The 230,686-nt window shown below is 63.8% G+C and carries 194 protein-coding genes, 3 tRNA genes, 3 rRNA genes and 2 pseudogenes (1 of these 202 cut by a window edge); 80 read left to right on the top strand and 122 right to left on the bottom strand.

The window, feature by feature from the left end; all coding sequences use genetic code 11:
* The 5 genes from ACS13N_RS01010 to ACS13N_RS00990 form a co-directional block, all read right to left on the bottom strand.
* A protein-coding gene (locus tag ACS13N_RS01010) for an Hsp20/alpha crystallin family protein (RefSeq protein WP_438929947.1) crosses the window boundary here: on the bottom strand, positions 1 to 147 show its beginning. Its footprint begins 261 nt before the window's first position; 147 of the gene's 408 nt are visible here — the first part of the coding sequence; the start codon lies at positions 145 to 147; its stop codon lies off the left edge, out of view.
* Between the two features lie 15 nt (positions 148 to 162).
* Positions 163 to 603, bottom strand: coding sequence for an Hsp20/alpha crystallin family protein (locus tag ACS13N_RS01005; protein ID WP_438929946.1), 441 nt, complete (start codon positions 601 to 603; stop codon positions 163 to 165).
* Between the two features lie 474 nt (positions 604 to 1,077).
* Positions 1,078 to 1,410, bottom strand: a complete 333-nt coding sequence (locus tag ACS13N_RS01000; RefSeq protein ID WP_438929945.1) for a hypothetical protein — start codon at positions 1,408 to 1,410, stop codon at positions 1,078 to 1,080.
* A 1-nt stretch (position 1,411) separates the two neighbouring features.
* Positions 1,412 to 3,802 (bottom strand): dockerin, encoded by a 2,391-nt coding sequence (locus ACS13N_RS00995; RefSeq protein ID WP_438929944.1) that lies wholly within the window; start codon positions 3,800 to 3,802, stop codon positions 1,412 to 1,414.
* Between the two features lie 63 nt (positions 3,803 to 3,865).
* Entirely contained in the window at positions 3,866 to 6,160 is a 2,295-nt protein-coding gene (locus ACS13N_RS00990) for a LamG-like jellyroll fold domain-containing protein (RefSeq protein ID WP_438929943.1), read from the bottom strand.
* A 384-nt stretch (positions 6,161 to 6,544) separates the two neighbouring features.
* Here ACS13N_RS00990 and ACS13N_RS00985 point away from each other — a divergent pair, with 384 nt between their 5' ends.
* Positions 6,545 to 7,462: a LysR family transcriptional regulator gene (locus tag ACS13N_RS00985; protein WP_438929942.1), complete on the top strand. Its 918-nt coding sequence runs from the start codon at positions 6,545 to 6,547 to the stop codon at positions 7,460 to 7,462.
* A gap of 30 nt (positions 7,463 to 7,492) precedes the next feature.
* Here ACS13N_RS00985 and ACS13N_RS00980 read toward each other — a convergent pair whose 3' ends face one another.
* Complete coding sequence (locus ACS13N_RS00980) at positions 7,493 to 8,275, bottom strand: substrate-binding domain-containing protein (protein WP_438929941.1); 783 nt, start codon at positions 8,273 to 8,275, stop codon at positions 7,493 to 7,495.
* A gap of 55 nt (positions 8,276 to 8,330) precedes the next feature.
* Positions 8,331 to 9,626, bottom strand: coding sequence for an MFS transporter (locus ACS13N_RS00975; protein ID WP_438929940.1), 1,296 nt, complete (start codon positions 9,624 to 9,626; stop codon positions 8,331 to 8,333).
* A 341-nt stretch (positions 9,627 to 9,967) separates the two neighbouring features.
* On the opposite strand from ACS13N_RS00975, the gene ACS13N_RS00970 reads away from it, so the two are divergent.
* From ACS13N_RS00970 to ACS13N_RS00960, 3 genes and pseudogenes are all read left to right on the top strand, one after another.
* Entirely contained in the window at positions 9,968 to 10,246 is a 279-nt protein-coding gene (locus ACS13N_RS00970; protein ID WP_438929939.1) for a metal/formaldehyde-sensitive transcriptional repressor, read from the top strand.
* A gap of 7 nt (positions 10,247 to 10,253) precedes the next feature.
* On the top strand, positions 10,254 to 11,558 hold the full coding sequence (gene dmeF / locus ACS13N_RS00965; RefSeq protein WP_438929938.1) for a CDF family Co(II)/Ni(II) efflux transporter DmeF: 1,305 nt from the start codon (positions 10,254 to 10,256) through the stop codon (positions 11,556 to 11,558).
* A 96-nt stretch (positions 11,559 to 11,654) separates the two neighbouring features.
* A pseudogene (locus tag ACS13N_RS00960) lies at positions 11,655 to 12,607 on the top strand (hypothetical protein).
* 84 nt (positions 12,608 to 12,691) lie between these two features.
* Here ACS13N_RS00960 and ACS13N_RS00955 read toward each other — a convergent pair.
* The 5 genes from ACS13N_RS00955 to ACS13N_RS00935 all read right to left on the bottom strand — a co-directional run bounded on the left by ACS13N_RS00955 (position 12,692) and on the right by ACS13N_RS00935 (position 21,761).
* On the bottom strand, positions 12,692 to 13,639 hold the full coding sequence (locus ACS13N_RS00955; RefSeq protein WP_438929937.1) for a LysR substrate-binding domain-containing protein: 948 nt from the start codon (positions 13,637 to 13,639) through the stop codon (positions 12,692 to 12,694).
* A gap of 307 nt (positions 13,640 to 13,946) precedes the next feature.
* Positions 13,947 to 17,453 (bottom strand): hypothetical protein, encoded by a 3,507-nt coding sequence (locus ACS13N_RS00950; RefSeq protein ID WP_438929936.1) that lies wholly within the window; start codon positions 17,451 to 17,453, stop codon positions 13,947 to 13,949.
* 95 nt (positions 17,454 to 17,548) lie between these two features.
* Positions 17,549 to 19,324 carry a hypothetical protein gene (locus ACS13N_RS00945; protein ID WP_438929935.1) on the bottom strand — a complete coding sequence of 592 codons (1,776 nt, stop codon included), beginning with the start codon at positions 19,322 to 19,324 and terminating at the stop codon, positions 17,549 to 17,551.
* 340 nt (positions 19,325 to 19,664) lie between these two features.
* Positions 19,665 to 19,907: a hypothetical protein gene (locus ACS13N_RS00940; RefSeq protein WP_438929934.1), complete on the bottom strand. Its 243-nt coding sequence runs from the start codon at positions 19,905 to 19,907 to the stop codon at positions 19,665 to 19,667.
* Between the two features lie 108 nt (positions 19,908 to 20,015).
* The gene (locus tag ACS13N_RS00935; protein WP_438929933.1) at positions 20,016 to 21,761 is read right to left on the bottom strand and encodes a hypothetical protein; all 1,746 of its coding nucleotides are present in this window, start codon (positions 21,759 to 21,761) and stop codon (positions 20,016 to 20,018) included.
* 672 nt (positions 21,762 to 22,433) lie between these two features.
* Between ACS13N_RS00935 and ACS13N_RS00930 the strand changes: the two genes are divergently transcribed.
* Entirely contained in the window at positions 22,434 to 23,465 is a 1,032-nt protein-coding gene (locus ACS13N_RS00930; protein WP_438929932.1) for a diguanylate cyclase domain-containing protein, read from the top strand.
* Positions 23,466 to 23,490: 25 nt separating this feature from the next.
* Here ACS13N_RS00930 and ACS13N_RS00925 read toward each other — a convergent pair whose 3' ends face one another.
* A complete protein-coding gene (locus ACS13N_RS00925; protein ID WP_438929931.1) occupies positions 23,491 to 24,888 on the bottom strand; it encodes a DUF1254 domain-containing protein in 1,398 nt (465 codons plus the stop codon).
* Between the two features lie 171 nt (positions 24,889 to 25,059).
* Between ACS13N_RS00925 and ACS13N_RS00920 the strand changes: the two genes are divergently transcribed.
* Together ACS13N_RS00920 and ACS13N_RS00915 are read left to right on the top strand one after the other, a co-directional pair.
* The gene (locus tag ACS13N_RS00920; protein WP_438929930.1) at positions 25,060 to 25,626 is read left to right on the top strand and encodes a TetR/AcrR family transcriptional regulator; all 567 of its coding nucleotides are present in this window, start codon (positions 25,060 to 25,062) and stop codon (positions 25,624 to 25,626) included.
* Positions 25,627 to 25,845: 219 nt separating this feature from the next.
* On the top strand, positions 25,846 to 26,283 hold the full coding sequence (locus ACS13N_RS00915; protein ID WP_438929929.1) for a hypothetical protein: 438 nt from the start codon (positions 25,846 to 25,848) through the stop codon (positions 26,281 to 26,283).
* Between the two features lie 12 nt (positions 26,284 to 26,295).
* Here the strand turns inward: ACS13N_RS00915 and recG are convergent, their stop codons facing one another.
* Positions 26,296 to 28,473, bottom strand: coding sequence for an ATP-dependent DNA helicase RecG (recG, locus tag ACS13N_RS00910; RefSeq protein ID WP_438929928.1), 2,178 nt, complete (start codon positions 28,471 to 28,473; stop codon positions 26,296 to 26,298).
* A gap of 93 nt (positions 28,474 to 28,566) precedes the next feature.
* On the opposite strand from recG, the gene queA reads away from it, so the two are divergent.
* The 8 genes from queA (at position 28,567) to ACS13N_RS00870 (ending at position 38,637) form a co-directional block, all read left to right on the top strand.
* On the top strand, positions 28,567 to 29,628 hold the full coding sequence (queA, locus tag ACS13N_RS00905) for a tRNA preQ1(34) S-adenosylmethionine ribosyltransferase-isomerase QueA (protein ID WP_438929927.1): 1,062 nt from the start codon (positions 28,567 to 28,569) through the stop codon (positions 29,626 to 29,628).
* Between the two features lie 2 nt (positions 29,629 to 29,630).
* A complete protein-coding gene (gene tgt, locus ACS13N_RS00900) occupies positions 29,631 to 30,782 on the top strand; it encodes a tRNA guanosine(34) transglycosylase Tgt (protein ID WP_438929926.1) in 1,152 nt (383 codons plus the stop codon).
* 118 nt (positions 30,783 to 30,900) lie between these two features.
* Entirely contained in the window at positions 30,901 to 31,230 is a 330-nt protein-coding gene (gene yajC, locus ACS13N_RS00895) for a preprotein translocase subunit YajC (RefSeq protein ID WP_438929925.1), read from the top strand.
* 110 nt (positions 31,231 to 31,340) lie between these two features.
* Positions 31,341 to 33,221 carry a protein translocase subunit SecD gene (secD, locus tag ACS13N_RS00890; protein WP_438929924.1) on the top strand — a complete coding sequence of 627 codons (1,881 nt, stop codon included), beginning with the start codon at positions 31,341 to 31,343 and terminating at the stop codon, positions 33,219 to 33,221.
* A gap of 77 nt (positions 33,222 to 33,298) precedes the next feature.
* Complete coding sequence (gene secF / locus ACS13N_RS00885) at positions 33,299 to 34,267, top strand: protein translocase subunit SecF (RefSeq protein WP_438929923.1); 969 nt, start codon at positions 33,299 to 33,301, stop codon at positions 34,265 to 34,267.
* Between the two features lie 387 nt (positions 34,268 to 34,654).
* Positions 34,655 to 35,911, top strand: coding sequence for a cytochrome c (locus ACS13N_RS00880; RefSeq protein ID WP_438929922.1), 1,257 nt, complete (start codon positions 34,655 to 34,657; stop codon positions 35,909 to 35,911).
* Complete coding sequence (locus tag ACS13N_RS00875; protein ID WP_438929921.1) at positions 35,908 to 36,381, top strand: (2Fe-2S)-binding protein; 474 nt, start codon at positions 35,908 to 35,910, stop codon at positions 36,379 to 36,381. The genes ACS13N_RS00880 and ACS13N_RS00875 overlap by 4 nt, the downstream gene beginning before the upstream one ends.
* Positions 36,382 to 38,637 carry a molybdopterin cofactor-binding domain-containing protein gene (locus ACS13N_RS00870; RefSeq protein ID WP_438929920.1) on the top strand — a complete coding sequence of 752 codons (2,256 nt, stop codon included), beginning with the start codon at positions 36,382 to 36,384 and terminating at the stop codon, positions 38,635 to 38,637.
* A 73-nt stretch (positions 38,638 to 38,710) separates the two neighbouring features.
* Here the strand turns inward: ACS13N_RS00870 and ACS13N_RS00865 are convergent, their stop codons facing one another.
* The 4 genes from ACS13N_RS00865 to purB form a co-directional block, all read right to left on the bottom strand.
* Positions 38,711 to 39,307 (bottom strand): YceI family protein, encoded by a 597-nt coding sequence (locus tag ACS13N_RS00865; protein ID WP_438929919.1) that lies wholly within the window; start codon positions 39,305 to 39,307, stop codon positions 38,711 to 38,713.
* A gap of 56 nt (positions 39,308 to 39,363) precedes the next feature.
* Entirely contained in the window at positions 39,364 to 39,936 is a 573-nt protein-coding gene (locus ACS13N_RS00860; RefSeq protein WP_438930583.1) for a YceI family protein, read from the bottom strand.
* Between the two features lie 104 nt (positions 39,937 to 40,040).
* On the bottom strand, positions 40,041 to 40,622 hold the full coding sequence (locus ACS13N_RS00855; protein WP_438929918.1) for a cytochrome b: 582 nt from the start codon (positions 40,620 to 40,622) through the stop codon (positions 40,041 to 40,043).
* Between the two features lie 264 nt (positions 40,623 to 40,886).
* On the bottom strand, positions 40,887 to 42,266 hold the full coding sequence (gene purB, locus ACS13N_RS00850; protein ID WP_438929917.1) for an adenylosuccinate lyase: 1,380 nt from the start codon (positions 42,264 to 42,266) through the stop codon (positions 40,887 to 40,889).
* Between the two features lie 230 nt (positions 42,267 to 42,496).
* On the opposite strand from purB, the gene ACS13N_RS00845 reads away from it, so the two are divergent.
* Positions 42,497 to 43,105 (top strand): glutathione S-transferase N-terminal domain-containing protein, encoded by a 609-nt coding sequence (locus tag ACS13N_RS00845; RefSeq protein WP_438929916.1) that lies wholly within the window; start codon positions 42,497 to 42,499, stop codon positions 43,103 to 43,105.
* A 29-nt stretch (positions 43,106 to 43,134) separates the two neighbouring features.
* Here the strand turns inward: ACS13N_RS00845 and ACS13N_RS00840 are convergent, their stop codons facing one another.
* The 3 genes from ACS13N_RS00840 to ACS13N_RS00830 are packed head-to-tail and all read right to left on the bottom strand — an operon-like array spanning position 43,135 to position 46,219.
* Complete coding sequence (locus ACS13N_RS00840) at positions 43,135 to 44,553, bottom strand: YfcC family protein (RefSeq protein WP_438929915.1); 1,419 nt, start codon at positions 44,551 to 44,553, stop codon at positions 43,135 to 43,137.
* A 35-nt stretch (positions 44,554 to 44,588) separates the two neighbouring features.
* Positions 44,589 to 45,353, bottom strand: a complete 765-nt coding sequence (locus ACS13N_RS00835) for an IclR family transcriptional regulator (RefSeq protein ID WP_438929914.1) — start codon at positions 45,351 to 45,353, stop codon at positions 44,589 to 44,591.
* Positions 45,350 to 46,219: an N-formylglutamate amidohydrolase gene (locus ACS13N_RS00830; protein WP_438929913.1), complete on the bottom strand. Its 870-nt coding sequence runs from the start codon at positions 46,217 to 46,219 to the stop codon at positions 45,350 to 45,352. Before ACS13N_RS00830 ends, ACS13N_RS00835 begins: the two co-directional genes overlap by 4 nt.
* Before the next feature lie 237 nt (positions 46,220 to 46,456).
* Here ACS13N_RS00830 and ACS13N_RS00825 point away from each other — a divergent pair, with 237 nt between their 5' ends.
* Positions 46,457 to 47,488 carry a porin gene (locus ACS13N_RS00825; RefSeq protein ID WP_438929912.1) on the top strand — a complete coding sequence of 344 codons (1,032 nt, stop codon included), beginning with the start codon at positions 46,457 to 46,459 and terminating at the stop codon, positions 47,486 to 47,488.
* Positions 47,489 to 47,512: 24 nt separating this feature from the next.
* Here the strand turns inward: ACS13N_RS00825 and ACS13N_RS00820 are convergent, their stop codons facing one another.
* The 5 genes from ACS13N_RS00820 to ACS13N_RS00800 all read right to left on the bottom strand — a co-directional run bounded on the left by ACS13N_RS00820 (position 47,513) and on the right by ACS13N_RS00800 (position 54,105).
* Positions 47,513 to 49,111 (bottom strand): FMN-binding glutamate synthase family protein, encoded by a 1,599-nt coding sequence (locus tag ACS13N_RS00820; protein WP_438929911.1) that lies wholly within the window; start codon positions 49,109 to 49,111, stop codon positions 47,513 to 47,515.
* A gap of 91 nt (positions 49,112 to 49,202) precedes the next feature.
* A complete protein-coding gene (gene mnmA / locus ACS13N_RS00815) occupies positions 49,203 to 50,315 on the bottom strand; it encodes a tRNA 2-thiouridine(34) synthase MnmA (RefSeq protein WP_438929910.1) in 1,113 nt (370 codons plus the stop codon).
* On the bottom strand, positions 50,312 to 50,806 hold the full coding sequence (locus ACS13N_RS00810; protein WP_438929909.1) for an NUDIX hydrolase: 495 nt from the start codon (positions 50,804 to 50,806) through the stop codon (positions 50,312 to 50,314). The genes mnmA and ACS13N_RS00810 overlap by 4 nt, the downstream gene beginning before the upstream one ends.
* A 72-nt stretch (positions 50,807 to 50,878) precedes the next feature.
* A complete protein-coding gene (locus ACS13N_RS00805; protein WP_438929908.1) occupies positions 50,879 to 52,033 on the bottom strand; it encodes a DUF1624 domain-containing protein in 1,155 nt (384 codons plus the stop codon).
* Between the two features lie 2 nt (positions 52,034 to 52,035).
* Positions 52,036 to 54,105, bottom strand: coding sequence for a TonB-dependent siderophore receptor (locus ACS13N_RS00800; protein WP_438929907.1), 2,070 nt, complete (start codon positions 54,103 to 54,105; stop codon positions 52,036 to 52,038).
* Between the two features lie 281 nt (positions 54,106 to 54,386).
* On the opposite strand from ACS13N_RS00800, the gene ACS13N_RS00795 reads away from it, so the two are divergent.
* From ACS13N_RS00795 to ACS13N_RS00755, 9 genes are all read left to right on the top strand, one after another.
* Positions 54,387 to 55,526: a Re/Si-specific NAD(P)(+) transhydrogenase subunit alpha gene (locus tag ACS13N_RS00795; RefSeq protein ID WP_048933041.1), complete on the top strand. Its 1,140-nt coding sequence runs from the start codon at positions 54,387 to 54,389 to the stop codon at positions 55,524 to 55,526.
* Between the two features lie 82 nt (positions 55,527 to 55,608).
* Positions 55,609 to 55,971 (top strand): aspartate 1-decarboxylase, encoded by a 363-nt coding sequence (panD, locus tag ACS13N_RS00790; RefSeq protein ID WP_009241493.1) that lies wholly within the window; start codon positions 55,609 to 55,611, stop codon positions 55,969 to 55,971.
* A gap of 78 nt (positions 55,972 to 56,049) precedes the next feature.
* Positions 56,050 to 56,385 carry an NAD(P) transhydrogenase subunit alpha gene (locus tag ACS13N_RS00785; protein WP_048933042.1) on the top strand — a complete coding sequence of 112 codons (336 nt, stop codon included), beginning with the start codon at positions 56,050 to 56,052 and terminating at the stop codon, positions 56,383 to 56,385.
* Positions 56,385 to 57,845 (top strand): NAD(P)(+) transhydrogenase (Re/Si-specific) subunit beta, encoded by a 1,461-nt coding sequence (locus ACS13N_RS00780; protein WP_438929906.1) that lies wholly within the window; start codon positions 56,385 to 56,387, stop codon positions 57,843 to 57,845. Before ACS13N_RS00785 ends, ACS13N_RS00780 begins: the two co-directional genes overlap by 1 nt.
* Before the next feature lie 187 nt (positions 57,846 to 58,032).
* Positions 58,033 to 59,070 carry a response regulator gene (locus ACS13N_RS00775; protein ID WP_438929905.1) on the top strand — a complete coding sequence of 346 codons (1,038 nt, stop codon included), beginning with the start codon at positions 58,033 to 58,035 and terminating at the stop codon, positions 59,068 to 59,070.
* Between the two features lie 641 nt (positions 59,071 to 59,711).
* Positions 59,712 to 61,106 carry a class I SAM-dependent methyltransferase gene (locus ACS13N_RS00770; RefSeq protein WP_438929904.1) on the top strand — a complete coding sequence of 465 codons (1,395 nt, stop codon included), beginning with the start codon at positions 59,712 to 59,714 and terminating at the stop codon, positions 61,104 to 61,106.
* The gene (locus ACS13N_RS00765; RefSeq protein WP_438929903.1) at positions 61,107 to 62,450 is read left to right on the top strand and encodes a sensor histidine kinase; all 1,344 of its coding nucleotides are present in this window, start codon (positions 61,107 to 61,109) and stop codon (positions 62,448 to 62,450) included. It abuts the gene before it with no gap.
* 8 nt (positions 62,451 to 62,458) lie between these two features.
* The gene (gene phcR / locus ACS13N_RS00760) at positions 62,459 to 63,565 is read left to right on the top strand and encodes a two-component system hybrid sensor histidine kinase/response regulator PhcR (protein ID WP_438929902.1); all 1,107 of its coding nucleotides are present in this window, start codon (positions 62,459 to 62,461) and stop codon (positions 63,563 to 63,565) included.
* A gap of 76 nt (positions 63,566 to 63,641) precedes the next feature.
* Positions 63,642 to 64,652 carry a response regulator gene (locus ACS13N_RS00755; protein ID WP_438929901.1) on the top strand — a complete coding sequence of 337 codons (1,011 nt, stop codon included), beginning with the start codon at positions 63,642 to 63,644 and terminating at the stop codon, positions 64,650 to 64,652.
* Positions 64,653 to 64,685: 33 nt separating this feature from the next.
* Here the strand turns inward: ACS13N_RS00755 and ACS13N_RS00750 are convergent, their stop codons facing one another.
* The 8 genes from ACS13N_RS00750 to ACS13N_RS00715 all read right to left on the bottom strand — a co-directional run bounded on the left by ACS13N_RS00750 (position 64,686) and on the right by ACS13N_RS00715 (position 73,993).
* The gene (locus ACS13N_RS00750; protein ID WP_438929900.1) at positions 64,686 to 66,095 is read right to left on the bottom strand and encodes a THUMP domain-containing class I SAM-dependent RNA methyltransferase; all 1,410 of its coding nucleotides are present in this window, start codon (positions 66,093 to 66,095) and stop codon (positions 64,686 to 64,688) included.
* A gap of 15 nt (positions 66,096 to 66,110) precedes the next feature.
* Positions 66,111 to 66,533 (bottom strand): CopD family protein, encoded by a 423-nt coding sequence (locus ACS13N_RS00745; RefSeq protein ID WP_438929899.1) that lies wholly within the window; start codon positions 66,531 to 66,533, stop codon positions 66,111 to 66,113.
* An 88-nt stretch (positions 66,534 to 66,621) separates the two neighbouring features.
* Positions 66,622 to 67,902, bottom strand: a complete 1,281-nt coding sequence (locus ACS13N_RS00740; RefSeq protein ID WP_438929898.1) for a glutamate-5-semialdehyde dehydrogenase — start codon at positions 67,900 to 67,902, stop codon at positions 66,622 to 66,624.
* Positions 67,903 to 67,965: 63 nt separating this feature from the next.
* On the bottom strand, positions 67,966 to 69,042 hold the full coding sequence (gene holA / locus ACS13N_RS00735; RefSeq protein ID WP_438929897.1) for a DNA polymerase III subunit delta: 1,077 nt from the start codon (positions 69,040 to 69,042) through the stop codon (positions 67,966 to 67,968).
* Positions 69,043 to 69,060: 18 nt separating this feature from the next.
* Positions 69,061 to 69,585: an LPS-assembly lipoprotein LptE gene (locus ACS13N_RS00730; RefSeq protein WP_438929896.1), complete on the bottom strand. Its 525-nt coding sequence runs from the start codon at positions 69,583 to 69,585 to the stop codon at positions 69,061 to 69,063.
* Positions 69,586 to 69,615: 30 nt separating this feature from the next.
* Positions 69,616 to 72,249 (bottom strand): leucine--tRNA ligase, encoded by a 2,634-nt coding sequence (leuS, locus tag ACS13N_RS00725; RefSeq protein WP_438929895.1) that lies wholly within the window; start codon positions 72,247 to 72,249, stop codon positions 69,616 to 69,618.
* 175 nt (positions 72,250 to 72,424) lie between these two features.
* A complete protein-coding gene (dapB, locus tag ACS13N_RS00720) occupies positions 72,425 to 73,216 on the bottom strand; it encodes a 4-hydroxy-tetrahydrodipicolinate reductase (protein WP_438929894.1) in 792 nt (263 codons plus the stop codon).
* A gap of 117 nt (positions 73,217 to 73,333) precedes the next feature.
* Positions 73,334 to 73,993, bottom strand: coding sequence for an outer membrane protein assembly factor BamE (locus ACS13N_RS00715; protein WP_438929893.1), 660 nt, complete (start codon positions 73,991 to 73,993; stop codon positions 73,334 to 73,336).
* A gap of 163 nt (positions 73,994 to 74,156) precedes the next feature.
* Here ACS13N_RS00715 and fur point away from each other — a divergent pair, with 163 nt between their 5' ends.
* On the top strand, positions 74,157 to 74,588 hold the full coding sequence (gene fur / locus ACS13N_RS00710; RefSeq protein ID WP_021196003.1) for a ferric iron uptake transcriptional regulator: 432 nt from the start codon (positions 74,157 to 74,159) through the stop codon (positions 74,586 to 74,588).
* A 72-nt stretch (positions 74,589 to 74,660) separates the two neighbouring features.
* On the opposite strand, the gene ACS13N_RS00705 is transcribed toward fur, so the two are convergent.
* From ACS13N_RS00705 to ACS13N_RS00645, 13 genes are all read right to left on the bottom strand, one after another.
* Positions 74,661 to 75,713 carry a LysR family transcriptional regulator gene (locus tag ACS13N_RS00705; RefSeq protein ID WP_438929892.1) on the bottom strand — a complete coding sequence of 351 codons (1,053 nt, stop codon included), beginning with the start codon at positions 75,711 to 75,713 and terminating at the stop codon, positions 74,661 to 74,663.
* A 319-nt stretch (positions 75,714 to 76,032) separates the two neighbouring features.
* Entirely contained in the window at positions 76,033 to 77,031 is a 999-nt protein-coding gene (gene gap / locus ACS13N_RS00700) for a type I glyceraldehyde-3-phosphate dehydrogenase (protein WP_438929891.1), read from the bottom strand.
* A 78-nt stretch (positions 77,032 to 77,109) separates the two neighbouring features.
* On the bottom strand, positions 77,110 to 79,125 hold the full coding sequence (tkt, locus tag ACS13N_RS00695) for a transketolase (RefSeq protein WP_438929890.1): 2,016 nt from the start codon (positions 79,123 to 79,125) through the stop codon (positions 77,110 to 77,112).
* 122 nt (positions 79,126 to 79,247) lie between these two features.
* On the bottom strand, positions 79,248 to 80,396 hold the full coding sequence (gene dgoD, locus ACS13N_RS00690; protein WP_438929889.1) for a galactonate dehydratase: 1,149 nt from the start codon (positions 80,394 to 80,396) through the stop codon (positions 79,248 to 79,250).
* Positions 80,393 to 81,028: a 2-dehydro-3-deoxy-6-phosphogalactonate aldolase gene (locus ACS13N_RS00685; protein ID WP_438929888.1), complete on the bottom strand. Its 636-nt coding sequence runs from the start codon at positions 81,026 to 81,028 to the stop codon at positions 80,393 to 80,395. Before ACS13N_RS00685 ends, dgoD begins: the two co-directional genes overlap by 4 nt.
* Positions 81,029 to 81,031: 3 nt before the next feature.
* A complete protein-coding gene (locus ACS13N_RS00680) occupies positions 81,032 to 81,841 on the bottom strand; it encodes an SDR family oxidoreductase (RefSeq protein ID WP_438929887.1) in 810 nt (269 codons plus the stop codon).
* Between the two features lie 3 nt (positions 81,842 to 81,844).
* Entirely contained in the window at positions 81,845 to 82,723 is an 879-nt protein-coding gene (locus ACS13N_RS00675) for an aldose 1-epimerase (RefSeq protein ID WP_438929886.1), read from the bottom strand.
* Positions 82,704 to 83,615 carry an SMP-30/gluconolactonase/LRE family protein gene (locus ACS13N_RS00670; protein WP_438929885.1) on the bottom strand — a complete coding sequence of 304 codons (912 nt, stop codon included), beginning with the start codon at positions 83,613 to 83,615 and terminating at the stop codon, positions 82,704 to 82,706. The genes ACS13N_RS00675 and ACS13N_RS00670 overlap by 20 nt, the downstream gene beginning before the upstream one ends.
* Positions 83,612 to 84,622, bottom strand: coding sequence for an L-arabinose ABC transporter permease AraH (gene araH, locus ACS13N_RS00665; protein WP_438929884.1), 1,011 nt, complete (start codon positions 84,620 to 84,622; stop codon positions 83,612 to 83,614). Before araH ends, ACS13N_RS00670 begins: the two co-directional genes overlap by 4 nt.
* Before the next feature lie 17 nt (positions 84,623 to 84,639).
* Positions 84,640 to 86,166, bottom strand: a complete 1,527-nt coding sequence (araG, locus tag ACS13N_RS00660; RefSeq protein ID WP_438929883.1) for an L-arabinose ABC transporter ATP-binding protein AraG — start codon at positions 86,164 to 86,166, stop codon at positions 84,640 to 84,642.
* Between the two features lie 33 nt (positions 86,167 to 86,199).
* Complete coding sequence (locus ACS13N_RS00655; RefSeq protein WP_438929882.1) at positions 86,200 to 87,195, bottom strand: arabinose ABC transporter substrate-binding protein; 996 nt, start codon at positions 87,193 to 87,195, stop codon at positions 86,200 to 86,202.
* Between the two features lie 123 nt (positions 87,196 to 87,318).
* Complete coding sequence (locus tag ACS13N_RS00650) at positions 87,319 to 88,338, bottom strand: 2-dehydro-3-deoxygalactonokinase (protein ID WP_438929881.1); 1,020 nt, start codon at positions 88,336 to 88,338, stop codon at positions 87,319 to 87,321.
* 41 nt (positions 88,339 to 88,379) lie between these two features.
* Positions 88,380 to 89,444, bottom strand: a complete 1,065-nt coding sequence (locus ACS13N_RS00645; protein ID WP_438929880.1) for a porin — start codon at positions 89,442 to 89,444, stop codon at positions 88,380 to 88,382.
* 175 nt (positions 89,445 to 89,619) lie between these two features.
* Here ACS13N_RS00645 and gcvA point away from each other — a divergent pair, with 175 nt between their 5' ends.
* The 4 genes from gcvA to ACS13N_RS00625 all read left to right on the top strand — a co-directional run bounded on the left by gcvA (position 89,620) and on the right by ACS13N_RS00625 (position 92,538).
* Positions 89,620 to 90,546 (top strand): transcriptional regulator GcvA, encoded by a 927-nt coding sequence (gene gcvA, locus ACS13N_RS00640; protein WP_438929879.1) that lies wholly within the window; start codon positions 89,620 to 89,622, stop codon positions 90,544 to 90,546.
* Positions 90,547 to 90,625: 79 nt separating this feature from the next.
* Positions 90,626 to 91,048 carry a VOC family protein gene (locus tag ACS13N_RS00635; protein ID WP_438929878.1) on the top strand — a complete coding sequence of 141 codons (423 nt, stop codon included), beginning with the start codon at positions 90,626 to 90,628 and terminating at the stop codon, positions 91,046 to 91,048.
* A gap of 39 nt (positions 91,049 to 91,087) precedes the next feature.
* Positions 91,088 to 91,837, top strand: a complete 750-nt coding sequence (locus ACS13N_RS00630; protein ID WP_438929877.1) for a 16S rRNA (uracil(1498)-N(3))-methyltransferase — start codon at positions 91,088 to 91,090, stop codon at positions 91,835 to 91,837.
* A gap of 83 nt (positions 91,838 to 91,920) precedes the next feature.
* Positions 91,921 to 92,538: a YidB family protein gene (locus tag ACS13N_RS00625; RefSeq protein ID WP_438929876.1), complete on the top strand. Its 618-nt coding sequence runs from the start codon at positions 91,921 to 91,923 to the stop codon at positions 92,536 to 92,538.
* Positions 92,539 to 92,623: 85 nt separating this feature from the next.
* Here the strand turns inward: ACS13N_RS00625 and ACS13N_RS00620 are convergent, their stop codons facing one another.
* The 3 genes from ACS13N_RS00620 to ACS13N_RS00610 form a co-directional block, all read right to left on the bottom strand.
* Positions 92,624 to 93,238, bottom strand: coding sequence for a barstar family protein (locus ACS13N_RS00620; protein ID WP_438929875.1), 615 nt, complete (start codon positions 93,236 to 93,238; stop codon positions 92,624 to 92,626).
* Positions 93,235 to 93,666, bottom strand: coding sequence for a ribonuclease (locus ACS13N_RS00615; RefSeq protein WP_438930582.1), 432 nt, complete (start codon positions 93,664 to 93,666; stop codon positions 93,235 to 93,237). The genes ACS13N_RS00620 and ACS13N_RS00615 overlap by 4 nt, the downstream gene beginning before the upstream one ends.
* A 477-nt stretch (positions 93,667 to 94,143) precedes the next feature.
* Positions 94,144 to 96,489, bottom strand: a complete 2,346-nt coding sequence (locus ACS13N_RS00610) for an NADP-dependent malic enzyme (RefSeq protein WP_438929874.1) — start codon at positions 96,487 to 96,489, stop codon at positions 94,144 to 94,146.
* A 240-nt stretch (positions 96,490 to 96,729) separates the two neighbouring features.
* Here ACS13N_RS00610 and thiL point away from each other — a divergent pair, with 240 nt between their 5' ends.
* The 3 genes from thiL to ACS13N_RS00595 are packed head-to-tail and all read left to right on the top strand — an operon-like array spanning position 96,730 to position 98,846.
* Positions 96,730 to 97,737 carry a thiamine-phosphate kinase gene (gene thiL, locus ACS13N_RS00605; RefSeq protein WP_438929873.1) on the top strand — a complete coding sequence of 336 codons (1,008 nt, stop codon included), beginning with the start codon at positions 96,730 to 96,732 and terminating at the stop codon, positions 97,735 to 97,737.
* Positions 97,734 to 98,312 carry a phosphatidylglycerophosphatase A family protein gene (locus ACS13N_RS00600; RefSeq protein ID WP_438929872.1) on the top strand — a complete coding sequence of 193 codons (579 nt, stop codon included), beginning with the start codon at positions 97,734 to 97,736 and terminating at the stop codon, positions 98,310 to 98,312. The genes thiL and ACS13N_RS00600 overlap by 4 nt, the downstream gene beginning before the upstream one ends.
* A gap of 33 nt (positions 98,313 to 98,345) precedes the next feature.
* Positions 98,346 to 98,846, top strand: coding sequence for a CinA family protein (locus tag ACS13N_RS00595; RefSeq protein ID WP_438929871.1), 501 nt, complete (start codon positions 98,346 to 98,348; stop codon positions 98,844 to 98,846).
* Positions 98,847 to 98,855: 9 nt separating this feature from the next.
* On the opposite strand, the gene ACS13N_RS00590 is transcribed toward ACS13N_RS00595, so the two are convergent.
* Together ACS13N_RS00590 and pyrF are read right to left on the bottom strand one after the other, a co-directional pair.
* Positions 98,856 to 99,059: a metal transporter gene (locus ACS13N_RS00590; RefSeq protein ID WP_082170145.1), complete on the bottom strand. Its 204-nt coding sequence runs from the start codon at positions 99,057 to 99,059 to the stop codon at positions 98,856 to 98,858.
* Positions 99,060 to 99,111: 52 nt separating this feature from the next.
* Positions 99,112 to 99,927, bottom strand: coding sequence for an orotidine-5'-phosphate decarboxylase (gene pyrF, locus ACS13N_RS00585; RefSeq protein WP_021196030.1), 816 nt, complete (start codon positions 99,925 to 99,927; stop codon positions 99,112 to 99,114).
* Positions 99,928 to 100,139: 212 nt separating this feature from the next.
* Between pyrF and corA the strand changes: the two genes are divergently transcribed.
* Positions 100,140 to 101,102 (top strand): magnesium/cobalt transporter CorA, encoded by a 963-nt coding sequence (gene corA, locus ACS13N_RS00580; RefSeq protein ID WP_048933081.1) that lies wholly within the window; start codon positions 100,140 to 100,142, stop codon positions 101,100 to 101,102.
* A 13-nt stretch (positions 101,103 to 101,115) separates the two neighbouring features.
* Here the strand turns inward: corA and mtgA are convergent, their stop codons facing one another.
* From mtgA to mpl, 7 genes are all read right to left on the bottom strand, one after another.
* Entirely contained in the window at positions 101,116 to 101,820 is a 705-nt protein-coding gene (gene mtgA, locus ACS13N_RS00575; RefSeq protein ID WP_104657250.1) for a monofunctional biosynthetic peptidoglycan transglycosylase, read from the bottom strand.
* 23 nt (positions 101,821 to 101,843) lie between these two features.
* Positions 101,844 to 102,761, bottom strand: coding sequence for a shikimate dehydrogenase (gene aroE, locus ACS13N_RS00570; protein ID WP_438929870.1), 918 nt, complete (start codon positions 102,759 to 102,761; stop codon positions 101,844 to 101,846).
* 11 nt (positions 102,762 to 102,772) lie between these two features.
* Positions 102,773 to 103,687 carry an energy transducer TonB family protein gene (locus ACS13N_RS00565; protein WP_021196034.1) on the bottom strand — a complete coding sequence of 305 codons (915 nt, stop codon included), beginning with the start codon at positions 103,685 to 103,687 and terminating at the stop codon, positions 102,773 to 102,775.
* 54 nt (positions 103,688 to 103,741) lie between these two features.
* Positions 103,742 to 105,847 carry a ribonuclease catalytic domain-containing protein gene (locus ACS13N_RS00560; RefSeq protein ID WP_438929869.1) on the bottom strand — a complete coding sequence of 702 codons (2,106 nt, stop codon included), beginning with the start codon at positions 105,845 to 105,847 and terminating at the stop codon, positions 103,742 to 103,744.
* A gap of 157 nt (positions 105,848 to 106,004) precedes the next feature.
* Complete coding sequence (locus tag ACS13N_RS00555) at positions 106,005 to 106,583, bottom strand: chorismate--pyruvate lyase family protein (RefSeq protein WP_438929868.1); 579 nt, start codon at positions 106,581 to 106,583, stop codon at positions 106,005 to 106,007.
* Positions 106,580 to 107,212, bottom strand: a complete 633-nt coding sequence (locus ACS13N_RS00550; protein WP_438929867.1) for a YqiA/YcfP family alpha/beta fold hydrolase — start codon at positions 107,210 to 107,212, stop codon at positions 106,580 to 106,582. The genes ACS13N_RS00555 and ACS13N_RS00550 overlap by 4 nt, the downstream gene beginning before the upstream one ends.
* A gap of 7 nt (positions 107,213 to 107,219) precedes the next feature.
* A complete protein-coding gene (gene mpl, locus ACS13N_RS00545) occupies positions 107,220 to 108,605 on the bottom strand; it encodes a UDP-N-acetylmuramate:L-alanyl-gamma-D-glutamyl-meso-diaminopimelate ligase (protein ID WP_438929866.1) in 1,386 nt (461 codons plus the stop codon).
* Between the two features lie 82 nt (positions 108,606 to 108,687).
* Between mpl and ACS13N_RS00540 the strand changes: the two genes are divergently transcribed.
* The 10 genes from ACS13N_RS00540 (at position 108,688) to ACS13N_RS00495 (ending at position 117,389) form a co-directional block, all read left to right on the top strand.
* The gene (locus ACS13N_RS00540) at positions 108,688 to 109,365 is read left to right on the top strand and encodes a UDP-N-acetylmuramate--alanine ligase (protein WP_438929865.1); all 678 of its coding nucleotides are present in this window, start codon (positions 108,688 to 108,690) and stop codon (positions 109,363 to 109,365) included.
* 64 nt (positions 109,366 to 109,429) lie between these two features.
* Positions 109,430 to 109,954 (top strand): TlpA family protein disulfide reductase, encoded by a 525-nt coding sequence (locus ACS13N_RS00535; RefSeq protein ID WP_438929864.1) that lies wholly within the window; start codon positions 109,430 to 109,432, stop codon positions 109,952 to 109,954.
* A gap of 182 nt (positions 109,955 to 110,136) precedes the next feature.
* Entirely contained in the window at positions 110,137 to 110,616 is a 480-nt protein-coding gene (aroQ, locus tag ACS13N_RS00530) for a type II 3-dehydroquinate dehydratase (protein ID WP_438929863.1), read from the top strand.
* A 137-nt stretch (positions 110,617 to 110,753) separates the two neighbouring features.
* Positions 110,754 to 111,221: an acetyl-CoA carboxylase biotin carboxyl carrier protein gene (accB, locus tag ACS13N_RS00525; protein ID WP_426395030.1), complete on the top strand. Its 468-nt coding sequence runs from the start codon at positions 110,754 to 110,756 to the stop codon at positions 111,219 to 111,221.
* Between the two features lie 138 nt (positions 111,222 to 111,359).
* Positions 111,360 to 112,727, top strand: coding sequence for an acetyl-CoA carboxylase biotin carboxylase subunit (gene accC / locus ACS13N_RS00520; protein WP_048933091.1), 1,368 nt, complete (start codon positions 111,360 to 111,362; stop codon positions 112,725 to 112,727).
* A 1-nt stretch (position 112,728) separates the two neighbouring features.
* The gene (gene prmA, locus ACS13N_RS00515; RefSeq protein ID WP_438929862.1) at positions 112,729 to 113,625 is read left to right on the top strand and encodes a 50S ribosomal protein L11 methyltransferase; all 897 of its coding nucleotides are present in this window, start codon (positions 112,729 to 112,731) and stop codon (positions 113,623 to 113,625) included.
* A 96-nt stretch (positions 113,626 to 113,721) separates the two neighbouring features.
* A complete protein-coding gene (locus ACS13N_RS00510) occupies positions 113,722 to 115,212 on the top strand; it encodes a DUF3426 domain-containing protein (protein ID WP_438929861.1) in 1,491 nt (496 codons plus the stop codon).
* Between the two features lie 167 nt (positions 115,213 to 115,379).
* Positions 115,380 to 115,880, top strand: coding sequence for a thiol peroxidase (gene tpx / locus ACS13N_RS00505; RefSeq protein WP_438929860.1), 501 nt, complete (start codon positions 115,380 to 115,382; stop codon positions 115,878 to 115,880).
* Positions 115,881 to 115,976: 96 nt separating this feature from the next.
* On the top strand, positions 115,977 to 116,912 hold the full coding sequence (locus ACS13N_RS00500) for a carbohydrate kinase family protein (RefSeq protein WP_438929859.1): 936 nt from the start codon (positions 115,977 to 115,979) through the stop codon (positions 116,910 to 116,912).
* Positions 116,913 to 116,921: 9 nt separating this feature from the next.
* A complete protein-coding gene (locus ACS13N_RS00495; RefSeq protein ID WP_438929858.1) occupies positions 116,922 to 117,389 on the top strand; it encodes a hypothetical protein in 468 nt (155 codons plus the stop codon).
* Between the two features lie 260 nt (positions 117,390 to 117,649).
* Here the strand turns inward: ACS13N_RS00495 and ACS13N_RS00490 are convergent, their stop codons facing one another.
* Entirely contained in the window at positions 117,650 to 118,255 is a 606-nt protein-coding gene (locus ACS13N_RS00490) for a histone H1-like DNA-binding protein (RefSeq protein WP_438929857.1), read from the bottom strand.
* Positions 118,256 to 119,306: 1,051 nt separating this feature from the next.
* Between ACS13N_RS00490 and ACS13N_RS00485 the strand changes: the two genes are divergently transcribed.
* The 7 genes from ACS13N_RS00485 (at position 119,307) to ACS13N_RS00455 (ending at position 126,880) form a co-directional block, all read left to right on the top strand.
* Positions 119,307 to 119,645, top strand: coding sequence for a hypothetical protein (locus ACS13N_RS00485; protein ID WP_438929856.1), 339 nt, complete (start codon positions 119,307 to 119,309; stop codon positions 119,643 to 119,645).
* 378 nt (positions 119,646 to 120,023) lie between these two features.
* A complete protein-coding gene (locus ACS13N_RS00480; RefSeq protein WP_438929855.1) occupies positions 120,024 to 120,848 on the top strand; it encodes a collagen-like triple helix repeat-containing protein in 825 nt (274 codons plus the stop codon).
* A gap of 141 nt (positions 120,849 to 120,989) precedes the next feature.
* Positions 120,990 to 122,096 carry a collagen-like triple helix repeat-containing protein gene (locus tag ACS13N_RS00475; RefSeq protein WP_438929854.1) on the top strand — a complete coding sequence of 369 codons (1,107 nt, stop codon included), beginning with the start codon at positions 120,990 to 120,992 and terminating at the stop codon, positions 122,094 to 122,096.
* 64 nt (positions 122,097 to 122,160) lie between these two features.
* Complete coding sequence (locus tag ACS13N_RS00470) at positions 122,161 to 122,616, top strand: DUF2147 domain-containing protein (protein WP_438929853.1); 456 nt, start codon at positions 122,161 to 122,163, stop codon at positions 122,614 to 122,616.
* A gap of 221 nt (positions 122,617 to 122,837) precedes the next feature.
* Positions 122,838 to 124,385, top strand: coding sequence for a methyl-accepting chemotaxis protein (locus tag ACS13N_RS00465; protein WP_438929852.1), 1,548 nt, complete (start codon positions 122,838 to 122,840; stop codon positions 124,383 to 124,385).
* 135 nt (positions 124,386 to 124,520) lie between these two features.
* Entirely contained in the window at positions 124,521 to 125,876 is a 1,356-nt protein-coding gene (locus ACS13N_RS00460) for a peroxidase (protein ID WP_438929851.1), read from the top strand.
* Positions 125,877 to 125,983: 107 nt separating this feature from the next.
* Positions 125,984 to 126,880, top strand: a complete 897-nt coding sequence (locus ACS13N_RS00455) for an EamA family transporter (protein ID WP_438929850.1) — start codon at positions 125,984 to 125,986, stop codon at positions 126,878 to 126,880.
* Position 126,881: 1 nt separating this feature from the next.
* Here ACS13N_RS00455 and ACS13N_RS00450 read toward each other — a convergent pair whose 3' ends face one another.
* The 5 genes from ACS13N_RS00450 to ACS13N_RS00430 all read right to left on the bottom strand — a co-directional run bounded on the left by ACS13N_RS00450 (position 126,882) and on the right by ACS13N_RS00430 (position 134,434).
* A complete protein-coding gene (locus ACS13N_RS00450; RefSeq protein WP_438929849.1) occupies positions 126,882 to 127,964 on the bottom strand; it encodes a M14 family metallopeptidase in 1,083 nt (360 codons plus the stop codon).
* A gap of 140 nt (positions 127,965 to 128,104) precedes the next feature.
* A complete protein-coding gene (locus ACS13N_RS00445; protein WP_438929848.1) occupies positions 128,105 to 129,481 on the bottom strand; it encodes a GntT/GntP/DsdX family permease in 1,377 nt (458 codons plus the stop codon).
* 57 nt (positions 129,482 to 129,538) lie between these two features.
* Positions 129,539 to 129,964, bottom strand: a complete 426-nt coding sequence (locus tag ACS13N_RS00440; RefSeq protein WP_438929847.1) for a DUF1090 domain-containing protein — start codon at positions 129,962 to 129,964, stop codon at positions 129,539 to 129,541.
* A gap of 154 nt (positions 129,965 to 130,118) precedes the next feature.
* A complete protein-coding gene (locus ACS13N_RS00435) occupies positions 130,119 to 131,324 on the bottom strand; it encodes a ribonucleotide-diphosphate reductase subunit beta (RefSeq protein ID WP_438929846.1) in 1,206 nt (401 codons plus the stop codon).
* A 134-nt stretch (positions 131,325 to 131,458) separates the two neighbouring features.
* The gene (locus ACS13N_RS00430) at positions 131,459 to 134,434 is read right to left on the bottom strand and encodes a ribonucleoside-diphosphate reductase subunit alpha (protein ID WP_438929845.1); all 2,976 of its coding nucleotides are present in this window, start codon (positions 134,432 to 134,434) and stop codon (positions 131,459 to 131,461) included.
* A gap of 648 nt (positions 134,435 to 135,082) precedes the next feature.
* Here ACS13N_RS00430 and ACS13N_RS00425 point away from each other — a divergent pair.
* From ACS13N_RS00425 to ACS13N_RS00415, 3 genes are read left to right on the top strand one after another with little or no spacing between them, the layout of a single operon-like run.
* A complete protein-coding gene (locus tag ACS13N_RS00425; RefSeq protein ID WP_438929844.1) occupies positions 135,083 to 137,104 on the top strand; it encodes an alkaline phosphatase family protein in 2,022 nt (673 codons plus the stop codon).
* Between the two features lie 28 nt (positions 137,105 to 137,132).
* Positions 137,133 to 137,330 (top strand): hypothetical protein, encoded by a 198-nt coding sequence (locus tag ACS13N_RS00420; RefSeq protein WP_438929843.1) that lies wholly within the window; start codon positions 137,133 to 137,135, stop codon positions 137,328 to 137,330.
* Between the two features lie 39 nt (positions 137,331 to 137,369).
* On the top strand, positions 137,370 to 139,517 hold the full coding sequence (locus ACS13N_RS00415) for a phosphocholine-specific phospholipase C (RefSeq protein WP_438929842.1): 2,148 nt from the start codon (positions 137,370 to 137,372) through the stop codon (positions 139,515 to 139,517).
* 65 nt (positions 139,518 to 139,582) lie between these two features.
* On the opposite strand, the gene ampD is transcribed toward ACS13N_RS00415, so the two are convergent.
* Genes ampD through ACS13N_RS00390 form a run of 5 tightly spaced genes read right to left on the bottom strand, consistent with a single transcriptional unit; the run spans position 139,583 to position 145,179 of the window.
* Positions 139,583 to 140,185 carry a 1,6-anhydro-N-acetylmuramyl-L-alanine amidase AmpD gene (ampD, locus tag ACS13N_RS00410; RefSeq protein WP_438929841.1) on the bottom strand — a complete coding sequence of 201 codons (603 nt, stop codon included), beginning with the start codon at positions 140,183 to 140,185 and terminating at the stop codon, positions 139,583 to 139,585.
* Positions 140,178 to 141,827, bottom strand: coding sequence for a sigma-54-dependent transcriptional regulator (locus tag ACS13N_RS00405; protein ID WP_438929840.1), 1,650 nt, complete (start codon positions 141,825 to 141,827; stop codon positions 140,178 to 140,180). Before ACS13N_RS00405 ends, ampD begins: the two co-directional genes overlap by 8 nt.
* Before the next feature lie 14 nt (positions 141,828 to 141,841).
* The gene (locus ACS13N_RS00400) at positions 141,842 to 143,944 is read right to left on the bottom strand and encodes an ATP-binding protein (protein ID WP_438929839.1); all 2,103 of its coding nucleotides are present in this window, start codon (positions 143,942 to 143,944) and stop codon (positions 141,842 to 141,844) included.
* A complete protein-coding gene (locus tag ACS13N_RS00395; protein WP_438929838.1) occupies positions 143,944 to 144,207 on the bottom strand; it encodes a hypothetical protein in 264 nt (87 codons plus the stop codon). Before ACS13N_RS00395 ends, ACS13N_RS00400 begins: the two co-directional genes overlap by 1 nt.
* A 48-nt stretch (positions 144,208 to 144,255) precedes the next feature.
* Entirely contained in the window at positions 144,256 to 145,179 is a 924-nt protein-coding gene (locus tag ACS13N_RS00390) for a cytochrome C assembly family protein (RefSeq protein WP_438929837.1), read from the bottom strand.
* 173 nt (positions 145,180 to 145,352) lie between these two features.
* Here ACS13N_RS00390 and ffh point away from each other — a divergent pair, with 173 nt between their 5' ends.
* Entirely contained in the window at positions 145,353 to 146,765 is a 1,413-nt protein-coding gene (ffh, locus tag ACS13N_RS00385) for a signal recognition particle protein (protein ID WP_438929836.1), read from the top strand.
* A gap of 55 nt (positions 146,766 to 146,820) precedes the next feature.
* The gene (locus tag ACS13N_RS00380; RefSeq protein ID WP_438929835.1) at positions 146,821 to 147,372 is read left to right on the top strand and encodes a hypoxanthine-guanine phosphoribosyltransferase; all 552 of its coding nucleotides are present in this window, start codon (positions 146,821 to 146,823) and stop codon (positions 147,370 to 147,372) included.
* Between the two features lie 108 nt (positions 147,373 to 147,480).
* On the opposite strand, the gene ACS13N_RS00375 is transcribed toward ACS13N_RS00380, so the two are convergent.
* The 3 genes from ACS13N_RS00375 to ACS13N_RS00365 all read right to left on the bottom strand — a co-directional run bounded on the left by ACS13N_RS00375 (position 147,481) and on the right by ACS13N_RS00365 (position 150,921).
* Positions 147,481 to 148,356 (bottom strand): 2OG-Fe(II) oxygenase, encoded by an 876-nt coding sequence (locus ACS13N_RS00375; RefSeq protein ID WP_438929834.1) that lies wholly within the window; start codon positions 148,354 to 148,356, stop codon positions 147,481 to 147,483.
* 70 nt (positions 148,357 to 148,426) lie between these two features.
* A complete protein-coding gene (locus tag ACS13N_RS00370; protein ID WP_438930581.1) occupies positions 148,427 to 149,182 on the bottom strand; it encodes a lytic transglycosylase domain-containing protein in 756 nt (251 codons plus the stop codon).
* Positions 149,183 to 149,196: 14 nt separating this feature from the next.
* Entirely contained in the window at positions 149,197 to 150,921 is a 1,725-nt protein-coding gene (locus ACS13N_RS00365; protein ID WP_438929833.1) for a proline--tRNA ligase, read from the bottom strand.
* A 219-nt stretch (positions 150,922 to 151,140) separates the two neighbouring features.
* Between ACS13N_RS00365 and ACS13N_RS00360 the strand changes: the two genes are divergently transcribed.
* Complete coding sequence (locus ACS13N_RS00360) at positions 151,141 to 151,851, top strand: RNA pyrophosphohydrolase (RefSeq protein WP_438929832.1); 711 nt, start codon at positions 151,141 to 151,143, stop codon at positions 151,849 to 151,851.
* Positions 151,848 to 152,489 carry a CNP1-like family protein gene (locus ACS13N_RS00355; RefSeq protein ID WP_438929831.1) on the top strand — a complete coding sequence of 214 codons (642 nt, stop codon included), beginning with the start codon at positions 151,848 to 151,850 and terminating at the stop codon, positions 152,487 to 152,489. Before ACS13N_RS00360 ends, ACS13N_RS00355 begins: the two co-directional genes overlap by 4 nt.
* A 92-nt stretch (positions 152,490 to 152,581) precedes the next feature.
* Here the strand turns inward: ACS13N_RS00355 and proB are convergent, their stop codons facing one another.
* The 4 genes from proB to rplU form a co-directional block, all read right to left on the bottom strand.
* Complete coding sequence (gene proB, locus ACS13N_RS00350) at positions 152,582 to 153,706, bottom strand: glutamate 5-kinase (protein WP_438929830.1); 1,125 nt, start codon at positions 153,704 to 153,706, stop codon at positions 152,582 to 152,584.
* A 38-nt stretch (positions 153,707 to 153,744) separates the two neighbouring features.
* Positions 153,745 to 154,854: a GTPase ObgE gene (obgE, locus tag ACS13N_RS00345; protein WP_438929829.1), complete on the bottom strand. Its 1,110-nt coding sequence runs from the start codon at positions 154,852 to 154,854 to the stop codon at positions 153,745 to 153,747.
* A 197-nt stretch (positions 154,855 to 155,051) separates the two neighbouring features.
* Entirely contained in the window at positions 155,052 to 155,312 is a 261-nt protein-coding gene (gene rpmA / locus ACS13N_RS00340; RefSeq protein WP_004633021.1) for a 50S ribosomal protein L27, read from the bottom strand.
* A 37-nt stretch (positions 155,313 to 155,349) separates the two neighbouring features.
* Positions 155,350 to 155,661 (bottom strand): 50S ribosomal protein L21, encoded by a 312-nt coding sequence (rplU, locus tag ACS13N_RS00335; RefSeq protein WP_004633023.1) that lies wholly within the window; start codon positions 155,659 to 155,661, stop codon positions 155,350 to 155,352.
* Positions 155,662 to 156,010: 349 nt separating this feature from the next.
* Here rplU and ispB point away from each other — a divergent pair, with 349 nt between their 5' ends.
* The 9 genes from ispB to yacG all read left to right on the top strand — a co-directional run bounded on the left by ispB (position 156,011) and on the right by yacG (position 164,396).
* Positions 156,011 to 156,940, top strand: a complete 930-nt coding sequence (ispB, locus tag ACS13N_RS00330) for an octaprenyl diphosphate synthase (protein ID WP_438930580.1) — start codon at positions 156,011 to 156,013, stop codon at positions 156,938 to 156,940.
* 16 nt (positions 156,941 to 156,956) lie between these two features.
* Positions 156,957 to 157,033, top strand: a tRNA-Pro gene (locus ACS13N_RS00325).
* 159 nt (positions 157,034 to 157,192) lie between these two features.
* On the top strand, positions 157,193 to 158,467 hold the full coding sequence (locus ACS13N_RS00320; RefSeq protein ID WP_438929828.1) for an HlyC/CorC family transporter: 1,275 nt from the start codon (positions 157,193 to 157,195) through the stop codon (positions 158,465 to 158,467).
* Positions 158,468 to 158,737: 270 nt separating this feature from the next.
* Entirely contained in the window at positions 158,738 to 160,465 is a 1,728-nt protein-coding gene (gene pilB / locus ACS13N_RS00315) for a type IV-A pilus assembly ATPase PilB (RefSeq protein ID WP_438929827.1), read from the top strand.
* 44 nt (positions 160,466 to 160,509) lie between these two features.
* Positions 160,510 to 161,787 carry a type II secretion system F family protein gene (locus tag ACS13N_RS00310; RefSeq protein ID WP_438929826.1) on the top strand — a complete coding sequence of 426 codons (1,278 nt, stop codon included), beginning with the start codon at positions 160,510 to 160,512 and terminating at the stop codon, positions 161,785 to 161,787.
* Complete coding sequence (locus ACS13N_RS00305) at positions 161,787 to 162,668, top strand: prepilin peptidase (RefSeq protein WP_438929825.1); 882 nt, start codon at positions 161,787 to 161,789, stop codon at positions 162,666 to 162,668. The genes ACS13N_RS00310 and ACS13N_RS00305 overlap by 1 nt, the downstream gene beginning before the upstream one ends.
* Positions 162,669 to 162,681: 13 nt before the next feature.
* Complete coding sequence (gene coaE / locus ACS13N_RS00300; protein WP_438929824.1) at positions 162,682 to 163,296, top strand: dephospho-CoA kinase; 615 nt, start codon at positions 162,682 to 162,684, stop codon at positions 163,294 to 163,296.
* 129 nt (positions 163,297 to 163,425) lie between these two features.
* On the top strand, positions 163,426 to 164,184 hold the full coding sequence (gene zapD, locus ACS13N_RS00295; RefSeq protein ID WP_438930579.1) for a cell division protein ZapD: 759 nt from the start codon (positions 163,426 to 163,428) through the stop codon (positions 164,182 to 164,184).
* Between the two features lie 8 nt (positions 164,185 to 164,192).
* Complete coding sequence (yacG, locus tag ACS13N_RS00290; RefSeq protein ID WP_438929823.1) at positions 164,193 to 164,396, top strand: DNA gyrase inhibitor YacG; 204 nt, start codon at positions 164,193 to 164,195, stop codon at positions 164,394 to 164,396.
* Here the strand turns inward: yacG and ACS13N_RS00285 are convergent.
* The 5 genes from ACS13N_RS00285 to ACS13N_RS00265 all read right to left on the bottom strand — a co-directional run bounded on the left by ACS13N_RS00285 (position 164,389) and on the right by ACS13N_RS00265 (position 171,091).
* Complete coding sequence (locus ACS13N_RS00285; protein WP_316881901.1) at positions 164,389 to 164,838, bottom strand: NUDIX domain-containing protein; 450 nt, start codon at positions 164,836 to 164,838, stop codon at positions 164,389 to 164,391. The two genes, yacG and ACS13N_RS00285, sit on opposite strands and share 8 nt — an antisense overlap.
* Positions 164,828 to 165,712 carry an ATP-binding protein gene (locus ACS13N_RS00280; protein ID WP_438929822.1) on the bottom strand — a complete coding sequence of 295 codons (885 nt, stop codon included), beginning with the start codon at positions 165,710 to 165,712 and terminating at the stop codon, positions 164,828 to 164,830. The genes ACS13N_RS00285 and ACS13N_RS00280 overlap by 11 nt, the downstream gene beginning before the upstream one ends.
* A 16-nt stretch (positions 165,713 to 165,728) precedes the next feature.
* A complete protein-coding gene (gene argJ / locus ACS13N_RS00275; protein ID WP_438929821.1) occupies positions 165,729 to 166,958 on the bottom strand; it encodes a bifunctional glutamate N-acetyltransferase/amino-acid acetyltransferase ArgJ in 1,230 nt (409 codons plus the stop codon).
* Between the two features lie 103 nt (positions 166,959 to 167,061).
* Positions 167,062 to 169,866 (bottom strand): preprotein translocase subunit SecA, encoded by a 2,805-nt coding sequence (secA, locus tag ACS13N_RS00270; RefSeq protein WP_438929820.1) that lies wholly within the window; start codon positions 169,864 to 169,866, stop codon positions 167,062 to 167,064.
* A 259-nt stretch (positions 169,867 to 170,125) separates the two neighbouring features.
* Positions 170,126 to 171,091: a M23 family metallopeptidase gene (locus ACS13N_RS00265; RefSeq protein WP_438929819.1), complete on the bottom strand. Its 966-nt coding sequence runs from the start codon at positions 171,089 to 171,091 to the stop codon at positions 170,126 to 170,128.
* 68 nt (positions 171,092 to 171,159) lie between these two features.
* On the opposite strand from ACS13N_RS00265, the gene ACS13N_RS00260 reads away from it, so the two are divergent.
* The gene (locus ACS13N_RS00260) at positions 171,160 to 171,669 is read left to right on the top strand and encodes a DciA family protein (protein ID WP_438929818.1); all 510 of its coding nucleotides are present in this window, start codon (positions 171,160 to 171,162) and stop codon (positions 171,667 to 171,669) included.
* Between the two features lie 49 nt (positions 171,670 to 171,718).
* On the opposite strand, the gene lpxC is transcribed toward ACS13N_RS00260, so the two are convergent.
* The 18 genes from lpxC to coq7 all read right to left on the bottom strand — a co-directional run bounded on the left by lpxC (position 171,719) and on the right by coq7 (position 192,378).
* Positions 171,719 to 172,636: a UDP-3-O-acyl-N-acetylglucosamine deacetylase gene (gene lpxC, locus ACS13N_RS00255; RefSeq protein WP_438929817.1), complete on the bottom strand. Its 918-nt coding sequence runs from the start codon at positions 172,634 to 172,636 to the stop codon at positions 171,719 to 171,721.
* Positions 172,637 to 172,878: 242 nt separating this feature from the next.
* A complete protein-coding gene (locus ACS13N_RS00250) occupies positions 172,879 to 173,379 on the bottom strand; it encodes a peroxiredoxin (protein WP_438930578.1) in 501 nt (166 codons plus the stop codon).
* A gap of 347 nt (positions 173,380 to 173,726) precedes the next feature.
* On the bottom strand, positions 173,727 to 174,929 hold the full coding sequence (ftsZ, locus tag ACS13N_RS00245) for a cell division protein FtsZ (RefSeq protein WP_064805254.1): 1,203 nt from the start codon (positions 174,927 to 174,929) through the stop codon (positions 173,727 to 173,729).
* Between the two features lie 152 nt (positions 174,930 to 175,081).
* Positions 175,082 to 176,314 (bottom strand): cell division protein FtsA, encoded by a 1,233-nt coding sequence (ftsA, locus tag ACS13N_RS00240; protein ID WP_021196099.1) that lies wholly within the window; start codon positions 176,312 to 176,314, stop codon positions 175,082 to 175,084.
* The gene (locus ACS13N_RS00235) at positions 176,311 to 177,222 is read right to left on the bottom strand and encodes a cell division protein FtsQ/DivIB (RefSeq protein WP_438929816.1); all 912 of its coding nucleotides are present in this window, start codon (positions 177,220 to 177,222) and stop codon (positions 176,311 to 176,313) included. The genes ftsA and ACS13N_RS00235 overlap by 4 nt, the downstream gene beginning before the upstream one ends.
* Positions 177,223 to 177,245: 23 nt before the next feature.
* Positions 177,246 to 178,241: a D-alanine--D-alanine ligase gene (locus tag ACS13N_RS00230; RefSeq protein ID WP_438929815.1), complete on the bottom strand. Its 996-nt coding sequence runs from the start codon at positions 178,239 to 178,241 to the stop codon at positions 177,246 to 177,248.
* Positions 178,238 to 179,689, bottom strand: a complete 1,452-nt coding sequence (gene murC / locus ACS13N_RS00225) for a UDP-N-acetylmuramate--L-alanine ligase (RefSeq protein ID WP_438929814.1) — start codon at positions 179,687 to 179,689, stop codon at positions 178,238 to 178,240. The genes ACS13N_RS00230 and murC overlap by 4 nt, the downstream gene beginning before the upstream one ends.
* Positions 179,690 to 179,704: 15 nt before the next feature.
* The gene (gene murG, locus ACS13N_RS00220) at positions 179,705 to 180,805 is read right to left on the bottom strand and encodes an undecaprenyldiphospho-muramoylpentapeptide beta-N-acetylglucosaminyltransferase (protein ID WP_438929813.1); all 1,101 of its coding nucleotides are present in this window, start codon (positions 180,803 to 180,805) and stop codon (positions 179,705 to 179,707) included.
* On the bottom strand, positions 180,802 to 182,043 hold the full coding sequence (gene ftsW, locus ACS13N_RS00215) for a putative lipid II flippase FtsW (RefSeq protein ID WP_438929812.1): 1,242 nt from the start codon (positions 182,041 to 182,043) through the stop codon (positions 180,802 to 180,804). The genes murG and ftsW overlap by 4 nt, the downstream gene beginning before the upstream one ends.
* Positions 182,040 to 183,536, bottom strand: coding sequence for a UDP-N-acetylmuramoyl-L-alanine--D-glutamate ligase (gene murD / locus ACS13N_RS00210; protein ID WP_438930577.1), 1,497 nt, complete (start codon positions 183,534 to 183,536; stop codon positions 182,040 to 182,042). The genes ftsW and murD overlap by 4 nt, the downstream gene beginning before the upstream one ends.
* 146 nt (positions 183,537 to 183,682) lie before the next feature.
* Positions 183,683 to 184,852, bottom strand: coding sequence for a phospho-N-acetylmuramoyl-pentapeptide-transferase (gene mraY, locus ACS13N_RS00205; protein WP_048933141.1), 1,170 nt, complete (start codon positions 184,850 to 184,852; stop codon positions 183,683 to 183,685).
* Positions 184,853 to 184,867: 15 nt separating this feature from the next.
* Positions 184,868 to 186,307 (bottom strand): UDP-N-acetylmuramoyl-tripeptide--D-alanyl-D-alanine ligase, encoded by a 1,440-nt coding sequence (locus tag ACS13N_RS00200; RefSeq protein ID WP_438929811.1) that lies wholly within the window; start codon positions 186,305 to 186,307, stop codon positions 184,868 to 184,870.
* The gene (locus ACS13N_RS00195) at positions 186,304 to 187,848 is read right to left on the bottom strand and encodes a UDP-N-acetylmuramoyl-L-alanyl-D-glutamate--2,6-diaminopimelate ligase (protein ID WP_438929810.1); all 1,545 of its coding nucleotides are present in this window, start codon (positions 187,846 to 187,848) and stop codon (positions 186,304 to 186,306) included. The genes ACS13N_RS00200 and ACS13N_RS00195 overlap by 4 nt, the downstream gene beginning before the upstream one ends.
* Positions 187,845 to 189,632, bottom strand: coding sequence for a peptidoglycan D,D-transpeptidase FtsI family protein (locus ACS13N_RS00190; protein WP_438929809.1), 1,788 nt, complete (start codon positions 189,630 to 189,632; stop codon positions 187,845 to 187,847). The genes ACS13N_RS00195 and ACS13N_RS00190 overlap by 4 nt, the downstream gene beginning before the upstream one ends.
* Complete coding sequence (gene ftsL / locus ACS13N_RS00185) at positions 189,629 to 189,955, bottom strand: cell division protein FtsL (RefSeq protein WP_438929808.1); 327 nt, start codon at positions 189,953 to 189,955, stop codon at positions 189,629 to 189,631. Before ftsL ends, ACS13N_RS00190 begins: the two co-directional genes overlap by 4 nt.
* Positions 189,956 to 189,974: 19 nt before the next feature.
* Positions 189,975 to 190,934: a 16S rRNA (cytosine(1402)-N(4))-methyltransferase RsmH gene (gene rsmH, locus ACS13N_RS00180; RefSeq protein WP_438929807.1), complete on the bottom strand. Its 960-nt coding sequence runs from the start codon at positions 190,932 to 190,934 to the stop codon at positions 189,975 to 189,977.
* Between the two features lie 9 nt (positions 190,935 to 190,943).
* Entirely contained in the window at positions 190,944 to 191,372 is a 429-nt protein-coding gene (gene mraZ / locus ACS13N_RS00175; RefSeq protein ID WP_039599880.1) for a division/cell wall cluster transcriptional repressor MraZ, read from the bottom strand.
* A gap of 361 nt (positions 191,373 to 191,733) precedes the next feature.
* A complete protein-coding gene (gene coq7, locus ACS13N_RS00170; RefSeq protein WP_438929806.1) occupies positions 191,734 to 192,378 on the bottom strand; it encodes a 2-polyprenyl-3-methyl-6-methoxy-1,4-benzoquinone monooxygenase in 645 nt (214 codons plus the stop codon).
* A 391-nt stretch (positions 192,379 to 192,769) separates the two neighbouring features.
* Here coq7 and ACS13N_RS00165 point away from each other — a divergent pair, with 391 nt between their 5' ends.
* Together ACS13N_RS00165 and ACS13N_RS00160 are read left to right on the top strand one after the other, a co-directional pair.
* Entirely contained in the window at positions 192,770 to 193,942 is a 1,173-nt protein-coding gene (locus tag ACS13N_RS00165; protein WP_438929805.1) for a porin, read from the top strand.
* A 161-nt stretch (positions 193,943 to 194,103) separates the two neighbouring features.
* A complete protein-coding gene (locus tag ACS13N_RS00160; RefSeq protein ID WP_438929804.1) occupies positions 194,104 to 195,420 on the top strand; it encodes an MFS transporter in 1,317 nt (438 codons plus the stop codon).
* Between the two features lie 24 nt (positions 195,421 to 195,444).
* On the opposite strand, the gene arfB is transcribed toward ACS13N_RS00160, so the two are convergent.
* A complete protein-coding gene (gene arfB, locus ACS13N_RS00155) occupies positions 195,445 to 195,879 on the bottom strand; it encodes an alternative ribosome rescue aminoacyl-tRNA hydrolase ArfB (protein ID WP_438929803.1) in 435 nt (144 codons plus the stop codon).
* Between the two features lie 147 nt (positions 195,880 to 196,026).
* On the opposite strand from arfB, the gene trhA reads away from it, so the two are divergent.
* Positions 196,027 to 196,644, top strand: coding sequence for a PAQR family membrane homeostasis protein TrhA (trhA, locus tag ACS13N_RS00150; protein ID WP_438929802.1), 618 nt, complete (start codon positions 196,027 to 196,029; stop codon positions 196,642 to 196,644).
* A gap of 75 nt (positions 196,645 to 196,719) precedes the next feature.
* Positions 196,720 to 196,941, top strand: a complete 222-nt coding sequence (locus tag ACS13N_RS00145; RefSeq protein WP_438929801.1) for a hypothetical protein — start codon at positions 196,720 to 196,722, stop codon at positions 196,939 to 196,941.
* A 98-nt stretch (positions 196,942 to 197,039) separates the two neighbouring features.
* On the opposite strand, the gene ACS13N_RS00140 is transcribed toward ACS13N_RS00145, so the two are convergent.
* On the bottom strand, positions 197,040 to 198,119 hold the full coding sequence (locus ACS13N_RS00140; RefSeq protein ID WP_438929800.1) for a LysR family transcriptional regulator: 1,080 nt from the start codon (positions 198,117 to 198,119) through the stop codon (positions 197,040 to 197,042).
* A 96-nt stretch (positions 198,120 to 198,215) separates the two neighbouring features.
* Between ACS13N_RS00140 and ACS13N_RS00135 the strand changes: the two genes are divergently transcribed.
* A complete protein-coding gene (locus ACS13N_RS00135; protein WP_438929799.1) occupies positions 198,216 to 198,662 on the top strand; it encodes a cupin domain-containing protein in 447 nt (148 codons plus the stop codon).
* A 155-nt stretch (positions 198,663 to 198,817) separates the two neighbouring features.
* Here ACS13N_RS00135 and ACS13N_RS00130 read toward each other — a convergent pair whose 3' ends face one another.
* The 5 genes from ACS13N_RS00130 to ACS13N_RS00110 all read right to left on the bottom strand — a co-directional run bounded on the left by ACS13N_RS00130 (position 198,818) and on the right by ACS13N_RS00110 (position 202,964).
* Positions 198,818 to 199,240 (bottom strand): LIC_13387 family protein, encoded by a 423-nt coding sequence (locus ACS13N_RS00130; protein WP_438929798.1) that lies wholly within the window; start codon positions 199,238 to 199,240, stop codon positions 198,818 to 198,820.
* Positions 199,241 to 199,339: 99 nt separating this feature from the next.
* Positions 199,340 to 199,960: a TetR/AcrR family transcriptional regulator gene (locus ACS13N_RS00125; RefSeq protein ID WP_438929797.1), complete on the bottom strand. Its 621-nt coding sequence runs from the start codon at positions 199,958 to 199,960 to the stop codon at positions 199,340 to 199,342.
* 90 nt (positions 199,961 to 200,050) lie between these two features.
* On the bottom strand, positions 200,051 to 201,064 hold the full coding sequence (locus ACS13N_RS00120; RefSeq protein WP_438929796.1) for an SAM-dependent methyltransferase: 1,014 nt from the start codon (positions 201,062 to 201,064) through the stop codon (positions 200,051 to 200,053).
* 83 nt (positions 201,065 to 201,147) lie between these two features.
* Positions 201,148 to 201,747, bottom strand: a complete 600-nt coding sequence (locus ACS13N_RS00115; protein WP_438929795.1) for a pyridoxamine 5'-phosphate oxidase family protein — start codon at positions 201,745 to 201,747, stop codon at positions 201,148 to 201,150.
* A gap of 740 nt (positions 201,748 to 202,487) precedes the next feature.
* Positions 202,488 to 202,964: an aminotransferase class I/II-fold pyridoxal phosphate-dependent enzyme gene (locus ACS13N_RS00110; RefSeq protein ID WP_438929794.1), complete on the bottom strand. Its 477-nt coding sequence runs from the start codon at positions 202,962 to 202,964 to the stop codon at positions 202,488 to 202,490.
* Between the two features lie 40 nt (positions 202,965 to 203,004).
* Between ACS13N_RS00110 and ACS13N_RS00105 the strand changes: the two genes are divergently transcribed.
* Positions 203,005 to 203,382: a hypothetical protein gene (locus tag ACS13N_RS00105; RefSeq protein ID WP_438929793.1), complete on the top strand. Its 378-nt coding sequence runs from the start codon at positions 203,005 to 203,007 to the stop codon at positions 203,380 to 203,382.
* 109 nt (positions 203,383 to 203,491) lie between these two features.
* On the opposite strand, the gene ACS13N_RS00100 is transcribed toward ACS13N_RS00105, so the two are convergent.
* The 4 genes and pseudogenes from ACS13N_RS00100 to ACS13N_RS00085 all read right to left on the bottom strand — a co-directional run bounded on the left by ACS13N_RS00100 (position 203,492) and on the right by ACS13N_RS00085 (position 209,620).
* Positions 203,492 to 205,201 carry a long-chain fatty acid--CoA ligase gene (locus tag ACS13N_RS00100; protein WP_438929792.1) on the bottom strand — a complete coding sequence of 570 codons (1,710 nt, stop codon included), beginning with the start codon at positions 205,199 to 205,201 and terminating at the stop codon, positions 203,492 to 203,494.
* A 76-nt stretch (positions 205,202 to 205,277) separates the two neighbouring features.
* A pseudogene (locus tag ACS13N_RS00095) lies at positions 205,278 to 206,452 on the bottom strand (aminopeptidase).
* A gap of 10 nt (positions 206,453 to 206,462) precedes the next feature.
* Complete coding sequence (locus ACS13N_RS00090; protein WP_438929791.1) at positions 206,463 to 208,559, bottom strand: molybdopterin-containing oxidoreductase family protein; 2,097 nt, start codon at positions 208,557 to 208,559, stop codon at positions 206,463 to 206,465.
* A gap of 71 nt (positions 208,560 to 208,630) precedes the next feature.
* Positions 208,631 to 209,620, bottom strand: a complete 990-nt coding sequence (locus ACS13N_RS00085) for a LacI family DNA-binding transcriptional regulator (protein WP_438929790.1) — start codon at positions 209,618 to 209,620, stop codon at positions 208,631 to 208,633.
* 216 nt (positions 209,621 to 209,836) lie between these two features.
* On the opposite strand from ACS13N_RS00085, the gene ptsP reads away from it, so the two are divergent.
* The 4 genes from ptsP to ACS13N_RS00065 all read left to right on the top strand — a co-directional run bounded on the left by ptsP (position 209,837) and on the right by ACS13N_RS00065 (position 216,443).
* Entirely contained in the window at positions 209,837 to 212,392 is a 2,556-nt protein-coding gene (gene ptsP, locus ACS13N_RS00080; RefSeq protein ID WP_438929789.1) for a phosphoenolpyruvate--protein phosphotransferase, read from the top strand.
* A gap of 2 nt (positions 212,393 to 212,394) precedes the next feature.
* Positions 212,395 to 213,360 carry a 1-phosphofructokinase gene (gene pfkB / locus ACS13N_RS00075; protein ID WP_438930576.1) on the top strand — a complete coding sequence of 322 codons (966 nt, stop codon included), beginning with the start codon at positions 212,395 to 212,397 and terminating at the stop codon, positions 213,358 to 213,360.
* Positions 213,361 to 213,406: 46 nt separating this feature from the next.
* Positions 213,407 to 215,122, top strand: coding sequence for a PTS fructose transporter subunit IIC (locus ACS13N_RS00070; RefSeq protein ID WP_438929788.1), 1,716 nt, complete (start codon positions 213,407 to 213,409; stop codon positions 215,120 to 215,122).
* A gap of 163 nt (positions 215,123 to 215,285) precedes the next feature.
* The gene (locus ACS13N_RS00065) at positions 215,286 to 216,443 is read left to right on the top strand and encodes an ABC transporter substrate-binding protein (RefSeq protein ID WP_438929787.1); all 1,158 of its coding nucleotides are present in this window, start codon (positions 215,286 to 215,288) and stop codon (positions 216,441 to 216,443) included.
* A 69-nt stretch (positions 216,444 to 216,512) separates the two neighbouring features.
* Here ACS13N_RS00065 and argE read toward each other — a convergent pair whose 3' ends face one another.
* Genes argE through ACS13N_RS00035 form a run of 6 tightly spaced genes read right to left on the bottom strand, consistent with a single transcriptional unit; the run spans position 216,513 to position 223,277 of the window.
* Positions 216,513 to 217,712: an acetylornithine deacetylase gene (gene argE / locus ACS13N_RS00060; RefSeq protein WP_438929786.1), complete on the bottom strand. Its 1,200-nt coding sequence runs from the start codon at positions 217,710 to 217,712 to the stop codon at positions 216,513 to 216,515.
* A 4-nt stretch (positions 217,713 to 217,716) separates the two neighbouring features.
* Positions 217,717 to 218,784, bottom strand: a complete 1,068-nt coding sequence (locus ACS13N_RS00055; RefSeq protein ID WP_438929785.1) for an ABC transporter ATP-binding protein — start codon at positions 218,782 to 218,784, stop codon at positions 217,717 to 217,719.
* A complete protein-coding gene (locus ACS13N_RS00050; RefSeq protein WP_438929784.1) occupies positions 218,781 to 219,809 on the bottom strand; it encodes an ABC transporter ATP-binding protein in 1,029 nt (342 codons plus the stop codon). The genes ACS13N_RS00055 and ACS13N_RS00050 overlap by 4 nt, the downstream gene beginning before the upstream one ends.
* Entirely contained in the window at positions 219,806 to 220,720 is a 915-nt protein-coding gene (locus ACS13N_RS00045) for an ABC transporter permease (protein WP_438929783.1), read from the bottom strand. The genes ACS13N_RS00050 and ACS13N_RS00045 overlap by 4 nt, the downstream gene beginning before the upstream one ends.
* Before the next feature lies 1 nt (position 220,721).
* Positions 220,722 to 221,699 (bottom strand): ABC transporter permease, encoded by a 978-nt coding sequence (locus ACS13N_RS00040; protein WP_438929782.1) that lies wholly within the window; start codon positions 221,697 to 221,699, stop codon positions 220,722 to 220,724.
* Between the two features lie 27 nt (positions 221,700 to 221,726).
* Complete coding sequence (locus ACS13N_RS00035) at positions 221,727 to 223,277, bottom strand: ABC transporter substrate-binding protein (protein ID WP_438930575.1); 1,551 nt, start codon at positions 223,275 to 223,277, stop codon at positions 221,727 to 221,729.
* A 377-nt stretch (positions 223,278 to 223,654) separates the two neighbouring features.
* Here ACS13N_RS00035 and ACS13N_RS00030 point away from each other — a divergent pair, with 377 nt between their 5' ends.
* Entirely contained in the window at positions 223,655 to 224,842 is a 1,188-nt protein-coding gene (locus ACS13N_RS00030; protein ID WP_438929781.1) for a M20 aminoacylase family protein, read from the top strand.
* Between the two features lie 152 nt (positions 224,843 to 224,994).
* On the opposite strand, the gene rrf is transcribed toward ACS13N_RS00030, so the two are convergent.
* The 5 genes from rrf to ACS13N_RS00005 form a co-directional block, all read right to left on the bottom strand.
* Positions 224,995 to 225,107: ribosomal RNA gene (gene rrf, locus ACS13N_RS00025) — 5S ribosomal RNA — on the bottom strand.
* Between the two features lie 115 nt (positions 225,108 to 225,222).
* Positions 225,223 to 228,101: ribosomal RNA gene (locus tag ACS13N_RS00020) — 23S ribosomal RNA — on the bottom strand.
* Positions 228,102 to 228,369: 268 nt separating this feature from the next.
* A tRNA-Ala gene (locus tag ACS13N_RS00015) sits at positions 228,370 to 228,445 on the bottom strand.
* A gap of 36 nt (positions 228,446 to 228,481) precedes the next feature.
* Positions 228,482 to 228,558 (bottom strand) — tRNA-Ile (locus tag ACS13N_RS00010).
* Positions 228,559 to 228,618: 60 nt separating this feature from the next.
* Positions 228,619 to 230,156, bottom strand: a 16S ribosomal RNA gene (locus tag ACS13N_RS00005).
* Together the 16S, 23S and 5S rRNA genes with 2 tRNA genes alongside form the textbook arrangement of a ribosomal RNA operon.
* Positions 230,157 to 230,686: the final 530 nt, after the last annotated feature.

Here is a 230,686-nt window from a genome sequence, read left to right as displayed (position 1 = left end):
GGGCAGGTCGGCCCAAAGGGTGACGCCACTGCTGTTCTCGATGATGTCGACGGCAGGGAGCAGCGTCATCGCTGCCATCGGCCTATCTTCCTCGCGTTGTGCCACGGCATTCTGGTCACGCTTAGCGACTTGGGTTGTATCGTTCATGGCATCCTCCTGGCATTACTGGACAGCGATCGCCCGCGGCTTTGAGGACTCCCGCTTGCCGACACTGATCGACAAGCAGCCGTTGGCGTAACGCGCCTGCACCTTGTCGGGGTCGGCGCTCTGCGGCAGTTCGACCACGCGCCGGAATGTGCCGGCAAATCGCTCTTGCGCATACAGCCGTGCCTCTGGATCGTCCTCCGAATACGTCGCTTCGCGCTCGCCGCTGATGGTCAGCAAGCCCTTGTCAATTGACAGGTCAAGTTTGTCCTGCTTGACGCCCGGAGCGAACGCGACGATTTCGATGGAATCGTCCGTGGATCCGATATTGACGGGTGGAAATGCCCCAAAACGCCCGGAGCGAATGCTGGACGGGAAACCGCCGAACAAACTCGCCATCTGCCTTTGCATGCGATCGAGTTCGCTGAAGAGGTCGGTCCCAAAGAGAAGATCACTCATGGTCGTATCCTCCTGTGACGCAGCAAGGAGGCGAAGGGCCAGACGCGCTCCCATCCACCTGCCAAGCTGCTGGCAAACAAACAGAAACACGCAGTGCGCAACGTAGCGACTGCCTGAGCGAAATAAAAAATACTACCCGGCTGGGCAGATTTCAAGTGGGGGAGAAGTCGGGCGAATCCCTTGAAGAATCAGTCGCCACAGAGGGGCCTGTTGCGATAAGCGGCCTTAGCGATATAGCCACGTTTGCATCCGAAACTGCATCCTTGCAGGGTCCGTCTAAGCCAAACTGAGGGCACGCGAGTATGGGTCCACGCGCCCCGGGTTCAATGCAAGCCACAATCGATGCGCGATGCCCTAGTCACACTAACCATGCCGGACGCCGCGTCCTTGGCCGCCGTGCGCGCCTGGTACGCGGGCGCCTCCTCGCGCGCAGCGGTCGCGCGCTATTGTCCCGACATGCTGGGAGCAAGCAGGTCAGCGCGCGGTGTGCTCGGGCACATCCGCCGAAGCCTGGCCGAGCTTGCCCACCAACGCCATCGAGAGGATTTGGAGGCGCTTTTGCTCTGGGATGCGGCGTAGCGTACGCGCCATGCGAAATCGGTTGCCCATGCGCTGGAAACGCTTCGTTCGCCGCCCATCCCCGAGCCCCAAGGGAGCGACGCCATCGACTTGCGGCTGCCGACCCGCGCGGTTACCGCGCTGCGCGCCCATGGCATCGCAACGCTGACCGACCTGACGGTTCGTATATTTGCCTACGCTCTCCGCCTGATTTCGAGTGGTAACCGAGTGGTCGATAGGTCGATCCATTTCAGTTGCTATAGATCAGACCGCGAGCCGCACCATTGACGTAAATGCGGCCGTACGTGTTCCAGTCGCCCGCCATCACGCCGGAGTCGCCGAACTGGTGCGCGTCGTCGTTGAAGCGTGCCCACGTTGCTCCGCCGTCGTCGGAGCGGTAAATGCCCCAGACGCCGTTCAACGTGCCTTCCACGTAGACCGCAGCGGAGTACGGCGAACCGGTCTGTGCCTTGCCCAACGCCAGGACGGTGGCGCCCATCGCGCCGTTGGCGGGCGCAAAGGCGCTGAGCTTGGTCCACGTCGCGCCCGAGTCCAACGAGTGGTACACGGCCGTGCCGTCGGCCAACCAGAGGTCACCCTCAGCGTTGGGGTTCACCACCATCGACGTATCCCGCCAGGAATTCCAGGCGAAGTTCGCATTGACGGAGCCCGGGCTCAGCGTGAACGTGTGGCCACCGTCGACCGAGACGTAGACCTTGCCGCGCTGCCAGCTCCACGACGCGCCGCCGGAATCGTACGCATAGACCTTGTTCGGATTCTTGCGGTCTGCGGCCAGCCGATAGGCGCGAGGGAAGCCGCCCCAGGTGGCGGTGAACGCCGGAAGGTTGGTCGAGGTCCAGCTCGCGCCATTGTCTGTGGTGTACGACGGCACCGAGTCGGGCGGGGCCCAGGTCACGTTATTGCGCGACGGGACCACCAGGTTGCCCACGTTGCTCTGGCTTGCAGCGGCGCCGGCAGGCAGGGACGCGAATGTCGACCATGTATTGCCACTGTCGCCCGACCAAAAGCCCTTGGTGGCATGGCCGTTGGGGTTGTCTACGCCAGCGGCAGCGATGTACGTCGGATCAGACCACGCCATATCGGCCGAATTGCCGCTGCTCCATGTGCTCAGGGGGCCTTTCGTCGGCCGCGTCGTGAGGTCGGCATTGACCCACGTGCCGATGTCGCCGGCGCTGTTGATGAAGTTGTACGACGCGCCCGGTGGTGCCGTGACGAGGGCCAGGGTGACGGTCTCTTCCAGGTTGTCGACCTTCGGGCTCCAGGTTGGCATGGCCGACGAGGCGTTCATGGTTTCACAGATGCCGCCACCGTGGACATGCATGACGTGGTCGCGATTGGCGGGGTCGATCGTGACGCCCTCGACCCAGCCGGCGCAGCCACCCGTGGCGAGGCCCGTATGCGGCATGCCGGCCTCGATTTCGCGCCACGTACTGCCGCCGTCGTCCGATAGCTGGATGATCTTGCTGGTGTCGCTCCAACCGGTCATGCCCAGGGCGATGCGGGCGCTTGCGCCAAGACCCGAGACGGACAGGCCGCCAAAGCCGTTGCTGGTGGAGCTCTTGAGTTGCGTCCAGGTGCTGTTGTTGCTCCCCCCGAACTTGTAGAGGTAGCTGGGGCCGCCAATGCCCTGACCGACACTCGCGTTGAACACCACGTAGAAATTGCCGTCGGACGTGCGCACGACGTGCGGGATGTAGTAACCGGACACCGTGGACGGCACCGCCACCGGCGCCCACGAGGCCCCGCCGTTTGTGGACTTGTATAGGGTCGAGGTCAGGCCCGCCGCGTTGGCGTAGTCCGGAGCGACAGTGGCCCACAGGATCCAGGTCGGCTGGCCGCTCCCCTTGCTCGACGTATCGAAGATGACCTGCTCAACGCCGATCGGGGAGTTGCCGCCGCTGATCGTGGTGGAGGACAGTCCCGTGACCTGGGCCCAGGTGCGGCCCGAATCGGAACTCTTCCACAGGCCCGCCGTGCGCGAGCCGAAGAACAGCGTCGAGGGATTGTTGGGGTCGACTTGCAGGCGCTCACCCGTGCCCCGGCCGTTGTCGTTACCGCCCACCGGGAATGGCACGTCATAGTGTGTCCAGGTGTTGCCCTGGTCGCCGGAGATGTAGATGCGGCCATTGTGACCCTGCGTCACGGTAATGCCGGCCATCATGTAGACGAGTTGATCGTTGTTCGGGTCGAGCGCGAGGCTTTCGATGCCGTGGAAATCGCCCTCGCCTGCGCCGAAACCGATGCCGTCGGTGATGGGCGTCCACGTCGCGTTGTCCGCATTCCAGCGGTAGGCGCCGCCGACGTCGGTGCGCGCGTACAGCAGGCTCTCGTTGGTCGGGTGGTAGATCAGGCCGGTGACATAACCACCACCGCCCCATTTGACGCTGGTCCAGCTGGTCCCCTGCGGGTTGATGCTGGGCATGCTGCCGCTGGCGTTGCCACCGCTGGTTCCGCCGGTCTGGCTGCCATTGGTCGTGCCTGTGGCACCGCCAACAGCGCCGCCTTGCGTCCCTGTGCCTGCCGTGCTGCTGCCCTGACCGCTATCCGATCCGCCTCCGCAGCCGAAGAGCACACAAGCCGTCGCCGCGACGGCAATCCATCGTTGGGAAAACATGGTCATCAGAGAAATCCTTAGAGGAAAAGGTGCATCGGATTGCCAGACCCGCCATCGGGCCTGCGGCCATCAATTCGTCATGAGCGACGCAATCTGCGCAGCGCTGAGCGCGCCGCGGTAGATGCGGAAGTCGTCGATGAGACCGTTGAAGGTTGCGTCTGCGCTGTATTGCGATTTGCCCAGCCAGTTCTGCGTGGTACTGCCAAGGCGGAACGGCGCCTGGAACATGGCCGTGTTGGTGCTAACGGACGTGCCGTCCACATAGATCGTGCCGGTCGAGCCGGACAGCGTGACGGCCACGTGCACCCATCGCTTGCTGGGCAGCTCGGTAGGGGCATCGATGATCTGTTCCGGGGGGCCATCGCCCGGGCCGTTGGCCGTCATGGCGAAGCGCATGCCGGCCCAACCGCTGCGCAACTGCGCGCGCGGCGTGAACATCATGTAGCGGTGAAAGCCCGTTCCGAAGTCAAACAGGCGTGCCCACGTTTGCGATCCGTTCCAAAACACCCAGGTGGCGATGGTGAAGTCGGACACATCGACCAGCAGATCGTTGGGCAAGGCCACGTAGGCGCCCGAGCCGTTGAGCGAGACCGCATTGCTGCTACGCCCGGCGCCCCATGCCGCACCATTGAGCGTGCCGTTGCGCCCGTTGCCGGAGCTGTCGGCCGCAGTGGTGCCGGTGCCCTCATCGAAGGTGAGATGCGCGAGCAACTGCACCGCGGTGATCACCTTCACTTCGTTGGAGACCACGGATTCGCCAGCAATCGTTTGCGCTGTCACGACATAAAAATACGTGCCGGCAGCCGGTGGCGTATCGGTATGGGTCAGCAGATCGGTGATACCGCTGTGGATGGGGGTATACGGGCCGCCGGCAATCGTGGCGCGCTTGATGTTGTAGCTGGCGGCGTTGCTGGTGCCCCACCACGACAACACGACCTTGCCGGCGCTGGCATAGCCTGTGAGACCACTCGGGGTCGGAGCGGGTGTTCCTGGATCCAGCGTGCAGGTGAGTGTGCCGTAGCCAAGCTGATCGAAGCCGCCGCTGTTGGGGCCGTAGTTGCCGCCACCGCCCTCCGGCGCCACCAGGTCGGCTGCGCGCTTCGTGTGAGGCGCCGCCAGGCCTTTCCGGTTGATGTAATGGTTGGCCACCAGCGCCCAGCACGGGCGGCCCAGGGCGCCGCCCTGCCCACCGGTCGAGAGCTGCGTCTGGATGACGCCGGCGCTGTTCTGGTACGTGACAAAGGGCACTGCGTAGAACGTACCGTCCGCCTGCGTCAGGTTGGCCTTGGCCACGTATTCCGCGCCGGCAAGGAAGCGGTTGTTGTCATAGCCGTACAAGTCGATGCCCTGGTTCCAGGCCATCTCGCAAATGGCGCCCATCAATGCAATGCCGAGCACGCTATGGCCCTGATCGCGACCGGCTTCCTGCCATTGCCCGAGATTGCCGGGGTGCATGTAGTACACGGCTTGCCGGATACAGCCGTTGCTGCCACCCGTCTTGAAATGCGTGATGGCCTCGTTGACGAGTTCGGCATCGTCACACAGCACGCCAATGGCCAGGACGCACGCGATGTTGGCCAGGCCCCAGTTGGCCCAGTAGTGCGTGTCCAAGGCGGTGTCGATACGCGTCAGAAAAGCGTGGCTGACAGGGTAGAAGACCTTGCGCATCATCGACTGGAATGCCGTCAGGCCACTGGCACTCCAACCGCTGTAGCTGCGCATGATCTCGGCCGCGTTGGCGAACTCGTAGCCGTAGATGCCGGCGGCCAGCGCTACGTCACTACCGCCAAGGGTGGTCAGCGTAGACGCCCACTGATCCAGATACTCGACCGTCTTATCGGCGTATTGCCTGTCGCCCGACACCTTCCAGCGCAACGCATCGCCATAGGCGGCCGCAATGTCGTGGTAGAGGGCACCGTAGTTCTGAGCATGCGTAGGGTCGTTGCCACGATAGATGCCGGCCTGCGGATTCGGCTTGTTGGTCAGGCGAGTGTGGCCGTTTGCGACAAGCACATTCCAGCTATCGATCCAGGGCGAGGCATGTGCCCCCACCTTGGTGCGCATGCGTGCGAAATCCTCTTCGGTATGCAGCAGGCCCGGATGCGTGAAACGCTCGATCTGCACTGTGCCGCCAGGCGGCGCGACTGGCGCTTTGCTGATCGGGGCGCCGGGCACTTGACTGCCCCCTCCCGACGTTGCCGGCGTAACACCCGCAGCGGCAGCATCATCGCCCTCGCCCCCACATCCGCCCAGCAGCAAGGCCCCCAGTCCCGTAACGAAGTGGCGGCGTGAGGCATTTTCAACGCCATCTGTTTGACACACGCTTTCCGATAGCGCGGCCTCTGACACCTGCTTGTTGCTCATACACCCTCCCGTTTTTTGTTGTCGTCAAACCGTCGGCGAAGCTGCACGAACCGTGCCACGCACCCTACCAACGGGGGGGTGACTAATCTTGTTGAGATAAGTGACATCGCGTGTCAACGGTCATCACCGTATTGGCAGCTTTGATGCGCTTCCTTAACAAAGCGCGGCGCTTCTCCGTGTTGATTCTCCGAACACCGGCCCCCTAGAAAATGCAGCATTGGGATAGCAACGGAATCGCCTCGCACCAATCCCGGTCGGCTTCAACAGTGAGCACCAAACTGGGGCGAAGCATGTCTTCGCGCCTCTCGAGGTGTGTCACTGACATGTGTCATCGATGTGATAAATCACGCAGAATGTTCAGCATCCAAGAAGAGGAGCTGGCAGGTGGGCATCAACTTTGATTTGACGGACTTGCAGGCGTTTCGCGCGGTAGTGGAGTTGGGAAACTTCCGAAAGGCCGCCGAGGCGATCAGCATTTCCCAACCTGCGTTGAGTCGCCGCATCGACAAACTCGAAGGCGCACTAGGCGTGCCTCTGTTCGAGCGCACCACGCGCAGCGTCACGCTTACCACCGTCGGCCGCGTGTTTGCCCGCAGTGCTGAACAACTGCTCGACGATCTCGACGTCGCGCTGCTCGGCATCCGCGATATTTCATCAAGCCGGCTGGGTCACGTGACCATCGCGTGCGTGCCGTCGGTGGCTTACTACTTTCTGCCGAACCTCATTGCGAACTATCACCGCCGCTTTCCGCGCATCCGGGTCAAGCTGCTGGATGCAAGCGCGAACGAAGTGCTTGGTGCCGTCATCAGCGGCGAGGCTGACTTTGGGGTGAGCTTCATGGGAAGCCAGGAGCCCGAGATCGAGTTCAAGCTGCTGCTGCAGGAGCGGTTTGTCGCTGCCTGTCGGCGCGACCATCCGCTCGCCGGGAAAAAGCGCGTGACTTGGAACGAGCTTTACGAGCACGACTACGTGTCGGTGGACAAGACGTCAGGCAACCGCCTGTTGCTCGACCAGGCGTTGTCGGCCGTGGCGCCGCGTGCGCCGAGCGTCTGCGAAACGCGGCACGTCACGACCATGCTGGGGCTGGTTGAAGCGGGGCTGGGTGTTGCTGCGGTGCCATCAATGGCTATGCCCGGGCATGACCACCCGATCCTCACAAGCGTGCCGCTGGTGGAGCCTGTGGTGAAGCGGCGCGTGGGAATCGTGAAACGACGAGGGCGTGCCCTGACGCCCGCCGCAGAGGAGTTTCACCGGATGATCATTGAAGCGAAGCGGACCAGCGCCTCAAGAAGCGATGCATGACGTGAGCCTGCCGGTCGCGCAGATGCCACCTCAATGTGCCGGCACAGAATCGAGCCCGGTCGATTTCACGCCGGCCTGTACCTCGGGCGATGCAAGGTAATCCAGTAGCGCCTTGGCTTCCTTCGGGTGCTGCGCGCCGACGGGAATACCCGCTGCGAAACGGGTCACAGACTGCAGCGACTCAGGAATCTTGCCGACAAAGGTGGCTCCCGGTACCGGCAGCAGCTCGCTCACCTGCTGGAAGCCGATTTCGTACTCGCCGTTGGCCACCACCGACGCCACCGGAATGCGCGGAACCATCTTCGCCTTCGATTTGACCTGCTCTTCGATGCCGAGCTTCTTGAACAGCTCGCGCTCGATATAGACGCCGCTTGCGCTGTCTGAGTAGGCGATCGACTTCGCGTGCAGTAGCACTTGCTTGAGGCCCTCTACCGAGCTGATGTCAGGTTTCGCTGCGCCTTCACGCACGACCATGCCGATGCGCGAGTCGGCCAGTTCAACGCGCGACGCGGGGATGACCTTGCCTTGCTTGATCAGATCGTCGAGTGCGTAGCCGACCATGATGACGGCGTCGGCCGGCTCGCCGCGCGCAAGCCGGTTCGGAATGGCTTCGGGCGACTTGCCCATTGAGGGCCCAAGCGCTGTGTCGAGCGTGTTGCCTGTCTGCGAGGCGAACTTCGGCCCGAGCAGCTTGTAGGCGGCGGTAAAGCCACCGGAGCTCATGACGTGCAGTTCGGCCGCCTGGACGTTGGCTGCCACTGCCGAGGTGACGACAAGCGCGGCTGCGCAGAGTTTGAGAAACAGAGTCTTCATGGTGAGGGTCGTGCGGGTTCGTACGTGGTTATGAACATGCGGCACGCGCTGTGCTTCAGTGCGCCGTGGCCAGCGCCACTGTTCGGCGGCGATAGAGTGCAAACGTCGCCAAGAGCGCGCACACGGCGGCAAAGCTCATCCAATAGCCTGGCGCTGCCTTGTCGCCGGTCATATGGATGGCCGCCGTGGAGATGGCTGGCGTAAAGCCGCCAAACACCGCCGTCGCGAGGCTATAGGCCAGCGAGAAGCCGGCAACACGTACCTCCACTGGCATCACCTCCGTGAGTGCGGCGATCATCGCGCCGTTGTAGATGCCGTACATGAACGACAGCCACAGCAGCACGAGCAGCATGTTCTGGAAGCTCGGCGCGTGAGCGAGCAGCGAAAGCGCCGGATAGGCCGTCGCAATGGTGAGCACCGTCATGCTGACCAGCAGCGGCCGGCGGCCAATCTTGTCAGAGAGCGCACCGCCGATGGGTAGCCACACGAAGTTCGATACCCCTACACACAGCGTGACGAGCAGGCTATCGGCCGTGCTCAGGTGCAGGACCGTCTTGCCGAAGGTGGGCGCATACACCGTGATGAGGTAGAAGCTCGTGGTCGTCATCGCCACCAGCATCATGCCGGCAATGACAACGCCCCAGTTTTGCACCAGCGTGCTGAACACGTCCCTCATGCTCGGGCGATGCTTGCGTGCCTTGAACTCCTGCGTTTCCTCAAGATTGCGGCGCAACAAGAAGATGAACGGCACGATCATGCAACCAACGAAGAATGGTACGCGCCATCCCCATGCGGCAATGGCCGGTGCGCTCAGCCATTGGTTGAGCGCAAAGCCCAAGCCCGCTGCAACGACAATCGCCACTTGCTGGCTGGCGGACTGCCAGCTCGTGAAAAAGCCCTTGCGGCCCGGCGTGGCCATCTCGGCCAGATAGACCGATACGCCGCCCAACTCGGCGCCTGCCGAGAAGCCCTGCAGGAGCCGTCCGAGAAGCACGAGCGCCGGCGCCAGAAGACCGATCGTGGCGTAGCCGGGAACGAACGCGATCAGCACGGTCCCGCTTGCCATGATGGACAGCGTGACGATGAGGCCTTTGCGACGGCCGACGTCGTCAATGTACGCACCCAGCACGACCGCGCCCAGCGGCCGCATGAGGAACCCGGCGCCAAAAACGGCGAACGTCATCATCAGCGAGGCGAACTCGCTCTCGGTGGGAAAAAAGACGTTGGCGATCTGCGTGGCGTAGAAACCGAACAGGAAGAAGTCGAACTGCTCCAGGAAATTCCCGGCGGTGACGCGGAAGACCGCAGCGGCCTTTGATTGTCCGGTCGAAAGGCTGGACGGGGGGTGCATCGAGGTGTCTCCTGGAAGCCAAAAAAAGAATACGCCGTGGAGCGGCGTTTATGTTTTGGCAATGTTCACCGGGAGACAGGCAAACGAGAAGTGCAATTTTCGGAACGATTGATGTGCTTTTGTTATCAATCTTTCTGCCACCCCTCACGGAGGTTTGCCTCGCAACGAGGCGAATCATGGAACCCGCCTCCACATGGCAAGCAATCTCGGTTATTGCTTGATTGGTTCTGCGTACAGGCGCTTGGCGAACGTTGCGATCGCAGGCGAGAAGGCTGCTCTTACCACGCGCACTCGAATTTTATGTACTATACCCCCCTATAGTATATTTCTAGGGGTGCTGGATGAGCCACACCATCCGCGAGAAGCAGAAGCTGCTCAACCGTGTACGCCGCATCCGCGGCCAGCTCGATGCGATTGAGCGCGCGCTAGAGGACGAGCAAGGCTGCGTCTCCGTCCTGCAGCAGATCACGAGTTGCCGTGGCGCCATGAATGGCCTGCTGGCAGTCGTGCTGGAAGACCACATCCGCACCCACCTGACCGAGGTGGATGACGCCCATGAACACGCCGAAAGCAGCGCCAAGGAGCAGCTGATCGAGGTCGTGCACAGCTACTTCAAATGAGTCCGCCATGAGCAATTTCTACGACACGCCGTTCGGTATCGGCCATGACCACGTGTTCCTGGGCGCGGGGCACGAGAAAAACGAGCGCAAGACATGGGCCGTGATCGTGCTGTGCACGCTCATGATGGCCGCCGAGATCATCGGCGGCAGCGTGTTCGGCTCGCTGGCCCTGGTGGCCGATGGGCTGCATATGTCGACGCACGCAGGCGCCATGCTGATTGCGGCGCTGGCCTATACGTATGCGCGGCGTCACACGAACGACCCGCGCTTCGTGTTCGGTACGGGCAAGCTCGGCGACCTGGCCGGTTTCACCAGCGCCATCATCCTGGCGATGATCGCGCTGTTGATCGGCTACGAGGCGGTTGCGCGGTTCCTCTCGCCGGTGCCGATCCACTTCAGTGAGGCGATCCCGATTGCAGTGGTCGGCCTGCTGGTGAATATCGTCAGCGCCTGGCTGCTGAGCGGCGGCCACCACGATGGTCACAGCCATGGCCACCATCATCACCATGGCCACGCCCACGGACATGATCACGGTGCAGCTGGACTTGGCGACACCCATCCGCACGGCAAGGAAGTGCAGCACATTGACGCGCCGGTGGGTGTGTTCGCGCTGTCGATCTTTGAAGAAGGCGTGCCGCCAGTTTTCCGCCTGGCGGGAGAAACCGCCCCACTGCCCAGCGACGTGGCGACGGTGACCACCATCCGGCCGGACGGCAGCCGCCAGGAATTCCTGATGGTCCGCAAAGCGAACTACCTGGAGTCCACCACAGAGATTCCAGAGCCGCATGCCTTCACTGCGGTACTCGGCATCGGCGGCCAGGAATACAGCGTGGTCTTCGAAGAGCATGACCACGATCACGCCGACGGACACGGGGCGCACCATCGCGACCACAATATGCGTGCGGCCTATGTGCACGTCTTGGCCGACGCCGCCGTCTCTGTCCTGGCCATCATCGGGCTGTTACTGGCCAAAACCTTTAGCTGGCTCTGGATGGACCCGCTTGCAGGGGTCGTGGGCGCGCTGGTCATCGCCAACTGGGCGTATGGATTGATGCGCGACACGGGCGGCATCCTGGTCGACATGACACCGGACAAGCACATCGGTGGCCGCATCAAGATTGCCCTGGAAACCGATGGCGACACGCTGCTCGACCTGCACGTCTGGCGCATTGGACCCGGGCACCTGGGTGCGGTGGTCTCGGTGGGCACACACCAGGCGCATCGCGGGCCGCAGTTTTATCACCAACGGCTGCGGCAATTCCAGGCGCTGTCGCACGTGACGGTGGAGGTTCATTCGTTGCCGGCCAAATAGCCTGACGGCCGCCCCGGAGATTGCCTCCGAGCGATCCGCCCCACCACAACAAGAAAATACCTTCGCGGTCTGACGACCGCGGGCTCGCTCTCGATCATGTACCGCCTTTTCGCATCTGTCCGCATTTGCGCGGCAGCGTTCGTGCTTGCTGCGTTTGCTTCCAGCCCACCGCACGCGCACGGCATTGCCGGCAACCGCTTCTTTCCGGGGACGCTGAATTTCGATGACCCTGCCGTTGCTGACGAATTCTCGATCACCGCCGGCGCCGTGCAGCACCCCGACGACGGCGGCAACGTCACCGATCGCGGCGCCACCCTCTCGTTCGCGCGACTGCTCACGCCTGAGGTCTCGATCGGCTTTGACACCGGCTTCATCCGGCGCGATTGGGACAACACACGCCAGCCCGGCGCCACGGGTTCCGACCTGACACTCAAGACATGGCTCTATGAGAACGATTTGAGCGAAACGCTGGTTGCCGCCTCGCTGATCTATGGACTGCCCCAGACTGGGGCCAAACGGCTCGGTGCCAGCACCTCGGCAACCATCGCCCCCAGCCTCTACGTTGGCCAGGGGTTCGGCGCCTTGCCTGACGCTTGGTCTTGGTTGCGGCCGTTCGGCATCACAGCGGGTGCGAGCGTGGCCGTGCCAACCCGCAAAACGTCGGACAACTTGAGCTATGACCCGGCAACGCGGCAGTTCAACACCGTGAAGACCGCCAACGTCACGACGGTGCACTGGGGTTCGCCTTGGAGTACAGCACGCTCTATCTGACGGATCGGTTTGTGCCAGGCGTGCTCCCCAAAGAGGAACCGCTCCACCAATGGATTCCCTTGGTTGAATTCGCGTTCGACTCGCCACGGGGCCAGCGTACCCGCGGCACCGTCAACCCGGGCTTCGCTTATGTCAAAGACACTTGGCAGGTGGCAGCAGAACTGGTGCTCCCTTTCACCCACGGATCAACGCGAGGTGTTGGGGCAAATATTCAGGTGTTGTTTTTCCTGGATGACTTCCTGCCGTCGCTGTTTGGCAAGCCGGCCATGGCTCGCTAGCTGCAAGTTCCTGGAGACCGGCCCCCTTCAAGGGGGTGGTTCTTCCGATTGCGGTCCCTTGCCGAGAAATCACCCGCGCAGAGGTCAGTGAATGAGCGGCGTGAAGGGGAGCGGTTTGATGCCCGGCAGATCGCATTGCGCGACGGCCTTGGCCACCGCCTCGATGGCAGCGATGCGGGTAAAGCTCTTGCGCCAGGCCAGCACAACGCGGCGGTCCGGCACCGGCTCCTGGAACGGCACGTAGGCCAGCAGATCGGTGGCAGCCGGCTGCATGTTCGGCACCGAGGTGCGCGGCAGCACCGTGATGCCCACGCCGCTGGCCACCATATGCCGAATCGTCTCCAGCGACGACCCCTCGAACGTCTTCTGGATGCCGTCGGCGTTCTGCGAGAAGCGTGACAGCTCCGGGCACACGCCCAGCACGTGGTCACGGAAGCAATGGCCGTTACCCAGCAACAGCATGGTCTGCTGCTTGAGCGCCTCCGGGTCCACCGCCGGCACCTTGGCCAGGTCATGGCCTCGCGGCACGGCCACCACGAAGGGCTCGTCGTACAGCGGCACCGTCATCAGCCCGGCTTCCGGAAACGGCTCGGCCATGATGGCGCAGTCGATCTCGCCCTGCTTGAGCAACTCCACCAACCGCACGGTGAAGTTCTCCTGCAGCATCAGCGGCATCTGCGGAACGGTGTCGATCATCTGCTTGACCAGCGCCGGCAGCAGGTACGGCCCAATGGTGTAGATCACCCCCAGGCGCAACGGTCCGGCGAGCGGGTCCATGCCCTGCTTGGCAATCTCGCGGATCGCCATGGTCTGCTCCAGCACGCGCTGGGCCTGCGTGACGATCTGCTCACCCACCGGCGTGACGCTCACCTCTGACGCGCCGCGCTCGAAGATCTGCACGGCCAGCTCGTCCTCCAGCTTCTTGATGGCGACCGACAGCGTCGGCTGCGAAACGAAGCAGGCCTCGGCGGCACGGCCAAAGTGGCGTTCCCGCGCAACGGCGACGATATATTTGAGTTCGGTTAGCGTCATGGCAATCAATCGGCTTTTGGGGTCCGATAGATTTTAACTTGTGACGCGGGAGATTGCTTGGACTTCGCGAGGCCTAGCTTCGGCGCAGCAAAAGAGACTGAAAGTAACCAAGCTGGAGATTGCGCCCTCTCCCCTGCAAGCCCTTTGACTCGGGCATTCCTCGCCATACTTTCAGCCGGGGAAATATTGCACCGCACAATTTCTTGTGCGGTTCATGTGCGCACCATGCAGCAGATGCCCCTAGGACACCGTCACAGGCCCCCCCCGCCTTCGCGGGGGCGACACACCAAACACGGTGCTCGATTTGTCATGCAATCGCGAGGCTTTCACGCTCCGCGGTGGCCGTGGTGATCTGCGCAAGAATGTAGTTCAAGAAGCCGTAGATCACGTCGCCCGCAATGAACCCAACAAACCCCGCACCGAAGATCTTGGGGTCTTTCGCGCTCATTGGCAGCGCCATCATCCCGCCGATATTGAAGGCGCTGTCGGCGATGCAGAGAACAACGTCCGCTTCCGCCTTCTGACTGTCGATGATCGCGCCAATCACCGGGGCAAACCACAAGGCGTTGATGAGGCACTCGACAAACGGCGATCCCTTGTTCCAGAGCGTCAGGCAGCGCGGATTGCTCGGTGCGCTCTCGTCGTACTTGCAAAGACCGATATCCCCCAGCGTCTTGATGACGCTGATGCCGGTGATCGCAAAGTTGACGTCGTTGTACCACTTCTTGTTGTTGTCGCCGATGATGCCAGGCAGGTTGGGCGCGACGTAGAAGAGATACGCCACGCTTCCGATGATGGCGATCGGCCAGTTGTTGGGGAATTGCGTCCTGAATGGCGTGGTGAACAGCAGCACGACAGCCCCGGGAATGGCCAGGTAGTAGCAAACCTTGGTCAGCGTGGTGAGCGCGCTGCTCGACTGCAGAAGATCGGCTTGCGCATGCGACGCAAACAGCGACTGGATAGCGGTGAAATCCTTGGCGGCGATCAACTTGCGCGTGAATTCATCGTCCGGATAAGGCGTCTTTCCTTCCGCGATCTTGTACAGCAACGTGACAGGAATGGCGGCAACCAGGCACATCGCATCCAACGCCGTCAATTGATCTCCGGTCGCAGCCTTGTAGGCCTGCGAGATGATCGGCACGTCGATCGGCGAATCCAGCACTTCCAGCACACCTTCGACCAGGATCTCGAAGATGTCGATGGTGGTAATCATCACGTTCTCGATGGTCTCCAGCAACGCATCGAGAACGATGGCAACCACCTTGGTCAGGACCTGGCTGATCGGCAGGGTCCGGATCTTGTCGATGACCTCGGTTTGCAGCAGGAAAATCGCGCGCGCGAAGACGTCCTTTTCTCGCTCCAGCACCGCCAGCACCTCATTGAGCAACCGCTCCAGCGTGCCTTGCTCCGGAACGGACTTGTCCCAAGCGGTGACTGCGCTTGCTGCATTGGCATTGAGGTGATACGTACCCCAGTTGGACTGCGGGTCGTTCTGCCCAAGCGTCACATTGGCGTGGCTTGCCGCCGAACTCGCCGTCGTAGGAATCGGCGGAAGGTGCGCCCACGCGTTGATCTCGTTCTCGATCGTGGTGAAAGCGTTTCGAATGACCTCCTTGGTATCGGCAAGACCATGGATCGCATGCCTGACGTAGCACTTCATCAGCGTCTTCAGCACACGGTGTGTCCGCACAATGTCGGGCCACTCGAACAGGAAGCCCAGCCAGGCGATCAAGTCGTCCAGCGCGACCTTGATCTTGGCCAGCACAAAGTTGATGCCGTTTGCCACGTCGCGAACGGTGTCGATGATGAACTTGTAGAGGGCGTTGCCGATCTCGATGAAAAACGTTGCCACGCCGTCGATGACGGTCACGAAAAACTGGGTGACCTTGTCGAGGGCATGACGTATCCAGCTGAAGATGTCGCCGGCCGCAGCCGTGATGGCGTTCTCCACGTCACGAATGTCCAGCGTGGGACTGAAGACGGACAGGACCCCGTCGTTCCATACAATGCCGGCCTTTGCCGCGTCGGCCACGCTGTCGAAATACGTGCTGGTTTCCTTGTTGAAGGACATGCCGAAGATGCGATCCCGGCTGGCGTCGAACGCTCGGGGGCGCGAGGCCAGCTTGGTGACTTTGCTGCGCGACGAGCCATCGGGCGGCAAGGTTGGCGTCAAGTGAACGAATTGCGCGATGCTCCTGGCCGTGTTGTCCTTCTGCTCCCTGGAGATGTCCGGCCCCACCAGCGGGCGCTTCTGGCCTTTGTCGTTGGGGATCGACACGTCGAGGTCCTGGCCGGACTGGACCTTCTTGAGCTTATCCATGGCTCGCGACATGGGATCGATGGTGACGGCCAGGTTGCCGGCCTCCAGGTGATAACCGACCACGCCGAGCGTGTCCACTTGCTGGACGATTGTCAGCGTCCCGCCTGCATCGGTCTTGATCTCGATTGGGACCGTATCGGACAACACCCGGTATTCATTGTTGATATAGACATTGCACGGGGCACCGGCCTTGAATGCCACGGTCTGGTTGGGCAGTGACAAGTTGCTGTCATCGGTGATCTGCACGTGCGTCGTGTAGGTCTTGACGGTCAGCATGTCCTTCGGGTCTGTCGGCGGCAACACGATCTCACGCTGCGACCACAGCGTGGTGGTGGGGTCTTCGATCAGCTCGAAGAGCCGATTGTCGTTCGTATGCGCAAACACCACGCTGCCACCCACCGACCGGTTGAGCAGCGTCGACACACGCAGTACGTTGGCAAGAATCGGTATCGGAGTGGACCACGTGCCGGGGGACTTCTGATTGCCCACCGTGTTGCGCAGGCAGAAGACGTTGCCCGCCCGGTTCAACCCCCAGACGACGATCTCCTGATTGTTCGTATCCACGTGCAGTTCCGTCACGCCGTTAAGCAACGCATCCCGCGCAATCAACGACGGCGTGGCGAGGTCGTGCTGGGCGTCGGCCGCGAGATAGTACAAACCGCCCGTTGCCGCTACGTAGAGGTCGGTTGTTCCGCTGGTGTTGGCGCCGAGCGCGAAGGCGCACTCCGTACCGTTGGTGCCTGCCGGAAGTGGAAAGCGCGATACGAGCGGGTTGCCACCGAATGGATTGTAGATCTGGCTGTAGATCAATTCGGTCGTATCGACCAGCGTGCCCAGCGTGTAGATGCCGTCCACCAACTGCGCCGCCTTGCGCCCCAGGGCGCTGTTCAGGTGCCCAGCCTCGAGCGATACCGCCAGGTCGTGCTTGTTCCAGTGATGACCCGAAGGCGGCGGCGCCGGATCAATGAAGTAGCGCTCGATGGTCTTCACCGGACTGGACGGATCTTTCAGGATGTCGACCACGATGTAGTTGTCCGTCTTGTCCTGCGCCAAGTAGATGCCGGTGATGACCAGATTCGACCGACTACCGGACGGCGCATCAAACGGGACTGACACCCAGGCGAGTGGCGTCTCCCAGGAGCTGTCTTGATTCGGGTTGCCGAGAGAGAGCACGAGATGATCGGCATCGTCAATCGTGACCGCCATCGCAATGTCCACGGTTCCGATCGACAGGCTCTGGGAAACATCGAACAGCTTCGCCTTGCATGTGCGGCCGCCGAACAGCGGCGCAATGGAAGCCGACTCGTCCACCTTACGCCACCCGGCACGCGAGCCGGGTATTTCCCGAGTCAGATACAGCGTGCGATCGGTCCCGATCGAAAAGATCAGGCCGTGGGCTTGCTGGGTCTGCAACACCTCAAAGCGCTCTTGAGGCGCCATGACCACAGCGTGATGCTGATTGGTCATCAGTTCAGTAGAGAAATCGATCTTCATGGCGGAATCCTTGATTGCGCGTTTCCACGTTGGAACGTGGCGAGCTCCGCGCAGAGACAGCGCGCACGGGCTCGCCGCAAGGGCATGTCACATCGCTACAGCAGTGCGGCCTCGGCTTCCTCTGTGCCTTCGACGAGGCGCGCGCGTGCCAACGGCGCCTCCATGCGGGCCAGCGTGCTCAGGTGCAGCCTGGTCGGATCGGCATAGGTGACACGCGACACGAGGTCCTGATGCTCAGAGAACACCACGTCCTTGTAGGCGAAGGTATTGCCGCCCGGGAAGACGAAGGCGTGTGCAGTCATCAGCGGAAGATCGCTGAAGGTGACACCGGCCAAGGATTGCGCCCATTGCTTGACGTTCTCGATCAGCTTGTTCAGATCGGTAAAGAAATCGAGGAAACCATTCACTCCCGGGCTCTCGGAGTGGTCCTCGCGCGTGGACGCCATCTTTGCCTTCAGATTGCCTGTGGCATCAACGTACAGCGTGTAGGTATTGGTAATCTTGATGTTGACTACGTTGCCGCCGTCACCGGTCGCCAGCACCCTGGCGTACAAGTAGATCTTCAGGTTCTGCGTGACGACGATCGTGTTGCCGACAAACTTGGCCTCAAGCGTGTACATCGGATTGAGCTTCATCTCGCCCAGGGCGCCATTGAGCCCGGCCTCGTCCTGCGCAGACGCGGTGTAACTCATCTTCAGCACCGTCTCGCCATCGGCCGGAAACTCCACAGTTGGCGACTGATAACCCGTCAAACCCCATTGGTACCAGACGTACAGGCCATCCACCCAGACGCGCACACGCGGCTGGAAACAGCATCTGCTGGCGTTCATATAGACCTGATCCCGAACGTAGCGGGCGAACTTGTTGCGGTTCAGGGCCACCACGCCGTCCACGCCTTCGCCGGCGCCAAGCCAGTTCCATGAGAACGGCACTGGCGGCGGCGGGGTTTCGTCCTCAATCGTGCAGAGGTAGTTCAGCGTGGCAAGGTTCTGCTGTTCGCGCGTCGGGTTCTGAATGATCTGGCCGTTGCCATCGACATAGGGGCCGACCTGCATCTGGACGTTCGTGACCTTGAACGTGGACCGGTCGGGGCCGATGCGGGTGACCGTGCACCCGAGCACGGGCTGCCCGTCTTTCTGACACTGGTCGAAGTACACCCCGATGAAGTCCCGCAGCAACACCGTGTACAGGGTCGAGCCAGGGTTGACACCCACGATTTTCGGAACGGTTTGCAGCGCCGCGTTATCCAGGTCGAACAGCAGTTGCTGCACCCCAAACGTACCGGCGTGATAACCGCTGATGGCCTCGCGAACAGCCGGCGGCAAGGTGTTGTACTTGTCGCTGCCGACCGTCAATTGCTGGAGATTGACTTGCGACTGAAAGATCCACGGCTTGCCGCTTGGCTGCGATTCGCTCAGCCAGCTTGCGGGGTCGTATCCACCACCCGGGTTCAGACTCACCACCAGAAACTCGGAGCACATCAGGCTGAACGTCACGTTGGTCGTGCTCAGCCCGAACGTGACAACGTCCGGAACCTCAAGTGGTTTCAACCCGGGGGGCAGCCCGATCCGCGCCTTGAATCCGACCATGAAGCGCGCGTTCTTCAGGTTGATGAGATCAGGGTTGGTGTTCGGGTCTGCGCCCGCTGGCACCTTGAACGGATCGGAGCCGTGCGCCCTCTGCAGCAGTTCCTGATAAGGAATCGGCGTCGGGTTACCGGCCCCATCGGCCACATAGCAAATTTCCACGAGCGGCTGCGACAGCGTACTGAGGTACGCCTTCATCGTGGCATTGATGCTTTGCTGCGTCGTCGCAACTGCGATCGCGTAGCCGTACCTGGGGGAAGACAAAAATGACTGACTGATGGACATGACGATCGACCTCTACTTGGATGTAAGTCATCACAAATCGTCTACCTGTCTGATATGCGGAATCGGTGCACACCAGAGCGAGAGAGTGTTGCGGCCGCATTGCACGCACCGCAGGACGAGTTAATTTTGTTTGTGGACCGATGTCAAAAAGCCGTCCTGCACATAGGACAAAACCGGCCCGTGCGTTATCCGGAACGAGAGGGGTATCCGAAAGGCAACGTACATCCTGTTTCATCGGGCGGGGGTGCGGTCATCAGGTGCTCCCAACATTTGCGGCTTCATCAACCCTGATACGGGTCTCGGAAAACCTCGGCGCCGCTGCCTTGCTGCGGCTCGACACCTACTTGTGCTCCGGCAGCGGCTCCACGCACAGCGGCAACAGCGCCGCATCGTGGCTCACGAATGCGCGCGTGGTGGTGCACACCAGGTTGGAGCGCACCAGCACATACGGCGCGATGCCGAAAGACGGAATCTGCGTGGTCATCTGGCGACACCCCGCCGCGGCCAGTTCGACATCGACGCCGCCCCGGCCCGCCAGGTAGCAGGTGGCAACGGTCAGGTGATTCGCACTGGTATAGGCCACCTGGCCGTTGCCATGGAAGCACTGGCGCGGCCTTGATCAACCAGCGGCCTGACGGGACATCAACGGCGTCACCCGTCGATGCCCCGCGTCTCGCTGCGGCATTGCCAACTACGGCAGCGGGGTCAGCCTCGGGTAGACATGGCTCACCGGCACCTTGTTGGTCGTATGGCACGAGAAGCAGTTGGCGCTCGGGGCGGATGGCGTCGCGCCCTGTGCGAAGGTTTCCATCGTTGCGTTGGCAAGATGGTTCGTACCGACCTCGTTACCCCCGTTGGGCGGTGCGCCGCCAATCGTCCACGTCGTCCCCAACTGGAAGTACTGCCGGCGCACGTCTGCCGCGTTCAACTGCGAGATCACGCTGGCGTTGGCCGAAATCACCTGCGTGTTCAAGCCGGCCGCATTGGCAGGGCTGCCGCCATCGTTCGAGCCCCACGGCTTGGCGCGCAGCACTGGCGACGGGCCAACTGGCGTGCCGGTAATGGCAGTGCCCGTCCAACTGTTGTTGGTGGCGTTGAACGGACCGCTCGACCCGCTGGGCGTGAACAGCCAGTTGCCAGAGGTGTCCTGCGTGACCGTCTTCATGCCGCTGGTCGAGTTGTAGGCGTACGTTGCGTTCGGTGCATTGCCTTCGTGCTCAAACGTGCCCCACACCATCTCGCCGTGCCCGCTGGTCGAGCCCACCACGTGCAGGCCCAGCATGACCAGCTTCAGGGTCGTCTGCCCATTGGGCACCCAGCTGTTCGGGTTGCTCTTGTCGAACGTCGGGACCACGGCTTCGACCTGGACGTAGTCGTTCGGGTTGGGCACCTTGCTTGCATCCATCCAGCTCGACTTGGTCTCGATGGCCAGGGCCTTCGGGTCCTGGATCGTGTGGCCCTTGCTGGCCGCAAAGCTGATCACGGCATTCACATCGGCCATCGAGGTTGGGAACGCGATGTTGGTATTGGGCGGGATCACCGCTGCGCCCTGCATCGTGCGGTGGAAGGCAAAGACATCATTCACGGCGATGATGTAGTAGATCAGCGACCCGTTCTGCGAGATCAGCACGCCGCTGTCTGCCTGACCAGGCTCAACGTCGATCACGTTGCCCGCCGGGTCGATAAAGATCGGGAAGCCCTTGATGATCAGCTTGCGTGCCTGGATGGCAGAAGTGAACGCCTTCATCGGCACCACCGGCACCGGCCGGTCCGCTGAGAGCAACGCGCGCTGGCGCACGATCGGCGCCAGCTTGAGCACCTTCGGCGCCAGCAGCTTGCCGCGCGCATCGAGCAGCTCCAGCGTGCCCTGTTCCGTCTTGCGCGCGTTCTGGATTTGCGTGCCCGGAATCAGCCTGCCGTTGGCCAGGCGGATCGACGGCGGCTTCTGCCCTGGTTTCTCGTGTGGCACTTCCACGATCTGCCCGGTGCGCGCCATGACGATCGGCAGGCCATGCGGGCCCAGTTCCATTGCACGCAGGAACATATTGATCGGCCGCCCCGGCGAGTTGGGGATGAAGTTGCGGCGCCCGCTGCTGTCTTCTGGGCTGACCGTGTAGAACTGCGGCGAGAACATGACGTGGCTGCCGCCGCCGTACGTGGCCGGCGCGGGCGACGTCAGCCACAGGAACATCTGCTCGGTCCACTGGAAGAAGCCGCAGTTGGGCGCGAGCGGCACGGTGCTGTCGGCGGGCTTGACCACACCGTTGAGCGTGACGGTACCGCTCTGGAAAAAGCTCGCGACAGTGGCTGGTGAGATCGGACATCCGCCAGCGGCATCGGTCGGCACAGCTTGTGCCGCAGCCGTCTGCGCAACGCCCAACGCGGCCAACAACGCCGCACCACACAAAGCTTGCTGAACTCCGGAACGCAGTGACATAGCTCCTCCCCAGGATATTGGTCATTGTTCCTTTGGCGCTGAATCTGGAATCGGGTGCGTTCATCTCCTTCATGGATGTGCCGCGAAACCTGCGGCGCGCAAACACAACGCAGGCAGCGGAATGAACGGCGCAGTCAGGTCGGGGGCGCGCTGGTTCGCACGCTGCAGTTCGGGGAGGTACCCCGATGACTGCACTCGCGTGCACAGTGCGTTGCCGTGATTGTTATGTGTGGATCCGGCGCGCACTGCGCGGGGACTGCGCAATGGCAGTCCTAGCCTAGGAGATGACCTGGGCGCGCAAGCATGAAATTTTCTTTGCTCTGATGTGCATGCAACCGCATGAGATACGCCCGCGTTGGGGCGCGCGCAGCGCCAAACGTTTCCGGCGCAACCCGACGTACTGCGCGCATTACTCGCTGCTGTTCATGATGCCGTGCGTGGCCGTTCTTGTGGGACATCCGCAAGGCAAGACGATGGCGACTCATACGGCCAACCCTCCGCGCATCCCATTGATTTCCCAAGGCAACGAGCCCTGCCGCATCGTCGCTTGCACGCACCAATACAGGGCATCCGAATGCCCTAATCCCCGTAGTCCAGCAACGGTAATTTGATCTACGCAATTCGGTCGACCACGCTAAAATTTGCAGCTCGAACGTCCCGCTTCACCGCCTTATGTCGACCCTTGATCACCCCAATCTGCAGGACCCTGCGACCCTTATCGAGATCGTGCGGGCGCAGTCCGAAATCGCCAAGCTCGGCACGGACCTGGGGGCCATCATGGCGCTCGTCACCGAGCGGGCGCAGCACCTGACCTGCGCGACCGGTGCGGTGCTGGAACTGGCCGAAGGCGAAGAGATGGTCTACCGCGCCACGTCGGGGCTGACCGACTCGCTGCTGGGCCTGCGCCTGGCGCGCAAGGGCAGTCTGTCAGGCCTGTGCGTGCAGACCGGCGACATCCTGCGCTGCGAAGATTCCGAGATCGACCCGCGCGTCGACCGCGAAGCGTGCCGCCGCGTGGGCCTGCGCTCCATGGTGGTGACGCCGCTCAAGCATCTGGACACGACGGTGGGCGTGCTCAAGCTGGTGGCGCCCGAGGTGGGCGCGTTCACCGCGCGCGATGTCGGCGTGCTGGAGTTGATGTCCGAACTGATTGCCGCGGCCATGTTCCATGCCGCCAATGCCGAGCGCGACCAGCTCTACCTGCGCGCCACGCATGATGCGCTGACCGATCTGCCCAACCGCGCGCTGTTCTACGACCGCCTGCGCCAGTCGATCCACCTCGCGCAGCGTGCGCAAGGCGCGCTCGGCGTGCTCAACGTCGACATGGACAACCTCAAGACCATCAACGACCGCTACGGCCATCGCGCCGGCGATGCAGCCATCCGCGAGACCGCGCAGCGCATGAGCCGCAGCGCGCGCCGCTCCGACACCGTGGCACGCGTGGGCGGCGACGAATTTGCCGTCATCCTGCCGGGCATCGATGCACGAGGCGACGCGCAAACCCAATGCGAGCGCCTGATCGAAGAGGTGCAGCAACCGTATGCGTTTGAAGGCCAGTCGCTGGACCTGCGCGTGAGCGTGGGGGTTGCGATCATGCCGGAAGACGGCACCGAGATCACCGCCCTGCTCGATCAGGCCGACCGCGCAATGTACGCCACCAAGCGCTTGCGCAAGCAGACTCAGACTGCCACCACCGCGCATTGACGCCTTCAGCCCAACGGCAGCAGGTTCAGTCCAACCGCTCCACTGCCGGCACCCGCGCACGCCCATCGCGTAGCTCGGCTTTCGGTTCGTAGGCGCGCAGCACCAGGGCGAAATCACCGGCGGGCGCCGGCAGCCAGTTGGCGTGCTGGGCAGGATCGGCCGGTGCATCACGCTGGATCAAGAGATCGATCGCGCCATCTGCGCCCACCTTGAGACCGGCGGTGCGATCGCCAATGGCATAGCGCGCGATCGGGTTGGCCGTGAAGAACAGCTTGCCGTCCGGCTCCACCTCGTACATCGACAGCGACCAGAACGCATTGACCGGCAGTGCCCCCGCCGGCAAATGCAGCCGATAGCGGTGCGCGCCCGAAAGCCGCCCCTGTTGCTGGTCGACAAACGTGATCGGGTACATGGCCTCGACTGTCTTGAGCGCGAGCAGGCCGCCCAGCGCGACTTGTGCGCGGTAGGCATAGTCGGTGCCGAAGTCGCCAAGATCGGCCTTCGAGTACGACCAGCCATCGTTCTTGGGGCCGGCCGCCGACAGCCCGCCCTTGAGCGAGGCCAGCATGGCCGGCAACTGCTTCGTCCACAGCGCCTTGACCTCCGGCGACAGCGCCTCCCACTGGCATGCGGCGCCGCAGATGCCGACCGATGCGAGGCGCTGCATCAGCGCATCTTCATAGCGCGGTGCAGGGTTGCGCGCCAGCATCAGGTTGGCCATGTCGACAAAGGCTCGCGGGCTCTGTTCAACCGAAGGCGCAGCTTGCCACCGCGGCGGCGTCTTGGCGGTGCCGATCAGTTCGACCTTGAACTGATCCTGCAGGGCCGTCACGGCGGGCATGTCGGCCTCGCCATTCACCAGGATGCGGGCCAGCACAAGCACATCGTTGGCGGGTGCGCGGATCACCTGCACATTGGGCGGCAGCGGCTGCGTTGAATCGGGGCCGACGATGACGAACGTGCCGCTGCGCGTGCCATTGGCGCGCCGGCCGAGAATCTCGAAATTGTTCGTCGCCATGTCCAGAAAGGCGAGCGAGTAGTAGCGGCCGGCCATGTCCGGCACCGTCAGCGCGACAGGCCCCTGGCGCAAGTCGAGCCACAGCGTGGAGTACGCCGTATCGCTGTTAGGCGTGGTCACCCAGCGATCTTCCGGGCCCGACAGCTTGTGCTGATGCGACCACTGGCCCAACTGAAGGCGCCCGGGCTTGGCATCCGTGCCGAGCATACCGGCACGCAGGCGCCCCATCGCGACCAGCGGAAACGCGTAGTCGAAGGCCTGGTGCAGCACGGTCTCCCGCGATGGCGTGGATTCGGCGGTACTCCAGTCCTGGGCGGCTGCCGCCGCCAGATTGGCGCACAGGCTCACGGCAGCAAAGGCGAGCAGGCGTTGGCCCGCGAGGGGGCGTCGTCGGCTGAACAACATCGGTCTCCTCCTGAGGTGTTTTTCGATCTGGCAACCATAATATGAGCACGACTCACATTTCACCACTCGCGTTCCATGGCCTCGCAATCCGGAGACAAACCCGATAAAGATCAATCACTTGCGCGACGCCAACCGCGCCAGGCCCGCTCGCGCGAGAAGGTCGAACTCATCTTGGAAGCGACGCTGCAGATCCTCGATCAGGCGGGGCTGGAGGCGCTCACCACCAACCGCATCGCGGAGGCGGCGGGCATCAGCATCGGCACCCTGTACCAGTATTTCGGCGACAAGCTGCAGGTACTGGATGAACTGGCGCAGCGCGAGAGTGATCGGCTGACCGCCGAGTTGCTGGCGGTACTGACCGCGCCCGACGCGCTGTCGCCCGATGCCCGGCTGCGGCTGGCCGTGCGCACCTTGCTGGGTGCATTCGGCGGCCGGCATCGCGCGCGCCGCATCGTGCTCGAACAGGCCATCGCGCGCGGGCGCAACCCGCTGATCACGCCGGGGCACGTGTCAACCTTCCTGACTTCAGCCGGCGCGCGTGACGCCGACGGGCAACGTGTGGCGCTCTCGCCCGTCCAGGCCTTCGTGCTCACGCGCTCGGTCATGGGGGCGATCGGCAGCGCGCTTTCCTACGACGAACAGTGGCTCGCCAGCCCGGACTTCGAGAACAGCCTGTTCATGCTGATGCGCGGCTTCCTACGCGAATGCGGCGCCCCGCCCACAGCGCCCGAGCACTAACGGCCGGACGGGCACCGCGGTCGTGAAACGCGCGGTTACACATACCTGCACACACGGCGGAATAAACCGCGCGCCCGCGCCGTTTACTCGTCATGCGGAGCCCCATCGGCCACAACGTCGGCGCGGCAGCCGCAGGCAAACCGATGTGCCAGCGATACGGCAAGACAAATCGCCGCGCCGTATTGAGACGTCGGGCATTCCTGGTGTTGGGAGATGAACATGAAGCGTCTGACAACCTTGACGATGGCGCTGATCACGCTGGGCACCTGTGCATGCGCGACGGCGCAGGACGTACCGGTCGGCACCTGCCAGCCGATGACTGGACAAACCGAGATCAACGGCGTCATGCAGGAGGTGCAAGGCACCGCGTGCCTGCAACCGGACGGGACATGGCAGATGGTAGACACCGACGGCAGCCCCGTCACCTACCTTGGCCCGCCGTACTACCTGGACGACACGTGGTACTGGGGCGGCCCGGTGCTCTTCGGTAGCGTGGTCTTTGTGGACCGCTTCCACCATGTCCATCACATGCGCGGGGCGTTCTTCCACCGCGATGGCCGTGGCTTTGTGCGCGGCGGTGGAGGCTTCCGCGGCGGATTCCACGGCGGACTCCACGGCGGACATGGGGGTGGTCATGAAGGCGGCTCGCGCCGCTAGCGCCTCGGGCGGCTAGACCCGCAGATAGTGCTCGCGCTCGCCCAGCCAGCGCTTGAGGTGCGCCTCCACGGCTTCGGGAAAGCGCGCGAGCATCTGCTCCGCGGCGCCCTGCGCAAACTCGACCAGCCATGCATCGTGGTTCAGATCCGCGAAGCGCAGCATGGCCTCGCCTGATTGCCGCGCGCCAAGGAATTCACCGGGGCCGCGAATGTCCAGATCGCGCCGGGCGATCTCGAAGCCGTCGGTGGTCTCGCGCATGGTCTGCAGGCGCTGCTTGGCCGTGGGCGACAGCGGTGCCTGATACAGCAGGATGCACACCGATTCCGCCGTGCCCCGCCCCACGCGCCCGCGCAACTGATGCAGTTGCGCAAGACCGAAGCGCTCCGCATGCTCGATCACCATCAGCGAAGCATTGGGCACGTCCACCCCCACTTCGATGACGGTAGTGGCAACCAGCACATGCAACTCACCGCTTGCAAAGGCGCTCATCACGGCGGCCTTGTCGGCGGCAGGCAAGCGCCCGTGCACCAGACCGACCTTCAGGCCTTCCAGACTTTGCGACAGCGTCTCGAACGTCTCCACGGCCGTCTGCAACTGCAGCGCTTCGCTTTCTTCGATCAGCGGGCAGACCCAGTAGACCTGTCGCCCTTCCTGCGCGGCGGCGTGGATGCGCTCGATCACCTCGTCGCGGCGTGCGTCGTTCACCAGGCGCGTGACGATGGGCGTGCGTCCGGGCGGCAATTCGTCGATGGCGGAGACATCCAGATCGGCGTAGTACGTCATTGCCAGCGTGCGCGGGATCGGCGTGGCGGACATCATCAGTTGGTGCGGCACCTGGGCGTTGGCAGCAACAGGTGCATCGCCATTGCTTGCCTTGCCACGCAAGGCAAGTCGCTGCGCAACACCAAAGCGGTGCTGTTCATCCACCACCGCCAGGCCGAGGCGCGCGAACGTGACCGCGTCCTGAATCAGCGCATGCGTGCCGATCACCAGTTGCGCGGTGCCAGCGGCCACGCGCGCAGCCGCCTCGTCCTTCTGCTTGCGCTTGAGGCTGCCGGCCAGCCAGACGATATCCACACCCAGTGGCGCGAGCCATGTGGATAACTTGCGATAGTGCTGCTCGGCCAGCAGTTCGGTCGGCGCCATCAGCGCGGCCTGCCAACCGGCATCGATAGCCTGACAAGCCGCCAGCGCGGCGATGACGGTCTTGCCGCTGCCCACGTCGCCCTGCAGCAAGCGCTGCATCGGGTACGGATGCGCGAGGTCGGCGCGGATCTCGTCCCACACGCGGGCCTGGGCGCCGGTCAGCTTGAACGGCAGCGCATTCATGAAGCGCGCGAGCAGACCATCCTTGCCGCTGTCGCGCAGGATGGGCGCATTGCGCATGCGCCGCGCGGCCTGCGCGCGCTTGAGCGACAACTGCTGCGACAGCAGCTCGTCAAACTTGATGCGCAGCCACGCCGGGTGCGTGCGCTCGACCAGGCTGTGCTCATCCACGTCGGGTGTCGGCTGATGCAGCAGGCGCACGGCTTCTGCCGGGGCCATCAGCTTGAGCGGCGCCAGCGGCCCGGTGATGAGGCTGTTCGGCACCGTTTCCGGCAGCGGCGTGCGCGTGAGCGTATTCAGGATCGCCTTGCGCAGATACGCCTGCGGCACCCCCGCCACGGTCGAATACACCGGGGTCAGCCGATCGGGCAGCGGCTCGTCGGGCGCCACGGCGCGTACGGTCGGGTGCACCATCTCCGCGCCGAAGAAGCCACCGCGCACCTCACCGCGCACGCGCAGTGGCACGCCTTCAGCCATCTGCTTGACCTGACTGCCGTAGAAATTGAGAAAGCGCAGTACCAGTTCGCCAGAATCGTCGGCGATATGCACAACGAGTTGCCGGCGCGGCCGGAACGCCACTTCGTTGCGCGTGACCGTACCTTCCACCTGCGCAGCCCAGCCGGTGTTGGCACGGGCGACGGCTTCGGCGATGGTCAGGAGCGTGGTTTCGTCCTCATAGCGCATCGGCAGATGCAGGACGAGATCGACGTCGCGGTGCAGCCCCAGCTTGGCGAGTTTGTCGGCCGGGCGGGCCGTCTTGGCGGGCTTGTCTGCCGGGGTCGCGCGTTTTGGCTTCGGCGCCGGCACAGTATCAGCGTCGGGCAGTGGAGCGGTATCAGCGGCGGAACGGGCGCGAGGCGGCACAGGACGTTTACAATGGCGAACTTTGCGGTTTCGCCCGATTGTACCGGCGCCCGCCACCCTCACTTGGCGCAATCCACGTCTGCGCCACTTTTCATGCTGACGCTGTCCGATTTCGATTTCGATCTGCCGCCCGAGCTGATCGCGCAAACCGCCCTGCCCGACCGCACCGCGAGCCGCCTGCTGGCCGTGCGCCGCGAAGCTGATGGCGTGCAATTTGATGACCGCCAGTTCGCCGACCTGGTCGACTACCTGCGCCCCGGCGACCTGCTGGTCTTCAACGACACGCGCGTCATCAAGGCCCGCTTCTTCGGCCACAAAGCCAGTGGCGGCAAGGTTGAGGTACTGGTCGAGCGCCTGTTGGACGAACACACGGTGCTGGCGCAAATCCGCTCCAGCAAGTCGCCCGTCGAGGGCACCACGCTGCGCCTGGCCGATGCCTTTGATGTGACGGTCGGCCCACGCGCCGAGCCGTTCTTCACGCTGCGCTTTCCGCAGCCTGCGCTGGACCTGATCGAGCAATACGGCCGACTGCCGCTGCCGCCCTATATTGAGCACGACCCGGACAGCTTCGACGAAACGCGTTATCAAACCGTCTACGCACGCAACCCGGGCGCCGTTGCGGCCCCCACGGCGGGCCTGCATTTCGACGATGCGCTGTTCGCCAAGCTCGACGCCATGGGCATCCAACGTGGCTTCCTGACGCTGCACGTGGGCGCGGGCACGTTCCAGCCGGTGCGCGTGGAGAACATCGCCGAGCACCGCATGCACAGCGAGTGGTACGAAATCACGCCCGCGCTGGCCGAGGCCATCCGCGCCACGAGGGCAGCAGGCGGGCGCGTAATCTCCGTCGGCACCACGTCGATGCGTGCGCTGGAATCGGCGGCACAGCCCGACGGCATGCTCCATGCAGGCAGCGGCGACACCGACATCTTCATCACCCCCGGCTATCGCTTCCGTGTCATTGACGCGCTGGTGACCAACTTCCACCTGCCCAAGTCGACGCTGCTGATGCTGGTATCGGCGTTTGCGGGCCTGGCGGCCATCCGCGGCGCCTACCAGCACGCCATTGCCCAGCGCTACCGCTTCTTCAGTTACGGCGACGCCATGTTCCTCACGCGCGCCCCATCCGAACTCAGCGAATCCCAATCGCTCTGACCATGCTCAAGTACGAACTGCTCACCACCGATGGCCTCGCCCGGCGCGGCCGCATGACCCTGAACCACGGTGTGGTGGAAACGCCCATCTTCATGCCGGTGGGCACCTATGGCGCGGTCAAGGCGATGTCGCCGGCGGAGCTGAAAGACATCGGCGCCCAGATCATCCTTGGCAACACCTTCCACCTGTGGCTGCGCCCGGGGCTGGAAGTGATGGATGCGCACAAGGGCCTGCACGGCTTCAATGGCTGGGATAAGCCCATCCTGACCGATTCCGGCGGTTTTCAGGTGTTTTCGCTGGGGGATCTGCGCAAGATCACCGAAGAAGGCGTGACGTTCGCCTCGCCGATCAACGGCGACAAGCTGTTCCTGTCGCCCGAGATTTCGATGCAGATCCAGCGTCGGCTGAACTCCGACATCGTCATGCAGTTTGATGAGTGCACGCCGTACAAAATCGGCGATCGCCCCGCCACCGAGGCCGAAGCCGCGGCGTCGATGCGCATGAGCCTGCGCTGGGCACAGCGCTCGCGCAACGAGTTTGAGCGCGAGAACAATCCGAACGCACTGTTCGGCATCGTCCAAGGCGGCATGTTCGAGAACCTGCGTGATGAATCGCTGGCCGGTCTGCAAGCCATTGACGAGAACGCGGGCGGCCAGGGCTTTGGCGGCTACGCCATCGGCGGGCTGTCGGTCGGCGAGCCAAAGGAAGACATGATGCGCGTGCTGCAGCACGTGGCACCGCGCCTGCCTGCCAACAAGCCGCACTACCTGATGGGCGTGGGCACGCCGGAAGACCTGGTCGCGGGCGTCGCTGCCGGCGTCGACATGTTCGACTGCGTGATGCCCACCCGCAACGCACGCAACGGCTGGCTGTTCACCCGTTTTGGCGACATCAAGATCAAGAACGCCGTGCACCGCAACGATCCGCGCCCGCTGGACGAAACCTGCGGCTGCTACACCTGCCGCAACTTCTCGCGCGCCTACCTGCACCATCTGCAGCGCGTGGGCGAGATCCTGGGCGCACGCCTGAACACCATCCACAACCTCTATTACTACCTGGAGCTGATGGCCGAGATGCGCACCGCCATTGAGACGCACAGCTTTGCTACATTCCAGGCGCGCTTTGCCGCTGACCGGGCCCGCGGCGCACTCTAAACGCCCCATTGGGCCCCTTGACAGGACTGTCCATGCGCCCATTTGCCGCAAGACGGCAATGGTAGAATGTCCGGTCCAATTTTTGACCGATTGACGAACCATTTACGGAGTTTTGACCGTGTTCCTCATTTCCGACGCTTACGCGCAAACCGCACCGGCTGGTGGTGCTGCAGGTGGCCTGATGAGCTTCCTGCCCATCATCCTGATGTTCGTGGTGCTGTGGTTCATCATGATCCGCCCGCAAATGAAGCGCCAGAAAGAAACCAAGGCGATGCTCGAAGCCCTGGCCAAGGGCGACGAAGTCGTCACCGCCGGCGGCATCCTGGGCAAGGTGACCAAGGTGGCCGAGCAGTACGTCACCGTGGAAGTCGCTGCCAACACTGAAATCACCGTCCAGAAGAGCGCCGTGACGACCGTGCTGCCCAAGGGCACGCTCAAGGCGCTGTAATCCGGTTTGACCGGCACCGCGTGATGTATGCGCCGGTGCCGGAATCCCAGGCAGCGCCTATTCTAAGAATCCGCGCCCGCGCCCCTGGCGCCGCCTCACCGCCCTCCAAGATGAATCGCTATCCGCTCTGGAAATACCTTGTGATCCTGGTGGCGCTTGCCATCGGGTTCCTCTATACGCTCCCGAATTTCTTCGGCGAGGCGCCTGCCGTGCAGGTGTCGTCGGGCAAGGCGACCGTCAAGGTCGACCTGAACGTGCAAAAGCAGGTCGAGAGCCTGCTGGCTGCGGCCAGCATCCAGCCCACCGGCGTGTTCTTCGACAACAACGGCACCTCCGCCAGCGTGCGCGTGCGCTTTGCCGATACCGACACGCAGCTCAAGGCCAAGGACATCCTGGCCCGCGGCCTGAACACCGACCAGACCGACCCGACCTACATCGTCGCGTTGAACCTGCTGTCGGGCTCGCCGCGCTGGCTGACCTCCATCCACGCCCTGCCGATGTTCCTGGGTCTGGACCTGCGTGGCGGCGTGCACTTCCTGCTGCAGGTCGACATGAACGGCGCGGTCACCAAGAAGCTCGACTCGCTGGCTGGTGACATCCGCACGCAACTGCGCGACAAGAACATCCGCCACAGCGGCATCGACCGCAACGGCAACACCATCGCCATCAAGTTCAGCACCCCGGATGACGCCGACCGCGCCCGTGGCGTGCTGGCGGATTCCACCCGCGAACTGGCCTACAGCGTCGACAAGACCGCTGACGGCGCCACGCTCACCGGCACCTTCACCGCTGCCGCGATGAAGGAAGTGCAGGACAACGCCGTCAAGCAGAACGTCGTGACGCTGCACAACCGCGTGAACGAACTGGGCGTGGCCGAGCCGGTGATCCAGCAGCAAGGCCCGGACCGCATCGTCGTGCAGTTGCCCGGCGTGCAGGACACTGCCAAGGCCAAGGACATCATCGGCCGTACCGCCACGCTGGAAGCACGCCTGGCGGATCCGAACGCGCCGCTGGTGCCGCGCGCCGGCGACCCGGTGCCCCTGGGCGACGAGCTCTTCACGCAAGGCCGCAGCGCTCCGGTGCTGCTGCAGAAGCAGGTGATCTTCACGGGTGACCGCATCACCAGCGCGTCGGCCGGCTTCGACCAGAACCACAACGCGTCGGTGGACATCACGCTCGACGGCCAGGGCGGCCGCATGCTGCGCGACGTCTCGCGTGACAACATCGGCAAGCGCATGGGCATCGTCCTGTTCGAAAAGGGCAAGGGCGAAGTGCTAACGGTGGCGACCATCCAGTCGGAGCTGGGCTCGCGCTTCCAAATCACCGGCATGGGCTCGACTGAAGCGTCCGCCGACCTGGCGCTGCTGCTGCGCGCAGGCTCCCTGGCTGCGCCGATGGAGATCATCGAAGAGCGCACCATCGGCCCGTCGCTGGGTGCCGACAACATTCACAAGGGCTTCGACTCGGCGCTGTACGGCTTCCTCGCGGTGTCGGTATTCATGGTCCTGTACTACATGCTGTTCGGCGTGTTTTCGGTGGTGGCGCTGGGCGTGAACGTGTTCCTGCTGATCGCCGTGCTGTCGATGCTGCAGGCCACCCTCACGCTGCCGGGCATTGCCGCTATTGCGCTGGCACTCGGTATGGCCATCGACGCGAACGTGCTGATCAACGAGCGCATCCGTGAAGAGCTGCGCAACGGCGCCTCGGCCCAGATGGCGATTGCCGCGGGCTTCGAGCGTGCGTGGGCCACCATCGTGGACTCGAACGTCACCACGCTGATCGCGGGCCTCGCGCTGATCGCCTTCGGCTCCGGTCCGGTGAAGGGCTTTGCCGTGGTGCACTGCCTGGGCATCCTGACCTCGATGTTCTCGGCGGTGTTCTTCAACCGCGCCTTGGTCAACCTGTGGTACGGCCGCCGCAAGAAGCTGCAGGGTCTGGCAATCGGCCAGATCTGGAAGCCGGGCAATACTGAAACGCCGGCGAAGCAGTAAGGCACCTCACCCACAGAAATCTTGCATAACCGGCACCGGCCTGCGCTTTCGCAGCCGGTTGCCACAAAGGGCAGACCATGGAGTTTTTCCGCATCCGCCGCGATATTCCGTTCATGAAGCACGCGTTGGTTCTCAACGCCGTGTCGTTCATCACGTTTCTCGCCGCTGTCTTCTTCCTGTTCCACAAGGGGCTGCACCTGTCGGTGGAATTCACCGGCGGTACGGTGATGGAAGTCGCCTACACCCAGGCCGCTGATCTGCCGAAGGTCCGCGCCGACGTCGAGAAGCTCGGCTATGCCGACGCCCAGGTGCAAAACTTCGGCACCTCGCGCGACGTGATGATCCGCCTGCCGCTCAAGAGTGGTCCAGACGGCAAACCGATCCCCTCGGCCGTGCAGAGCCAGCAGGTCATGACGGCCCTGAACGCCACCAGCCCTGACGCCAAGCTGCAGCGCGTGGAGTTCGTCGGCCCGCAGGTCGGCAAGGAACTCGCCACCGACGGTCTGCTCGCGCTGCTGTTTGTGGTGATCGGCATCGTCATCTACCTGTCGATCCGCTTCGAGTGGAAGTTTGCAGTGGCGGGCATCATCGCCAACCTGCACGACGTGGTCATCATCCTGGGCTTCTTCGCGTTCTTCCAGTGGGAGTTCTCGCTGTCGGTGCTGGCCGGTATCCTGGCGGTGCTGGGCTACTCGGTGAACGAGTCGGTCGTGATCTTCGACCGGATCCGCGAGGCGTTCCGCAAGTACCGCAAGATGAACACGCACGAGGTGATCGACCACGCGATTACCAGCACCATCTCGCGAACCATCATCACCCACGGCTCGACCGAAATGATGGTGCTGTCGATGCTGGTGTTCGGCGGCCCGACGCTGCACTACTTCGCGCTGGCGCTGACGATCGGTATCTTGTTCGGTATCTACTCGTCGGTGTTCGTGGCGGCCGCGCTGTGCATGTGGCTGGGCGTCAAGCGCGAAGACCTGGTCAAGGCCGACAAGAAAGCCTCCGGCCCGAACGACGACCCGAACTTCGGCGCGCAGGTCTGAGCACCTCGCCAGCCGTTCAGGCAACAAGGAAAGCCCCGCGATTGCGGGGCTTTTTCTTTGTCCGCTCCACTGAAGCCGCTCTGGTAGCTGTGCGGCACGTCGCCCCCTCATATCGGACTTTTCCGATTTCGGAAGTCCAGTCGATCCCGCAAAGTCTTGGGTAGACGCGCTCCATACGTGCCCTCCCGGGCCGATTCGAGCGGCCCTCCCGCATGACAGATCGGACCCCCGAAAGCGCAACGCTTGCCCACCCCGGCACGACGCGCTACCGAACCCGCCTGTCGACTCCCCCGGCTTCCACCGCACGCCAATGCGGCGCGTCACTTTCGGCAACGGCTTTTCTCACCGTTGGGAGGGCCGCTGCAGATTTCGACAAAGGACAGGCCGTTGAGAACCCTACTCCCCGCAATACTCGTGCTGTTGAGCACCATCGGCATCGCCAGGGCCAGTCAACCCGAGCCCGATCAAATGCTGATCGAGCGCGGGCGCTACCTCGCTCAGGCGGGCGACTGCGTTGCCTGCCATACCTCCACTGCCAAGGGTTCAGCACCCTTTGCGGGCGGCTTGAAGATGGCCGTGCCCATGCTGGGCTCCATCTTCGCCACCAACATCACGCCTGACCCGGAAACCGGCATCGGCCGCTATACCGAGCAGGATTTCGCACGCGCCGTGCGTGAGGGGGTCGCCAAGGACGGGCACAACCTTTACCCGGCCATGCCGTATCCGTCATATAGCAAGGTTTCGGACGAAGATATCTCGGCCCTGTACGCGTACTTCATGCATGGCGTGAAGCCCGTGAAGCAGGCCAATCTCGCGCCCGAAATTCCCAAGCTGCTGCAGATGCGCTGGCCGCTCAAGCTCTGGAACCTGGTGTTTCTCGATACCGAGCGCTTCAAGCCCATTCCCGAGAACAGCGTCGAGTGGAACCGTGGCGCCTATCTGGTGCAGGGCCTGGGCCATTGCGGCACATGCCACACACCGCGCGGCATCGGCCTGCAGGAAAAAGCGCTCGATCAGCGTGGCAGTGCCTACCTGTCTGGCGCTGAGCTGGGCGGCTGGTTCGCGTCCAACCTGACGTCCAACCCGACCACGGGCATCGGCAAGTGGAGTGCCCAGGACATCGTGGATTTCCTGAAGACCGGTGCCAACTCGCACGCCACCGCATTCGGGCCGATGACCGAGGTGGTCAACAACAGCACGCAGTGGATGACCGACCAGGATCTGGCCGCCATGGCGGTCTACCTGAAATCCCTGGCCGCCGCAGGCACGCCAATCCCGCAGCATGGTCCCGTCGACCCGAAGGTGATGGCGCACGGCGCGCAGGTGTATCAGAACTACTGCGTGTCCTGCCATCTGCCCAACGGCAAGGGCACCGCGCCGTGGCTGTCGCCGCTGGCGGGTAACCCCAACGTGCTGGAAGGCAATCCGGTCTCCCTCATCAACGTCACCCTGAACGGCACGGAAGCGCTGGTGATTGACGGTGTTCCCGCGCCCTATCCGATGCCCGCGCATCGCCATGCGCTCACCGACGCTCAGATTGCCGATGCGCTGACCTTCACGCGCAATAGCTGGGGCAACCAGGCACCCGCCGTCACCGCCAGCGACGTCAAGACGCTGCGCGAGCAAACCGGACACCACGAATGACAGCCACCACCTCCACCCCCATCACCCTGCACGTCAACGGACGCGCGGTTGACGTCAATGCCTCGCCCGAGATGCCGCTGCTGTATGCGCTGCGCAATGACCTCTCGCTCAAGGGACCGCGCTTTGGCTGCGGGCTCGGCCAATGCGGTGCCTGCTCCGTGCTGATCGATGGCGTGGTGCAACGCTCGTGCGTGCTGCCGGTTGCCGCCGCGGCCGGGCGCCCCATCACCACGCTCGAAGGCATGGGCACGCCGGAGAAACCGGATCCGCTGCAGCAAGCCTTCATTGATGAGCAGGCGGTGCAATGCGGCTACTGCATCAACGGCATGCTGATCGCCGCACGCTCGCTGCTCAACACCAACCCGAAGCCGACCGAAGCGCAGGTCAAGGAAGCACTCGCCTCCAACCTGTGCCGCTGCGGCACGCACATGCGGATCGTCCGCGCCATCCTCAAAGCCAGCGAGGCCTAAATGCGCGTCAGTGAATCCACTTCGTTCTCCCGCCGGCACTTTCTCAAGCAAGGGGCTGCGCTTGCTGTTGGTTTCTCGTTCTCGGGGCTGGCCATGGCCCGTGCCCTGGGCGAGATCACGGAAGAAAGCGCCGCACCACTCGCCAAGGCCAAGTCCCTCGATGCCACACGCGTCAATGCCTTCCTCGTACTGGAAGGCGATGGCGCGCTCACGCTCTATACGGGCAAGGTCAACCTGGGCACCGGCAACACCACCGCGCTCGCGCAGATGGTGGCCGAAGAGCTGGAGTTTCCGATCGACCGCGTGCGCGTCGTGCAGGGCGATACGGCCATGACGGTCGATCAGGGGGCCACCATCGGCTCACTGTCCGTGTCCAATGCAGGCCCGCAGTTGCGCCAGGCTGCCGCCACGGCTGCAGCGGCCATCCGCGAGGTGGCAGGGCGTGCGTATCGCATGGCACCGGCCGATGTGCGCCTGGAAAACGGCCTCGCCTTCCGCAGCGCTGCCGACACACAGGGCACGCCGTATCACAAGCTATTGGCCGCACACCCCCTGTCACTCAACCTCGACCCCAAGGCACCGCTCAAGAAGCCGGCTGACTACAAGCTCGTGGGCAAGCCGATCAAGCGCGACGACGTGCGCACGAAGGTCTTTGCCGACTTCACCTTCATGCAGGACGTGAAGGTCGACGGCATGGTGCACGCGCGCGTGATCCACCCCGACGCCTACGGCGCGCAGTTGGAAGCCGTGGACGACACGCACGCCAAGAAGGTGCCGGGCTTCCTGCGCACGGTACGTGTGGGCAACCTGCTGGCCGTCATCGCCAATGACGAATGGGCGGCCATCCGCAGCGCCCGCGCGCTGAAGGCCACGTGGTCCGACTGGAAGGGACTGCCCGCGCAAGCCAAGCTGTACGACGCCGTGCGCGCGTTGCCGTTGCACGATCAGGGCAAGGTGCTGGAGCGCGGCCAGGCGGATGCGCAGATCAGCAAGGGCAAGGCCATCCGCGCTACGTATGCGTGGCCGTTTCAGACACACGGCTCGATCGGCCCCTCCTGCGCGATTGGCGATTACCGCGATGGCAAGCTGACCGTCTGGTCGGCCACGCAATCACCGCATCTGACGCGCGACCAGATCGCCAGGATGCTGAAGATGAACAAGGGCGATGTGCGCCTGATCTACGTGGAAGGTGCAGGCTGCTACGGCCGCAACGGCCACGAAGACGCCGCCGCAGAAGCCGCCCTGCTCTCCAAGGCAATCGGCCAACCCGTGCGCGTGCAGTGGATGCGTGACGACGAGCACGGCTGGGACCCGAAGGGCCCGCCGGTCATCTCCGATGTGGCCGGCACACTGGACGACCAGGGCCGCATCCAGGCGTGGCAGTACACGTCGTGGGTGCCGCATCGCGCCTCGGGCAGTGTCGACGTGCCCTTGCTGGCAGGCGAACTGACCCGCTCCGCAACCTTGGCCGAGCCGCCCGACAACCCCGGCGGCATGGAATTCAACATGGTCGCACCCTACGAACTGCCTAACGCCAGCGTCGTGGTCAACCGCTATGCACGCGCACCGCTGCGCCCGGCATGGCTGCGTGGCCCTGGCCGGCTCCAGCACACATACGCGAACGAGTCGTTCATGGACGAACTGTCGGTGACCGCCAAGGCCGACCCGATCGAATTCCGGCTGCGCCACCTGTCTGAGCCGCGTATCAAGGCGGTCGTGGATGCGGTGGAAAAGCGCTCCGGATGGGTGCGCCGCCCGTTGTTCTCGACCAAGCCCAGCGGCAACATCGCCCGTGGCCGCGGCATGGCCTGCGTGCGCTACGAGCCGAACAACGCGTTCGTGGCCGCCGTCATTGAAGTGGAAGTGGACCGCACCACCGGCGTCATTCAGGTGGGCAAAGTCACGGTGGCACACGACTGCGGTCTCGTCGTCAATCCTGACGGGGTGCGCAACCAGGTGGAAGGCGAAGTCGTTCAGACCATCAGCCGTACGCTGTTCGAAGAGATCAACTTCTCGCAGTCAGCCGTGACCAGCCTCGATTGGCTCACGTACCGCTTGCTCAAGTTCCCCGAGCTGCCGGCGCAGGTGGACGTGGTGTTGATCGACCGGCCGGACCAGCCCCCTGTGGGCGCCGGCGAGCCAACCTGTGCGGTCATTCCCTCCGCCCTCGCCAGCGCCGTGTATGACGCTGTGGGCGTGCGACCGCGCACCCTGCCCTTCAACCCCGAGTCGATTCGCGCGCTGTTGAAGGCCTAGCACGCAGACCGACCGTACAAAAAAAACGCCCCGGCCTTGAAAGCCGGGGCGTTTTGATTGCTGCGCGCGATGCTTATTGCTGCGCGACGCTGGCGTCTTGCTTCAGGCCTTCGGCCTGGATCTTCAGCTTGGTTTCCATGTTGAAACCGTACTTCTTGCCGTAGTCGACACCAAACTCGTCACGGTTGAACGTGAGTTCAGCATCGGCGCCGCAGACTTCGCGCTTGAGCATCGGGTGCGGCATGCACTTGAATGCGTCGATCTTCAGCGTGGCCGGCTTGGTCACGCCGTGCAGCGTGAGCTGACCCACGGCTTCGGTCGGCACGTCACCCTTGAACTTGATGTCGGTGCTCTTGAAGGTGGCCGTCGGGAACTTGGCCACATCGAACATCTCGGCGCTCTTGGCGTGCTCGTCCATCTTGGGCAGGCCGAAGCTGATGCTGTCGGTCTGCACGGTCACATCGATGGAGCCCTTCTTGGCTTCGCGGTCCAGCGTAAAGGTGCCGCTGGACTTGTCGAACTTGCCGCGCCACTTCGACAGGCCGCCCATGTGGTCAGCTTCGAAGCTCGGGTAGGTGTGGGTCGGGTCCAGTTGGTACGTGGCCGGTGCAGCAAACGCAGCGGTAGCGGCAACAGCAGACAGAGCAGCAACAAGGGTACGCAGTTTCATGTGAACTCCAGCAAATAATAGGTGCGAAAACGAAAGCAAAAACACGAAGGGGTGGTTTACTTCTTGGCGATGACGACGCGGAACTTGATCGTCACGTCATCGGCAACGACAGAAGTGTCCTTCCACTCACCGTCGCCGACCTTGAACACGTTGCGCTTGACGGGCAGCGCACCTTCAAAGACCTGGGTGGCGCCATCCTGCTTGACGGTGAAAGGCGCCGTCACGTCTTGCGTGATGCCCTTGATGGTCAGCTTGCCGACCACATCCACCTTGCCATTGACACCAGGCTTGAACGCCGACGACACGAAGGTGGCCTTCGGATACTTGGCAGCGTCAAACCAATCCTTCTTCTTCAGCTCGTCGTTGTATTCCTTGCTGCCCACGTCGACGCTATTGATGTCGATATCGACCTTGGCCGTGGACGCAGCCACGTTGGCCGGGTTGTAGTTCACCGCGGCATCGAACTTGCCGAACTTGATATCCATCGGCACGCCGAGTTGCTTGCCGGTGGCGGTCACGCTGCTCTTGGCAGCATCCACCTGGGCGATGGCCGACACCGATACCGCAGCGATCGACAGCGCGCCAGCGGCAACCAGGGCGATAGCGCGGGGGCGCACAAAACGTTTCATCATCAGACTCCTTCGGTCAGGCCGGATCGTACCGGCGGTCTTGGTCAGGATGGGCAGCAAGGGCACCGGCACACACCGGTACGTTGGAAAGCAGAACGATCAGATCAGCGCAGGAAAGGCAGCATGCGGCGCAGCGTACCGTCGCGGTCAACAATGTGATGCTTGAGCGCGGCCAGGATGTGCAACACGACGATGGTAGCCATGGTCCAGTTCAACCACTGGTGCGCGAAGCTGAAGATGTCCTTGAGCGCATCGCTCTTCTCAAAGGGCATCGGCATTTCCCACACGCCAAGGTAGACAACCTTGATACCGGCCGCCACGCTGAGCAGGTAGCCAGTCAACGGCACCGCCAGGATCAGCAGGTACAGCACGAGATGCGCACCCTCGGCAGCCCTGTGCTGCCACTTCGGCATACCAGCCACGGGGGCGGGCGCCGGGTGCGTCAGGCGCCACAGCACGCGCAGCGCGGCAAAGATCAGCACGGTCACACCGATCCACTTGTGATACGAGTAAAGCTTCAGCTTGGTCGGCGTGAAGCCGGGGATATCGGTCATGTACAGACCGAGCCCGAACGCGGCGAAGATCAACAGCGCGATGATCCAGTGCAGCGCGATGGCGGGCTTGCCGTAGGCGCCGTCGTCAGCGGCGGCGCGCGCGGTGAAATTCGGTTGGGCAGCTTGTGACATCGATTCCCTCGGTTGAGAGGTGCTCTAGGTTGGCGGCACCTATGGGTGAGACTACGGCGCCAGAAGTTTGTGCATTATTGAAGCGATCCGGGCGGACAGGACGGCCGGAAGTTCATCGAGAAATTCAAATTTTTTGATGAACAAAAGGAGCCAACTGACCTAACAAGACCGTCCATTCTACAGAGCCTACATAGCAAAACAGCCTCCTCCGTAACTGTACGGAGGAGGCTGTTTTCGGGTCGGCCCAACAAATTTTCGGAACAATCAGAGCGCGTTGATCCGGCGCGCCAGTTCTTCAGCCTTGCCGATATAGCTGGCGGGCGTCATGTCCAGCAGCAGCTTGCGGGCGTCTTCGGGAATGGCCAATGTGCCAATGAAATCACGCAGCGCCTCGCGCGAGATGCCCTTGCCGCGCGTCAGTTCCTTGAGCTGCTCGTACGGGTTGGCGATGCCGTAGCGGCGCATCACGGTCTGCACCGGCTCGGCCAGCACTTCCCAGCAGTTGTCCAGGTCTTCCGCCAGGCGCGACGGGTTGGTTTCCAGCTTGCCCAGGCCACGCAGGCAGGCGTCGTAGGCGAGCAGGCTATAGCCAAACGCCACACCGATGTTGCGCAGCACGGTCGAATCCGTCAGGTCACGCTGCCAGCGCGAGACCGGCAGCTTTTCCGACAGGTGGCGCAGCACCGCATTGGCCAGACCGACGTTGCCTTCGGAATTTTCGAAGTCGATCGGGTTGACCTTGTGTGGCATGGTCGACGAGCCGATCTCGCCAGCCTTGGTCTTCTGCTTGAAGTAGCCCTGCGAGATGTAGCCCCAGACGTCGCGGTCCAGGTCGAGGATGATCGTGTTGGCGCGCGCCACGGCATCGAACAACTCGGCCATGTAGTCGTGCGGCTCGATCTGGATGGTGTACGGGTTGAACGTCAGACCGAGGCGGCTTTCGATCACATTCTTCGAGAAGGCTTCCCAGTCCTGCGACGGATACGCCGACAGGTGCGCGTTGTAGTTGCCCACCGCGCCGTTCATCTTGCCCAGCAGTTCCACAGCCTCAATGCGGCGAATGGCGCGATCCAGGCGGGCAGCCACGTTGGCCATTTCCTTGCCCAGCGTGGTCGGGCTGGCCGGCTGGCCGTGCGTGCGCGAGAGCATCGACACGCCAGCGTTGGCGTGGGCCAACTCCACCAGGCGGGCCTGCACGCGGCGCAACGCCGGCACGACCACCGTGTCGCGCGCGCCCTTGAGCATCATGCCGTGCGAGGTGTTGTTGATGTCTTCCGAGGTGCAGGCGAAGTGGATGAACTCGCTGGCGGCTTCCAGCTCGGCATTCCCCTTCACGCGCTCCTTCATCCAGTACTCGACGGCCTTCACGTCATGGTTGGTGACGGCTTCGATTTCCTTGATACGGGCAGCGTCTGCCTCGGCAAAGTTCTCGACCAGGGCCAGGAGGGCTTGCTCGGCTTCAGCCGAGAAACGCGGGATTTCGGCCAGGCCGGCCTGCGACAGGGCGATCAGCCAGTGCACTTCCACCTTCACTCGGTTGCGCATGAAAGCGGCTTCCGACAGCCACTCGCGCAGCGGATCGGCCTTGGCAGCGTAGCGGCCATCGATGGGAGACAGAGCGGTCAGGGCAGAAAGCGACGACATGGCAAGCGGGGAAAAATGTGAAGGGAATCTCAATCCGGACAACCCGGACGCTGCATCGAGCGTTGAACCAAGGTGCATACGCGCACCCCAGCGAGCCCGCAATTTTACCACCCGGCACACGTCTTCCACGGCCAATCCGAAGCCTTGGCAAGCCTCCGTTTGGTTGAAGCGCCGCCCAGAGCACGCGGGAAAGTGCGCAGCTATACTTCCGCCTCCAACATGACATGCCTATGAAACTGATCGGATCCCACGCCAGCCCGTACACCCGCAAGGTGCGTGTGGTGCTGGCCGAAAAGAAAATCGACTACCAGTTCGTGCTGGAAGACGTGTGGAGCGCCGACACGCAGATCCACCAGTTCAACCCGCTGGGCAAGGTGCCCTGCCTGGTGATGGACGACGGCGGCGCCCTGTTCGATTCGCGCGTGATTGCCGAATATGCCGACACACTGTCGCCGGTGGCGCGCCTGATTCCGCCGCCCAGCCGCGAACGCATCGAGGTGCGCTGCTGGGAAGCGCTGGCCGACGGCCTGCTCGATGCCGCCATCATGCTGCGCGTTGAGCAAACCCAGCGCACACCCGAACAGCGCAGCGACACCTGGATCGCGCGCCAGCACCACAAGATCGACGACGCACTCAAAGCCATGGCACAAGGCCTGGGCGAGAAGACCTGGTGCAACGGTAACCACCTGACGCTGGCCGACATTTGTGTTGGCTGCGCACTCGCCTATCTGGATTTCCGCCAGCCGCAGATCGACTGGCGCGAGCGCCACGCCAATCTGGCCGCGTTCTACGCGCGCATGGAAAAGCGGCCGAGTTTCATGGAAACCCAGCCGCAGTAAGCCTTTCCCTTTCGTGGCGGCAACGAGGTTCAATAACCAATCTCGACCGCCACGCCCAGCACCAGCAGCGACAGCACGAACAGCGCCGCAAACAGCGGGAAGATGAAGGCCACCCACTGGCCGTAGTTGACGCGCGCCGTCGCCAGGTAGGCCAGCAGCATGCCTGAGGTGGGCGTGATCATGTTCATCAGGCCGCCGCCCATCAGGAAGGCCAGCACGATGGTCTGCCCGCTCACACCCGAGAAGTGCGCGATTGGCGCCAGGATCGGCATGCTCACTGCCGCCTTGCCTGAGAGCGACGGCATGAACACATCAAGAATCATCTCCATGACCATGATGCCGCCGGCCACCACCGGGCGCGCGCTGTCCTGCGTGAGACGCGTGAGGCTGTGGATGATGGTGTCGAGCACCAGGCTGTTCTGCAGGATCAACTCCACGGCCGATGCCAGCCCGATCAGCAAACCGGCCAGCATCATCCCCTTCATGCCGTCGACAAACGCCTCGGATGCCGTGCGCGAATCGAGCCGCCCCGCCAGCGCAATCGCCGCGGCCATGACGATGTAGAACGCGGCCAGTTCAACGTTGTGCCAGCTCCACAGGCGCGTGCCGACGATCATCATCACGCTCGACGCCAGCAGTACGAGCAACACCGCCACATGGCTGCGCGACAGACGCTTGTTCTCGGTCGGCACATAGGTCGTCACCAGCCCGGAGCGGCGCACGCGCCAGAGCCAGTAGCCGACGCCGATGGCCATGAAGACGACAAACACGGCCAGGCGCAGGTCGATGCCCGAGAACAGCGGCACACCGGCCAGCGGCTGCGCGATCGGCAGCGCCAGCGGATTGGTGACCGACGCAATGTAGCCAACCTTGGCGGCAATGGTCACCAGCGCCAGCCCGTACAGCTCATTCAGGCCGAGCCGCCGCGCCATGGCCACCACGATGGGAATCACGACAAGGTATTCGGAGATCAGCCCCAGAAAGCTGCTGCCCAGCCCGAGCACGATCATCACGGCAGGTGCGAGACGATAGACGTTGCCGCCCGTGATCTGCAGCAGGCGATCAATGCCCGCATCAATCACGCCGGTGCGGCGCATCACGCCGAACATGCCGCCCACGAACATCACCATGAAGACCAGCGGCGCGCTCTTGATGAGGCCCTGCGGAATCGCCATCACCGCGCCGACCACGCTGGCGGCGTGCGCCTCGGCCGGTGTGCTCTTGTGCGGCATCGGCGAGGTCAGCTCCGGCAGCCCCGCCACCTTGGGCACCACCTGGTACGTACCGGGCACCACCAGCTTGCCCTTGCGTTCGAACTTGCCCGCGTCCACCAGGTAGGTCATGCAGATGGCCGCGAGAATGACCCAAAGCATCATCACAATCGGGTGCATGAACCCGGCATGCGGGCGTTGCGTTTCTACGCGTTCGGTCTCCAGGGTGGCAGACATGCAAATGACTCCTGCGGCGGATCGTTGTTGAAGAATCAGGGGGGTGGCGGGTTGTAGCCCAGCTCGCGGCCGATGCTTGCGGCGCAGGCCAGCAACGGCTCCAGCAATTGCGGCACGTCGCGCGCGGTGATGCGCGTGTCCGGCCCCGACACGCTGAGCGCGGCGACGGCCATGCCGCTCACGTCACGCACGGGCACGGACACGGCAGCGGCACCCGGCGTGACCTCGCCAAAGCTGGTGGCGTAACCCTTCTGCTGGACGGCGGCGATCTGCTCGACGATGACCTGCGGCTCGGGGCCGAGCGATTCGGCGGCCAGTTGCTTGACCTTGCCCAGGTACTGCGCGCGCACCTCTTGCGGCGCGAACGCCAGCAGCACCTTGCCGGCCGCGCCGTACCACAGCGGGCGGCGATTACCGACGCGGCCGATGATGCGCATCTCGTGCGAGGTCTCGCAGCGCGCCACACACACGGTCTCCTGCCCTTCGCGCACACGCAGGATGATGGTCTCGTTCACCTGCTGGTTGAGCAGCAGCATGTGGCGATGCGCGGTGCGCACCACGGCATCTTGCGCGGCAGCGGCCACACCCACCACAAAGGCCTGCGGGCCCAGTGCGTAGGTCGACGTCTTGGCATCGAGAATGACGAAGCGGTGCGCCTCCAGCGTGTGTAGCAGGCGGAACGCGCGCGACTTGTTGATGCCGAGGCGGTTGGACAGCTCGGTCACCCCGAGCCCCGGATGTTCTGCCACCAGCGTCAGCAACGATAACGCGCTGTCGACCGATTCGACGATGTAGCTCATGGTGTCTGACCCTTGATTCGTTCGTTTACGTAGCCGCGCAAGGCTTCCACGAAACAGGTCAGTTGTCCACGCAAAACCGCGAAGCCATCGTGCTTCTCGCAGGTGGCTTCATCCATATAGAGCGCGCGGTTGAGTTCGATCTGGATGCTGTGCCGGCGCCCCGCCGGGTCGCCATAGCTGCGCACCAGATCACCACCGCGATACGGGTCGTTGATCTGCACGCGAAAGCCTTGCGCGCGCAGCGTGTCGGCCACCCATGCGGTGAACGCAGGGTCGGCACTGGTACCGCTGCGATCGCTCACGACGACGTCCGGGCGCAGCGCGCCGTTGTCTTCGTTCATGGCGTTGCCGCGCGACTTCATGGAATGGCAGTCCACATGCCAGACGTGGCCGAACTGCTGCCACGCGCCGTCAAGCGCCGCTTCCAGCGCCGCGCGGTACGGCAGGTAGTAGTGGTCGATGCGCGCGCGCACTTCGGCCAGCGGCAACAGCGCGTCATACATCGGCACGCCGGGCAGCGCGAACCGGCGGATCAGCCCCATGCCGCGCGCGGTGTACGACTCCGGCTGCAGTGGCGTCGGCCACGGCTCGGCCAGCAGCGCTGCGTCGATGTCGCCGATCGCGCGGTTGGCATCGATGTACGCCCGCGGAAACGCCGCGGCCAGCAACGTCCCCCCCTGCTCCGGCACGCCCGCCCACAACTCGTCGACATACGCGTCCCACGTGGTCAGCAGCGCCTCTTCCGGCGCCACGGTCGCAAAGCCCTCGGGAAACGCGCGCGAACTGTGCGGCGAGTCGAAAACGACAGGCATGGCCGGCGCCTGAGGCAGCGTGAGGTGGAAGGCGGAGGGAGACGGCATCGACATCGAACAAGCGCAGTGTTTTTGAAACACTGTTTTATTTAATGAAACCGAAGTGTGATGGCACACCGTGCGTCCTGACAACGCGGGTTATCCCGTAAACAACATAACCGAAACCAATATGCTTGATTACAAGCGTTTACGGGAAATCACTCATGCCTACGTGCTTGACACCGGATTGTCATCACCCGCACGATTTTATGAAACATTGTTTTATTCTATAAAACCATAGGGAGGAACTCCATGCAACGCTTTGTCCCGGCCAGCCTGATGGCACTCGGCTGTCTGATGTCGGTCGCCACCCCAAGCGCCGCCGCTGACGTCACTCTGTACGGACGCGTCGATCTCGATGCCGAAATCCAGAAGGGCCCGAAGGGCTCCACCGCACAGGAAACCGACAACGCCTCACGCTGGGGCATGCGTGGCAGGGAGGATCTGGGCAACGGCATGGCCGCCGTGTTTGGCCTGGAGCAAGGCTTCAACGCCGACGACGGCACCGCCGTCAACCCGCAATTCCGTCACGCCTATGTGGGGTTGACCGGCGCGTTCGGCGCGTTCGCCCTGGGCCGACTGGACTCGGCAACGGCAGTGGGGTCGCCAATCTATTCGCAGATCACGCACATCACCGATTTCGTCATCCACGACGCGGGCGCCACGGCTATCGGCACCAAGGTGCTCAATGCACGCAACCGCGTGTCGAACGCCTTCGGGTATCAATCGCCGGATTTCGGCGGCTTCTCGCTGCGCGCGCGGATGTACTTTGCCGGCCCGGAAACGCCGCCGGCCAGCCCGACTGCGCCGGTGCGCTTCGAGAGCGACTGGCGCGCCTACGACGTCGGCCTGAACTATGACCAAGGCCCGTTCTCTGCCGGCCTCGGCTATTCGAAGGACGACAAGCGCGGCGGCCTGGTTGCCAACGATTTCAACGATAAGGTGCAGTTGGCGGTCGGCTACAACTTCACGGTGGTCAACACCTACGCCGTGATCGGCCGTGATCGCTATGCCGGCACGATGACCACGCGCTCACAGGTGCGCTACTGGTTGGCGGGCTTTACGGTGCCGTTCGGCACCGCGCACCAGATCACCGCCAACTACATGGAGCGCGACGTCCAGACCGATCGCGCAGGCAAGCTGAAGAAACTCCAGATCGGCTACGGCTACAACCTCAGTAAGCGCACCATGCCCTACGTGTTCTTCGACCGCGAAGACCCGAACTCGAACGTGCGCGGCAACCGTGTGACGACCTACGGCGCCGGCATCAAGCACTTGTTCTGATCGACGCGATCGACCCGATACGCGTTACACCGCCACCGGGTCGAACCGCTCGGCCTGGGCCATCGGCCAGTAGCGCTCATAGAGCTGATAACGGTAGCGCCCGGCGAGCAGATCGCCGGGTTCGAGGTACTTGAGCAGCGTGGAGAGCAACTGCACCTCGTTGCCGGACACACGACGCACGATGTGGTGCGCGCGGAAATCCGCCGGATGCTGCAGGCCAGCGGCTTGGGTCAGCTCCAGCAGCGCGTGCAGGGTGTGGTCGTGATACTGGTGCACACGCTCGGCCTTGTCAGGCACCACCAGCGCCTTCTGGCGGGATTTGTCTTGCGTGGCCACACCGGTCGGGCAGCGATCGGTATGGCATTTCTGCGCCTGGATGCAGCCCAGCGCAAACATGAAGCCGCGCGCCGCGTTGCACCAGTCAGCACCCATCGCCAACGTGCGAGCCACATCGAACGCGGTGACGATCTTGCCCGACGCACCGATCTTGATCTTGTCGCGCAGGTTGGTGCCCACCAGCGTGTTGTGCACCAGCAGCAGCCCTTCCTGCAGCGGCGTGCCGACGTGGTCAGTAAATTCCAGCGGCGCCGCGCCTGTGCCGCCCTCTGCCCCATCGACGACGATGAAGTCCGGCAGGATGCCCGACTCCAGCATCGCCTTGACGATGCCAAAGAACTCCCAGGGGTGCCCGATACACAGCTTGAAGCCGGTCGGCTTACCGCCCGACAGCGTGCGCAGGCGATCCACAAACTGCAGCAGACCCAGCGGTGTACTGAACTCCGAATGCGAAGCCGGCGAGATACAGTCCTGCCCGATCGGAATGCCACGCGTGGCGGCGATCTCCGGCGTGACCTTGGCAGCCGGCAGCACACCGCCATGGCCCGGCTTGGCGCCCTGCGAGAGCTTCACCTCGATCATCTTCACCTGTGGGCTGCGCGCCTGTTCGGCGAACTTGTCCGGATCAAAGCGGCCATTGGCATCGCGGCAGCCGAAATAGCCCGAGGCGACTTCCCAGATCAGATCACCGCCCTCTTCCCGGTGATACGGCGAGATCGAGCCCTCGCCCGTGTCATGGATGAAGTTACCGAGCTTGGCGCCGCGATTGAGCGCGCGAATAGCGTTGCCTGACAGCGCCCCGAAGCTCATCGCCGAGATGTTGAACACCGACATCGAATACGGCTTGGCGCGCCCCTCGCCCACCAGCACACGGAAGTCCGACGAGGCGATGCGCGTTGGCGCCAGCGAATGGCCGATCCACTCGTGCCCCGCCACCTTCACGTCGACCTCGGTGCCGAACGGGCGGCTGTCGACCTCGCCTTTGGCGCGCTGGTAGACGATGCTGCGCTGGGCCCGCGAGAACGGGCGCTCGTCAGTGTCGTCTTCGACGAAGTACTGGCGGATTTCCGGGCGGATGAACTCGAACAGGAAGCGGAAGTGGCCCCAGAGCGGGTAGTTGCGCAGCACCGAGTGGCGCGTCTGCGTCACGTCGTAGATGCCCAGCAGCACCAGCAGGCCCGGGATGAGTGCGCACGCCCAGTGCAGATGCCCCGCCGCCCAGAATCCGGCGGTGATGACGAACAACAGCGCAACACCCGCAAAGGCCCAGTAGCGACGTGGCAGCATGACAAACCCTGTGTGGAGACGAATCAGGGCGCCAGCTTAAACGACCATCGCGACAGCCGCAGCCGTCGCAACGGACTGTTGCGAAAATCAGTCAGGCGACGGCTTTCTCGGGCGCGACTGCTTCAGCAGCCGAAATGATGCCGCCACCCAGGCAGATTTCGCCGTCGTACAGCACGGCAGATTGGCCCGGTGTCACAGCCCACTGGGCCTCAGGGAAGGACAGCGTGAGCGCACCATCAGTAGCGCGCGCGACCGTGCACGGCGCATCGGCCTGGCGGTAGCGCGTCTTGGCGCCAATGTGGGTGCCCTCGGCAGGTGCATGGCCGGCAACCCAGCTCAGGTCTTCAGCGTGCACGGTGTGCGCCAGCAGCCACGGATGGTCATGCCCTTGCACCACGTACAGGGTATTGGCCGCCATGTCCTTGCGCGCCACGTACCAGGCATCGCCGTTGCCGTCACGGCTGCCACCGATGCCGATGCCCTTGCGCTGCCCCAGCGTGTAGAACGCCAAGCCGATGTGCTCGCCGATGGTCTTGCCGTCCGGCGTCTTGATCGGGCCGGGCTTGGTCGGCAGGTAGCGGTTCAGGAAATCGCGGAACGGTCGCTCGCCAATGAAGCAGATCCCGGTGGAATCCTTCTTCTTGGCGTTGGGCAGGCCGATCTCGGCGGCGATCTCGCGCACTTTCGTCTTCGGCATCTCGCCCAGCGGGAACAGCGTGCGCGAGAGCTGCGCCTGGTTCAGCCGGTGCAGGAAGTAGCTCTGGTCCTTGGTGTGGTCAAACGCCTTGAGCAGCTCGAAGCGGCCATCGACTTCACGCACGCGGGCGTAATGGCCGGTGGCAATCGTGTCCGCGCCCAATGCCATCGCGTGGTCGAGGAAGGCCTTGAACTTGATCTCGGCGTTGCACAGCACATCGGGGTTGGGCGTGCGGCCGGCAGAGTATTCGCGCAGGAAGTCCGCAAACACGCGGTCCTTGTACTCGGCGGCAAAGTTGACCGCTTCCACGTCCACGCCGATCAGGTCGGCCACCGACACCACGTCGATCCAGTCCTGCCGGGTCGAGCAGTATTCGCTGTCGTCATCGTCTTCCCAGTTCTTCATGAACAGGCCGACGACGTCGTAGCCCTGCTGCTTGAGCAGCCACGCGGTGACGGAGGAATCCACGCCGCCGGACATGCCGACGACGATGCGTTTCTTGCTCATGGCGCCACCCCCAGGCCATACACGCTGGCGTGCGTGTGGATGAGGTCGAGCGGATAGCGCTTGCCGGCCAGGTAGTCCTCTACGCAGGCGAGCAGCAGCGGGCTGCGATGGCGGTCGCGGCTGGCGCGGATTTCCTCCGCCGTCATCCAGACCGTGCGGACGATGCCCTCGTCGAGCGTGCGGCGCACGTCTTGCGGCCCGAGTTCGCCGGTGAAGGCCATCCGCACATAGGTGACGGGATCGCCCTCCGGCGGCTGGAACTGCGCCATGTAGCAGCCAAGGAAGGCGGTCGGCACAAAGCTGTATGTGGTTTCTTCCAGCGCTTCACGTGCAACGGCGTCGACCAAACTTTCGTCCGGGTCGAGATGGCCGGCGGGCTGATTCAGGCGCAGACCGGCATCGGTGTGCTCCTCCACCAGCAGGAAGCGCCCGTCCTGTTCAATAACGGCGGCAACGGTGACGCTGGGTTTCCAACGAACGGCTTGGCTCATGGCAAAAAGGCAACAAAAACAAGGCGTTATTGTAGCCGCGCAAGGCCGTGTCCGCTTGGGATGGCGGGGGCATCACAAATAGCGCATCCAGGGGTAGCGGCCCGTGCGGCGCAGGCTGGCAAACCAGCGCGTTGGCCAGTACAGCAGCGCGATGGTGGGCAGCCAGACCGCCCACAGTTGCCAGACGGCATCAAAGCCGAAACGCGCGCCCTGGTTGGCGCCAGCCATCTGCAGCGCAAGCAGATAGGCGATGTGCAGCACATACAGATGCAGCAGGTAGAAGAACATCGGCGCGCTACCCAGTGTTTGCAGCACCGTGGCAACGCGCGCGGGCAACCAGTCCAGCCACGCCAGCGCACACAGGCCAAGGCCGAGCGTTGCCAGCAGAAAACCCAGCGACGGCGGGTACTTGGTCAGGTTCAGGAATGACACGGCCGTCGTCAGTGCATCTGGGGATACAGCCCAGGGCTTCGGCTCGCCATAGCCATTCACCAGGCGCAGCACGGCAAACCCGGCAAGACAGGCGGCGCCCATCGCCAGACACAACGTCCGCCGCACTTCGGGCGATCGCCGCGCATACACCGGCGCAAACACATATCCGAGCCCGATCACGCCAATCCATGCCAGCACCGGATACGACGTGCGCAACCGCAAACCATCCGCCAACACAATCCAATCCCGCTGATGCAGGACAGCCCATAGCGCGTGCCACGGTGAATCAGGCGCGACATACACGCCCGTCAACAGGTTGTGCCCCGCGACGATCGCCAGCGACACCACCAGCAACGCGCCGCGCGGCAGCCAGATCACCCCCGCCAACGCGATCATCGACAAGCCGATCGCCCAGATCATCTGCAGGTACAGCGTGGTGGGCGGGAACGTGAACGTCCACGCAAAGTTGACGACCGTCACCTCCAGCATGACGAGGAACAACCCGCGCTTGAGCAGGTGCGCCGCAATCACGCGCCGGTCGCCACCCTGCTTCTGCCCCGACAGCCACGCCGACATGCCCGCCAGGAACACAAACACCGGCGCGCACGGATGGCTCGCAAACCGTGTCAGCGCTAAGGCTGGTGAGGTGACTGCCAGATCGACCGGGTCCATCACCTGCGCATGCAGGAAGAAGAACTCGCGCAGGTGGTCGACCACCATCAGCACCATCACCCACCCGCGCAGCAGATCGATGGCGGCGACACGGGAAAACGCGCGAGCAGGCTGCGTCCCCATGCTCAGAACTTGTACGTCGCGGCCAGCGTCACCTGCCGCTCGGCGCCAGGCGCGACCCACAGTTCGTTGTACGAGCTGGCGTAGTAGCGCTTGTCGAGCAGGTTGTCGACGGTGAGCGACAGTCGCAGCGCACGCGTCGGCTGCACATAACCATGCAGGCGCACGGTGGTGTAGGCGGGCAGCTTGAAGCCGTTGTCGACGCTGTTGCCGGCGCGCTCGCCCACGTAGACCACGCCACCGCCCGCACCTGCCCGGCCGAGCGCTCCGGCACCGAACTCATACAGGCCGAGCACGCTCGCGCTGTGGCGCGGAATGTTGGAGAGCGGCGCCCCAGCCGGCAACACCGTATCGGCCGTCACCGTAGCATCGGTGTAGGCGTACGCGCCCATCACCTTGAGGTTGGCCGTCACCTGGCCCGATACATCCAGTTCCACGCCGCGGCTGCGCACGGCGCCGGCCGTGCGCTGGAACGTCGGGTCACGCGGATCGCCCGTCAGCACATTGGTCTTGTCGATCGAATACAGCGCCAGCGTGCCGCCGAACTTGCCGTCGGCGGTTTCCAGCTTGGCGCCGACCTCATAGCCACGCCCGCGCTCGGGCGCAAACGCATTGCCCTGCGCACCCGTGCCGGTATTCGGCCGGAACGAGCGCGAGGTATTGGCGTAGAGCGACAGCGTCTGCGTCGGCTGATAGACCAGCCCCAAGCGCGGGCTGTACGCCGTCTGCTGTTGCGAGACGCTCTCGCCCGTCAGGCGGTTGTCGGCATGCTGCAGGAAGCGGTCCATGCGCACGCCGGCCAGCAGCTTCCATTGCGGTGTCAGCGTGATCTGGTCTTGCACGAACGCGCCAAAGCCGCGCTGGGTTTCGCGCGTGCTGATGCTCGGCCGCAGGGCCGGTCGCGGTTGTCCGTAGACCGGGTTGAAGATGTCGATCGCATACGGCGCAGAGGCGCTCGGATTCGCGCGGTACATCACCGGGTCGTAGCGGAAGTTGTAGAAATCCGCGCCGGCCACCAGCGTGTGCTTGATCGTGCCGGTATGCACGTCGCCTTGCACGTCGACGCGGCCAGCCAGATCATTGGCGTGGTAATCGCGCTCCCGTGCCTGGCGCCACAGCGTGCGGCCGTCGGCCAGCAATCGCGACGCGTCCGACGATTTGCCGAACAGTTCCGACGTCCGGTACGACAGCCCAGCGTTCAACTTCCAGCCCTCGTTGAGTTGATGTTCCGCGGTCAGTTGATGGCTTTGCGTGCGCACCGTCGTACCGCCATCCCCCGGCTCGCCTAGGAAGCGCGAATTGGGCAGCGCACCCAACTGCTTGTTGATGGCAACGATGCCCCGGTCGAACGGCGCCTTCAGTTGCGCCGCTTCAAACGCATACGTCACCACCGTATCGTCCGTCGCCAGCCACGTGAACGACGGCGCGATCACATAGCGCCGGCTCGACGAAAAATCGCGAAAGCTGTGGTTGCTCTCCGCCGCCACACCCAGGCGGTAGGCCAATCGCTCGGACAGCGGCCCGGTCACCTCCGTCGCCAGCCGGTATTGATCGTGGCTGCCCACCGACAGCGTGATCTCACGCGACGGCTTGAACTGCGGCGTACGCGTCACGATGTTGACGATGCCGCCCGGGTCACTGCGCCCGTACAGCGCCGCAGACGGCCCTTTGAGCACATCAATGCGCGCAATGTTGATGGCATCCACCGGCACGTTGTTCGCCCGGTTGGCCGAGAAGCCGTTGACGAGGTAGTCGGCGCCCGTATTGATGTCGCCGGCAAACCCGCGGATGGCGAAGTTGTCGGCCATGCCGCCCAGGTTGTTCTGCCGGCTGATGCCGCTGACCCAGTCGAGCGCGGTGTCCAGGCGCGTCGCCCCGAAATCGTCGAGCGCCGTGCGTGTCACCACGCCAACGGATTGGGGCACGTCCTTGAGCTGCGTGTCCGTCAGGGTGGCGGAGCTGGCGCGGCGTGCCCGCAAACGTTCCCCCGCCTGGCCGCGCACGACGACCTCTTCCAGCGCAAACGTTGGGGCGGCCTCGGCGTCGGCCATTTCTGGCGCACCGCACAAAACCATTCCAACCAAACTCCATCTCAGATGCGGACGGACCGTTGAACGTCTACGCTGCATGGCAACAATCGAACCGTGAAAAACGCCCACCGTATCGAAATTGCAACTCTGTTGCAACAGAGTTTTCGGGGCGCGCAGTCTGTTACTCAGCAAATTCTCATTTTTAGGGTCAGTTCTAAGGCTGGTCCGCCGGCCAAAAACTTCGGGTAAGCTGCACATCGTTCAACAAAACCGATCAAAGCGCGCCCTTCTTTACCTCTTGCGCGCACCACAACGAGGAGAACACGATGCACATCGGCATCCCGCAGGAGACGCGGGCGGACGAGACGCGCGTTGCCGCGACCCCGGAGACGATCAAGAAGTACGTGGCGCAAGGCCATCAGGTGACGGTGCAATCCGGCGCCGGGGTGGCGGCCGCGCAGCCCGACGAGGCCTACGTGGCTGTCGGCGCCAAGATCGGCACCGCTGCCGAGGCACTGGGCGCACAGATCGTGCTCAAGGTGCGCTCACCGGAACCCGCAGAGCTTGCGCAGATGCAAGCCGGCGCCGTGTTGGTCGGCATGCTCAACCCGTTTGATGACGAGAACACCGCGCGCCTGGCTGCGGCCAACGTCACCGCGTTCGCGCTGGAAGCCGCGCCGCGCACCACGCGCGCGCAAAGCATGGACGTGCTCTCCTCGCAGGCCAACATTGCCGGCTACAAGGCGGTGATGGTGGCCGCGAACCACTACCAGCGCTTCATGCCGATGCTGATGACCGCCGCCGGCACGGTAAAGGCCGCGCGCGTGCTGATCCTCGGCGCCGGTGTGGCGGGCTTGCAGGCGATTGCGACGGCCAAACGCCTGGGCGCGGTCATCGAAGCCTCCGACGTGCGCCCCGCCGTGAAGGAGCAGATCGAATCGCTGGGCGCCAAATTCCTCGACGTGCCGTTCCTGACGGATGAAGAACGCGAGATTGCGCAGGGCGTGGGCGGCTATGCCCGCCCGATGCCGCCCGACTGGATGCGCCGCCAGGCTGAGCTTGTGCATACACGCGCAAGCCAGGCCGACATCGTCATCACCACTGCGCTGATCCCGGGCCGCCGCGCACCGACGCTGCTATCCGAAGCCACCGTGCAGGCCATGAAGCCGGGCTCGGTGGTGGTCGACCTGGCGGCCGCGCAGGGCGGCAATTGCCCACTGACGGAAGCCGATCGCGTGGTCGTCAAGCACGGCGTCACGCTGGTGGGCTACACCAACCTCGCGTCGATGGTGGCGGCCGATGCCTCTGCCCTCTATGCGCGCAACGTGCTGGATTTCCTCAAGCTGATCATCGACAAGGATGGTGGCCTCGCCATCAACCTCGAAGACGACATCGTGGCCGCCTGCCTGTTGAGTCAGGCCGGCCAGGTGGTGCGCGCTCCCGCTGCCACGAGCGCCGCCAAATAAGAACGGAGACGGCGGCCCAGCAGGCGTCACAACGTCGCCAAGCCGCCAGTGGCGATTTCATCTTTGTTTCAAGGAAAGCTTCATGCAACGCAACATGCTTCGCGCCAAGCTACACCGCGCGACGGTCACCCAGGCCGATCTGGACTATGAGGGTTCGTGCGGCATCGACGAGGACCTCCTCGACGCCGCCGACATGCGCGAATACGAAAAGATCGAGCTGTACAACGTCAACAACGGCGAGCGCTTCTCGACGTACATCATCAAGGGCAAGCGCGGCTCGGGCGAGATCTCGCTCAACGGCGCCGCTGCACGCCGCGCGCACGTGGGTGACCTGCTCATCATCTGCACCTATGCGCCGATGAACGAAGAAGAAGTCGCCAGCTACAAGCCCAAGGTCGTGCTGCTGGGCGAAGGCAACAAGATCAAGGCCATCAAGGAAACCTGACGCGCGGAAACGGCCCCGCAGAACAACCAACGCGGGGCTGCACTGCACATCGACCAAGAAGCGAGGAGGAGCACCCAAATGGAGCTGGTCAATCACACGGTGATCAACCTGATCATCTTCGTGCTGGCGATCTACGTCGGCTACCACGTGGTCTGGACGGTCACCCCGGCGCTGCATACGCCGCTGATGGCTGTGACCAACGCCATCTCGGCCATCATCATCGTCGGCGCCATGCTGGCAGCGGGCCTCACACAGACGGGGCTGGGCCGCACGATGGGCGTGGTGGCAGTGGCACTGGCAGCAGTCAACGTGTTTGGCGGCTTCCTGGTCACCCAGCGCATGCTGGAGATGTTCAAGAAGAAAGAACCGAAGGCTAAGGCCGGCGCAAATGGCACAAGCGGGGAGACCAAGTAATGAGCATGAACCTCGTCACCCTGCTGTATCTGCTGGCGTCGGTCTGCTTCATCCAGGCGCTCAAGGGCTTGTCGCATCCGACCACGGCGCGGCGCGGCAACGCGTTCGGCATGACCGGCATGGCGATCGCCGCTGTCACGACGATTGCGCTGATCTACAAACTCAAGTCGGAGATGTTTGCCGGCACCGAGAGCGGCACGTCGACCGGCTTCATCCTGATCTTCACGGGCCTGGTGGTCGGCGGCGGCATCGGTGCCTATGTGGCGCGCACGGTCGAGATGACCAAGATGCCCGAGCTGGTGGCGGCCATGCACTCGCTGATCGGTCTGGCGGCGGTGTGCATTGCCGTGGCCGCCGTGGCCGAACCGTCGGCCTTCGGCATCACCATGGCCGGCGACAACGTGCTGCCGCTGGGCAACCGCGTGGAGCTGTTCATCGGCACGTTCGTCGGTGCTATCACCTTCTCCGGTTCGGTGATCGCCTTCGGCAAGCTGTCGGGCAAGTACAAGTTCCGCCTGTTCCAGGGCGCGCCGGTGCAGTTTGCCGGCCAGCACATGCTGAACTTGCTGCTGGCGGTGGCCATGCTGGGCTTCGGCATCCTGTTCTTCCTGACGCAAAGCTGGCTGCCCTTCATCATCATGACGGCCATCGCCTTCGTGCTGGGCGTGCTGATCATCATCCCGATCGGCGGCGCCGACATGCCGGTGGTGGTGTCGATGCTGAACTCGTATTCGGGCTGGGCGGCCGCAGGCATCGGCTTCTCGCTGAACAACCCGATGCTGATCATCGCGGGTTCGCTGGTAGGTTCGTCCGGTGCAATTCTGTCTTACATCATGTGCAAGGCGATGAACCGGTCGTTCTTCAACGTGATCCTGGGCGGCTTCGGTTCGGAGGCTTCCGCCGGGGCGGCGGCGGGCGGTGGCGGGCAGCAGCGCCCAGTCAAGTCGGGCTCGCCGGATGATGCCGCCTTCCTCATGGGCAACGCCGAGACGGTCATCATCGTCCCGGGCTACGGTCTGGCCGTGGCGCGCGCGCAGCACGCCCTGAAGGAACTGACCGAAAAGCTGTCGGACAAGGGCGTGACGGTCAAGTACGCCATCCACCCGGTCGCGGGGCGCATGCCAGGCCACATGAACGTGCTGTTGGCCGAAGCCGAGGTGCCGTACGACCAGGTCTTTGAGATGGAAGACATTAACGGTGAATTCGGCCAGGCCGACGTGGTGCTGGTGCTCGGCGCCAACGACGTGGTCAACCCGGCCGCCAAGAACGATCCGAAATCACCCATTGCCGGCATGCCGATCCTGGAGGCGTACAAGGCCAAGACGATCATCGTCAACAAACGCTCCATGAACGCCGGCTACGCCGGGCTCGACAACGAGCTGTTCTATATGGACAAGACGATGATGGTGTTCGGCGATGCTAAGAAGGTGGTGGAAGATATGGTGAAATCGGTGGATTAAGGCGATGCGCTGACTGCCGTCAATCCGCCTTCAGGTTGCGGCATCAGTTCACCCCCGTTCCGCTTGCCCCCGGCGGCGGCAGGCAGTAACTTAGTGCTAACAGGCAGCGTCGGCCACACCGGCCGGCGCCGCCTCTTTTGCCCTTCTTCCCCCTTTTTTCGGCCCCCTCTTCCATCCATCCCGACGTATGCAACAGGACAGCGCCCTGCCGGTCTATTTCCACCCGACCCTGACTGTGGTGGTCGACGACAGCCAGTCGTTCGTGGAAAGCCTCGGGTTCCAGATGGACCCGTCGCGGGCAATGCTGGCCTTCAATGATCCGGATGAGGCGCTAGCGTGGCTGCGCCAGTGGCATTCACTGCGCATGCCGGGCTTCCTGCCGGTGCGCGTCACGCACGACGATCTCACCTTCTCCAGCGAGCGCCGTACCATCCAGCTCGACGTCGATCGCGTCTACCGTCAGATCCATGAGGTCAACCGCTTCCTGCAACCGTCGGTGATCGTGGTGGACTACTCCATGCCGCGCATGAACGGGCTGGAGTTCTGCGCCAAGCTCAAAGAGCTGCCGTGCATGACGATCCTACTCACCGGTATGGCCGACGAGAACATCGCCGTGCAGGGTTTCAACGATGGGCTGATCGATCGCTACATCAAGAAGGATCACCCGGCCATGGCCGAGCGCCTGGGTGCGGAGATCGAAGCGCTGCAGATGCGCTACTTCAGCCGCCTGTCGAGCACGCTGCGCGAGTTGCTGTCGCGCCACTCGTTCAGCTTCCTGTCGGACCCGGCGGTCACCCAGCTTGTGCTCGATCTGTCTGCGCGTTACCGCTTCATCGAGTACTACCTGTACCCGCATCCGGCCGGCGTGCTGCTGCTCACCGCCGATGGACGCGCCACGCTCATGGTCATCGAGACCAATGCGAGCATGCTCACGCATCTGGAAAACGCTGAGGCCTACAACGCGCCCGACGTCTTACTCAAGGGCCTGCACGACAAGCAGATCGTGCCGTTCTTCTGGCCGGGCGACGGCATGTACACGCCTGCGTGTGTGGAGTGGGAGCAATACTGTCTGCCGGCTGAGGTGTGCCAGGGTCGCGAGCCGTACTACTACGCGCTGTTCGATATGCCCAGCCACCTGCTGCCCGCACAGGTCTACAGCTATACCCAGTTCCTCGCCAACTACAAGCAGGATCCGGATGCGCTCACCGGCCGCAAGCCGCGCTGAAAACAGCACATTCTGATTTGCGTTGCACTGCGGGAATCCACATTGTGTGGGCTACATTCGGCAAGTACAATCGTTTGAGTCACCCGGCATGCATGACGTCAGAGCATGCGCCGGCGCAATCGCCCCGATGCAACCGTGGCAGTGCTGCGGCATCATGGCGATGCGAGAGCGTCGGCAGGCAATCTGCGGTACGGCGCTCCGAAAGTATTACTGTGCGGGATTCTCCTTGAGAGACGATTTGGGATGCAGCAGCGGGCCGCGCGCCAAGTCAGCGCGTGTCGCGGATGTCAGGGGAGTGCATCGTTCCAGTCTGTTTGCGGTCGCACGATTCCCGTTGCCACGCTGTGGATCTGCAGGTTGCGCAAGCCTGTTCGCTTTCGCAATGGCAGGTCGCCATCTCTGATCTTCTCGAAGCGGGTTTGGGCGAGAGACGCCCCGGGCCGATGCGCGGTAGGCGCGGCCAGCGGACGGCTTCAAGCACGCTTTCACGACTGATGCGACGGCATGCCCGGCGGTCTCTCGCTGCGGTGGTGCTGTGTTCGCTGTGCCCGAAATTGCAGTGCGGGCCCGGGCGCGCGGTTGTTGGAGTGAGCGTCCCGCTTGGCAGACGTTTTCCCTGAAGTCTCCGGCAAATTCGCACCGTGTACTCACCCAACCAAATCGATCCGGCAGTCAGCTTCCGCAACTCCCAGGGTCAGCAGGTCCGCGGCACCATCATCACGCTGCAGCGGCGTGCCTTGGTGATGGAGATCTACAACCCGTACTCGATCGTGCAGGTGAGCGAGGTCCTCTCCGACCTGGCGATCAAGATCGGTACGCGTCAGGTCTATCTAGGCAAGGCGGTGGTGATCAGCCTGGTCAACACCGGCCTGACCGCTGTCGTCTCGCTCACGCTCATTGATGAATGGCGCGAGCTGTCGGAGGTGGCCGACACGCCCGCTTCCGTCGGCGAAGAAGCGCGAACGTTCGTGCGGGATTGGCAAGAACGCTTCCGCATCCGGCGCGAATACCAGCTCGTCATCAATGAAATGCGCGCCTTCCTGGCGGAGGTCTCGCGCTGGGTCGAACAGGTCGACTTGTCCAAGACTTTGCCGCGCGAAGACAGCAAGCTGCGCCCCGATGTCTTCATGGAACTGGCGGAGCCGGTCATGCTGCGGGTCAAGCACTACTTGGACATCCTGGAGGCGGAGGCCGCCGACATTGAAGCCAGCCTGGCACCGTCCCACCGCGCCTTCGCGCAGACCGCCCTGCATCCGCTGCTGCTGCGCTCGCCGTTCGTGCACCGTACCTTCACCAAGCCGCTGGGCTACGCGGGTGACTATGAGATGGTCAACCAGATTCTGGGGGACCCCCAGGATGGCCCAAGCACCTATTTCCAGATCATCAATGTCACATTCCTGAAAGCGCAGGTTGCCCAAGCGCACAGAAACCGCATCGATATCCTGGTCGACTTTCTCAAGAAGCTGGCGATGCAGGCCAAGGCCGAGGGACGCCGGTACCGCGTCATGAATCTCGGTTGCGGCCCGGCAGTGGAAATCCAGCGCTTCCTGCGCGAGTTTGAAGAGCCGCACCTGCTCGAGTTCGAGTTGATCGACTTCAGCCAGGAGACCCTGGACTACGCCAAGGCGCGGTTGACCGAGGCGGCCCGGCAGGGCGGCACCACGCTGCAGGCTGAGTTCGTTCACCAATCGGTGCATGAACTCATCAAGCGCCCAGCACGCAGGGCCGAGGAAGTGCGCGATTGCGATGCCGTCTATTGCGCGGGGCTGTTCGACTACATCTCGGACAAGGTCTGCAACCGACTGCTGACTTACTTCACGACACGCACCCGCCCGGGCGGTCGCATCCTGGCCACCAACGTGCACTCAGACAACCCGGAGCGGCTCTTCACCATGGAGCATCTGCTCGAGTGGTACCTGATCTATCGAAACGAGGAACAACTCTCGGCCACCTTCCCGGAAGAAGCGTGCCAGGACATCAAGGCCTACGTCGACACCACCGGCGTCAACGTGTTCAGCGAGGCAACGGTGATCTAGATGACCGAGCGCGCAATTGATCCCCTGAAGAGCGCGTTCTACCGCGCCGAGCGTGAAGGCTTCCGGCTGTCATTCAGCCGGACCACGGCGCTGGTCGGTATCGTGCTGGTGCTGATGGGCGCCGGCCTCGACTACAACACCTATCCGGGCAATCTGAAGCCGTTCTTCTTTGCACGCGTCTTCGTCTCGCTGCTGATCCTGGTCATCTATCTGATCCTGCCAACGCGATGGGGAAGGCAACGGCTGTCGTATCTGACCCTGCTCTGGTTGTGCTTTCCGCAGATCATGATCGCGTGGATGATCTCCGTCACGGAGGGCACGCACTCGATCTACGCAACCGGCCTGCACCTGGCCGTCTTTGCGGCGGGCAGCGTGCTGCCGTTCAATACCAAGCAGACCATCGGCTTCGGACTGATCACCTATTCGCTGTACTTCCTGGCGTGCCTGGCGCACGACCCGGCCAGCGTGACCGGCAGTACGTTCTTCGTGAACTCGCAGTTCCTGATCTTCACGTCGACGTTGGGTGTCTTCTGTACCTACTTCAACGAAAGCAGCCGGTTCCAGCTCTTCAAGCTGAAAGAGGAAGTTGCCGACAAGAACCTCCAGCTTGAATCCACCAATACCAACCTGGTGGAGATCAAGGGCCAGCTTTTGCAGCAGGAGAAGATGGCTGCCATCGGCACGCTGTCGGCGGGCTTGCTGCACGAGATCAACAACCCGGTCAACTTCTGCCTGATGGCGGTGGCCGTGGCGCAGGAAGACCCGGTTGCCAAGGACAGCCCCATGCTGCTCGAATGCCTGGCCGACGCCAAGGAAGGCATGCAGCGCGTGCAGCATATCGTGTCGGACCTGAAGACCTTCGCCTATCGCAGCCCCGAGAAAGGCGAGGCCGATGCCCCCTTCTTGGTGGAGAAAGCCATCGATTCGGCCGTCCGCCTGACGAGCCACGAATTACGCGGTGTGAACGTCGAACGCAAGCTACCGCCCGACACGCTGGTGCGCGGCGACGAAGCGGCCATCATCGGTGTGCTCATCAACCTGCTGTCGAACGCGGCGCTGGCCATGCAGAAGGTGCAGCGCGAGAACCCGCGCATCGAGATCGCCGCCGAGTGGATCGACAGCCGACTGCACGTGGTCGTGACCGACAACGGCCCGGGTATTTCCGAGAAGAACCTGTCGCGCGTGTTCGAGCCGTTCTTCACCACACGCGATGTCGGCAAGGGCCTGGGACTGGGCCTGTCGATCAGCTACAGCGTGATCCAGCGCCACGGCGGCACACTTGCCGTGACGAGCCAGGAAGGCGAATGGGCACGCTTCACGTTCGATCTGCCGCGCTCGGAGTAGGACGCATCATGGACATCACGCCGGACACCGTCACCATCCTCTACGTCGACGACGAGCTGCAGGCCTGCAAGTGGTTCGCGCGCACGATCGGCGACGGCTACGAGGTGCTGACGGCCAACAGCGTAGAGGAAGCCAAGACCGTACTGCACGACGCGCACGAGCGCATCAGCGTGGTGCTGACGGACTTCCGCATGCCCGGCGGCAACGGCACGGAACTGCTGCGCTTCATTGACGCGGAGTACGGCGACATCGCCACCATCCTCGTCACTGCATATGCCGACAAGGACCTGTTGATCCAGGCCGTCAACACCGGCCGCGTGTTCAAGATCCTGGAGAAGCCCTACAAGCCGGAAGACGTGCGGCGCTCGCTGCAGGAAGCGCTGGCGCTGCGCCAGGACCGGCTGCTGCGCACGCAGCGCCTGATGGCGATTGACGAGACGCTGGCCTTCCTTGCGCACGAGCTGAACACACCGCTGGCGGCCATCTCCAACTTTGCGCGCGGCATCCGCATGCGCGTGGATCAGACCGTGTTCGTGCCGGAGGCACTGCCTGACATCGGCCGCGCAGCCGACCGCGTACAGGACAACGCGCGCTATTGCCTGTCAGTGATCGCCACGTTCCTGAATTCGGTGCGCAACACCTACGGCAAACCCGGTACGGCGGCCACGCCCAACAGCGCCAGCGGATTGATCCGCTCGCTGTTCGATACGTACCCGTTCACCAGTGCGCAGCGTGAATGGGTGTCGTACCGCGTGGAGCAGGATTTCCCGATCGCTACGCTGCCCAACTGCGTGATGCTGGTGCTGTCGTCGCTGACGAGCAATGCGCTGCACGCGCTGCGGCGCACCGAAGTGCCGCACTTGGAGATCATCGCGCGCAACGTGCCGGAAGCCAACGGCATCCGCCACATGATCCGCATCGAGGACAACGGCCCCGGCATCGCCCCGGACGTCCTCAAGCGGCTGACCATCGACCCCGTGACGACGCGCGCCGAAGAAGGCGGCAACGGCATGGGCATGATTTTTTGTACGCGGATCATGCAATCGTTCGGGGGAGCGATTGCGATTGACTCTGCACCCAGCGCAGGCACGCGCGTGACTCTGACGTTCCCATGACACCATCAACAATACGCACACGAACCACGCCGAACATGATCCGCGCATTGACCGCATTTGCTATGAGGAGTGATGGATGACCAATCCCGGGGGCAATGAGCCCAAGATCCTGTACGTGGACGACGAGACATTGGCGCTGACTTACTTCGGCCGTGCCATCGGTTCACTGGCGCCGGTCGTCACCGCCACCTCGGTCGAAGAAGGCAAGCGCATGCTCGACCAGCACGCCGCCACACTGGGCGTACTCGTATCCGACCAGCGCATGCCCGGTGAGCTTGGCAACGAACTGCTGCGCTATGCGCGCGAACGCTATCCGCACCTGGTGCGCATCCTGACCACCGCCTACTCGGAAATCGAGGACACGGTGGAGGCCGTCAACCAGGGGCAGATCCACCGCTACATCAAGAAGCCGTGGGACATCACCGCGCTGCGCGTGGAGCTCAAGCAGGCGCTGGAGTTCTCCGACCTGCGCCGCGAGCGCGATGCCCTGCTGCGCGAGAAGATGACCGTGCGCCAGAGCCAGACGCTCACGCATCGCATCGGCGCGCTGCAGACGCTGTATCTGGCGGTGTCCGGGCTGCCGTCGTTCAGCGCAGTCAACGATTACCTGCACGCGGCGGCGGCCGTCGGGCTGCACGCCATGGAACAGCCGGATTGGGCAGTCAAGGATTACACCGAGCTCGTCGGCGAAGAAAGCCTGCGCACCGGTGAGCTGAGCCACGCGGTGCGGCAGATTTATCAAGACCTGTCGTCACGGTTCGACAGCACGCCTGCCACGCAGGCATTGGATGTGCTGATCGAAGTGCTGCAAGGCAAAGTCTCGCCGGCCGGCGGTGATGCGGCAGCCGTGATCGACCTCACCACGCTGACGGAATTTCTGGAGGCCGCGTCAACGCACAAGGTGTCGGAAGCGCATGCCAAGTGGCTGGCCTTCCTGCTGTGGCTCGACGGCAAAGGCTGGTCGATCAAGGCTGAGCGCGACGGCGCCACCGTCAAGCTGCGCTTGGTCGATCACCTGACGCAACTCACACCAGACCAGTTGGCGGGCTGGATGGAACACTTCCAGGAGAGTCAGCAGGCCGCTTGATTCTGCCAGCAGCCTTTCGCACAACGCCGATGCTTATGCGTCGGCGTTGTCGTTTTCGGAACCCGAAGCCGTATCGCGGGCGGGGCGATCGCGCATACCCCCCTTCACCATCTCGAAGCGGAACAGGCGGCATTCGATGTTGCCGTTATAGAGCGGCGTGCGCTGCGATTCTTTCAGCCGCATACGGCGCGGCATCGAAAGATCGCCGGTAAAGACAAACGCTTTCCAGCCAGAGAATTCACGCTTGAGCGTGCCCGCAAAGGCCTGGGCGAATTCGTTGGCGGCAGCTTCTTCCACCGGATCAACAGGTGCCGGCGGTTCAGGCTGACGCAACTCGCGCACGGGGCGGCGAGCGTCATCACGCGGGGCGCCCATCGCACGGCTTGCGCGCTCGAACACGGTGCCGTCATCCTCTCCTTCGCCTTCCGGTCGGCGGCGGCGCGAACCCTGCGCACCGCGCACGGCGATACGCTCGCCGTACGGCGGGTTCATCAGCAACACGCCGGCAGCCTCGAACGGCGGCTTGCCAAAACGTGCATCGACCTGCTTGAGCAGCGGCTCGCCGGGCAGACCGGCACGCTGCCAGTTGGCCTTGGCGTAAGCCAGCATGTCGGTGGAAATGTCAGCACCGGCCACCAGCGGCGGCGCACGACGCATGGATGCGGCTGCCGCATCCGCAGCGGCTTCGCGCAAGCGCTTGAAGCACTTGGCGTCGTGGTCCTGCAGCCACTCGCAGGCGAAAGCCCGCTTGCCACCGGGTGCAATGCCCAACGCGCGCTGCGCAGCTTCGACGAGGAACGTGCCGCTGCCGCACATCGGGTCATAGAACGGCTGGCCATGCGCGCCGGTCCAGCCGGTCAGGCGCAGAATGCCGGCCGCGAGGTTTTCCTTCAACGGCGCCTCGCCTTTCTCCTCACGCCAGCCGCGCTTGAAGAGCGGCTCGCCGGTGGTATCGAGGTAGATCGTGCAATCGGTCTCGGTCAGGTACGCGTAGATGCGCACGTCGGGCGAGACGGTGTCGACGCTGGGGCGCGCACCGGTGCGCTGGCGGAAACGGTCACACACGCCATCCTTCACCCGCAGGCCCACGAACTTGAGGCTTTGCAACGGCGATTTGTGCGCTGTCACATCCACGCGGATCATCTCGTCGGGTGTGAAGTAGTCTTCCCAACGTTGCGCGGCGGCCAACGCGTAGATGTCGTCTTCCGAGCGGTACCCGCGCGACGCCAGGCGCATCAGCACGCGGCTGGCGATGCGGCTGTGCAGGTTGACGGCATACGCCGCACCCTGCGTGCCGAAGAAGTGCACGCCGCCCGGCACGGTACGGCCCACCTCGAACGCAGCCAGTTCATCCACCTCGGGGCGGATGGATATCTCGGCCAGTTCATCGGCCAGCGCTTGTTCCAGCCCACGGGGGCACGGCGCAAAGTAAGCAGTTGCCATCGGAAAACAGAAAAATCAGAACGGCTTGACCACGACGAGGATCGTGATCGCCAACAACAACAGCACCGGCAGCTCATTGAACCAGCGGTAGAACGTGTGCGAGCGCTTGTTGGCACCCGCCTCGAATTTGCGCAGCAGCACGCCGCAGCCGTGGTGGTAGCCGATCGCCACCAGCACCAACGCCAGCTTGGCGTGCATCCAGCCATTGGGGGGCGTCAAGCCAATGCGGTAACCAAAGAGCAGCCACAGGCCGAGCAGGATCGCGACGATCGCCAACATGGTCGTAAAGCGGAACAGCTTGCGTGCCATGATGAGCAGGCGCGTGACGGCCGCGCGCTCGGTTTCCATCGCCAGGTTGACGAAGATGCGCGGCAGATAGAACAGTCCGGCAAACCACGATGCGACGAAGACGATGTGAAAGGCTTTGACCCAGAGCATGCGAACAGTCCTGTGAATCCAGTGAAACGCGATCGGTTAAAAACGTTGCGCGCCGCTCATGGCGGTGCTCATTGTGCAAAGCGAAGCATCAGGTGCGAATCTCGCCGTGCCCGAACACGACGTATTTGAGCGAGGTCAGCCCTTCCAGCCCGACCGGCCCGCGTGCGTGCAGCTTGTCGTTGGAGATGCCGATCTCGGCGCCCAGGCCGTACTCGAAGCCATCGGCAAAACGCGTGGAGGCGTTGATCATCACGCTGGCCGAATCGACTTCGCGCAGGAAACGCATGCCGGTCGAGTAGTTCTCAGTGATGATCGAATCGGTATGCGCCGAGCCGTAGGTGTTGATGTGCTCGATGGCCGCGTCCAGCCCGTCAACGGTGCGGATCGACAGGATCGGTGCGAGGTATTCGGTGTGCCAGTCGGCTTCGACGGCGTCTTTCAGGTTGCCGAAGCCGGCGGCTTCCAGCGTGGCACGCGTGGCCGGGCAGACGCGCAGCTCGACGCCCTTGTCCTGGTAGATCTTCACCAGCGGCGGCAGCGCACGCGCAGCGATGTCGCGCGACACGAGCAGCGTTTCCATCGTGTTGCACGGCGCGTAGCGCTGCGTCTTGGCGTTGTCACATACACGCACGGCCTTTTCGATGTCGGCATCGGCGTCGATGTAGACGTGGCAGATGCCGTCCAGGTGCTTGATCATCGGCACGCGCGCCTCCTCCATCAGGCGCGCGATCAGGCTCTTGCCGCCGCGCGGCACGATCACGTCGACGTACTCCGTCATGGTGATGAGCTTGCCGACTGCGGCGCGATCCGTGGTAGCCACCACTTGCACGGCATTGGCCGGCAGACCGGCATCGGCCAATCCTTCTTCGATCAGCGCGGCCAGCGCACCGTTCGACTCGATCGCTTCCGAACCGCCACGCAGGATGGTCGCATTGCCCGACTTGATGCACAGCGCTGCGGCATCGACCGTCACATTCGGGCGCGACTCGTAGATGATGCCGATCACACCCAGCGGCACGCGCATCTGGCCAACCTGGATGCCGGTCGGGCGGAACTTCATGTTGCTGATCTCGCCGATCGGGTCTGCCAGCGCGGCGATCTGCTCCAGGCCGGCAGCCATGGTGTCGATGGCGCGGTCGGTGAGCGTGAGGCGATCAATGAAGGCTGCGTCCTGGCCGTTGGCGCGGGCGCGTTCGACGTCGCGGGCGTTGATCTCTTTGAGCTTGGCGGCATCGCGACGGATGGCAGCTGCGATGTGCAGCAACGCACGGTTTTTCTGCGCGGTGCCAGCGCGGGCCATGCCCCGCGAGGCGGCACGCGCCTGACGGCCGACCAGGGCCATGTATTCGTTCACGTCGAGCTGCTTCATGATGATCGCGGCCGGCGAACTGCCGGCGAATTCAATGTGAGAAAAAGATCGTGATGCGGCGGACTACGCCGGGACTGGCAGGCTGCCCGGCCGCGCAATGCGCATCGCCAATTGCAGCAGACCATCCCAGGGTTCGGCGGGCAGCGAGGGTTCGCGCAGGCCTTTGACCTGCCGATCCAGCTTCGCTGCCATGGCCAGCGCGCCTTCCAGCTCCCGCTGCGACAGCCGCTGCGCCGCCTGCGGCACCAGCCGTTCGCGTGGGCCCCAGACCCGCAGCTCGCGCAGCATCGACGCGACCGGCTTGCCCTGGGCCGCGCCCGACGCGATTTTTGATAATACGCGGATTTCTTCGGTCAACGTCCAGAGCACCAGCACCGTGGCCTCGCCCTCTCCGCGCAAGCCCTCCAGCATGCGCACCAGGCGCGGCACGTCACCGGCCAGCATCGCTTCGGACAGCTTGAACACGTCGTAACGCGCCACGTTGAGCACCGCATCGTGCACATCGTCGAATGTCAGTACGCCCGGCGGATGCAGCAGGCCGAGCTTCTGGATCTCCTGGTGCGCGGCCAGCAGGTTGCCTTCCACGCGGTCGGCAATGAACTGCAGAGCACGTCGGCCAGGCTCGCCGGGTTCCACGCGCTGCTGCTGGCGCGCGAGGCGCTCGCCGATCCAGCCGGGCAGCTTGGTGCGGTCCACCGAGTCGACCTTGATCGACACGCCCGCACCTTCGAGCGCCGCGAACCAGGCCGACTTGGCGGTCGCAAAATCCAGGCGCGGCAGCGTAATCAGCGTGAGGGTGTCGGTGGCGGGGCCGGAGGGCGTGCCCGCTGCCAATGCGCGCAAGGCCTCGCCGCCGTCCTTGCCGGGCTTGCCCGACGGAATGCGTAGCTCGACGATCTTGCGGTCGCCAAACAGCGACATCGATTGCTGGGCCTCGGTCACGCGCGACCATGAGAAGCCGCGCTCGACGCTCATCACCTCACGCTCGGTGAAGCCTTGTGCGCGTGCGGCCTGGCGCAGCGCATCAACAGCCTCCAGCACGAGCAGGTGCTCGTCACCGTGCACCACATACAGCGGTGCCAAGCCCTTGGTACCGGCCTGTTTGAGATGCCCTTCGAGCGCGTCGAGCCGCAGTTGCATGACCAGAACGGCCGCCGCCTACGACGGCAGCTTCACGGCGCCCAGTCGCCGCACGAGCTGGTTGATCGTGTCGCCCTGCATGTCCCGATAGAGCGCCGCTTCTTCGTAATCCTTGGCCAACACCTGCGTTTCGTTGTACGACAGGTCACGGAACTGCGTGATCTCCGACGGCGGGATCAGCATGTTGTCGTGCGCATCACGCAGCTGGAAGCGGAAGCGATAGGTAATGCGGTACTCGCGCACCACGCCCTGCGGCGTGAGCGACGAGATGGTCTTCACGCGGTCTTCGGCCAGCACGTCGAGCAGCGCATCGGCGTCTTTCTTGTCCGACACGATGATGGTGTCGGAGCCGTTGTCGATCAGCCGGCGCAGTTGCGCACGCATCTGCGAGTTCTGCGGCAGATTGATGTACAGCCGCTTGAAGGCGAAGTCGGTATTCCCGCGGATGTGGAAGCCGCAGGCAGACAACACTGGCAGTGCAACAGCCAGGGCAAAAACAGCGCGACCAAAGCGACGGCGGGGCAAACTGCGCGACAACGACATAACCATGCGTTCCTTGAGTGGGATGGCCGATCAGGCCACCACGTTCACCAGACGACCCGGCACCACGATGATCTTCTTGGGCGGCTTGCCTTCTGCAAATTTCTGGACCGCCTCGTCCTTGGCGGCGATCGCCTCGATGGCCGCGCGGTCGGCATCGGCCGGCACCACGATGCTGCCGCGCACCTTGCCGTTGACCTGCAGCACGAGTTCGATCTCGCTCTGCACCAGCGCGGCCTCATCGACCTGCGGCCACGGGGCGTCGAGCAGGTCGCCATAGGCGCCGACGTAGCCCAGTTCCGCCCACAGCACGTGCGTGATGTGCGGCACCACTGGATACAGTACGCGCAGCAGGATGCCCAGGCCTTCACGGCGCGCATCGGCACCGGCGTCCTTGGCGCCTTCCAGCGCGTTGAGCATCTTCATCGTCGCCGAGACGACGGTGTTGTACTGCAGGCGCTCGTAGTCGTAGTTGGCTTGCTTGAGCACGGTGTAGAGCTCGCGGCGCAGCGCACGGTCCGCATCCGTGGCGCCAGCGACAACGCCGTTGCCATGCCCGGCGCGAATCGCATCACCATGCGCCACGCCGAAGTTCCACAGGCGACGCAGGAAGCGCGAGGCGCCTTCCACTCCGGCATCGTTCCACTCGAGCTGCTGCTCGGGCGGTGCAGCGAACATCGTGAACAGGCGCGCGGTGTCGGCGCCGTATTGGTCGATCAGCGCTTGCGGGTCGATGCCGTTGTTCTTCGACTTCGACATCTTCTCCACACCGCCGATCACCACCGGCTGGCCGTCGGCCTTGAGCGTGGCACCAACGGGGCGGCCGCGTTCGTCGGTCTGCACGTCGACATCCGCCGGGTTGATCCACTGCTTCTTGCCGGATGCGTCTTCGCGGTAGTACGTCTCGTTGAGCACCATGCCCTGCGTGAGCAGGTTGGTGAACGGCTCATCGAACTTGACCAGGCCCAGGTCACGCATGACCTTGGTCCAGAAGCGCGCGTACAGCAGGTGCAGGATCGCGTGCTCGATGCCGCCGATGTACTGGTCCATCGGCATCCAGTAATCGTTGCGGGCGTCGACCATGGTGGCGCCGTCCGGGCACGTGTAGCGCATGTAGTACCAGCACGAATCGATGAAGGTATCCATCGTGTCGGTCTCACGGCGTGCGGGCTTGCCGCACGACGGGCACGTGCATTCCAGGAAGCGCGGATCCTTGGCGAGCGGGTTGCCCGTGCCGTCCGGCACGAGGTCTTCGGGCAGGCGCACCGGCAGGTCTTGTTCCGGCACCGGCACCACGCCGCAGCTGTCGCAATGGATCAGCGGGATCGGCGTGCCCCAGTAGCGCTGGCGCGAGATGCCCCAGTCGCGCAGGCGCCAGGTGGTCTTCTTCTCGCCGAGGCCTTGTGCGGCCAGGTCAGCCGCAACCGCATCAACCGCTTGCTTGTAATTCAGGCCGTCGTACTTGCCGCTGTTGACGAGTACGCCGTGTTCCTTGTCGGCGTACCACTCGGCCCAGGTGGTCGTGTCGTAGGGCTGGCCCTTCACGTCCACGACTTGCTTGATCGGCAGGCCGTACTTGTTGGCGAAGGCGAAGTCGCGCTCATCGTGCGCGGGCACGCCCATCACGGCGCCGTCGCCGTAGGTCATCAGCACGTAGTTGCCGACCCACACCGGTACGGATTCACCCGTGAGCGGGTGCGTGACCGTCAGGCCGGTCGGCATGCCCTTCTTTTCCATGGTCGCCATGTCGGCTTCCATGACGCTGCCGTGCTTGCATTCGTCGATGAACGCGGCGAGTGCGGGGTTGGTCTGCGCGGCATGCGTGGCGATCGGGTGCTCGGCGGCCACGGCGCAGAAGGTGACGCCCATGATGGTGTCGGCGCGCGTGGTGAAGACGTACAGCTTGCCGTCGTTGATCACCTTGCCGTCGTCACCGGGGATGCTGTGCGGGAACGCAAAGCGCACGCCCTCGCTCTTGCCGATCCAGTTCTGCTGCATCAGCTTGACGCGCTCGGGCCAGCCCAGCGGGTTCAAGTCGGACAGCAGCTCCTCCGCATACTCGGTGATGCGCAGGTAGTACATCGGGATCTCGCGCTTTTCCACCACCGCCCCCGAACGCCAGCCGCGCCCGTCGATCACCTGCTCGTTGGCGAGCACGGTCTGGTCAACCGGGTCCCAGTTGACGGTGCCGGTCTTGCGGTAGGCGATGCCCTTTTCGAGCATCTTCAGGAACAGCCACTGGTTCCAGCGGTAATAGTCGGGGTTGCAGGTAGCAACCTCGCGCGACCAATCGATCGCCAGGCCCATCGACTGCATCTGCTTCTTCATGTAAGCGATGTTGTCGTAGGTCCAGGCGGCCGGCGCCACACCGTTATTGAGCGCCGCGTTTTCCGCCGGCATGCCGAAGGCGTCCCAGCCCATCGGCATCAGCACGTTGTACCCCTTCATGCGCAGCTGACGCGTCATCACGTCATTGATCGTGTAGTTGCGCACGTGACCCATGTGCAGCTTGCCCGACGGATACGGCAGCATCGAGCAGGCGTAGAACTTGGGCTTGTCCGAGCCGTCAGCGGCGCGCGCGTGTTCGGTCACGCGGTAGGCATCTTTGGTCTGCCAGTGCTGCTGTGCCTGCTGTTCAACGTCGGACGGGGAATATTTGTCTTGCATGGTGACGGTACGCCCGGGCACCCCGAGCGATTGCAGCCTCGCGCAGCGCGCGCGGCCAAAGTGAATGACGGAAAAGGCCCGATTATACCGTCGCCACCCATCCCATCCGGGCGATGGCGACGCTGCAAACAAGGCGCCGGACAGGCCTGCCAGCGCCCTTTGCTGCTCGCCTGACTTACAGGCCGAGCACGTCGTTCATGTCGTACAGGCCCTTCTTGCCGGCCACGAACACCGCCGCACGCACGGCACCTTCGGCATACGACTGGCGCGTGTTGGAGCGATGCGTGATCTCGATGCGCTCGCCTTCGCCCGCAAACAGCACGGTGTGGTCGCCCACGATGTCGCCACCACGGACCGTGGCAAAACCGATGGTGCCGAGCTCGCGCGCGCCGGTCTCGCCTTCGCGTGCATAGACGGCACGGTCGGCCAGCTTGGTGCCCTGCGCCTCGGCCACGATCTCGCCCAGCTTGAGCGCGGTGCCCGACGGCGCATCGATCTTGTGCTTGTGGTGCGCTTCGATGATCTCGACGTCGTAGCCTTGCGCCAGGATCTTGGCGGCCAACTCGATCAGCTTGAAGGTCGCATTCACGCCCACGCTCATGTTGGGCGCCCACACCACGCCGATCGACTCGCCGTAGGTCTTGAAGCTGGCCTTCTGCTCGGCCGTGAAGCCGGTGGTGCCGATCACCACACCCGTACCCAACTCGCGTGCGATGTTCAGGTGGTTGAGCGTTGCGTCCGGGCGGGTGAAATCGATCAACACATCAGCCTGAGACAGCCCGGCACGCACGTTATCGGTCACGATCACACCTGTGGTCTTGCCCAGCTTGGCGCCGGCGTCCTGGCCGATGGCCTCGCTGCCGGGACGGTCCAGTGCCGCAGCCAGCGTCGCACCCGGCGTGCGGAGTACGGTGTCGATCAGCATCTGGCCCATGCGGCCCGAGGCGCCTGCAATCGCGATTTTCATGTCAGTCAGCGCGGAAAAGTGCGAAAAAAGAAAACGGTCTGTACAACGGACAAGCGGCGGAACCAGTCCGCCGCTCGCTTGAAGATGGGTTGCCGGTTTGGCTAATCCGCCCTGGCGTCACTGCGACTGGGTGGCCGGCGGCGGAACGGCGGCATCGGTGCCACCACCACCGGTGCGACGCTCCGGTAGCGTCACGTCCACGCTGTTCTTGGAGCCGGTGGTCGACTGCACGCGGTCGCTCACTTCAGCCGACGGAATCGACGGCGCACGCGCGGCCGGAGCAGCACCCGCAGCGGCAGCGGCCTCAGCAGCCTCTTTCTTCGGGCGTTTGATGCCGTCGATTTCGGCAATCAGCTCGGTCTCGGACGGCAGATCATCCGCGCCCACCCACTTGGACAGACGATCACCGTCAAACCACAGCGTCAGCTTGCGTTCCTGCACCACGTTCGTGTTGCCGCGCTTGTACGAGAAGACGTAGTCCCAGCGGTTGGCGTGGAACATGTCGGTCAGCAGCGGCGTGCCGAGCACGAAGCGCACCTGATCGCGCGTCATGCCTTCCTTCAACTGCGCGGCTTGCTCGCGCGACACAAAGTTACCCTGCACGATATCGATGCGATACGGCGTGATGGCATTGGCGATCTTGCGCGTGGTGCTGTCATAGGTCCCGCATCCAGCCAGCAGCGCCGATGCAGCAAGCATGGCACCCAGCACGAGGCCGCCACGACGGGCGGCAGTGGTGGCAAAACGGACAGGACTGCGCGCAACGGAAAAGGTCATGAGCGATCGGCCTTGAAACGGTCCCGGGGCAAGCCCGGTGCGAGAGGGATGGCGACGGCCCAGGCACATCTCATGCGCCTGTCCGGCCCGTCCAATAGGACTTTTGCCGCCAAAACCCTTATGATTGAAATATCTGAACATTGTACTCTAGGGAGCCAGGCGCATGCCGAGTCCTGCAGACCTCAAGAACATCGGTCTGAAAGCCACGGTGCCGCGGTTGAAGATCCTCGAGATCTTTCAGACCAGCGAAGAGCGCCACATGAGCGCTGAAGACGTGTACCGCATCCTGCTCGCCGAGCACATGGACATTGGCCTGGCCACGGTCTATCGCGTGCTGACGCAATTCGAGCAGGCTGGGCTGCTATCGCGCAACAACTTCGAGTCCGGCAAGGCCATCTACGAGCTAAACGAGGGCAAGCACCACGATCACCTCGTATGCCTCGATTGCGGCCGCGTGGAGGAATTCTTCGACGCCGAGATCGAGCAGCGCCAGCAAAGCATTGCGCGTGCACGCGGCTTCGCGCTGCAGGAGCACGCGCTGTCGCTGTACGGCAATTGCACGAAAGAGCCCTGCCCGCACCGACCGAAGCGCTGAGGCGTCGTCTGCAAAAGAGAACGGCCGCATCGTCTGCGGCCGTTTTTCATTGGGGCTTGAGTGCGGTGGACGTCAGGCGGACAGCCGAGTCTCATCCTCCTTTTCTGCATCACCCTTGCCGTTCTTGCTGGCCCTGCCTGCCTTGCCGGATTCATCCGCCTGCAGAGGCGGATGCGCCGGTGCGCCCGACGCCTGACCGGTGTACTCGGCCACCACCTGCTTGAACAGATGGCGCGCCCATACCAGCATCGGATGCGTGTTGCGGCTGCGGTGCCACAGCATGTTCAGGCCCAGCACGGTCTCAAGCTCCGACGGCAGCGGGAAGGCGTTCAGGTTGTACGCATCACACACCAGATCCTTCATCAGCGAGTTCACTGTGAAGATCATGTCGGTCTGCGCGGCCACCTCGGCCTGGGTACGCCAGCCGTGCACGGTCATGGTGGAGTTGCGCTTCAGGCCGCGCTGCTGCAGGGCGTAGTCCAGTGGAATGAGCGACGGCGCCACACGGTTGCCCGGGCTGCCCTGGGCAATGAAGATGTGCTCGCACTCGAGGTACTGCTCAAGCGTGCAGCGTTCAGCAAGAATTGGATGGTCCTTGCGTGCGCAAACCCACATGTTGAAGGAGGTCACGACCTCTTCCATGATCTCGGGATGGCGCGTGGGGAACGGCGAGAACGCCAGGTCCAGCTCGTTGGAACGCATGGCGGCCACGTCGGTTTCCCACGAGGCGGACTCCGTCAGACGCACCTGCAGGCCCGGCGCCAGGCGCTTGATGCGCAGCAGGAAGCGGTCGAACAGCGCATCGCCCAGCGTGCCCGCAAAGCTGACGTTGAATGTGCCCGTGGCTTCTGCCGGGTCAAACGTGGCGATATCGCCCTCGTTGATAGCCGCCCACAGGTCGAGCATTTCGCGCACCTTGGGACCGAGTTCGAGCGCCTTGGGCGTGGGCGTCAGACCGTGCGGGACGCGAATAAAGAGAGGATCGTCGAAGATCTCGCGCAGACGGCCGAGCGAGTGCGATACCGCCGGCGCGGTCATGTGCATCTTCTCGGCGACATACGTGGCGTTCCGCTTGCTGAGCAGCTCGACAAAAATCACCAACAGCTTGGTATCGACGTTGACCATGGGACGCCTTGGCTCAGACGGTTGGAAAGCTGAATGGGCAAACGTTGCGGAGCAACAGCCCGACGCGGCGGAAATAGCTGCCACGTCAAAATGTAGTATTTGTTCAGTGTACGGAACGCGCCCCGATTTTCAAAGCGAATTCCTATGGCGCGCAGCCTAAATTTGCTTCTGCGCAAACGTTTTCGTTGCGGCCTATAACAAAGGCGACAGACAGGTCCGGAAACCCATCATGTCGCCTTTGTATGATGCACCGCTCAGATTGTCTGACTTGCATCATGAACGCGCCGCTGGCGCGTTATTCTTGCCGCAACGCGCAGGATTACTTGGCCACCACGCGGGCCATTTCCAGGCACTTGTTCGAGTAGCCCCACTCGTTGTCGTACCAGCTCACGACCTTGATGAAGGTGCCGTCCAGCGCGATACCGGCTTCAGCGTCGAAAATCGAAGTGCGCGCATCGCCGCGGAAATCCGTCGCGACAACCTTGTCTTCCGTGTAGCCGAGCACGCCCTTCAGTGCGCCCTGGCTCTGTGCCTTCATTTCGGCGCAGATTTCAGCGTACGTGGCAGCGCTTTCCAGCTCGACGGTCAGGTCGACCACCGACACGTCGGAGGTCGGCACGCGGAACGACATGCCGGTCAGTTTCTTGTTCAGCTGCGGGATCACCACGCCCACGGCCTTGGCAGCGCCAGTGCTCGACGGGATGATGTTTTCCAGGATGCCGCGGCCGCCGCGCCAGTCCTTGTTGGACGGGCCGTCCACGGTCTTCTGCGTGGCGGTGGCAGCGTGCACGGTGGTCATCAGGCCACGCTTGATGCCCCACTTGTCGTTCAGCACCTTGGCAACCGGTGCCAGGCAGTTGGTCGTGCACGAGGCGTTCGAGATGATCGCTTCGCCCTTGTACGACTCGTGGTTCACGCCGAACACGAACATCGGGGTGTCATCCTTCGACGGAGCCGACATGATCACCTTCTTGGCGCCCGCGTCGATGTGCTTCTGTGCGCCTTCCTTGGTCAGGAAGATGCCGGTCGACTCGATCACCACGTCGGCGCCGACTTCGCTCCACTTCAGCTCGGCCGGGTCCTTCACGGCGGTCAGACGGATCTTCTTGCCGTTGACGACGAGCGTGTTGCCGTCGACCGCGACTTCACCGTCGAAGCGGCCGTGCACCGAGTCGTACTTGAGCATGTACGCCAAGTAGTCGGGCTCAAGCAGGTCGTTGATGGCAACGACTTCGACGTCCTTGAAGTTGGCGATGGCGGCGCGGAACACCATGCGTCCGATGCGGCCGAAGCCGTTGATGCCGATCTTGATGGTCATGGTCAGTCTCCTGATAGCAGAAATGAAATCGATGAAAAGCAACGCGGCACCTCGTGGGTGCCGCGCGCGCAAATTCAGTTAAGCAATGACGCTCTTGGCGGTGTTCACCACGTTCTCGACGGTGAAGCCGAAGTGCTTGAACAGCACGCCCGCCGGGGCCGACTCACCGAACGTATCGATGCCGACCACAGCCTGCACCTGGTACTTCCACCAGAAGTCCGTCACGCCCGCTTCCACGGCAATGCGCGGCACGCCATGCGGCAGCACGCTGGCCTTGTAGGCTGAGTCCTGCTTGTCGAAGACGGTGGTGGCCGGCACCGACACCACGCGAGCGTGGATGCCCTCGGCAGCCAGTTGGTCAGCCGCGCCGACCGCCAAGCCGACTTCCGAACCGGTGGCGATGATGACCACGTCCGGCTTGCCATTGGCTGCATCGCGCAGCACGTAACCGCCGCGGGCGATGGCTTCGCGCGTGGCCGGGTTACGCGCCTGGAACGGCAGGTTCTGGCGGCTGAAGATCAGGCAGCTCGGGCCGTTCTGGCGCTCGATGGCGGCGGCCCAGGCGACAGCGGTTTCGGTGGTATCGGCTGTCCGCCACACATCCATGTTCGGGATCAGGCGTAGGCTGGCGACATGCTCGATCGACTGGTGCGTCGGGCCGTCTTCGCCCAGGCCGATGGAATCGTGCGTGAAGACGAAGATCGAGCGGATCTTCATCAGCGCGGCCATGCGCAGGGCGTTGCGGCTGTAGTCGGAGAACGTGAGGAACGTGCCGCCGTACGGAATGTAGCCGCCGTGCAGCGCGATGCCGTTCATGATGGCGCTCATGCCGAACTCGCGCACGCCGTAGTTGATGTGGTTGCCCCAGGCATCCACGCGCACGGCCTTGCTGCCGCTCCAGTTGGTCAGGTTCGAGCCGGTCAGGTCGGCCGAGCCGCCCAGCAGCTCGCCCAGCACCGGGCCGTAGGCTTCCAGCGTGTTCTGGCTGGCCTTGCGGGTGGCGATGGTTTCCGCCTTGAGTTCGCACTTCTCGATGAACTCGTCGACGGCCTTTTCGAAGCTGGCCGGCAGTTCACCGCGCATGCGGCGCTCGAATTGCTCGGCTTCGGCCGGGTGGCGCTCGGAGTACGCATCGAACAGCGCGTTCCAGGCCTTCTCCAGGGCTTGGCCCTGACCCTTGGCGTCCCATGCGTCGTACACGGCTTGCGGGACTTCGAACGGGGCGTGCGGCCAGGCCAGCGCTTCACGCGCGGCAGCGATTTCCACGCCGCCCAGCGGGGCGCCGTGCACGTCGTGACCGCCTTCCTTGTTGGGCGCGCCCTTGCCGATCACGGTGCGGCAGCAGATCAGCGTCGGCTTGTTCGACTTCTTGGCTTCGGCGATGGCGGCGTCCACAGCGTCCACGTTGTGGCCGTCCACGGCGCGGATCACGTTCCAGCCGTAGGCTTCGAAACGCTTCGGGGTGTCGTCGTTGAACCAGTGCACGACCTCGCCGTCGATCGAGATGCCGTTGTCGTCCCACAGCGCGATCAGCTTGTTCAGGCCCAGCGTGCCGGCCAGCGAACAGGCTTCGTGGCTGATGCCTTCCATCAGGCAGCCATCGCCCAGGAAGACGTAGGTGTGGTGGTTGACGATGTCAAAGCCGGGGCGGTTGAACTCCTGGCCCAGCAGGCGTTCGGCCAGCGCCATGCCGACGGCGTTGGTGATGCCCTGGCCCAGCGGGCCAGTGGTGGTTTCGACGCCCGGCGTGATGCCGTATTCCGGGTGACCAGCGGTCTTGCTGTGCAGCTGGCGGAAGTTCTTCAGTTCCGACATCGGCAGGTCGTAGCCGGTCAGGTGCAGCAGCGCGTAAATCAGCATCGAACCGTGGCCGTTGGACAGCACGAAGCGGTCGCGGTCCGGCCAGCGGGGGTTCAGCGGGTTGTGGCGCAGGTGGCGGCTCCACAGTGCCACGGCGATGTCCGCCATGCCCATCGGCGCGCCGGGGTGGCCGGAATTGGCTTGCTGGACGGCGTCCATGGCAAGCACGCGGATGGCGTTGGCCATCAATTGGGTGGGCTGGGTGGTATTCGAGTGGAGTGCGGGAGCGGTCATGCGAACCTGCGGGCAGAAGGCGGGAAAACCGCGATTTTACCAGACGGGGATGTCCCCGCTGGGTCGGTTTTCGATGGCTGCAACCGGCTGCAGCCACCCCTGCCCCTCCTTCCGCGCCCGGCTTACCACTCCGCCACGGAACCGTCGGCGTGGCGCCACACCGGGTTGCGCCAGTCGGGGGCTTCCTTGCTGCGCTCGATGACCAAGGCCTCGTCAATATCCACGCCCAGCCCGGGCAGGCGCGGCGGGCGGATATAGCCGCCTTCCAGCGCAAAATCGGCCTTATTGCGCACGTAATCAAGCAACTCGGCGCCCTTGTTGTAGTGGATGCCCATGCTCTGCTCCTGCAACGTGGCGTTCCAACTCACGAAATCGATATGCAGGCAGGCGGCCAGTGCGATGGGCCCAAGCGGGCAATGCGGCGCCAGCGCCACATCGTAGGCCTCGGCCATCCCGGCGATCTTCAGGCATTCGGTGATGCCGCCTGCATGCGACAGGTCCGGCTGCAGGATGGACACCCCGCCCGCCTCCAGCACGCGCTTGAAGTCGAAGCGCGAGAACATGCGTTCGCCAGCGGCGATGGGCAGGTGGGTGTGGGCGGCCAGGCGGGCGTAGCTCTCGGCCTGTTCGGCCAGCACGGGCTCTTCAATGAAGAGAGGGCGATACGGCTCCAGCTCTTTGATGAGCACCTTGGCCATCGGCGCAGAAACGCGACCGTGAAAATCGAGCCCGAACTCGACCGTGTTGCCGAAAGCCGAGCGGATTTCCGCCACCTTCGCCACCGCCGCATCCACCGCGCGGGCGGTGTCGATGATGCCCATCTCCTCGCAGCCGTTGAGCTTGAAGTGGTCGAAACCACCAGCCTGCAGCGCCTTCATGCCGGCAATCACGTCGGCAGGACGATCACCGCCGACCCAGCTATAGGTGCGCATCTTGTCGCGCACGAGACCGCCGAGCAGCTCATACACCGGCACGCCCAGCACCTTGCCCTTGATGTCCCACAACGCCTGGTCGATACCGGCGATGGCACTCATCAGAATCGGCCCGCCGCGGTAGAAGCCGGCGCGATACATGGTCTGCCAGAGGTCGTTGATGCGGCTCGGGTCCTGGCCGATGAGGTAGTCGGACAGTTCATGCACCGCCGCTTCCACCGTGCGCGCACGGCCTTCGATGACGGGCTCGCCCCAGCCGGTGACGCCCTCGTCGGTTTCGACTTTCAGGAACATCCAGCGCGGAGGCAGACGGTACGTGGTCAGGCGGGTGATTTTCATGGATGGATCGTGCGGTCGGATTGGACGGAGCGGTAGGCGGTGACGAAGGCGTGGGCGCGCTCGGCGGTGCGCTCGACGGGCTGGCCGGGGCGATAGAGGTCGCTACCGAGCCCGGCGCCGATGCACCCGGCGGCAAGGTAGTCGGCGAGGTTCTCCGGCGTGATACCGCCGACGGCGAACACGGGCACCTCAGGCGGCAGCACGGCCTTGAGCGCACGCACGTAGCCGGGGCCGAGATTCCCGACCGGGAAAATCTTCAGCGCTTCGGCGCCTGCATCGAGTGCGACAAAGGCCTCGGTAGCCGTCATGCAACCAATGCAGGTGACGAGCTTGCGCGCAGCCGCAGCGCGGATGACATCCGCATTCGTATTCGGCGTGACGACCAGCTTGCCGCCCGCCGCCACCATCAGTTCAACGTCGGCGGGCTTCAGCACGGTGCCGGCGCCAATCAGCGCGCGATCGCCAAATGCACGCGCGGCCAGTTGCACGCTTTGCGCCCAATCGGGCGAGTTCAGCGGGATTTCAATGGCATCAAAGCCGGCGTCGACAAGCGCTTGCGTGTGCGCCAATACCTCGTCGGGCCGGATGCCGCGCAGGATGGCAATCAGCGGTAGGTGAGTGGTCCAGGTCATGCGTTACTCGTGATAAAGCTGCGAGCGGCCGCCATCGATCAGGATGTCGGTCGCATTGATGAAGCGGGCCTCGTCGGAGGCAAGGAACAGCGCGGTGTAGGCCACCTCTTCGGGCTCGCCAATGCGCTTGCATGGCAAGAGTTCAGCTTGGCGGCGGCGTTCGGCTTCGGGGTCGGGCGCGGCGGCAAAACCGGCCTCGGCAATCGGCGTGAGGATCAGCCCCGGCGAGATCGAATTCACGCGAATCCCACGCGCCGCATATTCGATGCCGAGCGCACGCGTGAGCCCGATCAGCCCGTGCTTGGCGACTGGATACGGAAACGCGCCCGGGATGATCTTGTGCCCGTGCACCGAGGCGATGTTGACGATACTCCCTGCCCCGCGTGCCAGCATATGCGGCAGCACGGCGCGGGCGCAGTGCCATGCCCCCTCAAGATCGACCGACAGACACCGCGCCCAATCCCCTTCGCTCAGCTTGAGCGGATCGGAGAACACGTTGATGCCTGCGTTGTTGACCAGCACGTCGATGCCGCCGAAGCGCTCGACGCCGGCCGCGACCATCGTGTCAATCTGATCGCGATGGCGCACGTCGGCCTGCACGAGGAGGATGTTGTCGTCGTTGCCGACGCTGTTGCCAATTTCGGCGGCAAAGGCTTCGGCGCGTTCGTCGTGCACCAGCGTGTTGACGATCACGCGGGCGCCGTGCTGCGCGAACAGCTTGGCGATTGCGCCGCCAATGCCCTGCGTGGCGCCCGTCACCAGAGCGACCTTGCCGGCAAGGCGCGGCGGAAAGGACGTGGGAGAAACAGTCATGCGTCAGATCGATGTCACGGTGAATTGGTAGCCGCGCTGCAGGCTCTGGCCGGTGCCGAGGATGGTCAGGCCGTGGTCTTGCGACAAGCCGGGCAGGTTGTGCGCGTTGACGGTGTGGTCGACGGGTTCAAAGCAGAAGAAGTCGTACTGGGCCGGGGTGTACAGCACATAGCGCGAGGTGGCGGCAGTCACCCGCACCGACAGGCGGCGGCTTGGCCAGACGATGTCGGCTGCGCCGTCCCAGCCCTCGAAGCTTTGGTTGATGGTGTGGCCGGGCTCCAGTTGCCGGGGCTTGCGGAAATCTGCATGTGGGGGCGGTGCCTGCAAGACGGTAGGCAGATCGTCCGGCGCGGATTGCCACATGCCGGTTGCACTCGCGTGCAGCCGCACGTCTGGCGTACGCGGGAAGAACGGGTGCACGCCCAACCCGAACGGCAGCGGCGCACCCTCGTTGCGCACCGTCAGCGAAATCTGCAGTGTGTTGCCGGCCAACGTGTAGCGCTGCAGCGCGAGGTAGCGGAATGGCGTGCCGTGGTCGACCATGGCCGCCAGCTCGACAAACGCCTCACCCTTCGCCACCTGGTGCCACGGCATCAGCCAGCCGTGGCCGTGCAGCGGATAGGTTTCGTCGTCACGCGTGAGGGGCACCTCGATGGTCCGGCCCTCAAAGATGAAACGCCCGCCACCAATGCGGTTGGACCACGGCACCAGCGGGTAACACGCCAGCGCCTTGGGCTCGTGCAATGCTTCGTCAAGCTGGGCCGGGCGAAAAACGGGCACGACCTCACTACCACGCAGCAGATCAAAGCGCAGCAGCCCACCGCCCGACTCGGGTAGCACGTCTGCGCGCAGTACGCCGTTCTCAAGCCGGAGCGTAGGCATGACCGAACCTGGCCTCTGGCAATCCGCGCACATTCGAAACAGGCAGTCGGAACACCGCGCCCGCGTTCACATCTTCAGTGAGCCGGCGTGCCGACAAACCCTCGCGGGCGCTGGTGACATACAGCGTATCCAATGCGGCGCCACCGAATGCCGGACATGAAGGCTGCGAAGCTGGTACCGCCACATGCACCAGCACACGCCCATCCGGCGCATAGCGCGTGAGGCGGTTCCCGCCCCATTCCGCATTCCACAGGCAGCCCTCGGCATCGACAGTGGAGCCGTCGGGCGAGCCTTTGTGGCCCACGCCGTCATCCGCGTCACGCAAGTCTGCGAAGACACGGACGTGTCCAACTGCGCCGGTCTGGCCGTCGTAGTCGCATGCGTGGATGCGGCGACTGTGCGTATCGCACCAGTACATGGTTGCGCCATCGGGGCTGAAGGCGATGCTGTTGGCGACCGTGATGTTGGGCAAGGCCAGGCGTTGCAGCACGCCCAGCGGTGTGAAGCGATAGAAGCTGCCGGTGGGTTCCGTGCTGCCTTCATGCATGGTGCCGAAAACGTAGTTGCCGGACCGGTCTGCCCGCCCGTCGTTGACCCGCGTGCCCGCGACATCCGGTTCGACAGGCGCAAGCCACTCCAGCACGCTGGTTCGTGTATCGAAGCGTGCAACCTGCTTAGCGAGCCCGAGGATCAGCACACCGGGTTCGTCCGTCAGCACGAACGAGCCCACACGCTGCGGCAACGGCCATTGGCGCTCCTGCCCCGTCGCCGGATCGTGCTGCCACAGCAAGGATTCCTGGATATCGGTCCACCACAGCACGCGCAGGGCGTCGTCCCAGACAATGCCTTCACCCAGCGTGCAGCGCAGATCGGAGAGCGTGGTTGCGTTCATCGTTCCGCTCCGCCGCGATTCTTCAGCTGATCGACCAGTACCGCCGCCAGCAGGATGCCGCCGCGCACAAGGTACTGATAGAACGCGTCGATGTTCAGCAGGTTCATCGCGTTCTGCACCGTGCCCATGATGAGCACGCCGACCAGCACTCCGCTGATGCTGGCGCGGCCGCCCATCAACGACACACCGCCCAGCACGCATGCGGAGATCACGTTCAGCTCAAAGCCCTGCGCCGCGTTCGGCTGGCCGCTCGTGATGCGCGCCGCCAGAATCACGCCCGCCAGCGCGGCAATCACACCCTGGATCAGGAAGATGACGATGCGCGTCATGTTGACGTTCACGCCCGCCAGCCGCGCGGCTTCCGGGTTGCCGCCAATCGCCAACGTATTGCGGCCGTAGATCGTCTTGTTGAGCAGCACGCCAAAGACGACAAAGCACAGCGCCGCCACCCATACCGGGGTCGGCACACCCAGGATGATGGTGTTGCCCAGGTCGAAAAAAGCCATGTCCGACACGCCCACCGCCTGACCATGCGAGGCGATGAAGGCAAGCCCGCGCACGATTTCCATGGTGGCCAGCGTGGTGATCAGCGCGTTGATCTTCAGCCTGGCGATCACGAAGCCGTTCACGCCGCCGATGATCGCGCCCGCCACCAGGCTCCCGCCGATGCCCAGTGCGATGCTGCCGGTCGCGTTGATGATCATCGCGCAGAGCACACCAGCAAAGGCCACCGTCGAGCCGATCGACAGATCAAAGTCGCGCGAGGCGAGGCAGAACATCATCGTGCAGGCCACCATGCCGATCTGCGAGACGGAGAGCGCGAGGCCCACCATGTTCTGCCACGAGAAGAAGTACTCGACCGAGAACGACAGCGCGGCAAACAGAATGGCGAAGATCAGCGGCAGGCTGAAATCGTCCAGCAGGCGGAGCAGCCGCGTCTTGTTCATAGTGGTGCGAGCCGACGCAGCCAGGGCGTCAGCATGTTGCAAACGTTGAGACTGGGACATCTTGGACTCCGGGGTTCTCATGCAGCCAGCGGTGCCGTGGGCAGCGGCGCCGATTCGGGGCGCAGTGCAAGCTTGAGCACGGCTTGTTCGTTGGCCTGCTCGCGCGGCAATTCACCGGCGATGCGGCCTTCGCTCATCACCAGCACACGGTCGGCCACGCCGAGGATCTCCGGCAATTCGCTGGAGATCATCAACACGGCCACACCACGCTCGGCCAGCTCGTACAGCACCTGGTAGATCTCGTTCTTGGCACCCACGTCGATGCCGCGCGTGGGCTCGTCGATGATGAGGACGCGCATGTCGTCTTCCGCCAGCCAGCGCGCCAGGATGGCCTTCTGCTGGTTGCCGCCGGACAGCAGCCGAATCTGCTGTTCGCGGTTGGGCGTCTTGATGCGCAGACGGTTGATGTAGTGGTCTGCGGTCTTCGCTTCCTGCTTGTCGTTGACGAACAGGCCAAAGCGCCGCTGGTTGCGCCGACAACTGATGTTGATGTTCTCCGACACCGAGCGGCAGCCGATGATGCCCTCTTCCTTGCGGTCTTCCGGGCAGAGCACGATACCCTGGCGGATGGCGTCGGCCACATCGCGGACGCGGATGGGCACGCCGTCCAGCGCGATGCTGCCGGCGGTCTTGCGATCGGCACCGTAGATGAGACGCGCAAGTTCCGAGCGCCCCGCACCCACCAGACCGAACAACCCGACGATCTCACCGCGTCGCACCGACAGGCTCGCGGGCTCGGCCAGCTTCGGGCCCATCAGGCCGTCCACCTGCAGTCGCACCTCGCCGAGCGGCCGCGCACGGTAATCGAAGATGTCGTCGATCTGGCGCCCGACCATCTGCGCGACCAGCTCGTCGCGCGTGACGTTGGCCATCGACGGGAAATCCGCCACCTTGCGGCCATCGCGGAAGATCGTGCAGCCGTCGCACAGCTCGAAAATCTCATCCAAGCGGTGCGAGATGTAGATCAGCGCCCGGCCCTGCGCGCGCAGGTCTTTCACCAGACGGAACAGGATGTCCGTCTCGCGGATCGATAGCGAACTCGTCGGCTCATCCAGCGCAATCACGCGCGCATCGCGCAGGATCGCCTTGCAGATTTCCACCATCTGGCGCTGGCCGATCGACAGGTGCTTGAGCTTGGCGCGCGGGTCCAGATCCACGCCGATGCGGCCGAGCTGTTCACGCGTCCACGCCATGGCCTCGCGCTGGCGGATGAACCCGCCGCTGGCCGGCAGATGGCCGAGCAGCAGGTTGTCCATCACCGTCAGCTCGGGCACGGTCTGCAGCTCCTGGTGGATGACGGCAATACCGGCATCGAGCGCCGCGCGCGTGGTCGGGAACGCTGTCGGCTTGCCCTCGACGACGATCTCCCCGCCATCCGGCTGGTAGTCGCCGCCGAGGATCTTCAACAGCGTCGACTTGCCCGCGCCGTTCTCGCCCAGCAAGCCGTGCACGCGGCCGCATTCGATGCCGAACGACACATCGGACAGCGCCCGCACGCCCGGAAACACCTTGCTGATGCCACGAAACTCAAGAAACGCCGACATGGCAAGTCCCCTTCAACAACGTCATCCGCAAGATCACAAACCCATTTCCTGGCGGACGGCCTTCTCGTTGTCGCGCGTCATCAGACGGCCGCTGGTGAGGATGAGCGGGTCCGGTGCCTTGTTGGCCTTGATCCACTCATACATGTTCAGCGAGGTCTCGTAGCCGTGACGCTTCGGGCTGATGAGCACGGTGCCGAAGAAGCCGGTCTTCTCGGGCTTGGAGAATTCGTTCAGTGCCGATTGGCTGCCGCCGATGCCTACGCCGATGATGTCGGCCGGCTTCACGCCATGACCTTCCGCCGCACGCACCGCACCGAGTACCGCTTCGTCATTCAGGCCAAACGCGATCCAGTGCTTGAACTTCGGGTTCTTGGTGAGCGTGATGTTGGCGGCGTTGAAGGCGGCTTCCGTGTCCGTCTTCGCTTGCGGGCTGGTCAGCACGTTGGCGGCCGGAAAGCCTGCCTTGGTGAGCGCAGCCACGGCACCGTCGGTACGCTCCTTGGCGGTCGGGAGCTGGTCATAGGCGATGCGGATGGCACCGACATCGGCGAGGTTCCAGCCGCGCTTCTTCATCTCCTGCGCGATGGCATCGCCCACCTGCTCACCGATCTTCGTGGCCGAGATGCCCATGTGCGGTACGGCGTCGATCGGCTTGCCGCTGCCGTCGACCAGGCGGTCATCCACGGTCATCAGCTTCAGGTTGTTCTGTTTGGCCTTGGCCACCACTGCCGGCCCAAGCTTCACGTCCGGCACGCAGATCACGAAACCCTGCGCATGCTGCGCGCCCAGGTTATCGATGGCGGTCAGCACCTCGCCGCCGCTGGGCACGCCAATCTTCACCAGCTTGAAGCCCTTCTCCTTGGCGGCCTGATCAGCGAACTTCCATTCGTCCTGGAACCACGGCTCTTCCGGCTGCTTGACCAGGAAGCCGATCTTTACATCATCGGCCGCGTGAGCAAACCCACCGGCGATCGTGAGCAGCGTGGCGGCCGCGATGGCCTTGAAGGTAACGCGTCGTTGTTGGTTCATCTTGTCTCCTTTCGGCGCCGTCTTGGCGACACCTGTTTTGCTGTGGATAACCGCTGTGGACAACTACTGTGGACAACTACTGTGGATAACCGTTGTGGATAAGTCAGCTTGGCCTCGCCAGCACTAGGCTTGCGCCACCTTCAACGTCTTCACCAGACCGCGCTCGCGTGCGATGGCAATCGCGCCGCTGCCGGCCAGGTGTTCCTGCTGTTCACTACTGGTAACGGTGACCTTGCCCGAGAAAAAATCGTCGTCCGACACCAGCACGGCCAGCGCTTCGCGCAGCAGCGGCTTGCCGGTGATGACGAACTGCGTGCCCGGGTTCATGCGGATCGCGCTGCTGTTCTTGAGCGTGAGCAAGTCCGCGCCCAGCACCGCGCCCAGCAGGAAGTTGGCCCGCGCGTTGCGCTCGTAGATCGTGAACTGGCCCAGCGTACGCACCATGAAGCAGGCACGCCCCAGCCCGATGCTGCTAGCGCTGCGCGCGCCGGCCAGCAACATCTCCGGATCGACCTCGCTGGCAAAGTCGGAATCCACCGAATCCGCCAGGATGGTGTTGTGCGTGATCACGTGCAACAGCTCGCCAGCGAGCGTGGTCACGCAACCGGTGATGCGCTGGTCGGCATCCAGATGCACGAACTTCGAGTGCGAGCCCGGCAGCACGATCACCGCCGGTTCGGTAATGCCGAGGCGCGAGACCAGGCCCATCGTCTCGACCTCTTCGCCGCGCATCATGTCCATCGACTCGATGTTGTGCAGGCCGAGGTTGTCCACCGGATTGCGTACGCCCGGCACAAACCAGATCGGCTGGGCGCACACCTCGGGGATGCTCGCCTGCACCATGCCGGCGGCCAGATCGCGCAGACCAGCCGGCGCCACCAGGTGCGGCACTTCGTGCAGGCCGACGTTGGAGGTGATCATGCCGGACGCCAGCACGAGGTCGACCTGGTTGATGACGAGGCCGGCCTTCTGCAGCGCGGCTTCGACGGTGTCCTGCACGCCGCGCTGCAGCGTCGTCTTGTTGCCGGTGATGGCGGTGTCGCGCACCCCGACCTGGCGCGCGGCCTGGCAGAGTGCAACGTCATCACGCCAGACCGTGACGCGCGTGTTGGTGGTACCGGTATCGATGGTGAGGATGTTCATGCGTGGCATTGCTTGGGTGTTACGAAGGACATGGCCCAGGGTCAGAACGAGTGGACGACACCCGTATAGGCACCCAGTTGGTTCTTACCCGGCGCCGGGTTGTTGTTGGTCGCCTCCACCGAGAAATTGGCGGTGGCGCTGTTCTGCACCGTGCCGACGCTGGCGTACAGCATCGTGCGCTTCGAGAGGTTGTAGTTCGCACCCAGCATGAACAGGTTGGCGTTGCCGCCGCCGTTGTTCACGTTGATGCGGTAGGCGGCACCGATCAGCGTCAGCGCCGGTGTGAGCTCATAGTTCACGCCCAGCCAATAGTGGTTGGCCTTGGTGGGTGCGCCGACCGGGGCATCCGGTGCAGACAGGTTTTCGTACACCGCGAACAGCTTCGCCTTGCCGATCGTGTAGGTACCGCCTACCGTCGCTTCCTTCGAGAAGTTGAAGAGGTCGCTGAACTTGCCATTGCCATCGCGAATCACGTCGTAGATCGCGCGTACTTCCACCGGCCCTGCGGTGTAGACGGCAGATACGCCGTCCCGGCGGCTGTTCTTGAATGAGCCCGGCTGTTCGCCCAGCCCGGTCTGCAGACCGATCTGGAAGCCGCCCCAGGTCGGGCTCTGGTATTCGACGATGTTGTTGGCGCCAGGCCAGTTGCGACCGCGCACCAGCGTGGCCGAGCCGATGAACTGCTGGCCGGTCGGGTCGAGGAACCAGACGTCGTTGCTGATGAAAAGGTTCTTGCCCACGGTCAGCGTGCCGTAGGTCGAGTTTGACAGGCCGACGTAGGAACGACGGTTGAAGAGTGCGTCACCGTTGGTTTTACCCTTGGCAGCGCCAAAGCCGGACTCCAAGCGGAAGACGGCCTGCGTGCCACCGCCCAGATCCTCCTTGCCCATGAACCCGAACATGCTGGTCCCCCACTGGTTGTCCGCGGCGCGCCAAAGGCTGCCGCCGGGGGAAGTCGCCGTGGGAGCGACGTTGTTCTGGTAGTCGATGCCGCTGGCGACACGGCCATACAGCGTGACACTGGTTTGTGCGAGGGCTGGGGCGGCCCAGCCCGCCAGCGCAAACCCGCACGCCAGCATCCCGCGAACAACGGTGGTTCGATTCATGACGTCTCCTGTGATGTTTTTGTAGTGGGGTCCGGCTGGTTCGCGTGATTGAGATCGCTTGTGCAAACCGAGTCGTAGCTCGCGCCGTCCCCAGGCGCATTTGTAGTCGCCCGGGCCTTAACGTGGCAAACTACAAATTCTTCGCGAGACGTTAAATTTTTCTTAACGAGAACGCATGGCACGGCGCCTTCCTCCCCTCAATGCATTGCGCGTCTTTGAAGTCGCGGGCCGCAACCTGAGCTTCAGTCGGGCCGCCGACGAGCTGTGCGTGACCAATGCCGCGGTCAGCCACCAGGTCAAGCAGCTCGAAGATCATCTGGGTAAAAAGCTGTTCATTCGCCGCAACAACCAGCTCGCGCTGACCGATGCCGGCGACAACTACCTGCCCCGCGTGCGTGACGCCCTGCGCGCGATCGAGCAAGCCACCGACCTGCTGATGGACACCGCCGACGCCCCGCTGCGCGTGGCGGTGCCGCCAACCTTCGGCGCCAAGTGGCTGGTGCCGCGTCTGTATCGCTTCTTCAACCAGCATCCGCATGTGCGCGTCGAGGTCTCCACCGCCGATGTGCAGGACCACGGCCAGTTCGACCTCTGCATCGACGACCGCCAGGTCAACGCACCCAACCTGCACGTCGAGTGGTTCACCTCCACCGACTTCTTCCCCGTGTGCAACGCCGCGCTGCAGCAGGCGATTCGCATGCCGCAGGACCTGGCCGCACACACGCTGCTGCACGAGCGCGGCGGGCGCCATCTCGCGCATCACCCGACGTGGCAGCAATGGCTCGATGAAGTCGGCGTGCGCCAGATCAACGCCACGCGTGGGCCGGCCTTCTCCGAAGCGCTGATGGCGCTGCAGGCGGCCATTGATGGTCAGGGTGTGGCACTTGGCCAGGGCATCCTCGTCGAATACGACATCGCGGCCGGGCGCCTCGTGCGGCCGCTGGCGACGGAGGCGTCATTGCGCCTGTCGTACTACTTGATCCATCCGCACGAGGCGGTGGAACATCCGGGCTTCGCCCTGTTCCGCCAATGGCTTGCAGATGAAGTCGCACGCAGCGGCGGCCGCGCGCGCAACCAGCAGATGCCGGGCGAGGTGTTTTGATTTCTTTTTGATTGTGGCGTTGCAGGCGCTCTACACTAGTCGTCCGAGGTCATCTTGCACCGGCTGCAGGAGCAACACCATGAGCTTCCCCCGCCCCGCCAATACTCCGTGGCTCGTCCCGTACCTGACCGTGCATGACGCATCGGCCGCCATCGCTTTCTATCGCAATGCCTTTGGCTTTGACGTGCAGGACGAGGTACACGATCATGGCCTCCCCATCCACGTCGAGATGACCTACCAGGGCGAACTGATGCTGATGTTCGCGCCCGAAGGCGCATTCGGCTCCACCGCCAAAGCCCCGGCAGCCGCCGGCTTCGAATGCCCGCAGAGTTTTCACCTGTACTGCGAAGACGTGGACGCCGCCTACCAGCGTGCGTTGGACCAGGGCGCCACGTCCATCATGGCACCGCACGACGCCTTCTGGTGCGAACGCTATGCCGCCGTGCGCGACCCCGACGGCTACCGCTGGGGCCTCGCCTGCCGCCCGACCACCGAAGGCTGATGGCTTCGCCTGGCCCGGATCATCACAAGGATTGCTTCAATGGGGCTTCCCCGCTTTTACGTCGACACACCGCTCGCCCCGCACACCGCCGTCACCCTGTCTGAAGCCGTCACGCGCCACATCCACGTGCTGCGCCTGGCCATCGGCGACGAGGTCTGCCTGTTTGATGGCTCTGGCCACGAATTCCACGCGCGGCTCGATGCCATCAACAAACGCGATGCGACTGCCAGCCTCGCTGGGTCCACGCGCTCCGACACCGAAGCGCGCTACAACATCACGCTCGCGCAAGGCATTGCCGGCGGCGACAAGATGGACTGGCTGATCGAAAAAGCGGTCGAACTGGGCGTACACGCCATCGCCCCGCTGCAAACCGAACGTGGCGTGGTGCGCCTGTCCGGCGAGCGCGCCGCCAAGCGCGTGCAGCACTGGCAAGCGCTTGTGCAGGCCGCGTGCGAACAGTGTGGTCGCGCACGCGTGCCGGCTGTCGCGCCTGTTGCCACGCTGCGCGAGTGGCTGGCGACGGCCAAGTCGACGGACACGCCGCGCGTCTTGCTGTCGCCGCGCGGCACACAACCGCTCACGCAATGGGCCGCGCAATCGCGCGAGCGCATCGAGAACACTGGCGTCGAATTGCTGATCGGCCCCGAAGGCGGCCTCTCGCCCGACGAAGAGGCGCTGGCCGAAAGTGCCGGTTTCTTACCACTGACACTCGGGCGACGTATTCTGAGAACGGAGTCGGCGGCGCTGGTCGCAATATCCGCGCTGCACGCCGTGCTCGGCGAGTTCTGAGTGTTGACGACTACAGATTGACCGTTTGATCCCACCCGGCGGGCCCAATCCCCTTTCCCGCCATCAATCAAAGGAGCTTCATCATGGGTCTACTCGATTCGATCCTCGGCGGCGGCGGTGACGCCAGCGGCGGCCAATCGTCCCTGCTGGGCAACAAGAAGGTGCTGCTGGCCGTGGGCGTGCTGGCCTATCTGGCAATGAAGCGCGGCGGCAACGCACAGGGCGCCGGCGATGCAGCACCACAGGCCGATCAGGGCGGCAGTCTGCTCGGTTCGCTGGGCGGCCTGGGTAGTCTGCTCGGCGCAGCCGGCGGCGCCGGTGCACTCGGCAGCCTGCTGGGTGGCGCAGGCGGTACGGGTGGCCTGGGCGGCCTGCTCGGCGGTCTGCTGGGTGGCGGCAATGCGGATCACGCAGCGGCAGTCGACGCGGCGGCACCGGCCGGCCTCGGCCCGCTGCAGCAGATCCTGGAACAGGCTGGCCTGGGCGAACAGGTCAAATCGTGGATCGGCAACGGCCAGAATCTGCCCGTCTCCGGCGAGCAGATCACGCAAGCCCTGAGCGGCACGGGCGCACTGGAGGAAGTCTCGAAACTGGCCTCCACTTTCGGCATCAACGAAAGCGACCTCGCCAACCAGCTGGCCGAGGGCCTGCCGGAAGCCGTGAACCACCTGACGCCGCAAGGCACGCTGCCTGCGGCCTGAGCGTCATCGCAAGAAAGCAAAAAAGCCCGCATCTGCGGGCTTTTTTATAGCAACGCCGATCAACCAGCGCTGAATCAGTTCAAGTTCACGCGAACGAGTAGAACACGCGGAACTGCACCTTGCGCTCGCCCCAGAACTCGGCAGCGTCACGGAACACGTCCAGCAGCACCTCGCGTGCTTCCTTGTCGAACTTGGGCTGGCACGGCAGGCCCTCCAGCACGATCACGAAACCCGGCTGCGGGCCGGCCTTGTAGATCATGTCGGTCAGGCAATCGGCCAGTGCATCGAAGTTCTTGCCGAAGTGTTTCGGGAACAGAAACTCGCGTGCGATCACATCAAGCACTTCGCTCTTGGTAGTCGCCGCCGCGCAATTGGCATACAGGAAGTGCTGGCCCAGGCTGGCCGCAGATTCCGCCAGATCCGCCACGCGGAACGCGCGAATCGACTGCACGATATTCGGACGCACCGTCTTGAACAGGTTCATGGCGTCTTCGCGACCTCCGTCGTCGTCCGTCTTGGTGATGTCCTGTGTCATGATGTTCTGCTGCGGTTTTGCCGCCGCGCCCCCAACGCGCGCGCTCAGGGATTGCATCCCCACCACGCCGTCGTACAGATTTTGCGCCTTGTGCCACGCTTCGCGGGCCACGCGCTCATCGCGTGCGGTGAGCGAGTCGTCCAGCCCAAACATGTTGGTCGTCATCGCTGTATCCGTTGAAAACTGTTGTAGTGATCTTCCGTGTAGTAGCAGTCGTTGGCCGCTTGCTGGTCGCCACCGCAAATGATGCGCTTGGCGCCCCGGTTGCGCGCGCCGCGCGTCTTGACTGTGTACTCACGGTAGTAGCCACGCCGCTGCGCAGGCAAACGTCGTTCATAGTTGCCGAACGTGCTGCCATCTTTCGCATACGGGAAAGGACCGCCCTGCTCGATCAGTGCAAATGTGCGCTGCGCCTCGTTGGGCATATCCGCTGCGCGAATGGTTCCCGCGGCGACCGCTAACCCGGTCGTATCCCGTGCCATGGCGCTGGCCGGCAGACCGGCCACGGCCAACGCGAGCGTCGCCGCCAGCGCGCCACGCGCTACTGCCTGAGATACGGAGCAGCCAATCCACGCTCCAAGTCGCTTGGTCATCAGCAAGCCCTAACGGGAGAATCGCGCCAAGCAGACAGCTCGGCACAGGTCACAAGCGCAGGTGGCCGCCAGATCATGCCAGACGGCCGGTTTGCAGTTGAAAGCGAAGCGGCTCAATGCTTGAGAGGCTCGCAGGGGGGAGAATGACAAGTCGGGCGACTGCCGAAGACTTGGGGAATCCTTCCGCCTGCAAAACCATCCAATTGCGCGCACCAGAATGAGGCAAACCCGGTCAGACGTGTGGTCGGAAAACCGCTTTTCTACACCCGTCCGGCCCGGTGCAGGCCTCATGTGCTCAGAAGCACCCCTTCAGCCCGTAAGGGTACGCTCATCGATAACAACAATCAACCGGCGGTCAATGTTTGAAGGGGATTTTGAAGACAGAGCTAACGTTGCACAAATGTAAGCGCACGCAAACTTAGCGAACAAAAAAAAGGGAGCGCAGTATCGTGCGCTCCCTTTTCGTGCAGTGCGGAATTAACGCTGCGCTTCTGCGGCGGCGTCCACAACGGTCAGCGCCGTCATGTTGAGAATGCGTCGTACCGTGGCCGACGGCGTCAGGATGTGCACCGGCTTCTTGGCACCCAGCAGGATCGGGCCGATGGCGATGTTATTGCCGGCAGCCGTCTTCAGCAGGTTGTAGGCGATGTTCGCAGCATCAATGTTGGGCATGACCAGCAGGTTGGCCTCGCCCTTGAGCGTCGAGTCCGGCACCAACGAATCGCGCAGCTTCTCATCGAGCGCGGCATCGCCGTGCATTTCGCCGTCGACTTCCAGATTCGGCGCACGTTCGCGCAGGATGGCGAGCGTTTCGCGCATCTTGACTGCCGAAGGCGCTTCCGACGAGCCGAAATTCGAGTGCGACATCAGCGCGACCTTCGGCTTGATGCCGAAACGGCACAGTTCCTCAGCGGCCATGATGGTGATCTCGGCGAGCTGCTCGGCGGTCGGGTCGACGTTGACGTGCGTGTCTGTCAGGAAGATCTGGCGGCCCGGCAGCACCAGGCCGTTCATGGCGGCATACACGCAGTTCGTACCACCGATGACCTGATCGATGTAGCGCAGATGCGCGGCGGTGTTGCTGACCGTGCCGCAGATCATGCCGTCGGCATCGCCCTTGTGGATCATGAGGGCAGCGATCAACGTGGAGCGGCGGCGCATTTCCAGCTTGGCGTACTGGGGCGTGACGCCCTTGCGTGCCATCAGCTTGTAGTACGTCTCCCAGTATTCGCGGAAGCGCTCGTCGTGCTCGGGGTTGACCAGGGTGAAGTCAACGCCTTCGCGCAGGCGCAGGCCGAAGCGCTCGATGCGGTGGGCGATCACGCCCGGGCGGCCGACTAGGATGGGGCTAGCGAGCTTTTCGTCGACGACGATCTGCACGGCACGCAGCACGCGCTCTTCTTCACCCTCGGCAAAGACGATGCGCTTGTTCTCCATCGGTACCTTGCGGGCGGCGGAGAAGATCGGCTTCATCAGCGTGCCCGAGTGGTACACGAACTGCTGCAGATGCTGGCGGTAGGCGTCCATGTCCTCGATCGGGCGCTGTGCCACGCCCGAGAGCATGGCCGCCTGCGCCACGGCCGGCGCGATCTTGACGATCAGGCGCGGGTCGAAGGGCTTCGGGATCAGGTATTCGGGGCCGAATGACAGATCTTGGATGCCGTAGGCCGAGGCGACGATGTCGCTCTGTTCCTGGCGGGCCAGTTCCGCCACGGCATGCACGGCGGCGACTTCCATCTCACGCGTGATGGTGGTCGCGCCCACATCCAGCGCGCCGCGGAAGATGAACGGGAAGCACAGGACGTTGTTGACCTGGTTGGGGTAATCGGTGCGGCCGGTGCCCATGATGACGTCCGGGCGCACCTCCTTGGCCAGCTCCGGCAAGATTTCCGGGTTCGGGTTGGCCAGCGCGAAGATGATCGGCTTGTCGGCCATCTTCTTGACCATGTCCTGCTTGAGCACGCCCGCAGCGGACAAGCCCAGGAAAATGTCGGCGCCGTCGATGACTTCAGCCAGCGTGCGCAGATCAGTCTTCTGTGCGAAGTGCGCCTTGTCCGGGTCCATCAGTTCGGTACGGCCTTCGTAGACCACACCGGCCAAGTCCGTCACCCAGATGTGTTCACGCGGCAGGCCCAGGTCGACCAGCAAGTCCAGGCAAGCCAGCGCCGCGGCGCCCGCGCCCGACGCCACCAGCTTGACCTTCTTGATGTCCTTGCCGACCACCTTGAGCGCGTTGGTGATGCCCGCGCCCACGACGATGGCCGTGCCGTGCTGGTCATCGTGGAAGACGGGGATCTTCATGCGCTTGCGCAGTTCGCGCTCGACGAAGAAGCACTCCGGTGCCTTGATGTCTTCCAGGTTGATACCGCCGAAGGTCGGCTCCAGCGAGGCGATGATATCGACCAGCTTCTGCGGGTCTTTTTCGTTGATCTCGATGTCAAACACATCGATACCAGCGAATTTCTTGAACAGGCCAGCCTTGCCTTCCATGACCGGCTTCGAGGCTTCCGGGCCAATATCGCCCAGGCCGAGCACGGCGGTGCCGTTGGTCACTACGCCGACAAGGTTGCCGCGCGCGGTGTAGCGGAAGGAGTTGGCAACGTCTTCGACGATCTCTTCGCACGCCGCGGCCACGCCGGGGGAGTACGCCAGGGCCAGGTCGCGCTGGTTCGACAGCGGCTTGGTCGGCGTGACGGAAATCTTGCCCGGGGTCGGAAACTCGTGATACTCCAGCGCGGCTTTACGCAGGGCGGCGCGTTGCTGCGCCTTGAGTTCTTCGTCCGTGCGGGCGGGCTGTTGAGGCTGGGTATCCACCGTGGTCATGGGGTGTCTCTCGTCATGGGTGGTCGGCGCAAGCGTCGACCGTCGCATCTAGCGGGCCACCGAGAAACCACATGAGGGTCACGGTACTGCGGTCCGCCTCCTTGGGCCCGTCATTTTATATAGTGAAAAGCGATCTCACAACGGGATTTTGGGTGGGAGTGCTGTGCCTAACCGCTACAATATTCCACCGCCCTACCACGGCACCATCGGGCTTGCCCTCTTTCTACCATTGCCGCTGCCGTGCCCAAGCCCGCTGCCTCCGCCAACTCCGCTGATCACGCTACTGAACTGTCCGAATTCGGGTTGATCCGCCGTTATTTCACGCGACCGGCCCGACAGGCGATTCTGGGTGTCGGCGACGACTGCGCCCTGCTCGGCGCCCGCCCCGGCCATGAATTAGCGATTTCCACCGACATGCTGGTCGCCGGTCGTCACTTCTTTGCCGATGCGGAGCCAAAAGCACTCGGACACAAAGCGCTGGCTGTCAACCTGTCCGATCTGGCCGCCATGGGCGCCGAACCGCGCGCGTTCACGCTGGCCGTGGCGTTGCCGGAAGCCAATGCAGCCTGGCTCAAGCCGTTTTCCGAAGGCCTGCTGGCGCTGGCAGATGCCTTTCACTGCGAGTTGATCGGCGGCGACACCACACGCGGGCCGCTCACGCTCAGTTTGACCGTTTTCGGCGATGTACCTGCCGCTGCGGCGTTACGCCGCGACGCTGCCCGCGCTGGCGACGACCTATGGGTGTCCGGCACCGTCGGCGATGCACGACTCGCGCTGGGTGCGCTGCGTGCCGAATGGCCGCTCACGCCCGAGGCACTCGCCCAGGTGCAGCCGCGCATGGACATGCCCACACCGCGCATCGCACTTGGGTTGGCATTGCGCGGCATCGCGCATGCGGCGCTCGACGTGTCCGACGGCTTGCTCGGTGATCTGGGCCATATCCTGACGCAATCGCGCGTTGGCGCCACCATCGAGGTCGATCGCGTACCGCGCTCCACCACGCTCGCCGCGCAACCGGCCGCACGCCAGTTGCAATGCACGTTAGCCGGCGGCGATGACTACGAACTCTGCTTTACCGCGCCCGCCGAGGCGCGCGACGCCGTGCTCGCAGCTGGCCAACGCGCGGGGGTTGCCGTTACACGCATCGGTCGCATCGATGCCGAATCCGGCCTACGACTTGTTGATGCACAGGGTGCGCCGGTCACCTTTACGCACGGCAGCTTCGATCATTTCTCATCCGCATCATGATGTCTTCTGCCCCCTTTCCGCCCTCCAACCCGCCGGGCCAACCTGAGACCGTGACGCTCGAAGCCGGGCAAACCGCTCAAGTCCGCCGCCCGACCGCACGCTTCATGCTCGGCCATCCGGCACGCATCCTGGCGCTGGGCTTCGGCTCGGGCCTGTCGCCCGTCCTGCCGGGCACGATGGGGACGCTGTACGCGTGGCTGATCTACGTTGTCCTGGCACGCTGGATCGCCGGACCGACCTGGCTGTTGATTGCCGCCGTCGGTTTCGTGATCGGCATCTGGGCATGTGCCCGTACGGCGCGTGACCTGGGCGTGGCCGACCACGGTGCGATGGTGTGGGATGAGATGGTCGCCTTCTGGCTGGTGCTGGCGTTCGTCACGCCGACCACGCTGGGCGGGCAGTTTGGGGCGTTCCTGCTGTTCCGTTTCTTTGACATGGTCAAGCCGGCGCCCATCCGCTACTACGACCGCACGCTCAAAGGCTTTGGCGTGCGCGGCGGCTACGGCGTGATGGTCGACGACATCCTGGCCGCGTTCTATACGCTGCTCGTGTTTGCGCTGTGGCGCTCGTTCTGACGTTTGAAGTCTTGACGCCTCGAAGGTATTGCAATGGCTGAATCCCGCGCCCTGGCCCAACTGGCCGAACTGGTCGGCGACACGCTGCACAAGCGCAGCCTGATGATAGCGACCGCCGAGTCGTGCACGGGCGGGCTGGTGTCCGCCGCTATTACCGATGTGTCGGGTTCGTCCGCGTGGTTCGAGCGCGGCTTCATCACGTACTCCAACGAGGCGAAATCGCAGATGCTGGGGGTGCCGGCCGCGCTGATCCGCGAACATGGCGCGGTGAGCGAGCCGGTGGCGCATGCAATGGCTGAAGGTGCGGTGCTCAACAGCCGCGCGCAAGTGGCCGTGGCGATTACCGGCGTGGCGGGCCCGACCGGCGGCACGCCCGACAAGCCCGTCGGCATGGTGTGCTTTGGCTGGAGCAACCGCCTGGAGACACGTGTGGAAACACGCCACTTCAAGGGCGACCGCAAGCAGGTACGCCTGCAAGCCGCCGAGCACGCGCTGCGGGGCCTGCTCGACTTTCTGGACTCTGCGGAGTCCTAATCCCTGGACCTAGACCCGGGCTTCGCTCGGGTGATCCGGCCGGTGGCGCTCTTCGTGCTCGTGCTCCGGCTGGTGCTCATGGTCATGTTCACGACGGCGGTCACGATCGTGTTCGTGGCCGTCGTCGCGTTCCTTCTCAAACTTGCGGTCCGGATCCTTGCCCTCTTCCTCGCGGCGCAGGCCGGTGACGGGGTGCTGGGAATGCGTGGTCATGGTGTCCTCACCTAAACCGGGCAACCGGACCGCCACCGTGTCGTGAGGCAGGTCAGTTGCGGTACTGGTTGATCTGGTCGCGCGTTGCTTCTGCAACCTTGCGGGCAGCATCGGCGAAATCGCTGTCGCTGCTGGCGTACAAAATGGCGCGCGACGAGTTGATCATCATGCCGGTGCCATCTGCAGTGCGACCCGCGCGCACGGTGGCCTCAATGTCACCGCCCTGGGCGCCAATGCCCGGAATCAGTAGCGGCATGTCGCCGACGATCTCGCGCACCTTGGCAATCTCTTGCGGGAAGGTCGCACCCACCACTAGGCCCATCTGGCCGCTGGTGTTCCACACATTGCGCGCGCGCTCAGCGACGACTTGGTAGACCGGGCGGCTGCCGGTTTCCAGAAACTGCACGTCGCTGCCGCCCGCATTGGAGGTGCGGCACAGCACGATCACGCCCTTGTCGGCGTGCGCGAGGTACGGCTGCATCGAATCGAAACCCATGTAGGGGCTGACGGTGATGGCGTCGGCCTGATAGCGCTCGAAGGCTTCCTTGGCGTAGTGCTCAGCGGTGGAGCCGATATCACCGCGCTTGGCGTCGAGGATGACCGGGATGCCCGGATACGCCTCGTGGATGTAGTTGATGAGTTGCTCGAGTTGGTCTTCGGCGCGCTGCGAGGCGAAATAGGCGATCTGCGGCTTGAACGCGCAAACCAGATCCGCCGTGGCATCGACAATGGCGCGACAGAACGAGAAGATCGCCCCGCCCGTACCGGTAAGCGACGCCGGCAGGCGCGCTGGATCGGGGTCGAGCCCGACGCACAGCAGGGAATTGTTGCGCTGCCAGGCGGCAGCCAGTTGTTCGGTAAATCGCATGATGTCGGGAATGTGAGGGCGCGGCCGGACTGCCGCTTAACTTCACCGCATTTTACCCGTCGGGCGATCCGGCGGCCCGATCTTCCGGACGTGGCATTGATCCGACGCGTGCACGCCAAGCCACTGTTTGTGGCTGAACCTGCTGCATCTTTACGCTACACTCGGCGCGATTTTTCGCCCTGCCCGTTCAACACCCGCTTCAAGGAACCTCCATGATCAACCTGTTCGTCGTGCAAAAAGGCCGTCTCGCGCAAGAACAGGTCGAAGAACGCAGCGAATTGCTGCAGCACAAGCCGATCTGGATCGACGTAATCGACCCCGACGACGAAGAGCTTGCCTGGATCAAGGAAGCCTATGGCGTGGTCCTGCCCGAACTGGAGCAATTAGGGGACCTGGAAGCATCCGCCCGTTACTTTGAGGGCGAAGACGGCCACATCCACATCCGCACTGACTTCCTGCTCGACGAAGAAACCACCTCGCGCAACGTGCGCGTGGCCTTCGTGATGACCAAGGATGTGCTCTTCTCCATTCACGACGAAGATCTGCCCGCCTTCCGCCTCGTGCGCATGCGTGCGCGGTTGCGCCCGGGTTCGGTACGCAACGCGAAGGACGTGCTGATGGACCTGTACGCCACCGACGCGGAATACTCGGCGGACTCCATCGAAGAGGTCTACGAGCGCCTGGAAGACGCCAGCAAACGTGTGCTGGCCGACGAGGTGACGGACGCCGCCGCCGCCGATGTGCTGGAGATCATCGCACGCGTGGAAGACTTGAACGGCCGCATCCGCCGCAACGTGATGGATACGCGCCGCGCGGTGTCGTTCCTGCTGCGCAGCCAGTTGCTCTCGACCGATCAGCAGGATGAAGCGCGCCAGGTGCTGCGCGACATCGACTCCATCGAAAACCACACGGCGTTCCTGTCGGACAAGGTCAACTTCTTGATGGACGCCACGGTCGGCTTCATCAACATCAACCAGAACAAGATCATCAAGCTGTTCTCGGTGGTGTCGGTGGCGCTGATGCCGCCCACGCTGATCGCTTCGATCTACGGCATGAACTTCAAGGTGATGCCAGAGTTGGACTGGGCCGAGGGGTATCCGTACGCGATCGTGATGATGATCGTGTCGGCGGCGATTCCGCTGGTGTACTTCCGGCGCAAGGGCTGGCTCAAGTAAGCCGCCCGCGCACTCAATCCGGCAGCGTGGCCGAGCCCATCCGGTTGGCGATGATGGTGGCCTTGCGCGTGAAGTTCACGTGCACGTTGGCGCAGTAGCTTTTCTTGTCGAAGCACTTGGGCGCGGGCAACGCGGCAGCCAGACGGGCGGCCTGACCCACCGTCAACTGCGATGCCGGGCGCTTGAAGTAATGCTGTGCAGCAGCTTCTGCACCGAACACGCCTTCGCCCCACTCCACTGAGTTCAGGTAAATCTCCAGGATGCGCTCCTTATCGAGCCAGAACTCGAGCATCCAAGTGATGGCCAGCTCTTCGCCCTTGCGCAGGTAGTGGCGCTCACCCGAGAGAAACAGGTTCTTCGCCAACTGCTGCGTGATGGTCGAGCCACCAGCCACCACGTGGCCGCGCCGCTTGTTCTTCTCCCAGGCGTCGAGCATGGCGTCGACTTCCCAGCCGTTGTGCGAGACGAAGTCGGCATCTTCGCTGGCGATGACCGCGCGCTTGAGGTTGCGCGAGATCTGGTCGTAGTCGACCCAACGGTGGTCGACCTTGCAGGTGAAGACATTGGCACCGCACAGGCGCATGCGCTCGGCGCGCATGAAGGCGGTAGAAGACGGATCGAACGTCTGCCAGCTCGCAATGGCAGCAAAGAAGTACAGATTGAGTGCAACCACGCCTGCCACGAAGCAACCGATCACGTAGCCGAGCCAGCGCATCATCGTGCGTGCTCCTGGGCCGGCTTTCAGCGACGCGCGCGGGCAGCCACGACGGCCTCGCCCTGCAGCGCTTCACGCATGCCAAGCAGCACAGGCGCGGTGTCGGGGCGCACACCGCGCCAGACGAAGAACGATTCCGCCGCCTGCTCGACCAGCATGCCCAGGCCGTCCCAGGTGCGGGCGTCGTAGCGCTTGGCAAACTGCATGAACAGCGTCGGCTGTGCGGCGTACATCATGTCGTAGGCCAGCGCGTTCGGGCCGAACACGGTGCCCGGAATCGGCGGCACCCCTCCCTGCAGACTGCTGGCCGTGGCGTTGATGATGACGTCGAATACGTCATCGACAGCGAGCTCTTCATAGCCACCGCCCACCAGTTCCGCGTCGTGCAGCTTGGCCGAAATCTCGAAACGATCGACCAGCATGTTGGCGCGATCGGCCGTGCGGTTGGCGATGAACACGCGCGACGGCTTGTGTTCCAGCAGCGGCAGCAGCACGCCACGCGCCGCGCCGCCCGCGCCCAGCAGCAGCACACGCTCGCCCTCGAGCGAATTACCGATGTTGTGCGTGATGTCGCGCATCAGGCCGACGCCGTCGGTGTTGTCGCCAAAGATTTCGTCGCCGTCGAACTTGAGCGTGTTGACCGCACCGGCCGATTCGGCCCGCAGCGACAACGATGTCGACATGGAATACGCATCGAGCTTGAACGGCACCGTCACGTTGAGCCCCTTCCCGCCTTCTCGCACGAAGGTGAGCACGGTTTCTTCAAACGCGATCAGCTCGGCGTAGATGCGGTCGTAGCGAACGAGTTCGCCGGTCTGCTGCGCAAACGCGGCGTGGATGGTAGGCGACTTGCTGTGCGAGATCGGGTTGCCGATCACGCCATAGCGGTCTGTGGGCGGCGCATTGACGGCTGCGAGGATGGCCTCTTGAAACGACGACGGCATAAACAACGACCTCAGCGGGTCTGCAGGTGAGTTTCCAGGCCCGCGCGGGTGAACTTGAAGGTGGCGACCACATCCTGGATGTCGACGCGCTTGCGCATCTCCGCCGGGAAGCCGCCAAACGGCGCGGACGACCGCACGATGGCCACCGCCTGGCGATCCAGTGCCGGGTTGCCCGAGCTCTTGGCGATCTCGATGCCTTCGATCTTGTAGCCGTCCTGGTTGTAGCCGAGCTGGCCCTCGCGGTTGATGCTGATCACGAGGATCAACTCACCATACAGCGGGCGGCCATTCTGGCTCGGGAAGTTGGCCGTGCCGCGCACCTCGATCTTGCGGCGCACGGCATCGTAGTAGCGGGCGTAATCCACCTGGCGTGCGCTGGCGGCGGTCAGCACGTTGCGGCGTGGGCGCTTGGCGTAGTTCTCGAGGTTGCGATCGATCTCGGCCTGCAGGCGAGCTATTTCATCCTGCGTGGTGCGGTCGTCCGTGCCGTTGGTGGGCGACGGCACCGGGCGCTCCCCCGGTTTGACCTGGCGATCGTTCACCATCGGCGCGCGGTCTTTCGACTGCGTCAGCAGTCGGCGCTGTTCCTGCTCAAGGAATTCGACACGGCGCTGCGTGAGCTTGATGGCATCGCCGGTCTGCTCGTTGGTATCAGCAGGTAGCGGCGTGGTGGCGCGCTGCTGATCGAACTCGCCGCCGCCGTTCAGGTTGACCTGCGCCACCGCCGTTGCCTTGGCCGGCGCGGTGGACGACTTGGCGTTGACCAGCACCACGTCCAGCCCCGGATCATCGCGCTTGATGTCGAAGGCCTCGGGCGCCACCACGCGCACGAACAGCAGCAGGACATGCACGGCAAGCGACACCACCAATGCCTTGGTGAGCGTGCTGCTGCCGGACCAGTCCGGACGGTTTGCGAGGGCGGCCATGGGGGGGTAATTCCTAAGGTAACGCGCGAGAGGAAAGTCAGACTGCGATTGTAGTTAGGCAGCGGCAGGCGTTCCACCGCTCTCACCGTCCTGCGGCGGCGGCGCCACAGCGGGATCAGCTTCCGCACGGGCCTCTTCCCCATCAGCGGCCGGTTGTGGTTCAGCCGGCGCATCCACCTCGGCAGCAGCGGCTTCCGCTTCGGCCAGTTCTTCTTCGATTGCCGCGGCTTCGGCCTCTGCATCGGCAGCCGGGGCAAGCACTTCCACCACGCGGCACGACACTTCCAGGCTGATCTCGTCGGTGTCGAGAATGTCGAGCACCACATGCGTGCCACGCGCGGTCTGTGCCAGCTCAGGCACCTTGGTCACCAGCGGAATCTCGGCAAAGCGCACGGCGCCTTCCTTGAGCACCACGGCCTGCATGCGCGTGCGGTTTTCCTGCTTGAGCCAGCGCAGGCACCAGTAGCGCTCCATGGTCGACTGGTGGTCGGCATAGGCGGCGTAGGTGCCTTCAAAGTCGGCCACGGCGGCCAGCAGGTCGGCGTCTTTCGGCTTGAACGGGGCGATCAGCTTGGCGGTCACGCCGTGCTGTGCCACCGCTGCGATCTGCCACTGGTTGACCAGGTCGACATAGCGGCGCAGCGGCGACGTGCTCCACGCGTATTGCGCCACGCCCAGGCCTTCGTGCGGCGCGGGGTACGTCTGCATGCGTGTGCGATGCATGCCCCACGCCTTCTGCGTGCGGTAGATGCCCGGCACACCGGCGTCGGCCAGCATGCGGCCCCAGGTGCTGTTGGCCAGGATCATCATCTCGGCGACGATCTTGTCCAGCGGCGAGCCGCGCTTGCGTTGTTCAATACGGACGCGCTCGCCACCGCCTTCGGCTTCGGGAATCGGGTCGATATAGAACGAGTAGTCGCCCTTCTGCGCGCCCTCGGGCTTGAGGCCGCTGGCGATACGCGCCTGCTGACGGCCGTCGTACAGCGCGCACGCAAACGGCCACAGCACAGCCAACTCGGCCTTGAACGGGTAGTCGCCCGAACCATCGGCCAGCGCTTCGGCGGTGATCACGTCGTCGAGCAGGTTGTGGCGCAGGTTGGCGGCCACCGTCACGGATTCGCAGCGCGTCTCGCTGGCGGTGACCGTCCACGTGGCGCGGTCCACCGTTGCGTACAACGACAGCGCCGGGCACGCGCGCCCTTCCTGCAGCGTGTAACGATCGACCACCGATTCCGGCAGCATCGTGATCTTGTCGCCCGGGAAGTACACGGTCGACAGACGCTGGCGCGCAATCGCGTCCAGCGCATCGCCGCGCTGGATACCGAAACCCGGCGCCGCGATGTGGATGCCGATGCGCACGGTGGCATCGTCAATGGGGGTGACGGAGATGGCGTCGTCGATTTCCGTGGTGGTCACGTCATCGATCGAGAAGGCGCGCACGTCGGCGGCAGGCAATTCGAGCGTCGGCTCCGGCACGGACACGTCCGGGAAGCCGGTGCCCTTCGGGAAGCACTCCGACAGGAAGCGTGCCTCGTGCAGCGCACGTGCGTTGGCGATGCCGCCCACGGCAACCATGAGTCGCATCGGCGAAAGTCCCAGCGCCGTGCACGCCGCGTCGAGCGCCTTGAACTCGAGGCTGTTCTTGTCGGGCTTGAACAGCAGTTGCAGCGTCTTGCCACGGAACGATTCGGGCAAGCGCATCGCCTTCAGTTCGGCTTCGTACTCGGCCTGCAAAGCGGCCTGCTGCTTCTTGCGCTCCACGGCAGCGAGCGCCGCCTTGAGCTGGTCTTCGGGCGCGCGCTGGTAGCGGCCACGGCCCTTGCGGCGGAAGTAGATAGGCGAGCCATGCAGCGCAATCGCCAGCGCGGCCTGTTGCGTGGCATCTGCGCCCGCGCCGAAGTACTCGCCGGCCAGGTCGGTAAAGCCAAACTCGTCAACTGGTGCGCATTCCCAGAGGAAATCCAGATCGATGTCCGTCGACAGTGCGTGCGCGGCCTTCGACAGTTCACCGGCCGACGGCTGGGCAAACTGCAGCAACACATCGCGCGACTTGACCTTGGTGCGCTTGGCGCTCGGCAGCTCGACCTGGTAGGCCTCGCCCTGTTGGGACAAAACGGTGCCTGCGCGGATCTCGCCGCCTTCTTCAAACAGCAACTGCATGGATATGTCTGGATTGCGACGGGAGCGCCGCTTTGAATGAGATGGACTGACCGTGCGCTCGGATGTCAGAAAACCAGTGCACGGCGACAAAAAGTTGGGGGCGATGATACCGCACTGAGACGGCGTCCGAACCGCCGAAAATACGCCAACTTCGCGCCTACCTTGGCGGCTTGAACCCTGCCAGTGCCGGCAAGAACACCTCCGTCACCAGCATCGCGCTCGCCCCGCGCCGGAACACGGAACGCCGCGCCGGCAGGCGCTCGACACCAGTGATGGGTGCATCATCCAACGCACGGTGCGCGCGGCGCACCAGCGGGTGACGCGTGTCGAGCAAGGCAAACTCAAAATCGCCCCGGGCGACACGTGGGTCCGCAAACAGCGAATGCCCGAGCGGCTGCGTGCCCAACGCTTTCAGGAATGGCCAGTCCAGCGCCACGCTGCGCGGGTGCACGATGGTGTGCGCGTAGACGACGGGGATGTCGTCGCAGATCAGCAAAACCTCGCGTGCCAGCGTCTCAGCGGGGCCCGCCATGCCAAGGCAGCGCCATTCGTCACGCAACGGCATCGCCCGTTTCTGGCCCAGGAGTTGCACCCGAAACGTGGAGGACGCCGCACGCAGGCGCGCCGTCAGCGAATTTGCACCCACCGCCCACAGTGCCCAATGGCGGTCGTACACGACGGCCGGCGGCAACGCGCTACGCCACAGGCTGCGCGGGTACGACGGGGATTCGGTCATGCGGACGCGCTGCCGTCAAACGGGTGCGCAGCCAACAAGTCGGCGGGAAGGCCGCAGAAGACGAGCACTTCGTCCATATATTGCGCGAAATCGCTGATGCCGTGGTCGCTGCCGTCGATCACGCGGGTGGCGGCGCCCGGGAAGTGGGCGAGCATCTCGCGGTAGTCGAGCACCTCATCACCGGTCGAGGCCAGAAGGTAGTACCGCGCAGGCTGCGTAATCGCAGGCACGGCCAGCGCGCGCAGCTCATCCAGGTGATGCGGCTCGACGCGGATCGTGCCGCCGCCGTGCCAGAGCGGCTGTTCACCAACGTACTTGGCCAGATCCCGCTCCGGACGCGTGGCTGGATTCAGCATCGCGGCACGCAAGCCGTGGCGCTCAGCCAGCCAGGTGGCGTAATAGCCGCCCAGCGATGAGCCGATCAGCACCGGCTTTGCGCCATCGCGCGTACTCAAGTCAGCGATCAATGCCTCAACTTCAGCCATCGCCTCGCGCGGCGAGACGGGCAGCATCGGACAGACATACAGATCCGCCCGCCCGACCGAGGCCAGCCGCTTGCCCAGCATCTGCGCCTTGAACGAGCGCGGCGACGAGCGGAATCCGTGCAGATAGACGATGGAAGCCTGCATATCTGAATCAGTTGGCGGCACCGACACGTTCTGTCAGCGCATCCAGCAGCTTCTGGTGCACGCCGCCGAAGCCGCCGTTGCTCATCACCAATACGTGGTCACCCGGGCGGGCAGCAGCGGTTACGGCTTCAACCAGCATGGTCAGATCGGAGAACGCCGTCGCACGCTCGCCCAGCGGTGCCAGCGCGCCGGCCAAATCCCAACCGAGGGCATCTTTGCCGCTGGCGGCACCGTAAGCGAATACCTGGTCGGCGCCGGTCAGGCTATCGGGAAGCGCCTGTTTCATCACACCCAGCTTCATAGTGTTCGAGCGCGGCTCCAGCACCGCCAGGATGCGCGCGCTGCCGACGCGGCGGCGCAGACCATCGATGGTCGTGCGGATGGCGGTGGGGTGGTGGGCAAAATCGTCGTAGACAGTCACGCCATCGACGGTGCCGCGCACTTCCATGCGGCGTTTCACATTTTCGAAACGAGCCAGGCTTTCAATGGCTTGAGGCGCCGGCACCCCCACGTGGCGCGCGGCGGCGATGGCGGCCAACGCGTTCATGCGATTGTGGTCGCCTTGCAGAGCCCAGTGCACCCGGCCCTGCGTCTGGCCGTTGAAGAGTACGTCGAAGCTGTCGTCGTCGCCCAGATGGGCGATTTTCCAGCCGTCACCCTCTTCTGCGCCGAAATACTCGACTTCTGACCAGCATCCACGCGCAAGCACGCGCTTCATGCTGTCTTCGCGGCCATTGACGAGCAAACGCCCTTGGCCGGGTACGGTACGAACGAGATGATGGAATTGCGTTTCGATCGCAGCGAGATCGGGGAAGATGTCAGCGTGATCGAATTCCAGGTTGTTCAGAATGGCCGTGCGGGGGCGATAGTGAACAAACTTGCTGCGCTTGTCGAAGAAGGCTGTGTCGTATTCGTCGGCCTCGATGACGAAGAAGTCGGATTCGGTCAGTCGCGCCGACAACCCGAAGTTGCGCGGCACGCCGCCCACCAGGAAACCCGGGTTGTAGCCGGCGTCCTGCAGGATCCAGGCGAGCATCGAGGTGGTGGTCGTCTTGCCGTGCGTGCCGGCCACGGCGAGCACCCACTTCTGGCGCAGCACGTTGTCGCCCAACCATTGCGGGCCGGAAACGTACGGCAGGTTGCGATCCAGGATGGCTTCCATCAGCGGGTTGCCGCGCGAGATCACGTTGCCGATCACGTACAGATCCGCGCCGATCGACAGTTGTTCGGGGTCAAAACCCTCGATCAGCTCGATGCCCTGGGCTTCGAGCTGGGTGCTCATCGGCGGATAGACGTTGGCGTCGCAGCCGGTAACACGGTGACCGGCCTGGCGGGCGATCAGGGCAATGCCGCCCATGAAGGTGCCGCAGATTCCAAGGATGTGGATATGCATGGGAGCCATCTCAACTACGTTGCGCGGCATTGTACCGGGCATGCCCACGGGCAGACGCGCGCGGTTCAGTAAAATAGAAATCATGTCATCCAAACGCCCCCTCCTCGATCCGACCCGCGTTCGGGAAGAAATTGCCGCCGTCGCCGCCCGCATGATTGCGGAGGACGGTGCCGACTACGCCACGGCCAAGCGCAAGGCCGCACGCCAGGTGCTCGGCTCAGAATCGCGCGCCGCTGGCGAGTGGCTGCCCGACAACGAGCAGGTCGAAACCGAAGTCCGCGAATACCAGGCGCTGTTCCAGGCCGATTCCCAACCGCGCGTGCTCGCGCTGCTGCGTCGCATCGCGCTGGTGTTGATGGAGGGACTGCAGGTGCACAACCCGTACCTGGCCGGCGCGGTCTTCAACGGTACCGCCAGCGAGCACTCCGACATCCACCTGCAGGTCTTCTGCGACAGCCCGAAGGACGTGGCGATCTTTCTGCTCAACGCCGGTGTGGACTTCGACACAACAGAGAGTGCTCACTTCGCTGGCCGCGACGAGGTGGAAACGCTCAGCTTCCTGTGGCGCGGCCAATGGCCGGCCAGCCGCGAGGCCCGCGAACTGGCCCAGGAACTGCGCGCCGAAACCGGTACGCCGGTCGGCGTACATATCGCCCTCTATGACATGAACGATGTGCGCGGCGCCCGACGCACCGATGCCAGCGGCAAGGCTGCGCGCGGAGATGCCGCAGCCGTGCGCGCCCTCCTCTCAAAGGGGTAGTCAGCCAAGAGGAGTACAATCCGCCACGCCTCGCCTCTGGCTATATAGAGAGACCGCCCGAACCATGTCCCGCCGTACCGCCCTGATTGCCCTGTTGATTGCCGGCGCGATTGCCGCAGCCCTGGGCATCTACACCGGACACAAGGCCACCGAACCCAAGACGCCGGCCGACAATGTCGTCGCCGCGTTCTACAGCAGCAAGCTGCCGGACGCCAACGGCACGCCGATCGATCTGGCGGCATTCCGGGGGCAGCAGGTGGTGATCAACTTCTGGGCGCCGTGGTGCGGCCCCTGTGTGGAAGAAATGCCGGAGCTGTCCGCGCTCGCCCAGGAGCAAAAGGCCAAGGCAAAGTTTGTCGGCATCGGTATCGACACGGCGGCCAATATCCAGACCTTCCTGGGTAAAGTGCCCATCACTTATCCGATTGCGGTGGCCGGTTTCGGCGGCACGGAACTGGGCCGGCAGTTTGGCAACGAGATGGGTGGCTTGCCGTTTACTGTGATTCTTAACGCACAAGGCGAAATCACATTCCGAAAGATGGGCCGCGTGCACGCTGACGAACTGCGTCAGGCGCTGCAGCGCACGTGAACATGCAAAATCGTCATATGACGGTCATGTGCGCATAACTACCCTTCTTTCTACGCAAAATTGACTGTGCAGTTGGCAAGATCGGTGAAAACACCAGTTTCTCGAACTCTTTTCAGCAAAAACTAGACAAAGCATTCTAAGTTGCTGTAAATTGCGCCCAACTTCGCTCAACCAGTCAAATCGTGGCTGAAAAACCGACCGCCAAAGCGCTTCGTAACGTGCTCGTGCTGCACGGCCCGAACCTCAATCTACTGGGGACGCGCGAACCGGAAGTCTATGGCGCAACCACGCTGGCCGACATCAACGCAGCCCTGGCCGAACGTGCCAAGGCGCGGGGCGTCATGCTGGTGCACTTCCAGTCGAACCACGAAGGCGCGCTGGTCGATCGCATCCACGCAGCCAAGGGCGAAGGCGTCGAATTCATCATCATTAACCCGGCGGCCTACACGCATACCAGCGTGGCCCTGCGCGATGCGCTGGCCGGGGTGGTGATTCCGTACATCGAAGTCCATCTGTCCAACGTGCATCGCCGCGAGCCGTTCCGCCACCATTCGTATCTGGCAGACCACGCGGTGGGCGTGATCTGTGGGCTGGGCTGGCGCGGTTATCTGGCCGCGCTGGACTACTGCATCGACCAATACAGCGATCAACACGGCGGCTGACCAGCCGCTTTCCTCCCCTCTTCATCTCAATCACTTAACCAACGCAACGACGCCAGCGCCTGGAGCACGTACGCTGAAGAGCCATTCGCGTGCGACCCTTCTTTGCCCCAGACCGCCGACGCTGCAGGAGAACGTTCATGGATTTGCGCAAGCTGAAAACGCTGATCGACCTCGTGGCCGAATCGGGCATTTCGGAACTCGAAGTGACCGAAGGCGAAGGCAAGGTCCGCATCGTCAAGTCGGCACCGCAAGTGGTCGCGCCGATGCAATACGCGCCGATGCCGATGCAGGCCGCGCCCGCTGTGGGCGTGCCCGCCGCTGCCGCTCCGGCTGCAGTCAGCGCTGAAGCCGCTGCCCCGGCCCTGCCGGCTGGCCACATCGTGACCTCGCCGATGGTCGGTACGTTCTACCGCTCGCCGTCGCCAGGCGCTGCCGAGTTCGTCAAGGTGGGCGACACCGTCAAGGAAGGCCAGACCATCTGCATCATCGAAGCGATGAAGCTGCTCAACGAGATCGAAGCGGACAAGGCTGGCGTCATCAAGGAAATCCTGATCGACAACGGCCAGGCTGTGGAATACGGCCAACCGCTGTTCGTGATCGGCTGATCTTCCGGCATCTGACCCTCATCGTGCGGCGCCCAGCGCGCCGCATCCGAGCGCGAGTTGACGCAACCGAGTGCACAGGTCCGTTGAAAACGGCCCCAACACAGCGCCCTCGCCTCCCCTTTTTGTAGCGAGAACACGATGTTCGACAAGATCCTGATTGCGAACCGCGGCGAGATCGCGCTTCGCATCCAGCGCGCCTGCCGCGAACTCGGCATCAAGACCGTGGTGGTCTATTCCGAGGCGGACAAGGAAGCCAAATACGTCAAGCTGGCCGACGAAGCCGTGTGTATCGGCCCGGCACCCTCGCCGCTGTCGTACCTGAACATGCCGGCCATCATCTCGGCCGCCGAGGTGACCGACGCCCAGGCGATCCACCCCGGCTACGGCTTCCTCTCGGAAAACGCCGACTTTGCCGAGCGCGTGGAGCAATCCGGCTTCACCTTCATCGGCCCGACGCCCGAGTCGATCCGTCTGATGGGCGACAAGGTGTCGGCCAAGCAGGCCATGATCAAGTCCGGCGTGCCGTGCGTGCCGGGCTCGGAAGGCGCCCTGCCCGAAGACCCGAAGGAAATCCTGGCAACGGCCAAGAAGGTCGGCTATCCGGTCATCATCAAGGCCGCTGGCGGTGGCGGCGGCCGCGGCATGCGCGTGGTGCACACCGAGGCTGCGCTCATCAACGCCGTCAACATGACGCGTGAAGAAGCCGGTCGTGCCTTCGGCAACCCCGAGGTGTACATGGAGAAGTTCCTGGAGCATCCGCGCCACGTGGAAATCCAGGTTCTGGCTGACCAGCACCGCAACGCCATCTGGCTGGGCGAGCGCGATTGCTCCATGCAGCGCCGCCACCAGAAGGTGATTGAGGAAGCGCCGGCACCGCACATCGCGCGCCGCCTGATCGAGCGCATTGGTGACCGCTGCGCCGACGCCTGCAAGAAGATCGGCTACCGTGGCGCCGGCACGTTCGAGTTCCTGTACGAGAACGGCGAGTTCTATTTCATCGAAATGAACACGCGCGTGCAGGTCGAACACCCGGTCACGGAAATGATCACCGGTGTCGACATCGTGCAGGAGCAGATCCGCGTGGCGGCCGGCGAAAAGCTGCGCTTCCGCCAGAAGGACATCACGCTCAAGGGCCACGCCATCGAGTGCCGCATCAACGCGGAAGATCCGTTCAAGTTCACGCCGTCGCCGGGCCGCATCACGTCGTGGCACGTGCCGGGTGGTCCGGGCGTTCGCGTGGATTCGCACGCCTACAACGGCTACTTCGTCCCGCCCAACTACGACTCGATGATCGGCAAGGTCATCACGTACGGCGCCACGCGTGAGCAGGCCATCGCCCGCATGCGCATCGCCCTGTCGGAAATGGTGGTGGAAGGCATCTCGACCAACGTGCCGCTGCACCGCGACCTGATGCTCGACGCCAACTTCGTTGAAGGCGGCACCGACATCCACTACCTGGAGCACCGTCTGGCGCAGCAGGAAGTGGCCAAGGGTGGCGGCAAATAAGATGACGTACCGCGAATGCGTGCTCGAAGTCGCCCGTGACGACGCTGAGGCGTTGTCCGAGGCGCTGTTCGACCTGGGCGCGCTGTCGGTGTCGGTGGAAGACGCCGATGCCGACACGCCCGAAGAACAACCGCTCTTCGGCGAGCCCGGCCACGAGCCGACCCGCTTGGCGTGGAACCGCTCGCGCGTGGTCGCGCTGCTGGCCGACGATGCCGATCCGGCACTGCTGGTGGCAGCGGCGGCCAACGAGATCAAGCTCTCGCCGATCCCTGCGTACACAGTGCGCGAAGTCGAAGAGCAGGACTGGGTGCGCGTCACGCAATCGCAGTTCGAGCCGATCCACATCGGCGAGCACATCTGGGTTGTGCCCTCGTGGCATGACGCACCGGAGCCCGACGCCGTGGTGCTGGAGCTGGACCCCGGCCTCGCCTTTGGCACCGGCAGCCACCCGACCACGCGCCTGTGCATGGAATGGCTGGAGCAGCACGTGCAGCCCGGTGAGCGCGCGCTCGACTACGGCTGCGGCTCAGGCATCCTGGCCATCGTCGCCAAGAAGCTCGGTGCCGGTGAAACCATCGGCGTCGATATCGATCCGAACGCCGTGGAAGCCTCGCGCTACAACGCCGAACGCAACCGCGTCGACGCCACCTTCGCCCTGCCCGACGATGCTCCGGAAGGCACGTTCGATCTGGTGGTCGCCAACATCCTGTCGAACCCGCTCAAGTTGATGGCGGCCATGCTGTGCGCACGTGTGCGCCCGGGCGGCCGGCTGATCCTGTCGGGCGTGCTGGAGCGCCAAGCCGAGGAAGTGGCAGCCGCATACGCCTCCGCCATTCCGCTCACGGTGTGGCGTGCGCGTGACGGCTGGGTCTGCCTGCATGGTGTGAAGCCCGCGTAATTTCACGGTATTGCGCGCCAGCGTTGCCTGCAAAGGTCGACGCTGGCGTCACTGTCTGCAATACTCGCGCGGTCGGCTTTTTTCTCCTTCTTCTGCATGGCATCCGCGCCACAAGCTGCGCCACGTTTGGCCGCCCGCTGTCCCAATTGCCAAACAGCATTCCGCGTCGTCGCCGATCAGCTTCGGCTACGGGGCGGGCTCGTCCGTTGCGGGCGCTGCAATCACGTCTTTGACGGGCGCGCACATCTGATCGAGCTGGGTGCTACGCCCACGCCGCCGGCAGCAACACCGGTCACCCCAGCACCGCAACAAACAGATCCGCGTACACCGGCCGTCGGAGCCACGCCCGCACCTGTACCCACGGAACCCTCCACTCCGCCGACTGAGGCACCAGCCGAAGCTTCTCCGGCAACGCCCACGGCCGAAGACGACCACGGCTTCGGCATGACGCTGATCTGGGAAGAAGACGTTGCCGAAGTGCATCTGGGCGAAGTCGAAGGTGCGACGCCAATTCCAGACGCGCATCCCACCGCTCCCGATACGCGTCCACTGGCGGATGAAGCTCCGGCCGAAGCAGAAGCCGCGGAGGAACCCGCACCGGCAGCAATTGAACCTGCCGCCGACGTACCTACCGCTGCGCCCGCCGCGCCGGAATCGCCCGCAGCACCGGTGGATCCGTTCCACGGCCTGCCACCGATCCGTGAGTTCGAGGACGATGAAGATGCGTTCGCGGCGGCCTTGCCCAAGCAACCGTCGGCAGATTTGCCGCCCGCGCCGGCCGTCACACGCGTACCCGCGCCTGCGGTAACGAAGCCCGAAACGCCGGCACCCGCACCTGCACCCGCCGCCGCAGAGAAACAGGACAAGCACGATTCGGTCTGGATGCGTCACGAGACCGATCCGCACACGATGTTTGCGCCGGTGCCGCGCCGGAACCATCATGCACGCCGCGCGCATGATGAACACGACGGCCCCACGCCGCAGCGTACGCTGACCGGCGCACCACGTCCGCGCAAAGCGCGTGGGCCGAACCACGGCGTCTCGGCAGCCACGCTCGACTTCCTGCGTGCCGCGCAGGCGCGCGAGCAGGTGCGCAAGTCGACCGGGCGCCGTGCGATGGCACGCATTGCGATCGGCTTTCTGATCGTGTTGGCCGTGGCACAGGTGCTCTTCCTTGGCCGCTCGGAAATCGCCCGCCGCGTGCCGTCCACCCGACCGTTGTGGGAAGCGCTGTGCCAGCCGCTGCATTGCAAGATCGCCCCGCCGCGCGACCTCGACGCGCTGCAGATCGAATCGTCGCAACTGCAGCGCCAGGAAGGTGACGCATCCGACCAGTACGTGCTGACCGCCACGCTGCGCAACCGCGCCGGCAACCCGGTCGCCCTGCCGGCCATCGAGCTGGTGACGACCGATCTGCAGGACCAACTGCTCTCACGCCGCGCGCTGCTGCCCAACGACTACCTGAACCCGACCGACAGTGCATACGGCACGTCAGGTCTGCCCGCCCGCGCCGAGCTGCCGATTCGGGTACGATTCCAGTCCCAGCGCCCGACGGCCAACTACCGGGTCCTGATTTTTTACCCCTGAATTTTCACCCCTGGCCTAGAGCCGCTAACAAGACCCGCCTGGCTAGGCGTGCCGACGCAGACAGTACTGGAGTACCGATTGTTGGTCACTTCGGGAGGCGCAACGACGCCAGGTGGGTTTTGTTAGCGGCTCTTACCCCAACACGCATCAAAGGAAGGAGTAACACCATGGCAAACGTGACCCTTGGCGGCAACCCGATCGAAGTCGGCGGCACATTCCCGGCCGCAGGCACGAAGGCCCCGGCTTTCACGCTGGTTGGCGCAGATCTGAAAGACGTGTCGCTGGCCGACTTTGCCGGCAAGCGCAAGGTCCTGAACATCGTGCCGAGCCTGGACACCCCGGTGTGCGCCACCTCCACGCGCAAGTTCAACGAAGCCGCTGCCAACCTGGACAACACGGTCGTGCTGTCCATCTCCGCCGATCTGCCGTTTGCTGCTGGCCGCTTCTGCACCACCGAAGGCATCGCCAACGTCAAGCCGCTGTCGACCTTCCGTGACAAGGGCTTCAAGCAAGCCTACGGCGTCGACATCACGAGCGGCCCGCTGGCCGGCGTGACCGCCCGCGCCGTGGTCGTGCTCGATGCCAACGACAACGTCCTGTACTCGCAACTGGTGCCCGAGATCAAGGAAGAGCCGAACTACGACGCAGCCCTGGCCGCACTGAAGTAAGCTCACTGGTATTGCTGCGAGGCCGGCCTCCGGTCTCGCGTTCATCACACGGCCGCCCACTGGGGCGGCCGCGTTCACATTTGGAGTGCACTCAATATGGCCAGCGTGATCTGCGGCTCGGTTGCCTACGACACCATCATGACGTTCGACGGGCACTTCCGCGAACACATCCTGCCGGACAAAATCCACATTCTTAACGTCTCCTTTCTGGTGCCGACCATGCGCCGGGAGTTCGGCGGCTGTGCAGGCAACATCGCCTACTCGCTCAAGCTGCTCGGTGGCGAGCCCATCATCATGGGCACGGTCGGCCAGGATGCGGGGCCGTACCTGGATTACCTGAAGAAGCTCGGCATCTCGACCGCGCATGTCACGGAAATTCCGGACACGTTCACGGCACAGGCCATGATCACGACCGACCGCGACAACAACCAGATCACCGCGTTCCACCCCGGCGCGATGAGCCACTCGAGCATCAATTCGGTCAAGAACGCGCTGCCGGCCAAGCTGGGCCTGGTCGGCCCCGACAGCCGCGACGGCATGCTGCATCACGCCACACAATTTGCCGAATCCGGCGTGCCCTTCATCTTCGACCTGGGCCAGGCGATGCCGCTGTTTGACGGCGCCGACCTGCGCCGCTTCGTTGAACTCGCCAGCTACGTGGTGGTCAATGACTACGAAGCGCAGGTCATGCTGTCACGCACGGGCTACAGTGCGACAGAGCTTGCGCAACGCGTCGAGGCTTTCATCGTCACGCGCGGGGAAGAAGGGGCGGAAATTCACGCCGGCGGCAAGCAGTACACTATTCCAGTCGTGCCGGCCGAACGTGTGGTCGACCCGACCGGTTGCGGCGACGCCTTCCGCGGCGGCCTGCTCTACGGGATCGAGAACGGCATGGATTGGGAAACCACCGGCCGACTTGCCAGCCTGATGGGCTCCCTCAAGATCGCCAGCCAAGGCCCGCAGAACTACGGTCTGCCCGTTGACGAGATTGCCCGGCGCTTCGAATCTGCTTTCGGGTACCGGTATCAATAAGGAATGAACATGAAACCCATCTATCGCATCGGCGCGGCGACCATGCTGGTCACCGCCCTTGGCCTGCAAGGCTGCGCCATGGGCACGAACTCCAACAGCGCCTATACCTCGGGGCAGGCGCAGCGCGAGCAGACCGTGCGCTTCGGCACGGTAGATTCCGTGCGCAACGTCGTGATCGACCGTGAACAGACCGGCGTGGGCACCATTGCCGGCGGCGCGATCGGCGGCATCGGTTCGGCAGCGGCCATCGGGCGCGGCAACGGCTCGGTGGCAGCAGGCGTGCTCGGTGCGATTCTGGGTGGCGTCGCGGGCAGCGCGATCGAAGGCCAGATGAACAAGCGCCCCGGCCTGGAAATCACCGTCAAGTTGGACAACGGTGAGTACCGCGCCATCACGCAAGACGCCGACGAGGCCTTCCGCCCGGGTGAGCGCGTACGCCTGCTGTCGTCGGGCGGCGTGACCCGCGTGACGCACTGACCGATTTGATGGCCGGGTAGCCGGCCTGACGCATCAGCAAAACCGCATCGGCATCGCGCCGGTGCGGTTTTTTTGTGCCCGCTAGCGTCATTCGCGACATCGCGTGGACAAGAAAAAGCCCGCCGGGGCGTGAGCCGATCGGCGGGCGGTGCAAGACACCAGGTCTTGCGGACCGGATACGCAGTATCCGATCAGTTGGGCGCGGGGTACAAAACCTGCGCGCCGCTGTGGTCCCGGAGGATCACCGTCGTAAGAATGACTTACGGACGGTTGCCAGTCGGGAACGGCCATGCAGCAGCCGGGTTCAGCGCGGTCTTGGCAGCAGGTGCAGCCGGTGCAGCGGCCGGAGCAGCAGCGGGCTTGGCGACAGCCTTCTTCGCTGGAGCCTTCTTGGCAGCAGGCTTGGCAGCAGCCTTCTTCGCAGCCGGTGCCTTCTTCGCAGCCGGGGCCTTCTTGGCAACAGCCTTCTTCGCAGCAGGCTTAGCAGCAGCCTTCTTAGCAGCCGGGGCCTTCTTGGCAGCAACCTTCTTCACTGCAGCCTTCTTGGCGGCCGGTGCCTTCTTGGCGGCAACCTTCTTCACTGCAGCCTTCTTGGCAGCCGGTGCCTTCTTGGCGGCAACCTTCTTCACTGCAGCCTTCTTAGCAGCCGGTGCCTTCTTGGCAGCAACCTTCTTCACTGCAGCCTTCTTAGCAGCCGGCGCCTTCTTGGCAGCAACCTTCTTAGCTGCGACCTTCTTGGCCGGTGCCTTCTTAGCAGCCGGAGCAGCCTTCTTAGCAGCGACCTTCTTGGCGGCCGGAGCCTTCTTCGCAGCGGCCTTCTTGGCCGGGGCCTTGGCGGCCGGTTTCTTCTTAGCAGCAGTTGCCATGGGAAACTCCTTCGAGATTGGGTATCGAACTATCGAGATTGAGCAACCCGACCGGCCCGATCCCACGATGCAACTGCATCGCCAGACCAACCGAGCGAGCGATTCATCGGCGCGCCACCAAACGGCAGTCGCACGCTAATGAATTCGGTAGGAAGACCCGCAACCCGCGCGGTGGACACACGCAGCAAGTTGCACACCTCGGCCGGGCACATGCACGCAGCCGCAGTCGGCCGGACACACTGCATCCGACGCGTCTTCATCAATTGAGAGAACCGGGGCATCGTGGCCACACCGGTCGAAACCTGATCTTGCGCGAGTCGCTGTGTAGAGCGCAAAGCCGCTTGCAGCGTGACTTTGCGGACAGCGGAAATCTGGAGAGCGCGCGTTTTCTTTTGGGGGTAGTACGCCCATCCCGACGAGGGGATCGCAGAGACGGCACCGAGTTCGAACAGCCCTGTCGGCGTGGCGTGCATCAAAGTGGTTACGCTCCTCGACTACCTTTCACTTGCCGCTTGCTTGGAAGTTCATCGACGTTGATTGCGAGAACCTTCCTGCATCGAAGTCAACGTCTTGTCAAGGCGAATCATAATTCGTTTGCGCGGTGATGTTAAGAGATTTATGCAAAAAGCGCGGCGAGTTTTGGTGAAGGATTGCGCCGCGTCTGTGCGTCGTTGCGATTTGGATCGCGCATGCATGCATGTCGACCTCTCGAATGCGCATTTTCTTGCGTCGTGACATCACGTCAACGCGTTGCTTCACGCAGACACTCGCCTCCCGCAAACCCAATGTTCACGCCGGTTTACAGCAACACACAATGTTGCTTGTGTGTCGCTCGCGCGTACGCGATCGCACGATGCGTGAACGCTGCGATGTCGTGCGTGTCGACGCGCGAGCAACGCGATACGTGTGAAAAAAAACGATGCGCGGATGCGACAACGCGCGCGAATTTTTCGCGCGATCGCACGCAACCGACGCGCTACACGCATGCGCATCGACGCGTTGAACGTGTTCATCGACTCGCTGATGCGTTTCGCATGCGCGTCTCGCTCGCATGCAACGCACGATGTGCGAGTTCGATGCGATTGCGATGGTCAACATGGCCGACGCCGAGCATGCACGTGCCGCAATTCGCGTGCCGCGCATCAGATGCGCGATCGTCGTGATGGTGATGTGCGTCGAGATGGATCGCATCGACGCATCCGCGTGGAGGTCGGCGCGAGATGACGCAACGACGTCGCCGCACATGTCGATGAACGCTCGTGCGGACACATCAACGCACGCCGCGTGCACAGAGGCGCCGTCACAGCGACGCACACATGCGTCGGCGCATCGCCGATCGCGGGAAAACCCTGTTCAGCAGCGACTGAAAACTGCACGCAATCGCGTTTGAAACGAGGCGGTTTCGCGACGATAGAAGGATTGTTCTACGGCAATCCACCGGTCATTTTTGCTGCAGCGTCGATACTCCAAGACCGGCTTCGGCCGGCGTTTTACACGGATTGACCGAGTTGGAATGCTGCAATTGCATATCTGCGCGTCAGGTTGGCGCTGATTGTCATGCCATTCAGTTTCACTTCACGATCCGATCACCACGTCAGCACGGCATCGATCGCGCGGCGTGGCGCGGACCGGCGCGTGGTCCGTGACGAAACAGGGAGACCGTTGCCAACCGCATGTTGCAGACACACGGTGAGCGACCTACCCGACGAAAGAAAGAGCGCAAGACAGAGGGGTCCAACAGAAGCGTTCTAAGCAGTGGAGGCACAAGATGCGCGATCCAGCGTTCTTGTTGAGTTCGAACCCGCACAAGCGTGGGGTTTTCCCGCAGGCCCAGCATGCGTTGCGCCAGATGCCCTGCGCTCTGGCAGTGGCGGCCTTGGCATTGCTCGCCGGATGCGCGAATTCGGGCAGCGGTGACATGGGAACGTCGCTCGGTGGTGGCAGTGATACGCAATCGAAGCCGACGATCGCGGCGTCGAGTTCACCAACGTGGTCGAACAGCAACGTCAGCACCACGTCGGGCAGCACCGGCACCACGTCGACGGGCAGCACGCCCGTCGCCACGCTGACCGCGCCGGTTGAGCAGGTGACCACCACCACCGTGGCAGCCATCGTGCCGCTCACGACCACGCTGACTTCCGCTACGCAGACGCTGGGCGCAACAATGGGCCTGGGCACGCCGGTGGGCGGCGCGCTGACGACGCTGGGCAGCGCGCTCGGTAGCGAAGGCAAGACGATCGCAGCGGCTGGCAAGGGGGATGCGTTGGTGTCGACGCTGGGCAATACGGTGAGCGCACTCGGCGCGATCACCGGCGGGCTGTCGGCGATTGTCACGCCGACTGCGCCTTCCACCGGCGGTGGTGCACCTGGCAACGCACTCACGGGAGCTCTGCCTGGTGGTGCGCTCGGCGGCGCGCTGGCACCGGTCGCGACCGCAGTCGGGTCATTGACGGCAGCGATTCCGGGGGTCAGCAGTCTCGGTAGTGGTGCAACCACGAGTTCGACGGTCGGCGGGCCGGGCAGCATCGGTTCGACGGTCGGCGGATTGGTTGGCGGGCTGCTGTCGGGCACGTCACCCGGTGCGCATCACTGATGCGCCTCAGCGCTTAGGAGAACTTTCTTTGCATTCGACGGCAAACGCAGGCGGATGCTGCCCACTGGACGCCAGACGCGCGTTCTTCTGACACCCGGTGGTGATTACGCGGTACGGGCCGCGCTTACAAGGAGACTCACCATGAAGAATCAAACCCCGCTCCAAGCTTCTTTCGCTTCGTCCGCAGCGTCGTCCTCGCGCACGCTGCTCGCAGCGGCCGCGCTGGCCGTGCTCGCGCTAGCCGGTTGCGCCTCGGGTGGCAATCCGAACGGCGACACGACCCCATCGTCGAGCGCTAACAACAGCCCGGGCGCGGTGCCGGTCGGCAACGTTGCCAGCAACGGCGGCAACGCCGTCACGCAGACCGGCAAGACGGTGAGCGACCTCGGCACGACCATCGGCACTGCATCGGTGCCCATCGTGGGCGGCACGGCTGCGCAGAAGGATCTGGGCGCCACGGTCACCTCTGCCGGCAACACGGTCCAAACGCTGGGCGGTGGCATCAGCAACGGGCTGGGCAAGATCGGCTCGACGCCCGACCCGGTCGGCACGACGGTGCAGAGCTCGGGTGACGTGGTGCGCGCGACGGGTGTCACGCTGGTCAACGCAGGGCAAACCGTGAGTGATCTGGGTGCCTCTGGCAGCCCGCTGGCACCGCTGAACCCGATCACGGCGCCGGTGGGCAGCGGTGTGTCGGCACTCGGCCAGGTGGCGCAAGGTGCGGGCGGGCTGGTGACCATCGGCACGTCCAGCGGACCGGTACAGCAAGTCACGCAGCAGCTCAGCAATGCGATCGTGCCGCTGTCGTCGCAGGTTGCGGGGGCTGGGCAGCAGGTGGGTGCGGCAACCATGCTCGGTGCCCCGCTGGCTGGTGCACTGAACACCGTGGGCGGCGCGCTGCAAAGCGGCGGTGCGCAAGTCGGCGCGGCCGGCGGCAACCCGCTCACGCGTGACGTGGGTGGCCTGGTCGGCACGGTCGGTAGTACGGTGGCCAGCGCCGGTGGCCTGATCAACGGCGGCGGCGGTAGCTCGGCCAATCCGCTCGCGCCGATTACGAATGCACTGGGCGGCGGCCTCGGTGGCGCGGCCGGCGGTAGCAACCCGCTGGCGCCGGTCACCAGCGCGCTGTCGGGCGGCAGCAACCCGCTCGCCCCGATTACGAATGCGCTGGGTGGTGTCACGAACGCCGCCGGCGGCTCCGGCAGCAATCCGCCGTCCCCTCTGACGGGCGCGCTGAGCGCCCATTGATCAAGACGACCAACTCCACCGATCACCCTCACCGATTTTTTTACGCTGATAAGGAGACACCACGATGCAACGTACCCCCCACTCTCTCGCACGTCTGACCGGCGCACTGGCACTCGCACTGGCTGCGGGCGCCGCCTTCGCGCAAACCAGCCCGGCGGGCACCTGGAAGACCATCGACGACAACACCGGCAAGCAGAAAGGCGAAGTCAAGATCGTCGACAACGGCGGCGAGTTCTCGGGCACGGTCAGCAAGATCCTCGTCGCCGGCGACGAGAACAAGACCTGCACCAAGTGCACGGACGACCGCAAGGACAAGCCCATCCAAGGTCTGACCATCCTCACGGGCCTGAAGGCGAACGGCAACAACAACTGGGACGGCGGCAAGATCCTCGACCCGGAAAACGGCAAGATCTACAGCGCCAAGATGTCGCTGGATGAGACGGGCAACAAGCTCACGGTGCGCGGCTTCATCGGCATCAGCCTGATCGGCCGTTCGCAGACGTGGATTCGCGAGCAGTGAACCCCCGCTAATAAAGAAGCCTCCCAACGCGCGGCGGCGCCCCCTAGCGGGTGCCGTCTCTTCAGGCGCCGGTGCAAGCCAGCGCCTTCTTTTTTTGGGCGTACACGACGCCGCTCCACGGCCTGCCTAATTAAGTCTTCACTAAAGAATCGACTGCCGGCCGCCGTTACCCCCGTAGGGAACGGCCCGCTAGGGGCACAACAAAGTGGAGAAAACGCGACATGCGACAGTGGACACTCAAAGCAAAACTGCGCCTGGCGCTGGCCCTGATGTGGCTGGGCCTGATCGGTGTTGGCGTGTGGAGTGCCATGGAAACCCGCGCGACCATGCTCGATGAGCGCAAGGTCGGCCTGCAGAATCTGGTCGATGCTGCCGAGGGCGTTGCCAAGCTGTATCACGCCAAAGCGCAATCCGGCGCCATGAGTGAAGACGAGGCCAAGAAGACCGCACTGGCCACGCTCGCCTCAATGCGCTACGGCACCACCGGCTACCTGTTTGTCGTCGATTCGCAGCTCATCCTGCAGATGCACCCGACGCTGGCCGACATGGTGGGCAAGAGCACCGCCGGCTTCAAGGACCCGACCGGCAAACCTGTCTACCCGACCATCGTCAACGCGGCCAAGGACAAGGGTTTCGGCTTTGCTGAATACCAGGGCCGCCTGCCCGGCAGCGAAACCGCCCTGCCCAAGATCGGCTACGTAAGACGTTTCGCACCGTGGGACTGGAACCTCTCCAGCGCAGTCTTCCTGCAGGAGGTGGACGCCGCCTATCACCACTCGCTCATCGCCAACCTGATCGTCATCCTGCTGGTAGGTGGCGTGGTGTCGGTGGCGATGTCGCTCATCATCCGCAACGTACAGCGCGGGCTGGGCGGTGAGCCCAGCTACGCCACCGAGGTGGCTCGCCGCATTGCCGCCGGTGATCTGGCCGTGCGCGTGCAAACCCGCGCGGATGATCGCGACAGCATGCTGGTCGCCATGGCGCAGATGCAGCAGCAACTGACCGGCACCATCGGCCATATCAAGACGTCGGCGGATTCGATTGCCAGCGCGACCAAGCAGATCGCCGCGGGCAATGCTGACCTGTCGCAGCGCACGGAAGAGCAAGCCAGCTCGCTGGAGGAGACCGCTTCGAGCATGGAAGAGCTGACCAGCATCGTGAAGCAGAACGCCGACAACGCGCGCCAAGCCCGCCAGCTTGCAGGCAGCGCATCGGACATCGCCACAAAGGGCGGCGAGGTGGTCGGCCGGGTGGTGGACACCATGGCCGGCATCAACGAAAGCAGCAAGAAGATTGCCGACATCATCGGCGTGATCGAGGGGATTGCGTTCCAGACCAACATCCTCGCGCTCAATGCCGCCGTGGAAGCCGCACGCGCGGGCGAACAAGGGCGCGGCTTTGCCGTCGTCGCCGGCGAGGTGCGCGGCCTGGCACAACGCAGCGCGGCAGCCGCCAAGGAAATCAAGGCGCTGATCGGCGATTCGGTTGGCCGTGTCGAAAACGGCACCACGCTGGTGGCAGAGGCTGGCAGCGTGATTGATGAAGTGGTCGTGGCGGTGAAGCGCGTCACCGACATCATGGGCGAGATTTCGGCCGCGTCTGACGAGCAAAGCTCCGGCATCGAACAGGTCAACCAGGCCATCAATCAGATGGATGAGGTGACGCAGCAGAACGCCGCACTGGTCGAGCAGGCCGCCGCTGCGGCGCTGTCGCTGGAAGAGCAAGCGCAGGTGCTGCGCGACGCGGTAGCGTCGTTCCGCACCGCCTGATCCGGCACCAAAAACCGAGCCAGACTCCGCCCCCAGCCCCAACGAGCGTAGGGGCGGTGGTCCGTTCTCCGGTATGTCGCATGGTGTTATGCTGCGCGGCAGAGGAATCAATACAAACAACACGTTGGAATAGCCATGCCCGAGCGCAACCGGCCGCCATTCAGGGGCCTTACTGGCGCGATTGCCGGGTCGACTACCAGCGCCCAGGCCGTAACAGGAGACAACCCTGGAGACACGCCCGGCGGCGCCCGTGAGCCGATGTCTGGCGCCCGCCCCAACGCCGTACGCGATGCTGCCGAGCAAGATCTGGCCAGCGATACCGCCCTGTGGCGATTTGCCCTGGCAGCAGAAAATGGCGGCCGTGGCCCACACCCCGACGCTGCACTACGCGACGATCTGTCCATTCTCCGCATCCTGCGTGGCGCCGATGGCCTGCGCCTGCTGCGGCAAGGACTGCGCAGCGCGTTTCCCGGCGCAGCCCTGCGCCTGACCACGTTCTGGCCCGAAGAACAACCGCACGCCTATCCGGCCCGCGCTGAAGCGCGCCCCGCCGAGTTCGGCGACCTGCTCGTGCTGTTCCGCCTGCGCGGTGCCGTGCCCACGCTCGATTGCCGCGCGCTGTTCCTCACCGCCCGCCGCATCGATCAACCCGACGATGCGCTGGACAAGCACCACGCGCTGCCACAGATCAACCTGTACGAAGGCTGGCCTGACTTCAACGTCTACGCCCGTTCGCCGATCAAGTCGCGCAATGCCGCCTTCCTCGGCAAGTTTGATCTGTCAGCCGAACTGGAACCGCTGCGCCGCGTCGGCCGCGACCAGCGTCAGTGGCGTTACCTGACACCGTGTACCGGCCTGCAGGCCCACGCGCAATGGCCGGGCGCCCGGCCGCTCTCGCCGCTGCAATGGCGCTGGCCGTCCGGCCCGCAGGCAGGCGGCGCACGTCCGACGACCGGCTCGTTCACCGGCCTGCTGCGCCAGCTTGCCCGCCCCGAAGGCGCGGGTGAAGATTGCTCCGCCGGCACCGAAGTGCCGACCTGGGGACGCCTGATCAACAGGCTGCTCGACCATAGCTGGGAAGTCGCCCCGAGCCATGCGCTCAAGAGCGGCAATATCTCCCCGATGGCGTTCTGGACGCGGCTGCGCGGCTTCCTCACGGCCGAGTACCTGCTCGGCACGCATTCGCTGCAGAAGGGGTTCGGCGCGTCGCTGCAGTTCGAGATGGCCAACGGCCTGCAGGACATTGTCCGCGACGACTGGACGGCCACCACCGGCTTCGACCCCGAAGACCTGGACGTGCCCGGCGTGCGCAGCACGCTGCAGCGGATTGCAGCGTCCAAGCTGGCCGTGTTCGGCATGAGCGCCGAAGACCCAGCGCCGCTGGCCGCCCCGCGCCCGCAGCGCGGCGTAACCCCGCGCCCGGACGGCGAACGCGAAGGCCAGCGCGTGCTGCTGATCGACGTGATCCGCCCCAGTGCCGGGGCCCTCTAAGCGCTCCGCCCACGTTTCGAGAAAAACCCGCACGCACGCTGCCGAGAACGCAATGTTTTCTCGGCAGCGTGCGGCTATGCTGTAGCGTTGCATCTGCTGCACCGCCCATGTCTTCCGCTGCCCCCGCCTCGTCCACCTCCATCACGTCGTCCCCCTGGATGCCCATTCTTGCCCTGATGGGCTCAATGGCCTCCGTGTGCCTGGGCAACTCGTTTGCCAAAACGCTGTTCCCAGTGCTGGGGGCAGCGGGCACGGTCACGTATCGCGTCACCATCGGCGCGGCGATCCTGCTGGCGTTCTGGCGGCCGTGGCGCCTGCACCTGACCCGCGCCGATGCCGGCCGCATCGCCCTGTATGGCGTCACGCTGGCGAGCATGAACCTGCTGTTCTATCTGTCGCTGCAGCGGCTGCCGATCGGCATTGCGATCGCCATCGAGTTCACCGGGCCGCTGGTGCTGGCGGTGGTGCTGTCGCGCCGGGCGCTCGATTTCGTGTGGATCGGGCTGGCGGTGGTGGGCCTGCTGATGCTGTCGGTGGGCGACAAGACGGTTGGCCAGGTCGATCACCTGGGCGCGGCGTATGCGCTGGCGGCGGGTGTGTGCTGGGCGCTCTATATCCTGACCGGCAAGAACCTCGGCGGCCTGCATGCGGGCCAGGCAACGTCGCTGGGGATGACCGTGGGGGCGTTGTTCGCGATTCCGTTTGGCGTGGCACAGGCGGGGGCCGCGCTGCTGACGCCGTCGCTCATTCTTGCGGGGCTGGGCATCGGGTTGCTGTCGAGCGCGATTCCGTATTCGCTGGAGATGGTGGCGCTCAAGCACCTGCCGGGCAAAACGTTCTCTGTACTGCTGAGCCTGGAGCCAGCCATCGGTGCACTGGCCGGGGCCATCGTGCTGCACGAGCAACTGACGGGGCGGCAGTGGACGGCCATTCTGGCCATCATCGCCGCGTCAGCCGGGTGTGCGCTGACAGTGCGCGCGCCCAAGCCGGCGCACAGCGAGTGACCTAGCCGGAAACCCTCGCCACGGCTTGCAGCACGGCCATGCGCGTTTGCGCGTAGACCATGCCCTTCCACTCCGGCACATCGCAATAGAACGCATCGCGCAGCGCCTGGCGGATGCCGGCGGCCTGCGCGGCACCGCGCTCCGGGTGTCGATGCAGCCAGTGGTCGGCGCGCAGGGCCTGCAGCACGGCCATCGGGGCGAGCGTGCCGAACTCCAGCGTGATGCAGGTCTTCTCGATGTCGGGCAGCAGTTCATATGCCACGCCCACCAGATCCCCCTTGACCACCGATGACACCGACCCCGGCGCTGCAATCGGCCGGACATCCGCACCCCACGTGCGGATGGCACGCTCCAGCTCGGCAGAGTCAGGGCTGTTGAAGATCTTCTCGCCGTGGCCGTGGTGGCCGAGCCCGGTATGCAAGTCGATCCACATGAAACGGGAAACGTTGGCAGCATGCCGGGACACCAGCCCGCGCATCTGCTGGGTGCTCCAGCACGAGGCGGTGCCGCCGTAGAACATGCCGTCCGGCACGCGGTATTGCCCGCTGGTTGCGGCATCCTGCAAGGCTTTCTCGCCGCGCGTGACCATGTAGTGCTGCAACGCAGCCTGATCCGCCTGGCTGGGCGGCCACGTTGATGGCAGCAGCAGCGGATCGACTTCGATATAGGCCGGATTGGCGGACGCCGCCTCGGCAAAATCGACGCTGTTGCGGTTGAGGTCGACGTTGTCTTCGTTGACGCGGCGCAGATGGGCGAACCCGTATGGGTTGACCGCATGCACCAGCAGCAGCGCCAGCCTGGACGCCGCCAGCCGTGCAAAGAGTTCGTCATCGTGCAGCAGGCCGATCTGGCAACCGGAGCCGCAGAACCCTTCCACACCGTGCACACCGGAAGTCACGATCAGCAACGCATCGGCTTGCGCCGGCGAGAACAGCGCCGTGTCGATCGAAAGCGGCTCCCCGGATGGCCCGAGCGCATCCGGATGAAGATGCCGCTCCACGCCCATCCCTCGGGCCTGGGCGGCCGTCAGGAACTTGGCGCGCGCTTCATCGTAGGTGTGCGCAAAGAAGGGTTCGACCGCCATGTCTAGACCTCTCCTCTCGATTGGCCGTGGAATTGGAAACTGGAAACCACTACCAGTGTAGCCAAGCCCTTTGTCTGTACGCGTGCGCAAGAAACGGCGGTGTTGGATGGATCAATCTGTGCTGCCCTGATATCCATCCGCTAGCTCAGTGCAATCCAGAAGACATAAGTCAGCACCAGCCCGACCACGGACACGATCGTCTGCAATACCGACCACACCTGGATGGTTTGCTTGAGCGTGAGGCCAAAGTATTCGCGGATCATCCAGAAACCCGCGTCGTTGACGTGGCAAAAGAACACTGACCCCGCACCAATCGCCAACGCCAGCAGCCCATTGTGCGTAGCGCTTAGGCTTGCGGTGAGCGGGGCCACAATCCCGGCCGTCGTCGTGGTCGCCACTGTGGCCGAACCCGTGGCCTGACGCAGCGCCACCGCAATCAGCCACGCCAACAGGATCAGCGGCAAATGCCCGACTTGCGCAATCTTGGCCACCGTATCGCTGATGCCCGCCATCACTAGCGCCTGCTGGAGACCACCACCTGCGCCAATCGTCAGCAGCAGCGCCGCGATGGGCGGCAACCCCTTGCGGACGATATCGCCAACCTGCGTGCGCGGCATGCCACGCGCCCAGCCCAGCGCCACCATGGCAAACAGCACCGTCAACCCAAGCGCAATAACGGGCTCCCCCAGAAAGTTCAGGGCTTGATAGCGCCAGTCATCGTGCGGCAGCCACAGTTGGGCGACGGTGTGTCCGAGCATGAACAGCACGGGCAGCAGCATCGTCAAAAGCGAAATACCAAAACCCGGCAGCGTTTGCGCGTCCGGGCGGGCGGCAAACGTGCGCCCGATGTCTTCGGGCTCGGCCAAGACCAGCCGTTTTGAGAGCCACATCCCATACAGCGGGCCCGCCAGCACAGCCGCTGGAAGGGCCACCAGCAGCCCCAACCCAAACGTCAGGCCAAGATCCGCATGCAAGGCGCTGACGGCAATCAGTGGGCCAGGATGCGGCGGAATCAAGGCATGCAGCGTCGTCAGGCCCGCCAGCGCAGGAATGGCGATGCGCAAAATGGGCTGCCCCGAGCGACGCGCCATCGCGAAGATGATGGGCACCATCATCACCAGGCCCACCTCGAAGAACAACGGCAGGCCAATGATCAACGCCACCAGCACCATCAGCCACGGCAACGTGCGCGGCGTTGAACGCTTAAGGATCGTATCCACCAGCCGATCCGCCGCGCCAGAGCCCGCGACCAGCGCACCCAGCATGGCACCCAGTGCAATGGTGATACCAATGTTGCCAAGCAAGTTGCCCACGCCCTGGGCAAAGGCAGACGCAATGGCTGCAGGTGCAAGCCCTGCCGTGATACCGGCAACAAACGTACCCACCAGAATCGCCAGAAACGGGGCCAGCTTGAGCCAGCCAATGGCGACAATAATCAATGCGAGGCCAAGTCCGCATGACAGGATAAGCTGGGTATCGTGCGGCCCCCAACTGGCCAAAACCGCTGCTGGATGCACACAACCTCCTGTTTCTACACTGGATCAATCCAGCCCGATCCATCCACAATATCTATCTCAATGCTTGCCGAGCGCGGCTTGCTCGGCGCGCAGGTCTTCCGTCTTCTCACGCAGCTTGCGTTGCTTGTCGGCCAGGTTGCGTTCCGCCTTGCGGATTTTCTTGGTCTTGCCCTCGTCACGCGCTTCACGCAGCTTGTCTTCGGCCTGACGCACTTCCGATTCGGCTCGGCGAAGGTCTTCCTGGGCATCACGCACTTTGCGGTCGGCGCGATCGGCCAGCCCGGCATTGCTGCAGTTGGCCTTGGTGTTGGCCAGCGCATCCTGCAGGCCGGCGATGCGGTGGGTGTTGCCGTATTTCTCGGCTTCGCCGATCTGCGTCTCGATGGCGCGGATCTTGGCGGCACAGCCGACGTTGTCGGCAAAAGCCGACGAGGTACCCAGCAGGGCAAACGGCACGATGGTGGCAAGAAACGTCTTTTTCATATGGTGCCCCTGTCTTCTTCAGTTCAACTCAGGGCGCAACGATAAGACGACCGCGAGCCTGGCCCCATCAAGCTCAACACATTCTCAACAGTCGTAACAATAAAAAAGGGCCCTGACGGGCCCTTTCTTAAGTCTGGAGTGGAGGGGTATCCCATCACTCCCAGGACAGCGCACCACCGGTCTGGTACTCGATCACGCGCGTCTCGAAGAAGTTGCGTTCCTTCTTCAGGTCGATCATCTCGCTCATCCACGGGAACGGGTTTTCTTCGTTCGGGAACAGCGCGTCGAGGCCGATCTGCTGGCAGCGACGGTTGCAGATGAAGCGCAGGTAGCCCTTGAACATCGGTGCGTTCAGGCCCAGCACGCCGCGCGGCATGGTGTCTTCTGCGTAACGGTATTCCAGGTCGACAGCCTTCTTGAACAGCTCCGTGATCTCGGCCTTGAACTCGGCCGTCCACAGGTGCGGGTTCTCGAGCTTGATCTGGTTGATCAGATCGATACCGAAATTGCAGTGCAGGGATTCGTCGCGCAGGATGTACTGGTACTGCTCGGCGGCACCGGTCATCTTGTTCTGACGGCCCATCGCAAGAATTTGCGTGAAGCCGACGTAGAAGAACAGGCCTTCCATGATGCAGGCGAAGACGATGAGCGACTTCAGCAGCTTCTGGTCATTCTCGGGCGTGCCGGTCTTGAAGGATGGATCGGTCAGCGTGTCGATGAACGGGATCAGGAACTCGTCCTTGTCGCGGATCGACTGCACTTCGTGGTACGCGTTGAAGATCTCGGCCTCGTTAAGGCCCAGCGATTCCACGATGTACTGGTAGGCGTGCGTGTGGATCGCCTCTTCAAACGCTTGGCGCAGCAGGTACTGGCGGCATTCCGGCGCGGTGATCTGGCGGTACGTGCCCAGCACGATGTTGTTGGCGGCCAGCGAGTCAGCCGTCACGAAGAAGCCGAGGTTGCGCTTGATGATGCGGCGCTCATCTTCGGTCAGACCGTTCGGGTCCTTCCACGTGGCGATGTCGCGCGACATGTTGATTTCCTGCGGCATCCAGTGGTTCGCGCAGCCGGCCAGGTACTTTTCCCACGCCCACTTGTACTTGAACGGCACCAGTTGGTTGACGTCGGTCGCGCCGTTGATGACGCGCTTGTCGGCGGCGTTCACGCGGCGGTTGCTCTGTGCGGCGGCAGCGTTCGGGTTGTTGCCGAGGATGCCCGTGCCGACGGCGGTGGCCGACGGGGGCAGCACGCCGCCCTGGTCAGCAGTGGCCGTTTGCAGTTGCGGCTGCGGTTGATACGCGGGCTGCGGTGCAGCTTGCGGTTGTGCGGCAGGTTTGACGTCGTCGTCCCAGCTCAGCATAGGTGTTTCTCCAGAATTCTTTGCTCGTCGCTCCCGCTGTCGGAAAAAAGAGAGCGCGAGGTTGGTGTTGCTTAGTGTCGCTCAAGCCACGTTGCCCCCGCTTGCGCGGGAGCAACTTCAGACACTGTTTAGACTTATTGGCAGGCTTCGCATTCCTCGAAGCCGGGGTCACCCGGGCGCATCGTGCACACGGCGCCTTCGGCTTCCGGCATGGCCTGCGCGGTGGCGGCAGCGGCGTCCAGCGCGCTGGCCGGTGCTGCTTGCGAAGCACCTGCAGCCGACACACCACCCACATCGCTACCCGAGGACACCGCATTCAACGTGCCGCGCGACACGGTCGACTTCTCGACGTGCGTGGCGCCGATCGTGCGCAGGTAGTACGTGGTCTTCAGGCCACGCAGCCACGCCAGCTTGTAGGTGTCGTCCAGCTTCTTGCCCGACGCGCCGGCCATGTAGATGTTCAGCGACTGCGCCTGGTCGATCCACTTCTGGCGACGCGATGCAGCCTCAACCAGCCACGTCGGCTCGACTTCGAAGGCCGTTGCGTACAGGTCGCGCAGGTCTTGCGGGATGCGATCGATGCGGGCCAGCGAGCCGTCGAAGTACTTCAGGTCGGCGACCATCACTTCGTCCCACAGGCCGCGTGCCTTCAGATCGCGCACCAGGTAGTCGTTGACCACCGTGAACTCGCCCGACAGGTTCGACTTGACGTACAGGTTCTGGTACGTCGGCTCGATACAGGCCGACACGCCGATGATGTTGGAGATCGTGGCCGTCGGGGCGATCGCCACGCAGTTCGAGTTGCGCATGCCGTGCTGCTTGATGCGGCCGCGCAGGCTGTCCCAGTCCATCGTCGACGACATATCCGTTTCCAGATAGCCGCCGCGCTCTTCAGCCAGCAGCTTGAGCGAGTCTTGCGGCAGGATGCCACGGTCCCACAGCGAGCCCTTGTAGCTGCTGTAGCGGCCACGCTCTTCAGCCAGTTCGGTCGAGGCCCAGTAGGCGTAGTAGCAGACCGCTTCCATCGAGGTGTCGGCAAACTGCACGGCGCCTTCGCTGGCGTACGGAATGCGCAGCACGTGCAGCGCGTCCTGGAAGCCCATGATGCCCATGCCGACCGGACGGTGGCGCAGGTTCGAATCACGTGCCTTCTTGACCGCGTAGTAGTTGATGTCGATCACGTTGTCGAGCATGCGCATCGCGGTGCGCACGGTCTTCTTCAGCTTCTCGTGATCCAGCACGACGCTGCCGTCGGCTTGCTTGACCAGGTGGGCGACCAGGTTGACCGAACCCAGGTTGCACACGGCGATTTCGCTGTCGTTGGTGTTCAGCGTGATTTCCGTGCACAGGTTGGAGCTGTGCACCACGCCCACGTGCTGCTGCGGGCTGCGGATGTTGCACGGATCCTTGAACGTGATCCACGGGTGGCCGGTTTCGAACAGCATGCCCAGCATCTTGCGCCACAGTTGCAGCGCCGGCATCTTCTTGAAGAGCTTGATCTCGCCGCGCGCGACCTTGTCTTCGTAGCCCAGGTAAGCCTGTTCGAATGCCTTGCCGACCTTGTCGTGCAGGTCCGGGCAGGTGGACGGCGAGAACAGCGTCCACTCGCCACCTTCCATCACGCGCTTCATGAACAGGTCCGGAATCCAGTTGGCCGTGTTCATGTCGTGCGTGCGGCGGCGGTCGTCGCCGGTGTTCTTGCGCAGCTCCAGGAATTCTTCGATATCCAGGTGCCACGTTTCCAGGTATGCGCAGACGGCGCCCTTGCGCTTGCCGCCTTGGTTGACTGCGACAGCCGTGTCGTTGACGACCTTCAGGAACGGCACCACGCCTTGCGACTTGCCGTTCGTGCCCTTGATGTGCGACCCCAGGGCGCGCACGTTGGTCCAGTCGTTGCCCAGGCCGCCGGCAAACTTGGAGAGCAGCGCGTTTTCCTTCAGCGCTTCATAGATGCCGTCCAGATCATCCGACACGGTGGTCAGGTAGCACGACGACAGCTGCGAGCGGCGCGTGCCCGAGTTGAACAGCGTCGGCGTGGACGACATGAAGTCGAACGACGACAGCAGTTGGTAGAACTCGATGGCGCGGGCTTCGCGGTCGATTTCGTTCAGGGCCAGGCCCATCGCCACGCGCATGAAGAATGCCTGCGGCATCTCGATGCGGGTTTCGTTGATATGCAGGAAGTAGCGGTCGTACAGCGTCTGCAGGCCGAGGTAGTTGAACTGGAAGTCGCGCGAGGCGTCCAGCGCCGCGCCCAGGCGGGCCAGGTCAAACTGGGCCAGCTTCTCGTCGAGCAGCTCGGCGTTGATGCCGCGCTTGATGAATTGCGGGAAGTAGTCGACATAGCGCGCGCCCATTTCGGCTTGCGTGACTTCTTCACCGAGGATCTCGCGGCGGATCGTGTGCATCAGGATGCGCGCGGTGACCTGGCTGTACGCCGGGTCCTTTTCGATCAGGGTACGCGAGGCCAGGATGGCCGAGTCGTACACCTGCGTCATCGGCACGCCTTCATACAGGTTCTTGACCGTTTCCTTGAGGATCGGCTCCGGGTCCACCGCGTCGCCCAGGCCTTCGCAAGCCGAGACGATCACGTTGCGCAGCGCAGCCATGTCCAGCGGGCGGGTGATGCCGCCGTCGGTCACGTTCAGGCCGATGAAGGCCGGCTGTTGCTGGGTTTCGCCGGCTTGCGCGCGCTCCTGGGCGCGGCGCTCGCGGTACAGCACGTAGGCGCGGGCCACGTCGTGCTCGCCCGAGCGCATCAGGGCCAGTTCGACCTGATCCTGCACGTCTTCGATGTGGAACGTGCCGCCATTCGGGCGGCTGCGCAGCAGGGCGCGCACCACGTTCTGCGTCTGTTGGTCGACCAGCTCGCGCACACGCGCGGAAGCAGCGCCCTGCCCGCCATTCACGGCGAGGAAGGCCTTGGTCATCGCCACGGCGATCTTGGAGGGCTCGAAGCTGACCACGGCGCCGTTGCGGCGGATGATCTTGTAATCGGCAAGGTTGACGCCGAGAGCCGTGCCGGAGGCCACGGCCGTGCCGCCAGCGCTTTGCGCAAATTGGGAAGGATTGGCGGTGCCGGAGTGAATTTCGGATTGGGCCGTTTGCATAAGGACTCCTGTTGAACCGTTCGATTGGCGGCTCGCCTGGGGTGATGAACCCTTGGCAAACCCTTGCGCCGCGCAGAGAAAAAGAGACGGAAAAGGCCCTTGCCCTTCCTCGGCCCCCAAGCGCCGGCTTGACCTGCCGTACGCTCGCCCCCGCGCGGGCGCCGAAATAAGAATCCCGGAAATTCACCACTACATCTAGTGTGTCACCCCGGGATTGGCGCTAAGTATAGTGGGCCAATCGAATTTGCCTAGTCTTGACAGATGGGGTTTCGGGGGCTTTTTTGCAATCAAAATGCGGTGCCGCAAACCCGCGGCCCCAGTCTGCACAAAGGGTCGTCGGGGCTCACGTGCGGCGTCGCAATGGACACATTCCAAGAATAATTCTTTCTATCAGTCGCGCAAGTTCGATAGACGTCACCTCATCTACGGTAGGGGTATGTGTGGCGCGCACTGCACTGGTGCACCGATGCACCGCCGTCGGCTTCTGACGATTCCTAGCGCGCTTAAGAAATCCAAATAGCGGCATCAGCATTCTTGCCGCGCCTGTCACCTGAGCGACAGGCCCCGTCCCTACTCTTCGGTCGCATTGCGGGGGAGCGCAATCACCACGGTGCACATGCCGCGCACCACACGACCGAGGAAACCAACATGGCATCGAACCAACCTGCCCGCCGCCTGCTCACGGCCGCGCTGGGCGCAACCGTAGCCGCCACGCTGACGGCCTGCGGCGGGGGCAGCGACAGTGCACCCGTCGCCAACCCCGGCGGCACGACCGTGCCGTCCACCAGCGCCAGCAAGAAAGTGCTGGTGGTGGGCGTGGACGGCGCCACCTACGCGCAGGTGCAAAGCGCGCTGCTGCAGCGCAGCCTGCCGAACCTGGGCGCGCTGTCCGTGATGCCCGCCTCGACCGGCGGCACACTGGGCACGACCACCGCACAACCGCCGCTGGATACGCCGAGCTGGGCCACGGTGCTGTCGGGCACCTGGCAGAACCGTCATGGCGTGACCGACGACACCGTCGCCACGCTGGCCGCCCCGAGCGTCTTCAGCTACGCGCGCACCGCCGCCAAGGCCACCGGCACCACGCAACGCCTGGGCGCGGCCGTCAGCTCGCCCGTGCTGCCTACCCTGCTCAAGGCCGATCAACAGGCCGGCAACCTCGATACGCTGGTCGACTGCGCCCAGGTCGACTCCTGCGTCACGCAGAACAGCGTGAAGCTAGTGCAGTCCGGCTACGACGTCGTCTTTGCGCAGTACACCGCGCCCGCCGCGGCCGCACTCGCCTCGGGCCTGCAAAGCGATGCGTACGCCGCCGCCCTGGGCAGCGTCGACCAAGCACTCGGCACGCTGCAGGCTGCCATCGCCCAGCGCCGCACCGCCAACCCGAACGAAGACTGGCTCGTGGTCGTCACGACCAGCCACGGGCTGGATGCCACGGGTGCCACCACCTCGGCGCCCACGCTGGAAAACCGCACCGCCTTCATCGCGCTCAACAAGACTGTCAATCCGGCGCTGGGTAAGAACGGCACGGCGGCCCCCACGACCGAAGCTGCGCTGGCCGCCCTGCCGAGCGAGGCCGACATCGTGCCGACCGTGTTGGCGCAACTGAACGCCGCCGTGCCGGCGACTGCACACAAGCTCGACGGCACCGCGCTCACGGCCAGCACGGTGGGCGTGCGCAACCTCCAGAGCACGGTGGGTGCCTACAGCGCCTCGCTGGTGCTGAACTGGCAAAACCCGACCACCGCCAGCGGCCCGATCACCGTGCTGCGCGACGGCACGCAAATCGCCACGCTGCCCGCCACGGCCACGCAGTACACCGACAGCAGCATCGCTACCGCAAACGGCCTCTACCGCATCAACTACACACTGGTGCGCAACAACGTGCCGGTGTCGATGCTGGCGCAGATCAACTACGTGGCGCCGATACCGCTGGCCACGACGCTGACCAACGGCCTGGCGATGTACTACAGCTTCGACCCGCTGCCGCCGACGGATCGCAAGAACAGTTCGACGCTGGGCCCATGGGTGGCCGGCACCGACGGCGGCTCGGCCGTGACCGACCCGTTTGGCGGCAAGGCACTGTCGGTCGACTCTCGCATCGACGCCTACAAGCTCACGCAGAACGGCGCCGACATCGCCCAAAGCCCGCAATTCACCATCGGCTTCTGGTTCAAGTCGGACTGCACGCAGGGCAATGGCACGGGGGAGCCGATCCTGTCCAACAAGAACTATTACTCCGGCGCCAACCCAGGCATCGCCATCGCCCTGTGGGGTGGCTGCGAGGTGCGCTTCAACCTGGGCAGCGGCGGCAAGCGCGACGACATCCAGGGCATGAAGTTCAGCGCCAATCAGTGGGCGTACCTGGCCCTGTCGGTGGACACGCAGACCAAGCTGTTCAGCGCCTACATCCTCGATCCGGTGCTGGGTGTGCAGAAGACCGAAGACCGCGCCATCGCCAACACCGACGTCACCAAGCTGGGCGGCCTGGCCACCAAGGTCTGGGGCGTGAACGACGACGCCACGCACAACTACGTGCCCAACAACCCGGGCGCGCTCAAGGGCGTGATGGCCTACGACGACCTGGCCATGTGGACGCGCCGCCTGACGCTGGACGAACTCAAGTCGATCAACGGCTCGCACCAGCCGCTGTCGTCGCTGAACCCCTGATCCCCCCTCACCCCGAACGAGACCGCTCATGAAGCCCTTCATCCACTCTCTCGCGCGGCCGCACTGGCTGGCCGCCGCGCTGCTGTGTGCCGCCACCTTGTCGCTGTCGGCCTGCGGCGGCGATTCGAACGACGGCACGCCGGGCACCGGCAACCCCGGCACGGCCCAGCCGGATCAGCCCGGTCAACCGCCGGCCAACAAGCCGAACCTGCACTGCGCTCCGTAAGCCGCGCTGCCTCCCCATCGACTTGCGTTTGAGACCGACATGACTTCCAACACCAACAACGGCAACCGCCGCAACTTCCTCAAGATGGCTGGCACGGGCGCGATTTCCGCCGCCGCGCTGGCCGCCTTCCCGCCGTCGATCCGCCGCGCGCTGGCAATTCCCGCCAACAATGCCACCGGCACGATGCGCGACATCGAACACGTGGTGATCTTGATGCAGGAGAACCGCTCGTTCGACAACTACTTCGGCACCCTGCAGGGCGTGCGCGGCTTTGGCGATCGCTTCCCGATCCCGCTGGCCGGTGGCCTGAACGTCTGGCAGCAGACCTACACCAGCGGCGGCACGTCGCGCACGGTGCTGCCGTATTACCTCGACAGTAGCGCCGGCAACGCGCAGCGCGTCTCGGGCACGCCGCACAGCTACCCCGATGCACAGCAGGCGTGGGACCTCGGCCGCATGAGCAAGTGGCCGACCTACAAGCAGACGCAGTCGATGGGCTACTACAAGCAGACCGAGCTGGACTTCCAGTTCGCGCTCGCCAATGCCTTCACGCTGTGCGACGCGTACCACTGCGGCTTCCACGGCGGCACCAACACCAACCGCCTATTCCACTGGACGGGCACGAATGACCCGACGGGCGCAGCAGGCGGCCCGGTCATCGACAACAGCGGCGACCACCTCGACGCCGGCGTCACCTACAACTGGACGACCTACCCTGAACGCCTGCAAACCGCTGGCGTGTCGTGGAAGGTCTACCAGAACATGCCGGACAACTTCACCGACAACCCGCTCGCCGGCTTCAAGGCGTATCGCGATGCCAACGCCGCACGCGGTAACCTGAAGGACGGCAGCCCGTTCCCGGCGTACACGCCCGCTGACGAAGCCATCAGCCCGCTGATCAAGGGCGTCGGCAACACCATGCCCGACGGCGGTTTCCTACAAGCGCTCAAGGACGACATCGCGGCGGGCCAACTGCCGCAGGTGTCGTGGATCGTCGCCCCGGCCACGTACTCCGAGCACCCCGGACCGTCGAGCCCCGTGCAGGGCGCGTGGTACACGCAGGAAGTGCTCAACGCGCTCACCGCCAACCCAGCGGTGTGGAGCAAGACCGTGCTGTTCATCAACTTCGATGAGAACGACGGCTTCTTCGACCACGTGCCGCCGCCCGCCGCCCCGGCGTATGACAACGGCGTGCTGGCCGGCAAATCGACGGTGAACACCGCCGGCGAATACCACACCGACAAGAACCCGTACGGCCCCGGCCCGCGCGTGCCGATGTACATCGTCTCGCCATGGAGCCGCGGCGGCTGGGTCAACTCGCAGGCGTTCGACCACACCTCGGTGCTGCGCTTCCTGGAACTGCGCTTCAACGTGAAGGAGCCGAACATCAGCGCATACCGCCGTGCCGTACTGGGCGACCTGACCAGCGCCTTCAACTTCGTCAACCCGAACAACGAAACACTGCCCACGCTGCCCAGCCGCGACAAGGCCACGGCCGATTCGATCCGCACCGCGCAGGGGTTGAAGCCGCAGGTGCCGGTGCCCTCCGTGGCCGCACAGCAACTGCCCGTGCAGGCCACCGGCACGCGCCCCTCGCGCGCCCTGCCGTACGAGCTACACGTCAGCGCGCGTGAAGACGCCACCAATCGCGCCCTGCGCCTGATCTTCAGCAACACCGGCACGGCCGCCGCCGTGTTCCACGTGTACGACCGCCTGCACCTGGACCGCGTGCCACGCCGCTACGCCGTCGAACCCGGCAAGATGCTCGACGACGCGTGGGACGTCTACACCGCAGACAAGGGCAAGTACGACCTGTGGGTGCTCGGCCCCAACGGCTTCCACCGCGCATTCTCGGGCGATGTGAGCGCCATGTCGGCAGCCGGTTCGAGCGCACCGGAAATCCGCGTGTGCTACGACCTGGCCAACGCCGAGGTCTACGTGACGATGATGAACACCGGCACCACCGGCTGCACCTTCACCGTCAAGCCCAACGCCTACCGCACCGACGGCCCGTGGACGTTCGACATCCCGGCCGGCAAGCAGCTCGACCAGCACTGGCCGATCGCGCGCCAGGGCAACTGGTACGACTTCACGGTGACGGTGCCGCAAGGCGGCTTCACGCGGCGCTTTGCCGGTCGCATGGAAACCGGCAAGGACGGCGTGTCCGACCCGGCCATGGGCACCTAAGAAAGACCAGCAGGGAGGAGAACACGGGCGGCCTTCGCAAGGGGCCGCCCGTTTCTATTGCAGCGTCAGAGCGCGTGCTGATACGGAAACAGCGCCGCGTTGAAGCCGCCAAGCGCTCGCAGATGCGCCCAGTCGAAGCATGGCCCAGGATCGGTCTTGCGACCCGGCGCGATGTCCGAATGCCCGGCAATCGCCGCAATCGGATACGCCGCGCAGATCGCCCGCACAAGTGATGCCGTGGTGGCGTACTGCTCGGACGTGAAGGGCAGGTCGTCCGTCCCCTCGATCTCGATGCCGACCGAGAAATCGTTGCAGCGCGTACGGCCGAAAAAGTCCGACGCGCCAGCATGCCACGCACGCGCACCACACGGCGCGAACTGCACGCACTCGCCCGTGCGGCGCACAAAGAAATGCGCCGACACCCGCACGCCGCGCAGTTGATCGAAGTACGGGTGCGCGTCGCAGTCGAGCGTGTTGGTGAAGAAGTCGAGCACGTCGTCCGTGCCGAAATCCGTCACGAACTGCGCAGGCGGCAGGCTGATGTTGTGCAGCACGATCAGATCGATCGGCATGCCTTCCGGCCTCTCGTCGATATTCGGCGACGGGTGGCGGCGGACGCCTTCCACCCAGCCCGCGGCATCGACGTGCAAGGCGTTGCGTTCAGGCATCGCCGTTCAGACCGTTGCCCGCGGTTTCACCCAGACCGCCCGCAGTTTCGATATCGCGCGGATCACGGATGCCGAGTTGCTGCATGCGATAGCGCAACTGACGGAACGACAGGCCAAGCAGCTTGGCCGCCGCCGTGCGGTTGAAGCCGGTCTGGTCCAGCGCGGCCAGGATCACGCTGCGCTCGACCGACTCCAGATACGCTGGTAAATCGATCGGCAGTGCCACATTCGGCAGCGCCGGCTCAGCAGGTGCAGCGGCCGGTGCCGGTTCGGCGGGTTGCACCATCGGCTGCGGCATGCCCATCGGGCTTGCGATTGGGCTGACCACAGGTGCCGGCATATAGACCGCGTCGGGCCAGCCCGTCACGGGCGGGGGCGCCATCGTGTGACCACTCCCCTGCAGACCTTGCGCGGCCGCTTGCGCCTCGCGCGTGCGGTGGAACAGCGGCGAGCGCTCGATCTCGGCACCGAGTGCGCCCAGGTCATCGACGTCGATCGACTCGCCTTCGGCAAACGCGTAAGCGCGCTCCAGCAGGTTCTCCAGCTCGCGTACGTTGCCCGGGAACGGATACGCACACAACTGCTGCAGCGCCGGGCGCGTCAGGCGCTTGGGGCGCGGATCGCCGTAGCGGTTGGCGAGCTGCTCCAGCAGCACACCGGCCAGCACGGGCACGTCTTCGCCGCGTTCGCGCAGCGTAGGCATGCGCAGTTCCAGCACGTTCAGGCGGTAGAACAAGTCTTCGCGGAAACGGCCGGCGGCAACGAGACGCGCGAGGTTCTGGTGGCTCGCGCACACCACGCGCACGTCGACCGGGTCTTCGCGGCTCTCGCCAATCTTGCGCACGCGGCGTTCCTGCAGCGCGCGCAGCAATTTCACCTGCATGGTCAGCGGCAGGTCGGCCACTTCATCCAGCATGAGGGTGCCGCCGTTGGCGGCCTGGAAGAAGCCCTGGCGGTCGCTATCGGCCCCGGTGAAGGCACCCTTCACGTAGCCGAAGAACTCGGCCTCCATCAGGTTCTCGGGAATCGCCCCGCAGTTGACCGCCACAAACGGCCGCGACGCACGTGCCGACAGCGCGTGAACGGCACGCGCCGCACGTTCCTTGCCGCTGCCCGATTCCCCGCTGATGACCACCGGTGCCATGCTGCGCGCCAGCCGCATCAGCGAGCGGCGCACCTCCTGCATAGCGGCGGAGTGCCCGGGCAACAGGTCATTGGTGCGCTCGGCCAGGTCGGAACTGCCGGGGTCGGGATCGCGCTGCTGGCGGCCCAGCGCATTGAGCACGAGGCTGCGCAACTGGTCGAGCGAGAGCGGCTTGGCGATGTAATCGAACGCGCCGGCCTTGAGGGCTTCCACGGCGTTCTCGGCGCTGCCGTAGGCGGTGATGACGGCGACTGGCGTGCGGTCGGCCGTGGCCGACAACTGGCGCACGAGTTCGATGCCCAGGCCGTCACCCAGGCGCATATCGGTCAGCACCAACGCAAAGCGCTGGCGGGACAAGGCCTCGCGCGCTTCGGCCAGTCCACCGGCGAGCACCACGTCGTGCCCCATGCGGCGCAGGGAGATTTCCAACAGCTCGCGCAGGTCGGCTTCGTCATCGACGACGAGAATGGGTTCGCGAACGATGGCGACTTTGGACATGGATCAGAGATAAGTCATGCGGTGGTTGATTCCACCAAGGGCACGGCAGGTTGGTCAAACATCAGAGTGATGACGAAGGCACGACGCGGCAGCGCGTCTTCACCCGGACGCGCCTCCATGGTCAACGCTCCCGTGCGATCGAGCAAGGATTCCAGCGCGATGGCGCCGTAGCGGATCTGCGCATCGTTGGCGCTGCACAACTCGCGCGCCATGTAGAGGCCCAGGCCGGTGCCTTGTGCGTCATTCGTGAAGAACGGTTCGAACAGGCTGCGCTGCTGCTCGGTGGGCACTTCGGGGCCGTCGTTCCAGATCACGAGTTCTGCGTGCGTCTCGTCCAGTGCGTAGGCAGCTAGCAGGATCGAGCCCGGCACGCGGCGGCAGTAGCGCAGCGCGTTGTCGAGCATGTTGCCAACCACCTGCTGCAATTGCGCTGGGTCGAACAGCACGGGCTTGTCCAGGTCCACCGCCACGCGCACGAGGTTGGGGTTGATCTCGGTGGCCTCCCCTGCGCGGCGCAGGGCTTCCGCGCGCCAACGCTCAACCACTTCCGGTAGCACCTGTGCAAGCTGCACACGCACACGCTCGCCGCGCGGCCGGCGCGAGAGCATCAGCACATCGGCGACCACCTGATCGAGCCGGCGCACGTTGTCACGGATGATGCGCAGCAGGCGCGTTTCGACGCCGGAGCCCGGGTTGGCGCCTACCGAGCGGGCATGCTCACCCTCACCCGGATCATCCAGCAACTCGGCGGCCTGACTGATCGCCGCCAGCGGATTACGAATCTGATGCGCAACGCTCGCCACCAGCCGGCCCATCGACGCGAGCTTTTCCTGCTGCGCCTGCTCGGCCACGCGCTCCCAGCTTTCCACGTGGACCAGCACGGTGTCGTGCAGCTCGTGGCGCAGGAAGGCTTCGTCATCGGCCGACCAGCCCTGCGTGCCAGCCTCGGCCGGCTGGTTGCGCAGGCGCAGCATCTCACCGCCCTCGCCCGGCAGGCCCAGGCCGATAGAGCTGACGAGACTATCCATATAGACGCTGCGCAAATTGGCCAGGCTCGGCAGGATGAAGCGCAGGCGCAGGCGGGCATGCAGCGTCCTGCGGCCACCGGACGCGACGGGCAGCAAATCGAGGATGCGCGGCGCGTCGTCATCGCCCAAGGCATCGCCGGCACCAGGATGGCGGCTCTTGCGGCGCAGCCATTGGCGCAGCGTTTCGAGCAGCGGACGCAGGTGCGGCACATCCTTCAGATCGAACAGCATCGCACCGCTGTTCACAAAGGCGTTCTGCGGTACGCCCAGCAGCATGGCGGCAGCCGGGTTGGCGGCCACCACGCGGCCATCGGCGCGTACCAGCATCACGCCATCCTGCATGTCATAGACCATCAGGCGGTTGACCAATTGCTGCAGGCGCAACTCGCGCTCGCGCGCCATGGTCAATCGTTCCTGCGCGATCTGGCGATGCGACAGCCCATACATCATCGACGCGGCCATCATGTAGACAAGGCCGTACAACCCCGCCGAAGCCAGCCCCGGCGCGATCACCCCATCGCCCAGCATTTGTAGGAACGGATCGGCCAACACCACCATCGACGCCACCGCCGCCGTGAACAGTGCAAACAGCAAGCTGGTCAGCGCGCCGGCCGCCAGCACTGGCATCAGGAACACCATCGCCACACTGGCCGACAGACGCGACAGCGCGGCATACGCCAACCCGAGGACCAGCAGGTCGAGCACCACGTCCAGCCGCACACGGAACTGGAACCGCGAGCGCCACCATCCGGCTGCAGCCAGAATCAACAGGGCCACGGCCAGGTAAGGCAGCACCAGGCTGAGTAACGCTTCGCTGTTGGGTAGCCCCGCCGTTTCGTGCTCACGCGGCACCATCACGAACAACAGCAGCACCAGCGCAACAGCCGCACGGCTGAACGCGAAATAGCGCAGCAAGCGCCACTGGAACTCAGGGGGATCAGGCTCCAGCCAAACCGAGCGCAGCGCGCGCCAGGCATTCAGGCGTGAGAGCACTGCGCGAAAGCCGGACGGTCTGGAGCCATTGGGGGCCGCATCCGGCGAGACCAGTTTGGACTGCAGGTCAGGCTGCGAGCGAGACACCTCGGGCATCACGCGCCGTCCCGGTCGGCGTGTTCTGGGCAACGGTAGCGGCCGCCTGGCAGCGCCACCATGCTGGTGCGCGGGGCATGCACGCCGCAGACGGCGCACTGCTCGATCGGTTGGGAAGCCTCGCGTTCAGGCGCACGCTTCGCGCTCCCCTGCGACGGCCCCTGTCCAGACGAGCGCGATGAACGCGACGGGCGCTCCCCCAGGCGGCTCAACCACCACAAGCCGGCGAGCAGCATCAGGATCAGCAGAACAGGACGGGCCATGGAAGAAAAAGCGACAGCGAAAGAGAAGCTGGAGGAGCCAAGAACGCGCTACACGCGGTGCAGGATGACTTCGAGCACGAAGCGGCTGCCCACATAAGCCAGCAGCAGGATCGAAAACGCCGCCATCACCCAGCGCAGCGCCACGCGCCCACGCCAGCCGCGGAAACGGCGACCCACCAGAATGCCGCCGAACATCAGCCACGACAGCACCGCGAACACATTCTTGTGGTCGAACTGGAAGGCACGGTGGAACAGTTGCTCGGAGAACAGCGCGCCCGAAGCAATGGTCAGCGTGAGCAGCACAAAGCCCGCGCCGATCAGGCGGAACAGCAGTTTTTCAAGCGTCAGCAGCGGCGGCAGCAGATCCAGCCAGCGGCTGAACCAGCTCGCCTCTGCGGGGCGGTTAATGGTGTGCAGGCGACGCTCGGCGGCCAGCATCAGGATCGCGTGGAACGCTGCCAGCGTGAACAGCCCGTAGGCGACATTGGCGATGGCAAAGTGCAACTTGAACAGCGGGCTGGCCGCATAGCCGAGGATCTGCGTGCCGGGAAAGGCCAGCGGCAGCAGGCTACCGACCAGCGCCACGGGAATCACCAGCACACCCAGGCCGGCCAGCGAGAAGAACAGGCTCTCGATCCAGAAGATGCCCACGCCCAGCCACAGCATGGCCGACAGCGCATAAGCAAAACCGAACACCATCGAGCTGGCCGGGAAGATGGTCTCGTGCAGCAGGAAACCGTGCGCGGCCAGCGCCGCCAGCAAGGCCCAGCGCCACCAGGCGGGGACGGCATCGGCGGCCGCCGGCGGCGGTGGCACGAGTACCGTGGCGGCCGGCGATTGCCCGCCTGCCGCCATGGCGCCGGCAGCGGCCCGGGCTCCAAGCCCGCCCCGCCGTTCACCATGCCGTGCCCACGCCACCGAAGCGAGGGCGCCATAGAGAAGCGCCGTCAGCGCATACAGTACAATTGCCATTTGCACAGTTTACCGCAGCGCACCCTGGTTTTGGCTGGGGCCCGCCCCCGCCGAAAGCCTCGCCGGGCGGCCATGCGAGATAGACGCATTAAGCACATTCCCAGCCGGCGCAAGCCAAGCGCGCACCGGTCTCATCTTCACCCTGTCCCCAATTCCGGATCCCTGTCACTGTCATGCTGGATAACCTGACCCAACGGCTCGCGCGCGTGGTCAAGACCATGCGCGGCGAAGCGCGCCTGACCGAAGCCAACACCGCCGAGATGCTGCGCGAAGTTCGCCTGGCACTGCTCGAAGCCGACGTGGCGCTGCCGGTCGTGCGCGAGTTCATTGCCCGCGTCAAGGAAAAGGCGCTCGGCGAAGACGTCATCACCAGCCTGTCGCCGGGCCAGGCGCTGGTCGGCATCGTGCAGCGCGAGCTGACGGCCATCATCGGCGGCCAGGAAGCGCTCGACGGCGCCGGCACCACCATCATGGGTGGGCGCGCCGCAGAGCTGAACCTCAACGTCACGCCGCCCGCGATCATCCTGATGGCCGGTCTGCAGGGCGCGGGTAAGACCACCACGGTCGGCAAGCTGGCCAAGTGGCTCAAAGAGAACAAGAAGAAGAAAGTGCTGACGGTGTCGTGCGACGTGTACCGTCCCGCCGCTATCGCGCAGCTGAAAACCGTTTCCGAACAGGTTGGCGCCGATTTCTTCCCCTCGCAGCCCGACCAGAAGCCGGTGGACATTGCCGCCGCCGCGCTGGACTGGGCAAAGAAGCACTACCACGACGTGCTGATCGTCGATACGGCCGGCCGCCTCGGTATTGATGAGGCGATGATGCAAGAGATCGCCGCGCTGCACGCCAAGCTCAAGCCGGCCGAAACGCTGTTCGTGGTCGACGCGATGCTCGGCCAGGATGCCGTCAACACCGCCAAGGCCTTCAACGACACCCTGCCGCTGACCGGCGTGGTGCTGACCAAGCTCGACGGCGATGCGCGCGGTGGCGCGGCGCTATCGGTGCGTCACATCACGGGCAAGCCGATCAAGTTCGTGGGTGTGGCCGAAAAGCTCGACGGGCTGGAGCCGTTCTACCCCGACCGCATGGCCCAGCGCATTCTGGGCATGGGCGACATCCTCGCGCTGGTGGAAGAAGCGCAGCGCGGTGTCGACATGGAGGAGGCACAGAAGCTCGCGGCCAAGATCAAGAAGACCGGTGGCTTTGACCTCGAAGACTTCAAGGCCCAGATCGGCCAGATGAAGAAGATGGGCGGCCTGGGCAGCCTGATGGACAAGCTGCCCGCGCAGTTTGCGCAGCAGGCCCAGGGCGCCAACATGGACCAGGCTGAAAAGCAGGTCCGCCGCATGGAAGGCATCATCAACAGCATGACCGCCGCCGAGCGCACCAAGCCCGAACTGATCAAGGCCAGCCGCAAGCGCCGCATTGCCGCTGGTGCCGGCGTGCAGGTGCAGGAGGTCAACCGCTTGCTCAATCAGTTCGAGCAAATGCAGACCATGATGAAGAAGCTCAAGGGCGGCGGCATGATGAAGATGATGCGCGCCATGGGCGGCATGAAAGGTGGCATGAAGGGCTTGCTCGGCCGCTGAGCCGACCGCCCTGCTCCCAATCCGATCGACTTAATTTGTTTCACTGACTGACACGATGCTGAGCGCAGAACAGGCCCGCGAACTCTGGGCCAACTCCGAAGAAATCGTCAGCGAAGACGCCGTGCGCGGCTCGCTGGACCGCATGGCCGCAGAGATCACCGAGAAGATCGGCGACACCTTCCCGATGGTGCTGTCCGTGATGGGCGGCGCGTGCGTGTTCACCGGCATGCTGCTTCCCAAGCTGGCCTTCCCACTGGAGTTCGACTACATCCACCTCTCGCGCTACAACAACCAGACCGTCGGTAGCAAAGAGATGCAGTGGCGCGTGGCGCCGCGCGAGTCGGTCAAGGGCCGCACGGTGCTGGTGCTCGACGACATCCTCGACGAAGGCGAAACGATGGCCGCCATCCGCTCGCGCATCATCGACATGGGCGCCGCCGAGTTCTACTCCGCCGTGCTGTGCGAGAAGACGCTCGCCAAGGACAAGCCGCTGTACCCCGATTTCTGCGGCTTCAACGTGCCCGACCGCTACGTGTTCGGCTGCGGCATGGATGCCAAGGGCTACTGGCGCAACCTGCCGACCATCCGCGCACTGAAGAACACCTGACGCGGCGCAGGAACCAACAAAAAGGGCGACTCCAGGGTCGCCCTTTTTGTTTCCCCGGGATTGTCACGATGCACATCCCCGGGGAATATCTTGTTTGCTCAGCGCCGCTCAGACGCCGCGTCGGTACGGCCGCTCACGCAGCCACTTGGTGGCGATCCACTTCTCACCGCGCTCGACCGGCAAGCCGGCGTGCAGCGTGTCTTCATCCAGCGAGCCGTCGGGGCGCTTGTAGACGAAGAAGACCGCGTTGCCCTTAACCGGCGCCACCTCCAGGCCAAGCTTCGGGAAACCCGTCGCGCCGCCCGCCTGCACGCTGTTCAGGTAGATGACGAGCGTTGCCACGCGCTGGCCGCCGACTTCGAGCTGGCGGGCCTCACCACTGCGGCTCGGGTTGAAGAAATCGAAGTGCGGCTGGTACTCGCCGCCGGGCTGGTAGTGCAGCACCTGAAAGCCTTCTCCATGCTCCACCGGCACGCCGGTGGCCTGGGCGATGCGCGCCTCGATCTTGGCGATGAGCGCATGCTCGCCCACCTGGAACATCGCGCCCTCGCTGGTGCGCGCGGCGATCAGGTTTTCCTCACCCGTTTCCGGGTTCACCACGGGCGAGCGCTTCAGGCGGTTGTAGCCCAGTGCGATGAGCTGGTCGCACTCCTCATCCGACAGGAAGTGCTGGAACAGCACGATGCGCGGCGTCTCCAGCGCAAACAGGATGGGGATGTCGCCATCAGCGGTGCGCACGGCGTTGCTGTTCTCGACGGCTTCCGTAGCGGGCTGTGTTGCGGGTGCCGACACGGGTGCCACGATGGGCGCGGGCGCGCGCTTGGCAAGCGCCTCGTCCACCACGCGGCGCGCAAACGCGCGGTCGTAGCCGGATTGCACCATCGAGGCGACCAGCGAATCCGCCTCGAAGCCTTCTGCCACGTGGCGCTGCAGCCAATCGTGCAGCGCGTCGGACATGGTTGCGTACGGTTGGGTGGTGGACATGCGGAGTGACGTGGATGCGGCGAACGAAAAAGATGGCCTTATTGTAGGCCGACCACCATGCGACAGCCGGTCAGGACCCGCCCGCCGAACCTGCTGCAATCCGCAACGGCGAGAACGGATTGCGCGCTGGCACATCCGGCAGCGCCTTGGCACGCGGTGGCGGCGCCTCGGCCGGCACGGGTGCCGATACGGTCAGCGCACTCGACTCCTGGTACTGCCAGCGCTTCCACGCTGCCAGCACCGCATTCGGATATTGCGGCTGGCCACGGCTGCCGTTGTAGCGACCCAATGCCAGATAAAGATTGCCGCCTTCGATGTCGAGGTAATGACGCAGGATCGTGCAGCCGTAGCGCAGGTTGCTCTGCAGGTGGAAGAGCTTGCGTGCGTCGTTGTCGCCAATGCTGCGCGTCCAGAACGGCATCACCTGCATCAGGCCCATCGCGCCCGCGCTGCTCATGGCGTACTTGCGGAAACCGGACTCCACCTGGATCAGCCCCAGCACCAGCGCCGGGTCCAGCCCCGCACGCTTGGCCTCGTAGTACGCCGTCTCGATCAGCTCAACGCGTACCGACGCCTGCGGAATCTTGCCCGACATGCGCACCGACATCTCAGCCAGCCAGCGCAGGTAGCCGAGCTGCTCGTCGTTGCTAGCGAACACCGGGCGCAGCGGGCGACTGTCAGCCACTGCAGCGGACAGCGCACTGCGCACCGAGTCCGCAAGGTATTCCTCTTTCTGCGCGCCCGCCCACGCCGCCTGCGTGCCCGCGAGCAACGCCCCTGCGCACAGCGCAGCAGCAATCGGGCGGGCAGGTAGGAAGCGGCGCATACGGGTCAGCTCCATTACTGCGCGAGACGCGCTTTCAACGTAGCCAGCACATCAGCCGGTGCCACGGCGGTGGCGGCTTCGTCGCGGCGGCCCTGGAATTCCAGCTTGCCTTCCTTCAGGCCACGGTCGCCCACCACCACGCGGAACGGCACGCCAATCAGTTCCCAGTCAGCGAACATCGCGCCCGGGCGCTCGCCACGGTCGTCCAGCATCACGTCGATGCCGGCGGCCACCAGCTCGGCGTGCAGGCGATCGGCTTCGGCGCGCACGGCGTCGGAGCGGTCGTAGCCCACCGGGCAGATCACCACCTGGAACGGTGCGATCGACGCCGGCCAGATGATCCCGCGTGCATCGTAGTTCTGCTCGATGGCTGCGCCCAGAATCCGCGTGATGCCGATGCCGTAGCAGCCCATCACCATCGGTTGGGTCTTGCCGTTTTCGTCGAGGAACGTGGCGCTCATCGCTTCAGAGTAGCGCGTGCCCAGCATGAACACGTGGCCGACTTCAATACCGCGGCAGATCGCCAGCGTGCCCTTGCCGTCCGGCGAGGCGTCGCCTTCCACCACGTTGCGCAGGTCATGGACCTCGGGCTCGGGCAGGTCGCGGCCCCAGTTGGCGCCGGTGAAGTGGTAATCCTCTTCGTTGGCGCCGACGACGAAATCGCTCATGGCCGCCACCGTGCGGTCAGCCACCACCTTGACCGGCAGCTTCGTGCCGATCGGGCCCAGGTAACCGGGGCGCGTGCCGAACGCACGCAGGATTTCACCTTCGGTGGCAAAGCGGAAGTCGGCCAGGCCCGGCACCTTCGATGCCTTGACCTCGTTGAGTTCGTGATCGCCGCGCAGCAGCAGCAGCCAGATCTGGGGCTCGCCGCCCTCGACTTCCGTTGCCAGCACGATCGATTTGATTGTGCGTTGCAGCGGGATGCCCAGTTGCTCGGCCACAGCCTCGCACTTGGCGCGGCCCGGTGTGTGCGTCTTGGTAAGCGCCTCGGCAGCCGCACCACGCGGCGCAGCCGGTGCCAGGGCTTCAGCGGCCTCGATGTTGGCGGCGTAGTCCGAATCCGGGCAGTAGACGATGGCGTCTTCGCCCGTGTCGGCAATCACGTGAAACTCATGCGATCCCGACCCGCCAATGGCGCCGTTGTCAGCCGCCACCGCGCGGAACTGCAGACCGAAGCGCTGGAAGATGCGCGTGTAGGCGTCGTACATCTTCTGGTACGAAACCTTCAGGCCCTCGGCGTCGCGATCAAAGGAGTACGCGTCCTTCATGGTGAATTCGCGGCCGCGCATGATGCCGAAGCGCGGACGGCGCTCGTCGCGGAACTTGGTCTGAATCTGGTAGAAATTGACCGGCAGCTGCTTGTACGAGCGGATCTCGGTACGGGCGATGTCGGTCACCACTTCTTCCGACGTCGGCTGGACGACGAAGTCGCGCTCGTGACGATCCTTGAAGCGCAGCAGTTCGTCACCCATCTTGTCCCAGCGACCGGTCTCCTGCCACAGCTCACCCGGCTGGACCACTGGCATCAGCACTTCCACCGCGCCGGCGGCGTTCATTTCTTCGCGCACGATCTGCTCGACCTTGCGGATCACGCGCAGACCCACGGGCATATACGTATAGAGACCCGCGCCGAGCTTCTTGATCATGCCGGCACGCATCATCAACTTGTGCGACACGATCTCCGCGTCGGCGGGCGCTTCCTTGAGCGTGGAAATGAAGAACTGGGACGCTTTCATGCGACTGACAATAAGGGATGGCGCGGCCATGCAAAGCCGCGAGAACAAGGGCAAAAGCCACCGGAATCAAGGGATACGACGAGGCGCCAGACGCACATTCGCGTAGACGACACCCCTCCCCCAGGAGGCGCGAGTGAGCAGCAACATTCGGCGTGCGTGACAGCCGAGCGACAGGCCGCTCTATAATCGGCGTAATTCTAAAGTATTCGAGGTGCAGTCATGCTCGATCGTGAAGGCTTCCGCCCGAACGTCGGCATCATCCTCATCAACGCAAGAAACGAGGTGTTCTGGGGCAAGCGCATTGGCGAGCACTCCTGGCAGTTTCCACAAGGCGGCATCAAGTACGGTGAGACACCCGAACAAGCGATGTTCCGCGAACTGCACGAAGAAGTCGGCCTGTTGCCAGAACACGTCCGGATCGTCGGTCGCACGCGCGACTGGCTGCGGTATGAGGTGCCGGACAAGTTCATCCGCCGCGAGATACGCGGTCACTATCGGGGCCAGAAACAGATCTGGTTCCTGCTGCGCATGGTCGGTCGCGATTGCGACATCCAGCTGCGCGCCACCGAGCATCCCGAATTCGATGCTTGGCGGTGGAGCCAATACTGGGTGCCGCTGGAAGCCGTGATCGAGTTCAAGCGCGAGGTGTATCAGCTGGCGCTGTCGGAGCTTTCGCGCTTCGTGCAGCGGCAGAATCGCGCGCCGCTGTCTCCGTATGGACGCGGCGGGCAGCACCGCGACCACCGGGCAGACAATCGCGGCGGCAACGAAGGCCGCGATAACCGCCCCGGTGGTCAGAACGCGCGCGGCCCACGCCCTCAAGCGGTGATGACGGTCACCACCACGACGGTCATCGTCGAGACGGTGACAACGTCGCAGCCTGCCTCATCCTCCAACCCTGACGACACTCCGTCCAAGGACAACTCGTGAATGTGAAGACGACGACACGGGGAGCGCGCCGCGCTCTCGTGCCGTTCGCGCTGGCGACTGCGCTGGCGTTGACGGCATGCGGCCACGCCCCCACCGGCAACATCGAAGACAAGCTGTTGATGGACCCGTTCAACGACAAGCCCTTCAAGGAAGATGCCGTCACCTTCCCCGCCCCACCGGTCGATCGTGATGCGTTACCGTTCGATGTGGGTGGCCGCAATGAATCGCCGCTGCGCTTTGCCATTGATCCGAAGTCGGTGTCGATTGGTACAGACAACGTGGTGCGCTACACCGTGCTGATCACCAGCAAGACGGGCGCGCGCAACGTCAACTACGAAGGCATGCGCTGCGACACGGCCGAGCGCCGCATCTACGCCACGCTGCGTAACGACACCAACCAGTGGATCGGCAACCTCGCCGTCGACATGAACGAAACCGCAAACGCGGAATCCGCCAGCATGAACGCGTACAAGCCTGCCACCGATTGGCAGCGTATCGGCAACGGCGGCCCGACGGACTATGGCTCGGCGCTGATGCGCGCGTACTTCTGCGACGTGCGGTCGGTGGCCGGGGATGGAAAACCCGCGACGCTGGTGCGCCGGCTGAGGGATTCGGGAAGAGGGTTTACCGGGCCGTAAGAGACAACGGCTTGATCTGAGGGGATGACCGTTGGGTTCATCCCCTTATTTTTTGCTGTTGCTCGTCGAACCCTGGTGGCTCACATCGGCAATCAGAGCAGTACCAGGTTGTCCCGGTGTACCAGCTCAGCAGCGCTGACGTAGCCCAGCACCGCCTCGATCTCTGAAGACGCCTTGCGCGCAATCAGCCGCGCCTCGGCCGACGAGTAGTTCGTCAGCCCACGCGCCACCTCGCGCCCGGCGGCGTCCACGCAGGAGATCACCTCTCCGCGCGCAAACTCGCCCTGCACTTCGGTCACGCCGATCGGCAGCAACGACTTGCCGCCCGCGGTGAGCTTGTCCACCGCACCAGCGTCCAGCACCACGCGGCCACGCAATTGCAGATGGTCGATCATCCACTGCTTGCGAGCTGCCATACGCCCGGTCTGCGCGCGCAGTTGCGTGCCGATGGCCTCGCCATTCGCCAGTCGCGCCAGCACGTCGGCCTCACGACCAGAAGCGATGATGGTGTGCGCCCCCGATTTGGCCGCACGCTTGGCCGCCAGAATCTTGGTCAGCATGCCGCCCTTGCCGATGCTGGAGCCTGCGCCACCGGCCATCTGTTCCAGATCGGGCATGCCAGCTTGCGCCTCATCGACGAAGCGCGCGTCAGGGTCCTTGCGTGGGTCGGCCGTGTACAGGCCACGCTGGTCGGTCAGGATGATCAGCGCATCGCCTTCGATCAGGTTGGTGACGAGCGCGCCCAGCGTGTCGTTGTCACCGAACTTGATTTCGTCGGTGACGACCGTGTCGTTCTCGTTGATGATCGGCACCACGCCCAGGCTCAACAGCGTGAGCAGCGTGGAGCGCGCGTTGAGGTAGCGCTCGCGGTCCGCCAAGTCACCGTGCGTGAGCAGCACCTGTGCGGTGCGGATGCTGTGTCGCGCGAACTCGGATTCATACACCTGCGCCAGTCCCATCTGTCCGACGGCAGCGGCGGCCTGCAGCTCATGGATTTCCTTCGGGCGCTTGGTCCAGCCCAAACGCTGCATACCCTCGGCGATGGCGCCAGAGCTGACCAGCACGACCTCTTTGCCAGCCGCACGCAGCGCAGCGATCTGCGCCGCCCAGCGGGCGATGGCCGCCTGGTCCAGACCGCGACCATCGTTGGTGACCAGGCTGGAACCAACCTTGACGACAAGGCGGCGCGCATCGGCAATCAGCGAACGCAGGGCCATGGTGGGCGTGTCTCCGAAGGATGTTGGTGTTGTGTGTTTTATGCGTTGGCGCTGTCGTCGCCGCTGTCATGACTGACGTTGTGCAGCGACGGGTCCAGACGTTGGTCAGGTGCAGCCGCTGCGGCGTCCTCTTCGGCGCGCAGCTCGTCGAGGTACTCCTGAATGGCGTGGACCAGCGCCTGCGTGCCATCGTGCGTGAGCGCAGAAATGCGATGCACCGGACCCTTCCACTTGAAGCGCTTCACGAAGTCCTTCACGCGGGCTTCGCGTTCGTCCTCGGGCACCATGTCGAGCTTGTTGAGCACCAGCCAGCGCGGCTTGTCGTACAGCTCGGCATCGTATTTCTTCAGCTCGCCGACGATGGCCTTGGCTTCGGCCACCGGGTCGACGCTCTCGTCAAACGGGGCGAGATCCACCACGTGCAGCAGCACGCGCGTGCGCTGCAGGTGACGCAGGAACTGGTGGCCCAGGCCCGCGCCTTCAGCCGCGCCTTCGATCAGGCCAGGAATGTCTGCCACCACGAACGATTTCGACGGACCCGTGCGCACCACGCCCAGGTTCGGGTGCAGCGTCGTGAACGGGTAGTCGGCAATCTTCGGGCGCGCATTGGAGATGGCGGTGATCAGCGTCGACTTGCCGGCATTCGGCATGCCGAGCAGACCCACATCGGCCAGTACCTTCAGCTCGAGGCGGAGGTTGCGGCGCTCGCCGGCCTTGCCGTCGGTCTTCTGGCGCGGGGCGCGGTTGGTACTCGACTTGAAGTGGATGTTGCCCCAGCCGCCCTCCCCGCCCTGCGCCAGGCACAGGCGCTGACCATCGAGCGTCAGATCGGCGATCAGCTCTTCCGTGTCGGCGTCATAGATGGCGGTCCCCACCGGCATGCGTAGGGTGATGTCTTCACCGGCTGCGCCATAGCAATCCGCACCGCGGCCGTTTTCGCCATTGCGTGCGAGGTGCTTCTTGGCGAAACGGTAGTCGATCAGGGTGTTGATGTTGCGATCAGCAACCGCCCACACGCTGCCACCGCGCCCGCCGTCACCGCCGTCCGGGCCGCCGAACGGGACGAATTTCTCGCGGCGCATCGAGGCGCTACCGTTGCCGCCGTCACCAGCGATCACTTCAATCCGGGCTTCGTCGATGAACTTCATGGAGGTCTCCGCCCGTGCGGCGTGCGCACGGCAGGTAAAAAATCGGCGCTGCTGCGCCATCGCTAACAAAACGCGCCTGGAACAGGCGTACCGCCCAGGACAACAGGACTGTGAGTTGCGCTTGATTCGCGTTTTGTTAGCGGCCAGAAACGAAAAAGCCCCGCACGGGTGCGGGGCCTTTTGACTACAAGGCTGAATCAGGCCGCCGGAACAACGTCGACGAACTGCTTCTTGCCTTCGCCGCGGTTGGCGAACTTCACGTGGCCATCGACCAGCGCGAAGAGGGTGTGGTCCTTGCCCATGCCCACGTTCACACCAGCGTGCGTGCGGGTGCCGCGTTGGCGAACGATGATGCCGCCAGCGTTGATGGCTTGGCCACCGTACACCTTAACGCCCAGGCGCTTCGACTCGGAATCGCGGCCGTTCCGTGTGGAACCGCCGCCTTTTTTCTGTGCCATGACTGAACTCCTATCCGGTTACGTAGACGATGCAGCCTTAGGCCACGATCGAGTCGATACGCAACTCGGTGTAATTTTGACGATGCCCTTGGCGCTTTTGGTAGTGCTTACGACGGCGCATCTTGAAGATGTGCACTTTGTCGTGACGACCGTGGGAGATGACGGTGGCTTTGACGGCAGCACCGCTCACCAGAGGCGCACCAACCTTGAGTTGGTCGCCAGCGCCCACTGCGAGCACCTGGTCAAGCGTGATTTCTGCGCCAACGTCCGCCGGTATCTGTTCTACTTTAAGTTTTTCGCCAGCAGCAACCTTGTATTGCTTACCGCCGGTTTTTACGACCGCGTACATTGTCGGACCTCGATAAAAGAACGTTAATTCTTGAACTAAACGTGACTCTTGTGCCACCCACCACCCGCTTGCACAGACAGCGGACACAGAGAACTCGCAACTATACAAGAAAAACCCAAACAAATCAAAGGCTAATCGTGCTCTGGGTGTGCTGTATCCGCACAACGGCCTGCCACGCCATTTGCCAGCCATCGCAAGGCCGGGCGAACCGCTAGCTTGCTCTATAATCTCGCGGTTTTTGCGCCGCATCGAACGCGCGCAAGCCAACCATCAGTCACACCGCCTTCCGCCGGAATTCGCCTTGACCCAGACCTCCGCCTCCGTCCTGCTCGCCCCTGTCGCTGAAGACATGCGTGCCGTCGATGCCGTGATCCGCCGCCGCCTCGGCTCGGAGGTGGTGCTGATCAACCAGATCGGCGAATACATCATCAGCGCCGGCGGCAAGCGCCTGCGCCCGGTGATCCTGCTGCTGGTAGCCAATGCGCTGGGCTACAAGGGCGAGTATCACCACGAGCTGGCCGCTGTGGTCGAGTTCATCCACACCGCCACGCTGCTGCACGACGACGTAGTCGACGAGTCCGACCTGCGCCGTGGCCGCAAGACCGCCAACGCCGTGTTTGGCAATGCCGCCAGCGTGCTGGTGGGCGACTTCCTGTACTCGCGCGCCTTCCAGATGATGGTGCAGGCCAACAGCATGCGCATCATGCAAATCCTGGCCGACGCCACCAACATCATCTCCGAGGGCGAGGTCCTGCAACTGCTGAACATGCACGACCCGGACGTAACGGAAGAGCGCTACCTGCAGGTGATCCGCTACAAGACCGCCAAGCTGTTCGAGGCCGCCGCACAGATTGGCGCGGTGCTCTCGGGCGCCGATGCCGCCACCGAAGAAGCCGCCGCTGAATACGGCCGCCGCATCGGTACCGCATTCCAGATCGTCGACGACCTGCTCGACTACACGGCCACCGCTGACCAGATGGGCAAGAACGCCGGCGATGACCTGCGCGAAGGCAAGCCGACGTTGCCGCTTATCTATCTGCTACGCAACGGCTCGGAAGAACAGCGCGCGCTGGTGCGCCAGGCGATCGGGCAAGGCGGCACTGAGCATTTCGACGCGATCTTCGCTGCGATTCAAGCCTCGGGCGCGCTGGAATACACGCGCCAAGCCGCTGAACGCGAAGCCGCAGCCGCAGAAACCGCAGCAAATGCATTACCCCCTTCCCTTTTCCGTCAGACGCTGATAGACTTGTGTGCTTTCTCGCTGCAACGTCAGTCCTGACGCAACAATGAGATTTCGGGGTGTAGCTTAGCCTGGTAGAGCGCTACGTTCGGGACGTAGAGGCCGGAGGTTCGAATCCTCTCACCCCGACCAGATTATGAAAGCCGAATCAACGTACTGTTGATTCGGCTTTTTCATTTGGCACGCAGTTTTTTAGCCTCGCGCTTCTGCGGCAAGCCGGCTCAAGGCTGGCAAATCTGCCGCAAACCCCCTCTGTTATAGTGGGCGCCTCGCCGCTCACCCCCTCCCACCTTGGACTCTTGGCCGCTCTGGGCACAAATCGGCGCCGTTGCGCTGCTGCTGTGCTGCTCCGCCTTCTTCTCGATTTCCGAAACCGCGATGATGGCGCTCAACCGCCATCGCCTGCGCCATCTTGCCAAGTCCAACGTCTCGGGCGCACGCAACACCCAGCAATTGCTCGGCCAGACCGACAAGCTGCTCTCGTTCATCCTGATCGGCAACAGCCTGATCAACACCGCCGTCCCGGTGCTGATCACCACCCTTGCCATCCACTACTTCGGCAATAGTGGTACGACACTGTCAATCGCCACGGCGGCGGTCGCCTTCCTCATCATCATCTTCTGCGAGATCGCACCCAAGATCGTTGGGGCGACGTATCCGGAGCGTATTGCGTTTCCGGCAAGCTTTGTCATTGCACCGCTGTTGAAGATCACGATGCCGCTGGTGGCCGTGGTCAACGCCTTCGCCATGGGGGTACTGCGGCTGGTGCGCATCAACACGCGCAAGGCGCCTGAGCAGCGCATGTCCACCGAGGAGTTGCGCACGCTGGTGCTGGAGTCGGGCAACTTCATCCCGCACAAGCACCGCAGCATCCTGCTCAACCTGTTCGACCTGGACGCCATCACCGTGGACGACGTGATGACACCGCGCGCGCGGGTGGAATCACTCGACCTGTCGCGCCCGATCGACGAGGTGATCCAGCAGCTTGAAACCTGCTATCACAACAAGCTGCCGGTGTTCGAGCAGGACAGCGACCAAGTGATCGGCATCCTGCATGTGCGCAAAGTGCTGTCGCTGTTGGGTGACACCGAGCTCACGCATGACGATTTCCGCGCGCTGCTGGTGCAGCCGTACTTCGTGCCGAGCGGCACGCCGGTATTCCGGCAGCTACAGTATTTTCAGGAAAACCGCCGCCGCATCGGCCTGATCGTCAACGAATACGGCGACATGCTGGGGCTGGTGACGCTGGAAGACATCATCGAAGAGATGATCGGCGAGTTCACCACCACGCTGCCGAACGCCGGCAAGCTGGCCTGGGATGCCGAGGGCGCCTATCTTGCTGATGCAGGCATGTCGCTGCGTGATCTGAACCGGCGCCTGGGCCTGACCCTGCCGACCGACGGCCCAAAGACACTCAACGGGCTGGTACTGGAAGTGCTAGAGGAGATTCCCGAGGCCACGGTCAGCGTGAAGATTGCCGGGTGCGTGATGGATATCGTGCAGATGGACAGCCAGTCGATCCGCACCGTGCGACTGCACCGGCCAACGGCCCCCAAGCGTATCTGAGGCCACTCGCACGACAGAAATCGGGCCGAAAACTTCAGCCCGGGCGGTTTTCTGCCGATGTGGCACAAATGCAAGCTGCGCGCTGATGTGCGCTTTACAAATCCAGGGGCGGTCGGCAAACTGCCCCGGTTCCGGGCACCACCCCCCACGAATGGGTGGGGTACCGGCTGCAAACATAGAACAACTCGCCTTGGGGGGCGGGCACACACTCAAGGCAGTGGGGCCGAGTGTGCGCTGAAATGGTCAGCTGCAGCCTGACGGACTGGACTCATGACACTCGGACTCGCTCTAGCACAGAGCCGGCGGATCGCGCCGACGTTACTCACCCAGTTGGAACAGAGCGCGCGCGAAAAGCGCACGCAGCTGATCGACGAGCTGGTGGGTAGCGGGATCATGAGTGCGCACGATCTGGCCGTGTTCGTGGCCGGCAAATACCAGATGCCGCTGCTGGACCTGGCGCAATACAAGCTCGACACCGTGCCGGCCGTGCTCACGGCCAACAAGCACTTTGCGCAGCTGCGCCTGCTGCCGCTGGGCCGCCGCGACAACCGCCTTATTTTGGCCACGTCTGACCCGAGCGACCCGAAGCCGATCGAAGAGCTGCGTCAGAAGATGAACGTGGCAATCGAAACGGTCATCGTCGAACACGACAAGCTGGTGCGCCAATTGAGCCTCGCGAACGAGGCGCCGGCCGAGATCAAGTCGCTCTTCCCCATACAGGAAGCGACGCAGATCGAGTACGACCCGGGTGCCGCCGCCGCAACGCGCCGCACCACCACGGACGGCATCGACGACGCCCCCGTGGTGCGCTTCCTGCAGAAGCTCTTTACCGAAGCCCTGCTGCGCGGCGCATCGGACTTGCACTTCGAGCCCTTTGAAACGTTTTACCGCGTGCGTTTCCGCATCGATGGCATCCTGGCGCAGGTCGCGCAGCCGCCGCTCGATATCCGCGACAAGATCGCCACCCGCATCAAGGTGCTCTCGCGCCTGGACATCTCGGAAAAGCGCGTGCCGCAGGACGGCCGCATGAAGCTGCTCATCACCGTCCCGAAAGACAAAAAGGACAAGGAAAACAAAGAGACGGTCGAGCGCGCCATCGACTTCCGAGTGTCGACGCTGCCGACGCTGTTCGGCGAGAAGATCGTGATCCGGATTCTGGAGTCGTCCACCGAGCGGCTCGACATCGACCAGCTCGGCTACGAGCCCGAGCAGAAGCAGCTGCTGCTCGACGTGATCAAGCGCCCCTACGGGATGGTGCTGGTGACAGGCCCGACCGGCTCGGGCAAGACGGTATCGCTGTACACGTTCCTGAACAAGCTGAACCAGGGCGACATCAACATTTCCACGGCCGAAGACCCGGCGGAAATCCAGTTGCCCGGGATCAACCAAGTCAACGTGAACGACAAGGCGGGGCTGACCTTTGCCGCGGCGCTCAAGTCGTTCCTGCGTCAGGATCCGGACATCATCATGGTGGGCGAAATCCGAGATCTGGAAACGGCCGACATCTCGATCAAGGCCGCGCAGACCGGTCACTTGGTGTTCTCGACGCTGCACACCAACGACGCGCCGACGACGCTGACCCGCCTGATGAACATGGGCGTGGCGCCGTTCAACATCGCATCGTCGGTGCTGATGATCACGGCACAGCGTCTGGCGCGCCGGCTGTGCAAGGACTGCAAGAAACCGGGCCCACTACCCAAGGAAACGCTGCTCGACGCGGGCTTCACAGAAGCCGACCTCGATGGCTCGTGGCAGCCATACCATCCGGTCGGCTGCGAGACCTGCAACGGCAGCGGCTACAAGGGTCGGGTCGGTATCTATCAGGTGATGCCGATCACCGAGGCGATCCAGGAAATCATTCTCACGCACGGCACGGCGCTGCAGATCGCTGAACAGGCGCGCAAGGACGGCGTGCTGTCGCTGCGCGAATCGGGCCTGAGAAAAGTCAAGGCGGGGCAGACTTCCCTCGAGGAAGTGCTGGCCACGACGAACCAATAACCTTCTCGATCAATCGTTCCCATACCGGGGGGTAGGAACCAACCATGGCCACACGAGCACCCGCCGCACGACCGGCCCCAAAGAGCGCGGCCACCGCGCCGGCACGCAAGACCGCCAAGACGAAGGCACCCACACAGTACATCTTCGAGTGGGAAGGCAAGGATCGCAAAGGCAAGATCTTCAAAGGCGAGATGCGTGCCGAGAGCATCACCGAGGTGAATGCCGTCCTGCGCAAGCAGGGCCTGTCAATCACCAAGTCCAAGCGCCGCCGCGCTGCACGCGGCAAGAAGATCACGCCGAAGGACGTGGCGTACTTCACGCGCCAGCTCTCGACCATGCTAAAGGCCGGTGTGCCGCTGCTGCAATCCATCGACATCATTGCGAAGGGCCACGCCAACCCGAACTTCACGCAGCTGCTGACGGAAATCCGCGTCGATATCGAGTCGGGCAGCAGCATGGCGGCCGCGTTCCGCCGTCACCCCCAGTACTTCGACACGCTGTACTGCAACCTGATCGACGCCGGTGAACAGGGCGGTATTCTCGATGCCCTGCTCGAGCGCCTGTCGCTGTACATGGAAAAGTCGATCGCGCTGAAGGCGCAGATCAAGTCGGCCATGATCTACCCGATCTCGGTGCTGACAGTGGCGTTCCTGGTGACGGTGGTGCTGATGATTTTCGTGGTGCCGGCGTTCAAGGGCGTGTTCGCGAGCTTCGGTGCCACCCTGCCGGCCCCGACGCTGGTGGTGATGAGCATCTCCGACTTCTTCGTGGAATGGTGGTACATCATCGTCTTCCTACCCATCATTGGCATCGTGCTGTTCACGCGAGCGTTCAAGCGCTCGGAAAATGTGCAGCGCTCCACGCACCGCTGGATTCTGCGCATGCCGATCTTCGGCAGCATCATCCGCAAGGCGACCATCGCCCGCTGGACGCGCACGCTGGCCACCATGTTTGCGGCCGGCACGCCGCTGGTAGAGTCGATGGAATCTGTGGCGGGTGCCGCCGGCAACTGGATCTACCACGACGCCACCATCGAGATTCAACAGGCCGTGCGCATCGGTACCAGCCTGACCAACGCCATGCAGGCCACCCACGTGTTCGACAACATGGTTCTACAGATGACGCAGATCGGTGAGGAATCCGGTGCGCTAGACAGCATGCTGCTGAAGGTGGCCGAGTTCTACGAGCGTGAGGTCGACGACGCCGTGGCGAACATCTCTGCGCTGATCGAGCCGCTCATCATCGTGATCCTGGGCGTGCTGATCGGTGGCATGGTGGTGGCGATGTACCTGCCGATCTTCAAGTTGGGCCAGGTGGTTTGATGCCCGAGATGTTTGTCATTCCCACGCTGGCGCAGTTGCCGGCGTGGTTCGTGATTGGAGCGGCCGGGCTGGTTGGCCTGCTCGTCGGCAGCTTCCTCAATGTGGTGATCCACCGGCTGCCTCGCATGATCGAGCGCGAGGAGGCCAACTACATCGCCGAACTGCGCGAAGAACCACTTCCCCATCCCGACGCCTACAACCTGGTTGTCCCGCGCTCCGCGTGCCCGTCATGCGGCCACCAGATCAAGGCCGTTGAGAACATCCCCGTGGTGAGCTGGCTGGCGCTGCGCGGACGCTGCAGCGCCTGCAAGACGCCGATCTCCTGGCGCTATCCCGCCGTCGAACTGGTCACCGGCCTGCTGACTGCGGCCTGCTTCTGGCACTTTGGGCCGACCTGGGTGGCGGTGGCCTCGGCCGTACTGCTGTGGTTTCTGGTCGCCGGCACGATGATCGACGCCGACACCCAGTTGCTGCCCGACGCCATCACCCAACCCCTGCTGTGGGTCGGCTTGGGAGTGAACCTGTTTGGCATGTTCGCGCGACTGCACGACGCGGTGATCGGCGCGATGGCGGGCTACCTCTTCCTGTGGTCGATCTACTGGGCCTACAAGCTGCTGCGCGACCGCGAGGGCATGGGCTACGGTGATTTCAAACTGATGGCGGCACTCGGTGCCTGGTTCGGCTGGCAGGCACTGCCGCTGCTGGTGCTGCTGTCATCGGTGGTGGGACTGGTGTTCGGGCTGTTCCGCATGGCGCGTGGCATCAGCAGCGAAACCCCCTTCTCGTTTGGGCCGTTCATTGCCGGCGCCGGCGTGATCGCCCTGTTGGCCGGCCCGCAGTTGGTTATGCTGACGGGGCTTGGTCCGCTACTCACACCGTAAAGGCGCCATCAGCATGCGCGTGATCGGCCTGACCGGCGGCATTGGCAGCGGCAAGAGCTACGTGGCGGACCGCCTGGCCGAGCGCGGCGCCGCCATCGTCGACACCGACGCCATCGCACACGAAATCAGCGCACCGGGCGGCGCTGCCATCCCCAAGCTCGTCGAAGCCTTCGGCACCAGCATCCTGCGTGCCGACGGCGCCATGAACCGTGACGCTATGCGCGCGCTCGCATTTTCCGACGCAACCGCCAAGGCGCGGCTGGAGCAGATCACACACCCGTTGATCCGCGAGATCGCCCTGTCGCGCGGGACCGCGGCGCAGGCATCCGGGGCGCATCCGTACCTCGTCTACGTGGTTCCGCTGCTGGTGGAATCGCTGGCCGGGCATCAAAGCTGGCGCGCACTGGTCGACCGCATTCTGGTGGTCGACTGCCCTGTCGAAACCCAGATCGCCCGTGTGATCACCCGCAATGGCTTGCCGCGTGCACAAGTGGAAGCCATCATCGCCCGCCAGGCTTCGCGTGAAGCCCGCCTGGCTGCCGCTGACGACGTGATCGACAACAGCGGAACGCTGGCCGACCTCCTCCCGCAGATCGACCGACTGGACCAAGCCTGGCGGACGAGTTGAAACCATCTGAGAGGCGGCAGAACGGGGCCTTGTGGCCCTTTGCATTGTGATGCGCGAGGGTCTCGCATAGAATGCGGGCAGATCGAGGCCAATTTGGGCTTCGTGCCAGCCAAATCGGGCACCCAAGTTTTGATCCTGTACGAATATCCCTTCAACGAACGCATTCGAACGCTGCTGCGGCTCGAAGATCTGTTCGAGCGGCTGGATTTCTTTCTCGTGCAGGAACACCCGCTGCAGCATCATGTGGCGCTGACCACGCTGTTCGAGGTTGTCGACGTGGCCGGCCGCGCCGACCTCAAATCCGACCTCCTGAAAGAACTCGATCGCCAGCGCCAGACGCTCACCGCGCTGCGCGCCAACCCGCAGATCGACCAAGACGCGCTCGACGCCGTCATCAGCGAGCTGGAAACCGCTTCGGGCAATCTCACCGCCACGCACGGCAAGGCTGGCCAGCTCATCGCCGACAACGAGTGGCTGACGAGCATCCGCAGCCGCGCCATCATCCCCGGTGGTACATGTGAATTTGATCTGCCGGCGTATTTTGCATGGCAGCATCACCCGGCCGAGCGCCGTCGCGCCGACATTATTAAATGGGCACAGCCTCTGGTGCCGCTGCGCGATGCCACGATGATCGTGCTGCGCCTGCTGCGCGAGTCTGGTCAGAGTGGCAAGGTGATTGCTAACGCCGGTAGCTATCAGCAGATGCTGTCGGGCCGCGTGTACCAGCTCATGCAGGTGCGCCTGGACGAGTCCGCGCTGGGGTTCATTCCCGAGATCAGCGCCAACAAGTACATGCTCTGGGTGCGCTTCACCCAGCAGGATGGTGACCTGCGACCCAAGGCGGTGGACGCGGATATCCCGTTCCAGCTGAAGCTCTGCAATTTCTGAGCCGCACCATGACTGCCAAGACTGTCAAATGCCCGACCTGCGGTAAGCCGGTACCTTGGGTGCCGGAGAGCCGCTATCGCCCCTTCTGCTCCGAGCGCTGCAAACAGATCGACCTAGGCGCCTGGGCCGCCGAGCAGTACACCATCCCCGTAGTAGAAGACGACGACCTGCCCGACGCGCCGGGCGGTGACACAAGCGGCAAGCTCAACTAGCCGTCGCTTCCTCGCGCATCCATTCGAAGACGGGCAGCGTCGCCGGCAGCACCGGATCGACGCTGATCGGCAGCGTCTGCCAAGCGAAATCCTGACCTTCCAGCGCACGCAACGTCCCATCCCACGCCGTTACCTTGCAGAAGTGCAGGCGCACATACGCGTGCGGGTAGTCATGCTCGATGGTGTGCCACGGCACGCAGGCGCGCAGCGTGACATCCAGCTCTTCTTTGAGCTCACGCGTGAGCGCAGCCTCCACGGATTCGCCCGCTTCCAGCTTGCCACCGGGGAATTCCCAGTAACCCGCATACGGTTTGCCCTCGGGGCGCTGCGCCAGCAGAAACTGGCCGTCCGGCTGCACGAGCACGCCCACGGCCACTTCGGTGATCTTGCGGCCGTCGGGCGTGTGCGTCGGTGGCACTTGCGTCAGGTTGTCAGTCGACATGCTGCCGCCCATGCTTGCCGCCCCAGTCGCGCGCGAATTGCCACGCCACACGACCCGAACGCGAGCCCCGCTCCAGCGCCCACACCAGCGCATCGCCACGTGCAGCGGCGATGTCCTCGTCGCTGCAACCAAAATGCTTGAGCCAGTGGCCGACGATGGTCAGGTACTCGTCCTGCTTGGGCGGGTAGAACGACAGCCACAGCCCGAAGCGTTCCGACAGCGAGATCTTCTCCTCCACCACTTCGCCGGGGTGGATTTCCCCGTCCGACGTGTGCTGATAGGTCTCGTTGTCCTTCATGTACTCGGGCAGCAGGTGGCGCCGGTTGGACGTCGCGTAAATCAGCACGTTGTCCGACTGTGCCGCCACCGAGCCGTCCAGCGCTGACTTGAGCGCCTTGTAGCCGGATTCGCCCTCTTCGAACGAGAGGTCATCGCAGAAGATCGCAAAGCGCTCGGGACGCGTGGAGAGCCGCTCGACGATATCGCCCAGATCGGCCAGATCATCCTTGTCGACTTCGACCAAGCGCAGGCCCTCTTTCACGAATTCGTTCAGGCAGGCCTTGATGAGCGACGACTTGCCGGTGCCGCGCGCGCCCGTCAGCAGCACATTGTTCGCCGGCAGCCTGCGCACGAACTGGCGCGTGTTGGCGACGATGGCGTCTTTCTGGCGCTCGATGTTGTGCAGATCGCTCAGGTGAATCGGGGGCAGTTGGCGAATCGGCGCGAGATAGCCAATGTTGCCGAACAGGCTCTGGCGCTTGCGCCAGCGGAAGGCAACGGCCTCGTTCCAGTCAGCTTCGGTCAGCTCAGGGGGCAGCCACTGCTCGAGCCGCCCCAGGAAGCGGTCGAGCCGTGCGGAAAGATCAGACGACATGTCGACGAACTCCGGATTACGAGCGGTAGTCCGCGTTGATCGACACGTAGTCGTGCGAGAAGTCGCACGTCCACACGGTGGCGGTGGCGTCGCCGCGGCCGAGCGCGATGCGCACGGTGATTTCGGCCTGCTTCATCACGCGCTGGCCATCTTCTTCGCGGTACTCGGGGTTGCGGCCACCGTCACGGGCAACCCACACGTCGTCGAGCCACAGGTTGACGCCGTTCACGTCGAGATCGTTCACGCCGGCATAGCCAACGGCGGCCAAGATACGGCCTAGGTTGGGGTCCGATGCGTAGAACGCGGTCTTGACCAGCGGCGAGTGCGCGACCGCGTAGGCGATCAGGCGGCACTCCTCGACGTTGCGACCGCCCTCAACGCGGACGGCCATGAACTTGGTGGCGCCCTCGCCGTCGCGCACGATCTTCTGTGCGAGCTCTTGTGCGAGGCCGGTCAGCGCATCGCGCAGCGCGGCGTAGTCGGGGTGCAATTCCGAATCGATGCGCGGCGTGCCGGCACGGCCCGTAGCGATGACAACGAACGAATCGTTGGTCGACGTATCGCCATCCACCGTCACGCTGTTGAACGAGTGATCAGCAGCGTAGCGCACCAGGCCCTGCAGCACGGCTTCGTCGACGTTGGCATCGGTGGCGATGAAGCCGAGCATCGTCGCCATGTTCGGGCGGATCATGCCCGCGCCCTTGCTGATGCCCGACATGCGCACGGTCTTGCCCGACAGCGTGCACGTGGCCGACGCAGCCTTGGGCACCGTGTCGGTGGTCATGATGGCTTCAGCGGCGGCCAGCCAGTTATCCGGTTTGGCGTTGGCCTGCGCGGCCGGCAGACCCGCGATGATGCGATCAACCGGCAGCGGCTCCAGAATCACGCCCGTCGAGAACGGCAGCACCTGCTCCGCCGACACGCCCAGCAGCTTGGCCACCGCGTCACAGGTCTGGCGCGCATGCGCGAGGCCGGGGGCGCCGGTACCGGCGTTGGCGTTGCCCGTATTCACGACGATGGCGCGTGCGCCCTTGCCGCTCGCCAGATGCTCGCGGCACACCTGTACGGGTGCGGCGCAGAACCGGTTCTGCGTGAACACGCCGGCCACGCTCGAACCCTCGGCAATGCGTACCAGCAGTACGTCCTTGCGATTGGCCTTGCGGACACCAGCCTCGGCCCAGCCAAGGTCTACGCCGTCGATCGGCAACAGGGAGTCAGCGGCGGGCGCGACGAGATTCACAGCCATGGAGCACACCTTTCAAATGAGGATGCCCGCATTGCGGGCATCGTGAATCAACAGAAAACGGCAGGAAAATGCGGCGCCGCATTGGCGGCGCGTGTGAGCAGCATCAGGCCAACTTGCCGTGGCACTGCTTGTACTTCTTGCCCGAACCGCACGGGCACGGATCGTTGCGGCCAACCTTGGGCACTTCGCCCGCCAGTGCCGCCGCCGCAGCGGATGCCGCCGAACGGGGCGCCGCCATACCCGGTGCAGCGCCATGAACCTCGGCATCGCCTGCGGCCACTTCGGCCAGCTCGCTGAACTCGTCGTGCTTGTACTGCAGGTTGGTCAGCGCCGACAGGTCTTCTTCGATCTGCTCCGAAGCCTGCTCCAGTTGCTCCTGCGACTGGATGCGCACCGTGAAGACGATACGCGTGACTTCGTTTCGGATGGTATCGAGCAGGCGGCCGAACAGTTCGAACGACTCGCGCTTGTACTCCTGCTTCGGATCCTTCTGCGCGTAGCCGCGCAGGTGGATACCCTGGCGCAGCATGTCCAGCGCAGCCAGGTGCTCGCGCCAGTGCGTATCGAGGCTCTGCAGCATCACCGAACGCTCAAAGCCGGCGAAGGACTCGCGGCCAACCTGCGCCACCTTGCCCTCGTACACCGCCTCGGCGGCGTCCATCACCATCTTCAGCAGCTCTTCGTCTTCGATGGACTGGGCGTCTTCCAGCGTCTTCACCAGCGGCTGGTCAACACCCCAGTCGTCACGCAGTGCCTTCTCCAGCCCGGCGACGTCCCACTGCTCTTCCATCGTTTCCGCCGGCACGTAGCTGCGGAACAGTTCGGTGAACACGGATTCGCGCAGGTTCTTGACGACATCGCCAATATCGCCTGCTTCAAGGATCTCGTTACGCAGCTTGTAGATTTCGCGGCGCTGGTCGTTGGCAACGTCGTCGTACTGCAGCAGTTGCTTACGGATGTCGAAGTTGCGGCCTTCCACCTTGCGCTGCGCCGATTCGATCGAGCGCGTGACAATGCCGGCTTCGATCGGCTCGCCTTCGGGCATCTTCAGGCGGTCCATGATGGCGCGCACGCGGTCGCCCGCGAAGATGCGCAGCAGCTGGTCGTCCAGCGACAGATAGAAGCGCGACGAACCCGGGTCACCCTGACGGCCGGCGCGACCGCGCAACTGGTTGTCGATCCGGCGCGATTCATGGCGCTCGGTACCGACGATATGCAGACCGCCAGCCGCCTTCACCTGCTCGTGCAGCGACTGCCATTCGTCCTGCAGCGTCTTCACGCGTGCGGCCTTTTCAGCGTCGGAGAGCGACGCATCGGCCATCACAAAGCCGGATTGCTTCTCCACGTTACCGCCCAGCACGATGTCGGTACCGCGACCGGCCATGTTGGTCGCAATGGTGATCGCCTTGGGGCGGCCCGCTTCCGCGATGATGGCGGCCTCGCGCTCGTGCTGCTTGGCGTTGAGCACCTGGTGCGGCAGCTTGACCTGGTTCAGCAGGTTCGACAGCAGCTCGGAATTTTCAATGGACGTGGTGCCCACCAGCACCGGCTGGCCGCGCTCGTAGCAATCTTGAATATCGCGGATGACGGCGTCGTAGCGCTCCTTGCCGGTCTTGTAGATCTGATCCTGCAAGTCCTTGCGCTGCGGCGTGCGGTTGGTCGGGATCACCACGGTTTCCAGGCCGTAGATCTCCTGGAATTCGTACGCTTCCGTATCCGCCGTGCCGGTCATGCCCGCCAGCTTGGTGTACATACGGAAGTAGTTCTGGAACGTGATGGTCGCCAGCGTCTGGTTTTCCTGCTGGATCTGCACGCCTTCCTTGGCTTCCACAGCCTGGTGCAGACCGTCAGACCAGCGGCGGCCCGTCATCAGGCGGCCGGTGAATTCATCAACGATCACCACTTCACCGTTCTGCACCACGTAGTGCTGGTCGCGGAAGAACAGGCTGTGCGCGCGCAGGGCGGCGTACAGGTGGTGCATCAGCGTGATGTTCTGCGGCGCGTAGAGCGATTCGCCTTCGCCGATCAGGCCAGCCTGCAACAGGATCTGCTCAGCCTTTTCATGGCCCGATTCGGTCAGGTAGACCTGGTGCGATTTCTCGTCGACGTAGTAGTCGCCCGGCTTCTCAACGCCCGTGCCGTCAGCCTTCTCTTCGCCGATCTGGCGCGTGAGCTGGGCCGGGATGCCGTTCATGCGACGGTACAGGTCGGTGTGGTCTTCGGCCTGGCCGGAGATGATCAGCGGCGTGCGCGCTTCATCGATCAGGATCGAGTCGACCTCATCGACGATGGCGTAGTTCAGCGGACGCTGCACGCGTTGGCCGGCGTCGTACACCATGTTGTCGCGCAGGTAGTCGAAGCCGAACTCGTTGTTGGTGCCGTAGGTGATGTCCGACGCGTAAGCGGCCTGCTTCTGGTCGTGGTCCATGGTGGTCAGGTTGACCCCCACCGACAGGCCCAGCCAGTTGTAGAGCTGCCCCATCCACTCCGCATCACGCTGCGCGAGATAGTCGTTGACCGTAATGACGTGCACGCCCTGGCCGGAGATGGCATTCAGGTACACCGCCAGCGTCGCCGTCAGCGTCTTGCCTTCACCCGTGCGCATTTCAGCGATCTTGCCATCATGCAGGACCATGCCGCCGATCATCTGCACATCGAAGTGGCGCATCTTCATCACGCGCTTGCTGGCCTCTCGGCACACGGCAAACGCTTCGGGCAGCAGCGCGTCCAGCGTCTCGCCCTTGGCGAAGCGCTGGCGGAACTCCTCGGTCTTGGCCTGCAGCTCGGTATCGGAGAGCGCCTCGAACTTCGGCTCGAGCGCGTTGATCTGCACCACCTTGCGGCGGTACTGTTTGATCAGCCGCTCATTGCGGCTGCCGAAAATCTTCTTGAGAAGGCCCGTGATCATCGATGGCTAGGGCCGGCGAGCCACCCGGAGAATGCCTCGCAGAAGACCGCGAAACACAGGCGGCGCAACGGCCCGAATAGGGTTGGCGCAAAGGCGGGAGTTTAGCATGTGCAAAACCCCCGTTTGATGGCAGCGGACCGACCGGATGTGGCAGGAACGCCGCACTTCGGCACAGTATGGAAGCCAGCCGGAAGCCGGCCGGGCAACCGCACACTCACGCTGATCTGGGGACGGGCGCCCCGATTGCAACCCGGCGCAGTCAGTGGCCGGCGGTCGCCATGCTCTTGCCGATGTCGACTGCCGCAACCCGCTGCCCCGGCGCCTTGGTGACAGCCATCTTGGGCTGGCCGGCATTTTCCAGGAAGGCCACGGGATTCTGCGGCACATCGTTGACGTGCACCTCGAAGTGTAGGTGCGACCCGGTGGCACGGCCGGTGCGGCCCACCAGGGCGATGCGCTCACCCGCCTTGACGATGTCGCCGATCTTCACGAACACCTTGGACGCGTGGGCATACCGCGTCTTCAGGCCGTTGCCGTGGTCGATGTCGACCATGTTGCCGTAGTCGCTGCGGTATTCGCTGGCCACCACCACGCCACCGGCTGCCGCTACGATGGGCGTGCCCACGGGCGCGACAAAGTCCACGCCGTCATGCTGCGTGCGCCGGCCCGTGAATGGATCGATGCGCGTACCAAAACCCGACGAGTCATAGCCGACTGCCACCGGGCGCACCGTCGGCATCATCTTGGCGTGGATCTGGCGGTCCATCAGTGTGCTCTCGAGCACGCTGAGGTAGTCGTTGCGCTGGTCGGCCGAGCGCGTCAGGCGGTCGAGCTCGGACTGGATCTCCGGCATCGACATCGACCGGGAGAACGTGCCCTCCGGCCCGCCACGTCCCGGCTGCGACTTGAAGTCGAACTCACGCGGCGGCACGCCGGCCAAGCCCGATACGCGAGCGCCCAGCGCATCCAGACGCACCATCTGCGCCTGCATTTCGCCGATGCGCGCGGCCATCAAGTTGAGATTTTCGCGGGTGACGCTGGTGTCGGCACCCGAGGTACCGGACAGGGTGGCGCCGGGCACCAGGCCCTGCTTGACCGCCAGCCACATCGCCCCGCCCGACAGTGCCGCGACAGCCAGCAGCGCCGCGCCAATGGCCGCGAAGACATTGCGTCGCGACAGGTGCGTCGCGCCCGCCTTGCGCGGATGAATCAGGATGATCTGCATCGCTTGTTTCCGGACAAAAAAGCCGCCCACTGGCACGAAAGCGCGATGAAGCGCCCTACAATGCCGGCATGCGAATCTTCGTTCATCCCGCTCTCAAGACGCCCATAGCAAGACCCGTCCAGGATTGGCTCTCGGGTGCTGGCTCGGTCGGCCCGCTGATGCAGGCGGCCAAGCAATTGGCGTCGTTGGAAGCGGAGGTGTTGTCGCTGCTACCGCCCGGCTTGGGCGGCGGAGTGGCCATCGGCGGCATCAGGAACGACTCGCGCGACAGCCGGGAAGCGACTTTGGTGTTGCTCGCCGCACATAGTGCGGCTGCGGCGCGCGTACGGCAGGTGGTACCCACCTTGCTAGAGCGTCTGCAGCGCCGGGGATCGCAGATTACCGCAATTCGTGTACGGGTACAACCGCAGGGCGGAAACGACAGCTTGTGGCCACAAGAGACCCAAAAGCCGCTCAAACGCGCCAAGATGACAGCAGTTGGACTCAACAGCCTAGCGACGCTGGCCAATGAACTGCCGGATTCGCCGCTACGGCAGGCCCTGGCAGAAATGGTCGCCCGACACGTCGCCCCCAAATGAAAAGCGCCCCGTAGGGCGCTTTTTTCATGCTTGCAACCGCAGCAACCGATCAGGAAAACGCCGGTTGCAACTGCGGCAGGAAGGCACGCGGCGCCTCTTCCAGCTTGTCGAACGTAACGATCTCGTAAGCCGTTTCATCCGCCAGCAGCGCGCGCAACAGCGCATTGTTCAGGCCGTGGCCCGACTTGTGCGCCGTGTAGGCGGCGATCAGCGGGTGTCCCACCACGTACAGATCGCCGATCGCGTCGAGGATCTTGTGGCGGACAAACTCATCGCCGTAGCGCAGTTCGTCGTTGTTCAGCATGCGGTGTTCGTCCAGCACGATGGCGTTGTCGAGACTGCCGCCCCGCGCCAGGCCCACTTCACGCAGCATCTCAAACTCGTGCGCAAAACCGAAGGTGCGCGCACGGGCAATTTCGCGCGTGTAGCTGGTGTCGGCAAAGTCGATCTCGAAAGTCCGCCCCGTCTTGTCGATGGCCGGATGGCGAAACTCGATCGTGAATGCCAGCTTGAAGCCGAAGTACGGATCCAGGCGGGCGAGCTTGTCGCCTTCACGGATTTCCACCGGCTTGGTCACGCGGATGAAGCGCTTGGCAGCGCCCTGCTCTTCAATGCCTGCCGATTGCAGCAGGAACACGAACGAGGCTGCGCTGCCATCCATGATGGGAATCTCTTCCTCATCAACGTCGATATACAGGTTGTCGATGCCCAGGCCGGCACACGCCGACATCAGGTGCTCGACAGTCGACACACGGGCGCCGTCCTTCTGCAGCACGGAGGCCAGACGCGTATCGCCGATGGCGCTGGCGCTGACAGGGATCTCAACAGCCGGATCGAGGTCGACGCGCGTGAACACGATGCCGGTGCCTGCAGCTGCCGGGCGCAACGTCAACGTCACCTTACGGCCCGAGTGCAGCCCGATGCCGACGGTCTTGACGACGGACTTGATGGTGCGTTGTTTCAACATGGCCGCCCTCAACTCACGAATATTCTGCGATTGTTTTTATCTATGCGGTCTGCATAGGTGATAACCCTAAGCATACCATTTTCACACCCCTGCCTTCAAAACGACTTTTGTATCGGGATGTTAGGGGTCTCCGCATTCCGCTCAACCTTGGTGCGAGCGAATGACTCGCAGGTGCCTCGTTCGCCTTGCGGCGGCGGGCTTGGCGGGCTGGACTCCGCCATGTGGAGGGTTTTGGCGTGGCGTCAGAGTATCGCCAAGATCGATTCCGCGTCGCTGACGGCGAACTGTCCCGGGGCCTCCACCTGTAGCGCTGTTACCACACCGTTTTTGACCACCATCGCGTAGCGCTGCGAACGCACGCCCATGCCGCGCTTGGCAAGATCCTGGTCCAGGCCGAGTTTGCGCGTGAACTCCGCGCTGCCGTCGGCCAGCATGCGAACCTTGCCGTCGGAGCCCTGTGTGCGCGCCCATGCGCCCATCACGAAGGCATCGTTGACCGACACGCACCAGATTTCGTCGACGCCCTTGGCGCGCAGCGCATCGTAATTCGCCACATAGCCGGGAACGTGGCGCGCCGAGCAGGTTGGCGTGAAGGCACCGGGCAGGCCAAAGATGACGACCGTCTTGTCTTCAGCCAGGAGCGAGACCGAAAAGGCGTTGGGCCCGAGCGCGCAGCCGTCCTTTTCCACTTCAAAGAACTCATACAGCGTTGCGTCGGGAAGTGGTTGACCAGGCTGGATCATGATGGTGATGAATCGTTGCGCACGGATACTGCGATCATAGAACGAGACCGCCCGCGTGAGGGAATCACGCGGGCGGTCTTGGGAGACAACCACATCAGGAACATTGCACCGCACGCGACACGACGAACGGGCACACCCGCCGGGCGGGATGAACCCTTCCGGGGAGGCGGCCAGAGGCCAGCCAGCCCGGCGGCAACGACTGTGTCCTATTCGTCTACTACTGTCGCGCGCTGTCGACTGTTCAGCGGCAGACCATCACACAACGGCGGTCACGGGAGGGGAGCCGTGAGCCGCACGCGGCATGGGGTGCCACCGGCAGCCGGACGTGCGCGGGCGCTTTGCCTGACTCAGTCCGCCTGCTTGCGCAGGAATGCCGGAATGTCGTACGTATCGACGCCCTTTTCCTGCAGTGCTGCCACGTGCGCCGATGCCGACTCACGCGAGCTGCGCCACACGGCCGGGGTGTCGAAGTTGCTGTAGTCCGGCGCGGCCGCCACCGAGTGACCCATGGCGCCACCGCCAAAGGCCACCGGCTGGTTGTCGGTACCAGTCTTCAGCAGCGTCATCGTCTGTTGCTGTTGTTGCTTGTTGCGGGCAGCACGGCCCAGGCCCGTCGCCACCACGGTTACGCGCAGTGCGTCACCCATGGCATCGTCGTAGACCGTACCGAAAATGACGGTGGCATCTTCCGCGGCATAGCTGCGGATGGTGTTCATCACTTCCTTGGTTTCGGACAGCTTGAGCGAGCGGCTGGCCGTGATGTTGACCAGCACGCCGCGCGCGCCCGACAAGTCCACGCCTTCCAGCAGCGGGCTGGCCACGGCTTGCTCGGCCGCCAGGCGTGCACGGTCGACGCCGGACACGGTGGCCGTGCCCATCATCGCCTTGCCCTGCTCGCCCATCACCGTCTTCACGTCTTCAAAGTCGACGTTCACCAGACCGTCGACGTTGATGATTTCCGCGATGCCGGCCACAGCGTTGTGCAGCACGTCGTCGGCGCACTGGAAGCACTTGTCCATCTCGGCGTCGTCGCCCATGACTTCGAAGAGCTTCTCGTTGAGCACGACGATCAGCGAATCGACGTTGCCTTCGAGTTCATTGGCGCCATGCTCGCCAACCTTCGAGCGGCGTGCGCCCTCGAAGTCGAACGGCTTGGAGACCACGCCCACGGTCAGGATGCCCATTTCCTTGGCGATCTGCGCGACCACCGGGGCCGCGCCCGTGCCCGTGCCGCCGCCCATGCCAGCGGTGATGAAGACCATGTGCGCGCCGCGCAGTGCGTCGGCGATCTGCTCACGGGCTTCGTCTGCGCAGTGCTTGCCGACTTCCGGCTTGGCACCAGCGCCCAGGCCAGTGCTGCCCAGTTGCAGCACGCGCGATGCGGTCGAGCGCTTGAGCGCCTGCGCATCGGTGTTCATGCAGATGAATTCCACGCCTTGCACGCCGCGGCTGATCATGTGCTGCACGGCGTTACCGCCCGCGCCGCCGACGCCGACCACCTTGATGATGGTGCCGTCCTGCATTTCCGTTTCAATCATGTCGAAGTCCATCGTTGCCTCCAGAAGTGATCAGTCCCAGACGATGCAGCCTCCCCGCCGCAACCCCTGGTTCCTGAACAAAAAACATCAAAACAAGAAACTCAACTTGCTCCCGTGTGCGGACACATCGCGGAGCACATCGCCAATCCTCAGCACACGCGTGCTTAGAAATTGCCGATGAACCATTCCTTCATGCGCGTCCAGATCTGCTTGGCCGACCCGGACTGCACAACCACCTTGCGACCGCGCATGCGCTGCACGCGACCTTCCTGCAGCAAGCCCATCACCGTCGCGTAACGCGGGCTCTTCACGACTTCGTGCAGATTGCCGCGGTACTCAGGCACGCCCACACGCACGGGCTTCAAGAACATGTCTTCGCCCAGCTCGACCATGCCCGGCATCATTGCGGTGCCCCCGGTGAGGACCACGCCGCTGGAGAGCAGTTCCTCGTAACCAGATTCGCGCACCACTTGATGCACGAGCGAGAACAGTTCTTCCACGCGCGGCTCAATCACAGCGGCCAGCGCCTGGCGGGAGAGCGTGCGCGGGCCGCGATCACCAACGCCCGGCACATCGATCATTTCGTCCGGATCGGCCAGCACCTGCTTGGCGATGCCGTACTGAACCTTGATGTCCTCGGCGTCCGGCGTCGGCGTGCGTAGAGCCATGGCGACGTCGTTGGTGATCTGGTCACCGGCGATGGGGATCACAGCCGTATGGCGGATCGCGCCTTCGCTGAAGATGGCGATATCGGTCGTGCCGCTGCCAATGTCGACCAGCACCACGCCGAGTTCCTTCTCGTCCTCGGTCAGCACGGCCAGACTCGACGCCAGCGGCTGCAGGATCAGGTCGTGCACCTCAAGCCCGCAGCGGCGCACGCACTTGACGATGTTCTGCGCCGCGCTCACTGCGCCGGTCACGATGTGCACCTTCACCTCAAGCCGAATGCCGCTCATGCCGATCGGCTCGCGCACGTCTTCTTGGCCGTCGATGATGAATTCCTGCGTGAGGATGTGCAGGATCTGCTGATCGGTCGGGATGTTGACAGCCTTGGCGGTCTCGATCACGCGCGCTACATCGGTGGAGGTGACCTCCTTGTCCTTGATCGCCACCATGCCGCTCGAATTGAAGCTGCGGATATGGCTGCCGGCAATGCCCGTGAACACCTCGCCGATTTTGCAGTCGGCCATCAGCTCCGCTTCTTCAAGCGCCTTCTGAATCGACTGGACGGTCGCCTCGATATTGACGACCACGCCCTTCTTGAGCCCCTTCGATTCGGTCTGGCCCATGCCGATGACCTCGTAGGCGCCGTCAGGACGCAGCTCGGCCACCACCGCCACCACCTTGGAGGTGCCGATATCCAGCCCGACCAGAAGATCCTTGTATTCCTTGCTCATCGCGTTTTCTCTGTGCTTCGCGTTGCTTTGTTGTTGGCCGCCGGCTTACCCCCCAGCGTGGCTTTCGGCTTTGCGGCACTGCTGGTGCCATTCGTGGTGCCGGGCAATTTGCCCCCCTTGGCCAGCACCGCAGCCTGCGCATCGGTCAAGAAGCGCACACCCGCCGCCCGAACAGCGAACCCGTTGGGGTAACGCAGATCGGCGTATTCAATCTGACCGCCCCAGCGCTGCGTCACCTGCGGCCACGCGCGCACAAAGCGGCGGGCACGCGCGGCCAGCGCGGTGCGATCGTCATCATTCAACTCGCGGCCAAACTCGACGACCGTGCCGTTGGACAACCGCGCGCGCCACGCGTAGCGGTCGGTGAGCGTCACGCTCACGGGCTCGGTGTTCATCGGCTTGAACCATTCGGTCATGGTTTCCAGCTTGTCGACCACTTCCTGCTCGGTACCGTCGGGGCCGGCCAGCGCCACCAGATCAGCGTCGTCTTCCGCCTCGGCCAGGTTGGCAACAAACACCTCGCCGTACGTGTTGACCAGCTTGCCGGAATCGTTGCCACCCCACGTGCCCAGCGCCTCGTGTTCCTGCACTTCCACCAGCAGCCCGTTGGGCCACACGCGACGCACGCTGGCGTGGCGCACCCAGGGCACGGATTCGAAGGCCTGACGCGCGTCATCCAGGTTCAGCGTGAAGAAGTTGCCGCGCAGCTTGACCAACGCGTTGGCGCGAAGGCTCGGCGCGTTGACGTGGCGCATTTCGCTACCCGCCATCGGCATCACGCGCACCTGCTGCAACTGGAACATCGGACGCTGCATCAGCCAGACCGCCCCCACACCCAAACCGCCAAGCGCGAGCAGCGCATACAGCGCACTCGCGACGGCGTTGAGGAGACGGGTGTTGTGCCACATAACGTTGTGCTGGTCTGTTCGGCTTACTCAGGTTTCCAATCGGTACTTGCGTGCAACTCCAGCGACGCACTGGCCGCCAGTTGCAACACGAAATCCTCATAGCTGATACCGGCGGCGCGCGCGCCCATCGGCACCAGCGAATGCCCCGTCATGCCCGGCGACGTATTCATCTCCAGCAGGAACGGCGCGTTGTCGGACTTGCGCAGCATGATGTCGGCGCGGCCCCAGCCACGGCAGCCCAGCCCGCGATACGCCTGCACCACCAGCGCCTGCACGCGCGCGGCCACGTCAGCCGGAATCGGTGCCGGGCACTCGTAGCGCGTGTCGTCGGTGAAGTACTTGTTCTGGTAGTCGTAGTTGGCCTGCGGCGCGACGATGCGGATGAGCGGCAGCGCGGCGGCGCTTTCGCCTTCGCCGATCACGGGGCAGGTCAGCTCGTCGCCGTCGATGAACTGTTCGGCCATCACGTCGCGGTCCAGGCGCGCGGCCTTTTCGTAGGCGGCGGGCAGCTCGGCAGCGGTCGTGACCTTGGTCAGGCCGATCGACGAACCTTCGCGCGCCGGCTTGACGATCAGCGGAAGGCCCAGACGGTCGGCCACGGCTTGCCAGTCGGCGTCGGCCTTGAGCATGACGAAGTCGGGCGTCGGCAGACCGTGGGTCTGCCATTGGCGCTTGGTGGCTTCCTTGTCCATTGCCAGCGCAGACGCGAGTACGCCGCTGCCGGTGTACGGAATGCCGAACTGCTCGAGCAGGCCCTGGATCGTGCCGTCTTCACCAAAGCGGCCGTGCAGGGAGATCACGACGCGGTCAAAACCCAGCGTGGCCAGTTCAGCCACTGGCTGCACGCCCGGATCAAACGGGTGAGCGTCGACGCCGCGTGAACGCAGCGCGGCCAGCACGCCGTTGCCCGACAGCAGCGAGATCTCGCGCTCGGCCGAACGGCCACCCAGCAGCACGCCCACCTTGCCGAGGGACTTCGGATCAATCGTCGGATGTGGAACAAACGGGCCGGTCGTCATGCTGCCGCACCCCCATTCAGATCGACCACGTTCGAGGTACGCGCCTCAGCTTGCCGCGCAACCACCTGACCGGGCACCTGCCCGATCGTCCCTGCACCCATGGTGATGACCACGTCGTTGTCCTGCGCCGCATCCAGGATGGCTTGCGGCATGTCTTCAATCTGTTCCACGAACACCGGTTCGATCTTGTTGGCCACGCGCAGCGCGCGGGTGAGCGCACGTCCGTCCGCCGCCACAATGGGCGGCTCGCCGGCGGCGTACACCTCAGCCAGCAGCAGTGCGTCGACCGTGCCGAGCACCTTCACGAAATCTTCAAAGCAGTCACGCGTGCGCGTGAAGCGGTGCGGCTGGAAGGCCAGCACCAGGCGGCGATCCGGGAACGCACCGCGCGCAGCCGCCAGCGTGGCAGCCATCTCGACCGGGTGGTGGCCGTAGTCGTCGATGAGCGTGAAGCGGCCATTGCCGTCGGCGGTCGGCACTTCACCGTAGCGCTGGAAGCGGCGGCCCACGCCGTTGAATTCGGCCAGCGCCTTGACGATGGCCTCGTCCGGCACTTCCAGCTCGGTGGCGATGGCGATGGCAGCCAGCGCGTTCTGCACGTTGTGCAGGCCCGGCAGGTTCAGCGTGATCGACAGCGGCGGCTCGGCATGGCCGTTGAGCTGGCGAATCACAGTGAATTCCATGCGGCCATCCACGGCGCGCGCGTTGACGGCACGCACCTGTGCATCCTCGGCAAAGCCATAGCGCACCACTGGCTTGGACACAAACGGCAGGATCTCGCGCACGTTCGGGTCATCCACGCACAGCACGGCGATACCGTAGAACGGCAGGCGCTGCGTGAACTCGATGAACGCCTGCTTCAGGCGCGAGAAATCGTGCCCGTAGGTCTCCATGTGATCGGCATCGATGTTGGTGATGACTTCGATCACGGGGAACAGGTTGAGGAACGACGCGTCGGATTCGTCCGCCTCGGCGACGATGAAGTCGCCCGTGCCCAGCCGCGCGTTGGCGCCAGCGGAGTTCAGGCGGCCGCCGATCACGAAGGTCGGGTCCAGGCCGCCCTCGGCCAGCACGGAGGCGACCAGGCTGGTGGTCGTCGTCTTGCCGTGCGTGCCGGCAATGGCGATACCCTGCTTCAGGCGCATCAACTCGGCCAGCATGACCGCGCGCGGCACAATGGGGATGCGCTTGGCACGCGCGGCCAGCACCTCCGGGTTGTCACCGCGCACGGCGGTGGACACCACCACGGCGTTGGCGCCGATCACGTGTTCCGGCGCATGGCCCTGCATGACGGTCGCGCCCAGCGAGGCGAGACGCTGCGTCGCCGCGCTCGTTCCCAAGTCCGAGCCCGTCACACGGTAGCCCAGATTCAGCAGCACCTCGGCGATGCCGCTCATGCCGGCGCCGCCGATGCCCACGAAATGGATGTTCTTAACGATGTGCTTCATCAGTCGATTCCTTCCCTATGCCCGTGCCACCGCAACACACACGTCGGCGACACGCTCGGCCGCTTCCGGCCGTGCCTGCTCGCGTGCTTTGGCCGCCATATCGGCCAATTGCGCACGCGTCAGGGACGCGAGTGTATCTGCCAGCGCGGCCGGACCCAGTTCCGGCTGGGGCACCAACAAGGCCGCGCCGCGTTCGGACAGGAAGCGCGCGTTGGTGGTCTGGTGGTCGTCCACCGCATGCGGGAACGGCACGAACAGCGCTGCGACACCTGCCGCAGCCACTTCAGAAACAGTCATTGCACCGGCACGGCAGATCACGAGATCGGCATGCGCATACGCAGCGGCCATGTCGTCGATGAAGGGCACAGCCTGCGCGTGCGTGTCGTCGATACCGGCGGCGGCGTAGTTGGCGCGCAGCGTGTCGATCTGCTTGGCGCCGGCCTGATGGATGACGATCGGGCGCGTGGCGGCGGGCAACAGTGCCAGCGCCTTGGGCACCACGTCGTTGAGCGCCGCCGCGCCCAGGCTGCCGCCCACGACCAGCACGCGCAGCGGGCCAGTGCGTTCGGCGTAGCGCGTTTGCGGCGACGCCAGCGTCGCCAGATCCGCGCGGATCGGGTTGCCAACCCACTCGGCGCCGGTCAATGCATTCGGGAACGCGCACAACACGCGATCCGCCACGCGGGCGAGCACGCGATTGGCGAGGCCGGCAATCGAATTCTGTTCGTGCAGCACCAGCGGGCGGCCCAGCAGCACGCTCATCATGCCGCCCGGGAAGGTGATATAGCCGCCCATGCCCAGCACCACGTTCGGGCGCACACGGCGCACCACGCCCAGGCTTTGCCAGAACGCACGCAGCAGGTTGAGCGGCAGCAGGAACTTGGTGACGAGGCCCTTGCCGCGCACACCACCAAACTGCACCGACTCCAGCGGGAAACCGTGCTTGGGCACGAGCTGGCCTTCCATACCGTTCGCATTGCCGAGCCACACGACGTTCCAGCCGCGCGCGGCCAGCAGCTTGGCCACCGACAACGCTGGAAAGATGTGGCCACCGGTACCGCCGGCCATGACGAGAAGGGTGCGCGGTGACAGATCGGGCGAAATGCGAGCCGTCATACCTTGCCCCCACGCATGAGCACGCGGTTTTCATAGTCGATGCGCAGCAGCAGCGCGATCGCCACGCAGTTCATCAGGATGCCCGAGCCGCCGTAGCTGACCATCGGCAGCGTCAGGCCCTTGGTCGGCAGCAAACCCAGGTTCACACCCATGTTGATAAAGGCCTGCCAGCCGATCCAGATACCCAGGCCCTTGGCGACCAGACCCGCGAAGGTGCGGTCGAGCTGCAGCGCGGTGCGGCCGATCTCGAACGCGCGGCGCACCATCCAGTAGAACAGCAGGATCACGATCAGCACGCCGATGAAGCCGAGCTCTTCGCCGATCACTGCGAGGATGAAGTCGGTGTGCGCTTCAGGGAGGTAGTGCAGCTTTTCGATGCTGCCGCCCAGGCCGACACCGGTCCACTCACCGCGGCCGAAGGCGATCAGCGAGTGCGTCAATTGGTACGCCTTGCCCTGCGCGTATTCCTCTTGCCACGGATTAAGGTAGGCGAAGATCCGCTCACGCCGCCACGGCGACAGCAGGACCAGCAGTGAGAACGTCGACACCGCCGTCAGTACCAGCCCGCCGAAGAGCTTGCCGTTCACGCCGCCCAGGAACAGGATGCCCATCGCCACCGCTGCGATCACCAGGAACGCGCCCATGTCGGGCTCCAGCAGCAGCAGCGCACCCACGAAGGCCACCGCCACGCCCATCGGCAGGAAGCCCTTGCGCACGCTCTGCATCCAGTCCTGCTTGCGCACGGTGTAGTTGGCGGCGTACAGCACCACCGCCAGCTTCATCAGCTCCGACGGCTGGAAGTTCATGACGCCCAGCGGCAGCCAGCGGCGCGCGCCGTTCACGCCCTTGCCCACGTGCGGAATCAGCACCACGATCAGCATCACCAGCGCGATGATGAACAGCTTGGGGGCGTACTTGTCCCAGAACTTGACCGGGATCTGGAACGCCACCACGGCACCCACCACGCCGATCACCAGCGAGAAGATGTGGCGCATCAGGAAGTGCCCATTGCTGTAGTTGGCGTACTTGGGCGAATCCGGCAGCGCGATCGAGGCCGAGTACACCATCACCAGGCCGAGGCCGAGCAGCACGATCGCCACCCACATCAGCGGCTGGTCGTACTCCATCATCTTGGAGCGCGTGGGCTTGACGCCCGAGACAGCGTCGCGCAGGCCGTCCCACGCGTTGCCGATGGTGACGCCGATAAAGCCGCTGCGCTTGATCTGGGTGTCGCTCATAGGACGACTCCTCGGTCGGCGGCCAGTGCGGCCACGGCCTCGTGGAACACCTGCGCTCGGTGTTCGTAGTTCCGGAACATGTCAAAGCTTGCGCACGCTGGCGACAGCAGCACGGCGTCGCCCGCCTGTGCACGCGCGGCAGCTTCCTGCACTGCAGCTTCCAGTGTGGGCGCGTCGACCAGCGCGACACCGGTGTTGGCCAGCGCCTCACGAATCAGCGGCGCATCACGCCCGATCAGCACCACGGCGCGCGCGTATTGCGCCACCGGTGCGGCCAGCGGCGAGAAGTCCTGGCCCTTGCCATCCCCGCCCGCAATCAGCACAACATGCTTGGACAGGCCGGACAGCGCTGCCACTGTCGCGCCGACGTTGGTGCCCTTGCTGTCGTCAAAGAATTCGAGATCATCAAACGCGGCGATCAGCTCGACACGGTGCGGCTCGCCGGCGTAGTCACGCAGGCCGTGCAGCAAGGCGCTCACCGGCAGACCGATGGCGCGGCACAGTGCCAGCGCGGCCATCGCGTTGGTGGCGTTGTGCAAGCCGCGAATGCGTAGCGCGTCGGCGGGCATCAGGCGCTTCAGACGCACGGGCACCGGCGCGGCAGGCGTGGTGTCGCCCTTCTTGCGGCGCGTGGGCTTGGGCAAATCATCTTCATCGGCCTCGGCCAACACAATCCACGGCATGCCACCTTCGCGCAGAAGGCCGAGTGCATCCGGCGTGGCCGGCTCGTCAGTCCCGAAGGTAACGTCGCCACCCTTGCTGGCGAATGCCATCACGCCGGTGTCCTGGCGGTTCAGCACACGCACGGTGTTGGCGCCGAAGATGCGGCCCTTGGCAGCCGCGTAGGCCTGCATCGTGCCGTGCCAGTCGAGATGATCCTGCGTGATGTTCAGGATGGTCGCGGCGTCGGCGTCCAGCGTGTGCGTGGTTTCGAGCTGGAAGCTGGAGAGTTCCAGCACCCACACATCCGGCAGCGTGCCAGCGTCAACGCACTCGGTCAGTTTATCCAGCGCCGACGGGCTGATGTTGCCCGCCACGCCGACGGTCTTGCCGGCGCGCTCAGCCAAAGCGCCGGTGAGCGCAGTGGTCGTCGTCTTGCCGTTGGTACCAGTGATGGCCAGCACGCGCGGCGCGTAGCCCTGCGCGGACTTGAGGCCGGCGAGTGCACGCGCAAACAGTTCGATCTCGCCCCACACCGGCACAGCGCGCTCTTTGGCGGCGGTCAGCAGCGCAGCGACGTTGGCGTCCAGCGGCGACAGACCGGGGCTGATCGCCGCCAGCGTCACGCCTTCCAGCAGCGCCACGGCAAACGGGCCGCTCACGAATTCAGCATCCGGCACATGCGCACGCAGCGCCGGCAGGTTGGCCGGCGCCTCGCGCGTGTCGGCCACGCGCACGCGTGCACCGTGGCGTGCGCACCAGCGCGCCATCGCCAGGCCGGATTCACCCAGACCGAGCACCAACACGAACGGTGCCTCGAACTCGCCGAACATGCGCGGCTCCTGCGCGGTCTCGGCGGCAGGCATCGGTTCAGCAGAGTCGAGCGTGGCGACGACGGCATCCACCGCCGCTTCCGGTTGCGTCGGGACCATGTCGTCGTCGGGTGCGATGGGTTCGGTCATGTCCGTCATGTCCGCGCTCACCGCAGCTTCAGGGTCGACAGGCCGATCAGCACCAGCATCATGGTGATGACCCAAAAGCGCACGACCACCTGCGTCTCTTTCCAGCCGCTCAGTTCGAAATGGTGGTGCAGCGGCGCCATGCGGAACAACCGCCGGCCCTCGCCATAACGCTTCTTGGTGAACTTGAACCACGTCACCTGCAGCATCACCGAGAGGGTCTCGACCACGAAGATGCCGCCCATGATGAACAGCACGATCTCCTGGCGCACGATCACGGCGATGGTGCCGAGCGCCCCGCCCAGCGCCAGCGCGCCGACGTCACCCATGAACACCTGCGCCGGATGCGCGTTGAACCACAGGAAGGCAAGTCCCGCCCCGGCCATCGCCGAGCAGAAGATCAGCAACTCGCCCGCGCCCGGAATATGCGGGAAGAGCAAGTACTTGCTGTAGACGGCGCTGCCCATCACGTAGGCGAAGATGCCCAGCGCGCTGCCCACCAGCACGACCGGCATGATGACGAGACCATCGAGGCCGTCGGTCAGGTTCACCGCGTTGCTGGAGCCGACGATCACAAGGTACGTCAGGATGATGAAGCCGAACACGCCCAGCGGGTAGCTGACTTCCTTGAAGAACGGCACGATCAGATGCGACTTGGCGGGCAGATTGATCGACAGGCCGCTGCGCACCCAGTCCAGGAACAGTTCGAGCACGCGCATGTTGCTCGTCTCGGACACCGAGAAGGCCAGGTACGCCGCGGCAAACAGACCAATCACCGTCTGCCAGAAGAACTTCTCGCGCGAGGACATGCCCTTCGGGTCGCGATGCACGACCTTGCGGTAGTCATCCACCCAGCCGATGGCGCCGTAGCCCAGCGTCACCAGCAGCACGATCCAGATGAAGCGGTTGCCCCAGTCAGCCCACAGCAGCGTGGACACGGCAATGCCGATCAGCACCAGCACACCGCCCATGGTGGGCGTACCGGCCTTGACCAGGTGAGTCTGCGGGCCATAGCTGCGCACGGCCTGGCCGACCTTCATTTCCGTCAGGCGACGGATCACCCACGGCCCGAACCCGAGGCCGATCACCAGTGCCGTGAGGGATGCCATCACGGCCCGGAACGTCAGATAGTTGAAGACGCGCAGGAAGCCGTAGTCGTTCTGCAGCCATTGCGCCAATGCCAATAACATGGGTTCTTGCTTCCCTTAGTGCTTCTGTTGCGTGGAAGGGCCGGCCTGCGATGCTGCAGCCGGGTCTTTCAAGACCAGCGCTTCGACAATGCGTTCCATCCGCATGAAGCGCGAGCCCTTCACCAATACCGTCGCGCCCGGCGCAATGACCGGTACGCCTTGCTCAATCAGCTCTTCAGCCGACGCGAAATGCTGTGCGCCCGCGCCGAAGGCATCCACCGTGTGGCGTGCCAGTTCGCCCGTGGCCAGCACCGCGTCGATGCCGTGTTCACGCGCGTAGGCGCCAATCTCCTCATGAAACGCTGGGCCCTGCGAGCCCACTTCACCCATGTCACCCAGCACCAGCCAGCGCGGCGCCGGTAGCGTGACCAGCGCATCGATGGCGGCGCGCATGGAATCGGGGTTCGCGTTGTAGGTGTCGTCGATGACGAGGCCACCGCGTGCGCCCGGCTTGCGCTGCAACCGACCCTTCACTGGCGCAAAGTTGCTCAGCGCCTGCGCGATCACCTCGGGCGCAACACCGGCTGCCAGCGCACAGGCAATGGCGGCCAACGCGTTGCGCGCGTTGTGCACGCCCAGCAGCGGCAGCGTGAAGGCAAAGTGTTGACCCGGCGCTTGCACGTCGATGTGTTGACCATCGGCGGCGTCCGTCACCACGCCGGTCACCGCACCCGCTTCGATACCGAAATCGAGCACACGGCGCGATCCGGCCGCCGCTTGCCACACGGGCGCATATTCGCCACCGTTGGCCGTATCGCGCGGGAACACCGCGACGCCGTCGGGCGGCAACGCGGCCAGCACGGCGGCATGTTCTTCGGCCACCGCTTCCACGCTGACCATGAATTCCTGGTGCTCGCGCTGCGCGTTGTTGATCATCGCCACGGTCGGCTGGGCGATGGTGGCCAGCACGGCCGTCTCGCCCGGGTGGTTCATGCCGAGCTCGAGCACGGCCAGCTTGTGCTGCGCATTCAGGCGGAACAGCGTGAGCGGCAGGCCGATGTCGTTGTTGAAGTTGCCGGCGGTCGCCAGGCGGGCGTCTTCACCCACGGCCTGCGCGAAGATCGCGGAGATCATCTCCTTGACCGTGGTCTTGCCGTTGCTGCCCGTGACAGCCACCACCGGAATCGGGAACTGGCGGCGCCAGCCAGCAGCAAGTTGCCCCAGCCCGATACGCGTATCGGCCACCGTCAGCACGGCCACGTTGGAGACATCCAGCGTGCCCGGCAGCGCGCGTGATACCAGCACGGCAGCGGCGCCACGGGCGATCACATCCGGCAGGAAATCGTGCGCATCGAAACGCTCGCCGATCAGCGCGACGAACAGGTCGCCGGGCTCAACAGCACGGCTGTCGGTCGTCACGCGACGGATGGCGGCATCCGGGCCAACGAGGTGCGCACCGGCCATCCAGGCCGCGGCATCAGTGGCTTGCATCATCACGTTTTGGGCGGCGCTCATGCGTTCACCCCACGGGCTGCGAGCGCCAAGCGCACATGTTCCTGATCGGAGAACGGGCGCTTGCGGCCAGCAATCTCCTGCGTCGATTCATGCCCCTTGCCGGCTACGACGATTACGTCATACACATCGGCGTGGCGCACCGCGTGCAGGATGGCAGCGGCCCGGTCTTCGATCTGCGCGGCGGCGCGCGGGTTGTCCATGCCGTCAGCGATCTCGTCGAGGATGTGTTGCGGATCTTCGCTGCGCGGGTTGTCGGAAGTCAGTATCACGTGCTGCGCCAGCTGCTCGGCAATGGCGCCCATCTGCGGGCGCTTGCCGGGATCGCGATCACCACCGCAGCCAAACACGGCCCACAGCTTGCCGCCACGCGCTTCGGTGATCGGCGCGAGTGCGCGCAGCGTCTGCTCCAGCGCATCGGGCGTGTGAGCGTAATCAACCACCACCAGCGGGCCGTCTTCGCCACCGAAGCGTTCCATGCGGCCGCTCACGGGTTGCAGCTTTTCCAGACGCGCGATGGCGTCCTGCCACGGCACGCCGGCCGCCAGCAGCGCGCCCAGCACACCCAGCAAATTCGATACGTTGAACAGGCCGACGGTCGGCGCATGCACCGTTGCCTGGCCAAAACTGCCATCCACGTCAAAGGTGGTGCCTGTGCGATGTGCGCGCACATTGGTGGCGCGCAGCCATTGCTTGGCACCGTGTTGCGCAGCGGCCTCGCCGTCGATGCCATATTCGATCATTTCAACGCCGGCGCGGATGCTTTGCAGCAAACGCGCACCAGCCGCGTCGTCGCGGTTGATGACGGCAGCGCGCAAACCCGGCCAGTTGAACAGGCGTGCCTTGGCGAGTTCGTACTCGGCCATGGTGCCGTGGTAGTCGAGATGATCCTGCGTGAGGTTGGTGAACACTGCGATATCGAAGCGCGTGCCATCCACGCGGCCCTGCTCCAGGCCGTGCGACGAGACTTCCATGGCGATCGCGCGGGCGCCGGCACGATGCAAATCAGCCAGGCTGTGCTGCAGTTGGATGGCATCCGGCGTGGTGAAACCGGTTGCCACCAGCGCATCGACAAACCCGGTGCCGAGCGTACCCACCACCGCGCAACGCTCCCCATGTTTGGTCAACGCCTGCGCGATCCACTGTGAACACGACGTCTTGCCGTTGGTACCCGTCACGCCGATCACGCGCAGCGCATCCGGCCCCGGCACGCTGTACCACTGTGCGGCCAACGGTCCGGCCAAATCAGCCAAACCGTCCACCGCCAGAACCCCCACCGGCGCATCGGCCGGCACCACGTATCCATGCGCTTCTGCCAGCACGGCAGAAACGCCGGCTGCAATCGCCTGCGGAATATGCGGACGCCCATCGCCGCGCTGGCGCACGTTGCCCAGCACATAGGCGACGAACACGTCGCCGGTCTTGAGCTTGCGCGTGTCGCTGGTGATGTCGGCACCGGCCGGCACCTGGGCGCGCAGCCAGTCCAGCACCGGCGCCAGACGCACGGCAACGGATGGGCGGTCAGAATTCGGCAAGGCCGTCATTGCAGGCCTCCCACGGGTTCTTCCGGCACGTCCGCGCTCATCACGAGCTGACGCACGGGCGAATCCGGCGGCACGTTCAAGGCGCGCAGGGTGCCGCCCACGATCTGCGAGAACACCGGGCCGGCTGCCCCGCCGCCATAGCGGTTACCCACGGTGGGCTCATCCACGCTCACCGCCACGATGATGCGCGGGTTCGACATCGGCGCCAGGCCAATAAACGAGGCGCGATACTTGGAGCGATCATAGCCACGCCCAGTGTGCTTCCATGCCGTACCGGTTTTGCCGCCCACGCGGTAGCCCATCACCTGAGCCTGGGGCGCGGTGCCGCCGGGCGCTGTCACCGTCTCCAGCATCTGACGAACCTGCCGCGCCACCTCCGGCGAGATCACGCGCTCGCCCTGCGGCGGCTGGCCGTTGGTGCGGTACATCGTGATTGGGATCAGCTCGCCATCGTGCGCGAAGATGGTGTAGGCATGTGCGATCTGGAACAGTGAGACCGACAGGCCGTAGCCGTACGACATGGTCGCCTGTTCGATGCGACGCCATTTGTTGGCCGGCCGCAGCCGCCCCGCCACTGCACCCGGAAAGCCAATCTTCGGAGCTTGCCCCAAGCCGACGCTCGTGAACATGTCCCACATTTCCTGCGGCTTGAGCGTCATCGCGATCTTGGTCGTGCCGATGTTGCTCGAATGCTGGATGACCTGCGCGACCGTCAGCGTGCCGTAGTTGCTGGTGTCGGAAATGGTTGCGCCTTCAAAGTTGAATTTGCCGTTGGTCTGCACCAGCGTGGTGGGCGTCACACGCTTGAGCTGCAGCGCCAGGCTGATGGTGATCGGCTTCATCATCGAGCCAGGCTCGAAGGTGTCAGTCAGCACGCGGTTGCGCAACTGCTCACCCGACAGGCGGCTGCGATCGTTCGGGTTGTAGGTCGGGTAGTTCGCCAGCGCCAGCACTTCGCCAGTCTGGGCGTCCAGCACGATGGCGCTGGCGGCCTTGGCCTTGGTGCGCTCGATGGCAGCCTTCAGTTCATTGAAGGTCAGGTACTGGATCTTGGCGTCGATCGACAGCGTCTGGTCATGGCCGTCACGCGGCGCCTTGAGCACGCCCACGTCTTCCACCACGCGGCCCAGGCGGTCCTTGATCACTTGACGCTGGCCAGCAGCGCCTGCGAGGTCACCCTCGCGCGCCAGTTCCATGCCTTCCTGGCCCTTGTCCTCGACGTTGGTGAAGCCGACGATGTGCGCCATCGCCTCCCCTTCCGGGTAGAAGCGCTTGTACTCACGCGTCTGATAAACACCGTCGATCTTCAGCGCCGCAATCTGGTCGGCAACCTCGGGCAACACCTGGCGCTTCAGGTAGACGAAGCCCTTGTCTTCGCCCAGCTTGGCGGCCAGTTCCTTGGTGCTCATGCCGAGCAGCTTGCCGAGCTTCTGCATGTCGGCGCCGGGCACGTCGTTGGGCACGTCCTCCGGCACGGCCCAGATGGCCTTCACCGGCAGGCTGGTCGCCAGCACCAGGCCATTGCGATCCAGGATCTTGCCGCGCGTGGCCGGCAATTCCAGCGTGCGCTGGAAGCGCTTCTTGCCCTCGGCTTCGTAGAAGCGGTTGCCCGGACCCTGAATCCACAGCGCGCGGCCGATCAGCGCCACGAATGCCGCAAACATCAGGAACACGACCAGCTTCGAGCGCCACATCGGCAGGCGCAGGCCCAACACCGGGCTGGCGGAGAACTGGCCCAGGCGCGCGCGCGCCGTGGTGCCATTGGATTTGCGTGCGCCGCTCATGGCTGTACTCCTGAAGCCGTGGGCGCGCTGGCCGGCGTGGCAGGCGCCACTGGCACATCGGCAAACCCCTGCAGATACTGCGTACGACCCGCCTGCGCGGGCGACATCTTCAATTGCTTGCTCGCAATGTCAGCAATGCGAGCGCTCTTGCCCAGTGCGCTCTGCTCATATTGCAGGCGAGACCAGTCGGTGTTGAGTTGCTTTTCTTCCGCCTGCGAGCGATCGAGCGCGACAAACAGTTGCCGCGCCTGATGCTGCGAACTGACCAGCGACAGCGCGCACAGCACCAGCGCAGTCAGCAGGAACATGTTCAGGCGGTTCATGGCGTGCGTCTCCGTCGGCTCAGCAACGCTCGGCCACGCGCATGATGGCCGAGCGCGCCCGCGGATTGGCCGACACTTCGGCCTCCGACGGCTTCACCCGGCCCAGCAGGCGCAATTGCGGCGCCGGCAGCTCATGCGCACGCAGCGGCATCCGACGCATTTCCGGTGCGGCGGATTGCTCCGGGCGCGCCAGGGCCTGCATGAAGCGCTTGACGATGCGGTCTTCCAGCGAATGGAAGCTGATCACGACGAGACGTCCCCCAATTTCCAGGCGATCAAAGGCGGCCTTCAGACCGGTTTCGAGGTCCGCAAGCTCTTGATTGACGTGAATCCGTAAAGCTTGAAAGGTGCGGGTCGCAGGGTCTTGACCCTTCTCGCGTGTCTTGACGGCTTGCGCCACGAGCGCGGCAAGCTCGGATGTGCGATCGAGAGGACCTCGATCCCCGGATTGGCCCCGGCGAGCAACAATCGCCTTTGCAATCTGTACAGCAAACCGTTCTTCCCCATAGTCCCGTATCACCCTCGCAATGTCGCGCTCATCAGCCTCGGCCAGCCATTGGGCTGCGGTGATGCCGCGCGTGGTGTCCATCCGCATGTCGAGCGGGCCATCCATCCGGAACGAGAAGCCGCGTGCGCCTTCATCGATCTGCGGCGAACTGATGCCCAGATCGAGCAGCACGCCGGCCACCCGTTCCACGCCGCGCGCGTCCAGGCACTGGGCCATCTGCGCGAAGCTGTCATGCTCAATAGCGAAGCGGGCATCCTCTACGGTGCCCGCTTCGGTGATTGCTGCCGGGTCCTTGTCGAAGGCGACGAGTCTGCCGCCGGGCCCCAGCCGTTCCAGGATGCGCCGGCTGTGCCCGCCTCTCCCGAAGGTTCCGTCTATATAGATGCCGTCGTCGCGCCAGATGAGCGCGTCGACCGCTTCGTCTAAGAGCACCGTTTGATGGCGCAGTCCCGTACTGGCTTGGGTTGTCATCGTGCGTCATCAAAAGGAAAAATTCTTGAGGGCGTCGGGCATGCCTTGCGCCATGGCGGCTTGCTCCTTCGCGGTGTACGTGGCGGCGTCCCAGACTTCGAAGTGGCTGCCCATGCCGAGCAGCATCACGTCGCGTTCCAGGCCGGCGGCCATGCGTAGTTCAGGGGTGATAAGAACGCGGCCGGCGGTATCGAGTTCCACATCGGCGGCACTGCCCAGGAAGATCCGCTTCCACCAGTGGGCTTCCATCGGCAGCGCGGCGATGCGCTCGCGAAAGCGTTCCCACTCGGGGCGCGGAAACAGCATGAGGCAGCCGTCCGGGTGCTTGGTCACAGTCACCCGGCCCTCGGCCTGCAGCTGAAGCGCTTCGCGGTGCCGCGACGGAATGGACATCCGCCCTTTGGCATCCAGCGTCAGCGCCGACGCACCCTGGAACACGTTGGATTCTCTCTCCGTACGGCGGTGGTACCGCCGTCAACTGGCCCGCAAAACGGCCTCTTCAAACCACAAAACTACACTTTCTGACACTGTTTCCCACTTTAGAGGAACCACTTTAGGCGGTCAAGGCTTGTCAGAGGCTACGAGATGGAAAATTTGCAATCAGAACAATGACTTAGCGAGCCCCACCGGAGCACCCATGCCACTTTTCCCAATCAAATGAAGGAGATAGCGTGGTTTATGTAGAAACCACGTGAGAGAACGGCGCACGACAACGCCCGCGGCGGCAGTCAGTGGGCCGCAGCGGCGCAAGTCGGGCGAACGGTGGAGAGCGGGCTGCCGCCGGGTGGCGGCTCGCGGCTCAGATGCGGTAGGCGGCGGTCGTCATGACGCGCGACGCAGCACGCATGGCCTGGCGGATGGGCTCGGGTAGATCGATGCCGCCGGCCTGGCGGGCGTTGTCGCCGTGGCGGATTTCGTCGTCGCGCATCTGGGCGACGATGGCACGCGAGCGGGTGTCCTGTTCGGGCAGCTTGTCGAGATGGCCATCGAGGTGGTGCTCGACCTGGTGTTCGGTCTCGGCGACGAAGCCGAGGCTGATCTTGTCGCCCAGACGGCCAGCCAACGCCCCGATGGCGAAGGCGCCCGCATACCACAGGGGGTTGAGCAGGCTCGGGCGGTCATTCAGCTCCTGCAAGCGCTGGGCACACCAGGCGAGATGGTCTTCCTCCTCGCGGGCGGCTTCGTCGAGCTGCGCGCGGATGGCTGGATCACGCGCAAACAGCGCCTGCCCCTGGTACAGCGCCTGGGCGCACACCTCGCCTACGTGGTTGACGCGCATCAGGCCGGCGGCATGACGACGCTCAGCCTCGGACAGTTTGGCTGCCTCGTCTTCAGAAGCAGCGGATGCGACGACGGCGTCTGCTGGGTTCGGTCGGCTGGCGCGGGTGATGCCGGCCACGGCGCGCAGGGCGCGGTCGAATTCGGGAAGGAAGTTGTCGAGCATGCAGGTCGATCCTGAGATCAGGCACGCCGCCAATCGCGTGCGGCGCATGCGCCATTGTACGACCCCAGCCCGGCACGACCTTGCGCCCGATCAGAATCGGGATCACCAAACACAACTGTACGGGATAACCCTGTTGGCACCGTGATCGCATCTAAAACTGCGAGGAATCGCAAGCGCACATCGCATTTCTATTTCCGAATCCGAAACAGCCTGTTGCCCAGATCAGACAGCAAACGCGCGTTTGCGAACATTCGTTCGCAAATTTCGACCGCGCTTTGAAACGCATTGCTACATTAATCAGCGACTTCACTTGAAAGTCGTGGGGCGGGGGACGGGAACGGAGGGTCTGCCTGCCACCAAGTTCAATAAATAAAGATCTGGAGACCGACCGATGAAGAAATCGCTGCTGGCATTGGCAGTGCTGGGCACGTTTGCGGGTGTTGCGCAGGCTCAGTCGAGTGTGACGCTGTACGGCGTGGTCGACGCGAACGTCGAATACGTCAACCACGAGCAGAACGTAACGGCGGCAGGGATCGCCATTCCGGGCAGCACCGGTTCGCGCCTCGCAATGCAGGCAGGCGGTCTGTCTTCCAACCGTTGGGGCTTGCGCGGCGTGGAAGACATCGGCGGTGGATTGAAGGCGCTGTTCGTGCTGGAATCGGGTTTCGGCATGGACACCGGCACGCTGCAACAAGGTGGTCGCCTGTTCGGGCGCCAAGCCTTCGTGGGTCTCCAAGGTGACTGGGGCAAGGTCACGCTGGGCCGCCACTACACCACGATCTTCGACATGATGGCCAACTTCTCGCCGAGTGGTTACGCCACGCAGTGGGAACCGGTGGTCGGTCTGCTGGGCCCGAACTTCCGTGAAGACAACGTGATCAAGTACACCGGCGCGTTTGGTCCGCTGACGGTGGAAGGCCACTGGGCGTTCGGCGAGCGTGCCGGCAGCACCACGGGCAACTCGGGCTACGGTGTCGGCGCCAACTACTTTGCCGGCCCGTTCGGTTTGGGCGTGGCATATGACGAAGTGAAGGTGCTGTCGGTGCAGGAACTCACCGGCGCAGCACCGGGCAACGCCTACGGTCGCGACAAGCGCGCTGCCGTTGCCGCCAGCTACACGGTGGGCCCGGTCAAGGTGATGGGCGGCTACCGCTACGGCAACACCGAGGCGCCGCCGTCTGGCACTCCGGCGCTGACGCCGCACCGCGACGACCTCTACTGGCTGGGCGTGAACTACCAGGCCACCACGGCCCTGGGCTTCACGCTGTCGTACTACTACGACAGGATCAAGGACGCGACCATCGGCGGCGTGACGGTCAATCCGCGCAACCCGCAACAGTGGAACTTCATCGCCGACTACAACTTCTCCAAGCGCACCGACGTGTACCTGACGGCAGCCTATTCGCGTAACGCGTCACTGAACTGGGATTCGATCGGCTACGTGAGCACGCCGGGTGGCCAGATGTCGGTGGGCTACCTGCCGGCCGCATCGCAGACGTACTTCATCACGCCTGACTCGAACAGCCAGCTGGGCGTGGCGATTGGTGTGCGCCACAAGTTCTGACGCGCACGGTTGTTTTTGCCCGCCGCCCCTCTCCTTGGCGGGCGCAGGAAGGCACCTTCGGGTGCCTTTTTGCATGGCCGCGCGCTATGCTCTGGCGAGCCGCCGGCGCATGGCGGGCGGCCCCTATAACGACAACAACGCGAACTCCACGGGAGACCTGCATGTCCTCTTCGACGCCCTCGACCTTGGCGGCACCCGCCGCCGACGCCGCCACCCAGACGAGTCGCTCGCGCATCGTCTTTGCGAGCTTCATCGGCACGGCCATCGAGTTTTACGATTTCTACGTCTATGCCACCGCCGCGGCGCTGGTAATCGGGCCGGTGTTCTTCCCGCATGGCTCGGCCACGGCGCAGGCGCTGTCAGCCTTCGTCACGTTCGGCATCGCCTTCATTGCGCGCCCGATCGGCTCGTTCCTATTCGGCCACTTTGGCGACCGGATCGGGCGCAAGTCGACGCTGGTCGCATCGTTACTCGTGATGGGCATCTCGACCACGCTGATCGGGCTGGTGCCGGGGTATGACAGCATCGGCACCCTCGCGCCGGTTCTGCTGTGCGTACTGCGCTTTGGCCAGGGTATTGGCCTGGGCGGTGAGTGGGGCGGCGCGGCGCTGCTGGCCACTGAGAACGCGCCCGCAGGCAAGCGCGCATGGTTCGGCATGTTTCCGCAGTTGGGGCCGTCGGTGGGCTTCCTGGCCTCGAACGGGCTGTTCTTCGGATTGGCGGTCGCCCTGTCGGACGAACAGTTCCGTAGCTGGGGCTGGCGCGTACCGTTCCTGGTGAGCGCGGTGCTGGTGGCACTGGGCCTGTATGTGCGCTTGAAGATCGCCGAGACGCCGGCCTTCCAGGCCGCCATCGATCGGCAGGAACGCGTGAAGGTGCCGGTTGCCGAACTGCTGTCGCGCCACTGGTGGCCGACACTGCTGGGCGCGCTGGCCATGGTGGTCTGCTACACCCTGTTCTACATCTCGACGGTGTTCTCGCTGTCGTATGGCGTGAGCACGCTGCACTTCTCGCGCCCGGAGTTTCTGGGGCTGCTGTGCCTGGCGGTGGTGTTCATGGGGCTGGCAACGCCAATCTCGGCCCTGGCGTCGGATCGTTTCGGGCGCAAGCCGGTGCTGATCGTCGGCATCATCGCGGCCATCTTGTCGGGCTTCACGATGGCACCGCTGCTGGGCAGTGGGTCGACGCCGCTGGTGGCGCTGTTCCTCATCATCGAACTGTTCCTGATGGGTGTGACCTTCGCACCGATGGGTGCGCTGCTGCCGGAGCTGTTCCCGACCCACGTGCGCTACACGGGCGCGGGCGTGTCGTACAACCTGGGCGGCATTCTCGGTGCATCGATTGCACCGTACATCGCGCAGGTGCTGGCCTCACAAGGTGGCCTGAGCTGGGTGGGCATGTATGTATCCGTGGCCGCGGCCGTCAGCCTGATCGGTGTGCTGTGCATGCGCGAGACGCGGGATGCGAGCTTGATGTAAGTCCGCACCTATCAGCCAGCGTGCTTAATCCCAAGAGTGCGAGCCAGCGCGCCCACGTTTGATGTCGCTACGGGCGCGTTTGCCATCCAGACGGCGGATCTTGGAAGCGCGCGTGGGCTTGGTGGCAATACGCGACTTGGGGCTAGACAGCCCGGTCGCGATGAACGCGGCCAGACGTTCACGGGCGTCCTGGCGGTTGCGGTCTTGGGTGCGAAACCGTTGCGCATCAATCACGAACACACCCTCGTCGGTCAACCGCCGGTCGCGCTTTGCCAACAGGCGAGCGCGCACAACATCCGGCAAAGAAGGCGACCGGGCGATGTCAAAACGCAGTTCCACCGCCGTCGAGACCTTGTTGATGTTCTGCCCACCCGCTCCGCTCGCGCGCACAAACCGCTCGACCAGTTCCGACTCCGGAATGGACAAATGGGGTGTGATCTTGAGGGCTGAGCCGGGCATTGAGGGATTGTAGGGGAGCGAGCCGTTCTAGGCCTGGTTGGCCGTGACATCATGGCGCACCACGACAAAGCTGTTCGAGCGCGTGCAAAATAACGCCTTTGCATTCGCTCGAATGCGCGCCAACCGAGCCTTCCCGGAGATCCACGCATGTATCACGGAGAACGTTTCAATGGCTTCAGCCACTTGGCCGGGGCCATCCTTGCCGCTGCCGGCATGGCAGTGCTGGTGACATCGTCGGCGCTGCACCACGATGCCTGGAAGGTGGTCAGCTCCGTGGTCTACGGCACCACGCTGGTCCTGCTCTACACCATCTCGACGCTGTATCACAGCCTGCGCGGCCCGGCCAAGGGCGTCTTCCAGCGCCTGGACTATTGCGCCATCTACCTGCTGATTGCCGGCAGCTACACGCCGTTCGCACTGGTCACGCTGCGTGGCCCCTGGGGCTGGACACTGTTCGGGGTTAACTGGGCGCTGGCGGCCATCGGCATCGCGCAGGAACTCTGGATCGGCCGCCGCACGCGCCTGTTCTCGCTGCTGATCTATGTGGTGATGGGTTGGCTGGTGCTGATTGCCATGGGGCCGCTGGCGGCCGCACTGCCCGCGCCGGGCCTGTGGTGGCTGGTGGCGGGCGGTGCGCTCTATACCGCGGGCGTCGGGTTCTTTCTCTTCGACGAGCGCGTGCGGCACTTCCACGGCATCTGGCATCTGTTCGTGCTCGCGGGCAGTGTGTGCCAGTTCATCAGCATCCTGCTGTACGTCGGCTGATCTGCCGCATCTGCAGGCACCGCGATATTTCAGCCCCGATACGCAACGAGAAAGTATGAAGCCGGCGCTCTGGCCTTGCGGCGATTTCTCCAACAGACGCAGAAAACGGTCTACCGGAACCGCGAGTTCCAGCCGACCTTGCTGCGTAAGCAGATCGACTACAACGTCGGCCTGCTGCCGTTGGACTATCGCGCGGGGTTCATCGACGCGCTGGGCGTGTATGTGCAGCTCACCCTCGAGGGGTGCCAACTCGATCCACGAGACTGGGATGTCCTGGCAGCGGTGAAGCAACAATAACGATAAGAACATCTTGGCGCTTTCCCCGAGGACGGGCGGGGAAGCTATCGGCCATCACCAAAAAAAGATCGGGTATCCGCATTTGCTGGTTGATGCCCTCATTGCATGCTGCAATGCAAGAGTTGAGGAAATCGGAAACATGATTTCAAAGGAGAGGCGTGCGTCCCAGTTCGACCCGAAGCTGACCTTCGAGCTCGCCGAAAGCAGTCATTCAACTCACTCAAGGCGCGCTGTGCCTTATTGATTAGGGCTGCAAGTTCCGGGTTGTCGCCCCACCCCGTCCTCAGCAGGCTTTGCACTGCGACCGCGATTCGTTCCAGCGTATCGCCAAGGTGTTGCGCGAAAGCACGCGCTCGGGGGCTCATGTCGCCCCGCGATGGGTAAACGATGTAGAGACCCTGCAGAGTGGCGTCCTGCAGTGGTGGGGGAATCTCCACCAGCGTGCCGGCTGCAAGCGCGTCCGCACACAGATGCACGGGCAACGTCGCCGCGCCCTTGCCACGTATCGCCATCTGTTTTAGCAAACCAAGGCTGTTCGCCACGACCCTCGCCTGCGCGCCCGCGGCGCGATCGGCGCGAGGGGAAAAAGCGAGCGAGCCGAGCTGGGCGAATGAGTCGGACACTGTCGCCGTGCGGTCAGCGCGATCACCATCGCCGCGTCTTGCGAGCCATGCCGGGCTGGCGAATGCGCCCATGCGGAAACTGGCGATGCGCCGGGCGACTGCGTCGTTGCTCCCCGGCTTGCCTCCGCGTATCGCGAGATCAAACTTGTCACCGACGAAATCCACCACGTCGTTGCTGGCGTGTACCTCGACGCGCACTCGCGGGTGGCTGTCGAGAAAGGCGGCAATGGCATCGGCTAGCACGGCGTCCGGGAAGTCGAGCGGCACACTCAGGCGGATCGTGCCAGACAGCGTCTCGCCTCGGCTGAGGCCGCGTTGCTCGGCGTCGCGCAATGTCGCAATGGCACTCGCAACGCTGGCGTGCCATGCCTCGCCTTCGTCTGTCAGTGCAATCCGGCGGGTCGAGCGCCGCAGCAAACGCACGCCGAGTCGCGCCTCCAGTGCTGCAACGCGTGCACTGACGGTCGAGCGCGGTACACCTAGCTCGCGCGCGGCGGCGGCGAACGAGCCGCAATCTACGACAGCTACGAACGCCAGCGAGCCATTGATATCCATTGTCCATTCCGTTGACGGAAGCCGCCATTCTAGCGGTCTTATCGAAGTTGTCGCGAGGGTGCAGACTGGCGCTTCCAACCACGCGTGACCACTCCCATGAAAACCGCCATCTTCACGCCCTCGGGCGTACTATCCTTCGCCAACATGCAGACCCGCGTGATCGCCGGAACGGCCGACGCAGACACGGGCGGTATCGACGCTCCATACACAGTGATGGAAATGCGAATCGGAACACGCGGAGGTGCACCCGCGCATCGCTCACTGGACGAGGACAAGACCTTTGTCGTGCTGGAGGGCTTGCTCGAATTCCAGATCGGCGAGACCGTTCAGAACGTATCCCCGGGAGCAGTGGTTACGGTCGCGCGCGGCGACGTGCACGGCTTCAACAATCAGGCAGACGGGGATGCACGCTTGCTGCTGATATCCGCGCCGGCAGGTCATGACGCATTCTTTCGCGCGATGGCTGCGCTGCCGACGCCCCACGATATCGAGGCAGTGCGGCGCGTCTGCGAACAAAATCGGCAGGTGATCGTGGGCATATGAGCACGGATGAGATCACGCACGAACTGTGTTGTGCTACCGGTTCAGCTTCGGATGGCCTGAGCCGGTCTGTCGAGGGTTTTCCATCGCCTTCCATTGACGTGGATGTGTCGCGAGAGCGCAAACGGGACTATATCGACAACCTCGGTCAGAGAGGCTCACGTTAGTGAGTTTCCTGCCAGGAATAGGCTAGCAACATAGCTTGCCAATGGGACGCCAAGAACAATGTATGGAGGCCGGCGAAACCAGTACACCGTGCCAAGCACAACAAAGCTGACGATCGTGGTCAGGCCGACAGCGAGTAGGAACGACGAACCGAAAAGCAGTTGGCTGTGTTTCGCAGCAAGAAAACCATAGAACAACCCGAAGAGCATCAGCGCAATACTGTGGCTCGCATTGAACCCAGTCCAGCAGCTCCACATGTCGGTGCGCTTTAGCAGGGCGAGTGGGGTTTGCTTCATACGCACGCGAAGATCCGGATCTTGAGGGTTCAGCTTGCCGGTCAAGGTCAGGACGAGATGCAGCATGCCGACACAAAGCAGGTATCCGGCGCTGATGAGCATGAGCGTATTGGCTGTCATGGGGGCGCTCCTAGAGGTTCCGACATTGGCACACTGGTAGTGGCTCCCGATGGAGTCGCGGGCGTAGCGACGTGCTTGGATGGCGCGATTCGCACTGCATTACCTTCTTGCGCCAGCCCCCTCGATGAAGAGTGTGGTGATGGAGCGAAATTCGTTCTCAAGAGACAGGCCCGGTACGTTCAGCCAGCGTAGCAATGCCCCTAGGTATAGGTGGTGAAACCAAGTGGCGAGCTGATCAGCGGGAGACTCTTTACTGAGTTCGCCGCTTTGCTGACCGGCAGCAATGAGATGCTGCCATGCGAGAGCGATGTCACTGCTGTCTGAGTGGACATTCTGGGTGTCTGGCGCACCGACGCTGAGGAGCCGATGCCGAAGATAGGCCATCAGGTGGTCAGGGTGCTTCTCGCACCATTCTGCCGACGCGCGCAATACACACGTGATGCGCGAACGGAACGTTTTGCATCTGGCAATGCTGCTCTGTAGGCTGGCCAAGTCTCGTTCCAATTCAGCGTCGATCCAGTATGCAAGAAGGGCCTCTTTGGTCGGGAAGTGGTTGTATAGCGTCCGTTTTGCGACGTCTGCCTCCTCAGCAATCCGCTCCATCGTCACGGACTCGTAGCTTAGAGATTCAAACAGGTTCGCTGCTGTGTTGGCTAGATGCTCCAGCATCTGCTTGCGCTTGCGTTCGCGACGCCCCAACTCGTCGGGTGTGGATTTCATGGCGCAAGTCCCTCTATCTGATATACGACGCGAAATTGTATGCTCTGCATACAGTCTCCCGTCCAGTGTCCTCCCCGTGGCGAGGCGCGTTCATTTGCGAGCGCTGAAAGCGTAGAAACTATCGCCGGGAATCAGCCGTATAGAATCGATTTCTTTGTACCCGGCCTGTTTTAACTGATCAATCATCTCCGCCTTTTCAGGCAGTCTCCCGCCGTGCAAATTGGAGGCCCCCCAAAGGTTCAGCGCATCGATACCAAGATTGCCGCCTTGGCAGCATGTGGTGAGTAGTAGAGAACCGTCTGGTTTTAGGAAATTTCTAATCCTTTCAAGGACTCGAATTCTTTCATCGACGGCGAAGTAGTAGATGTTGTTATGGAGCGTAGCTACATCAAAATCGGGCGTGACAGGTGTCGTTCGTATATCCCCGACATCAATGTCGACATGGTTGTGGATTCCCCAGTCTTTCAGGTTCTCTCTTGCGACCTGGGCTACGCCTTCTTGCAATTCCAGACCGACCGCGGTCAAGAGTGGGTTGCGCGCCGCAGCATGTCGGATGTAGACCCCAGAGCCACAACCAATTTCAAGCAACTTGCAGGGCCGTGAACTGGGCAGGTATCGTTTGATGGCCTCTAAAACAAACGGCTCCAGTGCGCGAGAAGATCGTGCAGTCAGTGAACCATTCTGGTTGTCGAGCGGCCACAACTCACCTTTGCGGAGCTTCTCCGGTGTTTCTGTGATGAGGCGATAGTGCAGGCTTCCAACCTCTTGCAGCAGTGCCAGAGTCGCGTCGTTCTCTGGCAGTGACAGCTTTCTAGCCAATCCGGTAAGCACATAACCTTCGTCAGTCAAGGCGAGTACCTTCAGCCTGCAGCCCATCTGTAACCAACTTTCCAACGCTTCCGCCGTCTTTGCATTACCCGCATAAACCAATGCAAGTTTCTTGAAAGGCGCTGGGCCAGACGATAGCTGATCCATCGCTCCACAATGCTTCAGGGCGGCTAAGTAAGTGAGCGTGTAGAACGGTCGATACAGCGCATTTGCCCGTATTGCCGTTCGTAGCTTTCCCTCTTTGAGAAGAGTCAGGAATGGTGTGATCGAAAGCATGTGGCTCCTTGCCTACCGTTTGAATGTTGGTCGTGGCCTGTCAGGGCTGTCGGCCTGCAGCGAATAGTTAGCCTCGCGGGTTGTCAGAGCCGCAATGGTTCGCCATCGGTGGGAAACGTTTGATGTGCTTTCCAGTCGTTATCGCTCCGCGTCAGTCGCACCGAATTGAGGCCCAGTGGAGCGGGCGCAATCCCCCGCATGCGTGACCACAGTTCAACCCAAGTGGGCTCGCAGGTCACAGTGATCACATGGGGGTCGTCCGGCCCGTTGGGGAACCAGGTGCGCAGCGATTCCTTCCAGATGCGTTGTTTCAGTGCGGTCTCGGCGGAGACTGTGGGGAGGGTCCCAATCGTTACGTACCCTCGGTCAGTCATGCTGAGGAAGGACAGGCTGACCATCTTCCCTGCGTGAATCTCCAACGCCTTGCGAGTTCTCGAGTCAGTCATGAAACGAATCGTGAGGTCGTTCCCGATCTCCAGAATTTCAACGACTCTGGAGTTGATCTGACCGGAAGCATCGTTGGAAGACACAAAACAGAGCGTGCAATTGCTGACGATTTCGTGCGCGTGTTGAAGGAGTTGGCTTGCATTCATGATGATGTACGGCAGCGTTTCAGGAAGACTCCACAAGCCAAGCAAGCTCAGCAGCCAGAAGTGAGGTGGCGAGTGTTCTTGCTCCTGCATTGGGATAGGTCGTCACCTCTTGAAATCGAGCGTCATGGATGTGGGTTCCCGGACGACATCATCGTGGTGTCCATCTCTACGGAGGTGAGATACGTGGCGACGTGCAGGCCTGCTCCAAGAGCGAACACTGCAACCATGATCCAACTCAAACGTGTTCTGGCAAACAGAGTGGGTTGTGCAATCGTCCTCAGCAGCCAAAATCCGCCTCCTGACAGCGCAAGCGACCCCTGGATTGGTGCAGTGGCCAAGCCGAGCGACACCCCATAAACGGCGAGCACGTAACTCAGCATCACGTTAAGTGTCTGGGTAATGCTCTGATTGAGCCTCCCGCTGTTCCTGAGTGACTGCGGCCACTTGAGCCAAGACCAGAAGGTCAAATGGAACAAGGCGAAGCCAAGGTCGTAAATGACACTGAGTGAGGTCGATAGCGTTTGATGCACTGATGTGGCTCCAAGGGGTATCAGAGGTCTCGCGTAGCGTCAGGTCCTGCCACAGGTGTCAATCGGCTCAGCCGGCAACAACATGAAATGCACTTCGTTCAATAGTATACGTCGTGCACATTTATGGCAACTTGCATCAAGCGGGGTCGTTGTATCCGACTAGCGACGAAAGACGGGCCTTTCATCCATCCCCGAGAGGTCCCTATGTCTAGTAGTGAGCAGACGACGCGAAAATCGCGTCGTATCCCTCCCCACCACCTCGCACCAACTACGAACTCGGCGCAATCGCCGGGCGAGATTTCAGGCTCTTGCGGAATTGGCTTCCAACATCTGTTGCAAGACCGTTGCCCCTTCGCGTATCTCCGACGGTGGAACACAGGCGAAACCAAGCAGAAGTCCGGACGCGGGAGGGGACCAGCGCGCGGCACTTGATGCATAGCAAATCGAAAGCGGGAGCACAGACAAGTTTCTTTCGGCGGCCAGCTTCGAGAATTCGACGTCGTCTACCTTGCTCTGGAAGGCGAGGGCGATCTGCATTCCGGCGTTGAACGGGCCGGGCTCCAGACCTCCACTCAGGCGGCTTCGCACCGCGTCCAGCAGAACCTGCCGCCTCTCGTTGTAGAGCTCCCGCGTTCGCTTGACGTGACGGTGAAAATGCCCTTCGGAGATGAAATCGGCGAGCACCCGTTGTGGCATTGACGCCGTTCGGCGGTCGATCAGCGCCTTGCCTGGCTTGACCACATCCACGAGTGCGGGCGGCACGACGATATAACCCAACTGAAGACCGGGGAATATCACCCACAACGTTTAAAACGTTATGTCGCTACAGGCGAAATTCCGCCCGAATACCGAGGCAGATACGGAACACACCATCACGTGGCTGAATGCGTCTGGTCTTGCAGCTGTCACCACTTTGGATGAGCTACACGAACTCGGTGACTTCGAACTCCAGCTTCGAGACACACCACCAGTTCTCTCATACCTGTCCCAACTGGGTGATCTTCTATCCATCTCCCGTATCACACCTCAGGGACTAGCGTTCTACCTGACCGACATTCCCCTATGGCTCAACGTTCCAGAGAAGGAGCGCCGAACGACTTCGGACTGGGCAGATGGTTTTCTCTTCTGCCCGATGAGCAACGTCATTTGCTTCAACCTGTTTGGCAACATCTATGCGGCGCGACCTGAGAAGTGATCCTGGCATACGGGGTAGGTAAGAGCCATTTGTTGACCCTGCACGACAGCAAACAATCGAAAAAAAAAACCGCGACGAGTCGCGGCTTTTTCTTTGCAACTACGCAGACTCAGGCACGCTTCTTCATCGCCTCGTCGCGCAGTTCACGGCGCAGGATCTTGCCGACGTTGGTCTTCGGCAGCTCGTTGCGGAACTCGATGAACTTCGGGCGCTTGTAGCCGGTGAGCTGTTCCTTGCAGAACTCCTGCAGCTTCTCCTCGGTGAGCGTCGGATCACGGCGCACCACGAACAGCTTGACCACCTCGCCCGAGTGCACGTCGGGCACGCCCACGGCGGCCACTTCCAGCACGCCCGGGCACATTGCCACCACACCCTCGACTTCGTTCGGGTACACGTTGAAACCCGACACCAGGATCATGTCCTTCTTGCGATCGACGATCTTGGTGTAGCCGCGCTCGTCCATCACGCCCACGTCACCGGTCTTGAAGAAGCCGTCGGCGTACATGACCTTGGCGGTTTCGTCCGGACGCTTCCAGTAGCCGGCCATGACCTGCGGACCGCGGATGCAGATTTCGCCCGCCTGGCCGATTGGTAGATCGCGGCCTTCGTCGTCACGGATGGCGATTTCGGTGCCCGGAATCGGCAGGCCGACCGTGCCCGAAAATTTGTCGGTATTGGTCGGGTTGCAGATGGCTGACGGCGAGGTTTCCGACAGGCCATAGCCTTCGATGATCGGGCAGCCCGTCACTTCCAGCCACTTCTTGGCCACGGCTTCCTGCACCGCCATGCCGCCGCCGTTGGCCACGCGCAGGTTGGAGCAGTCGACGCTCTTGAATTCCGGGTTGTTCAGCAGCGCGTTGTACAGCGTGTTCACGGCCGGGAACATGTGGAAGCGGTACTGCTTGAGCACCTTGATGAAACCCGGGATGTCGCGCGGGTTCGGGATCAGCACCGCCAGCCCGCCCTTGCGCATCGACAGCAGGCAGCACACCGTCAGCGCGAAGATGTGATACAGCGGCAGCGCGGTAATGGTGACGATCTCTTCGTCGGCGGCCAGCATGCGGCCATCACGGCCCGGCTTGGTGAGCGCCGGGTTCATCCACGCTTCGGACTGCAGCACGTTGGCAACGATGTTCCGGTGCAGCAGTGTCGCGCCCTTCGACACGCCAGTGGTACCGCCCGTGTATTGCAGGAAGGCCACATCGTCGGGGCCGACGGAGGTCGGCTTGAGCGTCAGCTTGGCGCCCTCTTCCATGGCGGTGTTGAAGCGGATGCAGTTGGGCAACTCCCACGCCGGCACCATCTTCTTGACGCTGCGGACGACGAAGTTGACCAGCATGCCCTTGAGACCGCCGAGCAGATCGCCCATGCTGGCCACCACAACGTGCTTGACCGGTGTGTTGGGTAGCACCTGCTGCAGCGTCGTCGCAAAGTTCTCCAGGATGACGATGGCTTCAGCGCCGCTGTCCTTGAGCTGGTGTTCCAGTTCGCGCGGGGTGTAGAGCGGGTTAACGTTGACGACCACGTAGCCGGCGCGCAGCACGGCAGCCAGCGCCACCGGGTACTGCAGCACGTTGGGCATCATCAACGCGACGCGGGCGCCGGGTGCCAGGCCACGCGACTGCAGCCAGGCCGCCAGTTGACGCGACAGCGTATCGATCTCGCCGTAGGTCAGGACCTTGCCCATGCACTCGAAAGCGCGGCGATTGCGGTTCTTCTGAAAGGAATCTTCAAGCAGATGGGCCAGCGATCGATACTGCGACGCGTCGATCTCGGCGGGCACCCCAGCGGGGTACTGCTTCAGCCACGGTTTATCCATGGGCGTGTCTCCTGGCGATTGTCGATTTTTTCGAATGGTCGTTCGATTTTTTCCGCATCGTACGCGGATGTTTGTGTCAAAACAATAACTTAGACGGTTCCCTCAGCCCATCAGACACGCTTGAAAGGGGTGCAGAAACCGCCGCTGGCATCACTTTTGCGTAGCCGCACCATCCGCGCCGATCAGCGTCGGCGGCGCCAATGCCCGCAGCGCAGCTTCACGCTTGGGCTTGGGCTCACGCGCCATGGTTTTGACGTCGGCGTAGAAGCGCGCCCAATCCCCGCCGTCACGGTGATACAGCGCCGTGAACGCCGGCACCCACTCCAGATAACTCGCCACTGCGCCCAGATGCGCATTCGACAGCGGCTGCGCAAACCAGCGGTCGTAGCCGGTATAACCGCCCCAGCTTGCTTTGAGCTTGGCGTAGTCCGCCTGCAGGCTCGCGAAGATGGCACGTTTGCCGGCGCGCTTTTCATCGTCTGATACGGGGCTGGCGTACAGCGTTTCGAGCCGGTTGCGATAGTCCAGCAACAGGGCGCGGAATTGTACGCGGCGGGCGTCATACGTGGCGTATTCCGCACGGATTTCGGGCGTTGCAGCATCAGCCAACCAGCGTTCAACGCCAATCGTCTCGACCGTGGTAGCGAAGGATTCGTTGAAGGCCGTATCGCCCTTGGCGTAGACCACCTGGTGCGCCAGCTCATGAAAAATCAGCCGCGCCAGCTCGCCCTCGGGCAGGCCGACGAAGGTGTTGAGCAGCGGGTCATCGAAATAACCCAGTGTGGAATACGCAGGAATCCCGGCCACATCCACGTCCAGGCCCTGCGCGCGCAGCGTGTCGGCGTAGGCTGTGGCGGCATTGCGGTCGTAGTAGCCGCGATACGTGACGCAGCCGACCACCAGGAAGCACCACTCCTTGAGCTTGACCGACAGCTCCGGCGCGGCAAACACGTTCCACACCGCGAAGGGGCGCTTGAGGTTGGCGTAGACGCGGTAGCTGCCGTTGTCGGGCAGCCCCAGCTCGCGCGAGGCGTAGATGCGGATGCTGCGGGCATCCTCCAGGCGTGAGGCGAGCTTGTCGTTGTGCGCTTCGCGTGCGCCGGCGATGGCGTCGTCAAGCGACTGCCGCTGCGCCATCAACGACAGGTGCCCGGTGACCGACTGGTAGTAATAGCCGACGGTTTCGCAGCCGGCCAGCAACGCCGACGCAGCCAGCAACACCACGAGGCATAGCGCGCGCATGGCCCGCATCAATACCCCGTCAGGCCGCTTTCGCTGCCGGCGCAACCTCCACCAGGCAGTCGTAGAACGTCGGCGCGCGACCCATGTCGGTCAGGCGCTGGCTGGTCAGCTCGTTGGCGTTGGTGCCGTCGGGCGCCAGCTTCTTCCACCAGATCGACAAGCCGACCACCACGCCGCGCCGGGCGCGATCCGTCACGCGGGCGCGGGCCTGCATGGTGCCGCGATCGTTGAAGATACGGACCAGTTCGCCATCAGCCACGCCGCGCGCCTGGGCGTCGTCGGGGTGGATATCGAGGTGCGGCTCGCCCTCGGTGCTGCGCAGGCTGTCGACGTTGACGAACGTCGAGTTGAGGAAGTTGCGCGCCGGCGGCGAGATCATCGACAGCGGGTAGCGGTTGGCCAGCTCCGGCGTGCTGATGGCCGATTCGTACGGCGGCACGTAGCCGGGTAGCGGGTCCAGGCCGTCCTTCGCCATCAACTCGGAATAGAACTCGCAGCGCCCGGACGGCGTGCGGTAGCCGCCGTGCGCAAGCGGTGCAGCCGGATGCGCGAGCTTCTGCCACCCCTCGCGCTTGAGCGTGGCCCAGTCGATGTGCGCGGCGACAGGGTCGTCACGACGGATGGCCTGGGCGGCAATCTCATCGTCCGAGTCGGCAAAGCAGGCGTCAGCAAAGCCCATGCGCTGCGCGAGACGGCGGAAGATCTCCGTGTTCGGCAGCGACTGGCCCATCGGCGCGATGGCGGCGTTGTTGGCCAGCACATAGGTGTGGCCGTAGGCCTTGTGCACGTCCACGTGTTCGAGCTGCGTGGTGGCGGGCAGCAGGATGTCGGCGTAGTCGGCGGTGTCGGTCTGGAAGTGTTCCAGCACCACGGTGAACAGGTCTTCGCGCGCAAAGCCAGCCGCCACCTTGCGCGAGTCCGGCGCCACGGCGACGGGGTTGCTGTTGTAGACGATCACGGCCTCGACCTTCGGGCCGAACGACGCATCGCCCACATGAAGCAGCGCATCGCCGATGGTGCTCATGTTGATGGTGCGCGGTACGGCAGGCCAGCTTGGCAGCAGGTCGGGCCGCTGCAGCTTGGCGTTGTCGACCGGGAAGAAGCCCGAGGTCGACAATTGCAGCCCGCCCGCCTTGTTACGCCACGCCCCCACCAGCGACGGCAGGCACGCCGCTGCGCGCACGCCCTGCCCGCCGCCATGGGCGCGCTGCATGCCGTAGTTCAAGCGGATGGCCGCCGGCTGCTTGTCGCGCACGACCGTCGTGCCGTACAGCTTGGCGAGCCACTCAATGTCAGCCGCGTCGATGCCGCACAGCGAGGCCGCGTATTCCGGCGTGTACTGCTGCGCGCGCTCGCGCAGCGCGTCAAAGCCCAGCGTGTGGTTGGCAATGTAGTCGTGATCGAGCAGGTCTTCGCGGATCAGCACATGGATCATCGCCAGTGCCAGCGCCGCATCGGTGCCCGGGCGCACGGCCAGGTGGCGATGGCACTTCTCGGCTGTCAGCGAACGATACGGGTCGATGGCGACCAGCGTGGCACCGTTGCGCTTCGCTTCCTGCGCGCGCGTCCAGAAATGCAGGTTCGAGGCGATGGGGTTGGCGCCCCAGATCAGGATCAGCTTGGCGTCCTGCACGTGCTCGATGTCCATGCCGAGGCTCGCGCCGTACGTGTAGCGCAGTGCCGTCGCGCCGGCCGATGCGCAGATCGTGCGATCGAGCAGTGATGCACCCAGCTTGTGGAAGAAGCGCGCGGCCATGCTCTCGCCCTGCACCAGACCCATCGTGCCGGCGTAGCTGTATGGGAGGATGGCCTGCGGGTTGCGCGATGCGATCTCGCCCAAGCGCGTTGCGATGGTGTCGAGCGCCTCGTCCCACGAGATCGGTGCGAACTTACCCTCGCCCTTCGCACCCACACGCTTCATCGGCGTGAGCAGGCGGTTCGGGTGGTAGGTGCGTTCCGCGTAGCGGTTGACCTTGGTGCAGAGCACGCCCTGCGTGGTCGGGTGATCCGGGTCGCCCTGCACACGCGTGGCGCGGCCGTCTTGCACGGTGACGAGCAAGGCGCAGGTGTCGGGGCAATCGTGCGGGCAGGCGGCACGGATGACTTGGGTGGACATCAGGTGACTCCGGAGTGGGGTGGCGGCCGGGTCGTCAACACAGCCGCTGTAATCCGGAAATTGTAATCGCGCTAGACCTTGCGCAGCGGCGTCGACCCACGCGTGACCAGCCGGCCCGTCAGCAACACGCGCCGCGTTGGCAAGTCAGGTTGCGCCAGCCGCTCCTGCAGCATCGTCATTGCCATGCGGCCAATGTCGTACACCGGCTGCTCGATCACGGTGATGCCGGGGCCGGCCAGTTCCGTCCAGGGCTCATTGTCGAACCCCGCCACGGCAATATCGCGCGGCACTTCCAGCGACAGGCGACGCAGCGCCCGCAGCACACCGAGCAGCGATTGCGCGTTACTGGCGACCAGTGCGTCGGGGTGCTCGCCGGCGGATAGCCACGCCAGCGTCTCGGCTTCGGCCGCTTCGGCGGTGGGCAGGATAAGGCGCGACTCGACAGTCAGACCATGGCGCGCCAGTGCGGAGGCAAACCCGGCCTGGCGCTCAGCGCCTGTACTACTGGTGCGCCCGAACAGCCCGCCGATGCGGCGATAGCCCTGCGCGGCCAAGTGCTCGGCCAACCCTTGCGCGGCCTGCCAATTGTCGAGCACGACGGCGTCGACGCCGCATGCCGGGCCGGCACGGTCGATCAGCACCACCGGGTAGCCGAGGTCCACCGATTGCGGCGCCTCGGCAATGCCGCGCGTGGGCGACAGGATCACGCCAGTCACGCGCTCCTCTTCCATCAGGCGCAGGTACATCGCCTCCTTCTCGGGGTCTTCGTCGGTGTTGCACAGGATCACACGCAGGCCGGAGGCGTAGGCGGCGTCCTCCACCGCGCGGCTGACGCCGGTGAAGAACGGGTTGCGGATGTCCGACACGATCAGTCCAACGGTCTGCGCCTGCTGCGAGCGCAGCCGCCGCGCCGACAGGTTCGGCCGATAGCCGGACGCCGCCACCGCCGCATTGACCCGCCGGCGCAGCGCGTCGCTCACCGGGCCGCCGGCCAGCGCCCGCGACACGGTCGCCACCGACACCCCCGCCGCCGCTGCGACATCCTTGATCCGAACCGTCATGCTGAAATCGTTTCCACAGAAAACTGCATGATAGCGAAAGTCGACACCCCACCAATGCCGGCGATGCTCAGGGAAAACCCCGTAAACATTGCCATACCCGTCACTTTGCGCCGCATCGCACATTGACACTCCAACTGTAATCGATTTCAATTCGCCATCATTGACGACACGCATGCCGCGCCCTGAGAGCGCGGCAGCCGCAGGAGACCCCGCCGCATGGCTTCCGCCCTGATCTGCGCCGAACGCATCCGTCTGCACCAGTCCGCCACCGACAAGAACAGCGCCATCCGCGCCGCCGGCCAGTTGCTGGCGGAATCCGGCTGCATCGACCCCGCCTATATCGACAGCCTGCTGCGCCGCGAAACGGTGGCCAATACCTTCCTCGGCCATGGGGTCGCCATTCCGCACGGCATGGGCGAAGACCGCCACCTGATCCGGCAGACGGGCATTGCCGTGCTGCAGTTTCCCGAGGGGCTGGAATGGCACCCGGGGCAAATCACGCACCTGGTCTTTGCGATTGCCGCGCAATCCGACGAGCACATCGCGCTGCTGCGCCGTCTCACGCGCCTGCTGAACGACGAGGTGCGGCTGCAGCAACTCTTCACCACACACAACGCCGAGGACATCGTCGCCGCGCTCTCAAGCGACACGCCCGCCCCGGCCGCCAGCGCCCCCGGCACCGATCTGGCCGAGCAACGCACACTCACGCTCGACTACCCGAGCGGCCTGCACGCGCGCCCGGCCGCGCAGTGGGTGGAGGCCGCACGCCGCTTTGCCGCGCGCATCCAGATCCGCCACGGCGACGAAACGGCGGATGCCAAGAACCTCGTGGCGCTGCTGCAATTGGGCGTGGCCGCAGGCGCTAAGCTAACGCTCTCGGCGGAAGGGCCGGATGCCAGCGCGGCGCTCGACGCCTTGCAACACACCATCCGCAGCCTGACCACGCAGGAGCGCGCCCAGGCCGCCCGCGACAGTCAAGCCGCACGCACGCGCCAGACCGCGCACGGCTGGCAGCCCGACGCCGCGTTGCCCGCCATCGGCGGTATCGGCGCGAGCCCGGGGCTGGCGATCGGCACCATCCACGTGTTGCAGCATGGCGCGGCGGTGGTGCCCGACCACCCGGTCGCGCTTACCACGGGCGGCGATCTGCTCGACCAGGCTTTGGCCGCTACGCACGCCGAACTGGCCGCCCTCGCCCGCGACACCGCTGCCCGCCTGGGCGATGCCGAAGCCGGCATCTTCAAGGCGCAAGCCGAACTGCTGGGCGACACCGACCTCATGACCCTCACCTGCCAAACCATGGTGGAAGGCCACGGCGTGGCGTGGTCCTGGCATCACGCGGTGGAGCGCCTGGCCGAACGGCTCGCGGCCCTAGGCAACCCGCTGCTGGCCGCACGCGCGGCTGACCTGCGCGACGTGGGCCGCCGGGTGCTAGGCCATCTCGACCCGACGCTGCGCAGCGCGGCGCAAGCGCTGCCCGACACGCCGTGCATCCTCGTCGCGGCCGATCTGTCGCCGTCGGACACCGCCGCGCTGGACACGCAACGCATCATCGGCATCGTGACCGCGCAGGGCGGGCCGACCTCGCACACCGCCATCCTCACGCGCACGCTGGGCATCCCTGCCGTGGTGGCGGCGGGCCCTGCGGTGCTGGATGTGGCGCCCGGCACGCAGGCCATCGTTGACGGCACGGGCGGGCGGCTCGTGCTCGATCCCGATGCCGCCAACATCGCCAGCGCACGCGCCTGGCTGCAGGAGGACGCCGCGCGCACGCAGCGCGAACAAGCCGAACGCGGCCAGCCGGCACGCACGCGCGACGGCCACACGGTGGAGATCGCCGCCAACGTCAACCTGCCCGCGCAGGCCACGGAAGCCATCGCGCTCGGCGCGGAAGGCGTGGGCCTCATGCGCACCGAATTCCTCTTCCTGGAGCGCGACCACACCCCCGATGAAGACGCGCAATACGCCGTCTACGCCGACATGCTCCGCGCGCTTGATAGTCACCCTCGCCGCCCCCTGATCGTGCGCACGCTCGACATCGGCGGTGACAAGCAGGTGCCGCACCTGAACCTGCCCAAGGAAGAGAACCCCTTCCTGGGCGTGCGCGGCGCCCGCCTGCTGCTGCGCCGGCCCGATCTGATGGAGCCGCAGTTGCGCGCGCTCTACCGCGCTGCACGTGACTGCGGTGATGGCAGCGCCCTGTCGATCATGTTCCCGATGATTGCCGGGCTGGACGAGGTGATCGCCCTGCGCGCCGCCTGCGAGCGCATCCGCGCAGAAGTCGGTGCGCCTGCCGTGCCGCTGGGCATCATGGTGGAGGTGCCGGCCGCCGCGCTGCTGGCCGATCGGCTGGCTGAGCACGTCGACTTCTTCTCCATCGGCACCAACGACCTCACGCAATACACGCTGGCGATCGACCGCCAGCACCCCGACCTCGCGGCGGAAGCCGACAGCCTGCACCCGGCCGTGCTGCGCCTGATTCGCCAGACGGTGCAAGGCGCCGCGCGCCACGACCGCTGGGTGGGCGTGTGCGGCGGGCTGGCGGGCGACCCGTTCGGTGCGCTGCTGCTCACCGGCCTGGGCGTGCATGAGCTGTCGATGAGCCCGCGCGACATCGCGCCCGTCAAGGCGCGGCTGCGCGAGACGCATTTCTCGGCACTCTCCGCGCTGGCCGAGCGTGCCCTCGCCTGCGCCTCGGCAGCCGATGTGCGCGCGCTGGAAGCCAGCCTGCCGACACAGGCCACCACCAGCAAGGAGATGGCCGCAGCATGAACATGAGCAACAACGCGCGCATCGTCACCGTCACACTCAACCCCGCCATCGACATGACCGTCGTGCTGGAGCGGCTGGAGCGCGGCCGCGTCAACATCGGCCACAGCGTCACGCAACAGGCCGGCGGCAAGGGCGTCAACGTGGCCGGCTGCCTGGCCGATTGGCAAGTGCCCGTAATGGCCACCGGCCTCTTGGGCGACGCCAATGCCGAGCTGTTCGAAGCCCTATTCGCGCGCAAGGGCGTGCTGGACGGCTTCTGTCGCGTGCCGGGCAGCAACCGCACCAACATCAAGATCAGCGACCAGGCCGACGGGCAGACCACCGACATCAACCTGCCCGGCATTGCCGCCACTGCAGCCGATCTGGAAACGCTGATCCAACGCATCGACACCATCACCCGTGGCGCCGACGTGGCTGGCGTGGCACTGTGCGGCAGCCTGCCGAGCGGTCTGCCCGCAGACACCTACGTGCAGTTGCTCGCGCAGTTGAACCAGCGCGGCATGCGAACGTTGCTCGATACCAGCGGCGCACCCCTCACGCAGGCACTCGCCGCACCACGCGACGCACTCCCCACGGCCGTCAAGCCGAACCGCCACGAGTTGGAGGCGTGGGCCGGCGCCGCGCTGCCCACGCTGGCCGACGTGATCGACGCCGCGCGCGGCATCCAGGCACGCGGGGTGGCGCAGGTGATCGTCTCGCTGGGTGAAGACGGCGCGCTGTTCGTCACTACCGAGGGCACGTGGCAGGCCAGCCTGCCACCGGTGCGCGCGGCCAGCACGGTTGGCGCGGGCGATGCCATGGTGGCCGGCGTGCTGGCCGGCTGGCATGCCGGTGCCACCACAGAAGACACCGTGCGCCTGTCGGTGGCGTTTGCGGCCTGCAAGCTGCAGCGCATTGGCCCGCACCTGCCCCCGCCCGCCAAAGTGCGCGAGCAGGCCGCCGCCGTGCGCATGCAACGCGTGGCTTGAAGGCACACAGCCCAGGCACGCAGTCCACATCATCAAGGAGCCGACCATGGCAAACCTGTTGGCAATTCTCGGCGCGGATGGCCGCACCACGCGCGCCATGCTCGCCGGCGCGGCCCTGCGCCATGCGGCACGCGAATCGGGCGACAAGCTCGACGTCGACGTGCGCAGCCCGGACACCCTCTCGGCCGTCGTCACCTCCACGCTCGCCACAGCCGATGCGGTGGTATGGGCCGGTGTCGCGCCGGACGATGCCTTGCGCCAGGCCAATCCGCGCACGCTTGAGGTCTCGCTTGACGAAGTGCTCGACGACGCCCGTGCCGTGCTCGCACGCATGATGCAAGGCAGTGCATCGGCCACGCCCCGCGCGGCAGCACAAAGCCGGCGCATCGTCGCCATTACGTCGTGCCCCACCGGCATCGCACACACCTTCATGGCGGCGGAGGCGCTCACACAGGCGGCGGCAGCGCTCAGCCACACGATCCACGTAGAAACGCAGGGCTCGGTGGGCGCGCAGAACACGCTGTCGGCCGACGCCATTGCCGCCGCAGACCTCGTACTGATCGCGGCGGATACGCAGGTGGACGTGTCGCGCTTTGCGGGCAAGGCGGTCTTCCGTAGCGGCACGAAGGCCGCCATCCATGACGGCCAGGCGCTGATCCGCCGTGCGTTGGCCGAGGCCGCCGTCGAGGCAGCACCAACGCAGGCCACCGCTGCCGCCGCCACCGGCGCCGCCGAACAGCGACGCACCAGCCCGTACAAGCACCTGATGACCGGCGTGTCGTTCATGCTGCCCTTCGTGGTGGCGGGCGGCATTCTGATTGCGCTGTCCTTTGCGCTGGGCGGCATCTACGTGACGGAAGACGCAGCGCGCCATACGCTGGGCGGCGCGCTGTTCCAGATCGGGGCCAAGTCTGCGTTTGCGCTGATGGTGCCGGCACTGGCCGGCTACATTGCGTACTCCATTGCCAGCCGGCCCGGCATTGCGCCGGGCATGGTGGGTGGCATGCTGGCCGCCAGCCTGGGCGCGGGCTTCCTGGGCGGCATCGTCGCGGGCTTCGTGGCGGGCTATGGCACGGACGCGCTCAACCGCTGGCTCAAGCTGCCGCGCAACCTCGAGGGCCTGAAGCCGGTGCTGATCCTGCCGGTGCTCGGCTGCTTGCTCACGGGCCTGGTGATGCTGTACGTGGTGGGCGCGCCCGTGGCGGCGCTGCTGGCTGCGCTGACCGAATGGCTGCGCGGCATGCAGGGGGCGAACGCCGTGCCGCTGGGCACCTTGCTGGGCGGCATGATGGCGTTCGACATGGGCGGCCCCATCAACAAGGCTGCCTATGCCTTCAGCACCGGGTTGATCGGCGCGCAGGTCTACACGCCCATGGCCGCCACCATGGCTGCCGGCATGACACCGCCGCTGGGCGTCGCACTGGCCGCATGGTTGTTCCCCTCGCGCTTTACCAGCGACGAACGCCAGGCCGCACGTGCCACCGCCGTGCTGGGCCTCGCGTTCATCAGCGAAGGGGCGATCCCCTATGCAGCGCGCGACCCGCTGCGCGTGATTCCCGCGCTCGTGGTGGGCTCCGCTTGCGCCGGTGCACTGTCGATGCTGTTTGGGGTGGAGTTGCGCGTGCCGCACGGTGGCGCTTTTGTGCTGCCGATCCCGAATGCGGTCACACACCTGGGCGGCTACGTAGTGGCGCTGGTGGCCGGCACCGTCATCACCGCCGTGCTGCTGGCCATCCTGAAACGCCGCGTGGAACCCAGCTGACGGAGGGCATCCGGCGGGCATGCAACCGGCGCTCTCAGCACATCACACGGCTTCTGTGTCTCAAAAACGATCCAAAACACCGTAATCGCGTCGATTCTGTTTGCCTGCCCCGCCTGTTTGGCTATGATGCCGAGCGAATCAAAATCTCTTCGGGGGGAGAGCAATGCAATCACGCAGTATTACCGCGCTGCTGGCCACGCTCGTGGCAGGCTTCATTGGCACGGCAACGGGCATCGCCCGGGCAGAAACCGGCGTCACCAACGACACCATCATCGTCGGTCAATCCGCACCGATGAGCGGCCCGGCCGCCGCGCTCGGCCAGCAGATGAACCTGGGCGCCAAGCTGTACTTCAACGCAGTCAACGCAGCGGGCGGCGTCAACGGCCGCAAGATCGAACTCAAGGTGCTCGACGATTTCTACGAGCCTGATGCCGCCGCGCGCAATACCAAGACGCTGATCGATAACACCAAGGTCTTCGCGCTGTTCGGCTACGTCGGTACGCCGACCAGCCTGGCTGCGCTCAAGCTGGCCACGCCCGCAGGCGTGCCGTTCTTCGCGCCCTACTCCGGTGCGATGGCGCTGCGCGAGCCGTTTGCACGCAACGTCTTCCACGTGCGCGCCAGCTACAACGACGAAACCGCCGCCATCGTGCAGCAGATCCGCACGACCGGCCTCAAGCGCATCGCCGTAGTCTACAACGACGACGCCTACGGCAAGTCCGGCCTGGACGGCGTGCAGCGTGCGCTGGGCACCCCTTCGGGTCAGGGCGTGACGCTCGTGGCGCAAGCCACCGTGCCGCGCAACACGGCCGACGTGAAGAGTGCCGTCAGCACCGTGCTAGCGCAGAAGCCGGAAGCCGTCGTCGTCATCAGCGCGTACCAGACGGTGGCCGCACTGGTGAAGGGCGCGCAGGAACAAGGCTATGCGGGCCAGTTCTATAACGTGTCGTTTGTCGGCACCCGGGCGCTGGCCGATACGCTGGGCAAGGCCGGCGGCGGCGTGGTCATCTCGCAGGTGATGCCGTATCCGAAGACGGCCTCGTCGCCGCTGGTGCGCGAGTACCAGAAGCTGCTCAAGACCGAGGGCATCTCCGACTTTGACTACGGCAGCATGGAAGGCTACGTGGCCGCCCGCGCATTTGTGGAAGGCCTCAAGCGCGCCGGCCGTGACCTGACGCGCGAGAAACTCATCACCGCGCTGGAGTCGATGAGCAACTACGACCTGGGCGGCTTCAACGTCAACTTCTCGCCGTCCAGCCATGTCGGCTCGAAGTTCGTCGAGATGACGATCATCAATTCGAGCGGGCAGGTGATCCGCTGAGCGGGCAGCTCCATCGCCAAAAAAGAAACCGGGCCATGCGCCCGGTTTTTTGTTGTCCGCGCCTGCCCCTTAGGCCGGCTGCAACTGCCGCTGTGCAAGCCGCCGCATGAAGGCCTCACACTGTGCGATCTGCGCCAGTTCGATGTACTCGTTGGGCTTGTGTGCCTGCTCGATGTTGCCGGGGCCGCACACCACCGTCGGGATACCCGCGCGTGAGAACAGGCCCGCTTCGGTGCCGTAATCGACCTTGCCCGGCACGGTGCCGCGGCTGTCGGCCAGCGCCTGCGCAAGCGCCACGAGTTCGTGCGATGGCGCGATCGACAAGCCCGGCGTGTTGGCCTTGATGGCAAAGCTGATGTCGGCGTCGCCGGAAATCTTGCGCATCTGCGGCAGCAGCGTGTCGTGGGCGTAGCGCTCGACTTCACCAAACAGCCAATCCGGATCGGTGCCCGGCAGGTAGCGGAAGTCGAAGGTGAACTCGCAATCGCGCGGCACCACGTTGGTGGCAATGCCGCCTTTGATGGTGCCCGTGTTGAGCGTGGTGTGCGGCACGACGAAAGCCGCGTCGCGCGCTTCTTCCGCCGCCATGCGCGCGGCCAGCGAACGAATGTGGGCGATCAGCAGCGCGGCAAACTCGATGGCATTCACGCCCTGCGGGGTGAGCGCGGAATGTGCCTCCTTGCCGCGCACGCAGCAGCGGTATTCGCGCTTGCCCTTGTGCGCGATGATGGCGCGCATCGAGGTGGGCTCGCCAACGATGCAGCCGGCGGGCTGGATACCGTTGGCTTCCAGATCGCGCAGCAGACCGCGCACGCCCACGCAGCCGATCTCCTCGTCGTACGAGAGGGAGAGATGGAAGCCGGCGTCGCCCTCTGCCGCCATGAAGTCCGGCACGTGCGCAAGCGCGACGGCGATGAAGCTCTTCATGTCGGCCGTGCCACGCCCATACAGGCGGCCGTCGCGAAGCTGCGCGTCGAAGGGGTTGGTGTCCCACGGCTGACCATCGACCGGCACCACGTCGGTGTGCCCCGACAGCACCAGCCCCGGCTTGCGCCCCGGCGACAGCGTCGCAAACAGATTGGCCTTGCCGCCAGTCGCGTCGTAGGTCAGGCGGCAATCGGCGCCCTGCGCACGCAGGCGGTCGCGCACCCATTCGATCAGGCCAAGGTTGGAGTTGCGGCTGACGGTGTCGAACGCCACCAGCGTGCGAATCAGTTCCAGAACCTCGTCAGAGGGTTGCAGCGCAGCGGCAGTGATGTCGGCGTTCATGAGGCTATAGCTGGTCGTTCAGGTGGCAGGCCGAAAACCGCAGCGGGGCAATCTCCTTGAGCACCGGCTGTTCCGTCTTGCAGCGCGGCATCGCATACGGGCAGCGCGGGTGGAAATGGCAGCCGGTTGGCGGATGCAGCGGCGAAGGAATCTCGCCCGAGATCGCCACGTAGGTTTTCTTGCGAACCTCCAGTTTAGGCGCTTCGGCCAGCAGCGCTTGCGTGTAGGGGTGATTGGGCGACGCGAAGATCGCCTCGGTAGGCGCCGACTCCACCACGCGGCCGAGGTACATGATGACCACGCGATCACTCACGTGCTTGACCACGCCCAGGTCGTGGCTGATGAACAGGTACGTGAGGTTCAGTTGCTCGCGCAGGCGGATGAACAGGTTCAGCACCTGCGCCTGGATCGACACATCCAGCGCCGCCACCGACTCATCGCAGACGAGAAATTCCGGCTTGACCGCCAGCGCCCGCGCAATACCAATGCGTGCCCGCTGCCCGCCCGAGAACTGATGCGGAAAGCGCCGCATGAGGCTTGGGTCCAGGCCGACGCGCGTAAGCATCTCGGCCACGTAGTCGCGCTGTGCAGTTGCTTCGACCATGCCATGCACGACGGGTGCTTCGCCCACGATGTCCTGCACGCGCATGCGCGGGTTGAGCGACGCGTATGGGTCCTGAAAGATCATCTGGATGGCGAGCTGTTTCTCGCGGCGGCGTTCGGCCGGTAGGCGATCCAGATCGACACCCTTCCACAGGCGCGTGCCTGCGGTCGGCTTGTGCAGGCCGACCGCCAATCGGCCGAGTGTGGACTTGCCACAACCCGATTCGCCCACCAGCCCGACCACCTCGCCCGCGGCGATGTTCAGGTCGACATGGTCCACCGCGTGCACCACCTCTTCCGTCAGGCCCGCGCCAAACCAGTTGGCAATGCGTGAAGAGATATCGAGCCCCTTCACGAAGCGCTTGGACATGCCCTGCAGCGAGAGGATCGGCACGGCCAATCCAGCAGGTGTGGCTTCGGTGGCCCCGGTGACAGCCATGGCATCTTGCTCGGGATGCATTGCGGTCATGCGGTGGTCTCCTCGGGGCCTGGGGTTGGTTGATCGGTGACGGGATGGAAACAACGCAGCGCGCGGCCGTCGTCGAGCCTGTCGAGCGTCGGCGGCTGCTTGCAGACCTCGGTGGCAAACGCGCAGCGCTCTCGGAAGGCGCAGCCGCTGGGCAGCGATAGCAGCGATGGCGTCATGCCCGGAATCTGCCGCAGCGGCGCACCACGTGGATTGCGCGACGGCGCCGAAGCGATCAGCCCGAATGTGTACGGATGGCGCGGCGCCTCCAGCACCTGCTGCACGCTTCCCTGCTCGACGATGCGGCCGGCGTACATCACGCACACGCTGTCGGCCAGCCCGGCCACTACCGACAGATCGTGCGTGATCCAGATCAGCGCGGTCCCGCTCTCGCGGCATAACGCCTGCACCTCGGCCAGGATCTGGCCCTGGATGGTCACGTCCAGCGCCGTGGTCGGTTCGTCGGCGATGATGAGATCGGGCTTGTTGAGCAACGCAATGGCAATCGCCACCCGCTGCCGCATGCCGCCCGAGAACTGGTGCGGATATGCCGTCAGCCGTTCATCCGGCGACGGAATGCCAACCCTCGCCAGCGCCGTGCGCGCCATGTCGCGCGCCTGCGTTTTGCTCACGCGCTGATGTGCCTGCACCGCCTCGATCATCTGCGTGTCGATCCGCAGGACCGGGTTCAGCGTCATCATCGGGTCCTGAAAGATCATGGCGATGCGGTTGCCGCGCATGTCGCGCATCTGCCGGGCAGACAGTGCACGCAAGTCATGCGTGACGCCGTCGCGGCCGGTCAGTTCGATGCGCCCGCCAACCACGCGGCCTGGCTCGTCGATCAGGCCCATGATGGAGTAGCCCGTCATCGACTTGCCCGAGCCGGATTCACCGACCAGGCCCATGATCTCGCCGCGACCAACGGTGAAGGAGACATCATCCACTGCCCGCGCAATGCCGCCGCGCGTGGTGAATTCCGTTTGCAGGCCCTCGACGACGAGCGTCGGTTTGCTGTTGGCGGTCGTCATAGTGTCTGCAGGCGCGGGTTGAGCACGTCGCGGAGCTGGTCAGACACCAGGTTCATCGACACGATGGTCACGAGCAGTGCCAGCCCGGGGAAGAAGCTGATCCAGTACTTGCCCGACAGCATGTACTGGAAACCGTTGGCGATCAGCAGGCCCAGCGACGGTTCGGTAATCGGCACACCCAAGCCCAGGAACGACAGCGTCGCCTCCAGCGTAATCGCCGAGGCCACCTGCAACGCGGCAATCACGATGAGCGGCGGCAAACAGTTCGGCAGCAAATGGCGGAACATGATGCGCGACGGCGGCAGGCCCAACACCTGCGCGGCCTCGATGTATTCGCGCCGGCGTTCGACCAGCGCCGCGCTGCGCGTGGTGCGCGCGTAGTACGCCCACTGCACCGCCACCAGCGCGATCACGATGTTAGTGATGCCCGGCTTGAGCAGCGCGAGCAGAATCAGCGCCAGCAAGATCGGCGGAAACGAGAGCTGCAGGTCGGCGATGCGCATGATGAGCGACTCGATGCGGCCGCCGGCAAAGCCCGCGATCAACCCGAGCGTCGTGCCCAGCACCAGCGCGAACACCGTGCTCACCACACCCACGCCCACGCTGATACGCAGGCCGTAGAGGATGGCGGAGAGGATGTCGCGGCCCTGGTCATCCGAGCCGAGCAGGAAGGTCATGCCGTCGGCCGATTTCTCGCCCGGCGCGAGCCGCGAGTCGAGTACATCGAGCTTGGCAAGGTCATACGGATTCTGCGGCGCGATCCACGGCGCGGTGATCGCCAGGATGATGATGATGGCCAGCACGATCACACCGATCACGGCAATGCGACTGGTGCAGAACTGCCGCACGAAGCGGCGCAGCGGCGTTTCTTCGGCGGCCGGTTTGGTTGAGGTTGCAGCGGAAGACGTCATGTCAGCCCCGGCTTTCAGACAAGCGCACGCGCGGGTCGAGCACGCCATAGACGAGATCGACCACTAGGTTGATGAGGATGAACAGCGTCACGATCACCAGCAGGTACGCGACGATCACCGGGCGGTCGAGCAACTGGATCGAATCGATGATGAGCTTGCCCATGCCCGGCCACGCATAGATCGATTCCGTCACGATCGAGAACGCGATGACCGAGCCGAACTGCAGCCCCACCACCGTCACAATCGGGATCAGGATGTTCTTGAGCACATGCACGCCGACGATGCGCGCGTTCGACAGACCTTTCGCGCGCGCGAACTTCACGTAGTCCTGCAGCATGGCCTCCTGCGTACCGGCGCGCGTGAGGCGAATCACCATCGCAATGTTCAGCAGCGACAGCGTCACGCCCGGCAGGATCAGGTGCCGGATGCCGTCAAGCGTCAGGAAACTCACGGGGATGCCCAGCAGCAGGCGCGTCTCCCCCCGCCCGTTGGACGGCAGCCAGCCGAGCTGCACCGCAAACACCATGATGAGCATGAGCCCGACCCAGAACGTCGGCAGCGAAAAGCCCAGAATCGAGATCGTCATGATGGTGCGGTTGGCCACGCCGTTCGGGCGCAGCCCCGCCCACAGCCCGAGCGGAATGCCCAGCACGATCGACAGCAGGATCGCAAAAATGGCCAACTCAAGCGTGGCCGGCATGCGCTCGAAGATCAGCTTGAGTGCGGGCGTGCCGTGCGCAAACGACACGCCCAGGTTGCCCTGCAGCGCCCCTTTCAGAAAGTACAGGTATTGCTCCCACAGCGGCTTGTCGAGCCCCAGCGCGGCAATCGTGCGCGCAATGTCCTGCTGGTCAGCCTGCGGGTTGATGAGGATGTCGACCGGGTTGCCAATGGCGTACACGCCCAGGAACACCAGGATCGACATCACCAACAGCACCGCCACGGATTCCAGCAACCTTCGGATCAGGAATACCAGCATCTGAGGCTCGCTTTTGTGGAGAGAGGGTTATTGCGGCTTGAAGCCGTGCGCGTACGTGCGCTCATCCGTGCGCGGCGTGTACGTGATGCCCTTGCGCGCCGCCCACGTCGTCACCTGGAAGTGGACTGGGATGATGCCACCGTCGTCCACCACGATGGCCGTCGCCTCCTGCAGCAATTTGGAGCGCTCGCCATCGTCCATCGTATAGAGCGCCTTGGTCAGCACGGCGTCCATCTTCGGGTTGCAGTACTGGCCCCAGTTGACGGTACCGAAGCCGGTCTTGGAATCCTCGCACGCCACCAGTGCACGCAGCGGCGAGCTGACCTCACCCGTCTGCGCGCCCCACCCCACCAGCCCGAACGAATACTCGTGATGGCCGCCCTTGGCCGCGTGAGTCGCCATCGGCGCACCTTCCACGCGCGTCGCGATGCCCACGCGCGTGAGGTTTTGCGCGATGGTCTGCGCAATCTTCTCGTCGTTCACGTAGCGGTTGTTCGGCGTGTGCAGCGTGACACCGAAGCCATCCGGGTAGCCCGCCTCGGCCAGCAGCTTCTTCGCGCCGTCCGGGTCGTACTTGAGCGTCTTCAGGTTCGGGTTATGACCGAACAGCGACGGCGGCACGAGGTTGTTGGTCGGCTCCGACAGGCCTTCCATGATGCGGTCCTTGATGCCCTGGCGGTTGATGGCCATGCTCATCGCGCGGCGCACGCGCGGATCCTTCAGCGGGTTCTTGTCGAGCGGCTTGCCGTCCTTGCCCGTCACCTCGGGCGTCGGGTCGCGCTTGTCGTCGGTGTACAGATAGATCACGCGGTGCGAGATCTTCGAGAAGAAGTTCAGCGACGCATCGCCACGCACGCGCGCAAGATCCGGTGTCGGCACGTTCTCAATGGCTTGCACGTCGCCCGACAGCAGCGCTGCAATGCGCGTCGCACCGTTCGGGATGAAGCGCAGCGTCACATGTTCCCACGCAGGCTTCGGGCCCCAGTACTGATCGTTGCGCACCAGCTCGACCCGATCATCACGCGCATAACTGACGAACTTGAACGGGCCCGTGCCGATCATGCCCTTGCCCTGTGCAAAGTCATCGCTCGACAGCCCCTGCGTCGCCTTCTTCTGCACGATGAACACCGACGTCAGATCCGACAGCATCAGCGGATACGGCTGCGACGTCGTCAGCTGGATCGTGTACTTGTCGATGATCTTCTTGTTGAGGATCGCCTTGGTGTACGTGTCGAACTTGCCCGGGCTGTTGAGGATCGTGGCCGGACGATCGAGCGACCACGCCACGTCTTCAGCGGTCAGCTCGCTGCCATCGTGAAACTTCACGCCGGGGCGTAGCTTGAATTCCCAGGTCAGGTTGTTGACCATCCGCCACGACGCAGCCAAGCCGGGAATGATGTGACTGTCGGCGTCCATCTTCACCAGGCACTCGAACATGTGCTCCGACACGTTGATGTTCGAGAACAGGTTGTAGAAGTGCGGGTCCATCGAAGTCGGCGGCGAGCTCATGCCGATCTTCAGATCAGCGGCCAACGCCTGCGGGCTCCCGCCCGCCATCACGCATCCTGCCACGCACATCGCAGCGGCCACGCGCCGCAAGGTCCGAATCATGGTCACGGCTCTTCTCCCCAAGAAGGAATCGATGGATCGATTTCGCTGACGGCGCGGCAGCACTTCTGAAGAGCGCTCGCGCCGACTATAGCGACGCGCACGTGCGCTCGGCAATGTGCGGCGCCACAAATTGGTGCATACCCGTACGACTGCCCTCGGGAAACCTCCGGAAATTTGGGGAGCAATCGGACAGGCACGGGCGAAAAGCAGGAAGCGTTCCACGTAAAGAACGAACGCGATGGCGGCATGCAAGCGGCGCACGCGGGTGTGCGGCGGGCCGAAGATGGCCCTTCGGCGTATCATCGAACGTGATTGAGACCTTTCAGCCAGAACACGAGCATCCCATGAAGCTGATTCCAGAGATCCAAGCCGCGCAGCCCGAAATTCAGGCGCTGCGACGCGATATCCATGCGCACCCCGAACTCTGTTTCGAAGAGCAGCGCACCTCCGACCTGGTTGCTGCCAAGCTGACCGAGTGGGGCATCGAAGTCCATCGCAGCCTGGGCAAGACGGGGCTGGTGGGCGTCATCCGCAACGGCGAAGGCAAGCGCATTGGCCTGCGTGCCGACATGGACGCCCTGCCGCTAGCCGAGGTCAACCAGTTCGAGCATCGCTCCAGGCACGAAGGCAAGATGCACGCGTGCGGGCACGACGGCCATACGGCCATGTTGCTCGGTGCGGCACATTACCTGTCCAAGCACCGCAACTTCAGCGGCACGGTGCATTTGATCTTCCAACCGGCGGAAGAAGGCGGTGGCGGTGCTCGCGAGATGATCAAAGACGGCCTGTTTGAGCGTTTCCCCTGCGATGCTGTATTTGGCCTGCATAACTGGCCCGGGGTACCGGTCGGAGCATTCGGCACGCGCGTCGGTGCGCTGATGGCGTCGAGCAATGAATTCCGCATCACGATCAAGGGCAAGGGCGCGCACGCCGCGCTGCCGCACAACGGCAATGACCCGGTATTCGTGGGTGCGCAAGTCGTCTCTGCGCTGCAGGGCATCATCACCCGCAACAAGCGTCCGATCGACACGGCCGTCCTGTCCGTCACCCAATTCCACGCCGGCGACGCCACCAACATCATCCCGAATGAAGCGTGGATCGGTGGCACGGTGCGCACGTTCTCGACGGAAGTCCTCGATCTGATCGAGCGCCGCATGGAGGAAGTCTCCAAGGGCATCGCCTCGGCTTACGACTGCACGGTTGATTTCGCCTTCCATCGCAACTACCCCCCCACAGTCAACAGCGAGTTGGAAACGCAATTCGCGGCGCAAGTCATGCGTGAGTTGGTCGGCGCAGACAACGTGGATGCCAACATTGATCCGACCATGGGCGCGGAGGATTTCTCCTTCATGCTGATCGAGAGACCTGGCTGCTTCGCGTTCATTGGCAACGGCGACGGCGACCACCGCGAGCAAGGCCACGGTCTAGGCCCCTGCATGCTGCACAACCCGAGTTACGACTTCAACGACGAGCTGCTGCCGTTGGGGGCGACGTACTGGGTGAGGCTGGTGGAGCGGTTCCTGGCGGTGTAGCTGGGCGGATCTGGTGCGCAAGCGCAAGAAGCCACCCGTTGGGTGGCTTTTCTTTTGGGCTGTTGCGGCAGGGAGGCAGCGGTGGTGCTGCGTTTGGGAGGCGTAAAAGCAAACACCCCAGCTCGGGTTGAGCTGGGGTGTTTTATGGGAGAGCCTGGCGATGACCTACTTTCACACGGGAATCCGCACTATCATCGGCGCGGAGTCGTTTCACGGTCCTGTTCGGGATGGGAAGGGGTGGTACCGACTCGCTATGGTCACCAGGCTATGACTTGTCGCGTCGCTGACTCAGTGGTCAACGCCGCCAATATGGGAATGTAGTTCAGGTTGTGTTTGTGTATCAGGCACAAGGCAGACTCAGCCGGAAACATACCGGTTATAGGATCAAGCCGCACGGGCAATTAGTACTGGTTAGCTGAACGCATTACTGCGCTTCCACACCCAGCCTATCAACGTCCTGGTCTCGAACGACCCTTCAGGGAGATCAAGTCTCCAGGGAATCCTCATCTTCAGGCAAGTTTCCCGCTTAGATGCTTTCAGCGGTTATCTCTTCCGTACATAGCTACCCTGCGATGCCTCTGGCGAGACAACAGGTACACCAGCGGTACGTCCACTCCGGTCCTCTCGTACTAGGAGCAGCCCCCGTCAAGATTCCAACGCCCACGGCAGATAGGGACCAAACTGTCTCACGACGTTTTAAACCCAGCTCACGTACCTCTTTAAATGGCGAACAGCCATACCCTTGGGACCGGCTACAGCCCCAGGATGAGATGAGCCGACATCGAGGTGCCAAACACCGCCGTCGATATGAACTCTTGGGCGGTATCAGCCTGTTATCCCCAGAGTACCTTTTATCCGTTGAGCGATGGCCCTTCCATACAGAACCACCGGATCACTATGTCCTGCTTTCGCACCTGCTCGACTTGTCGGTCTCGCAGTTAAGCACGCTTTTGCCATTGCACTTTAGGTACGATGTCCGACCGTACCAAGCGTACCTTCGAACTCCTCCGTTACACTTTGGGAGGAGACCGCCCCAGTCAAACTGCCTACCATGCACTGTCCCCGACCCGGATTCACGGGCCAAGGTTAGAACCTCAAACAAACCAGGGTGGTATTTCAAGGTCGGCTCCACCGAAACTAGCGTCCCGGTTTCAAAGCCTCCCACCTATCCTACACAGATCGGTTCAAAGTCCAATGCAAAGCTACAGTAAAGGTTCATGGGGTCTTTCCGTCTAGCCGCGGGGAGATTGCATCATCACAAACACTTCAACTTCGCTGAGTCTCGGGAGGAGACAGTGTGGCCATCGTTACGCCATTCGTGCAGGTCGGAACTTACCCGACAAGGAATTTCGCTACCTTAGGACCGTTATAGTTACGGCCGCCGTTTACCGGGACTTCAATCAAGAGCTTGCACCCCATCATTTAATCTTCCGGCACCGGGCAGGCGTCACACCCTATACGTCCACTTTCGTGTTTGCAGAGTGCTGTGTTTTTATTAAACAGTCGCAGCCACCATTTTATTGCAACCCCTTCGTCCTTCTGGCGCGAGCCAGTCAAACTACAAGGGCGTACCTTATCCCGAAGTTACGGTACCAATTTGCCGAGTTCCTTCTCCCGAGTTCTCTCAAGCGCCTTAGAATACTCATCTCGCCCACCTGTGTCGGTTTGCGGTACGGTCTCGTATGACTGAAGCTTAGAGGCTTTTCTTGGAACCACTTCCAATTGCTTCGCGACCTAAAGTCGCTCGCCCCACACCCTTGAATCACGCACCCGGATTTGCCTAAGTGCCATCTCCAATGCAGGGACCGGGACATCCAACACCCGGACAACCTTCCGCGATCCGTCCCCCCATCGCATCATACGACGGTGCAGGAATATTAACCTGCTTCCCATCAGCTACGCATCTCTGCCTCGCCTTAGGGGCCGACTCACCCTACGCCGATGAACGTTGCGTAGGAAACCTTGGGCTTACGGCGAGGGGGCCTTTCACCCCCTTTATCGCTACTCATGTCAGCATTCGCACTTCTGATACCTCCAGCATCCTTTACAAGACACCTTCACAGGCTTACAGAACGCTCTCCTACCATGCACTTACGTGCATCCGCAGCTTCGGTATATTGCTTAGCCCCGTTACATCTTCCGCGCAGGACGACTCGATCAGTGAGCTATTACGCTTTCTTTAAAGGGTGGCTGCTTCTAAGCCAACCTCCTGACTGTTTTAGCCTTCCCACTTCGTTTCCCACTTAGCAATATTTAGGGACCTTAGCTGGCGGTCTGGGTTGTTTCCCTCTTGACACCGGACGTTAGCACCCGATGTCTGTCTCCCGTGATTGCACTCTTCGGTATTCGGAGTTTGCTATGGCGGGGTAATCAGCAATAGACCCCCCAACCATGACAGTGCTCTACCCCCGAAGGTGAGACACGAGGCACTACCTAAATAGTTTTCGGAGAGAACCAGCTATTTCCAAGTTTGTTTAGCCTTTCACCCCTATCCACAGCTCATCCCCTAACTTTTCAACGTTAGTGGGTTCGGTCCTCCAGTACGTGTTACCGCACCTTCAACCTGGCCATGGATAGATCACTTGGTTTCGGGTCTACACCCAGCGACTGAACGCCCTATTCGGACTCGCTTTCGCTACGCCTTCCCTAATCGGTTAAGCTTGCCACTGAATGTAAGTCGCTGACCCATTATACAAAAGGTACGCCGTCACCCGTTTCCAGGCTCCGACTGTTTGTATGCATGCGGTTTCAGGATCTATTTCACTCCCCTCCCGGGGTTCTTTTCGCCTTTCCCTCACGGTACTGGTTCACTATCGGTCGATTACGAGTATTTAGCCTTGGAGGATGGTCCCCCCATCTTCAGACAGGATTTCACGTGTCCCGCCCTACTTGTCGTACACCTAGTTCCACAATACTGTTTTCGCGTACGGGGCTATCACCCGCTATGGCCGGACTTTCCATTCCGTTCCGCTAACAATACTGCTAAAGAGTACAAGGCTGATCCCATTTCGCTCGCCACTACTTTGGGAATCTCGGTTGATTTCTGTTCCTGCAGCTACTTAGATGTTTCAGTTCGCTGCGTTCGCTTCTGTTACCTATGTATTCAGTAACAGATGACCCATTCGGGCCGGGTTTCCCCATTCGGACATCTGCGGATCAAAGCTTGTTTGCCAGCTCCCCGCAGCTTTTCGCAGGCTACTACGTCCTTCATCGCCTGTAATCGCCAAGGCATCCACCACATGCACTTATTCGCTTGACCCTATAACGAGTATGTCTCGTTACAGGCTGAGTTCTCGCGTTGTGCCGTATTCCAAGACAATCTTTCGATTGCTCTGGTAATACTGGTTGATACAATCACAACCCAGTGTCGCGTTACTACCGAGCATCTCATCAATGCTCCGCGACACCTTTACTACATTCCATATTGTTAAAGAACAGCCGAACTTTTACGCTCGTCTTGGCTAGGCCAAACGCAAACACCATCGACATCACTTCGTCGATGCTTGCGTTTGGTAACCAAAAGGTTTTGGTGGAGGATGACGGGATCGAACCGACGACCCCCTGCTTGCAAAGCAGGTGCTCTCCCAGCTGAGCTAATCCCCCAGTCACGGCAGAGAACTTCTTCCACCGTCCGTAACTTGGTGGGTCTGGTAGGACTTGAACCTACGACCCCCGCCTTATCAAGACGGTGCTCTAACCACCTGAGCTACAGACCCTTGGCTGTAACATCAAACAAACCGATAAGTGTGGACGCCTAACGTCGGATGCACGCTCTTAAAGGAGGTGATCCAGCCGCACCTTCCGATACGGCTACCTTGTTACGACTTCACCCCAGTCATGAACCCTGCCGTGGTAATCGCCCTCCTTACGGTTAGGCTAACTACTTCTGGCAAAACCCACTCCCATGGTGTGACGGGCGGTGTGTACAAGACCCGGGAACGTATTCACCGCGGCATGCTGATCCGCGATTACTAGCGATTCCAGCTTCACGTAGTCGAGTTGCAGACTACGATCCGGACTACGATGCATTTTCTGGGATTAGCTCCACCTCGCGGCTTGGCAACCCTCTGTATGCACCATTGTATGACGTGTGAAGCCCTACCCATAAGGGCCATGAGGACTTGACGTCATCCCCACCTTCCTCCGGTTTGTCACCGGCAGTCTCTCTAGAGTGCCCTTTCGTAGCAACTAGAGACAAGGGTTGCGCTCGTTGCGGGACTTAACCCAACATCTCACGACACGAGCTGACGACAGCCATGCAGCACCTGTGTCCACTTTCTCTTTCGAGCACCTAATGCATCTCTGCTTCGTTAGTGGCATGTCAAGGGTAGGTAAGGTTTTTCGCGTTGCATCGAATTAATCCACATCATCCACCGCTTGTGCGGGTCCCCGTCAATTCCTTTGAGTTTTAATCTTGCGACCGTACTCCCCAGGCGGTCAACTTCACGCGTTAGCTACGTTACTAAGGAAATGAATCCCCAACAACTAGTTGACATCGTTTAGGGCGTGGACTACCAGGGTATCTAATCCTGTTTGCTCCCCACGCTTTCGTGCATGAGCGTCAGTGTTATCCCAGGGGGCTGCCTTCGCCATCGGTATTCCTCCACATCTCTACGCATTTCACTGCTACACGTGGAATTCTACCCCCCTCTGACACACTCTAGCCGTGCAGTCACCAATGCAATTCCCAGGTTAAGCCCGGGGATTTCACATCGGTCTTGCACAACCGCCTGCGCACGCTTTACGCCCAGTAATTCCGATTAACGCTTGGACCCTACGTATTACCGCGGCTGCTGGCACGTAGTTAGCCGGTCCTTATTCTTCCGGTACCGTCATCCACACCTAGTATTATTAAGTGCGATTTCTTTCCGGACAAAAGTGCTTTACAACCCGAAGGCCTTCTTCACACACGCGGCATTGCTGGATCAGGGTTGCCCCCATTGTCCAAAATTCCCCACTGCTGCCTCCCGTAGGAGTCTGGGCCGTGTCTCAGTCCCAGTGTGGCTGATCGTCCTCTCAGACCAGCTACTGATCGTCGCCTTGGTGGGCCTTTACCCCACCAACTAGCTAATCAGACATCGGCCGCTCCTATAGCATGAGGCCTTGCGGTCCCCCACTTTCACCCTCAGGTCGTATGCGGTATTAGCTAATCTTTCGACTAGTTATCCCCCACTACAGGGCACGTTCCGATGTATTACTCACCCGTTCGCCACTCGCCATCAATCTAGCAAGCTAGATCATGCTGCCGTTCGACTTGCATGTGTAAGGCATGCCGCCAGCGTTCAATCTGAGCCAGGATCAAACTCTTCAGTTCAATCTGCTGTTTTCGCTCTTTACGAGCGGTCGCTCACTCTCAGAATCTGACTTGAACTTTCGTTCAAACCTTACTTCTGTGCGAGCACTTCATTACTTGTAAGCTAGCGAATTTGCATTCGCCGCACCCAGTATTAAGCGCCCACACTTATCGGCTGTTTGCTTGTTAAAGAACTTCGCGATCAACTTTGTTCACCGCGTCGCTGCGTTTGCTGCAGCAGAGAAACGAGATTATGCAGAGCTTTTTCGTCGCTGTCAACAACTTGCTGAAGAATTTTTATCATCAACGCGCTGCTAACTCCCTACCGCGACACCCACCCGATCATCACTACCAATCGGCCGGAAACCCGCACCACCTCTACTTCTCCACCGCCCCAACACCACCACCGTCGCTTTCGTTTCGGCGCTGTGTCGTGCAGCGAGGGGCGAACTATAGGCAGGTTTCCCACACTTGGCAACACCTTTCTCGTGTCCAACTGATGACGCAACCGTGAAGAATGCTCACCAGCCGAGGCTGCGCCTAGGATTGCG

It is taken from the genome of Ralstonia sp. 24A2, assembly GCF_051783885.1.
Classification (GTDB): Bacteria; Pseudomonadota; Gammaproteobacteria; order Burkholderiales; family Burkholderiaceae; genus Ralstonia.
Note: the sequence above shows the minus strand (reverse complement) of the source record. Positions and strands in the feature narration are given on the sequence as shown.

Bases quoted from the DNA above. Each gene is read 5' to 3' on its own strand.
- ACS13N_RS00490 (WP_438929857.1), bottom strand. From the start codon at position 118,255: ATGGCAACTGCTGCTAAGAAGAAACCGGCCGCCAAGGCCCCGGCCAAG.
- ACS13N_RS00845 (WP_438929916.1), top strand. From the start codon at position 42,497: ATGAAACTGATCGGATCCCACGCCAGCCCGTACACCCGCAAGGTGCGT.
- ACS13N_RS00380 (WP_438929835.1), top strand. From the start codon at position 146,821: ATGCTGAGCGCAGAACAGGCCCGCGAACTCTGGGCCAACTCCGAAGAA.
- ACS13N_RS00620 (WP_438929875.1), bottom strand. From the start codon at position 93,238: ATGACGACCAACATGTTTGGGCTGGACGACTCGCTCACCGCACGCGAT.
- ACS13N_RS00935 (WP_438929933.1), bottom strand. From the start codon at position 21,761: ATGTCACTGCGTTCCGGAGTTCAGCAAGCTTTGTGTGGTGCGGCGTTG.
- ACS13N_RS00455 (WP_438929850.1), top strand. From the start codon at position 125,984: ATGTCTTCCGCTGCCCCCGCCTCGTCCACCTCCATCACGTCGTCCCCC.
- ACS13N_RS00780 (WP_438929906.1), top strand. From the start codon at position 56,385: ATGAGCATGAACCTCGTCACCCTGCTGTATCTGCTGGCGTCGGTCTGC.
- rpmA (WP_004633021.1), bottom strand. From the start codon at position 155,312: ATGGCACAGAAAAAAGGCGGCGGTTCCACACGGAACGGCCGCGATTCC.
- ACS13N_RS00915 (WP_438929929.1), top strand. From the start codon at position 25,846: ATGAAGCGTCTGACAACCTTGACGATGGCGCTGATCACGCTGGGCACC.
- ACS13N_RS00045 (WP_438929783.1), bottom strand. From the start codon at position 220,720: ATGACGTCTTCCGCTGCAACCTCAACCAAACCGGCCGCCGAAGAAACG.
- ispB (WP_438930580.1), top strand. From the start codon at position 156,011: ATGCGTGCCGTCGATGCCGTGATCCGCCGCCGCCTCGGCTCGGAGGTG.
- ACS13N_RS00425 (WP_438929844.1), top strand. From the start codon at position 135,083: ATGGCATCGAACCAACCTGCCCGCCGCCTGCTCACGGCCGCGCTGGGC.
- ACS13N_RS00645 (WP_438929880.1), bottom strand. From the start codon at position 89,444: ATGAATCGAACCACCGTTGTTCGCGGGATGCTGGCGTGCGGGTTTGCG.
- prmA (WP_438929862.1), top strand. From the start codon at position 112,729: ATGACGTACCGCGAATGCGTGCTCGAAGTCGCCCGTGACGACGCTGAG.
- ACS13N_RS00825 (WP_438929912.1), top strand. From the start codon at position 46,457: ATGCAACGCTTTGTCCCGGCCAGCCTGATGGCACTCGGCTGTCTGATG.
- ACS13N_RS00670 (WP_438929885.1), bottom strand. From the start codon at position 83,615: ATGAACGCAACCACGCTCTCCGATCTGCGCTGCACGCTGGGTGAAGGC.
- ACS13N_RS00765 (WP_438929903.1), top strand. From the start codon at position 61,107: ATGACCGAGCGCGCAATTGATCCCCTGAAGAGCGCGTTCTACCGCGCC.
- ampD (WP_438929841.1), bottom strand. From the start codon at position 140,185: ATGCCTGAACGCAACGCCTTGCACGTCGATGCCGCGGGCTGGGTGGAA.
- ACS13N_RS00595 (WP_438929871.1), top strand. From the start codon at position 98,346: ATGGCTGAATCCCGCGCCCTGGCCCAACTGGCCGAACTGGTCGGCGAC.
- ACS13N_RS00390 (WP_438929837.1), bottom strand. From the start codon at position 145,179: ATGGCAATTGTACTGTATGCGCTGACGGCGCTTCTCTATGGCGCCCTC.
- ACS13N_RS00100 (WP_438929792.1), bottom strand. From the start codon at position 205,201: ATGGATAAACCGTGGCTGAAGCAGTACCCCGCTGGGGTGCCCGCCGAG.
- ACS13N_RS00805 (WP_438929908.1), bottom strand. From the start codon at position 52,033: ATGGGGACGCAGCCTGCTCGCGCGTTTTCCCGTGTCGCCGCCATCGAT.
- ACS13N_RS00200 (WP_438929811.1), bottom strand. From the start codon at position 186,307: ATGAGCGCCGCCCAAAACGTGATGATGCAAGCCACTGATGCCGCGGCC.
- ACS13N_RS00835 (WP_438929914.1), bottom strand. From the start codon at position 45,353: ATGAGCTACATCGTCGAATCGGTCGACAGCGCGTTATCGTTGCTGACG.
- ffh (WP_438929836.1), top strand. From the start codon at position 145,353: ATGCTGGATAACCTGACCCAACGGCTCGCGCGCGTGGTCAAGACCATG.
- ACS13N_RS00800 (WP_438929907.1), bottom strand. From the start codon at position 54,105: ATGGTTTTGTGCGGTGCGCCAGAAATGGCCGACGCCGAGGCCGCCCCA.
- murC (WP_438929814.1), bottom strand. From the start codon at position 179,689: ATGAAGCACATCGTTAAGAACATCCATTTCGTGGGCATCGGCGGCGCC.
- ACS13N_RS00650 (WP_438929881.1), bottom strand. From the start codon at position 88,338: ATGAACATCCTCACCATCGATACCGGTACCACCAACACGCGCGTCACG.
- ACS13N_RS00450 (WP_438929849.1), bottom strand. From the start codon at position 127,964: ATGGCGGTCGAACCCTTCTTTGCGCACACCTACGATGAAGCGCGCGCC.
- ACS13N_RS00235 (WP_438929816.1), bottom strand. From the start codon at position 177,222: ATGTGGCACAACACCCGTCTCCTCAACGCCGTCGCGAGTGCGCTGTAT.
- mraY (WP_048933141.1), bottom strand. From the start codon at position 184,852: ATGTTATTGGCATTGGCGCAATGGCTGCAGAACGACTACGGCTTCCTG.
- ACS13N_RS00945 (WP_438929935.1), bottom strand. From the start codon at position 19,324: ATGTCCATCAGTCAGTCATTTTTGTCTTCCCCCAGGTACGGCTACGCG.
- ACS13N_RS00550 (WP_438929867.1), bottom strand. From the start codon at position 107,212: ATGCAGGCTTCCATCGTCTATCTGCACGGATTCCGCTCGTCGCCGCGC.
- rsmH (WP_438929807.1), bottom strand. From the start codon at position 190,934: ATGACAACCCAAGCCAGTACGGGACTGCGCCATCAAACGGTGCTCTTA.
- ACS13N_RS00730 (WP_438929896.1), bottom strand. From the start codon at position 69,585: ATGTCGTTGTCGCGCAGTTTGCCCCGCCGTCGCTTTGGTCGCGCTGTT.
- ACS13N_RS00265 (WP_438929819.1), bottom strand. From the start codon at position 171,091: ATGCAGATCATCCTGATTCATCCGCGCAAGGCGGGCGCGACGCACCTG.
- lpxC (WP_438929817.1), bottom strand. From the start codon at position 172,636: ATGTTGAAACAACGCACCATCAAGTCCGTCGTCAAGACCGTCGGCATC.
- ftsW (WP_438929812.1), bottom strand. From the start codon at position 182,043: ATGAGCGACACCCAGATCAAGCGCAGCGGCTTTATCGGCGTCACCATC.
- ACS13N_RS00740 (WP_438929898.1), bottom strand. From the start codon at position 67,902: ATGAAGCAGCTCGACGTGAACGAATACATGGCCCTGGTCGGCCGTCAG.
- ACS13N_RS00955 (WP_438929937.1), bottom strand. From the start codon at position 13,639: ATGACGCTAACCGAACTCAAATATATCGTCGCCGTTGCGCGGGAACGC.
- ftsA (WP_021196099.1), bottom strand. From the start codon at position 176,314: ATGAGCAAGGAATACAAGGATCTTCTGGTCGGGCTGGATATCGGCACC.
- yacG (WP_438929823.1), top strand. From the start codon at position 164,193: ATGACTGCCAAGACTGTCAAATGCCCGACCTGCGGTAAGCCGGTACCT.
- phcR (WP_438929902.1), top strand. From the start codon at position 62,459: ATGGACATCACGCCGGACACCGTCACCATCCTCTACGTCGACGACGAG.
- ACS13N_RS00140 (WP_438929800.1), bottom strand. From the start codon at position 198,119: ATGGATATCAATGGCTCGCTGGCGTTCGTAGCTGTCGTAGATTGCGGC.
- secA (WP_438929820.1), bottom strand. From the start codon at position 169,866: ATGATCACGGGCCTTCTCAAGAAGATTTTCGGCAGCCGCAATGAGCGG.
- ACS13N_RS00160 (WP_438929804.1), top strand. From the start codon at position 194,104: ATGTCCTCTTCGACGCCCTCGACCTTGGCGGCACCCGCCGCCGACGCC.
- ACS13N_RS00990 (WP_438929943.1), bottom strand. From the start codon at position 6,160: ATGAGCAACAAGCAGGTGTCAGAGGCCGCGCTATCGGAAAGCGTGTGT.
- ACS13N_RS00055 (WP_438929785.1), bottom strand. From the start codon at position 218,784: ATGACCGCAATGCATCCCGAGCAAGATGCCATGGCTGTCACCGGGGCC.
- ACS13N_RS00795 (WP_048933041.1), top strand. From the start codon at position 54,387: ATGCACATCGGCATCCCGCAGGAGACGCGGGCGGACGAGACGCGCGTT.
- ACS13N_RS00430 (WP_438929845.1), bottom strand. From the start codon at position 134,434: ATGCAAACGGCCCAATCCGAAATTCACTCCGGCACCGCCAATCCTTCC.
- ACS13N_RS00070 (WP_438929788.1), top strand. From the start codon at position 213,407: ATGGCAAACCTGTTGGCAATTCTCGGCGCGGATGGCCGCACCACGCGC.
- tgt (WP_438929926.1), top strand. From the start codon at position 29,631: ATGCTCAAGTACGAACTGCTCACCACCGATGGCCTCGCCCGGCGCGGC.
- ACS13N_RS00065 (WP_438929787.1), top strand. From the start codon at position 215,286: ATGCAATCACGCAGTATTACCGCGCTGCTGGCCACGCTCGTGGCAGGC.
- ACS13N_RS00040 (WP_438929782.1), bottom strand. From the start codon at position 221,699: ATGCTGGTATTCCTGATCCGAAGGTTGCTGGAATCCGTGGCGGTGCTG.
- ACS13N_RS00310 (WP_438929826.1), top strand. From the start codon at position 160,510: ATGGCCACACGAGCACCCGCCGCACGACCGGCCCCAAAGAGCGCGGCC.
- ACS13N_RS00630 (WP_438929877.1), top strand. From the start codon at position 91,088: ATGGGGCTTCCCCGCTTTTACGTCGACACACCGCTCGCCCCGCACACC.
- ACS13N_RS00120 (WP_438929796.1), bottom strand. From the start codon at position 201,064: ATGCTTTCGATCACACCATTCCTGACTCTTCTCAAAGAGGGAAAGCTA.
- ACS13N_RS00460 (WP_438929851.1), top strand. From the start codon at position 124,521: ATGCCCGAGCGCAACCGGCCGCCATTCAGGGGCCTTACTGGCGCGATT.
- ACS13N_RS00590 (WP_082170145.1), bottom strand. From the start codon at position 99,059: ATGACCACGCATTCCCAGCACCCCGTCACCGGCCTGCGCCGCGAGGAA.
- murD (WP_438930577.1), bottom strand. From the start codon at position 183,536: ATGTTCGGCGAGTTCGAGGCACCGTTCGTGTTGGTGCTCGGTCTGGGT.
- ACS13N_RS00050 (WP_438929784.1), bottom strand. From the start codon at position 219,809: ATGACGACCGCCAACAGCAAACCGACGCTCGTCGTCGAGGGCCTGCAA.
- mtgA (WP_104657250.1), bottom strand. From the start codon at position 101,820: ATGATGCGCTGGCTCGGCTACGTGATCGGTTGCTTCGTGGCAGGCGTG.
- ACS13N_RS00165 (WP_438929805.1), top strand. From the start codon at position 192,770: ATGAAGAAATCGCTGCTGGCATTGGCAGTGCTGGGCACGTTTGCGGGT.
- ACS13N_RS00485 (WP_438929856.1), top strand. From the start codon at position 119,307: ATGCAACGCACGATGTGCGAGTTCGATGCGATTGCGATGGTCAACATG.
- ACS13N_RS00750 (WP_438929900.1), bottom strand. From the start codon at position 66,095: ATGGCAACTGCTTACTTTGCGCCGTGCCCCCGTGGGCTGGAACAAGCG.
- panD (WP_009241493.1), top strand. From the start codon at position 55,609: ATGCAACGCAACATGCTTCGCGCCAAGCTACACCGCGCGACGGTCACC.
- corA (WP_048933081.1), top strand. From the start codon at position 100,140: ATGATCAACCTGTTCGTCGTGCAAAAAGGCCGTCTCGCGCAAGAACAG.
- ACS13N_RS00810 (WP_438929909.1), bottom strand. From the start codon at position 50,806: ATGAGCCAAGCCGTTCGTTGGAAACCCAGCGTCACCGTTGCCGCCGTT.
- ACS13N_RS00405 (WP_438929840.1), bottom strand. From the start codon at position 141,827: ATGTCCAAAGTCGCCATCGTTCGCGAACCCATTCTCGTCGTCGATGAC.
- ACS13N_RS00085 (WP_438929790.1), bottom strand. From the start codon at position 209,620: ATGACGGTTCGGATCAAGGATGTCGCAGCGGCGGCGGGGGTGTCGGTG.
- ACS13N_RS00115 (WP_438929795.1), bottom strand. From the start codon at position 201,747: ATGCAGGAGCAAGAACACTCGCCACCTCACTTCTGGCTGCTGAGCTTG.
- ACS13N_RS00610 (WP_438929874.1), bottom strand. From the start codon at position 96,489: ATGACCACGGTGGATACCCAGCCTCAACAGCCCGCCCGCACGGACGAA.
- ACS13N_RS00125 (WP_438929797.1), bottom strand. From the start codon at position 199,960: ATGAAATCCACACCCGACGAGTTGGGGCGTCGCGAACGCAAGCGCAAG.
- pilB (WP_438929827.1), top strand. From the start codon at position 158,738: ATGACACTCGGACTCGCTCTAGCACAGAGCCGGCGGATCGCGCCGACG.
- purB (WP_438929917.1), bottom strand. From the start codon at position 42,266: ATGTCGTCGCTTTCTGCCCTGACCGCTCTGTCTCCCATCGATGGCCGC.
- accC (WP_048933091.1), top strand. From the start codon at position 111,360: ATGTTCGACAAGATCCTGATTGCGAACCGCGGCGAGATCGCGCTTCGC.
- ACS13N_RS00745 (WP_438929899.1), bottom strand. From the start codon at position 66,533: ATGCTCTGGGTCAAAGCCTTTCACATCGTCTTCGTCGCATCGTGGTTT.
- ACS13N_RS00830 (WP_438929913.1), bottom strand. From the start codon at position 46,219: ATGTCGATGCCGTCTCCCTCCGCCTTCCACCTCACGCTGCCTCAGGCG.
- pyrF (WP_021196030.1), bottom strand. From the start codon at position 99,927: ATGCGATTTACCGAACAACTGGCTGCCGCCTGGCAGCGCAACAATTCC.
- ACS13N_RS00400 (WP_438929839.1), bottom strand. From the start codon at position 143,944: ATGCCCGAGGTGTCTCGCTCGCAGCCTGACCTGCAGTCCAAACTGGTC.
- ACS13N_RS00540 (WP_438929865.1), top strand. From the start codon at position 108,688: ATGTCATCCAAACGCCCCCTCCTCGATCCGACCCGCGTTCGGGAAGAA.
- mnmA (WP_438929910.1), bottom strand. From the start codon at position 50,315: ATGAGCAAGAAACGCATCGTCGTCGGCATGTCCGGCGGCGTGGATTCC.
- queA (WP_438929927.1), top strand. From the start codon at position 28,567: ATGCTGACGCTGTCCGATTTCGATTTCGATCTGCCGCCCGAGCTGATC.
- ACS13N_RS00615 (WP_438930582.1), bottom strand. From the start codon at position 93,666: ATGACCAAGCGACTTGGAGCGTGGATTGGCTGCTCCGTATCTCAGGCA.
- ACS13N_RS00675 (WP_438929886.1), bottom strand. From the start codon at position 82,723: ATGCCTACGCTCCGGCTTGAGAACGGCGTACTGCGCGCAGACGTGCTA.
- ACS13N_RS00680 (WP_438929887.1), bottom strand. From the start codon at position 81,841: ATGACTGTTTCTCCCACGTCCTTTCCGCCGCGCCTTGCCGGCAAGGTC.
- argE (WP_438929786.1), bottom strand. From the start codon at position 217,712: ATGAACGCCGACATCACTGCCGCTGCGCTGCAACCCTCTGACGAGGTT.
- aroE (WP_438929870.1), bottom strand. From the start codon at position 102,761: ATGCCGTCGTCGTTTCAAGAGGCCATCCTCGCAGCCGTCAATGCGCCG.
- ACS13N_RS00565 (WP_021196034.1), bottom strand. From the start codon at position 103,687: ATGGCCGCCCTCGCAAACCGTCCGGACTGGTCCGGCAGCAGCACGCTC.
- ACS13N_RS00105 (WP_438929793.1), top strand. From the start codon at position 203,005: ATGTCGCTACAGGCGAAATTCCGCCCGAATACCGAGGCAGATACGGAA.
- ftsZ (WP_064805254.1), bottom strand. From the start codon at position 174,929: ATGGACTTCGACATGATTGAAACGGAAATGCAGGACGGCACCATCATC.
- ACS13N_RS00090 (WP_438929791.1), bottom strand. From the start codon at position 208,559: ATGTCCACCCAAGTCATCCGTGCCGCCTGCCCGCACGATTGCCCCGAC.
- gap (WP_438929891.1), bottom strand. From the start codon at position 77,031: ATGACCATCAAGATCGGCATCAACGGCTTCGGCCGCATCGGACGCATG.
- tpx (WP_438929860.1), top strand. From the start codon at position 115,380: ATGGCAAACGTGACCCTTGGCGGCAACCCGATCGAAGTCGGCGGCACA.
- ACS13N_RS00475 (WP_438929854.1), top strand. From the start codon at position 120,990: ATGAAGAATCAAACCCCGCTCCAAGCTTCTTTCGCTTCGTCCGCAGCG.
- coaE (WP_438929824.1), top strand. From the start codon at position 162,682: ATGCGCGTGATCGGCCTGACCGGCGGCATTGGCAGCGGCAAGAGCTAC.
- araG (WP_438929883.1), bottom strand. From the start codon at position 86,166: ATGTCGGCGTTTCTTGAGTTTCGTGGCATCAGCAAGGTGTTTCCGGGC.
- ACS13N_RS00970 (WP_438929939.1), top strand. From the start codon at position 9,968: ATGAGCCACACCATCCGCGAGAAGCAGAAGCTGCTCAACCGTGTACGC.
- ACS13N_RS01000 (WP_438929945.1), bottom strand. From the start codon at position 1,410: ATGGATCGACCTATCGACCACTCGGTTACCACTCGAAATCAGGCGGAG.
- ACS13N_RS00305 (WP_438929825.1), top strand. From the start codon at position 161,787: ATGCCCGAGATGTTTGTCATTCCCACGCTGGCGCAGTTGCCGGCGTGG.
- ACS13N_RS00280 (WP_438929822.1), bottom strand. From the start codon at position 165,712: ATGTCGTCTGATCTTTCCGCACGGCTCGACCGCTTCCTGGGGCGGCTC.
- ACS13N_RS00555 (WP_438929868.1), bottom strand. From the start codon at position 106,583: ATGACCGAATCCCCGTCGTACCCGCGCAGCCTGTGGCGTAGCGCGTTG.
- ACS13N_RS00840 (WP_438929915.1), bottom strand. From the start codon at position 44,553: ATGTCTGCCACCCTGGAGACCGAACGCGTAGAAACGCAACGCCCGCAT.
- ACS13N_RS00865 (WP_438929919.1), bottom strand. From the start codon at position 39,307: ATGAAACTGCGTACCCTTGTTGCTGCTCTGTCTGCTGTTGCCGCTACC.
- ACS13N_RS00860 (WP_438930583.1), bottom strand. From the start codon at position 39,936: ATGAAACGTTTTGTGCGCCCCCGCGCTATCGCCCTGGTTGCCGCTGGC.
- holA (WP_438929897.1), bottom strand. From the start codon at position 69,042: ATGCAACTGCGGCTCGACGCGCTCGAAGGGCATCTCAAACAGGCCGGT.
- ACS13N_RS00950 (WP_438929936.1), bottom strand. From the start codon at position 17,453: ATGAAGATCGATTTCTCTACTGAACTGATGACCAATCAGCATCACGCT.
- ACS13N_RS00510 (WP_438929861.1), top strand. From the start codon at position 113,722: ATGGCATCCGCGCCACAAGCTGCGCCACGTTTGGCCGCCCGCTGTCCC.
- coq7 (WP_438929806.1), bottom strand. From the start codon at position 192,378: ATGCTCGACAACTTCCTTCCCGAATTCGACCGCGCCCTGCGCGCCGTG.
- ACS13N_RS00655 (WP_438929882.1), bottom strand. From the start codon at position 87,195: ATGAACCAACAACGACGCGTTACCTTCAAGGCCATCGCGGCCGCCACG.
- ACS13N_RS00715 (WP_438929893.1), bottom strand. From the start codon at position 73,993: ATGACCTTTTCCGTTGCGCGCAGTCCTGTCCGTTTTGCCACCACTGCC.
- ACS13N_RS00685 (WP_438929888.1), bottom strand. From the start codon at position 81,028: ATGACCTGGACCACTCACCTACCGCTGATTGCCATCCTGCGCGGCATC.
- ACS13N_RS00535 (WP_438929864.1), top strand. From the start codon at position 109,430: ATGTCCCGCCGTACCGCCCTGATTGCCCTGTTGATTGCCGGCGCGATT.
- ACS13N_RS00415 (WP_438929842.1), top strand. From the start codon at position 137,370: ATGACTTCCAACACCAACAACGGCAACCGCCGCAACTTCCTCAAGATG.
- ACS13N_RS00855 (WP_438929918.1), bottom strand. From the start codon at position 40,622: ATGTCACAAGCTGCCCAACCGAATTTCACCGCGCGCGCCGCCGCTGAC.
- tkt (WP_438929890.1), bottom strand. From the start codon at position 79,125: ATGACCGCTCCCGCACTCCACTCGAATACCACCCAGCCCACCCAATTG.
- ACS13N_RS00260 (WP_438929818.1), top strand. From the start codon at position 171,160: ATGCGAATCTTCGTTCATCCCGCTCTCAAGACGCCCATAGCAAGACCC.
- ACS13N_RS00930 (WP_438929932.1), top strand. From the start codon at position 22,434: ATGTCGACCCTTGATCACCCCAATCTGCAGGACCCTGCGACCCTTATC.
- ACS13N_RS00375 (WP_438929834.1), bottom strand. From the start codon at position 148,356: ATGTCCACCACCCAACCGTACGCAACCATGTCCGACGCGCTGCACGAT.
- pfkB (WP_438930576.1), top strand. From the start codon at position 212,395: ATGAGCAACAACGCGCGCATCGTCACCGTCACACTCAACCCCGCCATC.
- mpl (WP_438929866.1), bottom strand. From the start codon at position 108,605: ATGCATATCCACATCCTTGGAATCTGCGGCACCTTCATGGGCGGCATT.
- ACS13N_RS00875 (WP_438929921.1), top strand. From the start codon at position 35,908: ATGACAGCCACCACCTCCACCCCCATCACCCTGCACGTCAACGGACGC.
- murG (WP_438929813.1), bottom strand. From the start codon at position 180,805: ATGACGGCTCGCATTTCGCCCGATCTGTCACCGCGCACCCTTCTCGTC.
- ACS13N_RS00755 (WP_438929901.1), top strand. From the start codon at position 63,642: ATGACCAATCCCGGGGGCAATGAGCCCAAGATCCTGTACGTGGACGAC.
- ACS13N_RS00470 (WP_438929853.1), top strand. From the start codon at position 122,161: ATGCAACGTACCCCCCACTCTCTCGCACGTCTGACCGGCGCACTGGCA.
- argJ (WP_438929821.1), bottom strand. From the start codon at position 166,958: ATGGCTGTGAATCTCGTCGCGCCCGCCGCTGACTCCCTGTTGCCGATC.
- ACS13N_RS00480 (WP_438929855.1), top strand. From the start codon at position 120,024: ATGCGCGATCCAGCGTTCTTGTTGAGTTCGAACCCGCACAAGCGTGGG.
- ACS13N_RS00395 (WP_438929838.1), bottom strand. From the start codon at position 144,207: ATGGCCCGTCCTGTTCTGCTGATCCTGATGCTGCTCGCCGGCTTGTGG.
- ACS13N_RS00435 (WP_438929846.1), bottom strand. From the start codon at position 131,324: ATGCTGAGCTGGGACGACGACGTCAAACCTGCCGCACAACCGCAAGCT.
- ACS13N_RS00560 (WP_438929869.1), bottom strand. From the start codon at position 105,847: ATGCAGTTGCTGTTTGAAGAAGGCGGCGAGATCCGCGCAGGCACCGTT.
- ACS13N_RS00925 (WP_438929931.1), bottom strand. From the start codon at position 24,888: ATGTTGTTCAGCCGACGACGCCCCCTCGCGGGCCAACGCCTGCTCGCC.
- ACS13N_RS00370 (WP_438930581.1), bottom strand. From the start codon at position 149,182: ATGCGCCGCTTCCTACCTGCCCGCCCGATTGCTGCTGCGCTGTGCGCA.
- ACS13N_RS00635 (WP_438929878.1), top strand. From the start codon at position 90,626: ATGAGCTTCCCCCGCCCCGCCAATACTCCGTGGCTCGTCCCGTACCTG.
- ACS13N_RS00130 (WP_438929798.1), bottom strand. From the start codon at position 199,240: ATGACAGCCAATACGCTCATGCTCATCAGCGCCGGATACCTGCTTTGT.
- ACS13N_RS00820 (WP_438929911.1), bottom strand. From the start codon at position 49,111: ATGCTGCCACGTCGCTACTGGGCCTTTGCGGGTGTTGCGCTGTTGTTC.
- ACS13N_RS00600 (WP_438929872.1), top strand. From the start codon at position 97,734: ATGATGTCTTCTGCCCCCTTTCCGCCCTCCAACCCGCCGGGCCAACCT.
- ACS13N_RS00500 (WP_438929859.1), top strand. From the start codon at position 115,977: ATGGCCAGCGTGATCTGCGGCTCGGTTGCCTACGACACCATCATGACG.
- fur (WP_021196003.1), top strand. From the start codon at position 74,157: ATGCCGAGTCCTGCAGACCTCAAGAACATCGGTCTGAAAGCCACGGTG.
- ACS13N_RS00980 (WP_438929941.1), bottom strand. From the start codon at position 8,275: ATGAAGACTCTGTTTCTCAAACTCTGCGCAGCCGCGCTTGTCGTCACC.
- gcvA (WP_438929879.1), top strand. From the start codon at position 89,620: ATGGCACGGCGCCTTCCTCCCCTCAATGCATTGCGCGTCTTTGAAGTC.
- ACS13N_RS00420 (WP_438929843.1), top strand. From the start codon at position 137,133: ATGAAGCCCTTCATCCACTCTCTCGCGCGGCCGCACTGGCTGGCCGCC.
- leuS (WP_438929895.1), bottom strand. From the start codon at position 72,249: ATGCAAGACAAATATTCCCCGTCCGACGTTGAACAGCAGGCACAGCAG.
- trhA (WP_438929802.1), top strand. From the start codon at position 196,027: ATGTATCACGGAGAACGTTTCAATGGCTTCAGCCACTTGGCCGGGGCC.
- secF (WP_438929923.1), top strand. From the start codon at position 33,299: ATGGAGTTTTTCCGCATCCGCCGCGATATTCCGTTCATGAAGCACGCG.
- araH (WP_438929884.1), bottom strand. From the start codon at position 84,622: ATGTCCCAGTCTCAACGTTTGCAACATGCTGACGCCCTGGCTGCGTCG.
- ACS13N_RS00995 (WP_438929944.1), bottom strand. From the start codon at position 3,802: ATGACCATGTTTTCCCAACGATGGATTGCCGTCGCGGCGACGGCTTGT.
- arfB (WP_438929803.1), bottom strand. From the start codon at position 195,879: ATGCCCGGCTCAGCCCTCAAGATCACACCCCATTTGTCCATTCCGGAG.
- ACS13N_RS00870 (WP_438929920.1), top strand. From the start codon at position 36,382: ATGCGCGTCAGTGAATCCACTTCGTTCTCCCGCCGGCACTTTCTCAAG.
- ACS13N_RS00465 (WP_438929852.1), top strand. From the start codon at position 122,838: ATGCGACAGTGGACACTCAAAGCAAAACTGCGCCTGGCGCTGGCCCTG.
- dmeF (WP_438929938.1), top strand. From the start codon at position 10,254: ATGAGCAATTTCTACGACACGCCGTTCGGTATCGGCCATGACCACGTG.
- ACS13N_RS00190 (WP_438929809.1), bottom strand. From the start codon at position 189,632: ATGAGCGGCGCACGCAAATCCAATGGCACCACGGCGCGCGCGCGCCTG.
- ACS13N_RS00030 (WP_438929781.1), top strand. From the start codon at position 223,655: ATGAAGCTGATTCCAGAGATCCAAGCCGCGCAGCCCGAAATTCAGGCG.
- obgE (WP_438929829.1), bottom strand. From the start codon at position 154,854: ATGAAGTTCATCGACGAAGCCCGGATTGAAGTGATCGCTGGTGACGGC.
- ftsL (WP_438929808.1), bottom strand. From the start codon at position 189,955: ATGAACCGCCTGAACATGTTCCTGCTGACTGCGCTGGTGCTGTGCGCG.
- ACS13N_RS00360 (WP_438929832.1), top strand. From the start codon at position 151,141: ATGCTCGATCGTGAAGGCTTCCGCCCGAACGTCGGCATCATCCTCATC.
- ACS13N_RS00625 (WP_438929876.1), top strand. From the start codon at position 91,921: ATGGGTCTACTCGATTCGATCCTCGGCGGCGGCGGTGACGCCAGCGGC.
- accB (WP_426395030.1), top strand. From the start codon at position 110,754: ATGGATTTGCGCAAGCTGAAAACGCTGATCGACCTCGTGGCCGAATCG.
- ACS13N_RS01005 (WP_438929946.1), bottom strand. From the start codon at position 603: ATGAGTGATCTTCTCTTTGGGACCGACCTCTTCAGCGAACTCGATCGC.
- ACS13N_RS00705 (WP_438929892.1), bottom strand. From the start codon at position 75,713: ATGGTCAACGTCGATACCAAGCTGTTGGTGATTTTTGTCGAGCTGCTC.
- ACS13N_RS00975 (WP_438929940.1), bottom strand. From the start codon at position 9,626: ATGCACCCCCCGTCCAGCCTTTCGACCGGACAATCAAAGGCCGCTGCG.
- ptsP (WP_438929789.1), top strand. From the start codon at position 209,837: ATGGCTTCCGCCCTGATCTGCGCCGAACGCATCCGTCTGCACCAGTCC.
- ACS13N_RS00250 (WP_438930578.1), bottom strand. From the start codon at position 173,379: ATGATCCAGCCTGGTCAACCACTTCCCGACGCAACGCTGTATGAGTTC.
- ACS13N_RS00440 (WP_438929847.1), bottom strand. From the start codon at position 129,964: ATGAAAAAGACGTTTCTTGCCACCATCGTGCCGTTTGCCCTGCTGGGT.
- dgoD (WP_438929889.1), bottom strand. From the start codon at position 80,396: ATGAAAATCACCCGCCTGACCACGTACCGTCTGCCTCCGCGCTGGATG.
- rplU (WP_004633023.1), bottom strand. From the start codon at position 155,661: ATGTACGCGGTCGTAAAAACCGGCGGTAAGCAATACAAGGTTGCTGCT.
- proB (WP_438929830.1), bottom strand. From the start codon at position 153,706: ATGGCCCTGCGTTCGCTGATTGCCGATGCGCGCCGCCTTGTCGTCAAG.
- ACS13N_RS00195 (WP_438929810.1), bottom strand. From the start codon at position 187,848: ATGACGGCCTTGCCGAATTCTGACCGCCCATCCGTTGCCGTGCGTCTG.
- secD (WP_438929924.1), top strand. From the start codon at position 31,341: ATGAATCGCTATCCGCTCTGGAAATACCTTGTGATCCTGGTGGCGCTT.
- ACS13N_RS00035 (WP_438930575.1), bottom strand. From the start codon at position 223,277: ATGTGCGTGGCAGGATGCGTGATGGCGGGCGGGAGCCCGCAGGCGTTG.
- ACS13N_RS00365 (WP_438929833.1), bottom strand. From the start codon at position 150,921: ATGAAAGCGTCCCAGTTCTTCATTTCCACGCTCAAGGAAGCGCCCGCC.
- ACS13N_RS00230 (WP_438929815.1), bottom strand. From the start codon at position 178,241: ATGACGACCGGCCCGTTTGTTCCACATCCGACGATTGATCCGAAGTCC.
- dapB (WP_438929894.1), bottom strand. From the start codon at position 73,216: ATGAAAATCGCGATTGCAGGCGCCTCGGGCCGCATGGGCCAGATGCTG.
- ACS13N_RS00285 (WP_316881901.1), bottom strand. From the start codon at position 164,838: ATGTCGACTGACAACCTGACGCAAGTGCCACCGACGCACACGCCCGAC.
- ACS13N_RS00135 (WP_438929799.1), top strand. From the start codon at position 198,216: ATGAAAACCGCCATCTTCACGCCCTCGGGCGTACTATCCTTCGCCAAC.
- ACS13N_RS00785 (WP_048933042.1), top strand. From the start codon at position 56,050: ATGGAGCTGGTCAATCACACGGTGATCAACCTGATCATCTTCGTGCTG.
- ACS13N_RS00775 (WP_438929905.1), top strand. From the start codon at position 58,033: ATGCAACAGGACAGCGCCCTGCCGGTCTATTTCCACCCGACCCTGACT.
- ACS13N_RS00495 (WP_438929858.1), top strand. From the start codon at position 116,922: ATGAAACCCATCTATCGCATCGGCGCGGCGACCATGCTGGTCACCGCC.